This window comes from Flavobacterium sp. (genome assembly GCF_965277525.1).
GTDB lineage: Bacteria > Bacteroidota > Bacteroidia > Flavobacteriales > Flavobacteriaceae > Flavobacterium.
In genome coordinates, this window is the sequence record NZ_CBDIDC010000002.1 from 634,388 (window position 1) to 865,073 (window position 230,686).

The following is a 230,686-nucleotide window of genomic DNA, read 5'->3' on the forward strand; positions in this document are numbered from 1 at the left end:
TGTAATCCTTGTACTTGGAGGATTATTTTTAGCGTACGAAGGAGCAGAAAAAATTTATGAATTTATATTTCCACATAGTCACGAAGAATCACAAGGAATCACATCAGAAAATTTAACTGAAGAAGAAATTCTGGAAGCTGAAAAGGGAAAAGTAAAATCAGCCATCATAACCGATTTTATTTTATCTGTCGAAATCGTAATTATTGCTTTAGGTACCGTAATTACCGAACCACTTATACAGCAAATCATTGTAACTTCGTTAATTGCGTTAATTGCTACTATTGGTGTTTATGGTATCGTCGCCCTTATTGTAAGAATGGATGAAGCAGGTTATAAATTGATTAAGTTTAGCAAAAAAGAAAAAAGTCTTTCAAAATTTATCGGAAACCTGTTGGTAAAAGCGCTTCCAATAGTCATTAAAAGCCTGACCGTAATTGGTACAATAGCCTTAATTCTTGTTGCAGGCGGAATCTTCGTGCATTATATCCCGTTTTTTCATCATTTGGTACCTAAAATTAATTTGCCTTCTATTTTAAAAGAGTTCGTTATCGGACTTATACTAGGATTTGTCGTTTTAGGGATTGTAAACCTATTCAAAAAGATATTTTCAAAGAAAAAGGAAGCATAAAAAGCACTAAATACAGCGTATTAAACACCAGTCGAAAGGCTGGTGTTTTTTTTGGTAGCCTATTAGTCATCTTCAAAAAGACCACTTTTCCCGCTGTCCATTATATTTTTTTATCTGCAAAAAAGGCAGATAAAAACGATGCCATTTTCATCGGGGTTATGTTATAAAATATAATTTTTATAAGAAATATCTGTTGTAGTGTAAATTTTTTTATTAATCTAATCTTTTGATATAGAATTGTTTAATGTTTTGGTTGAATTATTTAACAGTTTCACAAAGCAACCAAAACAACTGCACTACATCTTCATAGTAATTAACAATTAATTATAATTTTATATGAAAAATTTTAGATTTAAATCAGTTTTAGTAGTATTATTTTTAGCAACGGCATTTATTTCATGCAGTAATGATGACGATCATGCAGTTGCTCCTGTAAAATCAAAAGTAGCACTGGTTACAGAAGTTAAAGGACCCGCAACCGGAAAAATAAATGAAGAATTGAGTTATGATGTTACTTTTATTGTAGACAACGCTTGCGGAGAATTTGATAAAATTAGTGAGGTAACAATTGGTTCAGTAAAAGGTTTACAGGTTGAGGCAAAATATCCATCAGAAGTTTGTACACTACAGGTTCCGGATCCTAAGAAAACAGTATACAAATTCAAATCAGCTGCAAAAGGAACTTTCGAAATCAAATTCAAAAAATCAGAAACTGAATTTGTAACAACAAAAGTGGTTATTGAATAATCAGGTTTTATAGATTTACTTTAGAGACCATTTTATAAAGATTTAATTATTTAGATCGATGTAAAGTGGTTTTTTTTTATTTGAATGTGAATTGATGTAGATGCCAGGGATTTATCAATTTCGACAAAGTAGAAATGATAACAGAAACGCATCGATTTACGAGTGTAATTTCTCTTTCGTTGAGATGACTTAACCTGTCTTGTGTACTAAATTTAAAACTTTTTATAAAATATTCACACTTTGCCATTCCTCTAAAAATTACTATTTTTGCACTCTAAATTTTTATGTCATGCCGAAAAGAAAATATAAAATCGCCGTTATTCAGTTAAATCTTAACGACGTTGCCGAAAATAATCTTAAAAAATGTATCAGCTGGGTAAAAGATGCTGCCAATAAAGGCGCTGAAGTGATCTTATTGCCTGAATTATATAGCAGTCATTATTTTTGCCAAAGCGAAGATGTAGATAATTTTGCATTAGCAGAACCACTTTACAGTACTTCATTTATTGCTTTTAGCGAATTGGCAAAAGAATTGGGAGTAGTAATTATTGTTCCTTTCTTCGAAAAAAGAATGGCTGGAATTTACCACAACAGTGCATATATTATTGATACTGATGGTACAGAAGCTGGATTATACCGTAAAATGCATATTCCGGATGATCCGCACTTTTACGAAAAATTCTATTTCACACCGGGTGATTTAGGATTTCAGGCTATTGAAACTAAAAAAGGAAAAATAGGGACCCTTATTTGTTGGGACCAATGGTATCCGGAAGCTGCTCGTATTACAGCTTTAAAAGGAGCAGAGGTATTGTTTTACCCAACTGCAATTGGATGGCACCCAAAAGAAAAGGAACAATATGGTGAAAATCAATATGGTGCCTGGATGAACGTTATGAAAGGTCATGCTGTGGCAAACGGAGTTTTCGTTGCCGCTGCTAACAGAATTGGTTTAGAGAAATATATTGAGGGAACTGAAGGAATCCAATTTTGGGGAGCTTCATTTATTGCAGGACCTCAAGGTGAAATTTTAGCTCAGGCTTCTCACGATCAGGAAGAAATTCTGATTGCTGAAGTTGATTTGGATCTTCAGGAAAATGTACGTCAGAACTGGCCATTTTTCAGAGACAGAAGAATCGATGCTTTTGGCGATATTACGAAGAGAGCGATTGACTAATTCAGTCAATTTATAAATACTAAAAGGACGAAATGTAAATTTCGTCCTTTTTTGTTTTCTTTAAAGCCTAAAAAAATCCGCTTCAGAATATTCCGAAGCGGATTTTTAAAAAAAATATACTAAGATTATTTTACTTTGAAAGTAACTCTTCTTACGATTTGACGTGCTTCTTTAGAATTTTTATTCACTGAAGTATCTTCACCGTTAGCAATTACATTCAATCTTGAAGCATCAATTCCAGCATTTTCAGCTACTTTTTTCACAGCTTCAGCTCTTTTTCTTGACAATTCAGTGTTATAACTTGAACTTCCAATTTCATCAGCATATCCTACGATATCTGCAGATTTACCTGGATTATTTTTCAAGTATTTCACTAAGAAATCAACACCAGATAAAGAAGCATTTGTTGGTTTAGATGAGTTAAAGTCAAAATATACATTAACATATCCTCCATTAATCAATTCTTCAACAGTATTGTTTGTTGCTGTACTTTCTGCACCTTTTTTAACATAGGTTTTGTCTAAGTAACTTTCTAATTCATCCGGAACACCATTTTGATTGTTATCAATAGATTGTCCTTTTGTATTAACAGCAACACCAGAAACAGTATTAGGCTCTAAGTCATACAAATCAGCAACACCATCTTTATCAGTATCGATAAGATTTGTTTCGATTGTTGTAACTCTGTCTTCTAATTTGTTTAATCTTTCATTTTCTTCTGAATACCAGTCAGCATGTTTCGTGTTTTTACCTAAGTAAAAAGTCAAACCAACAGAAGCATTTAATAAGACACCGTCTAATGAACCAGTAGTTGTTGTTCCGTGCCCATCAAAGTTATGATTTTGTCTTCCGTTAACAATACCTGTAAGGTCTCCTGTTAAAGCAACTCTGTTACTCAATCTAATTTGCCCTGTTAAACCGGCGATTCCATGAGCCATGTAATCTTTTCCGTCAAAACCTTTGTCTGAACTTAATTGAGAAACACCAAATCCACCATGTGCCAATAAACCAAAAGTGTTAGTCCATGTTTCAAAGTTTAAAGCTCTACCAAGGTTAATAACCCCTTGTAAACTTGCTCTGTAATATTTACTTTCGAATTCTGGAGTATCATCTCTTTCCTGAAATTGATCATATCCAACATCCAGTTTCAAACCAAATTTAGGATTGAACATGTATCTTACCCCTAAATCTGCGTGAAACGGACTAACAGATTCAGTAGAGTAACCAGGTGTTATTGCTCTTAGAGGTTTGTTTACTCCACCGTTCAATTCGATAGACCATCTATTATAATCAGGTTTGTCTATTGAGGATTGAGTTGATGTCGTTGCCATATTTTGTGCACCCGCAGCGAATGTTAGTAGTAAAAGTGATACTGAAGCTAATTTCTTTTTCATGATATCCAAATTTTAATTTAATTGTTATTATTATGAGTTTTTAGTTTTAAACTCCAGACAAAATTATACTACGAACTTCAGAATGTGTTCTATTTGGTCTTACATAATTCCCACCTTTTGGGTTTTATTTATGTAAATACGTTAAAAGAATCAAAAGATTTGAGCCAAAAAAAGGGCTAAATATAAATTTAGCCCTTTTTAGAATCGGTAAATGTGAAACTTATTTTAAATCTGGTTGGTATATTTTTATGGTTCCATCTCCCTCACTACTAACAACTAACAAACTTCTTTTGCTTGGACTTTTAGAAGCTGGAATGAATAATATTCCCTCTGGAGCATCGCCGGTTTTTACAGTTTGCAAATATTGTGGCGAAGAAGGATTTGTTACATCATAAGTCATGAAAGCATCCGATCTTTCTAATCCAACAAACAGAATATTCTGACTTCCCATCTTAACGGCCACTACAGCTTCTGGTTCAGAACCCTTATCATCGCTGCGTTTATCATCATAAGTTCCAAGTTCATTTGTTTTTTTATCTACATCATTTTTGCTGTCGTAAACAATTTTACCTGTATTTCCGTTCCAGATAGAAAAAGAACGTCCTCCAAAAGCGACCATTTCGTCAAGGTCACCATCGCCATCAGTGTCACCCATATCAGCAATAAGATTTAATCGTCCTAAATTACTTTCTAGTTTTAAAGTTGCAGCATCAGGAAAAACAGTTGCATCCAGCTTCATGTCTTTCATTCTTTTAATATCAGAGTAAGCGTTGTACTCTCTGGAGTCGCCTTCGTTTGCTGTAACAAAATAAGGAACATTATTGGCAGAAAAGTGACTAATGCCATCCGGCATAAACATACCTTTTACTTTCCACGGATTAAAAGCTATTTTATCATCTTTATCACTTACATCAATTGCATTTTCTGCCGTATTAAAGTTTTTAAAACCTAATGGATAAATTGCCGTAATAGTTTTAGAAGTCAAATCTACTTTTGCTACACCATTATTTTCTTGCAGTGTAATCCAAGCTGTTTTAGAATCATCTGAAATAGTCACATATTCAGGTTCAATATCCTGGGCAAAACTTTTAGCAAATTTCGAAATTCTAAAACCTTCTTTTGTCAAAGCTGCTGCCTGACTGCTAAAAGAACTGAAATCTAATGTGGTAACGGCATAATTATTAGTTACTTCGATAATAGAAATGGTTCCGTTTGGATCTTGAGAATAATCAGTGTTGGGTTCCCCTTCATTAGCGGTCATGATGTATTTTCCGTCAGGTGAAAAAGTGATCATATCCGGTAATGCCCCTACGGTAATTTGCTTTATTACACTATAATCTGTAGTATTAAAAACAACTACTTTACCATTTCCTTGTTTGTTTACGGTTGATTCTAAGGCTACTGCCAGTTTTCCGTCAAAAACAGCAACACTATTAGAAGCGCCTTCATATGGTGTTAGATCTATTTTACCAATTTTAACGGGTTTAGTTGGATCAGATAAATCAATTACATCAATTTGATTTGTTCCGCTATTATTTACGGCAAAAAGTTTTTTTGTTTTTTCGTCGTAAGCTGTTATTTCGGCAGCACCTTCACCACCAATAGTAATAGAGCCAATTTCTTTAAAAGTTCCCGGATTTTCATTGACAAGAACTTCGGTTTCATTCTTTGAATTTTCATCATTATTACAACTTACCATGATGGATAAAGCGGCTAATAACGTAATACTTAGTTTCTTCATTTTGTGTTTTTTAGTTTTGCCAAATGTAATTACCAGATTTTGCCCGTATATTAAGACTTCATTATTTAATCTTTAACTTAATTTTTGTCAGATAATCTCTCTAAATGTAATTTCATTTTGGTTGAACTATTTTATAATCCTTTTGAATGATTATCTTTGTACTCTTTCAAATTTAGAACCTCTTATGTCAACAAATAGTAGAAGATTTCCAGCAGAATGGGAAAAACAACAAGGAATTGTATTATGTTTTCCGCATAATGGTAACGACTGGCCGGGTAAATACGAGGCAGTTCAATGGGCTTTTGTAGAATTTATTAAAAAAGTAGCCACTTTTGAAACCGTTTTTTTGGTCGTAGCCGATGAAAAATTAAAGGAAAAAGTAGCTGAAATGTTAGAAAGAGCACGTGTTAATATTGCAAACGTTTCTTTTATCATTCATAAAACCAACAGAAGCTGGATGCGTGATTCGGGTCCAATTATTGTGAAAAATGGCTCGAAAAGAGAAGCATTAAATTTCAATTTCAATGGTTGGGCGAAATATAAAAATTATCAGTTAGATAAATTGGTTCCGTCTAAAATAGCTGATTTTATAGATGTTCCTTTAACACAAGTAACATATAAAGGAAAACCGGTTATTGTAGAAGGCGGTGCAATTGATGTAAACGGAAGAGGAACTTTATTGACTTCCGAAGAATGTCTGATGCATTCCTCTGTTCAGGTTCGAAATAAGAATTTTACCAAAGAAGATTATGAAGCTGTTTTTAAAGAATATTTAGGAGTTACCAACGTAATATGGTTGGGCGACGGAATAGAAGGAGATGATACACACGGACATATCGATGATTTATGCCGATTTGTAAATGAAGATACGATTGTGACGATTGTGGAAACCGATAAAAGTGACGCCAATTACGAACCATTGCAAGATAATTTAAAGCGTTTGCAAAATGCAAAATTAGAAGACGGAAAATCGCCAATTATTGTAGCATTACCAATGCCAAAACGTGTCGATTTTGAAGATTTAAGGTTACCGGCCAGTTATGCCAATTTCTTAATTTTAAACAATTGTGTTTTAGTTCCTACTTTTAACGATAGTAATGATAGAGTAGCTCTAAATATATTATCAGAATGTTTCCCGGACAGAGAAGTAATCGGAATAAGTTGTATCGATTTTATCTGGGGATTCGGGACATTACATTGTTTAAGCCAACAGATTCCAGTATAGTTTAAAAAAAACCTTGTTAGTCAACTAACAAGGTTTTTTGTTTATATCTCTTCAGGTATTTTATCGGCTCTTCATGGTCTGATAAATGGTGGTAAAAGCTGACTGGCAACCTCTCCAAAACCAAGACGTACTTCTGCATTTTCGCAGAAACCTCTAATGATGACCGTATCATTATCTTCGATAAATTTACGCTCAGTGCCATCACTTAATTTCAAAGGATTTTTTCCTCCCCAGGTCAATTCTAGCATAGAACCAAAACTATCCGGAGTTGGACCGGAAATTGTTCCGGAGCCCATCATATCACCGGAATTAACACGACATCCGTTTGAAGTATGATGTGCTAATTGCTGACTCATTGACCAGTATAAATATTTAAAATTTGATTTAGAAACCACAGTTTCTTCAGCATCTTCAGGTTTTATCGAAACTTCTAAATGGATATCAAAAGCTTTTTTACCTTTAGTCTGTAAATAAGGAAGCGGTGACGGATCTTGTTTAGGACCTTTGGTTCTAAAAGGTTCTAAAGCATCCATAGTTACAATCCAGGGAGAAATTGATGTAGCAAAGTTTTTGGCTAAGAAGGGCCCAAGGGGCACATATTCCCATTTCTGGATATCGCGCGCACTCCAGTCATTCAATAAAACCATTCCAAAAATATAATCTTCGGCTTCATACGTTGGGATATTTTCTCCCATTATATTGACATCAGTGGTAATAAAAGCTGTTTCTAATTCAAAATCTACCAAACGGGACGGACCAAAAACAGGATATTTTTCCCCAGCCGGTAAAGTTTGTCCCATTGGGCGGTGCACAGGAATTCCGGACGGAACAATTGTAGAACTTCTTCCATGGTATCCTACAGGTATGTGTAACCAGTTTGGTAATAAAGCATTTTCAGGATCGCGGAACATTTTTCCTACGTTCGTTGCATGTTCTTTACTCGAATAAAAGTCAGTGTAATCACCTATTAACACAGGTAATTGCATTTCTACATCGTCTATTTTAAAAATAACAATATCTCGATCTTTTGTTGAATCTCTTAGTTGTGGATTGGTTTCGTCGAAAATGTCTGCGATGCGATTTCGAACTAAACGCCATGTTTTTTTTCCATCAGAAATAAAATCATTAAGCGTATCCTGCATGAACATATCATCTGTTAAATCTATTCCTGCGAAATAGTTTAATTGTTGTAAAGCCCCTAAATCTATAGCGTAATCGCCAATTCGTGTTCCTACTGTAACGACATTTTCTTTAGTAAGAAATACACCGAAAGGAATATTTTGAATAGGGAAGTCGCTATTTTCTGGCACTTCTAACCATGATTTTCTTTTGGTATCGTTAGCGGTTATTGGCATGTGAATGTTAATTATTTGTTGAAAAATTCTATGTCAAATATATCATAATCTAGCAGTTTGACAAACGTTTTTTTGTATTTTTGCAGGAAATTAACGAAAAACGAAAAAATGCAACGCGACGAACAAATTTTTGACCTTATACTAGAGGAACAAGACAGACAAATTCACGGATTAGAACTTATCGCTTCAGAGAATTTTGTAAGTGATGAGGTAATGGAAGCAGCTGGTTCTGTTTTAACTAATAAATATGCTGAGGGATATCCTGGCAAAAGATACTACGGCGGTTGCGAAGTAGTGGATGTTATTGAGCAAATTGCAATTGACAGGGCTAAAGAATTATTTGGAGCTGAATATGCAAACGTTCAACCACACTCAGGATCACAGGCAAATACGGCAGTTTACCACGCATGTTTAAATCCTGGTGATACTATTTTAGGTTTCGATTTATCTCACGGTGGTCACTTGACTCACGGTTCTCCGGTAAACTTTTCAGGTCGTTTATACAGACCGGTTTTTTACGGTGTAGATGCTGAAACTGGTCGTTTAGATTATGATAAAATTCAGGAAATTGCAACTAAAGAACAACCAAAATTAATCATCGCCGGAGCATCTGCTTATTCTCGTGATATGGATTTTGAGCGTTTTAGAGTAATTGCAGATAGTGTAGGTGCAATCTTGTTTGCTGATATTTCTCACCCGGCAGGTCTTATTGCTAAAGGATTGATGAATGATCCAATTCCTCATTGCCATATCGTTTCTACAACAACACATAAAACGTTACGTGGACCACGTGGAGGTTTGATTTTGATGGGTAAAGATTTCGAAAATCCACAAGGTTTGAAAACTCCAAAAGGAGAAATCAGAATGATGTCTTCTTTATTGGATCTTGCTGTTTTCCCTGGAAATCAAGGTGGACCTTTAATGCACATTATCGCTGCTAAAGCTGTAGCTTTTGGTGAAGCATTAAAAGATGAATTCTTTACTTATGCGATGCAATTGCAAAAAAATGCAAATGCTATGGCAGATGCTTTTGTAAAAAGAGGATACAAAATTATTTCAGGAGGAACTGATAACCACATGATGCTTATTGACTTAAGAAATAAAAATATTTCCGGTAAGGAAGCTGAAAATGCATTAGTAAAAGCAGAAATTACTGTAAATAAAAATATGGTTCCATTTGATGATAAGTCACCATTTGTAACTTCAGGAATCCGTGTTGGAACAGCTGCAATCACAACTCGTGGTTTAGTGGAAGAAGACATGGAAACTATCGTAGCTTTAATTGATAAAGTTCTTGCTGATCATACAAATGAAGCAGTTATCGAAGAAGTGGCTAACGAAGTAAATGAAATGATGAGCGAAAGACCGATTTTCGTATACTAAAAATTAGTCATAAAGTCTTAAAGTCGAAGGTCGAAAGTCTTGGAATGGAATGTAATTTCTATTTTTAGTTTTTGATCTTCGACTTTTATTTTTACAAATTTCGACTTTACAACTTTATGACTTTCTAACTTTAAGACTTAAAAAATGGGTGTATTAAGATTACAATTGCCAACTGACCCAAGATGGGTAAATATTGTAGAAAAGAATATTGAAGAAATCCTGACAGATCACGCGTGGTGTGAGCAAAAAGCAGCTACAAATGCAATAACGATTATTACGAATAACTCAGAGCATCAGGATTTGGTCAAAGATTTACTGGCTTTAGCCAAAGAAGAAATTGATCATTTTGAGCAGGTTCACAATATCATTATCAAAAGAGGATTAAAATTAGGACGTGAACGCAAAGACGATTATGTAAATGAATTGTATTTATATATGAAGAAAAGCGGAGACGGAAGCCGGGTTTCAGGTTTAGTAGAAAGGTTGTTGTTTTCTGCAATGATTGAAGCACGAAGCTGTGAACGTTTTAAAGTCTTGTCAGAAAATATCCAAGACGAAGAATTAGCTGTTTTCTATAGAGAATTAATGGAAAGCGAAGCCGGACACTATACCACTTTTATCACTTACGCCAGAAAATACGGAGTAGGAATTGACGTTGAAAAACGTTGGAGAGAATGGCTTGCCTACGAAGAATCAATTATCACCAATTACGGAAAAGGAGAAACGATTCACGGATAGTTTTTTTTGTTTCAGGTTTCACATTTGTCAGGTTGAGTGATCCTGATAGCTATCGGGAGAAAAGCATTCCAATTAAAAATAGTTGCTAATTCTTTGAAATTTAAAAAAGTAAAATCCGTTTTAAATCTGCGTTTTCGCTTTAGCGAATCTATTTCATCGGCGTTTAAGTAAGCGTAAAGTTTTAAATAATTTATTGCGGGACTCAACAATCTAAAAATTAATAAATTGTTGATAAATGGATAATTAGTTTTGTGATCGATTATAAGATTTCACTTTCAGAATTATTATATTTGAGAGTAACGAAAATTTAAAGCCATGAGAATAGAAACTGATCTGAAATTAGGGTTTAAAGATGTAATGATTAGACCTAAGAGATCTACATTAAAAAGTAGGTCTGAAGTCACTTTAGAACGAAATTTTAAATTTTTACATAGTACTGCAATCTGGACAGGAGTTCCAATCATGGCAGCCAATATGGATACCGTTGGAACTTTTGAAATGGCGAAGGTTTTAGCCAAGGAAAAGCTTTTTACGGCTATTCACAAACATTATACGTTACAACAATGGAGTGCTTTTTTAAAAAATGTAACACCGGATTTTTACAATTATATTGCCATTAGTACAGGAACAGGATCGGAAGATTTTGTAAAAATTGTTCAAATTATTACGGCAAACCCGCTACTTAAATTTATTTGTATTGATGTAGCAAACGGATATTCAGAGCATTTTGTTGAGGTTTTAAAACAAATCAGGGAACAATATCCGGACAAAGTTATTATTGCCGGAAATGTAGTTACAGGCGAAATGGTAGAGGAACTATTATTGGTAGGGGCAGATATTGTAAAAGTTGGAATTGGACCCGGTTCTGTTTGTACCACACGAGTAAAAACAGGCGTGGGTTATCCGCAACTTTCAGCAATTATAGAATGTGCAGATGCAGCCCACGGTTTAGGCGGACATATTATTAGCGATGGTGGTTGTAGTACTCCGGGAGATATCGCAAAAGCTTTTGGCGCCGGATCAGATTTTGTAATGTTAGGCGGAATGTTTGCCGGGCATACTGAAAGCGGTGGAGAGTTAATAGAAGTTGACGGAGAAAAATTCAAGCAATTTTACGGCATGAGCTCTACCACCGCTATGGACAAACATGTTGGTGGTGTTGCCGAATACAGGGCAAGCGAAGGTAAAACAGTTCAGGTGCCTTTTAAAGGGCAGGTTATCAATACGGTATTGGATATTTTGGGAGGATTAAGAAGTACTTGTACTTATGTTGGGGCTTCCAGATTAAAAGAACTGACGAAACGAACCACCTTTATAAGAGTGAGTGAACAGGAAAATCAAATTTTTACGAATTAATAAAAGTATTTTTAAAATAACATATGATTACGATTACAGCAGCAAAAATAAGTGATATTAAACAAATTCAGAAAATAGTAGATATCACCTGGCCCATTACATACGGTGAAATTTTATCAAAAGAACAATTAGAGTATATGTTAGGTCTTTTTTATTCTGATGAAGCTTTAAGTGATCAATACAATAAAAAAAAGCAATTGTTTTATTTGATTTCGGATGGTGAAGTCAATATAGGATTTATTGGAATTGAGCATCATTATAAAGACAAAGCCATAACCAAAATTCATAAAATATATCTTTTACCCGAAACGCAAGGAAAAGGAATTGGTAAAAAAGTGATTGATTTGATTGAAAAATTAGCGTTAGAGAACCATTCAAGAGCATTATCGTTAAACGTAAATAGATTTAATTCAGCTTTAGGTTTCTATAAAAAAATAGGTTTTGAAATCATTGATGAAGTGAACATCGATATCGGAAAGGGTTATTTAATGGAGGATTATGTTATGGAGAAGAAGTTTTAAAAGTATTGATTATGAAAAGAAACATTTTAGTGGGATAAACTTCCAGCCAAAATACAATCAAAGCCAGTTAAAGCTGGCTTTTTTATTTTTACTATCAACTAGCTCACAATCACATCATGTTTAAACAACAAGCCTTTCACTTCTTTCAAAGAAAAAACAGCTTTTTTTAGTTTTGTTTTTGATGGATCGATGGTATAATTGTAACTTGTTTTAAAATCGGCTTTGTTGGCGATGGCTTTATCAAATTCTGATCGGTATAAATCACAATTATCAAAAAGAACACTTGTAAGGTCAGTAGCCATAAAATCAACGGCAATAAGGCTGCAATTGCTAAAAGTAGTTCCTTTCATTTTTAAGGTATAAAATTTTGAAAAATCCAAGATGCAATCATAAAAGTGAACTTCGAAAATGAGTTTATCGCACATGGCAAAATTTACTTCTTTGATTTCACAACGATTAAAAGTAGCCGTTCTAAAAGCAACATAATTTATTTTGGCTTCGCTAAAAATACAATCATTAAAAATGCAATCAATAAAAGTAACGGCCAAAAATGTACAAGCTGAAAAATTACAATTATTAAAAGTGCAACATTCAAAATCCTTGAAATTCGCATCATCTCTACCATAAGTAATAGCGTTGTATTCTTTATCAAGGAAATATTCGGACTCTTTTTTCAATGTTATTTTGATGATTATTTAAAGGCGAAAAGGTAATAATTACATTGCATTAATTCGTTACTAAATTCCATTAATTTTGCACTTTTAAAATGTTGCTTTTCTCAGTAAAACAGTAGCGATTGTCTTTGTTGTTACTACATTTAAGAGGTTTTTTTACTCTTTGTTTTTGTGAATATGATATTTTTAAGCTCTTAAAATGATAAGTGTTTAATATTTAGGCTGAATTTTTTAAAAAACGTAGTAATATTTAATTTGAATTATTTTAGTATAATAGTATTTTGCTGTAGCTTTACATAGATTTTTAAGTTAAAACGTAACGCTTATATTATATGGGATCAACAAGAAAAGAACATGATTTTTTAGGAGAATTAGACATTCCGGATCATCTGTATTATGGTATCCAAACCTTCAGAGCTGTAGAGAATTTTAATATTACAGGAATTCCAATTTCAAAAGAACCTTTATTTATTAAAGCTTTAGGATATGTAAAAAAGGCAGCTGCTTTAGCCAATAAAGATTGCGGTGCGCTTGATCCTAAAATTGCCGAAGCAATCTGTTACGGAAGTGATCAGGTTATTTCGGGTAAATTTGACCAGGAATTTGTAAGTGATTTGATTCAGGGTGGAGCAGGAACTTCAGTAAATATGAATGCGAATGAAGTAATTGCCAATATTGGTCTGGAATATCTGGGACATAAAAAAGGGGATTATAATTTCTTGCACCCAAACAATCATGTAAATTGTTCTCAATCTACAAATGATGCCTATCCATCCGCTTTTAGAATTGCGCTCTATCTTAAAATGCAAAGTTTTATAAAAACTCTGGAAGGATTAGAAGTTGCTTTTGCTGCAAAAGGCGAGGAGTTTAAAAATGTTTTAAAAATGGGAAGAACCCAGCTGCAAGATGCTGTCCCGATGACTTTAGGACAAGAATTTAAATCTTACGCAACAACAATAGGTGAGGATGTTAAAAGATTAAAAGAAGCCCAAAGTTTGGTTTTAGAAATCAATATGGGAGCAACGGCAATTGGGACAAGAGTAAATGCGCCAGAAGGATATCCTGAAATTTGTGTGAATTATTTAGCAAAAGAAGTGGGGATTCCGTTGACGCTTTCTCCGGATTTAATTGAAGCTACTGTTGATACGGGAGCTTATGTTCAGATTATGGGAACTCTTAAAAGAACTGCTGTAAAAGTGTCTAAAATCTGTAATGATTTGAGACTTTTAAGTTCCGGACCAAGAACGGGTTTCAACGAGATTAATTTACCGGCACGTCAGCCGGGATCTTCAATTATGCCGGGAAAAGTAAATCCTGTAATTCCGGAAGTCGTAAATCAAACGTGTTTTTATGTAATAGGCCAGGATCTGACAGTTACGATGGCAGCTGAGGCGGGACAATTGCAATTGAATGTAATGGAACCGGTAATTGCTTTTGCCATGTTTACATCGTTAGATTATCTTTCAAATGCCATTCAGACTTTAATTGATAAATGTATCATTGGTATCACAGCAAATGTGGATCATTGCTACAATATGGTGATGAACAGTATTGGAATTGTAACGCAATTAAACCCAATTTTAGGGTATGAAGTAAGTGCCAGTATTGCTGGTGAAGCTTTAAAAATGAATAAAAGCGTACATGAAATTGTTGTGATCGAAAGAAAATTAATCACCCAGGAAAAATGGGATGAAATTTATTCTTTGGAGAATTTAATTCATCCTAAGTTTATTACGAAATAAAGTATTTGTTCAAAATATATTTTAAATACAAAGCATTTGCCATTGGCAGATGCTTTTTTTAGTTGCTAAAAGCTATTGTTCATAATTAAATCATAATTTATAACTATTGTGATTTATATTTTTAATCTCAATTCCTATTTTTGTTATTCATACCACTAATTAAGATGAAATTACTTATAGTCGAAGACGAACCCAATCTTTTATCGATTTTACGCAAAGGATTTGCTGAAAACAATAACGAAGTTAGCGTCGCAATGGATGGCAAAACAGCGCTTGAAATGCTTCATAATTATAACTTTGATGTGGTCGTCTTGGATGTAATGTTGCCTGATATTAACGGAATTGAAATTTGCAGACGACTGCGGGCCAGCAAAAATTTTGTACCTGTATTGCTTTTGACTGCACTTGGAACTTCAGAAAATATCGTAACCGGACTGAATGCCGGTGCCGATGATTATTTGGTGAAACCTTTTAAATTTGGAGAACTTGATGCCAGGGTAAACGCTTTGCATCGAAGAGCCCACCAGGAAACAGAAAGAATTGATAGTATTACAGTGGGGGATCTGGAAATAAATGCCCGGGCTAAAACAGTAAAAAGAGAAGGAGAATCTATAATTTTAACCGCCAAAGAGTTTAAATTATTGTATTATTTAGCTAAAAATAGCGGAAGAATTGTTTCTCGTGATCAGATCCTGGATAATGTCTGGGATATTAATTTTGATATGAACACCAATGTTGTTGATGTCTATATTACCTATTTAAGAAAAAAAATAGATAAACCTTTTGCAACCAAACTTATTCATACCATGAAGGGGTTAGGTTATGTCATAAAGCCATAAAATGGATATAAGAAAAAAAATCACTTTTACTTATGTAGCACTTTCTACGTTTAGTACACTATTATTGTGTGTTATCGTTTTTGTACTATTTAATGAAAATAACAGATACCACTTTTTAAAACGATTAGAAGACAGAGCTAAAATTGTGGCTTCCATTCACTTTCAAAACGATCCTGAAAAAATAAAGTATTATAAAAACCTGAAAGAAAATGGGCTCGAAGAACTTATCGAAGAGGAAGAATTTGTTCTTAAGGTAAACAGTGCCAATAGCTTTGACTATAATACAAAATTGAATTTGCCCAATGAATTTTATACCAATATATTAAAAACCGGGAAAGACTTTTTTGAAGTAAATAATAAATATTATTTAGGACAAATTTTTAAAGAAAATAATCAGAAGTATATTGTAATTGTAGGTGCCAGAGATCGAAAAGGGCCAACAACGTCAATTTATATTGTAAAAATTATGCTCTTTGGAGGTATAGGATTTATATTTCTGGCATTCTTTTTAGGGCGTTTTCTGGCAAAACGTGTGATTAATCCTGTTGCACGAATTACCAAAGAGGTAAACAGAATTAGTGCTTCTAACCTTCATAACAGGCTACCGGAAGTAAAAAACTCGGATGAAATTTCAGATCTTACCGAGACATTCAATGATATGTTAGATCGTTTAGAAACCTCTTTTGAGATTCAGGCTAATTTCATCAACAATGCTTCGCACGAATTAAAAACTCCAATTACAACAATTATAGCCGAGTCTGAAATTATGCTTCTTAAAGAAAGAGAAGTCTCAGAATATATTCAGTCTTTAGAAAATATCTATGGTCAGGCCTCTAAATTAGGCAACTTAACAGAAAGCCTGTTAAAACTAACTCAAACAGGGTACGACGGCAAAAAGCAAGTATTGGATATTGCCAGAATCGATGAGTTATTAATGGATGTAAAATCAGATCTGGATAAAATTTATCCGGATAATCGCGTGAGTATGAAGTTTAATTTTGCTCCTAATGATTCTAATTTACTATTAATTCCGTGCAACAAACCCCTTTTAGAGCTCGCAATTAATAATATTATTACAAATGGCGTAAAGTATTCTGATAATAATGAAGTCTTTGTAACCCTTTCAGCGAATCAGGAAATGATTAAAATTGCCATCAATGACATTGGTATTGGTATTCCTCCGGAAGATATTCCGCATTTGTATGAACCTTTCTTTAGAGGAAAAATTGCGACTAAATATATAGGATATGGTTTGGGGCTTCCTTTAGCTTCAAAAATTATTCGCATGCACGATGGCGAAATACAAGTGCAATCAGAGCAAAATAAAGGAACTATTGTGACTATTATTTTTAAAAAGTCAAAAATAAAAAAAATCAACATTAAAAATTCTAATGTTGAATCTTAGAAAAATCTAATTTTATATTAAGACCCTTCTAATGTTGCGGTAGTTATTTTGTATGTATAAACTAAACGATTATACATATGAAAAATTTCCTAATACCTACGACTTTAAAAGATGATACTATTTGTGCTGTAAAATCGGCTGTTCATCAGGCAAAATCTTCAGATTGTGAAATCATTCTAATGATGGTTTCTGATGCTCCGGATACTTTTTCATCTTCAGGTTATTTGAGAGAAATGCGTACCGGACTTACAGCGAGTCAGGAAATCGTTCTTGATACCTGCAGATATATTGTTGACCATACCACAAATTGCAAAATAAAAGTACACAACCAGTACGGACTTTCATCTCCAATTTTCAAACGCATTATTGACGTATTCTCTGTAAAATTGGTAGTTCTTACAAACTCCTATAAACAAGAAACAAAAAGAATTCATCAATATCTGGTGCAATTGGCCGGAAACCAAAAATGTCCCATTTTACATTTAGGTTCAGAGCAATACAAAGACGATTTCAATAAAGCACTTTACATCGAAAACGCTCGTGCTAGTATGCATGTTAAAGATGTTCAACAATTTTTGAACGAGAACTTTTCATTTGAAATTGTAAGTCAAACATCGAATTTTGATGACAACTACGAGAAATTCGCACCTTATTTATCAGAAGCTATTTCAAAATACGACATCGATTTATTAGTTGAAACGCGTAAAGGTGAAAAAATCAAATTCAAAAAGACAAAGAAAGAAAATATAAATGAGAGACTAGGACTTCCGGTTTTATCTCTTTATGAAGAGTTGGTTTAAGATCAGACTTCTGCTAAAAAAAACAAGTTTAACTTAAACCTAGATATATGTTATTAAAGAAAAGAATACCGATGAGGTACGTTCTCGGAAAAATTAAAGTAGAGTTAGGTCTGGTAATGGGTTATACGATATTGTTTGAAATTTTTCACCATTATTTCATCAATGTTTCTGTTGATATTCCGATTGCGATACCGACAATGGTGGGTACAATTATATCCTTACTATTAGCTTTTAAATCTAATCAGGCTTACGACAGATGGTGGGAAGCGCGTATTATTTGGGGATCAATCGTCAATGAGTCCAGAACTCTAGTCAGGCAAATGCTTACCTTTTATAAAGATCCGGAATTTTCTGTAGAAGCAAATGAGTTCAAAGAGAATTTTACCAAAAGACAAATTGCATGGTGTTATAGTTTAGGACAGGCGTTGCGTAATAAGGATGCTATAAAACCCATTAAGGATCTGATAAGCGAAGAAGAAGTGAATTTTGTAAAAAATCATCAAAACGTTCCAAACGCAATCTTATTGCTTCATGCGAGAGACCTTAGAATTGCCAAAAAAGACAAACGACTCAATACGTATCAGCAAGTAGAAATTGATAAAACATTGTCGAGATTATGTGATGCAATGGGAAAATGTGAGCGTATTAAAAATACCATTTTTCCAACGACATACAGTATGTACATCAGAATGACCTTGTGTTTGTTTATTTTGTTATTGCCTTTTGGCTTAATTAGTTTATTGAGCTGGTTTGCAATCCCATTAATTACCGTTGTTGCAGGAATGTTCTTTTTGATCGAAAAAATGGCCATCCATTTACAAGATCCTTTTGAAAACAGACCAACAGATACTCCTGTAACGACTATTTCGAATACAATCGAAAAGAATTTAATGCAAATGCTTAACGAGTATCAAAGTGAATTTGATATTATCAAAGAATTTGACCTTAAACCCGAACTTAAAAAAGCGGACAGTAACGCTTATTTTGTTTTATAATTAAATAATTGATTTTGGTTTCAATTTGTTCGCCGGATAATGTTAGTAAGAGCATTGTCCGGCTTTTTTTATATAAATTACGCGTGAAGCAACTTTCCTAAAATTTGAATCGATTGTCTTAGTTCGTTTGTCCACGGTAAACCAAAACTCAAGCGCATACAATTCGAAAACTGGTTCTGAAAAGAGAAAATTCGGCCCGGTGCAATACTAATTTTATGTTGCATGGCTAAATGATAGAATGCGGCAGTATCTACATTTTTATCCAGTTCGATCCAAAGGAAAAAACCGCCTTGTGGCTGACTCACTTTTGTTCCTTTAGGAAAGGATTCCAGAACAGTATTAATGTAATTATTGCAATTATGATTGAGTATCTGGCGTATTTTTCTAAGATGATTCTCGTATCGGCCGTTTTTCAGGAAATCCCCAACGACCTGATGTGTGATAGTAGGAGAGGAAAGCGTATGATAAATTTTGTTTCGTAATATTTCTTTTTTGAATTTTCCCGGAGAAACCCATCCTACACGATAACCGGGTGCCAGTGTTTTAGATACCGAACTGCAACACAATACAATTCCGCTTTCATCATAGGTTTTGCAATTTGTGGGCCGGCTTGAGCCAAAGTACAAATCGCCGTGAATATCATCTTCAATCAGCGGAATGTTGTAAAATTCCATCAACCGAACCACTTCTATTTTATGTTCCGCAGGCATCATACTTCCGGATGGATTACTAAAATTACTCATCAGCAGACAGAGTTTTACCTTTTTAGACGAAAGCGCCTTTTTTAATGCCTCTAATTCAATACCCGTAGTCATGTTTGTTGGCAATTCCATAATGTACAGTCCTAGTGATTTTGCCAATTGCAAGATGCCGAAATAAGCAGGACTTTCTGTAATAATAGTATCTCCCGGCTTGGTCAGCGTCATCAGACAATGCGAAATAGCACTTGTACAACCCGGTGTTGTAATAATATCTTCTTCTGTCAGCGATCCTCCCCAGGTAAAAGACCAGCGTGCAATTTCTCTCCTCAAATTAAGATTGCCCTTTACCTGTTCATAACTGGTGCCGCTATTGGGAAGTTCCCGCATTGCCTGAACCATTCCTTTGTTCAGTTTGGCAATAGGCAAAAGCTCATTCGAAGGAAATCCCAAAGAAAGCATTGTAATATTGGGGTCAGTCATATTACCGTATACCTGATCGATTAGATCTTCGCGGTCAACATTGGCACATTTTAAAATAGGACTGCTTGGGGTAGGTTCCGGAATTGCTCTGGATGAAGTATTGCTCACATAATAACCGGATTGTGGTCTGGACTCAATCAGGGATCTGCTTTCGATTTCGTAATACGCTTTACTTACTGTACTCATACTGTAACCTGTTTCGGCGCAGACTTCACGTATAGAAGGCAACTTGTCGCCAACATTCAAAACACCCGATTTTATTTGCTTTTCGATCCTGTCAGCAAACTGCAGGTACAAGTAATTTGAACTTTTCATACAAAAGATAAAATTTGTTTGTTAATGGATCCTGATAGCTATCGCCATCCTTGATTTTACTTTGTTATTTAAGATCAGGGCGATTCTAAAAAAAAAACTGTTATGGTGCAATTTACAAAAACTGTATCTGTATTGCTGTTTTATTTTTTAGAAATTTGCTTTAATAAGAAAACTTAACAAAAACAACATTCGTGAAAACAACAAAATACTACGCAGCTGCCATTACTTGTTTTGTAATCTGGGGATTTTTCAGTTTGGTTTTAAAACCAATACATGATTACGCATCTTTGGATATTTTATTCTATCGTGTTTTTAGTTGTAGTATTTTGATGTTGCTTATTGCTTTTACTTTCAAAAGAAAAAGAATAAAAGAAGCCATTGTAACCTTTAAATCTTTGTCTGTTTCTGAGAAACGTAAAACCATTTTATTGAATATTGGAGGAAGCTTCTTTATAATGACAAACTGGTTTACATTTATTTATGTCATGAACCATGTTAGTGTAAAAGCCACTTCTCTGGCTTATTTGGTTTGCCCGATTTTAACCACCTTACTGGCTTATTTTATTTTGCATGAAAAACTAAGTAAAACACAATGGATCGCCGTTGGATTAAGTATTTCCGGATGTATGCTTTTATCTTATGCTAATATTACAGACATGCTTTTCAGCATAATTATTGGGCTTTCTTATGCTTGTTATTTAGTAAGTCAGAGAGTCAATAAAGGGTTTGATAAATTTTTAGTACTAACGTTCCATATCACTTTAATCGCTTTATTTTTATTGCCATTTTTTCCATCATACAGCGGGCCGGTTCCAACAGAATTTAAGTTTTATTTCTGTATCGAAACCATTGCGATTTTGTTTACGATCTTTCCGTTATTTCTTAATTTATATGCCCTTTCGGGAATTAATTCTTCGACCGTTGGAATGCTTTTAAATATTAATCCGATGATTGCTTTTCTGCTGGCTATGTTTCTCTATAAAGAACAATTCGGACTCATACAGATTATTGCCTACGGAATAGTTTTTCTGGCAGTTTTGGTTTTTAACTCACATCATATTTTTGCGATGAAGCAAAGGTTCAGCACAATATCCAAAGATTCGAAATAATAGGTTTTTTTATGTTTTTTAGTGGTTTTTAAAATATAAATTTCCAGAACCTTAAGGATATGCAAAACAGGAATGATTAGCTTCATTCCTGTTTTTTGTTATAAAGGTTTTTGCCACGAGCCACAGCGAACAGACGAAGTAATTACAAGAATTTATCGCTAATTTTTTTAATGCCACAGATTTCACAGATTAAAAAGGATTTTATAAACTTAATTTTTTTTTAATCTATTAAAGTAATTCAACGTCTAACTTTTTTTTAAATACTACAGCTTAGACCTATATAATAGTTTTTTTTAATTAACTTTTAATCTTTTTAATCTTTGAAATCTGTGGCAAAAAAATTATTGCATAAGCTAATTAGTGAAAATTAGCAGCAAACTTTTTTCCATAACAAAGAATTAAATTACCAGAATCTTAACAGGATATTTAATTAAGAATCACTATTTTCATTTCTTGCTTTTTTATGCAATAAAATGTATAAAAGAAAAACAAACTGAACAACTATATTGATATGAAAAATACCAAACTCCAAGCCTTTATTCCGTTATTTTATTTAGTGTGGTCAGATGATTTATTGACTCAAAAAGAGTTTACGACCATTCAGAAATTCATTAATGATTTGACGTGGCTTTCACCCGAAGAAAAACAACAATTGCTTTCAAGATTAGACATTTCAAATCCGCCTTCGCGAAGTGAACTTGCGCAATGGAAATCAGATATTGAAAAAAGCATTCAGAATAAAGCAGATATCAAATCAATTTTTGACATTGCAGTAGCACTTTCAGAGAAAGATGTAGACATTTCGACCTTACAATCCAGTTTTATAAAATTAGAAAATGACCTTGGAATTTTGGGGGAAGAAGCACTTCAGAATTTTAAAACAAAAGCCACTTCTTTTACGGCCAATTCTCAAACCAACAGTGATTTCGATATTCAGAAAATAACAGCTATTTTAAATGGTAAAGAAGCAGCTATAATCAACAAAGTTAAATCGGTTATTTCCAGACCTGAATTTGCTTATGAAACCTCGACAGATATCAATGTATACCGTCAAACAGTGTATAATTGGTGTAAGGTTTTAGCAGATGAAAATCTTGGAAATATGGCCTATCCCAAACAATATGGAGGAGGAGAAAACATAGCCGATTATTTTGCAATTATGGAAACCTTAAGTTATCACGATTTAAGTCTTGTAATCAAATTTGGTGTTCAGTTTGGACTTTGGGGAATGAGCGTGCAGTCATTAGGAACAGATAAACATTATGCCAAATACCTAAAAGATATTGGTTCGTTAAAAATTCCGGGATGTTTTGCTATGACAGAAACACATCACGGTTCTAACGTAAAAGGGTTAGAAAACACAGCAACTTACAATCATAATGAGCAAACGTTTACGATTCATACACCTAATAAAAATGCCCAAAAAGAATATATTGGTAATGCGGCAGTTCACGGACAAATGGCGACTGTATTTGCGAAACTCGTTATCGACGGTCACGATTATGGGGTAAATGCCTTTGTGGTTCCGCTAAGAGACACAAACGGAAATACCTTAAACGGAATTACTATTGGCGATTGCGGACATAAAATGGGATTAAACGGAGTAGATAACGGAACGATTAGTTTTGATAACGTAATAATTCCGAAAGAAAATATGCTGGATCGTTTTGCTTCGGTAAATGATAAAGGGGAATTCGAAAGCCCGATTCCGAGTGATAACAGACGTTTTTTTACCATGTTAGGCACTTTAGTGGGAGGGAGAATTGGGATTCCGCGTTCTGCTTTGGCTGCAGCCAAATCCGGATTAACTATTGCCATTCGCTACAGCGATCAACGAAGACAATTTGGTCCGGAAGGAGGATCAGAAGTTCCGATTTTAAATTACAGAATGCACCAGCGTCGTCTAATTCCTCCATTGGCCAAAACGTACGCTGTTCATTTTGCTTTGCAATACCTGACAAATCGTTTTCTGAATAAAACCGAAGCAGAAATGCAGGAAATTGAAGCTTTGGCAGCCGGAATGAAATCCTATTCGACCTGGAGTACAAGAGATATTTTGCAGGAATGTCGTGAAGCTTGTGGCGGAAAAGGCTATTTGTCTGAAAACAGAATCGATGCCCTAAAAAATGACACTGAAATATATACCACTTTTGAAGGTGATAATACCGTTTTGATGCAGTTGGTGGCTAAAAACCGTTTGTCTGAATTCAGAAAATCGTTTGGCGAAATGGGGGCTGCAGGAATTATCAATTACGTATACGAAAATGCCAAAACGGCCCTTACAGAAAAAAATCCAATTGCTACCCGTAAAACAGACGATGAACATTTGTTAGACGGAGAGTTTCATTTGCAGGCTTTCATTCATAGAGAAAAAACAATTCTGGCATCAGCAGCGCGACGTATCAAAAAATTGGTTGATGGAGGTTTAGAACCTTATGACGCTTTTAATGTCGTGCAGCATCAGATGATTGATGTCGCTCAGGCTTATTTGGAGAGAGTGGTTCTGGAACAATTTCAGTTAGCAATTAAAGAGGTAGAAGACATTCAGTCGAAAGAAATATTGACCAAACTGAATCATTTGTATGCACTGTCACAAATAGAAAAAAACAAATCCTGGTATCTTGAAGACGGTTATATGGAAGCCGTAAAAACAAAAGCCATCCGTAAAATGGTCAATCAGCTTTGTTGGGACATTCGACCGGATGCTGTTTCATTAGTCAATGCTTTTGATATTCCGGAGAGTTGTCTCGCAGCGCCAATTGCTAGGTATTAGCATAAAAGAATAGAGAGAAAAGAATAGAGAGAAAAGAATAGAGAGAAAAGAATAGAGAGAACAGATGTTTGCGGGAGTTTTGTCAAAGTTTAAGACTTTGACAAAGCTTTTTTTTAAGACTAAAAAGAAATCCTTTTTAATCTTTTAATCTGTGGCAATAAATTAGTTGCTACTTATAAAATAGCGGTTATCGTTTTTTTTAAATCATTGTTTTATTAAAATAGCTAGCCTTTTCAAAATTTTTTATATTGATCGAAATTACCGGGATCTCAGGAAGTATTTCATTCAGCTTAGTAACAATTACCTTAGAGAGTTTCGCTTTTTGATTTGTATCCCGACCTTCCATAATATAGCCAAAAACGTGAATAAAATCGTTTAGGGAATTTCCATTATTATAATAGGCAAAGGGATTAATGCGGACTTTAATTTCAGACTCTTCAAAAAGACCAGTTGATAATGCCGAAATAAAAACTTCCTGCATGATGTCTTCTGCAGATTTTAACCGAATTACGTTTTCAGAGCAATCAATAATAAAATGTGGCATTTGTATATAGTTTAATTATAGAAATCGAGTACGATCAAATTTACAAAATCCTATTGGTGTAAATATGTTTAGTACACAGAAACATAGATTTATTTTTATAAAGTCTTTTTTACCTGAATTCTTTGTTACGAAATTCAAAATTTGCGACTTACTAAATAATTCATATTTGTATGCGCACTTTCTTATATTTGTAGGTCTCATTATAGCTGTCATTGTTTTGAAAAATTATCTGTTGTTTTTTCTTCTCGTTCTTTTAGGTAGTCCCGTTTATTCAGCGGACAATACAGATACTATTTTATCTAAGCTAAATGATGCCCTTCGAAATAAGGAGCATTATGTTCGTCTTAAAGAAGAACGCATTTTGAATTTTAAAAAAATCAAGTCTGATGATTTAACTAAAGAACAAGAGTACAATTACAACAAAACGTTATATACAGAATATCAAAAGTTCAATTCAGATTCGGCTATTTTTTATGTAAAAAAGAATGTGAAAATTGCCAACGAACTTCAAAATACAGCGTTGTTAAATTTGGCAAATTTGCAATTGGCCACACTTTATTCGTCTTCGGGAAAATACCGTGAGTCCGAAGCTCTTCTCAAAGGCATTGATAAAAAGACTTTATCACGATCCCTGCTTCAAAATTATTATGTCGCTTATAGAGAATTTTTTGAGCATTATGCCGCAAATAGTTACGACATAAAATATATTCAGCAAATACAGGAATATCGGGACTCTTTGCTCACTGTTTTAGAACCAAAGACACTTACTTATCAAATCACTAAGATTCAGCAAGTCATGTCTCAAAAGAAGCTTGCTATTGCTGAGAAGCAATTATTGAAGCTATTTAATTCTATAAAAGAAGATAATCCGCAATATGCTATGATTACCTATCTTTTAGGTAGTATTTATGAGGCAACGCATCAATTAGAATCCAGAAAGAGATATTACGCACTTTCAGCCACTTCAGATCTGAAAAATGCCAACAAAGACAATGCATCACTTCAGGAATTAGCACAGGTTTTTTACGAAAATGGCGATGTCGATATGGCTTATAAACTCACGCAATCGGCTGTTGAAGATGCCCTCTATTGCAACGTTCAGTTTCGTACGCTTTTAATGTCACAGGTGTATTCGATCATCAATACTGTTTATTTAGAGAGAGAAGCACAACGTAAAACAGAATTACAATTGTATCTTTTGTGTATTAGTTTGCTTTCGGCATTTTTGATTGTGGCCATTATTTATGTGTACAAACAAATGAAAAAAGTGTCCAGAATACGTGGTGAACTTTATGAAACCAGTCAGAAATTAGCTGAATTAAATAAAGATATTACAGAAACCAACAACCAGCTGCAGGAACGTAATGCACAACTATCAGAATCCAATCATATTAAAGAAGAATATATTGCACATTTTTTCAGCCTTTGTTCTACTTATATCAATAAATTAGAGAATTACCGTATCATCTTAAATAAGAAAGCCACTGCAAAACAGTTTGACGAGATTTATAAAATGCTAAAATCAACTACTTTGGTGGATAATGAACTCGAAGAATTGTATAAGAATTTTGACATCATCTTTCTAAATCTATATCCCACTTTCGTCAAAGATTTCAATGCACTTTTAATTAAGGAAGAACAGATCGTTTTAAAGCAAGGAGAATTACTCAATACTGAACTTCGAATTTTTGCTTTGATCCGTTTGGGAATTACAGACAGTGTAAAAATCGCAGCCTTTCTTCGCTACTCTTTAAGTACAATTTATAATTATCGCACAAGAGCCCGAAATAAAGCCGCAGTTTCCCGAAATGATTTTGAGGAAATGGTGATGAAAATTGGTTTAATTTCATTGAAACTTTAGAATTTTATTTTAAAAGCACTACTTTTTTTACATTGTATTTTTTGTTAATGGTTTGATAGTTAAATGATTGATTTTTTATTTTACTACTTTTTTTCGTTTACAAATTCAAAACGAACTATAACGTTTTAGCTTTACAGTATTATTAAAAGGCAGATATGATTTTATGTGACCTTTGATTGTAAATTAAATGCTTTAATAAATTAATAGTTATGTTTAAAAACGTTAAAACAATTGTTGTTTTACTTTTGTTGAGCTCGATCGGTGTGAATGCACAGAATAAAGTTCCGGTTTATCTAGATGATAAAAAGCCAATTAATGAGCGTGTAGAAGATGCTCTGAAACGAATGACAACAGATGAAAAAATTGCCATGATCCATGCGCAATCTAAATTTAGTTCACCAGGTGTGAAACGTTTAGGAATTCCGGAAAACTGGATGACTGACGGACCACACGGAATTCGTACTGAAGTATTATGGGACGAATGGGATCAGGCGGGTTGGACAAACGATTCTTGTATTGCATTTCCGGCTTTAACAGCACTTTCTGCAACCTGGAATAAAGAGTTATCTTCTTTATATGGAAAATCAATTGGAGAAGAAGCACGTTACCGTAATAAAAACGTATTGTTAGGACCTGGCGTTAATATCTACAGATCACCATTAAACGGTCGTAACTTCGAATACATGGGAGAAGATCCTTTCTTAACTTCAAAAATGGTTGTTCCTTATATTAAAGGAGTACAAGCTAATGGAGTTGCTGCGTGTGTAAAACATTTTGCTTTAAACAATCAGGAAACAAAACGTAATTCTGTAAACGTAATTGTGGATGATCGTGCCTTGTATGAAATTTATTTACCAGCTTTTAAAGCGGCAGTTCAGGAAGGTGATGCATGGGCAATTATGGGTGCCTACAATAAATATAAAGGACAACAATGTTGCCATAATGAGTTTTTGCTAAACGATATTCTTCGTGGAGAATGGGGTTTCAAAGGAGTGGTAGTGTCAGACTGGGGTGGAGTTAATGACACCAAACAAGCCATTTATAATGGTTTGGATATGGAGTTTGGTTCCTGGACAAACGGACTGACAGAAGGAGCCAGCAATGCATATGACAGTTACTATCTGGCAAAGCCTTATTCAAATATGATCGCCAGAGGTCAGGTTGGAACTAAAGAATTAGATGAAAAAGTTCGTCGTATTTTACGTTTATCGTTCTTGACAACAATGGATAAAAACAGGCCTTTTGGATCATTTGGAACAGAAGAACATGCTAAAGCAGGTTTGAAAATTGCTGAAGAAGGAATTGTATTGCTTCAAAACAAGAATAATATCCTGCCTATTAACCTTTCTAAAACAAAGAAAATTGCGGTTATTGGAGAAAATGCTATTAAAATGATGACTGTTGGAGGAGGAAGTTCTTCTCTAAAAGCAAGATATGAAATTACACCTCTTGAAGGATTAAAGAAAAGAATTGGAAACCAGACTGAAATCGTTTATGCCCGTGGTTATGTTGGAGATCCAACAAGTAACTATAACGGAGTAGTGGCCAAAGTAAGTTTAGAAGACAAACGTTCTCCTGCAGAACTATCTGCTGAAGCTTTAAAAGTAGCTAAAGATGCAGATATCGTTCTTTTTATTGGTGGTTTAAACAAAAGTGACAATCAGGATGCTGAAGGACATGATCGTAAAGAATTAGGCCTTCCATACGGTCAGGATAAATTAATTGCAGATTTAGTTAAAGTAAATAAAAATGTAGTTTTTGTAAATATTTCAGGAAATGCTGTGGCAATGCCGTGGGTAAAAGAAGTTCCGGGAATCGTGCAAGGATGGTTTTTAGGTACAGAAGCAGGAAATGCTTTGGCTGCTGTTTTGGTTGGAGATGTAAATCCTTCAGGAAAACTATCGTTTACTTTCCCTGTAAAATTGTCTGATAACGGAGCTCATGCCTTAGGAGAATTTCCTGGTGGAGATGAAGTAACGTACAACGAAAGCATTTTTGTTGGATACCGTTGGGCAGATAAACAAAAAGCAAAACCATTATTCTCTTTTGGTCATGGTTTAAGTTACACCACTTTCGAATACGGAAAAGTAACAGCAGACAAAAAACAAATGTCGGCAGCAGATCAAATTACATTCTCTGTAAAAGTTAAAAATACCGGAAAGATTGATGGTTCTGAAGTCGTTCAGCTTTATATCAGCGATCTAAAATCTTCTTTGCCACGTCCGATAAAAGAATTAAAAGGATTTGAGAAAATTGCACTTAAAGCAGGAGAAGAAAAAACAGTGACTTTTACAGTAGATAAAACAGCATTAAGCTTTTTTGATGATAAAAAACACGACTGGGTTGCTGAACCGGGAGCTTTTGAAGCGATCGTTGGAGCATCTTCTACAGATATAAAATCTAAAGTGGGATTCTCACTTCAATAATTTCATTATTTCTAAATTGGTTGGTTTGTAAAGCTGCAAGTGTAAAAAGTTGCAGCTTTACTTTTATAAACTATTTTACCATTAAGAGATTAAGAAAAATTAAGCTTTGTGGCTGCTAAGCTTAAAAAACTTTTACCCATTAAGAAAATAAATTTAATCAGCTTCAGGCTTAATTTTTCTTAATCTCTTACTGGTTCAAAAAACATTAATCCTAAAATTAATTTAAATGAAAAACATTGTAATTAGTGCTGTGGTTTTATTTTTGGCACAACACCTTTCGGCGCAAAGTTTAAATAAAATGCAATGGTTCAATGAGCCTGAAAAATGGGAAATCAAAAACAATGCTTTAATTATGAATGTTACCGCAAATAGTGACTATTGGCGTATTTCACATTACGGTTTCACTGTTGATGATGCTCCATTTTATTATACGACTTATGGAGGTGAATTTGAAGCAAAAGTAAAATTAACCGGAAATTATATTGCCCGTTTTGACCAAATGGGATTGATGCTTCGTATCGACGAGAAAAACTATATAAAAACGGGAGTTGAATTTGTTGACGGAAAATTTAATATCAGTACCGTTGTAACACATGATAAAAGCGATTGGAGCGTGACTACTTTAGAAAAAGCACCACCATTTGTCTGGATAAAAGTAGTGAGACGATTAGATGCAGTTGAGGTTTTCTTTTCGTATGATGACAAAAACTACATCATGACCAGAAATGCACCATTACAAGACAATACACCGGTTATGGTAGGCTTAATGGCAGCATCACCGGACGGTAAAGGTTTTGAAGCTAAATTTGAGAATTTTAAAGTAACACATTTACCAGACCAACGCAGATTAGAATGGCTTAAAAATCATCAATAATGTGAGACGCAAAAAGTAAAATGAAAGATGTATATTGTCAACCGGAAATAAATAAATAGTACATTTCACGTTCTGCAAATCACATTTCAAAAAAAATAAAACTAACCTTTAACCACCAAAAATAAAATTTATGAGTTCAATTTCTATGGATATTAAACCAAAAAAACATTACGAAATTCTGGACGGCTTGCGAGGAGTAGCCGCTATTTTAGTAGTGGTCTTCCATATTTTAGAAGCCTTTAATGAGGGAAGCCGTTTCAAACAAATCATCAATCATGGTTACCTTGCTGTTGATTTCTTTTTTCTTTTATCAGGATTTGTTGTAGCGTATGCTTACGATGATCGCTGGGAAAAAATGACCCAGTGGGAGTTTTATAAACGACGTTTAATTCGTTTGCAGCCCATGGTAATTATGGGAATGATTATTGGAGCCATCTTCTATTATTTTCAGGCATCGAATGTTTTTCCGCAAATTGCGGGAATGGAAGTATGGAAAGTAATTTTAACGATGATCATTGGATTTACATTGCTTCCCATTCCACCATCACTGGAAATTAGAGGCTGGGGCGAAATGCATCCGCTTAACGGACCTGCATGGTCACTTTTCTTTGAATATATTGCCAATATTTTATATGCAGTATTATTTCGTAAATTCTCGAATAAGGTTTTAGGAATCTTTGTTTTTATTTTTGCGGCAATGCTGATTAATTATACTGTTTTTGGACCTAAAGGAGATGTTATTGGTGGTTGGTCTTTAAACTTAGAGCAAATGAATGTTGGTTTTACACGTTTATTGTATCCGTTTTTTGCTGGAGTTTTGCTTTCGAGATTAGGGAAGTTAATTCATGTAAAAGGAGCTTTCTGGGTTTGCAGTATTTTGATTATAATTATTTTTTCGATACCAAGAATTGGTGACGAAAACACTTTATGGATGAACGGTTTATATGAGTCATTTGCTATTATTGTGCTATTTCCATTAATTGTAGCTATTGGTGCCGGAGGAGAAATAAAAAATGCACTTTCGGTTAAAATATGCAAAGCTTTAGGAGATATTTCATACCCCATTTATATCATACATTATCCCCTGATTTACTGGTATACAGCATGGGTAATCGATAATAAAGTTCCTCTGAAAGAAGGTTACCTAATCGGAATCGGAGTTTTGATTTCCAGTATCACGATTGCCTATCTATGTTTGAAATTCTACGATGAACCTGTACGCAATTGGCTTCAGAATAAATTTCAGAAAAGAAAAGTTTCTTAAAAAAAAGGGACAAAGAGGCAAGGGTTCAGAGGGACAAAGCGAAAAAAAATGATACTCTGAACCTAATTAAAAATATTGAATTTCTAAATTTTGTTAGTTATAGATATTCAAAAAAGGGATGAAATTTCATGTTTTTATCCCTTTTTGTATTTTTTTTTAAATTGACAGAGGTTCAAAGTGGCAAAGGTTCAAAGAAAGAAAATGCCATTTGAACCTCCAAATTTGAGATACGGCATCAATAAAAAAAGGGATAAACAATTACGTTTATCCCTTTTGTATGTAGTTCAGTTAAGGAAACTTTGCCCCTCTGAACCCTTGCCTCTTTGTACCTTTTTTTTTAAATTTATTCTAAAATCAATTGCCCTAACGCTTCTTTGCTAAAACCTTTTAGTTCATCTGTTTTACCTGCTTTGATTTTAGCGACCCAATTAGGATCAGATAAAAGAGGTCTTCCAACGGCAACTAAATCAAAATCGCCTCTGTCGAAACGTCTGTTCAATTCTTCTAACGAAGTTGGTTGAGAACTTTCTCCTGCAAATGCACCAAAGAAATCACCGGAAAGTCCAACAGAGCCTACGGTAATAGTTGGCGCTCCTGTTACTTTTTTAGCCCAACCTGCGAAGTTTAAATCAGATTCTTCAAATTCAGGCTCCCAGAATCTACGTTGCGAACAGTGCAAAATATCTACTCCGGCATCAACAAGAGGTGTAAGCCAGGCTTCTAATTCTTGTGGATTTTTAGCCAGTTTATAATTATAATCAGAAGGTTTAAATTGAGAAAATCGCATGATCACAGCGAAATCATTCCCTACTTGTTTTCTGATTTCTTTTACCACTTCAATAGCGAAACGATTACGTTCCGGAAGTGTTTTTCCACCATAAATATCCTCACGTAAATTCGTTTCAGCTCTAAAGAACTGGTCAATCAAATATCCGTGAGCTCCGTGAATTTCGATCGTATCAAAACCTAATCTCTTCGCGTCAGCAGCAGCTTTTCCAAAAGCAAGAATCGTATCTTCAATATCTTTTTCAGACATGGCCACGCCGTTTCTGAAATCAGGTCGGTTTAATCCGGACGGTCCTTCAAAAGGAACTGGCGGAACCCATCCTGAATGGTGATTGTCCATGATTCCCATATGCCAGATTTGTGGTCCCATAGAACCTCCGGCAGCATGAACTTCATCGATTACTTTTTTCCATCCCTTTAGCGCTGCTTCGCCGTAAAAATGCGGCACATTAGCATCATTAGAGGAAGAAGCCCTGTCAATAACAGTTCCTTCAGATAATATTAAACCCACATCTCCTTCAGCTCTTTTTTGATAGTAAGAAGCTACTTCGTCAGTTGGGACTCCGTTTGGAGAAAATGAGCGCGTCATTGGCGCCATTACGATTCTATTTTTAAGATTTAACGTTTTTAAGTTAAATGGCGAAAACAGGTTGTTTGTACTCATAGTAATTTACAAATTAGATTGAATTAATTTACTAAGTGCTTCAAAGGCACCTTCGTTACGTTTATAATAAGTCCATTGTCCAACGCGTTTAGATTCTATGAATCCTGCACGTTGTAGAATAGACAAGTATTCAGAAACTGTTGATTGCGTTAAGCCGGCTTTGGCTTGTATTTGTCCCACACAAACTCCGTGTTCGAATCCTGCATGTTGCAATTGATCCGGAAAGTTTATTTCGGGCTCTTTTAACCATTCCAACATTTGCAATCTGGACTTATTAGAGAGTGCTTTAAAGATTTCTATATGCTCCATGGTGCAAATATATCGACTTTTCCCGATATGCCAATTTAGAAGATAATTATTTAGGATAATTTTAAGATCAGGGAAATAAAAGAGTGGAAGATTTGACAAAGAAAATTTATATTTGCTTAGAGATTTAAAAAGCCCCAACTCAATAAACTTAATCAATTATGAAAAAAACGTTACTTATTTTAGGATTCTTATGTGGTGTTATAACCAGTTCAAAAGCCCAAGTCGTTGGACTAGATGTAGGTGATATTGCTCCCGAAATTGATCTTCCGGATACAAAAGGAAATAACGTGGCACTTTCTTCATTGAGAGGAGATTACGTTTTAATAGATTTTTGGGCATCATGGTGCGGACCCTGCCTTAAAGAACAACCGGAATTAATAAAATTGAACAATACTTATGCGGGTAAGTTTTCTATTTACAGTGTTTCTATGGATACTAAAAAGCCGCTTTGGTTAGCCGCAATCGCAAAGCAGAAATTGCCATGGACACAAGTAAGTGATTTAAAATATTGGAATTCTCCGGTGGTTGGTACTTATATGCTTCAATCTGTACCATTGAATTTTCTGATCGACAAAAACGGAATTATCTTAGCCAAAAACATTCATGGAAATGCATTGAATGAAAAGGTTAAAAGTTTGTTGGCAGCACAGTAAAAAATTCAAACTAATGAAAACTTTGAGTATATTGCTCCTTTAACAAAAGCGTAATAATAATACTTAAATCATGGTTCAAAAATCAATACTATTCTTCTTTGTTCTCTTTTCATTCAATTGTAATGCACAAACGATGGAAACGGTCAGTAAATTGAAAACTTCTTACCAAAAATGTTTAGACAGCGGAAGCGGAATGAAAAATTGTGCGATTGAGTATTACATTGAATCCGATAGTTTACTGAATGTTGCTTACAAAAATTTAAAACTAAAATTAAGTTCTAAAGAGCAATCAAAATTGAAAAAAGAACAATTAGACTGGATAAAAAAACGTGATCTGTATTTCGAAAAGGTTTATTCTGATACTAAAAAAGAAGGGCATTTTGTTGAAGGAAGCAGCGATTTTGATATGGTCGTTTTTGACGAGAAAGCAAATTATATTTTTGCAAGAGTAAAAGAACTCATTAAAAAAATGTAAACTTGCTTTAAAACAAAATTGATCAATGGAATCAAAACTCAGTTTATCTGAATTTAGAACGAGATTAAAGAATAATACGGAAGTTGGTTCTTTAAAAGCACAGTTAAATCTGTTTAGGATATTTCCCCGGTTTGGCGGAATAAAGCCCTTTTATGGACTTTTTGATGATAAAAGTTTTCGTTTGACTTTAAATTCACCAGCATCACCCACCTATTTTGTGATAAAAGGAAAATACAAGAATGTAAATAACGTGCTTAAAATAAGCTACATTATTGAACCTAACAGTAAGTTTCAGTTGCTTTGGGTACGATTTTCTCCGGTAGTTTTTCTAATAGCACTGAACGTCTTTTTTCTTTTTTTTGGAAGAGGACTTAGAAAAGCGTCTACAATTGTAAGTTTGTTTCTGCTTATTCTCATTTTCTTCTCAAGATGGAAAGAGGAAAGAAAGTGGAAAAAATTAGAACAAAAGTTTATCAGGATTTTTGAGATTATAATATAAACTTCACTTATTTTTTATTTCAGGTTTCAACTAATTTGAAACCTGAAATAAAGAAATCTAAGATTTTTTTTAAATATTAATAGCTCCTTGTCCGGACGCAATCATATACGCTTCCTTCAAGGTTTCAGAATAGGTGGGGTGAGCATATGAAATTCGGAACATATCTTCGTCGGTTACTTCATATTCCATGCCGATAACTCCCTGCGCAATTAAATCGGCAGCTCGGGGACCAATAATATGCATGCCTAAAAGTTCGCCGTATTTAGGATCTGAAAGCACTTTCGAAAAACCATCTTTTTCCATTGCTGCTCTGGCTCTGGCACTAGCAGAAAACGGAAATTTACCAACACGATATTCGATGCCTTTTTCCTTTAGTTCTTCTTCTGTATAGCCCACAGAAGCTACTTCTGGCCAGGTATAAACAACCCCGGGAATTAATCTGTAATTAATATGAGGTTTTTGCCCGTTAATGGTTTCGGCAACAAATATCCCCTCTTCTTCGGCTTTGTGTGCTAACATGGCACCTGCAACAACATCACCAATAGCATAAATATTTTCGACTTTTGTTTGAAGTTTTTCGTTAGTAACGATTCGGCCTTTATTATCTAATTCAATAGAAGTGTTTTCCAATCCTAAACCTTCAGTATAAGCTTTTCTTCCAACGGCAACTAAACAATAATCAGCAGTAATTTCTTGTGTAACATTTGCGGTGTCAAGAAAAGTAACTGTTGCATTTTTGCCATTATTTTTAGCTGATTGCACTTTGTGACTTAATAAAATCTTGATATTTTGTTTGGCAAATATTTTTTTTAGTTCTTTTCCCAGTTCTTTGTCCATTGTTGGGATTAAACTGTCTGCATATTCAATTATGGTAATTTCAACTCCAATTCGCGCATAAATCGATGCCATTTCTACACCAATTACACCGCCGCCAATAATTACCATTGTTTTAGGTTTATCAGGAAGCGAAAGAGCTTCGGTCGAAGTGATAATACGAATTTTATCAATTTCAACTCCCGGAATTGTGGCAGGTTTAGAGCCTGTTGCAATAATATAATGAGTAGCCGAAATTGTTGTTGAAGAGCGGTCTGTTGTTTTTACATTAATTTCTTTATCATTTAAAAATGAAGCCATTCCTTCAAAAACTTCAATTTTGTTTTTTTTCATCAAAAAGTTAAGTCCAGCAATATTTTGCTCAACGACTTCTGATTTTCTTTTAATAAATTGTGGAAAATCCAGACTTAATTTACCCGTTATAATTCCGTGAGTTGCAAATTTGGTTGCTGCTTCATAATAATGTTCAGTGCTGTCCAGTAATGCTTTTGTGGGTATGCAGCCTACATTAGTGCAAGTGCCGCCTAATGCTTTATATTTTTCGACAATAGCCGTTTTATAACCCAATTGCGAACATCGAATGGCTGATGCATATCCACCAGGTCCAGAACCAATAACAATGATGTCAAATTTTGTTTCCATAGATAAAATTAATTTTGTTTAACACCTAAACTGACTTAAAAAATCTTATAATTGAATAAGAAGTTAGAATGTCTTTATTTTAAGTTTTTTAATGTAAAAATAAATAATTATATTTTTATGTAGGAATATTTTTATTTTATATTATTTTATTAAAGTGTTATATTTACGAATTTGTACATTATATTTAAAAAAAATAAAATTGCCTAATATAAAGTAATCAATAAATTTCACCTTGTTTGGTGTCTTTAAATATAAGAAATTTTAGGTTATCACAGAAGTTGTTTTTCCTTTTAAATTAATTATTTCGTGGAAATATAGATAAGGAAATATAGCTGTAAGTTATGGTAGAAAGAAAGTTGTAAATAAAAGATTGGATCAAGGTTAATTTTAATTTAATCTGTCAGAATGATCCCGAACGCCGCCAAAACTTGTTTTTAGCATTTCTCTAACTTGAAATTGCGTTTTGTTTCTGGTAATGTTTTTCCATTCATTAAAATCAAAAATATGGATTTCCTGCGCATTCGGATTGGTAACGAAAGAAAGTCTTGCAATCGAATATTTGTAATATTTTAATTCGTGGGATATATGGCGATCCGGAACGACAATAAGTATAGTCTCCCATTCCAGGAAATTTTTAGGAACATCCTCTCTTTCTGTTAAACCCAGAGCTTCAAAAAAGGCAATGATCTTCTGATCATTAAGTTTATCGATTTTTTGATCGACGCGTTTAATGGTGCTAATAAGCTTATTTTCATCTTTAATAACACTCATAATTGTAGTGATTTTTCTTTGTTTAAGTTAATTTCAATATAAAATTACACCAAAACAAAATAAATTAACAGAATAGGGGCAATAGAATGATTCTAAATTTTAACAGAACATTTTATTAGTTTGTATTTCAATTAGTAAAAGAGAAATTTAAAAGAGTTTTGAAAGCGAAAGTAATGCGCTTTATAGTTCAAAAAAGACATGAATTGGTGTAATCAAATATTATATTTTGATAAAATACTATTGATTTATTCCGCTTAAAAGCCATATTTTTATCGCTTTAGCTAACCACACTACTTATGAAAACTATTTTTCACAAAGAAATTTTGCTGTATTTTATTTTATTAGTCTCCTTTAATTCATTGGCTCAACATAAATCAGATCGGGAATTGATCTTAATAGATAAAGAGTGGCATTTTTCGTTGGGACATTTGTATGATACTCAAAAAGATTTTGGACATGCAGAGGGATATTTTTCCTATTTAGCTAAAACCGGTTTTGCAGATGGTCCCGCTGCCCCGGGCTTTGATGATCGTGCCTGGAGAAAATTAGATCTTCCACACGATTGGTCTGTAGAGCAATCTTTTAGCGAAAAAGCAAGTTATAGCCACGGGTTTAAAACTTCCGGAAAAGGTTTTCCTGATAAAAGTATTGGCTGGTACAGAAAAAAGATCATGATTGCTCAAAGTGATGAGGGAAAAATTATATCGCTGAGATTCGATGGCGTTTTTAGAAATTCAAAAGTATTTTTCAATGGTCATTTTCTTGGAACAGAAGAAAGCGGTTACAACGGATTTGAATATGATATTACTGCTTATATTAATTATGGCGGAGAAAATACGATTGTAGTGCGCGCAGATGCTTCGATGGAAGAAGGTTGGTTTTATGAGGGTGCAGGGATTTACCGACATGTTTACCTCCAAAAAACGAATCCGTTGCACGTGATCCAAAACGGAACTTATGTAACTTCAGAAATTCAAAATACTACTGCTGACGTTACTGCCGAAGTCACGATTGAAAACAAAGGGAATTATAAAGGAAAAATCGAAGTTTTACAGACTGTTACAGATGCTTCGGGAAAAGAAGTTGCCAGTATTACTGAAAATGCGTCGGCACCTGATTTTTATAAAACAGCCAAATTCACTTCAAATATAAAAGTCAATAACCCTTTATTGTGGGATATTGATTCGCCTAATTTATACCGTTTGCTGACTCAGATCAAACAAGAAGGAAAGATTGTAGATCGTTATGAAACCAATTTCGGAATCAGAACCGTTAAGTTCGATCCTGAAGAAGGTTTTTTTCTTAACGGAAAACCTCTAAAATTAAAAGGAACAAACAACCATCAGGATCACGCCGGAATAGGAACTGCTTTGCCGGACGAGTTGCAATATTACAGAATAAAAAAGCTCAAAGAAATGGGGTCGAACGCTTATCGTTGCTCACACAATCCGCCAACTCCTGAATTGCTTGATGCCTGTGATAAGTTGGGAATGCTGGTGATTGATGAAACCCGTTTGATGGGAATTAATGAGTATCATCTCAACGATTTGAAACGCATGATAGAACGCGATCGCAATCATCCGAGTATATTTTGCTGGTCGGTTGGTAATGAAGAATGGAATATTGAAGGCGGAATTGTAGGCGAACGCATTACCAATGTGATGCAGGGATTTAGTAAAAGTATCGATCCTACGAGACCTGTCACAGTTGGAATCAGTAGTGGTTTTAAAAGCGGAATATCCTCGGTAGTCGAAATTATGGGGTATAATTATATGGGAAATGGTGATATCGATGCGCACAGAAATGAGTTTAAAAAACAACCCGGAATGGGAACGGAGGAAGGTTCTACATTTGCAACGCGAGGTATTTATTTTACAGATGATGCCAAACATTATCAAAGTGCTTACGACAAAAAGCCCCGCCCAAGCTTTTACAGTATCGAAGAAGGCTGGAAATTTTATGCCACACGCCCTTATCTGGCAGGGATGTTTATCTGGACCGGTTTTGATTATCGTGGTGAACCAACGCCTTATGGCTGGCCATCGGTTACGTCTTATTTTGGGATGATGGACGTTTGCGGTTTCCCGAAGGACAATGTTTTTTATCTCAAATCATGGTGGGGAAGCGCTCCGGTTTTACATATAATGCCCCACTGGAACTGGAGCGGAATGGAAGGAAAAGAAATTGATGTCTGGGTGCATTCTAATTGTGAGGAAGTAGAACTTTTCCTGAATAAAAAGAGTTTGGGAAAAAAGAAAATGGAACAATATGGCCATTTGGAATGGAAAGTGAAATATGCGCCCGGAACCTTGGAAGCTATTGGGTATAAAAACGGCAAGAAAATACTAACGGATGTTCAAAAAACAACCGGAAATCCTGCGAATATTAAACTTTCAGTAGATCCTGAAAATCTGGCTAATGCAAATGTTGCCGTAATTACGGTAGAAGTTACAGATAAAAAAAGCCTGCACGTCCCAACCGCAAACGATGAAATTACATTTACCCTAAAAGGTGGGAAAATCTTAGGTGTAGGAAACGGTGATCCTACTTCATTAGAAAAAGATCAGTTTAGGGACGACATTACTCTTGTTCCCATTACTAATTTTGAAGAAAGAAAGCAGTTGTCTGTTGATGGTGTGAATCAATCTTTAGACGAAGGGAATGCATGGGTAGCAGCTTTTCAAGACAGAGATTATAAAAATCAGGCGGCGGCATATATTTACAGGGGTAAATTTGAGTTGAAAGATAATTTACGATCCAATATTGTTGATTTCTTTTATAAAAAAATTGGAGCAAACGAGTCTGTTTTCATAAACGGAAATTTAATTAATGCAAGTGCAGAGGATTCTCAAAAATATCATCTTGACAAAACTGTTTTAAAAGAAGGAGCTAACGTTATTACTATAAGAGCTTCGCCTTTACAGAAAGTAAAAGACTGGGATGTTATGAATACGGATCCGGGTATTATCCGGGTAGTAGCACCATCAGAACCTTGGAAACGTAAATTGTTTAATGGTTATGCGCAAATCATTATTCAAAAAGACGAGAGTGGAAGTGAAGTTATTTTATCGGCTTCCGCCAAAGGACTAAAGGCAGGTGTCTTGAATATTAATTTAAAGAATAAATAGAACTTTTTATATTATTGCGGTAAATTATATGTCGCTCCGCTGGAGCTTTGTTAATAGTGGTACCTTAATTTTCTAAAAATATAATGTTGAGTTCGTTTTTAAAATATTTAAATTAAAATAAATCCCAGAAGGATGCCATATTTATAGAAAATGATTAACCACGATCACAAAAGCCCAGCGGGTGATATATAATAAAATTTGTAGCTCTCATTTTTTTAATGATCAGAAATAATCATATTGGTTTTTGGTTTCTTCGATTTGTTCATTACAAATAAAAGAAGCGGTAAGGTCACTACAAAAAATAACCCAACAAGAAAGAAAGCATCTCTGTAACTCAATAAAGAAGATTGTTTTAATATAATACTTTCCATCAATTTCAGGGCTTTTAATTTTGCTTCATTATAGGCGAAACCTTTGCTTTGAAAGTATTTTATATAGGCATTGATTCGATCCATGGCAATTACATTATAAGGCGTAACATTTGAAACGAGTTCATTTCGATGCGCAAAAAATCGGTGGGCAACATAGGTGTTGATGATTGAAACGCCGAAAGAACCACCCAATTGTCGCATCATATTGTTGAGTGCTGCACCTTGTCCAACATCTTTATCGTCGAGAGATGAAACAGCCAACATCGTAAGCGGAACTGTTAGTAAAGCCATTCCTAAAGCACGAAAGATAAGAGAAGTTGCTACTTCAGCAGCACTTGTGTTGAGTGTCATCCCGGACATTCTCCAATTGAAATAAATAAACAATAGAAATCCTGCAGCGATGATAATGACCGGCGAAACTCCTTTTTGCAATAACGTACCGCATAATTTTAATGCCAGCAAAGCAAATAATGCTCCGGGAAGCAAAAGCAACCCGGTTTGGTAAGGAGAAAAACTCAAAAGCCGTTGAGCCACAACCGGAGTGATATAAATGGAAATGAACATTCCAAATCCGGTTACAAAAGTCAGAACAGCTGCAATACTCAAAGATTTGCTTTTAAGTACGCGAAGATTCACGACGGGTTTGTCTATAGATAATTCCCAATAAATAAAAAATAGTAAGGTGCTCACAGCAATAACGGTTAATATTACAATATATCGGGTTTCGAACCAATCTTCGACTTCGCCTCTTTCTAATACCGTTTGCAATGCACCAACCCCTATGGCTAGTAAGGCAATACCAGTCCAGTCGACTTTGGTAATTTCAGGTTTAACAGCCGGTTCTCTTAACAAGAAATAACAAGAAATCATAACCAGAATACCAATTGGTACATTGATTAAAAAGATCCAAGGCCAATCATAATTTTCGGTAATATAACCACCAAGTGTTGGCCCAATAGTGGGTCCGATGAAAATTCCTGCCCCAAATAATGCTCCTGCTGTAGATTGTTTGTCTTTTGGGAAAAGTTCAAAAACCACAACCTGAGAAATAGATAACAAAGCTCCACCGCCAATTCCCTGAAAGAACCTGAAAAAGACCAGCATCCAGATATTAGAAGAATGTCCGCACATAAAAGAACAGAAAGTAAATAGAATGACAGAGCCAATATAATAATTGCGTCGCCCCAGATTGGCGCTCAGAAAACTGGTAATAGGGATAATGATTACGTTGGCAATGGCATAAGCAGTAATTACCCAGGAAGTATCTTCGAGCGTTGCGCCAAGGTTTCCACTCATGTGAGAAAGCGCTACGTTTACGATCGATATATCAATCAATTCCATAATCGCAGCCAGAATGACTGTGAATATGAGCATTTTTCGGTGTAATGGTGTCATAAAACTATTTTATACCGATTGGTATATTTTTGGTTAAAAAAAAGGTTGTGTTGTAAAATGTAAAATGTAGTTGATAAAAAATCTAAACACATAAAAACATAGATTTTATAGAAATAAAAAGATATCAAAAAACGAAACAGGTTTCTTTCACACAGCTTAATGTATCAAAAGTGAAACGCCTTTGTTTAGTTTACAAAATCTATGTTTCTATGTGTTAAAAAAAATCACAGTTCTTTCTTGATAATATTGGTTTTAAGAAGATTAGAAGTCGCTCTTGCAATTAATCTGGTCTGATCTTTGTTCCAGATCTCGCATTGTGCATTTACGATTTGTTTTCCTTTTCTGATGATGGCTGTTTGGGCAATAATGGTATCTCCAACAAAAGCAGGGGCAAAGTAATCGACAACAAGGTTTATGGTGGTGTAAAAAGTTTCTTCATCTAAGGAAAACATTGTGGCACCAATGCAATCATCAGCGATTGCAGCCGTTACGCCACCGTGTAAACTCTTCACCGGATTCGACATTTCTTCACGAACTAAATATTTAAATGTCACCGTACCTTCTTTGGCAGCAACAACTACGGGTTTCATCCAAAGCATAAAAGGCGATGGAGATGCTGTAAATTCTTTGTCAATGTGGTTTTGTAATACTTGTAATCTCGTTAATTTTTCCATTAGGTTTTATTGTTTATTTTTAATACTGATCGGTATATTTTTATTCAAAAAAAAAGTACTTTAGTTATTACTTTTATTCTAAGTCCTCTATGATTTTGGTTAGCGAAAGCATGATAGTAGATAAATGAGATAAATTTCCTGTTATTTTAGAAATCATTATAGCGCCTTCAATAATGGCAATGATAGTAAACGCTGTTTTTTCGGGATCAATATCTTTGGCCTTAAATTCTCCGGCAATAATGCCTTGTTCAATAAAGTAGACCAATCTGTCTTTCCAGGCGAGAATCGTATTTTCAACTTTTTTCCTAAGTATGGAGTGCGTGTCGTCAGCTTCTGTGGCCGTATTAATGATAGGGCATCCGCCTTTGGTAATCCTTAAATCATAATAGTCAGAATACAACCTCGGATAAACTAATAATTTGTCTTTAAAAGTAGTTTGCTTTTCTGTCTCCTTTGTAAAAGTGTCCTGAAGTTTTTTTACATTAAACTTAAAAGCGGCAATGGCCACTTCGTCTTTATTTTCGAAATTACCATAAATACTTCCTTTTGTCAGTCCGGTAGCTGTGGTAATATCGCTCATAGAAGTTCCGCTGTATCCTTTCATATTAAAAATAGGAGCGGTTTTCTCGATAATAAATTGCTTTGTTTTTTCAGCTTTACTCATGATTGGTAAATTTAACCGCAAATATATACCGATTGGTATAATTAAGCAATTTTTTAGTTGTTTATTTTGTTTTAGGTTTTGAAATGGATCAGTGTTTGCATAAAATTTAACCGCAAAGCACGCAAGGATTTACACAAAGTCCTTTAAGTTTTTTTAATCTCGCAATCCCGATAGCTATTGGGAGCTAAGGCACAAAGTTTTATACTAATTTTACAATTTTAAGACATAAAGTTCACAAAGTTAATTGACAAATCTTTGCGTTCTCTCCGTTTATCAAGATAATTTACTGTAAAAAAAACTTTGCGGACTTTTCGGTTAAATTCTTGTTACCCTCATTTCAAACCTGAAACAAAAAAACTTGAAACCCGAAACTAAATTTTTGTTTGATTTTCATAACTTTGCAAAATGAAAGAGCAATTAGATTTTCAGGCTTCGGAACTTGGTATAAATGATTTAAAACTGAAAGGTTTTAAAGTATACGAAGTAAGTGATGATGTAAGTAAAATTCCAACTTACAATCGCAGGGATTTTTACAAGATTTGTATTAATACGAGTCAGAGCCTTATTCATTATGCAGATCGTGGTATAGAAACTGATGGTACAATATTATTTTTCGGAAATCCACATATTCCGTATTCATGGGAGATTATTTCTCCGGCTTATCATGGATATGCCTGTGTTTTTACCGAGGAATTTTTAAAAGTAAACGATCGGTCTGAAAGCCTTCATGAATCGCCTTTGTTTAAAATTGGCGGAACACCCATATTTGCGTTATCTGCTGAGCAAAAAGTGTTTATAGATTCGTTGTTTCAAAAAATGATCGAAGAACAAGATACGGATTATGTGTTTAAAGATGATTTAATCCGTAATTATATCAATTTGATCTTGCATGAATCGATGAAAATGCAACCTACAGAAAACTTCTTTAAACATAAAAATGCATCATCAAGAATTACCTCTTTATTTTTGGAACTTCTGGAAAGACAATTCCCAATAGAAACAAAAAATGAACCATTGGTTTTAAAAACGCCTCAGGATTATGCACAAAGTCTTGCGGTACACGTCAATCATCTGAACCGTTCCGTAAAAGAAGTTACCGGAAAACCTACCACAGCTCATATTACAGAAAGGATTATTGGTGAAGCCAAAGCATTGCTGCAACATACAGACTGGAGTATTTCGGATATCGGATATTCTCTCGGATTTGAGTATCCAAGCTATTTTAACAACTACTTTAAAAGACTCACGGGAACGATCCCAAAATCGTTACGATCGTAAATTGTTTCATATTCTTAATTTTTTGTTTGATTATTGTTATTTCTGATTGTCATTACCAAAGTAATTTTGCCGTGAAATAATTAGTATTAACCTCTATCGGTTTTTCGCTGACTAAATATAACTTCTATAAAGCGCATTCCAGCTTTCTGATTTAGTTTCCAGCACTGATATACAAAAACGAAATAATTATGAAAGAACCAAAAAATCAATTAAATGAAACTATTTTCCCAAAAGGAGATTTAGCTTCAGCGGATTACTTTACAGGAAAAGCGTGGGTGAAAATGTTGGTTCCTAATGATCCGGTTTTAAATACCGCAGTGGGTAATGTTGTTTTCGAAGCAGGCGCCAGAAACAACTGGCACACGCATCCCGGCGGACAAATTCTAATTGTAACACAGGGAACAGGATATTATCAGGAAGAAGGAAAACCAATTCAGTTACTTCAGGAAGGTGATGTGGTGAATATTCAACCCGAGGTAAAACACTGGCACGGAGCTTCTCCTGATGGTGAATTTACCCATATTGCAATTAGTACCAATACCGAGAAAGGTATTGTAGACTGGCTTGAACCAGTAACAGACGAACAGTACAATAGCTTTAAATAAATAAGGTAAAAGTGTTGTTTGGCGAGATCTAGCGATTAATTAACGGTTTTGTCAGGTCTTATTAGAATAAAAATCAATCTCAAAAAATCCATTTTATGTCAACACTTTATACTTCTGCTATTGAAGAGGGAAAAATCCCTAATACTTTCATGACCGGTGATGTTTCTTATAAAAAACAAACCAGTAACATTCATCCGGACAATACGGTGATCAAAGAAATTTCTTTTGAACCCGGTTCGAGATGCAAGTGGCATATTAATGCAAGTTTACAATTATTTATCGCAACAGACGGAATAGGCTATTTTCAGGAAAAAGGCACTCCCATTCGATTACTTCATAAAGATGAGGTGGTGACCATTTTACCTGGTGTAGAACATTGGTATGGCGCAACACCTTTCAGCCGATTTTCACATATTAGTATCATTACAGAAATAGACAAGGGAAAAGGAATCTGGTTAGAAAGCGTGACCGATGAGGAGTACAATAGTTTTGGAAAGTAGTTTAAGTTTTGAGTTGCTAAGCTTCTAAGTTACTAAGTGTAAAAGCTTACAGCCTTACAGTCTTAAAAAAGAAAACTTTGCGACTCTGCGTCTTTACGAGAATTTTTCGTGGTATTTTCAAAACCTGGCACGAGGCTTTAGCCGAATTGGCGAAGCAAACAAATAAAACCTGAAACTTTAAACAAAAAAATCAAATGGAAACAAAAAACATAAAAGCCTTTGGTACAGAAGCTGCCGAAGCACCTTTGCAAACATTAGACATTCAGCGTAGAGGAGTCTTAGCGCATGATGTAGAGATCGAAATTTTATATTGCGGAATTTGCCACTCAGATTTGCACTCTGCCAGAAACGAATGGCACGGAACGACTTACCCAATAGTTCCCGGACATGAAATTGTAGGTCGCGTAACTAAAGTAGGTGATCATGTAAAAGGTTTCAAAGTTGGCGATTTAGCAGGAGTAGGCTGTATGGTTGATTCTTGCAGAGAATGTGAGCATTGTAAAAACGATTTGGAGCAATTTTGTGATGAAGGAAGCACCTTAACATTCAATTCTCCGGACATTCATTTAGGCGGACAAACTTTTGGAGGGTATTCTCAAAGTATTGTAGTCGATGAAAATTATGTATTGCATATTTCAGACAAACTAGATCTTGCGGGAGTTGCCCCTTTATTGTGTGCAGGAATCACGACTTATTCTCCGTTAAAACACTGGAATGTTGGTCCCGGACAAAAAGTGGGAATCGTTGGTATTGGTGGTTTAGGACATATGGGCATCAAATTAGCGAAAGCAATGGGCGCTCATGTGGTAGTTTTTACCACTTCATTGTCTAAAACCGAAGACGCAAAACGTTTGGGTGCAGATGAAGTTGTTTTATCTACAGATCCGGAACAAATGGCGAAACACGCTAAAACACTAAACTTTATCTTAGATTGTGTATCGGCGGAACATAATATAGATTCGTACCTGAATTTACTTAAAGTAGACGGAACCCTGACTTTGGTTGGTGCGCCAATGGAACCGCTTCCGGTAACGTCTTTCAGTCTTATATTAGGAAGAAGAAGTTTTGCCGGTTCTGCGATTGGCGGAATTGCCGAAACTCAGGAAATGCTTGACTTTTGTGCAGAACATAATATTACTGCCGATATTGAAATCATTAGCGTTAATGAAGTAAACGATGCTTACGAAAGGTTACTTAAAGGAGATATAAAATACCGTTTTGTAATTGATATGGCTTCTTTAAAGTAGCTAAGTGATTAACGCTCTGAGTTGCTAAGTTTTTTAGGGCAGGTTCAAAGGTTCAGAGGTATTAGAATTAAAACTTTGCGCATTTACTCCCGATAACTATCGGGATTGCGCGAGCTAAAAAACAAGCATAAAGAAAACTTAAAAAGGTTTGACTTGAAAATAGTCAGACCTTTTTTTATTCTTTTAAAAACTTTATAGCATTTAATTCTATAATTTTGAAAGTGCATAATCAACGGCATTTTCTTTTGGCTACACATTCGATTCCTATTTTATCTGTTGGCAATATACTTGGAGAAGAAACTTTGGGTATTACCTTATTTCGCCATAGCGTAAAAGGTAGAAACGAATTCGAGCAGCCCCATAAACACGATTTTTACCTTGTATTTTTTGTCGAGAAAGGTTCAGGTGTGCACAATGTCGATTTTACACAATATACAGTAGGCGATTATCAGGTTTATTTTATCAGACCGGGACAAGTGCACAACTGGTCGCTTAATATTGATACTTCCGGATTTCAGTTGATGCTTTCGCCGGACGTAATTACTATTTTTTCGAATTTATCCCAATTTCCGTTTTTTGAGCAAAGTGTTCCGTCTTGTCTTTCTTTGATTAAAGAAGAATTTGAGGAATTTAAAAATCATTTGCATGAAATAGAATTAGTGTTACCTGATAACGATATACTTGCCAAAGAAATAGTTTTACTGCGTTTGCATTTACTGCTTAAGCTCTTGCAAAAACAATATCTGATTCAATTTCCCGAGCATGATTTTTCGACCAGACCTGAAAAAATGATCAAAAAATTTCATGTCTTAATCGATGAGTATTTTAAAGAAGAGTCTTCAGTTAATTTTTATGCCGATAAATTAAATATTACCCCAAACTATCTCAATATTCTTTCACAGAAATACTTAAAAATGCCGGCAAGCGATGTTATAAAACAAAGAACCATTCTCGAAGCAAAACGTTTATTAACGAGTACTGATTTGTCGATCAAAGAAATAGCGTATCAACTTGGTTTTAGTGATAATACCTATTTCAGCAAGGTATTTAAAAAATATGCAGGAAAAAATCCGGGCAATTTCAAAAAGTTATAATTTCTACCATCCTTATCCGTAATATTACCGTTATCAGTTTTAGTTTATAACGATTTTTGCAATGCAATAATTGCTATTAATTAGTAGCGTGTTATTGTAAAACCGTATAACAAACTCAAGAAATATAAAATATAATTTATGGAAGAGCATAAAATAAGCAGAAAAAGATTCTTAGGATTAGGAGCTGCAGCCACCGGTGCAGCACTATTTTCAGGAATTGGAGGAAATGCAGTTGCGCAAGTATTGCCAGAAGAAAATAAAACAGCTTTGAACGAATATCTTTTAATTAATGTACGATTAGAAGATGGTTTCGAATACAATGAGAAAAACGAAGTCATCGCTACAAAAACAGCTTTGTACAATTTGCATATCGCCAATGGTAAAATTAAAAGCATTACGACAGGAAAGCCGGCTTTGAAATTGAAAACAGTTGATGCCAAGGGATTTTTGATGCTTCCGGGATTACGAGATATGCACATTCATATTGATAAAACCTATTATGGAAGCGGAACCTGGAATGCAGCGCCAAGAAAAGGATATACGGTAAAAGACATGATTACGCTGGAGCAAAAGTTAATTCCGCAATTATTACCGGATTCTCAGCATAAAGCCGAAGAAGCCATTAAACTGATGCAAAGCCAGGGAAGTTATTTTGCGCGTTGCCAATGCAATATCGATCCTGTAAGCGGATTAAAAAGTTTAGAGCATTTACAGGCTGCATTAGATAAAAATAAAGATAGTTTTGGTTGGGAAATTGTAGCTTTTCCGCAGCACGGAATTTTATATTCGCAATCAGAATCATTATTAAGAGAAGCGGCTTCGATGGGAATTGATTTCATAGGCGGACTTGACCCAACAAATGTCGATGGCAATATGGAGAAATCACTTGATACCATGTTTCAAATTGCAATTGATACTAATAAAGGTATAGACATCCATTTGCATGAATCGCCTCCGTCAGGAAAATCAGCGATTGAATATATCATTAAAAAAACCGAAGAAAACAAACAACTTCAAGGAAAGACTTATATCAGCCACGGTTTTGCGCTTGCTAAAATGGACCCAAAAGATCTGGAAAAAATAGCCGAGCAAATGGGAAATCTGGGAATAGGAGTAGTGTCAGGAATTCCGATTGGGAAAACCATAATGCCAATTCCAACCCTGAAAAAATATGGCGTAAAACTCATGACAGGAACGGATAGTATTGTCGATCACTGGCAGCCTTTTGGTACTTGTGATATGCTTGAAAAAGCTAAACTATGCGCACAACTTTATGGCTGGACAGATGAATATAATTTAAGTCGTGCCCTTCATATTGCAACAAAAGATGAAATCTTACCCCTTAACGATTCAGGAACCCGTGTTTGGCCCGCAGTAGATAACGAAGCGAATTTTATTCTGGTAAAAGCAAGCTGTTCTGCCGAAGCTGTAGCACGTTTGCCTAAAAGAGAAGGCGTTTTTTATAAAGGAACAAAGATTGCTGGAACAATAGGTTCATAGGTTCAAAGTTACAAAGTTACAAAGTTACAAAGTTACAAAGTTACAAAGGTTCAAAGGTTCAAAGGTTCAAAGGTTCAAAGGTTCAAAGGTTCAAAGGTTCAAAGGAAAAAAGGTTAAATTAGTTGTCTTAAAAATCATTTATAAGGAATTTCATCAAGCGGTTCCGTAGGAACAAAACATATTGTAGGGATGGATTTTAATCCATCTTACATAGTTTGATAATAGATTAGAACCTAAAAGACGCACAGCAATGCATTTACAAAAAACTTTGTCCCTTTGCAACTCTGAGCCTTTGCAACTAAAAAATAAACCCCTTAAGCAATTCAACTCTTAAGGGGTTTTGAAAATAAATAATAATAACCAATTAAATTTATTTCTTTTTATCTAAGTCTTGTTTTAGCAATTTTGCATGCTCCAAATGAGCTGTTAGCGGTGCTATATTATTTGATGCCCAAAGCTTAACATCTTCATCTTTTGCATCTTTAGTTGCTTTTTGCAACTTATCAATCGCTTTTTCGTGTCCGTCGATCATCATATCAGCGAACTTTTTATCAAAGTCAAGACCAGATTTTTCATTCAGTTTTTTATATTCCTCTTGACCTTCTTCGGTAAGCGAAGTAGGTAAAGTGAAGTTTTTAGCTTTAGCTAAAGCACTAACTTCAGAAGCCGATTTGGTATGCTCATCAACAAGCATTTTTCCAAATTTCTTTACCTCAGGATTGGTACTTTTTGTTTGCGCCAGTTTTCCGATTTCGATTTCAGCAAGATTCACTTCTGCGATATCTACTAAAAATTCAGAATCATCTTTTTTATCTGCAATAGAGTCAAATTTGGCGTCATTACTATCTTCAGCAACTTCTTTTGGATCTTCTTGTTTCGTTTCGTTTTTACAAGAGTTAAGGGACATTAATAATAATCCTGCTCCTAGAATTGCTTTTCCTGTTAATAGTAGTTTTTTCATGATGTAATAGTTTAAATGTTATAATGTAAAATTATCAAGATTGTGTGAAGAATGTCTTACAGTATTTTGAGATAATGTTACAGGATTTGGATATTGTACTTTAAATGAGAAATACCTTATTCTATTAGTAAAAAGACTTTTGATGGCGCTTTAAAAAAATATTTTTCGGTTGCTTTACCAATAAAGTTTATCAGCCAAAAAATAATTCTTAATAAAATAACCATGTCAAAATTCTCAGAACAAGTTCATATTACTATTGACGGATTTACACAAACAATTGTGTATTATGATTTAAAGCTTTCACAAGCGATGATGGATCATCATCATTTTTCATTTGTGTGGCAATACACCGGAAAAGCAATTATTAAACCTGCCGATCAGGCAGCTGCTCTTCGAAATTATAAAGGACTGGAAGTAATTTTTACTTTTAAAAGCCAAAATGGTGGTATTAGACTTATGTCTAAAGGCATCATTACACAACTTGAATCTATCGATGTAAACGGCAGCCCGGTTGGCTTGCATGTAAAAGGAGTAAGCCACACCATTTTGCTGAAAGACCAGAAAAAATCAAGAACTTTTTTAGATCGAAGTTTACACGAAATAGCAGTTAGCATATTTTCTGAAGAAACTGCCGGAGAGTTTTTTCAAATAGATGCTATTAAGCCCACCAACACAAAATATTTCGACTGCAAAACACAATACAACGAAACGAGTTTTGATTTTTTAAAACGTCTTTCAGCCCGCCACGGACAATGGTTTTATTTTGACGGAATGCGCATGCAGTTTGGACAGACAAAAACGAGCAAGGTAAAATTAATAAACGGATCTTCTTTGCATGAATTTAGAATACAAACCAATCTGGTATCACATAAAACTTCTTTTGCTGGTTATGATTATAATAATGTGAGCAATATCAGAGCATCAGCACTTAAGACAAATCTAGGAAGTTCAGACAGTTTTTCAAGAATAGTAGGCAACAGACAGGTTTCAGTATCACAACCTGACTTAAGCACAGCAGCTTATACCAATCAGGCACAAAATTCATCTGAAATTGATGAAATGGTACAATTACAAACAGCCGGTCGGGATGCGAATAGTGTATTTTATACTGGAGTTTCTTATTGTCCCATTGGTGTGGGACAGATTTTTACTATTCAGAATCAAACTGTAGAGCATGAACTTATTGCTATCGAGGTCATACACCATTCAAAAGTTCACGGAAATTATAGCTGTGAGTTCAAAGCTATTCCTGCTGATGTGGCTGCGCCTCATTATACCAATGTAGAGAAATTCAGAAAAGCCAAAAGTCAGTCTGCAAAAGTGTATGATAATAACGATCCGGAAGGTTTAGGGCGTGTAAGAGTTGAATTTTACTGGGGTGCAGGAGGACGCGTAAGCGAATGGATGCGTGTAACACAACAATACTCAGGCTCAGGCAGAGGGGCGTATTGCAGACCGGAAATTGGCGATGAAGTACTGGTTGATTTTGAAGGCGGAAATGTAGATCGACCTTATGTTGCTGCATCACATTATAACGGAAATGCAAAACCGGAATTCTTTGATCCCAAAAATATGATTAAAGCGATAAGAATGCGCTTTGGGCAATTGCTTAAATTCATCGAGAAAGTAGGTATTATACTTTCTGACCCAAGTGGAAATAAAATTCATCTTGATGAAGTAAATAAAAGTATAAATGTGACTACTCCTGAAACTTTTACGATAAGAGCTAAAAATATTATTCTTGAGGCTTCAGAGAGTATTACGTTTAGAGCCGGGGCCAATATTTCTGAAAGTGCTACTTTTGATAAAACTACAATTGTTGGCGGAGTTTTAAATACAAGTATTGGCGGAGACAAAATGTTGCATGTTGTGGGAGACAGTCATGAAAATATTGAGGGTGATTTTAATTCAGAAGTCAAAAAAGATAAAAATGATCTTGTTGCCGGAAAAAGTATTGCTCAAAGTGAAAAGGGACATGAATTTCATGCAGACAATACTATAAAAAATAATAGTAATGAAGGCACAAGACAAAATTAAACAGACTAAAATATAAAACCTGAGCAATGACAAAAACTAGACGTGTAGGCGGAAACTCAACCATTATTGTAAGAGGAACTACAAGACTTTTTGCTAAAGAAATAGAAATTAACTCAAACGGGCGCATTGATTATTATGCGCCTGAATACAGCTATGGAGAACCTGAACCAAGACCAGTACTCGAAAAACCTCAAATTGCTTTTTCAGGCTGGTGGAGCCCGGATTATGAAGGAATAAGCAACATCCCAGAACAAGATTCCAATTGGCCAAAAGCCTATTTGGAAGAAACGGTTTATTTTCAATTAAATGTAAGCGATAGTATCCCAGTTGGAACAAGCATAACCTTTCAGCTTTGGGATAAAAATACTCCTTTTAAAGACCTGACCATCTTTGATAATCCAGAATTTGACGGAAAAATGGTTTTCAAAACCGCTATGGTTAGAGAAGTAAACGGACAACACAGAATCACAATAGAACTGTATTTGAACCCAAAATGGCATATTGATATAAAAGAAGATGAAAAAGGAAGCATTAACAGTTGTCTTGAATTTTATTGGACTTGGAAATATCATAATACTTACTGGAAATCTAATAACAACATACTTGATGTATATCGTTCTAAAACTACTTTGTTTATAAAACCTGCCTATGAAGGATATAATTTTCCTGAAATCAGAACTTCTGATGGAGATATTGTTGTTTTTTCAAAAGGTATTGGGCTTGAACATGAACCATCTAAGGAACTAGAAAATCAATTAAATACTATTGCTGATAACATAAAAAGTGAACTTTATGGAGATGTCCGCGAAGCAATGATGAAATACAGCGACAATATGCGACATACAATTGCTGTAAGACAATTGAAAAGAGGACATTTAGTCAATAATATGGGTAAAATAGAATTTAGCCGTAAAATATATACTAAACCTGTTTACGACAACAGCGGTGAACTTTATGAGGTTACAAAGGCAGGAAATTTTGGCTATAGAAAAGATGGAAAACTAGTAACAACAAAAGGAATAAGCCAATTAGATTATTTTAAAGAAGTAGGCACATTCAATACCATTGCCAAAGCCTCTAAAGAATTATTAAGAATATTTGATTTTGCATCAGATGTAATAAGTTTTACAATGGATGAAAACCCAAAAACAATTATGACAGGTTTTGCACCTTTAGATTTTCTTGTAGCAATGGTTTCGCCAAGTATCACAGAATCTATTATAGCATCTTGGGATAGTCCCGTCTACGAATTGGCAGAAAAGGCTAAAGATCGAGGGATAAAAGGAATTAATGATTTCATGTTATTAACAAGTAGTGGAAAAGAACAAAGATATGGATATAATATTTTAGATATAAATCAAATGGTCTTAAACAAATTATTAGCAGGTGAAATAAAAACTATTGAGCAACTAAGAGAATTAAAATACACTGAAAAACAAAGTAAGCCTTCTACAATCTATACGCTTTTTTATACTGAAGTTTACGACCAAGATTTAGAGAAATATATTACAACAATTGATTCTATAATCATTAACAGTTAATTATATGAAATTTTACTCCATAATTATATTGTTTATTATTTCAGCTTGCCAAAGTAAAGATAATACAATATTAAAATCCTTGATAAGCACAGAAAATGTATTTATAAAAAGTGATTATAAATATTCTAAAGACAGTCTAATCTTAGATATTCCAATAGAGTATAGAATAATAAATAATGCATCCAAAGAGATCGATAAATCTACTATTTATATGATCCATAATGGTAAAATTTTAAAAGATTTAGACGATTTTATAGTTTTTGATAAAAATCAATATCATTTGGATAAAATTTTAAATCTTAAAACTGTAATTAAGCCCGAAGGTCATTTGGATATAATTATTAGAACAAATTATATATATATACACAAAAAAGAAGCAAATAAAATTTTTGCAAAATATAAAATAGACGAAAATCTTATTAAAATTAAAAATTCGGTTAAAATTATAAGTTTTGATAAATTTAGAAAAGAAAATCCAGAATTAATGATTCAACTTACTAATTATCATGATTCGATTGTTGTAGCAAATTATTATAAAGGAATAATACTTTTTACAAATCAAAAAAATATTATCTGGTGAATTAAAATATTATAAAAAAAAGTCTCTAACGATTGAGAAATATTTTTAACTCTTAGCATATTATAAGTTTTAAATGAAAACCCAAAAACAATTATGACTGGTTTTGCACCTTTAGATTTTCTTGTAGCGATGGTTTCGCCAAGTATCACAGAATCTATTATAGCATCTTGGGATAGTCCCGTCTACGAATTGGCAGAAAAAGCAAAAGATAAGGGAATTCGTGGGATCAATAAATTTTTACAAAGCAGTGGAGGAAAAGAAAAAAGATATGATTTTGCTATAACTAATATAACTCAAGAAACGCTTAAGAAACTTTTAAAAGGGAAATTTAAAACTTTAGAAGAGTTAAAATTAAATGAAGAAAAATTACGAACAAATATTGACTCTTATGAATATCAATCAAAATTAATTTACACTCTTTTTCACTATATAAAACCAGGTGAAATAAATGAACAGGATTCTATATTGATTGATACTATTTTTATAAACAAAAACTAAAATTATGAAGAAACTAATGATTTTTATTTTTTTGACATTAATCTCTTGTAATGTAAAGGAACCAATTTCTATAAAAGAGCTTATTTCTGATGAAATAGTTACAATTAGACCAGATTATCAAAAATCAGAGATAAAAAAAGATAGTGTACCTATAACTATTCCTATAGAATTTGAAATAACTGCTAATACAGAAAATCTTAGAAATTTGGGTTTATATTTTATTTCAATTAACAATCAACGTTTACTCGATGATATTAATGATTATCAAACTTACTATAAGGATAACAAAACGGAAAGGATTTTTTTTGCATTAAATAAAGATGACCTAGTAACTCAAAAAAAATTTCATATTATAATAAAAATAAGAACTCAAATGATTTCAAGGGAAGTTGCTGAAACAATACTAAAAAAATATAATATCAATAAATCATTTGAAAATTTAAAATTTAGAGATACTATAAAATTAATTGGATATAATCAATTCCGAAAAGATAATCCTGATATCGTTGAAGACTTTCGAAGGGTTAGCGATTCAATAGTTTTTAGTATGTCATTAAAAGGGGGTGAAAGAGTTCACATAAGTAAAAAAATTAATTGGTAACAATTAGGAATATTTGATTCTGCATCAGAGGTAATAAGTTTTGCAATGGATGAAAACCCAAAAACAATTATGACTGGTTTTGCCCCTTTAGATTTTCTTGTAGCGATGGTTTCACCAAGTATCACAGAATCTATTATAGCATCTTGGGATAGTCCCGTCTACGAATTAGTAGAAAAGGCTAAAAATAAAGGGATTAGAGGGATTAATGATTTTTTGCAAACTAGTGGAGGAATGGATGAAAGATATCTTTTTTCTCTTACTAAAGTAACACAAGAAATATTAGATAAATTATTTAAAGGTCAATATAAAACTCTAAAAGAATTAAGAGATGATCAAGCGAAAACTAGAGTAATTACTGACCCATATACATATCAAAGCAATTTAAATTATACACTCTTTCATTATGAAAAGGAACAACAAGATAGAGAAGAAAAAATAATTTTAATAGATTCCATTTTTGTAAACCAATAATTTTATGCACATGAACAAAAAACTTATTTGTCTGTTGATTATTTTATTACTAATATCTTGTAAAAAAGAAGAATCCATTTTGATAAAACAGATATCTACCAATGAAATGGCTACAATTAATTTAGATTATCAATATGCTGAAACAAAAGATAGCATCTGTCTAACTATCCCGCTCCACGAAGTGTTCGCAATTGCTGTGCGAAGTCTCCTGACTTCGTACCCGTTGCTATATTCCGTTCCAATTTTATTTATTGATTCTCTTTGCGGATTATTGGAGTGCGTACGAAGTCGGGAGACTTCGCACAGCGAGGGAAAATAGAAGATTTACAAAACTTACAAAGAGAAAACAATAATCTTTCATCTTCTTATATACTTTTTTATTATAAACAAAAACAAAAAGATAGAGATGAAGAAGTAACAATACTAGATTGTATATTTATTAATTTATAAACAATAAAATGAGAAAAATAATTTTCTTAGCCCTGATAATTTGTACTTTAAATTCTTGTAAAAGATCCGAATACATTAATATAAAACAAATTATTTCTGATCAAATTGTTACTATTACTCCGAATCTAAAAAAAATAGATGTAAAAGATAGTGTTTCAATTAATATTCCAATAGAGTTTGAAATAGAAACATATGATTCCTCCTTAGAATCGATTGATTTGTACTACGTAATTAATCGAAAAAATTTAATGCAAATTTCAGAATTTGAAATGTTTACTAATAATGATAAAAATAAGCCAATAAACAGTTTAAAGTCTTATTTATCTGTTGAAAAACCGCTTAGGATTATTTTAAGGGAAAAAAATCATTTAATATCGAAGAATTATGCTAGAGAATTATTAAAAAAATATAATATAAATCACTCGCTAGAAAATTTAAAATTAGGTGATACAATAAAATTAATTTCTTATAATCAATTTAGAAAAGAGAATCCTTTACTTTTAAACGAACTCAGAAAAATTGGAGACACTATAATTATTACTACTAGAAAAAAAGGCGAGGAAATTTATAAACCAAAAAAAATAAAAATTAATTGGTAAAAATCTCAATCAGATATAATAAGTTTTGTAATGGATGAAAACCCAAAAACAATTATGACTGGTTTCGCACCTTTAGATTTTGTTGTAGCAATCGTTTCGCCAAGTATCACAGAATCTATTATAGCATCTTGGGATAGTCCCCCGCTCCACGAAGTGTTCGCAATTGCTGTGCGAAGTCTCCTGACTTCGTACCCGTTGCTATATTCCGTTCCAATTTTATTTATTGATTCTCTTTGCGGATTATTGGAGTGCATACGAAGTCGGGAGACTTCGCACAGCAGGGAGGCACAAGACAAAATTAAACAGACTAAAATATAAAACCTGAGCAATGACAAAAACAAGACGAGTAGGCGGAAACTCAACCATTATTGTAAGAGGAACTACAAGACTTTTTGCTAAAGAAATAGAAATTAACTCAAACGGGCGCATTGATTATTATGCGCCTGAATACAGCTATGGAGAACCTGAACCAAGACCAGTACTCGAAAAATCTCAAATTGCTTTTTCAGGCTGGTGGAGCCCGGATTTTGAAGGAATGAGAAACTTAGAAAGTGATCATAGAGGATCTAAATCATCTTTAGGAAAAACAGTTTATTTTCAGTTGACAGTGAGTAACAACATTCCTTTAGGGACACCTATAACATTTCAGCTTTGGGATAAAGACACCCTAATGTTTTTGGATTTTTTAGTTCCTGATGATTATAAATTTGGTGGTAAAAAAGTATATCGAACAGCAACTGTAAGAGAAGTTAACGGAAAACATAGAATAACCATTGAATTATTTTTAAACCCAAACTGGAACAGTGATTTAATATCTGACCTGGGTTATTTTAAAGATGGCTGCTTAGATTTTTATTGGACATGGAAATACAATAATGCCAATTGGACTTCTAATACAAATTTACTTAGTGTTTATCCTTCTGAGACTACATTGTATATAAAGCCAGCAATTAATGATCCCAGATATGGGCTTCCGGAAATATATTCTAATAATGGTTCTATTATTTTATATGCTATTGATAAACTGCCTGATGGAACAGTGAAGAAATTCTCGATGATTAAACTTCGAACAATAACAACTTTCAAATTTCAAGCCGATATTAATAAATTTAAAAGAGAAATTTATAAGGAAGCTATTAATTTAGACACTAATAAATTAGAAGCAGCCAGTTATGCCGTCGAAGAAGTAGCTACATTTTTTAAAACCAATAAAAATGCTTCACAAATGTATATTGATGAAGCTATTACTGAAATACCAATTGACGGGCGAGGACAAGTTGCAGTAAAGAATTTAGGAATTAAAACTGTAAAATTTGCCAAAGAAGCGGCTAAATATTATGGGCAATTTGAAGTTATAAAAGAAATGAAAGAAATGATACCAGTGTTAAGCAGTAATGAAAAGTTTAATATGCCGTCCTTATCAACTTTTATTGGTTTTATACCTCAATTAGAAGTTTTTGCTTTTGGTGTAGAAGTAATTGGATGGATGGTAAAAGGATCTCTCAAAGAAGCAGAGGAAGTTGTAGAAGAAAGTTTATGGGCAGACTGGCAGAATGCTAAATCAAAAGGATTGAAAGATGCTCTTAAATTTGTAGACAGCCCTTGGGCAGTACGCAATATGTTTGATAGTTTATTTGTTGGCAAATCAGTTTTAGATCGTCTCTTAAAAGGTGAATTTAAATCACTTACTGAATTAAGAAATTGTAATGCAGAGAATTTTAATCAAGATAAAATGTATGTTATAATTTTTTATGAAGTAAAAGATGAAACTTCTAAGCTTGGCCTTACTTTAGTAGATTCAATATTCATTAAGCAAGAACAATATTTATGAAAAAGCAGATTTTATTTTGGGCAATAATCTTTTTAATGTTTGATTGCAAGCCTATCAACAAGCTATATTTTAAGGAAGTACTATCTGAAAAGAATATTTTTTTTACAAAAATTCGCGGTTCTAAAGAAAAGGATAGTGTTAATATGAATATACCAATTGAATTTAAATTAAATTTAAATTCTTCAAAAATTCGTAAAGTAGGACTGTATTGCAAAATAAACAAAAAAAGATTAACACAAATTGAGGAATTTTCAATTTTTAATGCCGAAAATGATAGGATTATTTATGCCATTGAGGATTTAAATTATCACACGTATCCAAAAAAAATATTTATTTCACATTATCAACATATTTCAAAAAAACAAGCTGAAATGTTATTAAATAAATACAACCCTTCAGCTTCTATTAATGATATAAAAACAGGTCGTGATACAATAAATCTAGTTTCTTACAAAAAATATATAATAGACAATCCCAATTTTATAAAAAAAATGAGAAAACATCCTGATTCCCTTATTTTAAGTATTGGCTTTTTTAAGGGAGAAACAAAAATTATTAGAGAGGAAATTAAATGGTTAGATAAATAATTTCGATAAGGATTTTATGTTTAGAAAAGATGGTAAAATAGATTCTATTTTTATAAATCACTAAAAAAAAATGAAAAAAAAAATCATCTATTACTATATACTAACATTATTCGCCTCGTGTAATCACAATAAACCTATAATAGTTAAACAAAATATTTCTAATGAATTAGTAACACTATTCAAAAATGTAAAAAATGGTCCAAATAAAAATGATAGTTTATCAATAACTATTCCTACTGAATTTGAAATAACATTAAACTCATCAAAAGTCAGAGGGCTCAGTTTATATTACATTTTAAATAAAAGACGATTAACAGATGATTTTTTTGAATATCAGGTTTATAACAAAAATAATAAAATCAAACCTATTTATTCATTTGATTCATATTTACAAGAAAAGTCAATAACTATTATAATCAAAGAAAGAAATCATTTAATATCAAAATATGATGCCAATGCATTATTAAAAAAATACAATATCAAACAATCTGTGAATAATTTAAAATTTGGAGATACAATTAAGTTGATACCCTTTAATCAATTAATAAAAGAAAATAAAAAAATACTTAGTGAATTAAACAAGGTAAATGATTCTCTCTTTTTTAGAGTTACTTTGAATAAGGGAAAAGTTTTAATTATAAAGCAAAAAATTAATTGGTAGATATAACACAAATGACATACATAAAAAAAAGTTTAATATGCCGTCGTTATCAACTTTTGTTGGTTTTATAATTCAATTAGAAGTTTTTGCTTTTGGTGTCGAAGTAATTGGATGGATGGTAAAAGGATCTCTTAAAGAAGCGGAGGAAGTTGTAGAAGAAAGTTTTTGGGCTGATTGGCAAAATGCTAAAGGGAAAGGATTGAAATATGCTCAGAATTTTATGCAGAGTTCTTGGGCAACAGATAAAGAATTTAGTTTTTTTTATGCAAGCAAAGAAATGTTGGGTAATCTTTTAAAAGGAAAATTTAAAACAATTGATGAATTTACAAAATTAAATAATATGGATCAAAATGATAAAAGTTATGTTGTGATTACTTATAATATGCCTGACGAATCTACTAAGAAAATTTTCACGATAGTAGATAGTGTTTTTATTAATATTTAAAAACATTTATGTTATTTATTTTGCTCCTTATAAAGTTTAAAAAAAATAAAAGTTTCCAATGAAAAGAAAAATATTTTTAATCGCAATGTTATCTCTAGTGTTTATGTATGTAGCCTATTTCTATTTTCAGAATTCAATTACTGTTTATAATGATAGAGAATATAATTATGATTGTAAAAAAATGCCTTTTGGCGACAGTTTAATGATTTATATACCGTATAAAATAACAATTTCAAACAATAGATTTCGATTAATTGATATAGAAAGAATAGATGACGAAAATTATGCAAGAAGCTCAGATCTTTATAGAAATTTAATTTTTAATAATGATGGGATTGAAATTACAAATAGTTTTGAAAGAGATTCTGAAATTAATTATTTAAAATATAAATATAGAAAAACAATCTTTCCACTTACAAAACGGACTTTCTATTATTTTAAAGGTGTTCCAATTAAACACATCATCCAAAATAAAGACTTTGATTTGATTTACAAACAATGCAGTAATTTGAAAACAACTTATAATATCAAAATAAGTAAAAAAACTATAGATAGTCTTTATGAAGCTAATTATAAAAAAAGATTTAATATAAATTTTGGTAATTCAGTACATGATTTTATGCCCGAATATATAATGGCAAAAATCAATGATAAAAAACAAAAACAAGTAAGAATTATTGATTCAGTGAAATACTTGAAAAAGCAAGAACAAATAGATTATTTACTTAAAGTCGGAAGAACTAATATTAAAGTTTTGCTAAACGATTTTTAAACAAAAAACGGAAGAAATAAAAGATTTCCACTCCCCTCAACGAAGTCTTCTCGTTAACAAAAAAATACTCTTAAAAGTGATGCGCTGTGCGAAGTCTCCCGACTTCGTACCCGTTGCTATATTCTGTTCCAATTTTATTTATTGATTCTCTTTGCGGATTATTGGAGTGCGTACGAAGTCGGGAGACTTCGCACAGCGAGAATCTATAATCTCGCTCCACGAAGTGTTCGCAATTGCTGTGCGAAGTCTCCCGACTTCGTACCCGTTGCTATATTCCGTTCCAATTTTATTTATTGATTCTCTTTGCGGATTATTGGAGTGCATACGAAGTCGGGAAACTTCGCACAGCGAGGGCCTGTAACTCAATAAAAAAAGCCTCGATTCTTTAAAATCAAGGCTTTTTCGTTTTTATTAAATCTAATATAGAATTTTACTCTTCATCCAGATAAGGATTTAAAATCTCAGCTAATTCGTTCAGCCAATAAAAACTGTTTTCTAATCTGTTTGCTTCCTGCTGAAGGGTTTCGTCTTCCCTAATAATTCCTAAAGCCATGACATAATTTACTTGTCTTAGTGCTTTAGCCATCTCATTTGGTGCGATAGTCGTGTTGAAGAAATTCACTAGCCTGGTTTCGGCTTCTTTCGAAAGGGTGTTTGTACTCATAATGTGAAGATTTAAGAATAAAAACCCTTATGCGTTAGCAGTCTTACGCTTCTTCACGGCGTCAAAGCCCTTTCGGAACTTTACTACATGGCATAAGGGCAATTTAATTTTGTTCTTAATGTGAAGATTTAAGAACCGCAAATATAGTAAAAACCATTTCTCCTTTATAATAACTTTCTTATGAAATGGGGTGTCTAGCCCTGATGGGAGGGAAAATCCTTTTTCTTGCTCCTTTAGCAAGGAAAAGATTGGAAGGACAGCAGGAAATAGCTCCTAAAAAAAGAATACTTAATAATTTCTTCTAAACTTATCGGATAGAGATAATTATGAAAATATATCACAGAATTGTATAACGACTAATTCCTGCTTTTTGAGGAATTTTGGTATAATAAATTTCCAAATCTATTAACCTCAAAAATTTTTCAGTCATGCCAGATGCAAGAATTCAAAACGAAAAACAATATCAAGCACTTTTAGAAATAGGATATAGTAAAGAAAAAGCAGCCCGAATTGCGAATACACCTGATGCAGGTGAAAAGGGCGGAAGAGCAAAACCTTATGATGAATGGACGAAAGAAGAATTATACCAACAAGCCAGAAAAGTGGGGATTCCGGGACGTTCTTACATGAGCAAAAAGAATCTTGTACAGGCATTACGAAATAATTAAACGCTACCTACGGTTTAATCATGTTGAAATAATAGCTAAATCAATATTTAAAATAATAAATGCCGCAGATGAGAAAGATGGACGGAATATATCGGAAAAAATCTTTTTAATCTTTTAATCTGTGGCACTATAAATAAACCAAAAAACCATGAATGCAGCTGCAAAAACCGAAAAACTAATGAATCAATTGATCAAAACACCGCATTTGGTGATTGATAAATTAGATTTAGTTTATGTAAACAATCAAAAGTTGCCTATCGAACGATGCAAATGCGATGATGGTTTTGTATATAAAAAGAACGGACGTTGCATTAAGCAAAAAAGCGAACTGAAACGCTTTAGCAGTTTGGTACTTCCGCCTGCGTGGGTCAATGTTCAGATTTCGGATTTACCAAACGGTCATTTGCAAGCCGTGGGTTTAGACGATAAAAACCGAAAACAATACCGTTATCATCCTAAATGGAATTTGATTCGCAATCAGACCAAATTTTATAAAATAGCCGAATTTGGAACCAAATTGCCTTTGATCAGAAAAAAAGTCGATGAAGATCTGGAAAAGAAAGAATGGTCGAAAGAAAAAGTAGTTGCCCTGGTGATTCGCTTAATGGAAGAAACCCATATTAGGATTGGAAATGAAAAATATGCCAAAGACAATAAATCTTACGGACTTTCGACTTTGCGAAAACGCCATATCAACATTAATAAAAATACGCTTCGATTTGAATTTACAGGAAAAAAAGGGGTTCAGCATACGATTACAACCCGAAATAAAAAATTAATAAAACTGGTGAGTCGTTGTGAAGAAATCCCGGGCTGGGAAGTTTTTAAATACTATGATAAAAACGGCGAAAGAAAAGTACTCGACAGTCACATGGTCAACGAATATTTGCATGAAATTTCAGGAGAATATTTCAGCGCCAAAGATTTTAGAACCTGGGCAGCATCGATTGTGTTTTTTGAAACCTTGATGGAAATTGGAACAACAACTGACGAAAAAGAAATCAAGAAGAACATCTTATCTGCTTTTGATACCACGGCCGAAGCTTTGGGAAATACGAGAAATGTCTGCAGGAATTATTATGTTCATCCTTTGTTGGTTTCGACTTACGAAGACGGTTCGATTCAGCAGTATTTCGACAGGGCAAAAAAATGCCGAAGTACTAAAGAACATTTTTCGCATAGCGAAATTGCTTTTTCAGAATTAATACAAAACTATCAGATCAATTTATTGTAAATCAGGTTTGATCGTGCTAACAAAATAATGTTTAGAGTTAATACATCTCTTTAAAAAGTATGAAATTTGAGTAACAAACAAAATCATTATCAACTAAAATCACAAGCTTATGTTACGTTATACAGTCATTTTTATTATTCTTGCGATCATCGCCGGAATATTTGGTTTTGGTGGAATTGCCGCCGGAGCTGCAAGTATCGCTAAAGTTTTATTCTTCATATTTTTAGTATTATTCGTTATATCTCTAATTAGCGGAAGAAAAAGTATTTAGTCAGCAAATAAATAACAATTAAAAAACGACACATATATCTCGGTAAATGTGTCGTTTCATTTTAGAAAAAATTAAAAAAAAAGAATTATGGGAACTAAAAGCGGTGCTTACCAGGACGTTTACATCAAAAGAAACGATACAATGGTAAGTTTAAAAAACGATGTGACAGATTTCTGTGAAAAATATATAAAACCTGTGCATCCTGAAAATTGGGATTGGTCGACGCGCGATTTCGAAAACCCTGAAAATGATCCGTCAGTTGCAGAAGCAAGAGCGATTGCAAATGTTGTTTTTAACGATTTAAACGATCAAAAAGAAACTGACGTTGATTTGTCTACCATGAACAATGTTGAATCGATTAAGGCCTATCTGAATCCAAAAAGCAAATACGAAGCTTTTAATATGGAGGAATTTGCTTTTGCGCTAAAAGTCGAACTTGAACACGGAAAAATTAAAGATGTAAATGTAACCAACAATCACCCGTTTCTGACAGCGATGATCGCTTTGGCACACATGACCGAAAGTCTGACGTATTACAAAAGATTGAAAGTGATGGAAGCGGAAGGGGAAATTTACGAAATCATGCGTAAAATCGAACAGGTTATTACAGGAAAAGACAAGTTGTTTAAAGAGCTTATTAAAGCCGAAGAAGAACTAAAAGAAGCAAGGGCAGGATTAGCAGAGCGTTTAGAAAAAATGGATGATATCCCGGTTCTGGAAATTATTGGGGATTAGTTTTTTTTGAGGTTCAAAGGTTCAAAGGTACAAAGGTTTTTTTTAGGCTTATAGTAAAGTGACAAAGGTTCAAAGAGAGCAAGAGACAAAGTATTTAAACTTTGAACCTTTGCTACTTTGAACCTTTGTTACTTTTTTTTAAAACTTTCTCGGATCATTGTCCGGATATCTGTCATTGTCTTCTTCCTGGACATCGTCTTCGATATATTCTTCTTCCTCTTCGTCATCATCAATATCGTCAAGATCGTCTTCGGTTTCATTAAAATCTTCGTCTTCTCTTTCCAGAGATGCATCAGACGGATTATCCAGCTCATCATTTACATCATCGACATTTTTGCCATTTTGGTCCAATTCTTCTTCGTATAAATCGTCGCTGTCGTGTTTTAGGTCCTTTTTGTCGTGAAAATCATCCGTCAGGTCTTCTTCATCATCTGTAAGCTCATCAGGGTTTGGCTTGTCCGGATTATGCCCGTTTCTAACAGTGTAACCACGTTCAGCGATTTCTCTGTTGTCATCATCACTTTCTTTCATATCATCGATATCATACAATTCTTCGTTCATAAGTGTATTTCGATCGTTCGTATTTGTATTCTGATTTCTGGGATCTCTATTCCCTTTTATCACGCTGTTATTTTGATTTGTAGTATTCATGACGTTTCGTTTTTAATATTACTATACACAAATCTAGTTACGAAACCCATGGATTGTATTATAGAATTATGAGATGTAATTGCATAATTAACAGATGATTATGTTTGGCTTGCATACAGACATAAAAAAGACCGTTACGCGAATAACAGTCTTTATTGTATTTATAATTTTAGAAATATTAATTGTCGTTTCTTTCTAAATCGTCATCATCAAAATGATCTTCGTCTTCGATATGTTCTTCTTCATCAAGATCATCAGCATCAATAATCTCAAATTCCTCATCCGGGTTATTGGTGATGTAGTCATCTTCATTTACTACCTGTTCTTCGTTTGGGATATTTTCGTTTCTGATGATATTGTCTTTTTTAAGAAGGTTATCAATAGCTTTATCAATTAATATCGCTGCATCAATGTCTAAATGTCCTCTTTGATATTTTTGTTGAAAATAAAGTTCTGCTTGCTGATAAGTATGATTTTCCATTATAGTATGTTTTTAATAGTATGTTTTATAAAATATTGATACTACAAATCTATTCCTCAATGCAAAATTATGTCTTACAGAATTCTAAAATCTAATTTCATAATATACAGGTGCTTAGAATACAATTTTAATTTATAATAATATAACTGCTCTGATAATCAAGATGGTAATTTTATCAAATATTAATCACATAAAATTATTACCATGAAAACTACAGATAGTAAAAAAGAAGCCACTACCAGTAAAAAAGAAGTAACAGCCAAAAAAGGAGTAACAAAAGCAAAGTCAAATGCCGCATCCGGATTGACAGAATTATTTGAAGATGGATTAAAAGACATTTACTGGGCAGAAAAGGCTTTGACTAAGGCAATACCTACCATGACCAAAAATGCAACGTCAGAAGAGCTAATAGATGCTTTAAACAGTCATTTGACCGAAACGGAAGAACATGTTGCGCGATTAGAGAAAATTTTTGCACTAATTGGTCAAAAAGCGACGGCTAAAAAATGCGATGCAATGGCCGGTTTAATCGAAGAAGGGAAAGGAATTATTGAAGAAACCGAAGTTGGGGTTGTACGTGATGCAGGTATTATCGCGGCAGCACAAAAAATAGAACATTACGAGATTGCTACCTACGGAACTTTAAGACAATTTGCTGAAACACTTGGTTTGGCTGAAGCTGCTACGATTTTAGAGCAAACGCTTGATGAAGAAAAGGGAGCCGATAAGAAACTAACAGAAGTGGCGGTAAATGCTGTAAACCTTGAAGCTGCAGAAGCAGATTAAGTAAAAAAAAAACAATATCATAAAAAGTGCGACTGTCCGGTTGCACTTTTTTAGTTTATAAATTTAAAAATTGATAACATGCCAGAAGGTCCGTCATTAATGATTTTAAAAGAAGAAGTGCAGCAATTTGCAGGACAAAAAGTAATTGAAGTTGCAGGAAATAGTGCTATTGATATACAGCGTCTCAAAGACAAAACAATTCTTGATTTTAAGACCTGGGGAAAACATTTCTTAATTTGTTTTGATGATTTTACTATCAAAATTCATTTGCTCATGTTTGGAACGTATCGGATCAACGAACAGAAAGAAGCGACACCAAGATTAAGCATGATTTTTTCTAACGGAGAACTTAACTTTTATACCTGCTCTGTAAAAATTTTAGAAGGGGATATTAATGGTTATTATGATTGGAGCGAAGATGTGATGAATGAAAAATGGGATCCCAAAAAAGCCAAAAAGAGTTTGGATAAAAATCCGGATGAAATGATTTGTGATGCGATTCTGGATCAGGATATTTTTTCAGGAGTAGGGAACATTATAAAAAATGAAGTTTTGTACCGATGCCGAATTCATCCCGAATCCTTGGTCGGGAAAATTCCGCCAAAAGATTTAAAGAATATTATCAATGAATGTTCGGTTTATAGTTTTGAATTTCTGGACTGGAAGAAAAACTATGAATTAAAAAAACATTGGCTGGCTTACACCAAAAGTGTTTGTCTTCGGTGCGATCTTCCCATTCACAAAAAGCATACAGGGAAGAGAAATCGCAGAAGTTTTTTTTGTACCAACTGTCAAAAACTACACATATGAAAAATCAGGCTTTAATAGGTTGCTCAAGTTTCAATAATCGCTTTTGGAGGGGGATTTTCTACCCTGACAACTTGTCACAGTCTAAGTGGTTTGAGTTTTATTACCAGTACTTTAACACGTATGAGTTCAACGGAAGCTTTTATAAGTTTCCGACGGTCAGAATATTTGGGAATTGGTATGATAAAACGCCCGAAAATTTTATTTTTTCTGTAAAAGCACCAAAAGAAATCACGCATTTTAAGAAATTTGTGGATTGTGAAGACCGCATAAAAGAGTTTTATGAAGTCTGTGAAACAGGTCTAAAAGAGAAATTAGGATGTGTTTTGTTTCAATTCCCGCCCAGTTATCAGTTTAGCACTGAAAAACTCGCTCAAATCATCCGTAATTTAGATTTAAAGTTCCAAAATGTGGTTGAATTTCGTCACGAAAGTTGGTGGAACCAAGAAGTGTGGAATGCTTTTCGGGAGCACAATATTACGTTTTGCAGCGTCAGTCATCCGCAATTACCGGATACAATTTTTACAGATTTTCCGCTAATTTTCATCCGGCTTCACGGAAAACCAAAGATGTTTTACTCGAGTTATTCACCTGAAGAATTGCTTTATATAAAAGATGTAATAGGTTTAAAATCAGCGTTTGTGTATTTTAATAATACCGCAAGTGAAGCCGGAATTCTGAATGCTCTGGAGTTAAAACATATGTTGGAATGATGTATGTACGATTTAACCGCAAAGAGTGCTGAGATTTACGCAATGCCTGCTAACAGTATAAAAAAGTTAGCCACAGATTAAAGGATTATATAGATTTTAAAATCCTTTTAATCCTGTAATCTGTGGCTAAAAACTTTGCGGTAAAAAAAAACAAACCCGCTAAGAAATAATTCTTAGCGGGCATTGCGTAAATCTCAGCACTCTTTGCGATTATATTATCATTTACGTTTAAACTAAACTACAATTTCAAGTTACCTTCAATTCCGTCATCCATTGTTTTTCCGGTAACAAACGCAGTGGCCATTTTAGCGATAGCTACCATTTTTCCGTTTTTGTTGTTCCAGTAATAACCGTCTTCAGGAACCACTTTTATGACGCTTAAATTCGGATCGTCTTCGCCTTCCGGCATCCAGACTTTTACAATAGGATCCCATAATTCTTTGATCGTTTCTCTGTCGTAAGAGATGGTTGCGGTTCCGTGCAAGGTTAGGAATTTATCGTGTGGTTCAGAGAAAAACAGCTCGACTTGAGGGTTAAGGGTGATTTCTGCATTTTGACTGCTGTTTCTGTCTGATAAGAACCAAAGCTGGCCTAAATCATCGATTTTCTGAACTGACATTGGACGTGATTGTAGCCTGTATTCGTTATAGGTACAAAACATACAGGTCTTTATATTTTCTGCAAGATCTTTTATTTTATCTACAGCAAATTCATTCGTAAGGTCTTTATGATCTCCCATGGTTTTTGTTTTTTATAATTTATAAATAATTTATTCTTGTTAAGGTTCTCATTTAGTGAGTGATACAAGGATTAGTTTCGTTAAAAACTTGATACTTACAAAATTGCCGTTTTTATATCTTTTGAGCTTACATAATTCGATTTAAAAATTATGAGATTTCAATTACTAAATTTTTTAATGATAAATTCAAAGCGATTGATTTATCTATAAATTTGGTTATCTTTGATCAAGAAAATACCCAATTTACAAAAATACCACATGAGTGACTTTACTATATTTTACACAGATGATGATGAAGATGATTTGAGCATTTTTACCGATGCAGTAGAATCATTACCTAAAAAAGTAAAGCTTCAGACCTATTCTGGCGGAGAGAAATTATTGAATGCCATTTATAATCCGCCGCCAACACCACACGTTGTTTTTCTAGATTTGAATATGCCGGGTAAAAACGGGTTTGATGTTTTGACAGAACTTAGAAATTCTGAGATAAAAAATAATATTCCGGTGATTATTTTCTCGACTTCAAACGAGCCGAGTATAATAGAAAGATGCCGTACTTTAGGCGCTAATTACTTTATAACAAAGCCAGTTTTGATGAAAGATATTATACAATCTATCAATCATGCCCTTGAAATCGATTGGAAGAAATTCATTCCAACCGATAAAAACTTCGTTTATAAAGTATAATAAATTACTGTAATTCAGGAATGTAAATATCAAAAGTGGCGCCTTTATCTTTTTCTCCCCTTGCTTTTATAATTCCTTTATGGTTTTCTACAATCTTTTTTACAATGGCAAGTCCAATTCCGGTGCCTGCAAATTCAGTTTCTGTATTCAAACGCTGAAATACCTCGAAGATACGCTCCTTGTATTCAGTATCAAAACCAATTCCGTTATCCGAAATTCTAAGATGGTAATACAGTTTGTCCGGATAGTTTATTTCGTGTTTTATGGCGCTGCCTTTAATTCTTTTGGCTTTGATTTCGATAATAGGCCTAATATCTTTTCTGGAGAATTTTAATGCATTTCCGACAAGATTATGTAGCAATTGCCTAAACTGAAACGGAATAATAGTAGCTTCGCCCAAAGAGCCAAAAATAAGTTGTGCGTTCTTTTCTTCGATACGTTCTGAAAAATCGCTTTTTATTTCTTCGGCAATATCGTCCAGGTTTACTTTGACAAAAACTCTTTCGGCCGAATTTGTTCTGGAATATTCTAAGAGATCCTGAATTAAAGTCTGCATTCTTTTTGCTGAAACTTCGATTCTGCTCAGGTATGTTTTGGCTTTCGCCGAAATATTCTCATCGTCTAAATCAGATAATCGGCTGGCAAAAGTCTGAATTTTTCGAAGCGGTTCCTGCAAATCGTGACTTGAAATATAGGCGAAAGACTGCAACTCAATATTCATATTGATCAAATCCCTGTTTTTAATTTCTAATTGTTCCGTACGTTCAGAAACTTCTTTCTCAAGCTGATTCGTAAAATTCTTTTGATCCTGAATGTCAGTACTTGTGCCTACCCACATTTGAATATTTCCTTCACTGTCTTTTTGAGCAATCGCACGGCTCAATTGCCATCTGTATTCGCCATCATGACGGCGAAAACGATGTTCTAATAAAAAATCTTTTCCTGTTTTTATAGCCTCTATCCACGTATTAACATTTGCTTCGCGATCTTCCGGATGTACGATTTGGAGCCAGCCTTTTTTTACAACCTCTTCAACAGGAATGCCGGAGTAGGTATAAACTGACTGATTAAAGTAATTTAAGTTCCCTAAGGAATCACTTGTCCAGATATGTTGCGGCATGGAGTCGGCGAGGAGCCTGAATTTTTCCTCGCTTTTAATGAGGGTCTCCTGATTGTTTTTTTCATCTGTAATATCCATTATGGTCCCCAGCATTTTTACGGGTTTTTTATTTTCATCAAAAAATATCTTCCCGTGTGCTTTTATCCAGCAAATAGAATTGTCCGGTTTAATAACACGCGATTCGTATTTGTAAATGCTTGTTTTCAGGGCCAGATTATAGGCATTTTCTAAAATGATCTGATCATCGGGATGTACCTGAGCTTTAATCTGGGCCCGCGTTATTTGAGATGTTTTATCATGTCCAAAAATAGTGGCTAAATTTTCTGAGTAAATTAAATCCTGAGTAGGAATATTAAGATCCCAGGTAGCGATCTCAGCAATATCAGCGGCTAATCGGGCACGTTCCTCGGCATTTTCTACTTTTTTTCGCGCTTCTACTTTTGAGGTTACATCCGTTACGGTAACCATTACACCAGAAGCTTCTCCTTCTTTTTCGAGTAGTGGTGTGTATTGATAATCAAGATAAAACTTCTTAAGTTTTCCCTTTATATTTACGTACGCAACTGATTCGTTTTCGCGAACAATTTTTTTATTCAAGACAACCTGATCCAGCAATTCCGGGTATTTTTGCTCCAGTAATTCAGGAAATACTTCCAGAATAGGTTTTCCAATAGTTTCTTTTTTCTTTTTTTGCCAGATGTTTTTCATCATCGTATTATTGGCCATTTCAATAATATGGTCCTTGCCCCTGAAAATAGCCATTGCAATAGGAGAATCAATTACTAATTTTCTAAAAGCTTTTTCGCTTTCTGCCAAAAGATGTTTTGCTTTTAAGGCTTCAGTAACTTCATAAGCTACAATTATAACACCCGAAACTGTATTGTTTTCTTCCCTTAAAGGCTGAAAAACCAAATTAAAATAACAAACTTCTTGTTTACCATAACGGTTCAAAGTAACCGATAATTCATCTGAATAGTAGGGAATACCTTCTTTATAGACTTTAGAAATTAAAGGGTAGATCGTATCTTTTGCTTCCGGAACGGAATTAAAAATAGGTTTATTTAGGATTTCACTTTCTGTTTTATCCACAATTTGAAGATAAGTACTATTGGCCATATCGACTACTAAATCAATACCTTTGAGAATGGCAATCCCAAGTGGCACTTGCTTGACCGTATTTCTAAAGCGTTTTTCGCTTTCCTCAACCGCTGTTCTTGCAATGACCTGTATCGTAACATCGTTGGCTATCGCTACAATACCGGAAATGGTTCCGTCAGGTTCTTTTAAGGCCTCGTATACGACATTAATAAAAGTATTTTCGACTTTGCCTTTGCGGGTCAGTTTAACCGGAAGTTCATAAGCCGTAAATCGTTCTCCTGTAGTATAAACATTTAGCAAAACGTCCTCTAATCCCTGGCCCTTAACCTCTGGTAACGCTTCAAATATGGGACGATTAAGAACTTCTTCTATTTTTCGCTCCCAAATTTCGAGCATCAGTTCATTGGCAATTTCTACCACATAATCTTTACCCCTAAAAATACACATGGCATTAGGAGTTTGCAAAATATTATTACGATAACGTTCGTTATTATCTTCTAAATTCTTAAGGATGTTTATTTTGTCTGTGGTTTCATTGCAAATAACCAAAACACCATCTATTTTGCCCTCATCATTGTTTACGGGGCTATAACTAAACGTCCAGTAAACATCTTCCATTTTTCCGTTTCTATAAATGGGCAAGAGTTGGTTTTCGTGCCAGGTTGCTTCACCAATAGTTAGTACCTGATCGATTAGTGGTTTTATAAAATCCCAGATTTCAGGCCAGTAATCAGCTCCTTTTTCCCCTAATATATTAGGATGTTTTGCATCGTTTCCAAGACTCGGACGATAACCATCATTGTAGAAGCAAATATGGTCAGGACCCCAGAACAAAAACATAGGAAATTTTGAGTTCAGAAGAATTCCTAATGTAGTACGCAAACTTTGTGGCCATGATTCGGTAGGGCCAACAGGAGATTTAGTCCAGTCTTTAGCGCGCATTAATGCGCCCATTTCGCCTCCATTAGCAAGGAAATCCTGATTTGTAGTACTCATTAAAAGTTAATTTGTTTTGGTTAAGACAATAAAGCAAACTCAATAATTATGATTATTAAGAATAAGTATGCTTTTAGATAATGGCTAAAATTAGTAAAATAATTATTGATTTCTTTTTTGATTTTTTGAATGAGGTAATTTTTAAATCTATTGAGTTAATTTTATCTGTTTTCATTGATGAAATTTGGTAAACAATTAGATTTTATAAAAATCTTAAAATAATTGCATCATGAAAAAAGAACAAAAACACGAAACCGATTATATCAAAAAATATCAGGACGAAGGGTATACTTCAAATTTTTTATTTCAGGATGGCACCTTATTAGACTCAGAAACAAAGTATGCGTATCAGCCAAACGAAATTTTTATAGTTGCACATCACAGATATGAAGGTATGAGTGATCCGGATGATATGTCGATCTTGTACATAATCGAAACAAAGGATCAGATAAAAGGAACACATTTAATAGGGTATGGTCCAACGGCCGACCTCGAAGAAGCTGAATTTTTTAAAGATATTCCAAAGGCAAATTATTCTAAGAATGCCGATATCAGTGAACTTACATAAGAGAAAATAGAGAAGTATTTTTTATTTTGCTGGGGAGCAGTTGTTTCAGATTTATCTGAAGCAGCTGCTTTTTTTATATTAGGTACTGAGTTGCTAAGCTGCGAAGGTTCTAAGTTTTTTGCTTTTGCTACAAAAATAAGAAAGCACAAAGTGCATTCAACAGGATTCTCAAAATCTCGCAAAGACGCAAAGTTGTACTTTTCACATTTCAAATTTCACATTCACATCTAACATCTAACATCTAACATTTCACATCTAACATTTCACATCTAACATTTCACATCTAACATTTTTTTCTTCACAACTCTTTGTCTTGCTGCAAGTAATACGCTTCTAATAATTATGAAATATCTCTCTGAAATTGTATAAAGGTTTGATTCACAATATTTCTGAAATTTGAATTATCAAAATGAAACAAAACCGAAGTAATGTTTTGTACGTAAATAAGTACGAACTAATTATTAAACCATACCAAAATGAAGAAACTATACTTAAATACAGGAGGATTTGCTACTATTTTTAATGATCTTAAAGACAGTTTTAATGGTGAATTGACCTTTAATAATAAGGAATACCATTTGTTTATTAAATCAAAATGGGCCAAAGGAACTATTACAGGTTCTTGTTTAGAGAATAAAATATCTCATGTGACTTTTGATCTTGTGTTGAATCAGGATGTAAGTTTAAGTATAGAATCGTTTCAATCAGCGCCTGTATTTTTTGCGCATTGCGAGGACGGGAAACTAACGCATAGTTTTGGTGCTAATGGTGTCAAAAATAGCCTTAAAAAGAATCAAACGGGTATTTTGAGCAATACCTCTGTTATAAATAGTGTTTTGTATTTTGAAAGCCACAAGCATATTCAGTTTTCATTGATCGGAATGCCAACAAAGCTAACTGCTGAAGATCAGGATTTTGAAATGATGGCTCAACTAAAGAAAAGGTTTATGAATGAATCCGGAAACTACATTTACGTAGGAGCTGAAAATTTAAAAATAGCCCAAAAATGGCAGGAACTTACAACACTTCCGCAACAGGGAATTGTTAGAAATTTACTTAAAAAAGTAATATTAAAGGAAATTGTTGAGATGGAGATAGCCCAACATAGTTATAACTACCTCAAAACCTTTGACCCGATCGTAAATTTGGCAACCAAACAAATTAATGAAATCAAAAGAATTTCACATATGAATATCTCTGAAGTAATTAATGCCGCAGGATTAGCGAGCCGAAATTATCTGCCACGTATTTTTAAAGAAAGATACCACTTATCGTATAAGCCATACAATCAAAAACTAGCTAGCTAATAAGCATTACATATACTATACCTCTTTACGAAAAAAACAGCTTTCTACGAGCTGTTTTTTTATTTGTTGGAATTTTTGAATGCTAAAATTGCCCGCGGATGACAAGGATTCACTCGAATTTTTACTTTTTTTAAATTAGATTTTAAAACCTCAGTACCTTAGTAACTTAGCTTCTCAGTAACTTATAATCTTAAAACAGAACCTTTATCCTAACTTTCCTTCTCATAGTAAATAATAAAATAAACCATGATTAGGTTCAGGCATAAAGAGACGCTATTCGTTATTATTATGGGTAAATCATTCTTTAAAATACCATAAATAATCCAAACCAAAATTCCAAAAGTCAGAATGCCAAAGGTTTTAAGCGAGATTTGCTTGACCTTTTTGGTTTTCCAAACTTTAATAATCTGCGGAATTACTGATATCGTTACGCAGGTTCCAGCGAAGAGTCCGACAACATCTATTAAATTCATTTTCTTGAGTTATTAAAAGTTCTAAGTTGCTGAGTTTTCTAATCTCGCAATCCTGATAGCTATCGGGGAGCCAGCTCGTAAAGTTATCTTTTAATTGCATGAGCTTATTTAAGAATTACTAAGTTAAAAAGCTTAGGAACTTAGTATCTCAGACACTTAGCAACTTTAAAAAAAAACTATCCGCCAATCATTTCACCTCCATTAATATGAATAAATTGTCCGGTGATATAACTGCTGTCTTCACAAGCCAGGAATACATAGGCAGGAGCAACTTCAGAGGGCTGACCGGCTCTTTCCATTGGATTGTCTTTCCCAAAATCTGATAATTGATCAAAACTAGCCACAATCAAAGGTGTCCAGATAGGGCCGGGGGCAACACCATTTACGCGTATTTTTTTCTTGGCCAGCATGGTCGATAAGGATCTTGTAAAACTTACAATTGCCCCTTTTGTACTCGCGTAATCTGCTAAATGCTCGCTGCCGCGATAGGCTGTGACGGAACTGGTATTGACAATTGTATCTCCTTCTTTTAAGAATGGTAATGCCGCTTTTGTGATATAAAAATAAGGATAGATATTGGTTTCGAATGTTTTGTGAAGTTGTGTTGCGGTGATATCTTCTAATTTATTCTGAGGAAATTGTACCGCTGCATTATTGACTACAATGTTTATTTGTTTAAACAAAGTATGGCATTTTCTGACAGCACTTTTACAGAATTTCTCCTCCTTTAAATCTCCGCTAATGATTAAACATTGCTGGCCTTCTTTTTCAACGAGTTCTTTTGTGATCAGGGCATCTTTGTCTTCTTTGAGGTAAACAATCGCAATATTGGCACCTTCCCTGGCAAAATGTACCGCTACGCTTCGGCCAATGCCACTGTCGCCACCGGTTATAAAAGCTACTTTGCCCAAAAGTTTTCCGCTACCTACATAGTTTTCGCGTATAATTTCAGGCTCCGGATTCATTTTATATTCGTTACCCGGAAGATTTTGTTTTTGTTCCGGAAATGTTTTTGTCTTGTTCATAATACTTGATTTTATAGCAATTATTCTGACCCTAAAATAGTTATTGACCGGACAAAAAATTAACTGTAAGAAATATAAGATTATCTCAATAAAAACTGTTGTAAAATTTCAATTTTAAACATGGGAATTATGTAACGAATTGCTATTTCGATAAAAATGCATTCTTCTTTTTTTTTATAAATTTGAAGGTTTTTGACCGAAGTTTGGCTAAAAATAGTATCAGCTATTGCTAAACAAGGTCAAAAAAGATTTCCAAAACAAAACAAATTTTATTCACAACAGTTTAGTCCCCCAGAATGGTATGGTATTAATTGTAGACGATATAAAGGCAAATATTATTGCCTTAAAAAAAACATTGGAGCTGCATAATATTGATGTAGATACTGCGGAGTCTGGAGAAGAGGCGCTAAAGAAAATTCTAAAAACAAGCTACTGTCTTATCATAATGGATGTTCAGATGCCCGGACTTGATGGATTTGAAGTTGTAAAAATTCTTTCAGGAAACAAGCGTACCAAAGACATTCCGGTTATTTTTCTTTCAGCACTTAATATTGAGAAAAAATACATTTTTAAAGGATATGAAACCGGCGCCGTAGAATATATTACCAAACCTGTTGATAGCGATTTGTTGATTTTAAAAGTAAAGACATTCTTAAAACTTTACGAGCAGCAAAGAGAATTACAAGGTATCAAAGAATTACTGTCTAAAGAGATTATAATACGAAAAGAAGCTCAGGACAACCTCGAAATTAAAATCGCTGAAAGAACCAAAGAACTGGTCCAGAAGAACGAAGAATTAGAGATGAAGAATCACGAACTGCAGCAATTTTCATGGGTAGTTTCACACGATTTAAATGAACCCATCCGGAAAATTCAAATCTTTATTAAAATCATTAAGGAACTTTATTTGGCCAATGATGCAAAAGCCGTTGATTATGTAAATCGTACGATTAAATCAGCAGAAAGAATGCAGACTTTAATTACTGATTTATTGGCCTATTCCAGATTATCATCACAGGTAAAACCTGAAGTTACAGACCTAAACGAGGTATTGCAGGAAGTACTTTCGGATTTTGATTATCTGATAGAACGAAAAAATGCTACTATAAAGACAAACGAACTTCCTACTATAGACAGTATTCCAAGTCAGTTGCGACAAGTTTTTCAGAATCTGATTGGGAACGCATTGAAGTTTTCAGGAAACTCGCAACATCCGTTAATAGAAATTACATCTGAATTAATTGCCGATAAATCGTTTGAAAGCCCGGTTTCTCCCCAAGGGAAATTTTGCCGAATTACGGTAAAGGATAACGGAATTGGTTTTGACGAAATTTACCTTGACCGAATCTTCATTATTTTCCAGAGTTTAAACGATCGTCAGTCGTATGAAGGAACGGGTATTGGATTGGCGATTGCCAAAAAAATCATCGAAAAACATAACGGATTAATTACTGCAAAAAGTCAGGTAGGCAAGGGCGCAAGCTTTATTATCATTCTACCTTTAAAATATGAACAATTATAACCAAAAAATATGAAGAGTAATTTCAAAAGAAATTTATTAATAAGTTCCTTAGTTTCATTACTGGTATTGACGATCAGTTCCACGGCGTCATTTCTTAGTATACAAAGTTTATTAAGCAGTAACTCCTGGGTCAATCACACACAGGAAGTGATTTATAATCTCAACGAAGGTTCAGCTATAATTACTGAGGCACAAACTAGTATGCGTGGTTATTTGATAACAGGTGACGAACAGTTTATAGATAGATATAATGATGCTGAAAGGAGATCGAATACTTATTTTGATAAAGTAGCAGAACTTACTGTTGACAATCCGTCGCAACAATCACACTTAAAAGAATTAAAGCCGCTTCGAGATAACTTTTTTAAATATCTGAACAATCAAATTGTAAAAAAACGTCTTGGGAAGGATTCGGCTAAATTTGATCTCACTGAAGGTCGAAATATGATGAGTGATTTGCGAGCGCAAATTAAAACAGTAGAAAATACGGAACAAAGTCTTTTAAAAGAAAGAAACGAAAATTCAGAGCGTTACGGTACGTACAGTATTGTTTTGATTATTGTTGCTTTTATCATTGCTTTTATTATTTCGATTGTGTTTTTAATTCGAATTTTGAAAGATTTCAATGAACGTGCTTTGCTTCAAAACGAATTAGAGAAAAAAGATCGGGAAACTGCTGATAGAATTGTAGCCATCAGTACAATTGCCAGTAATATTTCTAACGGAAATTATGATATCAGAGTAGATGATACTAAAGCTGACGCATTAGGAAGTGTAGGGGAATCTTTGAATAATATGGGAATTTCCCTTAAATCTTCGTTTGATTTATTATCACAAAAAGAATGGATGCAAACCGGTGTAGCCAATCTTAATAATGTGATGTTGGGGGATAAAACACTTCAAAAATTATCAAAAGATGTGATCGAATTTGTATGCCAATATACCAATAGCAGTGCGGGGGTTTTGTACATTTTAGAAGATAATGAACTTTTTGTTTCAGGAGGATATAGTTACATACCAAGCAAAAACAGAGAGCGAATTCAGAAAGGGGAAGGCTTAATTGGTCAGGCTATTGTTTCCGGTAAAATTCTTGAATTGAAAGCATTATCACCAGATGATATCCAGATTAATTATGCTTTAGGACAAATAAAACCAACCCATGTTGTAGCGATTCCTTTAATAGATACGAGAACTGAAGGAGCTATTGAATTGGCGAGTGTTTATGGATTTTCCGCATTACATTTAGAGTTTTTAGGTCTGGTAGCCAACAACATCGGAATTGCAATCAAGTCGACTCAGAACAGAAAAAGGGTGATGGAATTGTTAGAAGAAACCAAATCCCAATCAGAAGAACTTCAGGTACAACACAGCGAACTGGAGGCAATTAATGCCGAGTTAGAAGCACAAACAGAAAAACTTCAGGCTTCTGAAGAAGAACTACGAGTACAACAGGAAGAATTGGAGCAAACCAATGAAGAACTGTCAGAAAGAAGTGTTTTACTGGAAGAAAAAAACAATGAGATTCAGAAAAAATCAGAAGCTTTAGAGCTTACAACACGTTATAAATCGGAGTTCTTAGCGAATATGTCGCACGAATTAAGAACTCCTCTGAACTCAATTTTGCTTTTGAGCCGTTTGTTATCTGAAAATAACAACAAAAGCATGGTAGACGAAGAAATTGAATTTGCTAAAGTGATTCAAAGTTCCGGAAATAGCCTTTTAGGACTGATCGATGAGATTTTGGATTTATCTAAAATTGAAGCAGGTAAAATGGAACTTGAATTTTTGGATGTTTCGACTAAAGAAATTACAGATACTTTATGGAACCTGTTCAATCAGGTAGCAAAAGAAAAAGGTATTAAATTCGAGATTCTTTCTAAGGATGCTCCGGTTATTATTAAAACGGACAAAATGCGTTTAGAGCAAATTCTGAAAAACCTGATTTCGAATGCCATTAAATTTACAGAAAAAGGAACAGTAACTTTAGAAATTAAAATAAATACTGATGATAGTAAAGTCATTTGTTTTATTGTAAAAGATACCGGAATAGGAATCCCGTTAGAGAAACAACCTCTGGTTTTCGAAGCCTTCCAGCAAGCTGATGGTTCTACAAAACGTAAATACGGTGGAACCGGTTTAGGATTATCAATCAGTAGGGAATTAGCGAAATTATTGCGAGGCGAAATAATCCTGCACAGTAAAGTTCAGGAAGGAAGTACCTTTACATTATGTCTTCCGGTATTTGGGTCTGCAATTCATAAAATTAATGTAGAGAAAATACCACCAACTGAATTTACAGAAGTTGAACCGGATGAAAAAGTCCCTGCAAAGAAAAAATACATAAGCGAAACTATCCCTGATGAAATAGAGGATGACAGAGAGGCTATTCTGCCGGATGATAAAGTGATTCTAATTGTCGAAGATGATATCAATTTTGCAAAATCACTTCTAGCGTTTACCAGAAAGAAAGGTTATAAAGGAGTTGTTTCGGTAAGAGGGGATTATGCTTTAAACTTTACATTACTTTACAAACCGGTTGGGGTTTTATTAGATATTGAACTGCCAATAAAAAGTGGTTGGGAAGTACTTGAGGAATTAAAAAACCATGCAGAAACCAAACACATTCCGGTTCATATTATGTCGTCGCATAAATTAAAACAGGAAAGTTTATTAAAAGGAGCGGTAGATTTCTTAGACAAACCGGTAGCGTTCGAAAGAATTCCGGATGTATTTTTGCGAATCGAACACATTATTAATAAAGAAGCACAGAAAGTTTTAATTATAGAAGATAACCCAAAACATGCTAAAGCTTTGGCTTATTTCTTAGAAACCTATAATATCAATTCAGAGATAAAAAGCGAAGTTGCTCAAGGTTTAGAAGCCTTGAATAAAACCGAAGTAGATTGTGTTATTCTGGATATGGGAATTCCGGACAAACATGCCTATCAGATTTTAGATGGCGTGAAGAAAAGTCCCGGATTAGAAAACCTGCCTGTAATAGTCTTTACAGGAAAAAGCTTATCGATGAAAGAAGAGGTGAAAATTAAAAAATACGCCGATTCGATTATTGTAAAAACGGCCCATTCGTACCAGAGAATGTTGGATGAAGTTTCACTATTCCTTCATTTAGTGGAAGATAAAAAAGACCCAAAAGACAAAAAAGAAAGCTATAAAAAGCTAAATTTACTAAACAATATTCTGCACGAGAAAAAAGTATTGATTGTAGATGACGATGTACGTAATATTTATTCGTTGACAAAAGCGCTGGAAGTATTTAAAATGAATGTCATTACAGCTTTTGATGGTAAAGAAGCCATCAAGATTTTAGCAGAACATCCGGATACTGATATCGTATTGCTAGACATGATGATGCCTAATATGGACGGTTATGAAACGGCTGAAAAAATACGTGCTAACCCTAAGTTCCTAAATTTACCGGTTATCGCCGTAACAGCAAAAGCGATGACAGGCGACAGAGAAAAATGCATCAAAGCAGGAGCTTCAGATTATATTACCAAACCGGTAGATATCGACCAGCTGCTTTCATTGTTGAGAGTTTGGCTTTACGATAAAATATAATAGGAAAAGTTTGCCACGAATTACACGAATTAGCACAAATTTTAAAAAATAATTCAAACTATTAATTCGTAAAAATTAGTGTAATTCGTGGCAAAAAAAAAAGTAGTAGTATAAAAAACTACAAAATGTATTAAAAAAGTGAACGAAAATGAATAAAAAAAGACTTTTAATTATTGATGATGATTCTAGAAATATTTTTGCTTTAGAACACACTTTACGTGCCAAATCATTTGATTGCCTGTCTTGTTTAAGTGCCGAAGAAGCTTTGAAGTTATTAAGCACAGACGAACATATTGATGCAGTATTAATAGATATGATGATGCCGGAAATGGATGGATACGATGCCATTCCGTTAATAAAAGCACTTCCTGAAAGAAGGTCGGTTTTTATCGTTGCGGTTACGGCTCAGGCCATGATAGGAGATAAAGAAAAATGTTTGGAGGCCGGGGCAGATGCATACATTTCTAAACCCGTTGATGTAGATAAATTACTGCTTATTTTAGGTAAAATTTGATGGGATTATGATTGAGGATATCGAACTAGAAACACTGATAAATGATGTGTATGAATATTATGGTTTTGACTTTAGTAGTTATTCCAGAGCTTCATTAAAAAGGCGTGTAAACAGAGTAATTCAGTTAGATGGATTTACGCACTTTCATGAATTTCTTTCCAGAGTTCGTTATGATCCGGAATATTACAAAAGAATGGTCGATGAGATTACGGTAAATGTGACTGAGATGTTTCGGGATCCTTCTTTTTACGCCATTGTCAGGAAAGAAATATTACCCCTGTTAGGTACAAAACCTTTTATCAGGTTATGGCACGCGGGATGTTCTACCGGCGAAGAAGTATATTCTATGGCGATCATGCTAAAAGAAGCCGGTTTGCTGCACAAATCCTTAATTTATGCAACGGACATAAATGCTACTGTTCTTGAAACTGCCAAAAAAGGAATTTTCCCTTTACGGATGATGAAAGAATATTCAGAAAACTATCGTGATGCCGGCGGACAGGAAGATTTTTCGAGTTATTATATTGCCAATTATGGTATTGCCAAGTTTAATGAGGAATTAGCCGAAAAAATGGTATTCTCCCAGCATAATTTGGTTTCAGATACTTCATTTAATGAGTTTGATCTTATTTTATGTCGCAATGTTTTAATTTATTTTGATAACGATCTTCAAAAAAGAGTCATTAATTTATTCGATGAAAGTCTGGCAGTTTTAGGTTTTTTAGCCTTAGGAACTAAAGAAACTATAAAATATTCTATGCCTCCAAACAAATACAAACAATTGGATAAGGAAAAAATATGGAGGAAAATAAAATAGTATCAGATTGTAAAGTAGTGATCATAGGAGGATCTGCAGGAAGCCTGAATGCTTTAATGCAAATCCTTCCTGAATTGCCTGAATTAAATGGTTTTGCTATTGTAATTGTGGTTCATCGAAAAAGCACAGACGATCAGACCTTAGAAGATCTCATCGCTTTAAAATCAAATGTAAAAGTAAAACCGGTAGAAGATAAAGTACCACTTTTACCAGGTTATGTCTATGTTGCACCCTCCAACTACCATTTACTATTCGAAAGAAATGAGACACTTTCGTTAGATATATCAGAGAAAATCAATTACAGTCGCCCGAGTATTGATGTTTCTTTTGAATCTGCAGCAGAAATTTACGGAAAATCTTTGGTCGGAATTTTATTATCAGGCTCAAACACAGACGGAACCTATGGACTTAAAGCGATTCAGGCTGCGGGAGGCACGATTGTCGTTCAAAATCCCCTTGCTGCCGAAATGCCTTTTATGCCGCATAATGCCATACTAAACACCAATCCTGATTTTATTTTAAAGAACGATGAAATCCTGGCGTTTATTGGTACGATCAATACTTAAAATTATTTTTTAGGTGTAACTTCATCTTCCGGAAGGACAATTTTATTCAATTCGGCTTCTTTTACCGCTCTTTTTTGCGCGGCTTTTCCTTTTCCTATAGGTATTCCAGCCGTTACATACAAAGATCTGTTGTAGACATTTGGTCCGTCTCCTTTCATTACCGGAACTAATCCGTAGTAGTATTGAACCGTTACATTTAATCCGTTGCCTACCTTCATATGGTAACCTGCACCAAAAACAACACCGGCATCAATAACACGTATTTGATCACGGATATTCTTTTTATAAATTACATCGTCTTTATCTACTTCTTTTTTGAATTCATCAAAAGCTTTGGCCAATAAACCAAACTGAGGTCCTGTTTTAAGATAAATATTATTTTTAAACTGATATTTAACTAAAACAGGTACATTAAAATACCTGATTTCACGATTGACACTTCCGCCGGCAAACGTATTATCGAGATTAGCATCGTTTAAAGAGTATACTGGCATTCCGTGCGCTCCCATTGGCGATTTTACAATCACTCCTGTATTGATCATCCATGCCGGATTTTTTGTAGATCGAATATCAAAATAAAAACCAAGATTAAAACCCAAATTTGTTCCCGAAGTTTCGAGGTCAGAAATGGTAGAGAAATTCACACCACCTTCTAAACCAAATTCCAGAAAGGGAGAATTAAGTTTGTCTCCAAAAATTAAGGAAATTAAAACCTGCGAACGTACAGAATTAAAACAAAACAATGCGATAAGTAGTACTAAACCTTTTTTCATAAAATTTGGGGTTAAAGTCCAAAACGATACTGAAGACCACCTAAAACCTGCGTTCTGGTTCCTAAAAATCCGGCTTCAACCCTAAACATAATATGTTTACTATATTGAAATTGAGATCCTACAATAAAATTCCACATATCTTTAGGCGCTTTATGTAGTGAATATTGTACTGTTGATGATTCAGCTGTGCTTAAAGCGCCATCTAATGTAGTCAGGAAAGTTCCGGCTGAGTTCAATGCCCTGTCTGCCGTATTATGTTTGGCAACATTGGCAGGATTATTTTGTTGCGCAGGTGTCAATCCGTTCCACCAGGTATCAACTTTTGTCTGGTTTTCAGACACTTTATCCAGGCCATTATTGACTTTTTCTTCAGCATCTTCCAGATTCAAAACATCCCCCAGGGAAATAGTTCCATTCGTATCCCCTGAAATGTGCACCCTAAATCCGCCAACCCACAATGCAATATTTCGATCCGGTTTACGCAACTTGAACGTTTTACCCAGTCGCGGGCCAAAAATATAAGAAAATGCAGGTTTGTCGAGAGAACTAATATCGGTCCAGGCCATATTCATGTCAAGTGCCAGCCAGCCCCCGCCAATACCAATAGTAGGAGTCATCCCAAAACCGAATGTTGTAGCATCAAAATTAGCGCTGGTATTAATAGAAGTAATTTGTGTCCAGTTATTATCAGCATCCGGAATCCAGATTCCGGCATTTATTTTTGTAGTGGTTTTTGACTGACCAAAAATTCCATATACATTTAGAAAAGGCAACAGCCAGACATCGGGTCTGATAGTAACCGAACTGGTAACTACAGAAGATTTATCAAAACGAACAATTTCATCTAAATTATATAAAGGGCCATTATTAAACCCAACTTCTAAATCTTTTATGGTAATGTCTGAATCCTGCCAGAAATAATTGATAGAAAGTCCGGCAGAATAAGGCAACTTATATCCTTTTTGAGCTACCTTTTCTCCCCAGATAGGTAAGGCATAAGGGTATTTTTCTATGGCAAGACTGTCTTTTAGTTGTTGGTTTTTTTCTCCTACGATTTTTTCGGTATAGACTTGCCCGAAAATTTGCATGCTAAATAATAATAATAAGGCTGATATTAGTGTATTACATTTCATTGATTTCCGTGTTTATAATTGTTAATTAATAGAACTGCGTAAAAAAAATATGTACTAATGTATGCTTAATAGAATCTGTGCGTATCTTTTTGTTTTATAGAATGATAGGGTTTGAATGATGTAATAGGGTGAACTTAAAACATGTGTTAATTATTGTTAAAGTTAACTAAAAAATTTTATCGGTTAACTTTTTTTTTTTAAGAAAGTATAATTTTTGTAAAAAAATATTTGAGGCAGATTTATGAAAATTTTGGCGTTTTTAGCAACATCATTTTCAATTATTTAGATTTTAGTATAAAAATAAATACTACTTTTGTTTTGTGAAATGGATTACAATTATATTGTCACTTTATTTAATGGCGCTTTCAAATATGCCTTGTGCAGATTTGGAAGTAGGCAGTGCCAGTCATAAAATGTCTCAGTTCTCTTCTGATGCAAATCATTCACACGACAAACAAAACGATTTATGTTCTCCGTTTTGTGCCTGTAATTGTTGCGGAGCTCAGGTTTTGAGTTACCAATTGACTCCTGCATTCACTTTTCCGGTAGCATATTCTATCATTTCAGTTCCATTACCTAATTATACCTCAGTTGCTGCTTCCAATTTCTACGGAAGTATCTGGCAACCCCCTCAAATAGCATAATGATACCCGCCACGTTCCGAAGTTTCGGAATTGGGATTTGGGTTAGAGAGTTGTGGGTTTTCCACAGTATTTAGTAGGCATACTTTGCCTAATTTCTCACGTCATTATATCTTTAAAATGTTAGATAAAATCATACAGTTTAGTATAAAGAATAAGTTCGTTATACTATTATTTACCCTTGTATTAATAGCTTGGGGAAGCTATTCGCTCAAACAATTGCCATTAGATGCTTTGCCGGATATTACCAATAATCAGGTACAAATCATTACGACAGCACCAACTTTAGCGAGTCAGGAAGTCGAACAATTAATCACATATCCGTTAGAGCAAGCCGTAAAAACGGTTCCGGATATTATAGAATTGCGCAGTATTTCACGTTTCGGATTATCAGTGGTTACCGTTGTTTTTGAAGACGATGTTGATATTTACTGGGCAAGAGAACAAATATTCCAACGCCTTAAACAAGCGGAAGAAAATATTCCGGCCTATGCGGGTTCACCGGAATTAGCGCCTATTTCTACTGGTTTAGGAGAAATCTATCAGTATGATGTTTATGCGAAAAAAGGCTATGAAAACAAATACGATGCGGTAAAATTAAGAACCATTCAGGATTGGATTATTATTCCGCAATTGCAAGGCGTTAAAGGTGTTGCAGATGTGAGTACCTGGGGTGGAAAATTAAAACAATACGAAATTGCCGTTAACCCAAACACACTAAATAGTTTGGGTGTTACGATTACCGAAATTTTTGAGGCTTTAGAAAAAAACAATCAAAATACGGGAGGTGCCTATATTGAGAAGGATCAATATGCGTACTTTATTCGTGGTGTCGGAATGGCAAAAGGTACAAAAGATTTAGGAAATGTCGTGGTCAAAAACCGAAACGGTTCTCCTGTTTTGGTTCGTGATGTGGCCGAGGTTCGTGAAGGTGTTGCGTTGCGTTACGGGGCATCTACCAAAGACGGAAAAGGAGAAATTGTTTCCGGAATGGTTTTGATGCTGAAAGGAGAAAATTCGAGCGCAGTTGTAGACAGAATCAAAGAAAGAATGATTCAGATTAATAAAAGTTTACCGGAAGGTGTGGCCGCTGAAGCTTTTATTGACAGAGGAAAATTAGTAGATAATGCGATCGGAACCGTTACAAAGAACTTATTAGAAGGGGCGCTGATCGTGATTTTTGTCCTGATTTTATTTCTGGGAAATCTTCGCGCAGGTCTAATCGTCGCTTCTGTGATTCCGTTAGCGATGCTTTTTGCAATTATTTTAATGAATGCCTTTGGCGTAAGCGGAAACCTGATGAGCTTAGGGGCAATCGACTTTGGAATTATTGTCGATGGAGCCGTGATTATCGTCGAAGCCACGATGCACCATTTGCAAAAACTCAAGCGCAATAAAGAATTAACGCAAAGCGAAATGGATGTTGAAGTCTATAATTCGGCTTCAAAAATCAGGAATAGTGCTGCCTTTGGTGAAATCATTATTTTGATTGTGTATCTGCCTATTCTGGCGTTAATAGGGACAGAAGGAAAAATGTTTAAACCAATGGCGATGACAGTTGGTTTTGCCGTTGCCGGAGCATTCGTACTTTCGTTGACCTATGTGCCCATGATGAGTGCTTTATTCTTATCTAAAAACACCGAACACAAAGAAAATTTCAGCGACAGGATGATGGCTTGGTTAGAGTCTATTTATACGCCATTTTTAGAGAAAGCCCTGCAATTTAAAAAGATGGTTTTAGGAATTGCACTGGGTTTATTTGCGCTCGGATTGGTTATCTTTAATAGTATGGGAGGAGAATTTATCCCCACGATTGAAGAAGGCGATTTAGCCATTAATGCTACCATCATGACCGGAAGTTCGCTTACGCAGATGGTAGAAACGACTACTAAATACGAACAGCTCTTAAAAGCAAAATTCCCTGAGATCAAAACCATTGTCACCAAAATTGGTAGTGGTGAAATCCCGACTGACCCAATGCCTGTCGAAAGTGGTGATTTGATTATTGTATTAAAAGACAAAAAAGAATGGTCAGGAAAATATAAAAACTGGGTTGATTTAGCTAACGCAATGAAAGAAGAGATGGAAGTAATTCCAGGCGCCAATATTGAGATTTCGCAGCCTATTCAGATGCGTTTTAATGAGTTGATGACCGGAAGCCGAAGCGATATAGCCATTAAAATTTTTGGTGATGATCTCGAGATTCTCGATGCGAAAGCCACGGAGTTAATTTCGAGGATCAAAAGCATCGATGGAATTGGGGATCTAAAAGCGGATAAAGTAACGGGTTTGCCTCAAATTACGATTAAATACGATTATAATAAAATTGCTTTATACGGATTGAATATATCGGATATCAATCAGATTATCCGTTCCTCATTTGCCGGAGAAAGTGCCGGTAAAATTTATGATGAAAGCAAAAGATTTGATGTTGTTGTTCGTATGAATGAGAACAATCGTGCCGATATCACAGATGTCAGTAATTTGTTTATTCCGTTGCCAAACGGACAACAAGTGCCGCTTTCGCAAGTAGCAACGGTAGATTATGAGCAAGGTCCTGTACAAGTAATCCGTGAAGATGGTAAACGAAGAATTACGGTGGGCTTAAATGTTCGTGGACGCGATATTAAAAGTGTTGTAGAGGAAATTCAACAAAAACTGGACAAAGATTTCAAGCTTCCTGCAGGTTATTATGTAACGTATGGAGGTCAGTTCGAAAATCTGGTAGAGGCAACCAAACGACTTTCAGTAGCCTTGCCTATTGCTTTGGGATTGATAGTGGTCTTGCTTTATTTCACTTTTAAAAGTTTCAAACAGGCAGGATTGATTTTTACGGCAATTCCGTTATCAGCAATTGGAGGTATTTTTGCACTCTGGATGCGCGGAATGCCTTTTAGTATCTCGGCGGGGATTGGATTTATTGCCTTATTTGGAATCGCGGTTTTAAATGGAATCGTATTGATTTCCTATTTCAATCAACTGAAAACAGAGGGAATAGTAGATCCGCTGCAAAGAGTCTTAATCGGAACAAAAACAAGATTGCGTCCCGTTTTAATGACCGCAGCTGTAGCTTCTTTAGGATTTTTGCCAATGGCATTATCGACAAGTGGCGGAGCAGAAGTACAAAAACCTTTGGCAACTGTCGTGATTGGTGGTTTATTCTCCGCAACATTATTGACGCTAATCGTTTTACCAATTTTGTATTTGCTGCTGGAACGAAAGTTTAACAGCAAAGAACGCGAAGATTTACGCGAAGAACGCAATGAAAATTTAAAAGATTAAAAAAATGAATTCAATATATATAAAAAACTCAGCGAACCTTGCGAAAAGTCTTTTGCGAACTTTACGGTTAAGCACGTTCTTACTGGTGAGCATAGTTACATCGGCACAAGAAAAAATCAGTCTTGAAAAAGCAATAGAACTTGCCAAATCAAACAACATTGATTTAAAAATTGCCGATAAAGAAATTGAAAGACAAACCGTTCTCAAAAAGACCGCATTTCAGCCGGAACCACTTCAGGTGCAATATCAGGGCGGACAATTTAATAGTGTTGATTTTGACCACAATGTTTCGATTCAGCAGTTTTTTCCAATAGGAAATATCACAAAAGCCAACCGACAATTACAGGAAGAGCTGGTAAAACTGGCCGAAAAACGAAAAGCATTGTCTTCTTATGAAATAGAAAAAGCGGTAACATTGTCGTATTATCAGTATTTGTACGGAGTTTCGATTCAAAAACTGAACTCAGAACTGAACGAGATCTACACTAAATTTCTAAAGAATGCCGAACTGCGTTTTCAAACCGGAGAAAGTGGAAATATTGAAGTAATTAGTGCAAAAGCCAAAGTAAAAGAAATTGAAACGCAGAAAGCACAATTAGAATATGACTTGGCGATTTACCAAAAGCAGTTGCAATTTTTTGTTCAGACCGATGAAAATATTGTTCCGGATGATAAAACAGCCCTGCAATATTCCCTATTAAAAGAAGAAGGAAATACGAAAGCAGAAGGTTTAATGACAGATTATTATCAGCAACAAATTTCGGTGTATCAAAAAGAAGCGAATACATATAAAGCCATGCGAACGCCTAAATTGGGATTGGGATATTTTGCTCAGACAATCAATACCGAATCTTTGTTTCAGGGTTTTACAGCCGGATTGCAAATTCCGTTATTTGGAGGTGTAAATACAGCTAAGGCACAAGCTTCGGCTATTAGTATTTCGCAATCGCAATTGGCTTTAGATAAAAATAAACTGACGCTGAATCTGCAAAGGCAGGAATTGCAAAATAACTTTGCAAAGCAACAAAAAGCAGTAGATTATTATCAGAAAGAAGGATTGCAGTATGCGGATCAAATTATCAATACCGCGCAAAAAAGTTATGCGAATGGTGATTTGAGTTATTGGGCGTACATCAGTTTTTTAAATCAGGCAATTGATATTAAAAAACAATATACAGAGGCCATTCATAACTTTAATCAAAGTGCTGTCGAACTTCAATTTCCAACCATCAAAAACAATTAAAAATGAAAAATATATATAACTATTTAACCGCAAAGATCGCTACGATTTTATCGCAACGAATGCAAGGTTTAATTTCTTTGCGTGCCTTGCGCTTTTCTCTCTTTGCGTGCCTTGCGGTGAGCTTATTCGCATGTAATGAAAAGAAAGCAGAAGAAGCTCCTGAAGAAGAAAAATCACAAACAGAAGTCGCTTTAAACGAATCTCAATATAAAACAGTCGGAATCGAAACAGGAGTTTTAGAAAACAGAAACCTGAATAAAGTCATAAAAGCTAACGGATATACGACTGTTCCGCCTCAAAATTCTGCTGAGGTTTCGACTTTGATAGGAGGGACGGTGAAGGATATTTTTGTTTTAGAAGGAACTTTTGTAAACAAAGGAAAAGTTTTGGCGACGATTCAGAATCTCGAAGTAATCGAAATGCAGGAAGATTATCATTCGGCTACAGCCAATATCGAATACCTGCAATTAGAATACAATCGCCAGAAAACTTTAAGTGATGAAAATGTAAATCCAAGAAAAGTTTTTCAGGAAGTAAAATCGAAACTGGCAGCCGAAAGAGCGCGTGCACAAGCAGCTAAGAATAAATTAGAAGCTTTGCATGTCAGTACAAAAGGCAGTACTTCGTTAGTACCCATTGTGGCTCCAATAAGTGGTTATGTAGGTAAAATAAGCATCGCAAAAGGGGCTTATGCACAAACGGGAGTCGCACTATTTGAAGTTGTAGACAATAGCCAGATGCATTTGGATTTAAATGTTTATGAGAAGGATTTGGGGGCTATCTCGGTGGGACAGGTAATAGATTTTGTTTTAACGAACCAATCTAATAAATCGATAAAAGGAAAGATCTTCGGAATCAATAAATCTTTTTCGAATGAAAGTAAAACGGTTGCCGTACATGCTAAAATCGAACCGGCGGATGCAAAAGGATTAATTCCCGGAATGTATGTTTCGGCGAATATCAATATCACAAATGCTACGGTTCCGGCAGTAGCAAAAGATGCTGTAGTTCGAAATGCAGATAAGTATTTTGTATACATTCAGGAAGACGATCATGAAGAAGAGAAGAATAAAGCAGCAGGAAATCATGAGAAGGAAATTCACTTTAAAGCCATTGAAGTTGTTCCGGGAACTACAGATTTAGGTTTTACAGAAGTGAAATTTGTAGATAAACTCCCTGCAGAGGCAAAAATTGTTACAAAAGGTGCTTTTTATCTGCTTTCTGCTATGAAAGGCGGAGGCGAGCACGGACATTAAAAGGAATTTGTTTGAGGTTTATTTTGTTTCACGTTTCAAGTTGTTGAACTTGCTAATTTTGCGTAAAGCTTTGCGAAACATGAGGATAAATCGTTTTAAATCTGAAAACTGAAATAAAGAAAACAAAAATAAAACTTAACGAGATTATATAATTTTGCGTAGAAACAATTGCAACAAAATCCTTAAATTTAGACAAAGTTTGAACTTGAAACCAGAAACAAGGAAAACTTGAAGTAATAATTTAAAAAACTTGAAACCCGTCTTATGGAACATATACATAAAGAAGAAAAAGTAATAAAAAAGAAAATTAATCAGTCCGGATGTTGTTCTGCACATGAAGAGCAAAGTCATTCCGATGATGACGGACACGATCACGATCACAGCCATAATGCTGATGACAGCATTTTTAAAATGTTTTTGCCTGCAATAATCTCATTTGTTTTATTGCTTATCGGGATTGGCTTTGACAATTATTTTACACAAACCTGGTTTTCAGGTTATGTTAGAATTGTCTGGTACGTTGTAGCATATTTACCGGTTGGATTTCCTGTTTTGAAAGAAGCCTACGAAAGCATTATGAAAGGGGATGTATTTTCAGAATTTTTCCTGATGTGTATTGCTACAATTGGTGCTTTTGCGATAGCACAATATCCGGAAGGAGTTGCCGTAATGTTGTTTTATACTATTGGAGAAAATTTCCAGGGATTGGCTGTTAGCAGGGCAAAGTCGAATATCAAAAGTTTGTTAGATCAGCGTCCTGATGAAGTTAGCATTTTAGAAAATAATGTTGCTACAATTATCAAAGCGTCTGATGCCAGAATAGGATCGATTATTCAGCTTAAGGCCGGAGAGAAATTAGGTCTGGATGGCGAATTGTTATCAGATACCGCTTCGTTCAATACCGCTGCATTAACCGGCGAAAGTAAACCGGATACTAAAGTAAAAGGAGAAATTGTTTTGGCCGGAATGATCAACGGAAGCACCATCGCACAGGTAAAAATAACGACGGCATACAATGACAGCAAGCTTTCTAAAATTTTAGAAATGGTACAAAATGCCACTACTAAAAAAGCACCTGCCGAATTGTTTATCCGAAAATTTGCCAAAATTTATACACCAATTGTAGTGTACCTCGCCATTGCGATTTGTTTGTTGCCGATGCTTTTTGTCGATAATTACGTTTTTAGCCAATGGTTGTACCGAGCTTTGGTTTTTCTGGTAATATCATGTCCATGTGCTTTGGTGATTAGTATTCCGTTAGGGTATTTTGGAGGAATTGGCGCTGCGAGCAAAAACGGAATCTTGTTTAAAGGAAGTAACTTTTTAGACAGTATCTCCACCATTCAGAATGTCGTGATGGATAAAACCGGAACGATGACTGAGGGCGTTTTTAAAGTTCAGGAAGTCATTATTAGGGAAGATTTTGATAAAGCAGAGATCCTGAAATTGGTGAATGTCCTGGAAAGCCAAAGTACACATCCTGTTGCCACGGCAATTCACAATCATGTAGGGAAAATTGATGCTTCTGTTGAATTGAAAAACGTAGAAGAAATTTCGGGACATGGTCTAAAAGCTGAAATCAACGGAAAGGAATTGTATGTTGGAAATTTTAAATTGATGGACAAATTCAATATTAAGTATGATGTTGATCCCAATGCGGTTGTTTATACCACAATTGCGATCGCATATGATAAAAAGTTTGCGGGATACCTGACCATTGCTGATGAAATTAAAGAAGATGCACAGGAAGCTGTAACGAAGCTAAAAGCATTAGGCGTTAAAGTAACCATGCTTAGTGGTGATAAAACCAACGTCGTGCAGTTTGTTGCAGATAAATTAGGAATCACAAATGCATTTGGAGATTTGTTACCGGAAGATAAAGTCAATAAACTAAACGAGATTAAAGCTAAAAATGAAACTGTAGCTTTTGTTGGTGATGGTGTAAACGATGCTCCGGTTATCGCCTTAAGTACTGTGGGGATTGCCATGGGAGGCTTAGGAAGTGATGCGACGATTGAAACTGCCGACATTGTGATTCAGGATGATAAACCCAGTAAAATTCCGATGGCAATAAATATTGGTAAACAAACCAAAAAAATTGTCTGGCAAAATATTACGCTGGCTTTTGTCGTAAAAGCTTTTGTACTAATTCTGGGTGCCGGTGGACTTGCCACCATGTGGGAAGCCGTTTTTGCAGATGTTGGTGTAGCCTTACTGGCGATACTAAATGCTGTGAGAATTCAGAAGATGAAGTTTTAATTTCAAAATAAATAAAAAGGAGCCGTTTCATACTACAATTTGAGACGGTTTTTTTTATACCTTTTATGGTATATAAACTTGATTTTATTTATCCTTATCCTGAATAACAACAGACGTATAAAGACTATACAATTCCCACCCTAAGGATTCGTAGAATAGTTTTCCTTCTTCTGTGGCTACTAAAAAATTATGGTAAACGCTATTGGCAAGGGCAATTTTCTCGAGCTCTTTCATCACTAAAGTGCCAAGTCCCATCCGTTTATGAGTGGGTTCAGTTGAAATTCTGTCATAAACTGCCAGATCATCAACAAGAACAACGCGTCCTGTTGCCGCCAATACTCCCTCTTTAGTAACAATTCGGACAAGATAAGTAGCGTTGTATTGCTCAAATTCTACTTTATAAGTATTTTGCAAAGTACGTTTTGGAATACCCATTTTGTGCCAACAAGACATCATATAACCTTGCGGCTGAACAATCCATTTTTCGGATATGCTCTTTTTTAGTTCATCTGGCGAAGTACAAACTTTTATAAAAATTCCCGGTTGATCAATAGATTTTGATAATTGAATAAGATCATCACTAAGAGCTGTAAAAACATAACGCTTTTTTTGATCCTCATACCCAACATCGACCATAAGTCCCGATTCGTACGGTACAGGTGATGGCAATTTTCTGGATAAGGACCAGGCGGTAAGCCATTTTGCGACTATATCAAAAGAAATGTTTTTTTGAAGCATACGACAAAAGCGGAATTAGGCAAATGTAAATGTTTTAATTTTTATAAAAATCTTCGGTTTCCTGAATTAAACCTTTCAATAATTCAGTTGTAGATTTGTCACTAAAACCATTAATAGATTGTCCCAGCCAAATGCCTACAAAATCAGCTAGCTCTTTTTCTTTTGCCGCTTTTCTAAGTTCATGGGTTAATTTATTCTGATAGGGATAGGGCAAAACATACTCAGAATGCTCAATGATTTCAATAAATTTATTTTTGATTCCTCGGGCATATCTTCCTGAAAAAGATTTTGTCAGCATTATATCTTCTTCTTTAACTCTTTTTAAATGGTTCTTTTCAAATGGTTTTAAGGCACTTTCTGTTGCTCCTAAAAGTAAACTTCCGACCTGAACTCCGGCAGCTCCTAAAGTTTTTGCAGCCAGAAGGGTTTTTGCGTTGTAAATTCCGCCTGCATAAATTAAAGGATTCTTTACTTTTTCCGCTACTTGAGACAACAAAGAAAGTCCGCCAATTTGGGCTACTTTATCAGCTTTAAAACTTCCTCGATGACCACCGGCTTCAATTCCCTGAACACAGATAATATCTATTTCTTTTTCAGATAAAATCTTAGCTTCTTCTACACAAGTGCAGGTTCCTATTAAAAAAATATTGTTTTTCTTTAAAAGTGCTATCGATTGGTCGTCGATACATCCAAAAATAAAACTCAGAATTTTACATTTTTGACTGATAATAGCTTCGATCTGATCGTGATAATCCGTTATTTTTAAGGTGTTTAATTCCGGTAACGCCACGTGAAGCCCATTTTCATTGGCCAGATGTTCTATAAAAGTCTTCGCTTTAAAGTATTGTTGTGTAAGCTTGTCATCAATTTCAGGAACTTCATTTACAAAAATGTTGACTGCAAATGGCTGGTCTGTTAGCTTTTGAGTATCGTTAATAAGCTTGATGCAGTTTTCAGGACTTAAATCCGCAAGAGGTAATGATCCTAAACAACCTGCGTTAGAACTTGCAGCTGTCATTTGGGGTGTTGTAACGCCAAACATAGGCGACTGAATAAGAGGGTATTGAATATTAAGTAAATCTGTGATCGAATTTTTCCAGTTCATCTCCTATAAATTTTATTATTCTTACTATTTCTTTAAATGCTTTTGTTCCTGAATCTCTCCATTACCAAAAGACCAATTTTCCAGCCCGTTATTTTCCAATAAAACAATGATCACATTAGTAATCAAAATCTCTGTTGATGAACTAATTCGTGTGGCAATTTGATGGTATAATTTCTTTTTTTGCTCTACTGTTCTTCCTTGTCCGGCAGTAATCTGAACATAGATTATTTCTTCAGAATGTGAAATTCCGAGGTAACTTTCAGGATATTTTATCTGATGCGGTTCTAATTCTTCAATGACATGAAAATAATCGTCTTTTGGAATATTAAATTCGGCCATTAAAGCGTGATGGATTGATTCTGAAATATTGTTTTTTGTTTCTAATGAAAGTTTTTTGGGAAGGCTGATTCTAACAAATGGCATTTTTGATTTTATTTAAGTTTTATATAAAAATAGGGAATATTGGTAATTAAAAATATGAACGGTATTAAAAATTTAGTTCGATTTTCTTGTTGTTATTTTCAATTACAACTTCAGTTTTATTACTTTCAGATGGTGTTTGAGTAGGATACCAATTTCTATTGGGTTTTACCATAATCAGTAAACCTTCATCATCGCCAATCGCAGCAAAAAACGCGCTATTATCATTTTTAGAAAAGAATTCCAGGCCATGTTCTGCAATTAACTGATTCCCTAATGCTAACGGATTTTCAGTAACGATTCCTATTTCGCTTATATTCAAAATAGATTGAGAGCTAAAAGCTGTAGTTTGAGCATTATTAAGATCATGTCTGGCAATAAACTCTAATAAATTTCCATTATTGTCATAGAAATAAACGGCATTGGAATTCCAGTTTTCAAAGTTCGTAATGACATTTTGATCTTTAATAAGAATTAAATCTACTTTGTCTTTACACCATTGAATCGCTTCATCGAGTTTGTTCTCCGGAATATTAAAAGCAAAATGATAAATGGAATTAAATTGAGGATCTTCAACGAATTTTAAAATAGAATTTCCGGCTTGTATTGTAACTGATGCTGTTTTTTTCTCTATGATTGGCAACTCTAAAAGGCCCTGATAAAATGCTGTCGTTTTTTGAATATCGTTGGTTTGAATTTGTATGTGTTCTAGTTTCATAGCGGTATTTTTATAAAAGATACAAAAGCTTCTTTTCGTTTCAAACAAATTTAAGAAAGGATTGAAGGATTATGATTAAAAAGTTATTTTATACTTCGATGAAAGAATAGTAAATTATGATGAGAATTTTTCTTATTATAAAAGTTAATTTTTTAAATCAATAGCAATATAGATTTGAAACTACAATTTAGATATTTTTAGAAAATCATGTTTTTTTTACATGGTGCTATGAGATTTATTTGTAGGGAAACGTCTTTTAATTTGTCTGAACTTTGTTTAAAATGAAAAAGCCCGTTTCATAAAAGAAACAGGCTTAGCAGGTTTAAAAATTATTAGGGGCAATTTGCAACCATTTTAAGTATATAATTATAAATTATTTAGGCATTGTTGGTGTTATAATTCTTCGGGTTGGTGTACTTAATGTTTCTATAAAAGCCAAAAGATCACTGATCTCTTCTTTATTTAAATCTAATTTTTTAAGCATCGGATCTGCTTTTGGAATGAGGGAATCTCTTTCTGTTCCCAGATACTTTTTCTGAATAGGAGAGGGATTTCCTAAATTGTACAATTCCACCACATCCAGTAAAGAGGGAAAATGCCCGTGATGCATCCAGGGTTTTGTGTTTACTACTTCCCGAAGCGTTGGCGTTCTGAATTTCCCGATATCTTCTTTATTCTTAGTCACATTATAACGTCCGAAATCTTCATTTTTGGTTCCGAATAAAGTCTGACCGTCATTGTGAAACTGATTGTCGCTAAAATAAGGTGTATTATGACAATTGATGCATTGCGCTTTGGTTCTGAACAAATGAAGGCCTTTTACCTGCGAATCGGTATAAGCATCTGATTTTCCGCTCACGAACTGATCAAATTTACTTTTCGGACTAACAATAGATCTTTCAAAAGTGGCAATGGCATATTGAATTCGCTGCAGATTTACTTTTTTATCTCCAAAAGCAGCTGTAAACAGCTCATTGTACCCTTTTATTTTGGCAATTTTATCAACGGCAATAGTCAGTTTTTCATTCATTTCCAGTGGATCTCCAATCGGGAATTGTGCCTGATCTTCGAGACTGGAAGCGCGGCCATCCCAGAATAAAGTTTTGGCATACGCCGAGTTTAAAATCGTCATCGAGTTTCGTTTTCCCGTTTGGCGATCGTGCCCAAAAGAACGCGTTAAATTATCTGTCCAACCCAATTCAGGATTATGGCAGGAAGCACAGGCAATTTGTCCGCTGTTGGATAATCTCGGATCAAAAAACAATATTTTACCCAAACTTTCTTTTTCCTTCGAATATGGATTGTACTCAGGATATGGAACAGCAGAAAGTACTCCAATATCCCGGAATGCTTTTTTGTCGATACTTTTGTCTAATTCCGGTGCCGGCCAGATCGAAGGATCTCCGCTGGAATAGAGTTTTCTTAGTTCCTGGACATCGATGTATTCAGGTTGTTCTATGCTTTTATAAGCCGTTAAACCTAGTAAGAATAGGAGAGGGATTATTCGTTTTTTCATATTTTTTGATTTGTTTCAAGTTTCAAGTTTCAGGTTCTGGGGCAATTTGAAACTTGAAACTTGAAACCTGAAACTTGAAACAATTATAAAGTAACTTCTTTCGGGCAGGAAATACTTAAAGCCGCAGGTTTAGGATATACTCTGTTATTAAACATTCTATATTGTGTTGAAACGGTTCCTCCAAAAAGCTTGTCGTTTGTAAGTTTTAATTCAAAAGAAATTTCAAACAAACCAGCACTTATTTCCTTATACGTTCCATCTCCGGAAATCGCAATGAGATAAGTGTTATCCTTAGTAGATCCAATGGTTAAATCCTGCGGAATAACCAGAACAGTTCCCTGAGTTTTACTGTTTCCATTCTCAGGGAAAAATTCTAAAGCCGAGGTAATATTAAATCCGGGAGAAATTGCTGCAGAACCGCTTTCGTTAGAAAACCATCTTTTTAAACCAAAAGAATTGACAGTATTCGTTCCGCTCGCAACATTAAAACCTATTTTAAAAGCATCATGATACACATCATCATTAGGGTTTGCTGTGCCTTTATCGCTGTAAAGTATCGCATTTTCATTGTCTTTTGTAACAACAACAGGAAAAGTTAACGAGTTGAAAGTCTGCCAGGCACAAGTCCCGTCTTTATCAAACCAGTGTTCACCGTAAGTTAAATAAAAGGCGTTTGTTGGATCTGTAAATTTTGAAGCCGGATTTGCCTGAATATCTCTTGGAGATTTTATTGGTTTTACAATAGTTAAACTCGTATTTCCTGTGGCAATATAATTAGGAATATTGATAAGATTAATTTTTGTTTCATAACGGGCATCATCGTTTTGAATATCTTCTAAAAGCGTTAAATGATAGGTAATTGAGCTTCTATTATCTCCAAAATCATCATGTGTTAAAGAATATTCAAAGCCGTTTTGAAACTTGAATATCGAAGCATTTTCAATTTCTGACGGAATAAATCCATTCGGGAAATTTACTTTAAAATCTATCTTTTCGCCTATTTCTCCTTTTACAATTAAGTCTTTTACAGGAAAAGTATAAACAGTGCTTATTTCCCCTAAATTGATCGTAAAAACATTGTTTGGAGCATACGAATTCAAGCTTCCGATGTGAATATCAGGATTTGATGCATTTTCTAATTTTAATGTTATGGACTGCTTATCGGCCCATCTTTTATCAAAAGAAACAAAAATCGTATCTGTAAGTTTAGTTCCTTCAAATGACAATTCGGTTTTAGGTTCAAGACTGAAACTGGTAATATCTCCAGAAGTTGCAGAACTGAAATTAACTACTACAGGCGATTTTAAAGCTGTAGAAGTTAACGTAACCGGAACTTTTAAAGTCTTAATCGATTTGTTATCATAACTCGCAGAAGGCTGAATTGTGGTGCTTACCGCCGGATATTCCAACGGAACACCCGCTGAACTTGCCAGAAAATTAAACCTTACGAATGGATCTATGTTTTGAGATTCAAATCTGTAATCGTCCTTAGAACAAGATACAAGTGCTGTAACAATACTAAATAGGAATATAATTTTAATACGATTCATTTTGCTTCAGGTTTGGGTTAAGATTAATGTTGCTGCGCGGTATTGGTAAAATATATTTGGACGAAGGGTAAGCAAGACTACAGTTCAACGAAATACAGCCATCATTTCTTGAAATGTCTTTTTTGTATCTTCCAATATCAAAAAGTAAATGTCCCTCAAAACAAAGTTCTTTTCGTCTTTCTAAAAAGATAGCTTCTTTTAAGTTTTCAGTATTTTTTAAAACACTGGCATTTGCGCGAGTTCTAATAGTATTAATGTCTTCTTTTGCCTGATCTGAGTTATTAAGTTCAAGTGCGGATTCGGCACGGATTAAGTATTGTTCACTTAAACGAAAAGCAGCATATCCGGGATTTCCCAGAAATTTTTTAGTAAAATAATAATTTAGGATTTGAGGCTGTAAATCAACTATTGTTGAGATTGGCACAACCAAAAACAACTGTTTGCGGATATCTGATGTTTCATACAAATCGACTAAATCCTGTGAAGCAGCAAAATTTCCATAAGAGGTTAAGGAAGTGTAGCCGTAAAAAGCGGATAATGAACCGCTGGCTGTTCCTTCATCTGTTCTTGGAATTGATAATTCGAACAGAATTTCTGAAATTGGAAGATCAGGCTGATCCCATTGTGCAATATAATCGGCAGTGGTAACTAAACTTTTGCCTGAATTAGTAATAACATCATTGGCAGTATCGTAGGCATTTTTAAAGTCTTTTTTAGATAAATATACTCTTGCCAATAAAGCTTTTGCACTTGTTTTGGTAAAATAAGAATAAACGGGACCGCTTAATAATGCAGTATCTGAATAAAGATTTAAAGCTGTTGTAATATCATTGATAATTAAAGCATAAGTATTCCCAGCCGATTCTCTTACAGGATATTTTAATCCTTCATTTAAAGATTCTAAACTATAAACAATTCCCGGATGAGAAGCGTTATCTGTAAAACCATAGTTTTGACTGTAAACTTCACTTAATAAAAAGTGCGCATAAGCTCTTACGGTTAAAGCTTCGGCTTTGATTTGATTTTTTTCGGCCTCTGTAGCGTCTGTCAAAGCATCAGTAAATTCCAATATCAAATTACTTTGATTGATTACCGTGTAACTATTACTGTAAAAAGAAGCCATATTTGAAGTATTCGAAATATCATCAAACGAATAAATGTTTAATACAGAAGTTGGAACACTGATTTGCCCTTTTGTGCTTTCTGTTTTCGAAGGCGTAAATTTTAAATTTCCACCCTGTAGATCTGAGTATACAGCAAAGTTACTGCTGCGTAAGTTAGATTCTAAAACTTTGTACATACCATTAACGGCCTGTAAAATGCCTTCTTTTGTTTTTAACTGCTCAGTAATCGAAATTTGTCTTCCCGGTTCCTGTTCTAAAAAGTCGTTGCAGCTTTGCAATAAAAACAGAATTGCAAAAATGGCTGGCAATTTAAGTAAGGTTATATTTTTAAAGTATTTCATCATTTTAAAATTTAGTATTGATGCCGCATGAAATAGTTCTGGCCTGTGGATAATTATAACTGAATTCTCTGATGCCATTCATTCCTGACGGGCTTTTTTCTTTGTACCAGTAAAATGCATTCGAAACATCGGCAAAAATGGTCAGCGTGTCCAGAAAAGTGTTTTTTACCGGAACATTATAACTCAAATTAATATTGTTGATTTTGATATATGTCGCATCATAAACATATTTACTCATGTTTGAAAGCAGTGTATTGTTACTTGGAGCGGGCTGTGTTGCAATATCTCCCTGATTTCTCCAATAGTCGTATGCATTTACAGACATATTTCTATTTGAAGTAATACTGTATTTAGAAATAATTTCGTCAGAAATTAATTTATCTCCGCCTAATTGAAAAGCACCATTTACAGATAAAGTAATGTCTTTGAATGAAATTCTGTTACTAAAACCTCCAAAGGCTTTTGGCTGTGTATCCCCAATTGGCTCCCAATCGGCATTAGTAAACAATTTATTGTAAGTTGCAGCATCATAAACCTGTCCATTTTTTTGGATTAAATCACGACCTGTTGCAGGATCAACACCAATCCAGTGTACACCCCAGATTGTTGAGGTACTGTAACCTATTTTTTGTGCTAATGCAATATTAGCTAAAGAATAATCGCTTCCTAAACCTACCAAATTGGTCACTTTATTATCTACCGTTGCGATATTAAAGGAAGTACTCCATTTAAAATTGCCTTTTTGAAACCATTTTAACCTTGTAGTAAGTTCAAAACCTTTATTGTACATATCTGATGCATTTAACTGTACTGTGCTGTATCCGGTTTCAGTTGGAATATCTCTTGATGTAATTAAATCAGATAAGCTGTCATAATAATATTCCAGCGAAAGTTCTACGATATTGAATATATTAAAATCAAATCCGGTATTAAACTTTAAGTTTTTCTCCCAGCTTAAATTTCCATTTGGAGATATTGAGGATGAAGCACTTAAATCGCCATTATATCCGTTATCAACAACCGTATAAAGTCCTTTTGATCGGTAAGAACCAATTCTGGAATTTCCGGTTGAACCATAACTGATTTTAAGTTTTAAGAAATCGACCCACGAACTTGATTTCAGAAAATTTTCATTGCTAATAATCCATGCCAAACCTGCACCGCTGTTGAAGGCAACATTAGTATCATCACCAAAAACTGAACTTTCGTCACGACGGATATTGGCTAAAACATAGTATTTCTTTTTGTAATTGTAGTTAATCTGGGCAAATGCCGAAACTCTGGAGTTGTAACTTATTTCTGCCCCGCGAACTTGTCTGGTTTTTGATTCATCGACATTTGGCGTTGATGTATTGTCATCCTGTATAGCATCTTCGATTCTGTTAAGCACATTCGGATTCACAAAACCTGAAGCCGATGCGTAATCAAAATTGGCTTTTTCTTCGGAAAGTTCGAAACCTAAAACCCCATCAATTTTATTGTTTTTATTGATTTCCTTGTCAAATAACATTTGTCCCTGCCAGTTCCATTTAGTAGAATTTCGGTTATTAAAAAGCCTTCTTCCCCAGTTAGGATATGTGTTTCCGCCTAATACAAAAGTTCCGTTGTTTTGTCCGCTTTCATTTTCTCCAGAAAAATAACGATCCTGTTCTTTATCCACATAATCGATTCCAAACAACGTGGCAAATTTTATATTTTCGTTGAGATCATACCCTAAATTCAAACTTCCTAAAATTCCAAAAGTCTCTGTAATGTTTCGGTTTTGCTCAATTGCCGCTAATGGATTTCCGCCCGTATTTCCTCCCGAAACTCCTGTATTTGTGTAAGAACCATCGGCATTGCGCGGCGCTATTGTAGGCAGATAAGCAAAATCATAATAAATATTTGGAGCATCTTTTTTAATAAAACTCGGATTTAAAGACAAGTTTATATTCCATTTAGAATGTCTGTATCCTAAATTAATTCCTCCATTAAGCTGTTTGGTTGTGTTGCCTAGCTGCGGTTCATCGATATTTAAATACGTTAAACTCGTTCGGTATGAAAACTTAGAATCAGCGCCCGAAAACACTAAAGTTATATTTATTGTAAATACCGGTTTTGTTAAGCAGATCAAACCAATTGGTATTGACCACCGTTATACGGAAGAAGCGCACTGCCGGGCGAAGTATTTTTTAAATAATCGTTTCTGAGTTCTGTATATTGTTCTCCGCTTAAATATTTAATTTGATTAATGGCCGAAGAAACCCCAAGCTGATTAGAAAAACTAAATTTAGTTTTTCCCGGTTTTCCTTTTTTGGTAGTAATTAAAATGACACCATTTGCACCGTCAGCACCATAAATACCAACAGCTGCGGCATCTTTTAAAACTGTAAAAATCTTCAATATTATCAGCACCAATCATAGCCAGTGGATTTGATAATCCTTCGGCAAGTCTTCCGCCGTCAAAATATTCACTGTCAATACCGCTTTGTTCACTCAAAATAACACCATCAACAATAATTAATGGCTGAGTTGAAGTTTCCTAAAATAGAGTTGCTTAACGATTTTAAAGTTCCTTGTCCGCGGACATTGATTTTAACAGGCCCGCCAACACCGGAAGTATTTTCGATTAAAAACTCCTGCAATTTGTCCTTCGAGCATTTTATCAACACTTTCAGATGCCTGTTGTACGGGAATATCTTTAGCTGTAATGGTTGAAATACTTCCAACAATTTCTTCTTTCAATTTTTTAGTTCCGTAAGAAGACGTAATCACCACCTGACTCAATTCATCTGTAAATTCTTCAAGATAAAAGGTGAATTCTGTTTTATTGTCTGCTCTTACAGTTTGCGATTGCATCCCTAAAAAGCCCACTTCAAGCACCATAGTATGAATGTTATTTCCTTTTAGCTGATAAACAAATTTCCCGTTAAAATCAGTTATGGCACCCATTCCGGTTCCTTTTATACGGATTGTCGCTCCGGGAAGTGGCTGTTTGTCTTTGGCATTATATACTGTTTCCGTTTATTAATCTTTCTTTTTCGTCAGCATTTAAGGTGGAAGTTGGAGAAGGAGCAGCGTTCGTCAATAAAAACCTGCTTTTTCTGAATATAAAACGAAATATTTTTCCCTGCAAATAATTGTGTTAAAGCCGTTTCTAAAGTGGCATTTTTGCACATTAACATCTGCTAATTGATTGGCATCAATTTTTCGGGCATTATAAATGATCCTGAAATCAGTTTGTTCTTCAATAGATTTAATAATCAAAACTGATAGGCTTGTTTTTGATCTGTAATGTTATCCCTTTATTCTGAGAAAATCCATTAAAACAGGATATGAACAGGGCTAGGAAAAATAGTATTTTCCTTAAATCGGGTATCGTAAAAGTCATGTTTATTTAGTTATGGAAGATTGGTAATGGTTTATCGTATTTCCTTTAATGGAATAATTAAACGGTGTGTCACGTTTTAGAAGTTCTAAAATGTTTTCGACACTGGATTCGCTAATTTTAATAGTACCTGTAAAATTCTGTCTGGCCAAAACAGCATTTTCATTGATAATTTCGACGTCGTAAGTACGCTGAATTATTTTAGCGATAGTAGAGAATGGGGTATCCTTAAAAGCAAGTTCACCTTTTGTCCAGGCTTGGTAAAACCCTGGGTCAACTTCTTTTGTTATAATTTTTTTGGAGTTGTTTTCCCATGTTGCCATTTGGTTTGGCTTTAGCAAAACTAAAATTTTGTTTGTTTTCCACTTCATACATCTGAATACTTCCTTCGACCAAAGTACTGTTAACAGTTGGATTTTCAGGGTAAGCACTTATATTGAATTTAGTTCCTAAAACTTCAATATCAACCTGATTAACGTTCACAATAAACGGATGTTGTTTGTCTTTGGCCACTTCAAAAAATGCTTCTCCGGTTAAGTACACATTTCTTTTTCCGTTAATGCCAAATTGCTCCGGATATCTTAAAGTAGTTCCTGAATTTAAACTCACCACAGTTCCGTCAGAAAGGGTAAGTTTGAATCTTTTTCCGTACGGAACTTTAAGTGTATTGTAAACCACTTCCTGATCTTTAACTTTTCCGAAGTAGATAATCTGGTTTGATAATTTCTTCGCAATCAAATTGCCTTTATCGTTTACTAATTTCGTTTGATTGTCTTTCGTAATATATTCAGAACGGCCATCAGCCAATTCTAAAACAATTTCTTTTGATGATGCTGGTTTTTGACTAAAGTCGAAAGCTAATTTGCTTAATCCAATAAGAACTATAAATACTGCAGCAAATTTTAGATAATGAAATACTTTGTTTTTTGGTCGAATTGAAATTACCGGAACAGATTCACCGGAAACAGCATCAGAAAGTGCTGTTAAAGCCCATGTCTTTTTTAAGGATATAAAGTGCTTTTTATTTTCTTCCGAGGCTTCAATCCATTCAAACAGCATTTGAACTTCTTGTTCTGAAGCTTCATTAGAAAGGTACTTATAAATAATTTCCGATGTCATAGTTGAGTTTTTAAACTTCTCGTTTTAGTAAGTACACTTCAGAAATAAAATACCCTACCTTTTATTTTTAATTATTACAAATAAGGATAAAGATGAAGAACAAATAATCTGATAATTTTGTTTTTAAAATCTTCAAAGCCTTTGTCATGTGGGCTTCAACGGCTTTTAAGGTCACCTGCATTTCTTCGGCAATTTCTGCATTTTTTTTATCCTCAAAACGTTTTTTTATAAAAACTTCACGGGTTTTAGGCGGAAGATCACTTATTGATTCTTGTATTAAACGTTCTAATTCGGTTAATTCTAAAGTATCAAACTGAACCGAATTTAAGATTTCGATATCTAGTGCTCTTTCTTTTTGATTTAATACATCGCTCTTAAACTTGTCCTTTACTTTATTATGTCGGATCATGTTCAGACATTTCGATTTAGTATAAGTATACAAGAAAGATTGAATGCCATTTAAAGACTCAACAGTTTCCCTGTTTTGCCATAAATGAACAAAAGCTTCCTGAGTGAGATTTTCGGCTTCGTCTTTATCATAAATAAACTGAATACTAAATGAAGTGATCCTACGGAAGTATTTATCATAAAAATAGGTAAAAGCAGTTTCGTCTCCTTCTTTGAAAGATTCAAAAAGATGTAATTCGAAACTGGTATTATTATTCATTAGAAAGATTCACTTTTGAAAAAAGCAATAGTAGGTAATTTATTAAAGACGACTCCTTTGCTCAGAAAGCGGCAAATATAAAAGTTTATTTATATTAGTTCTAAATAAAATTAAAATAAAGATTGTTTCAAAAAATATTAGTCAGAATTAGCGTAAATTTTTTTTAGCCATGTAATGGATATAAGTAAATTTAAGGTTTGCGTTGTCTTTTTTAAATCATATAAGTGATTATAAGTAAATTTAAGATTTTATGTTTTATATTTTGAGTAAAAGCAGCTTTAATATGACTTATACGATAAAATTTTTTCACTCAAATAGTGGTAAATTAATTTTAATTTGTATCATTGTAGTATAGAATAGTATAATAACCAAAAATTTATTGAATGAAACAGTATTCGTTCCTACTCAAAAACCTGTTTTTGTCCGTTTTGTTGATGGCATTTTTTTGCCATTCGGCTGTAGCACAAGAAAGCATTAAAATGAATTTTGGCAAAAGTGGCATTATAACTTATGATCTAAAACAAAAAACAATTGCAGTAAGTCAATCCGGCAAAACTATTTTTAGCGGAGCAAAAGCTTCGGTTATAGTTAATGGTAAAACAATTTTGGTAAACGATTATCCGGATGCCGTTTTTGCAAAAGAAAGGATTAGTGATGCTTTGGGAAAAGGTTTAAAATATACGCTTACTTATAAAGAAAAAAATGAGACTACAATAATCCAAAGTTTTTATACTTATAACAATCAGGACTATTTTATAACTCAATTAGAAATTTTAGGCAACGGACAGCAAGTCGAGACCAATTATATTGCACCATTAGATTTAGCAAAAATTGCTTTTGACAAAATAGAAAATCTACAGACTGTTTTTGTTCCTTATGATAATGATGCTTTCATCAGTTACAATTCTAAAAAACTAGATACAATTTCTCATAACACAAGTGCCGAAGTTGGAATCATCTTCAATAATGCGTCGCGCAACGGTTTTATAGTAGGTTCTCTTGAACATACCGTTTGGAAAAGTGCCGTAAAAACCAGTAATCAAAACAAACAACCTTCGTTTTCTGTCTGGGCAGGATACTCAGAGAAAGAAAATACACGTGATAGTATTGCACATGGTATCGTAAAAGGCGATAAAGTATCATCTCCAAAATTCTTCGTAGGCTATTATTCAGATTGGCGTAATGGCATGGAACAATATGCGAAAACCAATCGTATTGTAGAGAAACCGTATGTCTTTGTATGGGATAAACCAACTCCGGTAGGCTGGAACAGCTGGGGCGTTTTGATGGAAAAAATTAATTTTGAAAACACAACTAAGGTGGCTGATTTCTTTGCCAGTTCAGTTCCGGAATTTAGAGTTGGCAATACCGCTTATATCGATCTGGATTCGTTTTGGGACAATATGGTCAAAGGTGGCTTTACCGGAGATTTCAGTAAATTAAAAGAATTCGCCGATTATTGTAAAAAAAGAGGTTTAGAACCGGGCGCGTATTGGGCACCGTTTACAGATTGGGGCTGGAAAGACGGTCCAAACCGTAAAGCCGAAGGAAGTGATTATACTTTTGGAGAAATGTGGACAAAAACCGGAAATACTTATTTTGATTTTGATGGTGCACGTGCGATAGACCCTACACATCCTGGAACGCTTAAACGTGTTGATTATGTAATCAATAAACTAAAAGAATGTGGTTTTAAAATGATTAAAATCGACTTTTTAGGCCACGCAGCTGCTGAGTCTACTTCATTTTATGATAGAGATGTAACTACCGGAATGCAGGCGTATAAAGTAGGTATGGAACATTTGGTAAACGCGTTGGACGGAAAAATGCTGATTTACGCTGCAATTTCTCCTAATATGGCAACATCTCGTTATGCGCACGTTCGCCGTATTGCTTGCGATGCCTGGAAAACGATTGAGCAAACACAGTACACATTAAATAGTGTAAACTATGGCTGGTGGCAAACCTACTCTTACGATTATATAGATGCAGACCACGTAGTTTTTGCAGATGTAACCGAAGGAGAGAATCGTGCGAGATTAATCTCATCTGTAATTACAGGAACTTTAATTACGGGAGACGATTACAGCAAAGACGGAATCTGGAGCAAACGTGCAAAAGAATGGCTTCAGAATAAAGAAATGCTTAAAATTGTTGAAAATGGTGTAGCATTTCGTCCGGTAGAAGGAAATACAGGAAAATTAACTACTGAAGTTTTCGAACAAAAAATAGGCAATGATTGGTACATCAGTATTTTAAATTATGGAAATGCCAGTAAAACCTATGCACTTCCTTTAGAAAGATTAGGCGTTAAAAATGGCAACTACAAATTACACGATGTATTTACAGCTGAGAATATTGATGTAAAAAACAACACGATAAATTTAAATCTTGGTGCCAAAGATGCTCGTTTATTTAAAATCATAAAATAAGCCTATTAATATGAATCAATATCTTTTAAGAAAAGCGATACTTGTATTGGTGCTCTTTAGTGCATTCAATACAGCAAATGCTGCGGTATCATTGCCATCATTCTTTACTGATAATATGGTATTGCAGCAAAAAAGTGCAGTTCCGTTTTGGGGAGGAAGCGATGCGAAATCCGTAAGTATTACAACTTCCTGGGACAAAAAATCATATACAGGCAAAGTAGTAAATGGCAAATGGAATGTGGTTTTAAAAACTCCGGTTTACGGAGGTCCTTATACTATTACTATAAATGACGGAACGATTAAAACGCTAAATAATATTTTAATTGGTGAAGTTTGGTTGTGTTCCGGGCAAAGCAATATGGAAATGCCATTGGAAGGCTGGGGAAAAATTGATCATTATAAAGAAGAAATAGCCAACGCCAATTATCCTCAAATACGATTATTACAAGCAGAACATATAGAAAGTACTTCACCGCTAAATACGCTAAAAGTACAACATGACGGATGGAATGTTTGCAGTCCTAAAACTATAGCCGATTTTAGTGCAACAGCTTATTTTTTTGCCAGAAAGATTTACAAAGAAAAAAATATCCCGATTGGGTTAATACATTCTTCCTGGGGAGGAACACTAATTGAGGCCTGGACAAGTTCCGGAGCGTTAACGACAATTCACGATTTTGATGCCGAAATTCAGGCGATGAAATCAGAAAGTGATCAGAAGGCATTATTGCAAAAATACAATGCCGATATGGCGGTATGGGAGAAACAATTGATAAGTTCAGATAAAGGGTTCCAAAGTGAGAAAGCGATCTGGGCAACCAGTAAGTTTAATGATAAATCCTGGAAGACCATGCCTTTACCGGCCTATTTTGAAAACAAAGGATTGCCCAATTTTGATGGTGTTGTCTGGTTTCGAAAAAAGATAAAACTGTCTGCGAATAAGACAGATTTTACGCTCAGCTATTATGCTGATGATGACGATATGATTTGGGTAAACGGAAATTATATTGGCGAGACCAAAGGTTATAATGTACAACGTCATTATATTATTCCGGCAAAGTTTCTAAAAAAAGGCGAGAACCTTCTAACCATAAGGGTTTTTGACGGAGCAGGAAACGGCGGGGTTTACGGAGATGAGAATTTCGCTCTAAAATCTGGAAAACAAGCTGTTTCATTAGCCGGAAACTGGAAATATCATATTGGTACAGATATCAAAGATTTACCTGCAAAACCATATTTGGCTCAAGGCCAAAACAGACCAGCTGCGATTTATAATGCGATGATTGCACCTTTGACAGACTATAAAATAAAAGGGGTAATCTGGTACCAGGGCGAAAGCAATGCCGAAAGAGCGTATCAGTATCAAAAGTTATTTCCACTATTGATAAACGATTGGCGAGCCCAGTTTAAAGATAAAGATTTGCCGTTTTTCTTTGTTCAATTGGCCAATTACAAGCAACAAAAAACAGAACCGGGAGATTCAGATTGGGCAGAATTACGAGAAGCCCAATTTAAAACTTTGAAATTATCCAATACCGGAATGGCGGTTACAACCGATATCGGGAACGGAGAAGACATTCACCCCAAAAACAAACAAGATGTTGGAGGCCGTTTGGCGAATATCGCTTTGGCTAAAGTGTATAATACTAAAATAGAGTATTCAGGGCCACTGTATAAATCTTATGGTATAAAAACTAATGTAGTGACGCTGGATTTTGATTTTAATGAAAATATAAAAGCCAAGGACACTATCCTGAAAGGATTTTCGATTGCAGGAGAAGACCAGAAGTTTTATTGGGCAGAGGCTAAAGTAGTGAATGGTAAGGTCGAAGTATTTTCGCAGGAAGTACCCAATCCGGTTGCTGTTCGATACAATTGGGCGGATAATCCTATCGGGAATTTAACGAATGCATCGGGATTACCGGCATCATCTTTTAGGACAGATGCCTGGAAAGGAATTACACAAGAAAAGAAATAGAAATAAAATATAATAAAAATGAAAAAACACATTACCACTTTAAGGCAATCTTTTGGGATAGCATTTTTTATGCTGGCGAGTTATTGCAGCCCGGTTACGGCGCAGCAAATTATCTCAGTAAAAACAAAAAGTAATGCGCTTGTTTTGCAAGTTACTCCCGGAAAAGAAGTCAACACGATTTATTTAGGAGAAAAACTGGCAAATGATTTTGATTACGTAAAAATACAAGGTCAGTTCAAGCAGGGAACGGATTATTCAGGAATTTATAATGCAGCCTATACGCCATCCGGTTCTAAAAACTTACTGGAACCTGCGATTGCCGTAACGCATGCTGACGGAAATACTTCATTAGATTTATTATATGTAGATCATAAAACAACAACAGTAAGTACAGGAGTTTCTCAAACAGAAATTACACTAAAAGATAATGTATATCCTGTTGAGGTTCATTTGTATATTCAATCTTACTATGATACGGATGTTATCGAGCAATGGACAACGATCAAACACGCAGAAAAAAGCAATATTATTTTAAACAAATATGCTTCGGCCAATTTGTATCTTAAAGGATATTCTAATTTCTATCTGAACCAATATCACGGAGACTGGGCAAAAGAAATGCAGCCTGAAGAAACCAAGTTAACTCACGGTATCAAAGTATTGGATTCTAAATTAGGCTCTCGTGCGAACTTATTTCAGCCTTCGGTTTTTATGGTATCGCTGGATAAACCGGCAACTGAGGATGAAGGAAAAGTTTTGTTTGCAGGTTTAGAATGGTCAGGAAATTTTAGAACAGATCTTGAATTAGATCCGTTGAATAATCTTCGAGTTATTTCAGGGATTAATAATGCAGCAGCAGCGTATTCATTGGCAAAAAACACTGTATTTACAACGCCTAAATTTTGGTACACTCTATCCGCTAAAGGAAAAGGAAATGCAAGTCGTAATTTGCACGACTGGTCAAGAAGTTATAAGATATTAGATGGTAAAGGAAGCCGTTTAACCTTATTAAACAACTGGGAAGCTACTTATTTTGATTTCGACGAAAACAAACTAAAAGTATTGATTGCCGATAGTAAAAAACTAGGCGTTGATATGTTTTTATTAGACGACGGATGGTTTGGAAACACGCATCCTCGTAATAATGACGATGCGGCTTTAGGTGACTGGGAGGTAAACAAAAAGAAATTACCAAACGGAATTGGAACTTTGGTAAAAACAGCCAAAGACAATCAGGTAAAATTCGGAATATGGATTGAGCCTGAAATGGTAAATCCTGCGAGTGATTTGTATAAAAAACATCCGGAATGGATCATCAAACAACCGGGAAGAGCAGAGCATTATTTCCGTAACCAATTGGTATTGGATTTATCAAACCCAAAAGTTCAGGATTTTGTTTACGGAGTGGTAGACAATCTTTTTACAGAAAACCCGGAATTGGCTTATATCAAATGGGATTGTAATGCGGTAATTTACAACGCTTATTCAAGCAATTTAAAAGACAAACAATCTAATTTCTATACAGATTATGTAAACGGATTGTATAAAGTTCTGGAACGTATTCGTGTAAAATACCCAAAAGTGCCTATGATGCTTTGTTCAGGTGGTGGCGGTAGAGTAGATTATGCTGCGCTAAAATACTTCACAGAATTTTGGCCAAGTGACAATACAGATCCTTTAGAAAGAGTGTACATGCAATGGGAATACTCGTATTTCTATCCTGCCTTGACAATCGCTGCACACGTGACAGATTGGGGAAAACAACCTATAAAATACCGTACAGATGTTGCTATGATGGGAAGACTTGGTTTTGATATTGTAGTAAAAGATTTAAACGAAAAAGATTTGGCTTTTGCTCAGCAGGCGATCAAAAATTACGGAGCACTAAGCAATACGATTTGGCAGGGAGATCAATACCGTTTGCAAAACCCGTGGGGTAATGATGCGGCATCTGTAATGTTCGTGAATAAAAATGGTAATGAAGCAGTAGTATTCAGTTATTCAGTTAATTCGCGTTATGAAGCGGGAACCCATTTGCCAATAAAATTAAAAGGATTACAAGCCGGACAAAATTATAAAGTAGAAGAAATCAACGTGTATCCGGATAAAAAGCCAGTAGTAGAAACGACAACTTATTCAGGAGATTTTTTAATGCAGGTTGGTATTAACCCAAATGTAAATTCTACTAATACAAGTGTCGTTTTAAAAATTACAAAGGCCTAAATCTCAAACATTAGTATATATTTGTACTATCATTTCTAAATAAATACCTATTAAAACGTTTTATGAAGCAAATTATTCAGCAGATAAAAAATCTTGAATCTATAAATTCCTTCTCTAAACATGAACAATTGGTTCAGGGAATAATTAACGCCATTGATGAAAAAGTAGTGACTAAAGGGGATCTGCTTCCATCGGTAAATACTTTTATAAGCGAATTGGGTTTTGCAAGAGAAACAATCGCAAAAGCGTATAAAGAACTTGTTCACAGAGGCATCATCGAATCAAAAAACCGATTGGGTTATTTTGTTGCGACAAATGATGTCAAGCAAGAACTAAAAGTAGCGTTGCTGATATTTGCATTTGATATTTTTCAGGAAACGTTTTATGAGAACTTCAGAAAAGGTCTGGGAAAAAACATTCAATTGGATATCTTTTTTCACCATAATAATTTTGATACGTTCGAAAGTATTGTTCAGAATATAAAAGGAAAATACGGAATGTTTGTAATTGCTCCGATTCCGAGTAAAAAAACACCGGCTGTTTTAAAACAATTGCCTACCAACAGAGTATTGCTGGTAGATCGTTTTATAGAAACAGATGAAGATTATAATTATGTTGCACAAGAGTTTGGAGATTCGTCTTACAATGCTTTTGTGCAGCTTAAAGATAAAATTAAAAAATACGACGAGATCATTTTCTTCTTTAAACCGTCGTCTGCAGAACCTGATGAAATCTTAAATTCATTCAAAAGATTCATGAAGGATTATGATATTAAAGGAGTGATTAAAGAAGAGTATGTTTCCGGTTCTCTGGAGAAAGGAAAAGTGTATTTCACGATTCATAATCTGGAGCTTTGGGAAATGCTCAAAGACTCTAAAATCAAAGGACTCAAAATAGGTTCAGATATTGGGTTTATTTCGCATAATGATGATATCGTAAAAGAAATCATCTTTGATGGCGTTACCACATTCTCAACCGATTTCTCTGAGATGGGAAAAAAAGCAGCTAATTTTGTCCTGAACCGTAAAAAGATTCAGGAGATAATACCAACAATCTTAGTTGACAGAAATTCGCTGTAGTTTATGAGTGTATTGTCCATTGTTAGTTTTTTACTAATTACCGTTTTTATTGCCTTATTTTCAGCTTTAAAAACACGTACAAAAAAGGTCCAAACTACAAATGGGCTTTTTTTTGCAGATCATAACAACAATTTTTTTATAGTAGGAGGAGCACTATTACTCAGTAATATAAGTGCAAATCAATTTATAGGCGAAAACGAATCGATATACACCAACAATATGAGCGTTATAGCATGGGGCGTTAGTTCTGTGCTGGCGATGCTGCTGGTAGCGGAGTTCTTTTTGCCTATTTATTTTCGTACCGGTGCCATGACAATTCCGGATTATTTAGGAAAACGCTACGATAATTCGACCAAAAAATTAGTTTCAATTGTCTTTCTGTGTAGTTATGTAGTGAATCTTTTGCCAGCCGTTTTATATGGTGGTGCAGTTGCTCTTACCGGAATGTTCAATTTTCTATATCCTTTAGAGTTAACGTATTGGCAGAATATCTGGATTATGGTCTGGGTAATAGGTTTAACAGGTTGTGCGTATTCGGTTTTAGGAGGTTTGAGAGCGATATCTATAAGTGACACGATTCTAAGTATCGGATTATTGACCATTGGTATTGCTTTTCCGTACTTCGGATTCAAATTTCTGGGTAATGGCGATTGGTCGAAAGGGTTTCATATATTGCTTTCTCAACATACAGAGCATTTGAATGCTATAGGAGGGCCAAAAGATGAAATCCCGCTGAGTACGATTTTTACAGGTATGTTTATCATGAACCTTTATTATTGGGGAATGGAACAGTTTATTGTTCAGCAGGCACTATCGGCAAAGAGTTTATCGCACAGTCAGAAGGGGATGGGATTGGCTTGTTTAGGGAAACTTTTATGTCCGTTTATTATTAATATTCCCGGATTAATTGGGGTTCATTTATATAAAAATCTCGAAAATACTGCTGAGGTTTTTCCGTTAGTTGTCAAAGATACATTGCCGGGTATAATGATTGGTTTAACGGCTGCTGTTGTTTTGGGAGCGGCGATAAGCACTTTTAATGCAGGTTTAAACAGTAGTAGTACGCTATTTGTATTAAATCTCTATAAACCCTGGTTAGAGAAAAGAAATAAAGAAGTTACAGAGAAACATTTGGTGTACACAGGACGTAAATTTGAGATCATTGTTTCGGCTTTAGCCATGTTTTCGGCTCCGTTTATCATGTTTAGCAAAGCGGGATTTTATACCTACTTACAACAATTGGGCGGAATGTTCTGTGTTCCTATCTTCACCATTATTCTGGTTGGTTTTGTGTCCAAGAAAGTACCGCCGCAAGCCGCTAAAATCGGAATGATATTTTTTATTTTCAGTTATATCATCTTTAATTATGTTCTGAATATTGAGCTGCATTACCTTCATATGCTGGCTATATTGTTTATCCTTACTACAATATGTATGCTGCTGGTTTCTAAATTTTATCCAAAGTACAACTACACCGAAATAAAAATCGAATCTGTTGAATTGTCGCCCTGGAAAAACCGTTATTGGTATTTTGGTCTACTATTAATTGGTATGGTGAGTATTTTTGTTTTGTTTTCTAAATGGGGGATAGCTTAGGTTGTAGGTTCAAAGGTTCGGAGGTTCAAAGGAACAAAGGTTTTCTTGTAGAGGCGCACAACATGAACTGCCCCCAAATAGTGTCTAACTTTTTGGGGGCAGTTCAAGCATTGCGTCTTTTTTTAAATAAAGTAACCACGATCTTGTCATCCCGAGGAACGAGGGATCTCTGTGAGAAACTCGGCAAAGATTAGCGATATTAGGAACGGAGTTGTTTATGGAGGTTTCTCTTTCTTCGAAATCACAAAATTGCTTGAAAAACTGGGACTGAAAACTGTTTACGGTGGCAAGCCAAATACAATTTTTGTCTCTTTGTCAGATTATTAAGTAGACTTTCAGAACCCTTATTTTTGATACTTACATTTTAATTAATATTATAAAACAGCGAAATTTGTAAGTTTTAAATGATATTATAACGCAGATTTTAGCTTTTTATAAGAGATAACATTTGCTTTTGTCTGAGATTTCTTTATTTATTTACTGGTTTCTTTCTTTTTTTCTTTTTAAAACTTCCTATTTATAATAAAGCCGAAAAAAATACCTGAAAAAAATATCAATTTCTTAAAACATAAATTTGGATGTTATGAAAATATTTGTATGTTTGTAATGTTGTAGTATAGTATAGTATAGTATAAGTCAATTCGTTTTCTCCTATTCTTAAATGCTCAATATTCAAAAAACCAAACAAAAGTTTTATTAACTAAAAACCAAATCATTATGAGAATTGCAATAAGATACTTATGCTTCTTGGTAGTTATGATGTCCGCCGGTACACTTTATTCCCAAACCATCACCGGTAAAGTTACAGATAATGAAAATTTACCCCTGCCGGGTGCTACAGTTATAGTAAAAGGCACACAAAACTCAACCGTAACTGATATTGACGGAAGTTACAAATTAAACAATGTTAAATCAGGATCCTCTTTAGAATTTACTTTCATCGGATTTAATACACAAAGTGTTGCAGCCAATAATCCAGTTATAAATGTGTCTTTAAAACCAAGTTCACAGGAATTAAATGAAGTTGTCATAGTTGGAGCTGTAATGAAAAAGGGAGATCTAACGGGTGCTGTAAGCAGTGTTTCCGGGGACAAGCTTAGAGAGGTTCCTACTCCAAATGTAGTGCAGGCGCTACAAGGGCGCGCCTCAGGTGTATATGTACAACAAAGTGCTGTACCTGGTCAGTCAGGTTCAATAAGAATTAGGGGAAATAATTCTCTAAACTTTGGCGGTAACCCAATATTTGTAATAGATGGTTTGATTACCGATAGTAATTTTGAAAACATTAACCCTGACGATGTTGCCAGTATGGAAGTTCTTAAAGATGCTTCTGCTACTGCATTATATGGTTCAAGAGCAGCTAATGGAGTAATAGTAATTACGACAAAAAAAGGTTCAAGATCAGGAGAAGCAAAAATACAGTATGATACGTGGACAGGTGTATCTGAATTTGCAAGAACTATCCCGTTGATGAATGGCCAACAACTATTTGATCTAAGAGTTGATGCTTATACCAATCGTTATATGGATGAGAATCCTGGGGCTGATCGTGCTGCTTATATTAATCAAATTAAGTCAGATGGTTCGACTGTATTTGCACCTTATGAATTAGAATCTTACAGAACGGGCAAAAGTTACAATTGGCTAGATCAGGTAACGCGTTCAGGTTTTCAGACTAATCATAATTTAAGTTTTAGCGGAGGGGGAGAAAAAGGGACTTATTTTGTGAGTTTTAATTATGTTAACCAGGAAGGACTTCTTAAAAACTCTGATTTTAAAAGATATAATGGAAAAATTAACCTTACGCAGGATTTAAAATCATGGCTGCAGTTTGGTACCAATACTACTTTTTCAAGAAGTAAGAGCAATTATCAGGAAGGTAGTGCCTTTGGTGTCGCATTGGGAGCAAATCCGCTATTGCCTATAGACCCTAAGGCTACTTATCTTAGATATGGTGAAGTGTTTGACCAGAATCTTTATAACCCAATAAGAAGTCTTGATATTATAAATTCAAGCTCACGTAACAGACTTACAAGTAGTAATTTTTTAAGTGCAAAACCGCTAAAAGGACTTGATATCAGAACTACTTTGTCTGTAGATATTGCAGATCAGGCAAATTTTGATTATGTGCCAAGTTATACAGGACAGTCACTTAGAAATTCTATGGATGGAGAAGCTCATCATTATAGATATTCACAATTCAATTATCAGTGGGATAATACCGTAAGTTATAATAGAGTTTTTGCTGCTAAGCATGACGTAAGTGTTATGGGAGGATTTTCTGTAATGAGTAATTCAGGTAATAGTACTGAGGTTAGAGCTCGTGGATTTGTTAGTGATGATTTGACATATAAGGCATTATCAGGTGCTTATCAAAAGGATAATGCGCAGTTAACCTCGAATTTTACAGATTATTCAAACCAATCCTATTTTGGAAGAGTTAACTATACTTTTGATGGCAAATACAATATTACAGGTACAGTGAGAAGAGATGGTTCTTCTAAATTTGGTCCTAATAACAAATGGGGAACCTTTCCTTCAATAGCAGGAAGTTGGGATATTGCTAAAGAAAATTTCCTTTCAGGATTTGAAAAATTAAATCAACTTAAATTTCGTGTAGGTTATGGTATGGTGGGTAATCAAAATGTAGATGCTTACAGGTATTTTGCCTTATATAATGCACAAGTTAGTAATAATTCCGGAACTTATGTGTCTGATAATTATATTGATAATTTTGATTTAAAATGGGAAAAACAAAAACAATTTAATGTTGGACTAGATACTGGTTTCTTTAAAAACAGGCTGACTGCAAGTGCTAATTATTTTCATATCAATAATGATGATCTCTTAATGCTGCGTAATATGCCAGTTTCATCAGGATATAAATATAAGCTGGATAATATTGGTGCTACAACTAATGAGGGTATAGAATTAGAACTTAGCGGTGACATTATTAAAAACAAAGATTTTAAATGGAATGTTTCTGCCAACATATCATCGGCAAAAAATAAGGTTACTAAACTTTATGGAGATGCTACAGAGATATACAATCTGGGTGGTTATAGTAACAATGAGATCCAACGTACCGGGAACTTTTTCTTAGGCAAATCGGTAAACACAGTTTATGTGTTTGAATATGATGGTATAGCTCAACAGGGGGAAAACCTTAGTGGAGTAAATTACGGAAGTAGAACTGTTCAGGCTGGGGATATTAAAATTAAAGACCGTAATGGCGATGGCGTAATAAACGATAAAGACAGGTATGTGGTTGGCGATTTGAATCCTGATTATTACGGAGGTTTTTCTACAGATCTTAATTATAAAGGTTTTGCATTGAACGCGGTGTTTTCTTATTCAATAGGAGGTAAAAGACCAAGTGGTACCTACGAAAGCTATATGAACTCAGGAGGAATGAGTGCAGCACATACAGATCTTTTAGATCGTTGGACTCCTACTAATACCAATACAGATGTACCAAGAGCTTATTATGGAGGAGGAAGATATACTTTAGGTGAGACAGATAAGGCAATACAAGACGCTTCATTCTTAAGATTAAATGCACTTACATTATCGTATACATTACAAGACAAGGTTGCAGAAAGTGTTTTTCTTAAAAATGTAAGGTTTTATGTAACGGGATCGAATCTATTTATTGTAACGAAATACAAAGGTTATGATCCTGAGGGAGGAGATTCTTATCCTATATCAAGAATGGTAGTTCTGGGATTAAATGTATCTCTTTAATCCAATTAATTTAAAAAATTATTTTATGAAAGCAAAAATTATAGCCTTTATGGCTCTCGCAATATTATCAACCTCCTGTTCTTCAGATTTTTTGGAAGAAGAACCTCAAAGTTCACTTACTGCTGCCCAGGCTTATGGAAGTTTAGGTAAAATAGAGCCTGTTCTTTTGGGAGCTATAACGAATTGGAGAAATATGCAAAAAGACCGTGCAGGGCTTTATACTTCTCTTGGTACAGACGAAGCGCAACAAGGCGCTTTGCAGGTAACCGGAGATGCAAACCAGGCAGGACTTGATTTGTACAATGGTTTTCTAAGTCAGGAGAATCAGGCAATTGGGCAATTGTGGAATGACAGATGGCCAGTAATTGAAGTAGCTGCACAATCTATTAGAGCATTAGGTAGCAATACCGAAGATGATAGTGCAAAACGTGATCTTTTAATGGGTGAAGCTAGTTTTTTAAGAGCAACATTAATGTTTGAGCTTACACAATATTGGGGAGAAATACCTATAAATGATAAAGCAAAAACGGTAGAATTTGGTTTAAAACGTCAGCCTCTGGCTTTGGTTTATTCTTATATAGTTGCCGATTTAGAAAGAGCAATTGAAAAACTTCCTGTATCACAGAGCAATCCTGCATTTCCTGCAAAAGGTGTGGCTCAGGCACTTTTGGGAAAAGTATATCTATATGCTCCTGAAGCATCAGGATACCGTGATTATGCTAAAGCAAAGCAATGGTTTGGAGAAGTTATTAATTCCGGGAAGTATAGTTTACTGCCTAATTACGCAGATGTTTTTAGTTCAGATCATGCTAATTCTCCAGAATCCTTATACGAATGGCAGTATAATAATAACTGGCCTGATAACAACCAGATACAATGGCAGACAGGTTCAAGAGTTTTGGCAAATATAAATCAATATGCTTATTTTGGTGGTTATGATTTTATACTTCCTACTCAATATTGTTATAAAGATAAAACGGATGGAGGATTATGGGAAGCAGGTGATGTGCGTAAAGAGGCAAGTATTCGTTATGATTTTACTTATAAAGGAGTTAAACCAACACTTCCTGCTGGTTTTGGGGGTGATGAGTTGGATCCACACATTAAAAAATATGAAGATATTCGTTTAGAAGGAAAACAATCATTTTGGAATTCAGGCAAAAACAAAGCCTATATCAGATACTCGGATGTATTACTTAATTACGCAGAATGTTTAAATGAATTAGGAAATACGCCAGAAGCTGAAGGATATGTGAATCAGGTTCGTACAAGAGCTTTTGGAGGAACATTACCTGAAGCAATGAAGTGGAGCGGACTTTCTCAATCTCAGTTTAGAGTGCAAATTCTTGATGAACGTATGCGTGAATTAGCTTTTGAAGGCTGGAGAAGAATGGACCTTATTCGTACAGGAAAATTGGTAGAATTAGTAAGTACCCGCAACAAATGGGCAAAACAAAACGGTACAATTGCTGCATTTCATAACCGTTATCCTATTCCTTTAGGAGAAATCAAGCTAAACGATGATATAAGCGATGCGGATCAAAATCCGGGTTATTAATATCAAATAAGACAGTTTTAATGTAATTTTTATTTTTTGGTCACGTGATCTTTGGTTAATCACAGTTTTGATTTGCAATGCCATTTTGGATTTAGGTAATAACAGTACTAATAGTTTTCTGTTAGAAAAAAACTTATTCCAAAATGGCATTCTTTTTTTAATGTTTACAATTTGTAAACCAATCAGGTAACAATATGAAGTTTATCAATATTCAGATTTATATATTTTTATTGGTTTTAAATGCTTTTTCCTTAAGTATTTATGCTCAAAACAAAGTGAGTTTAAACTCTTCTGATATCGTTTGGAAAATTAAACCACAAGCAGAAATAGGGCAGGACAGTCTTAAAATATTCACTCCCAATTATTCCGGATCCAATTGGGTAAATGCCGTTGTTCCGGGAACTGTTTTTAATTCGTATGTCGTAAGCGGATTAGAAAAAGATCCCAATTTTGGAGACAACATTTATCAGGTCGATAAAGCAAAATACGATCGTAGTTTTTGGTATCGTACAGCATTTAAAGTTCCTGAAAATTTTACAAAAGATATTATATGGCTCAATTTTGAAGGAATCAATCGTGAAGGTGATATTTACCTTAACGGAAAAAAATTAGCCACTTTAAGCGGAATGATGCAACGTGGAAAATTTGATATCACGAAGTTGGTACATCGCAACGATAAAAATGTATTGGCAATTTTGGTAAGCATACCAAAACTGCCTTTAAACAATTACGGAAGTCCAACCTATATTTCAAGTGCCGGTTGGGATTGGATGCCTTATGTACCGGGATTAAATTCCGGAATTACAGATGATGTTTTTCTGAGCAATACAAACAAAATTACTATTGCAGATCCCTGGATTCATACTAATTTGCCTTCAAACGCACGCGCAGATCTGGAAGTAAAAGTAGAGCTTAAAAATTCATCAGCACAAAATCAGGAAGGAGTTCTTACAGGGGTAATTATGCCGGGAAACATTACTTTTTCTAAAAAAATAAGTCTCGATGCTGACGGAATTACAAGTGTAAAATTGAGCAAAGAACAGTTTCCGGAACTTTCGATTCAGAACCCTAAATTATGGTGGCCCAATGGTTATGGAGATCCTAATTTATATACGTGTCAGTTTACTTTTAAAATAGGCGATGTAGTTTCGGATAGTCAAAAAATAACCTTCGGAATCAAAAAATACACGTATGATACAGAAGGCGGCGTTCTACATGTTTCGATCAACGGAAAAAGAGTATTTCTTAAAGGAGGAAATTGGGGAATGAGCGAATATATGCTTCGCTGCAGAGGAGACGGGTACGATCTTAAAGTGAAACTCCACAAAGAAATGAATTACAACATCATTCGTAACTGGTTAGGTTCTACTACCGATGATGAATTTTATCAGGCTTGCGATAAATACGGTATTATGGTTTGGGATGATTTTTGGCTCAATGCAAATCCAAACTTGCCCTTAGATATTCACGTTTTTAACAGCAATGTGATCGAGAAAATAAAACGCGTTAGAAATCATGCCAGTATAGCGGTTTGGTGCGGAAATAACGAAGGTTTGCCACAGCCTCCGCTTAACGGTTGGATTGCTGAAAACATCAAAACTTTTGACAATAACGATCGCTATTATCAGCCTTGTTCCAACACAGGAAACCTTAGCGGTAGCGGACTTTGGGGCAATAAGGATCCGAGGTTTTATTTTACTAAATATCCTGCAGCTTATGTGGGTACAGGAGATGGACCAAGTTGGGGTTTAAGAACCGAAATTGGTACAGCCGTTTTTCCAAATATCGAAAGTTTCAAAAAATTTATTCCTGAAAAAGACTGGTGGCCAAGAAACGAAATGTGGGACAAACATTTCTTTGGAGAAAAAGCCTTTAATGCCTCGCCGGATAATTACGACAAAAGCATCAATGAACGTTACGGAAAACCAAATAATCTGGAAGAATATAGTACAAAAGCTCAGTTACTAAATATTGAAACCAACAAAGCCATGTACGAAGGCTGGTTAGATCATATGTGGGAAGATGCTTCAGGTATTATGATCTGGATGAGTCAATCTTCTTATCCTAGTATGGTTTGGCAGACATATGATTATTATTATGACTTAACAGGAGCGTATTGGGGCGTAAAATCAGCTTGTGAGCCCATGCACATTCAGTGGAATTCAGTGAATAATTCGGTTAAAGTAATCAATACGACCGGAACCGATTTCAGGAATCTGAAAGCCGAGTCAGAAGTATATAATATGGATGGTAAATCGGTTGCAAAATTCAAACAAAATGCGATTGTAGATTCGTATTCAAATACAGCAACAGAAAGTTTTGTGATTCCGTTTTATTCGAATCAGAAAGATTTGGCTTTTCAGAAAAATGCAGTCGCTTCTTCAACTGATGGAGGAAATACAAGAGACGTTACAGATGGAGATTCAAACAGCCGTTGGGCAAGCAATTCAACTGATAACGAATGGGTTTATGTTGATCTTGAAAATGAATATACAGTTAACAGAGTAGTCTTGAACTGGGAGAATGCTTTTGGAAAAGAATATAAAATTCAGCTAAGCACAGACGCCAAAAACTGGACAGATGCAAGTGTTATAAAAGAAGGAAAACAAGGTCTTGAAACCATTTCGTTTGATGAAACAAAAGCACGTTATGTTCGAATGTTAGGCATAAAACGTGGTTCAGGCTGGGGATATTCGCTTTATGATTTTAAAGTTTTTGGTGCCGATGCCAATACCTCAGATTTGAGTCCGGTACATTTTATCCGATTAAAATTAAAAGATGCCCAGAACAAGTTAGTAAGTGAGAACTTTTATTGGAGAGGAATCAACATGAAAGATTTTACAGAACTGAATAAATTACCAAAAGCAAACGTAAATGTTTCCAGCAAAGTGGTAAAACAAAACGGAAAATATGGTATAAAATCAAAAGTTTCAAGCCCGTCAGGAATCGCTTTTGGAGTTCACATTCAGGTAGTAAATGATAAAACCGGAGCTCAGATTTTACCGGCAATTGTGAGCGATAGTTATTTTACTTTGCTAAAAGGAGAAAGCAAAGAAGTGACTATAGAATTGGATGAATCACTTTTGAAAAATGGTGAAAAACCGGTCATAAAAGCCGTTCCGTACAATAAATAATAAGTTTTTATCCTAACAGGTTTCCAAAACCTGTTAGGTATATTTTTAAAACTTAAAAGATTCTCAACGCAAACCTGACAGGTTTAATACACATCGGAAAACGATTAAATACATTTTCTCACAGACTAAAAAAATCATTTCTAATCCCTTTATCCCGATGACTATCGGGAGTGGCATAAAAACAATAAAAACGACAATTATGAATTTCAGAAAATTAAAAGCGCTGGTTCTTATACTATTGCCTCTTTTAGGCTATTCGCAAAGCAATCCATTAGAGTTATGGTATACCAAACCCGCATCTCAATGGGAAGAAACATTACCATTAGGAAATGGGAGATTAGGAATTATGCCCGACGGAGGAATTAACACCGAGAAATTAGTTTTAAACGAAATTACCTTGTGGAGCGGGTCTCCCCAAGACGCTAACAATTACAAAGCCTATTCTTTTTTGCCACAAATAAGAAAATTGTTATTAGCCAATAAAAACAAAGAAGCCCAAAAACTAATCGACGAGCATTTTATCTGTACAGGAGCTGGTTCAGGAAGCGGAAATGGAGCTGATGTGCCATTTGGAGCCTATCAGGTTTTGGGAGATATGACACTGAAATTTGATTACAAAACGCAATCAAAACCGGTAAATTACTCCAGAAATCTTGATCTACAAACCGCAGTTGCAGCAACTCAGTTTACGATTGATGGTGTAACGTACAAACGTGAATATTTTGCAGGCTTTGGCGATGATGCTTCTTTTATCAGACTGACAACAAGCAAAAAAGGAAAGCTGAATTTTACCGTTCAGTTAGATCGTCCGGAGCGTTTTAAAACCGTAAATGGTACCGATAATTCTCTTGTAATGACAGGACAGTTAAACAACGGAACTGACGGAAAAGGAATGAAATATAAAGCTAAAGTAAAAGCACATCTAATTGATGGAAATGCATCCTATACCAATAACGCAATTGAAATAAAAAACGCAACCGAAGTAGTATTGTTCATCTCTGCCGGAACAGATTATAAAGATAAAAACTTCGAATCAGCTGTAGATAAAATTCTGGATGCAGCAATGCAGAAAAAGTATGCCGATCAGAAGAAAAAACATATCGAAAATTATCAAAAGCTGTTCAATCGTGTGGTGCTGAACATCGGAAAAACTACAAAAAACACATTGCCTACAAATGAGCGTTTAGATGCTTTTATAAATAAACCGGATTCAGATACGGGACTTCCGGTTTTGTTTTACCAATACGGTCGTTATTTGAGTATTAGCAGCACCAGAGTGGGATTACTTCCTCCAAATTTACAAGGATTATGGGCAAATAATGTCCAAACGCCATGGAACGCAGATTATCATCTTGATGTAAATGTTCAGATGAACCACTGGGCATTAGAAAGCGCTAATTTATCAGAATTGAATCTTCCGTTAAAAGATTTAACCAAAGCAATAGTACCAAATGGTGAAAAGACAGCCAAAGCATATTACAATGCCGATGGTTGGGTAGCACACGTAATTACCAATGTTTGGGGCTTTACAGAACCGGGAGAAAGTGCTTCATGGGGAATCACAAAATCAGGTTCAGGCTGGTTGTGTAATAATTTATGGAGCCATTATTTGTATACTAATGATCAGGCTTATTTAGCTGAAATTTATCCTGTTTTAAAAGGAGCAGCACAGTTTTACAAAAGTATGTTGGTAAAAGATCCTGAAACGGGTTGGTTGGTAACATCACCATCTGTATCGCCGGAGAATTCATTTTTGTTACCAAACGGAGATGCATCTCACGTTTGTATGGGGCCTACAATCGACAATCAGATTATTCGCGAATTATTCAATAACGTTATCATAGCAGCTAAAAAACTAGGATTAGATAATGATTTGAGTGCTGAACTTGAAAAACAATTGAAATTATTGCCGCCTCCAGGAGTTGTTAGCCCTGACGGAAGAATCATGGAATGGTTGAAAGATTATAAAGAAGAAGATCCTCAACACCGCCATATTTCTCATTTGTATGGTTTATACCCAGGATCTTTGATTACTCCTGAAAATAAACCAGAGCTTGTAGACGCCATCAAGAAAACACTTGAAGTAAGAGGAGATGATGGAACAAGCTGGTCAATAGCATACAAAATGTTATTTTGGGCGCGTTTAAAAGATGGAAACAGAGCGTATAAATTATTAAAGACAATACTTAGACAAACACACGATACCAATATTAATTATGGCCCGGGCGGTGGTATATATCCAAATTTACTTTCTGCAGGACCGCCATTTCAAATTGATGGAAACTTTGGTGCAGCTGCCGGAATTGGTGAAATGTTAATTCAAAGTCATGCCGGATTTATAGAATTATTGCCTGCAATGCCGAATGCCTGGCTAAATGAAGGGGAAGTAAAAGGACTTAAAGCCGAAGGAAACTTTACCATAAACATCAAATGGGAAAAAGGTAAAGTAACGAAGTATGAAGTTTTATCTCCTGTACCAACAAAGGTAAAAGTGAAGGTAAACGGAGAAATGAAAGAGATTACATCATCTAAATTGTAATCTATAAAGTTTATTTTAGACCTGACAGGTTTTTAAAACCTGTCAGGTCTAATATTTTGTAATCATGTTTCGCAAAATCTTAAACAATGAATTTTACTAAAATAATACTCTTTGGAACACTATTATGTTCAATAGTTCTGGGAGCACAAACCACAGAAAAAAGAACCTCTCACGTAAACCCGTTTATTGGTACAGGCGCAGCACACGGTTCGCCGCTTTCGGGGAATAATTATCCCGGAGCGACAGTTCCGTTTGGGATGGTACAACTTAGCCCTGATACAAGAAATACGCCAGATTGGAGCGTTGCCAGTGGTTATAATTTCAACGACAACACCATTGCAGGTTTTAGTCACACACATTTAAGCGGAACTGGAGTAGCAGAATTGTTCGATGTTATGTTAATGCCTTTTAGTGGTGCAATAGTAAAAGAAGAGGCAGGACAAAATGCCTATCAATCTAAATTTTCTCATGAAAAAGAAACGGCTAAACCGGGTTATTACAGCGTAGAACTTTTAGATTATCAGATAAAAGCAGAACTTTCGGCAACTACACATGCTGGTTTTCATAAATACAGTTTTCCTAAAAATAAAGAAGCGCATATTGTGATCGATTTAGATCATTCGATGAAAAAATCCGACTGGAATACGCGTATTATTGCATCGCAACTCTCATTTCCCAATGATTATACAATCGAAGGATATCGCGTGATTACAGGTTGGGCGCCTATGCGTAAAGTATTTTTTCATGCTGAATTTTCGCAGCCTATAGTTCGAAATCATGTAACAGAGGGAGGCAATGTTTATGATAATGTCAAAATAGTAAATGGAAACGCAATTCGTGCGATACTAGATTTTGATACTTCAAAACAACAGGAAGTGTTAGTAAAAGTGGGTATCTCGGCAACCAGTATCGAAAACGCACGTTTGAATGTACAATCTGAAATTCCTGCCTGGGATTTTAACGGAACCGTAAATGCAGCCGATGCAGTTTGGGAAAAAGAACTCAGCAAAATAAAAATTGAAGGTACAGCAGAGCAAAAGCAAATCTTTTATACCGCTTTATATCATACTTTTATTCAGCCGAATACTTTGTCAGATGTGAGTGGCGATTATCCATCAGCTGATTTTACGACCAGAAATTCATCCAAACCGTATTATTCAACATTCTCTTTATGGGATACGTATCGCGGTGCGCATCCTTTGTACACCATTTTACAGCCGAAACGTTCTGTTGATTTTGTCAATAGTATGCTGGCGTATTACAAAGTCTTTGGTTATTTACCCATCTGGCAATTGTGGGGACAGGAAAATTATTGTATGATTGGCAATCATGCGATTCCGGTTGTGGTTGATGCTGTGCTGAAAAACTTGCCCGGTATCGATTTAGATTTGGCGTTCGAGGCCGTAAAGAATTCCGCAACGCGCGAGCATCCGGGATCTCCGTTTGGGATTTGGGAAAAATACGGATATATTCCGGAGAATTTAAAATCACAGTCGGTTTCGCTGACTTTAGAAATGGCTTACGATGATTGGTGTGTGGCAGAACTGGCGAAGAAATTAGGCAAATTAGATGATTACAATCATTTTATGAAACGCTCACAATTCTACAAAAACCTATACGATAAACAGATTGGTTTTTTCAGAGCAAAAGACGATAAAGGCAATTGGATTGGTCCATTCGATCCGTTAAAATATGGTGCAAATGGCGGATATCCGTTTACGGAAGGAAATGGCTGGCAGTACTTCTGGTACGTTCCCCAAGATGTAAAAGGATTGGTAAATTTAGTTGGAGGAGATTATTTATTTACCAAAAAACTAGACACTTTTTTTACCTTAGAAGACAAACCCGAAGAAGTAAACGACAACGCCTCAGGTTTCATCGGACAATATGCACACGGAAACGAACCAAGTCATCATATTGCATATTTATACAATTACGCAGGTCAACCCTGGAAAACCCAACAATATTTATCAGAGATTTTAAAGAAAATGTACAATACAACCTCGTCAGGTTATTCCGGCAATGATGATTGTGGGGAGCTTTCGGCTTGGTATGTTTTTAGTGCAATGGGTTTTTATCCCGTTAATCCTGCAAGTAGTACCTATGTTATTGGATCTCCAATTCTTAAAGAAGCAACGATTCAATTAAAAGACGGAAAGACTTTTAAGGTTATAGCAAAGAACGTTTCTGATAAAAATATTTATATCCAAAGCGCCAAATTGAATGGGAAAGCTTATACCAAAACATTTATCCATCAAACCGATATTGATAATGGAGGAACTTTAGAATTCGTTATGGGATCAAAACCGAATAAGAAATGGGGGAGTAAATTAGAAGATAGGCAGAGTAATTAGATCGTAAAATGAAGACCTAACAGGTTTTTAAAACCTGTTAGGTCTACCTAATTACCCTAGTTTGTCATTTCGATTTCTATGATAAAACCAATTTTTTTACTCATTTCAACGGATTAAAATCCGTTGCTACAAAATGAATCGTTCCTCCGGAACTTTTGTAAAGAGCCTTCGGCTCGATTTATATTGTAGGGATGGATTTTAATCCATCTTTCGCAATCATGACCACAATCTTGTCATTTCGAGGAACGGGAAATCTTCGCAAGTAACTCGACAAAGAAATTCGATAAAAACATACCAATCTTTATCGATCTGGCAACGGAGATTTCTCGTTCCTCGAAATGACAAGATTACGGAAATTACGTTGCTAAAAAACAATAAAAAAGGTTTGATGAAATTAATCATCAAACCTTTTTTCCAAAGACCCGACAGATTTTTAAAACCTGTCGGGTCTAACTATTTAAAATACTAACTTAAATAAAAACTGATTCCTCATTCTTCAATAAGGACAAATGTATCGTCACTCCTGAATGACTTTTCTCTTCAGATAAAACACTTTCAAAAACTTGCTCAGCTTCCGCTTTTCTATCCAACCCTAAAAGACCTAATCCCTGCATGTAGAGACAGTGAATTTTGTTGCGTTTGTCTAAGTCGTCTTCCCAAATCATAAGATCCGGGAGAGATACCGCAAAATAATCTATCGTAACATGATCGTTTAAATGCTGTTTTGCATAAGCGACCAGTTTTTCGAAACGTTTATTGGCTTCAGCAATATCATTTAATTTTAAGAAAGCCAGACCCTGATAGAAAATTTTATCCGGTTGCTGATCGTTGTAGAAAATCGCAGCCGTAGGTTCTTCTAATCCCTGAGTTGCTTTTTGCCACCAATTATTAGCTTGTTCTACATTGTTTTTCTTCTCAAAAGCCACACCCAACCAATAATGAATATCATTTTCCTGTGCGCCTGGTAATTTTCCTTCACCCAAATTATCAGGATAGGTTTGGGCTTGTTCCAAAAGTTCAATCGCTTTATCGTAATTTCCTTCTGACATTTGCTGTTTGGCAATTTCAGTTAAAGAAACCAAATATTGTCCGCTTACTTTTCCTTCGCCGCCTTCCCACGGATGGAAAATTCGGTTTTGTAATAAGGTCAGCGCTTTATTGTGTTTCCCTAAAAGATTGTACAAAGCCACTCTTTCTAAATAAACATCATCACGCTGAATCACCAATTCCAAATGTTTTTCTAAGAAAGCCAGTCTGAAAATCAAATCTCTGTTCAAACGTTTGTACAATTGATCGAGTTCCATCAGGATTCTGGAATCTTCTAAATCCAATGAAAATGCTCTTTCTAAACTAACCAACGCTTTTTGTTCATTTTCTAATTTATTGTAATACGCCAAAGCCAGATTACGATGCACAGTTGGGAAAGTATCATCTATAATTACTGATTGCTCCCAACAAGAAATGGCATCATTATAAAATTTTGAAGCGTACCAAAAGTTTCCTAGATAATACAAAGCCTTCGCATCATTTGTCTGTTTCTGAATTACATTTTGAAGTACCAATGCTGCTTCAATCTGATTTGGGAAACAATAATCCGGTTTTGCCTGAGATGCCATTTTGAAGCATTTTTCGGCCTGACCAAAATCATTCAACTTTTCATAGAAAGAACCTGCATAATACCACGCCATTGGGTAGGTTTCTTTGTCTTTCAAACCTTCATTCAATAAATCAATAGCTTCTTCGTATAAACCTGCAGCAGCATAATCTAAGGCATATTCTATGTAGGTATGAATGTTGTTTCTAATAAGAGAATTGAAATACTCAAGATCTTTTTTATTGTTACTTAAGAGGTGCTTTTCGTAAAGTAATCCAAAATTGAAACAATCATTTTCCAGATAAAGATTGGTATGTAGCGATGCTTTTTTCTGTAGTCCTAATTTTCTAAGGAACGCTACTTGCAAATGCAACGCTTTATGGTCTTCGGTATTTTTAGAAATCGCTTTTTTGACATGTGTTAATGCCAATTCATAATCGCCATTTAAGGCATCCAATTGTGCTACATAAAAATAACCCTGATTTTGCCACGCAACATTCCACGTTGATTTGTAGAAAGCATCATAAGCTTCTTTGTTTTTATTTTGATATTTAAGACACAATCCAAGATTGAAATAAGCTTCTCCTTCATACGGATTTGGATTGCGTTGTGTCAAAGTTTTTATAGCGGCTCTAAAATAAGGTTCGGCTTCTTCAAATTTCGCTCTGCGCATCAACCATAATCCCATCGCATTATTCGAACGAATATCGCCGGCATCACGCTTAATGGCTTCTTCGTAGTACGGAATCGGGCTATAAGTCGCGTGTCGGTATTGTTCTAAATGCTGCGCTGTCAGAAATAATTGCTCGTTGTGCTCAATATCTTCAGGAGCAAGAGCCGGTTTTGCAGCTTCCGGAATTTCGGCTTCATTAGGTCCTTCGTACGTCCAGTCTACTAAAACTTTATTATCAGCATCAGTTACCGAGATTGATAATCCTTCTAAAGAGGTAGTATCAAAATCAATAGTTTCTTCGAATGAATTGTACGGAGAAGCATCGTATTGCTTTTGGAATAAAACAGTATCATTATTCTTTAAAGTAACCTTCGTATTCGGATAAACACCCGTTGTGTAGGCTTTAATTACTAACTTATTGTCGATGTTTTCCAGATTAACCATCGCATTTTTGGTTGCATTTTTTACGATTCCTAAATCACGATAGGGCATAAAATACTGCGTAAAATCCTTTTGTTCCCCCGGCATAATCCACGTAAAATCGGGCTGATTATCGGTATAAACACCACACATCAATTCGATATACGGGCCATCTTCATCCGTTAGGTTACGATCCCAGGCGCGACCAAAATCGCCGTGCCCCCAAGTCCATTGTTTTTTTCCCGGAGAAACATGATGATTGGCAACGTGTAATAATCCGCCTTTAGAATCATTTTCATATCCGCCCACAAAATTATATTGGGATGCAATTGCCATATAAGATGTTGGAACCGGAATATTTTTATAACGTGAAATATCAGTTCCCGGCGAATAATCGACTTTATAATACGTTCCTTTTGCAATCGGGAAAGACGAAACATCACGTTTTCCGTGATCAAAAACCGCATTGACATCCGGAGGAAAAACCGATTGGTAATCGTCATTTACCTTTACCGCAGGATTGGCCCACCATAAAAAGGTTTGTGGGAAAGAAGTTCTGTTGTACAATTGCGCTTTGATTTCCAGATAGGCTTTATCGGGATATAACCGGAAACCCGCCATACCTTTGGTTCTAAACATACGCTCGACTTCGCTGCACCAAACGGTTGCGCTTCCGTCTTCATGTTCTTCGATAGTAAAATCAACCGGATCAAAAGTCGTTGGTCGGTGGTGCTGCGGCCAGTTAAACTCGATTCCGCCAGAAATCCACGGGCCAGTAAGTCCTACTAATGCCGGTTTTACAACCTGATTGTAATATACAAAATGACGTTCTTTGGTTTTATCATACGCCATATGAACGCGTCCGCCAAGTTCAGGCAAAATCATTATTTTAACAAACTCATTTTCAAGATAAACGGCCTGATATTCTTTGTCGATTTTTTCGTCTGCGATTTTTTCAATAACCGGATAAGGATATACAGATCCGTTACTTCCCTGATACACTCTTTTCTCAATAAATACAGGATTTTTTTCAGGTTTGCCCACCTCATAGGTGGGTAGGATTATTTTTTCCTTCCAAACATTTACTTTTTGCATGATGTAATGAAATTTAAATTATTGAATATTCTTTGATCTTTTATCAGCAACCATCAGTTCCTCAATCTCTTCAAGACTTTTGTTTTTAGTTTCAGGAAGTTTTCTAAATACAAACACAAATCCTAAAGCGCAGATAATACCGTACAGCCAGAAAGTTCCGGATGTACCCAGATATTCGTTAAAAACAGGAAAGGTTTGCACTAAAAGTGCAGAGGCGATCCAGAGCGCAAATGTGGCTACAGACATCGCAACACCTCTGATTCGGTTAGGGAAAATTTCAGATAAAATCACCCAGGTAATAGGAGCGAGGGACATGGCATAAATGGCTATTGCTAATAATACCAGTAATAACAGTGGGAATCCGGTAACATTGGTATAATAAAAATAACCCAATAAAGCATAGATGACAGCAAGTGCGCCCGAACCAAAAAGCATTAGTTTTTTACGACCAATTTTATCTACAGTTCCCATCGCAACCAATGTGAAAATCAGGTTGATGCTTCCTGTAATCACAATATTCATGAATAAATCATTGATGCTATAACCCGCCGAAACAAAGATTTCCTGAGCATAATTAAAGATGATATTAATACCGCACCATTGCTGGAATGCAGCTAACACAATTCCAATAGTTAATATCGGTAAAGCCTTTTTATCCAATAACATTCTGAAATCGGTTTTCTCGGTTTCGTGTGAGAAAGTTTCTTTTATTTTTACCGAAGCTTCTTTGGCGTAAGCCAAACCTCCAATTTTAGTAAGCGTATTTTCTGCCGAATCGTAATTTCCTTTTTTAGCCAGATATCTCGGGCTTTCAGGAATTAAAAACATGAGAATAAAGAATAAAACTGCCGGGAAGAATCTTGCCCAGAACATCCATCTCCAGCCTGTTTGTCCGTTCCATGAAGCCAGAATTTCAGCATGTGTATATCCTGCCGGAATAACTTCGGTAATCAGCATATTGGTAATTTGCGCGGCAAGAATACCAATAACCACAGTAAGTTGGTTAATGGATACAAAAAGTCCCCGGGTTTCCTGTGGAGCGATTTCGGCGATATATAAGGGTGAAATAGTCGACGCAATCCCAATTCCGATTCCGCCAATAATTCGCCAAATGATAAATATGGTAAAGGCTTCGGACGCTCCTGTACCAATCGCTGATACGGAGAATAATACTGCGGCAACAATTAACATAGGGCGTCTTCCATAAGTATCTGCCAATTTTCCTGCAACGGCTGCTCCCGCAACACAGCCCACAAGGGCACTACTCATAGCCCAGCCTTGTAAAGCGGGAGAGTCTGAAATACCAAAATAAATTTCGTAAAATGGTTTTGCACCACCTATTACAACCCAGTCGTAACCAAAGAGTAGGCCACCCAATGCTGCAACGAGGCTAATTGATAGTAAAAAGGTATAATTATAATTTTTCATAAAAAGGTTTTAATAGCTTTTGTAAAATTAGCGGAATAGGAACCTTTGATTTATGGATATTTTTTTTGAATAGATGGACTATAATATGATTTGTGAATGCCATTTGCTAAAATACGAAAACAGTTGCGCTACTGCTTATATTCCGTACGATATTGGATAGGTGAAGTACTCATTATTTTTTTGAATAAACGAGAGAAATACAACGGATCATTGAAACCCAAAGCAAAGCTTATTTCCTTTATACTCATGGTAGTGAAGCTGAGGTACTGACAGGCTTTCTGCATTTTCAAATAGTTGAAATAATGAATGGGAGAGTAACCAGTCTGCTTCTTAAACAGGGTAAAAAAGTGCGATGAAGAGTAATTAAAATAGGCCGCTACATCATTGATTTTTAAAGCTAAATCCAAATGTTTTTTCATATAGTCAATCGCTGACTCAATAGTATTATCCTCTGAAAATATCCTGTTTTTTTTGATGAAGAATCGTTCGTATAAAAAAGCATTCAATAATTGCCATAACGAGAGATTGGCATATTCAAGATTGCTTGCACTATAACCGTCTTCCATAACATCCAGTATATTTTCAAAAAGCTCGATACGTCTTTCTTCCAGTGATAATTGTGGTGCTGTGTCCGGAAATTCGGTGATGAATTTTTCATAGAAATGTAGCGCCTGTGGTCCGGTAAAATGAATCCAGTAAATACTCCACGGGTTTTGTTTTAAAGCATAATAATCATGCGCCACTTCCGGAGGTATGATATAAAAGGTATTGGCTTTGAGCGTTATCGTTTTATTTTCTTTACTAATAATGCCTTCGCCTTTGTAACAATAAATCAGGATGTATTGCTTACTTCCGTGTTTTCGCTTCATCGAATGGTGGCTTGCATTGGGGAAAACACCAATATCAGTAAAGTATAAACTGGCAATAAGCCCATTCTTCTTAATATTCGAAAGTATGTTTTTAGGAATCACGATCATGCGCTGTCCTAAAAAACCTTCCTTAACTTTTATTTTTTCCTTTTGCGATGAATTCTTCATTTTGATGAGGCTATTTTTCAAATATCGTAATTTAATCCATGCTTTTAGAAAAAATGTCCATTTTGGAGAAAATAATCAAAGCTACTTTTGAAATACTATTATAACGGGTTCAGGTAATCTTTTTTAACACATAGAAACATAGATTTTTTTCTTAAATAGAATAAGGCGTTTCACTTATTTAAAATACACACAGCTTGCTATGTGAAAAAACGTGTTTCTTTTTGTATCCTTTTTAGTGCATAAAATCTATGTTTCTATGTGTTTAATGACTATATGATCCGTAGGAAGTAAACAGAGATAGATTGTTTTTAAAAAGGTTGTTATAATGATAGTGCTTTCAATAATTTTTTTAAAACAATATGAATTCTATAAGTGAGATTACATACGAATCTTTTGGCTTTTTTAAAGGAAAGGAAATTTTTAAATTCCGAATTGCGAATATTCACGGAAACTATGTTGAGTTGCTTAATTATGGAGCCATAGTAAAGTCCATAGTAGTGCCGGACAAAAGTGGAAATCATGAAAATGTAGTTTTAGGATTTCCGACTCTAAAAGGATATTTAAATGATAGCTGTTATATAGGCGCAACCATTGGACGTTTCGCCAATCGAATTAATAATGCCGAGTTTTCTATTGGAAATAAAACCTATCATCTGGATAAAAATGATGGTAAAAACAATAACCATAGTGGTTCCGCAGGATTCAACAGTAAAGTATTTGATTTTCTTGTCATAGACGATGCTGTAATTTTTACGCTTGAAAGCAAAGATGGGGAAGGAGGTTTCCCAGGGAATTTAAAAACAAAAGTTATTTACAACTGGACAAATCAAAATGAATTAAAAATCAGGTATTTAGCTATTTCTAACGAACCAACGCCATTAAATTTTACCAATCATTCGTATTTCAATTTATCAGGCTGCTGGGAGAACATACAAAATCACAATCTTAGCATTCGTGCAAACTCTATATTAGTAAGTACTCCGGACTATATTCCCACAGGGGAAATTGTTGATGCAGATAAATATTCGTTTTCTAATGATAAACTAGGTGACGTTATGCAAAATAAGGGCCTGAATATTTTTTACATTTTTGATAAAGACAAAGTGCATTCCGATTTTGTTTGCGAATTATCCGAGGAAAAATCAGGAAGAAGAATGCGCGTTCAGACTTCCTATCCGGGCGTGCAATTGTATACGGGAGATTATTTGAATAGTAAAATAATTGGAGAACATTCGAAACTTTACGAACCTTTTGACGGATTGTGTTTAGAATGCCAATACTATCCGGATAGCCCAAATCATGCTCACTTCTCGAATACAATATTCGGATCCGGGCAATTTTATAATGAAACGATTACTTATGTTTTTGATGTTGAAAATTAAAAAAATATGCCACGGATTAAAGATATTTTTAGCCACGAATTAGCACGAATTAATTTGTGAAAATTTGTGCAATTAGTGGCAAAAAAATCATTTTAATCTCTATAATCTGTGGCATAAAAATTATTAACGGACTGATAAAATTTAAAAACGAATCTCTAAAACTATATAAATGAAAAAAATGTTTATTCATCGCTCTTTAAGTTTGCTGATACCTGCAATGTTTCTCGTACAGTTCAGTGGTAAAGCACAAAATGAAGGACTCTCCCTAAAGTCAAAAGACAATCTAAATAAAATAGAATTGTCTTTAGCCGAAGGAGGAAAGTTGTCTTATACGGTTACCCACAAGGATAAAGCGATAATTTTAGATTCTCCCCTTGGTTTAAGTTTAGAAAATAATGATTTTACATCAGGTTTATCCGTTGCAAATATTTCGCCTGTCGAAGAAAAACGCGAAAAATACGAGCTTAAAGTGGCCAATAATAAAGTCGCAGACCATGTTTTTAAAAGTAAAAGCATCACATTCAAAAACAAACAAGGCGCTTTAATAACCATAGATTTAATCGCTGGAGAAGAAGGCGTTGCTTTTCGATATAAGTTTACGGATAAAGACCAGCAGAAGCGAGTTGTTACAAATGAAATTACAGGATTTCATATCGAGCAAAATGCAAAAGGCTGGCTTCAGCCGTATAATAAGGCTGGAGATTATACTCCCGGTTATGAGGATTTTTATGTAGATGTAAAGTCTGGTGATCCAATAAGCGGTGCACGAAATGAATCTGTGGGCTGGTGTATGCCGGCACTGTTTAATGTCAATACTACTAAAAACTGGGTTTTAATCGCAGAATCAGGAGCAGACGGAACATTTCCTGGCTGTCATTTGCAACCGGACTCTAAAGGAGGAATTTACAGCATAGCATTTGCTAAAAAAGACGAAAAATTTACGTTGCCTTTACCGGATAAAGAGGCTTATCCAGAATCAACTTTCCCCTGGACAATGCCTTGGAGAGTGATTATGATTGGCAATAAAGCAGGAGATATATTATTGTCGACTATGATTACTGATTTGGCTCCGGCCTCTAAAATAGAAAATACGTCATGGATTGTACCGGGAAAAGCGGCGTGGTCATGGTGGTCGCATCCTGAGGATTTTACTCCGGAAATGTATAATAAATTCACGGATGTTTCGGCTTCATTCGGGTTTAGATATACGCTTTTTGATGCCGGATGGGAAAAAGCGAACAAAGAAGGAAAAATTATCGATTATGCCTTAGCAAAAGGAGTTCAGCCGTTAGTTTGGGGATATTCGGCTGAGTATTTTGATGCGGATAAAAGAAAGAAAAGGTTTAAAGAATTGGCTGATATGGGCGTAAAAGGGGTTAAAATAGATTTTTGGTGCTCAGATCGTCAAGAAGTTATGGGAACGTTACAATCAGTTTTTGAAGATGCTGCGAAACAACATTTGCTAGTAAACCTACACGGAACAACAGTACCAAGAGGCTGGCACAGAACGTGGCCCAATTTTGTAACCGCAGAAGCTATTTTAGGAACTGAAAGTTATTTTTATGAACCAAGATTTCCTGAAAAGGCAGCAGAACAAAACACCGTATTACCCTTTACAAGAAATGTAGCGGGACCAGCAGATTATACACCCTTTGCGCTGACTTTTAGAAAATATACACGTTTGAACACAGCAACGCACGAGCTGGCTATGGCGATGATCTACACTTCTGGTGTTATTCATTTTGCCGATTCAGAAGAGGTTTTTAATTCACTTCCTGAGGCACTTAAAAATTTATTGAAAGAGATGCCAGCGACCTGGGATAAAACAGAATGCATAATTGCAGATCCAGGCAAATCAATCGTACTTTCCCGTAAAAAAGATAACCTTTCTTACATCGTAGGGATAAACGGTACTAATGCAGCATTGCCGGTTTCGATAGATCTAAAAAAATACGGAAAAGGCTTTTCAAAATTCAGGATTATCTCAGAAGGCAAAGACCCGTTAATGGAATTTAATGTTCAGACTTATGCTGTAACTTCAAGCTGGAAGTATAATCTAGCACCTAAAGGTGGATTTATTATTCAGTTTATAAAGTAAAGTTTTTAAACCATATAAGTGATATAAGTTCCATAATTAAGCTTAAATTATTTATATCACTTATGTGGTTAATTTTTTCAAGTTTTAAAAATTGCTGTACAATAGTTGCAGCGTATGAAAGTCAGAAGAGCCATCAAAATATTTATCCAGTACTTCTTCAAATATAGGTTCTGAATTCTGCACACTGGCGAATAAAGTCATGCAGGATTGCAGCTTTTCATTATCAGGGTTTCCAAAAATCTCTTCTGCTGTTTTTTCATCCGTTTTGATTAATTCGGCAGTGATTTCTATGAGATGTTTTCCCAGAATTGGATGTTCTAAAAAAGCGATGGCTTCATCAGCATTTTTAATTTCGTAAAATTTAGAAGTATCACAAGACCCAAGTCCTTTTATCTGAGGAAAAATAAACCACATCCACGGAGATTCCTTTTTTCCTTTCTTAATTTCAGAAAGTGCTGCGAGGTATAATTTATTTTGAGCGTCTAAAAACCGAACCAATTCTTTAGTATTGTAAGCCATTATTTACTGATTTTATTTGGAGCAATCAGGTCGTAAAACTACTGAAAATAAATAGAGTTAAGTATTCTGAAAGTTTTTTTTAGATCTATTTTTTTCTATATATTAAGCCGGAAATGATCTGTAGTATTTATCGGAATTTTTACTTGATTTAAGGAAAAAATTTCTTCAGGAATAAAAATAATCGCGCAATCCCGATAGCTATCGGAAGCAGAGTCGCAAAGTTTTTATTTGATTCTTTTTAAGTTTTTAACTTGGCGCCTTTGTGTATTTGCGCGAAATTGTCGGCGTATGTAAAAGGAGCTTTACAATAATTTCAGCAATCCCGATACAAAGTTTTTTTATTTTGATCTAGAATTTTAAATCATTTGAATCCTTTAATATGTGGCAAAATAGAACCTTGCAATCTTTGCGAAAAAACCGTTGCGACCTTTGCAGTTAGAAAAATTCACAATATTATTCCTGTTAACAGGCCTCTTTTTTGTTATAAAACACAATAATGTTTAGTGTCCCCTTTATAATATTTCTATTTTTACTAATAAAGTATCATTATCGACTTAGATAATATTGAATTTTTAAGTTGACATTAGTTTCAAAAAGTATCAATTTGTGTTAACGGGCGTTCTGCTCAATAAAAAAAATAAAATATGAAAATAGGTTTAATCGGATTTGGAAAAACTGGAAAATCAGTAGCATCAATACTACTGGAAAACAAGAAATTTTGCCTGGAATGGGTTTTAAGACAAAGTACTGTTTTAGAACACAGATCAGTTCCCGAATTTTTTGGCATTCAGTCAGACGAACCCGGATTGATCTACTCCAGCTCTAAAACTACAATGGGAGAATTGTTAGATAAACATCCCGTTGATGTTATTATTGATTTTTCATCTAATGAAGGGATTTATACTTATGGAGAATTGGCTGCGGATAGAAAGATCAAAATTATCTCGGCAATCTCACATTACAAAGACAAAGAATTACAATTATTAAAGAAACTGGCTCATAAAACGACTGTATTTTGGTCTCCTAATATTACTTTAGGTGTAAATTATTTACTGTTCGCAGCTAAATTTTTAAAGAAAATCGCTCCATGGGTTGATATTGAAGTCAACGAAGAACATTTTAAAAAGAAAGAAGGAACATCCGGAACGGCTGTAAAAATAGCAGAAGCTTTAAATATTGACAAAGAAAATATCAATTCGGTAAGGGCCGGAGGAATTGTAGGGAAACATGAAGTAATCTTTGGTTTTCCGTACCAAACCGTGCGGCTTATTCACGAATCGATTTCAAGGGAAGCTTTTGGAAACGGAGTTGTTTTTGTGGCAGAAAATTTAGAACACAAACAAAAAGGATTATATAATTTCGAAGATATTCTGACGCCTTATTTTACAGTGTGATTTTTGAATTGATCTGAAATAAAAGATAATAATTATAAATCGGAATAGATTAGTGCTATTCCGATTTAATTTAATTATTTCTGTTTTACTCCGTCATCGAACCAATATTATGGTCTTCAGGGGCACCTTGCTCAAGTCGGGTTAATTCATCGCAACTTATAATTTTCCCTTCAGCAATTCTGAATTCTGCCAAAACGTGAATTTTTATCATACTGCCATCGTTTTTTGTAACGATGACATCATGATTGGTAAAAACAAGTTCACCTTCTGCAGCAATATTCCTGAAATTCACAATGATTTTACTGACAATGCCTTTTTGTGCTTTCATATGCTGAATAAAACCTGAAAAATCAAGTTGTACACCATCCACATTTTGCTGATAATTCGAGTGAAAAAAATGAGCGATAATTTTTTCATCGACAATAGTACTGCCCACTACCTGAGTGAAAGCATCTTTAATGAATTGTTTGTTTTTGATATTCATTTTCTTTACGATTTTAATTGATGACAAAGAAAGGAATAGACAGAAGGGGCAACAATATCATAAATAAGGTTTTGATTGTACAATTTGTAGTTCCAACCAATTAATGCCTTTATTTTCTACTATTTTCGCGAAAGGAAAGAGGAGTAGAACCTGTCGATTTTAAAAACAATCTTGAAAAATAGGCAGGATCTTCATAACCCAGATTAAAAGCAATTTCCTTAATTGTAAAAGATGTAAAGAACAATAGTCGTTTTGCTTCAAGGATTATTTCCTGCTGAATCCAGTAACTAAGCGGCATTCCTGTATTTTTTTTAACTACCTGATTAAGATACGCAGCGGATATATTAAGCTTGCCAGCATAATCTTTTGGACTTTTTATAGTTTTGAATTCCCTTTGCAATAACTTTTTGAATTGATGAGTTAGGGTTTCAGAATGATCATCGCTTTCGTTTTTAGCAAGTTCCTGATGGAATATCGCAGCAAATAAACTCGCCAATACATTTGAGATAGATTTTATACTATTAGAATCGTATTTCTCAGATTGCGGATTTTCGATCATTAATTCCAGAAGCTGAATAGTGCTTTTTATTTTCTTAGCCCAGATTGCATCAAATTCACAAGGAATATTTGCGATATGAAACTGGTCAAAAGTATTGCGAACGTACTTGGGGACCAAATCAGTATCTAAAGCTATAATATATCCTTTAGATTCAAAACGAGAAATTTCATAATGTACTTGCCCGGGAAAAATACAGCATGAAACACGGTTCTGAAGTTTAATTTCTTTGAAATCAATCATTAAAGAGCTCGTTCCGCTTTCCTGAAAAATAAAAATATAATTTTCGTCCCTATGTGCTTGTTCCACTCGCGAACTTGCGATGTTGCCGGACATATTTCTGATAAAGATTCCCCATTTAGAAAATGGCTCTAGATTGTATACAGGAATATCTTTTTTTGAATTCATAAATAAAAGATCTGAAAGTATGGTAAAGATAGGTAAGTTGGCAGTAATGAGAATAACTTAGGAAATAATCTCGTAAAGGTGCAGTCACTAAAGCTGTCGGGAGCAAAGTTTTTTCTCTTTTACAATTTTTTTATCTAACATATTCAAACCCGACAGGTTTAAAAAACCTGTCGGTCTTATTGTATGCGTTACTGTGATGTTATTAATAATTAACTCAAAAATGATTGATATATCAAATAAATAATTATATTTGACATATCAAATAAATTGAAAATTAAGAAATTTAATATGAGTAAGAAAACCCCAACAGGAACGGTGCTGTATACAATAGAACAGACGATAAAAGAATACAGGAAGATTGCCAAAAAAATATTCAGAAGATCGTAAGTGACATTACGGTTGATCAATGTTTGATATTAATTATTCTAAATGATAATACGAAAATTTCTCAAATTGAAATAGCAAAATTAATATTTAAGGATAATGCTTCAGTTACAAGAATAATTGAATTGATGGTTAAAAAAGATTATTTAACCAGAGAAACAGATGAGTCAGACAAAAGAAAAACCAAACTGGATATCACTGAAAAGGGTAAAAAAACAATTGCTCTTCTAACGCCAGTTATTAAGCTTAATCGTAATACTGCCCTTGATGGATTATCACTTGATGAAATCGAGTTACTAGACAAAATCCTCCATAAAATAATTTCAAATTGTAAAACTTCATAAATATGAAACATCTTTTAACTTTAGTATTTATATCATTTTCTATCGTTGCGTTTTCGCAAAAAGACATCAAACAAGAATTTAATCTTACCGAAATAAGCCAAAAACAAATTATTGATTCGCTGACCAAAGAACTCGAAGAATTCTATATACGACCAAATGCTATTGGAGAGATAAAAAAGAAACTGAATGAGAATTATAAAAAAGGACTTTATAAAAACATCATAAAACCCAATGAATTTGCTTCTAAACTAAGTGCAGATCTTATAGAGGTTAGCAAAGATTTGCATTTTGGAGTAAGATATGATCCGGAATGGACGGAAAACCAACGAAAAAAAGAAAATAAAGAGGTACAGAAAAAAATTAAAGCAGAGGAATTAGCTGACGCAAAAAAGAAAAATTTCGGTTTTCAACAAGCAAGAATTTTAGAAGGAAATATAGGCTATTTAAAGTTTGATTATTTTGAAGATCCTGCAATAGGAAGTGAAACCGCTGCATCCACAATGCAATTTTTAAGCAATACGGATGCTTTAATTATCGATTTACGCCAAAATAATGGCGGGGCTATGGAAATGGGACAATTCCTAAGCAGTTATTTTTATTCAGGTAAAGAATTACCTCTGTATAAATATTACTATTATGAAAAAAACAGAAAAAAAACCGAGAGGGAAATGTGGTTATTGCCTTCTGTCCCGGGGAAACGTATGGAGGATGTTGATATTTATATTTTAACAAGCAACACTACTTTTTCTGCTGCTGAATGGATGAGCTACTCGCTGCAAAACTTAAAACGGGTTACTATTGTAGGCGAGAAAACAGCTGGTGGTGCACATCCTATAGATCGAAAGATATTACCAAACGGTTTTTCTGTAAATATCCCTTTTGGAGAAGTGAAAGACCCAATTACCAATACGGATTTTGAAGGAAAAGGCGTTATGCCGGATGTTTTGTGCAAAAGCGAAGAAGCGATAAACACATCGCACCTACTTGCTTTGCAGAAGTTATCCTTAAAAAATAAAGATTCAGTAAACAATCTGGCCTGGTTTATTCCCATTGTTAAAAACAGACAAAAAACGGCAAGTATTGCGGATGAAATCTTAAAATCTTATCAAGGAAAGTATGGGAAAGTTGAACTCAAATTTGAAAACAATAATTTGTATTACAAATGGAATAATATGGCAACTTTGTTACTGATTCCTTTAGAACAGGATTTATTTCTGCTGGATGGAATAGATGATTTCCGTATTAAAATTGTTTCCAAAAATAATTCGGTAACAGGATTTAAAAGAATTTATCAGGACGGACAGGAGAAGTTTTATAAAAAAGAGTAAAATTTTAGAATTTAATTTCGGCAAAGGTGCAAAGTTTTTTCTTATTTACTTTTAAGCCCCGGAGGAGCGATATATTTATAGCAATTATAGAGGTTCCACTATTAAAGCTCCAGGAGAGCGATATACATATCACCCCGATGGGGTTCGGATCTTCTTTATCAAATTAAATGCTATAAATATGATGTCCCGCCGGGACTTGTTTTAATGCACAGAGTCTGTTTAATTTGTCATTTCAACGAAGGAGAAATCTTCGTAAGAAACTCTACAAAGAAACTCGATAATCTTTATCAGTTTTAATTTCGCAAAGGCGCAAAGTTTTTTCTTTTTAAGATTTAAACTTTGTATTTCAGCGGGTTTGTGAGAGTCGTTTCTATTACAATATCACTTTCTAAAAATCAAAGCTTTAGTATATTCAGCATTCATTTTGGCAATCGAAAGAATAGAAATTCCTTGCGGACATTCGATTTCGCAGGCTCCTGTATTCGAGCAATTTCCAAAACCTTCAGTATCCATTTGTTCAACCATTGTTAAAACCCTTTTTGATGCTTCGACCTTTCCTTGCGGAAGCAAAGCGAGATGTGTTATTTTGGCACCAACAAATAAAGCAGCACTTGCATTTTTACAAGTGGCTACGCAGGCACCACAACCAATACAAGCCGCTGCATCAAAAGAAGCTTCGGCAGTTTCGTACGATATCGGTATACTATTCGCTTCGGGGGCCTGACCCGTTGAAGCACTAATAAAACCGCCCGCTTCAATAATGGAATCAAAAGCAGAACGATCAATTTTTAAATCTCTTAGAACCGGAAATGCTTTGGCCCTAAAAGGCTCGATATAAATCGTATCTCCATCTTTAAAACTTCTCATATGGAGTTGGCAGGTTGTGGTGTTTTTTAAAGGTCCATGAGCTCTTCCATTAATTACAACACCGCATTGTCCGCAGATTCCTTCGCGGCAATCATGATCAAATTCAATGACACGTTCTTTTTTCTGAATTAGGGATTCGTTTAAAAGATCGAGCATTTCCAGAAAAGACATATGCTCAGAAACCTCGTCAATTTCATAATTTACCATTTCTCCTTTAGAAGAAGTATTGAGTTGTCGCCATATTTTAAGATATAGTTTCATATGCTTAAGCTTTTGATTATTTGTAACTTCTAACAGCCAATTCAACCGATTCGAATACGAGTGGTTCTTTATGCAATTCCGGTTGTTGATCTTTTCCTTTCCATTCCCAAGCAGATACGTAACAGAAATCGGCATCGTTTCGAACCGCTTCACCATCTGCAGTTTGGTATTCTTCCCGAAAGTGTGCCCCGCAGGATTCTTCTCTTTGTAAAGCATCGTGACACATTAACTCGGCCAGTTCGATATAATCTGCAATACGTCCGGCTTTTTCGAGTTCGCTGTTTAGTGTGTCATCTCCGGTGATGAGTAAGTCTTTTTCAAAAGATGCTTTTAGCAATTTGATTTCATTTAAAGCTTCTTCCAGTTTTTCTTTACTTCTGGAAAGCCCGCACTTCTCATACAATAACCGGCCTATTTTTTTATGGAAATAATCTGTTGAAAGCGTTCCTTTACTGTTTAGAAATTTATCTAACTGATCTCTGACTGATTTTTCAGCTTCGTCAAAAGCAGGATGCGATATATCTAATTTTGGAGTGTTTAATTCTCCTGCCAAATAATTAGGAATGGTATAGGGAGCAATAAAATAACCATCAACACAAGCCTGAAGCAATGAATTTGCGCCCAGTCGATTTGCACCATGATCCGCAAAATTGGCTTCTCCCAGAGCAAATAACCCCGGAATAGTGGTCATCAATTCATAATCTACCCAAAGGCCGCCCATCGTGAAATGTGCAGAAGGAGATATCAGCATTGGTTCTTTGTACGCATTGATTCCCGTAATTTTCTCGTACATCGCAAAAAGATTGCTGTATTTGGATTGAATAATATCTTTTCCCTGAGCTTTAATCGCAGCCGAAAAGTCAAGATAAATGGCATTTTTCATTGGTCCAACGCCATGTCCGGCATCGATTTGTTCTTTTGCCGCTCTTGACGAAATGTCGCGTGGAGCCAGATTACCAAAAGAAGGATATTTGCGTTCCAGATAATAATCTCGTTCGTCTTCCGGAATTGTATTTGGATTTCTGTCATCGGCAGCTTTTTTAGGCACCCAGATTCGTCCGTCATTACGGAGCGATTCCGACATCAACGTAAGTTTAGATTGATTGGCGCCGTGTTGCGGAAGTGAAGTAGGGTGAAACTGAATCCAGCTCACGCCCGCCATATAAGCGCCTTTTTTATGGGCACGCCAAATAGCAGAACTATTACAGCCCATTGCCAAAGTCGAAAGATAATAGACTTTTCCATAACCTCCTGAAGCCAGTACAACGGCATCGGCAACATGACGTTCGAGCGCTCCGGTTTCAAGATTTCGTGCAATGATTCCTTTTGCTTTTCCGTCGATTACAACCAGTTCCAGCATTTCGTGGCGGGTATGCAGGGCAACTTTCCCTAAAGAAACCTGTCGTAATAAACCCTGATAAGCTCCGAGTAAAAGTTGTTGTCCGGTTTGTCCGCGGGCATAAAAAGTTCTCGAAACCTGCACACCTCCAAAAGACCGGTTATTGAGATATCCGGCATATTCTCTGGCAAAGGGAACTCCTTGTACAACGGCATGATCTATTAAAGCCGCCGAGCATTCCGCCAAACGGTAAACATTGGCTTCACGCGATCTGAAATCACCACCTTTTATGGTATCATAAAACATTCTGTACGTACTGTCGCCATCATTTTTGTAATTTTTTGCAGCATTTACACCACCTTGTGCCGCTACAGAATGCGCTCTTCTGGCAGAATCCTGAAAACAAAACGATTGAATGTTATAACCTTGTTCAGCTAATGATGCTGCGCAAGAAGCACCTGCAAGACCCGTTCCTACGACAATGATGTTGAGTTTTTTTCTGTTCGCCGGATTTACAAGTTTTGCTTTTGCCTTATAATTATTCCATTTTTCTGCGAGGGGACCTTCCGGTATTTTTGAGTCTATCATTTTTGTTTTTATTTAAAATGAAAAGGAACTTTAAAAAGCTGTAATTTACTACAAAAAAATGATTTCTGAAATAGAAAACCGGAAGGATTTACAGAAAGCCACAGATAAAAAAATAAAAAAGGTTATACCATAAAAAATCTTTTAAATCTGCATGAAAAAATAAAACAGATACTTTTCTTTTTCGAAAATAGAGGAGTATATTTTTCTCCTAATTGTTAGGAATGAATTTATAATCTGGATGACTTAATATAATTTTTTAATAGTCAATAGTTTATTCGGGATGTAGAGTCACCAGTCTGTTAGTATTGTGAGTTTATTTGATGTGTTTTACGGCGATATGCTTTTTTTCTCTACCATAATCAATAAAATTATTGTTTGATAAACTTTTCTACATTTGGAATTTTCTGTAGGGATTTTGTGTTTTCTTCGAGAATTTTAGCCGCAGCTTCGTTTATTTTTTCCGATGAAATTGATTTCCATTTGTCCAGATCTTTTTCGTAATCGCTATGAAATAAATATCGGGATAAATCTCTTATAACACAATAGGCGGCAATCGAATGGCCGTTTTCGCTGTCGTAATTACCATTATTGATAAAAAACTGCAGTCTTTTTGAGAGTCCGTCTTCAGAGTAAAGGGATAGTTCAGTTAATTTTCCTCTATATTCGAGATCGGCAGAGCCAACTCCTTTTAAATTGGGGAATAATTTATAATCGGCAAAATGCCTTCCTTCATGTCCAATATAACTTACTCTAAAGGTTTCTGATTTCAAATCGTATGCTTTTTTTACACAAAATAAAGCTTCTTTAGTAGCCCAGCCTGCAGGGTAATAGCGTCCCAGAGTGGCATATTCGCTCCAGCCTAATGTGATAAAATCATCCATAAAATAAACTTTTACGGGAGTTTCCTTTCCGTCATAATTAAGTTTATAGACGGTATCTTTTTCTGTTTTCCAGACCAATAAATCATACAAACTACCGGTTTTTCCAAATCCTGTGGTATGATAGCCTAAACTGGAGATGTATTTTTTTTGATAGACATTTATGCTATCTTCATTAACGGTTAAATTTTGTGCTGGAGGAAAGTTTGTTTTAAGAAAATCAGACACATTTTTCATGATCAGGGTATCGTTTTTCATTTCTTTATTTAAGAAAGACAATCGCCAGTAATCCCTGTAAATTTTTAATAATGCATCTATTTTGGATTTTCGGGTTTCTAAAAAGTCACTTTTATCTTCTTCAAATTTAAATCGGTTCTCAAAATCAGTTTTAAATTTGAAGTCCTTTTGGGCTATTTTTTTTGTCGGGTCAATTTCTAATAAGGGCAAAGCCAATTTAGGATTTCCATCTAACGCAAAAGAATAAATCCTGGTATAATCGAGTTTGATACTATCATTTTGCTGGGGTTGGGCATTTATTTTCGATAATAAAAAGAAATGAAGAATAAGTACAGCAGCTAGTTTTAAAGTTCTCATAATAAAAAATATCAGGTTGATTTTAGAATGACTTTTTATTATAGAGACCAGTTTTTAGATTTTGTTACAGTTTTAGTTCTTTTTTCTGTATTATTATTTAGTTTCCTATGATTTCTTTTCGATGTAAAGTTCCCCAGTCTTTTAAAGCCATGATAACATTGCCTAAAGATTTGCTGTGTTCTGTTGATGCATACTCAACCGTTGGTGGAAATGTATCATAAACGGTTCTGGTTACCAATTTGTTTATTTCCAAATCTTTAAGTTCTTTCGATAGCATTTTATCGGTTATTCCTTTTATATTTTTAGAAATTTCTTTAAATCGTTTTGGCCTGCTGGATAAAGCGATCAGTATAGGCAATTTCCACCTTCCGCTTAAAACCTCTAATGCATCTCTTACCGGAAGTAATGCAGCGAGACATTCTTCTGGTTCACAGGCTAATTCTATTGTTTTTTCGAATGGTGTTTTCATATGTTTCATGTTACTATCCTCAAGGATAGCGCTATCCTTGAGGATAGTACTATAAAAGAGATAGCAAATGTATATAAGTTTGTATCATAAAACAAATAGTATTATATGAGCACAAAGATTTTGAATATTGTAACAAGCACCAAAGGTGATACTTCATTTAGTAACCAATTATCGAATGCTATTCTGGAAAAATTAAAAACAGAATATAGCGAAACTCAGGTGCAAACGCTTGACCTTTCAAAAACACCTTTCCCTTATTTGACTGACTCGCATATAAATGCAGTTTATACACCTGCTGATCAGCACACAGAAACACAAAAGCAGATCCTTAAAAACTCTGATGAAGCAACAAAAGATCTTTTAGAAGCTGATATTATTGTTATTGGCGTGCCGCTTTATAATTTTGGGATTCCTGCAGTATTAAAAGGATGGATTGATCAGGTTGCGAGAGCTGGTAAAACTTTTAGTTATGATGAGAATGGACCAAAAGGATTATTAACTAATAAAAAAGTGTTTTTATCTATTGCTTCCGGAGCTATATTTTCTGAAGGACCATACAAAAGTTATGATTTCTCAGAGCCGTATTTGAGAACCGTATTAGGTTTTTTAGGAATAACAGATGTTACGACTTTCCGGGTAGAAGGAACAGCTATGCCTGATTTTGCCGAGAGTGCTTTACCTAAAGCTATAGCGGCTGTTGAAGAGTTTGCTTTTTAAATTAAAAATAAAATTACGATAGTTGGACATTTTCGTAATGAGTAAACCCGACAGGTTTTATCCCGAGGCTTCGGGACTGTCGGGTTTTGTATTTTTAAAGATTGTTTGCCACGAATTACACCAATTTTCACGAATCATTTTTACACTAATGAGATTAAAAATTAGTGAAAATTGGTGTAATGCGTGGCTAAAAAATATTCGATCGAAATATGGTAGGATAGGTGAGAATTTGAATAGTAAAATCTTTGTCAAAGTTTTAAAATTTGACAAAGGCAACCAGACCTAATTGCTATTTCTCAATAATCATGGTAACACCTTGTCCTCCTGCAGCACAAATGGATATAAACCCTCTTCCGGAACCTTTTTCATTTAATAATTTTGCCATAACACCAATGATTCTTCCTCCGGTAGCGGCAAAAGGATGTGCTGCGGCAAGACTGCTTCCTTTTACATTAAGTTTATTTCTGTCGATTGCTCCAAGAGCTTTCTTTAAACCTAATTGTGTACTAAGTTCCGGACTTTCCCAAATTTTTAAGGTCGCCAAGACTTGTGCAGCAAAAGCTTCGTGAATTTCGTAATAGTCGAAATCCTGCAACGTCAATCCCGCTTTATCAAGCATTCTGCTCGCAGCAAATAAAGGTGCTAACAAAAGATTTTGTTGATTTTTGACATATTCAATGGCGGCAATTTCGGCAAAAGTAATATAAGCCAAAACAGGAAGTCCATTTGCTGCAGCCCATTCTTCGCTGGCTAAAAGAATGCAGGAAGCTCCATCTGTAAGCGGAGTTGAATTTCCTGCGGTCAATGTTCCGTTTACTTTATCGAATGCAGGCCTTAATTGGGCTAATTTTTCAATTGTACTGTCTTTTCGCAGATTATTATCTTTATCCAGACCGTTAAAAGGTGTAATCATATCATCAAAAAAACCTTCTTCATATGCTTTTGCCATATTCAAATGACTTTTAAGCGCTAAATTATCCTGATCCTCACGCGAGATTTGATAGTGTTTTGCCGTGATTTCAGTATGACCACCCATCGAAAGTCCGGTTTGCGATTCTTCGTTTCTTGGAACCAGAGGAGTTAAATCTTTCGGACGTAGTTTTAGAAACAGTTTTATTTTTTCGCCTAATGATTTTGCTTTTCGTGCATGAAGTAAAATCTTTCTCAGTTTTTCGCTTACAGCAATTGGCATATCACTAATAGAATCTACACCGCCTGCAATTCCTGATTCTATTTGGCCCAGCGCAATTTTATTGGCAATATATATGGCACTTTCTATTCCGGTATCGCAGGCTTGTTGCAAATCGCAGGCAGGTGTAGCCGGATCGAGTGCCGTTTTCATCACGCATTCTCTGATGAGATTATTGTCATAAGTATGTTTGATGACAGCTCCTCCGGCAACTTCCCCGAGTAATTTTCCCTCGAGATTGTATTTATTTATCAGTCCGTTTAAGGCTGCTGTCATCATTTGTGTATTTCCAACTTCGGCGTAAGCGGTATTAGCTCTTGCAAAAGGAATTCGGTTATAGCCAACAATGGCAACTTTTCTGATTGTGCTGGTCGTATTCATAGTTGAATTTTTTTTGGAACTTAAAGGTAAGGAGAGTTATCCATTATTTAATCTTTTGAACCACAATATTGTTTAAGATTAAGATCAGAATTCATTAGATATTTATATTTATTTAGAATAATTAAAAATAATTTTGTAAAACAGATATTTAGCAGTTACTTTTGCCACGAAAATCAAAACCAAATAAAATGAATAACATGACTATAAAAAAAGTTTTATTTTGCCTGATGTTCCTAAGCTCTTTCGCTATGATGAGTCAGGAACTGGGAAAAATAACAGGAAAAGTTTCTTTGAGCGGCAATGTACCTGCGGAAAACGTTTCTGTGGTTCTTAGAGGAACAAAATATACTGCTGTTACAAATGAAAAAGGGCAGTACGAAATTAAAAATGTAAAACCGGCCAGTTATACTATTAGTATTCATGCGGTAGGAATTCATACAACTGATGATCAGATAATCGTTAACGCAAAACAAACTACTATTAAAAACTTTATGCTTTCTGAAAGTCAGGAAGATCTCGACGAAGTAGTCATTACCAAAAACAAGTACAAGCAAGATAAGCCTTCTTTGTCATTACGTCTTCAGACTCCTATACTTGAGATTCCGCAAAACATTCAGATTGTGAGCGCCCAGACTTTAAAAGACCAACAAATCATTAGTATGAGTGATGGAGTGATTAGAAACGTGAGTGGAGCTGTACGTTTAGAACACTGGGGAGATTTGTATACTAATATTACAATGCGCGGATCTCAGATTCAGGCTTTTCGTAACGGGTTTAATGTAGTGTCTTCTTTTTGGGGACCGCTTACCGAAGATATGAGCTTTGTAGATCATATAGAGTTTGTAAAAGGACCAGCCGGATTCATGCTTTCAAGTGGTGATCCAAGCGGACTTTATAATGTGGTGACTAAAAAACCAACCGGAATTACTAAAGGGGAAGCTACTGTAATGGCAGGAAGTTATGATTTTTACAGAGCCAGTGTGGATCTTGACGGTAAATTAGATAAAAAAGGTAAATTATTGTACCGTTTTAATGCGGCTGCACAAAAGAAAGGTTCTCACAGACCGTTTGAGCACAATGATCGTTATGTAATTGCCCCGGTTATTACGTATCAGGTTGATGATAAAACGAAACTTACTGCCGAATATAATTTTCAGTATGCAAACATGACTGAAATTGGTTCATATTATGTATTTGGTCCCGCATCTGACGGATATGCAACTTTACCAGTGGGTTTTACCATGACACAACCGGGATTGCCTGATACTAACATTCAGGATCATAGCGGCTATCTTATGTTTGAACATAAATTTGATGATAACTGGAAGTTGACTGCACAGACTTCTTATTTTAAATACATACAACAAGGGTATAGTTCATGGCCAAATGCTGTTGGTCCAACTGCAGATCTTGCAAAAAATGAAGTAATCAGAAACGTTGGTATCTGGGATGCAGAAAGTAATATGTATTTAGGTCAGATATTCCTGAACGGAAAATTCAATACCGGAGCTGTTACCCATAAAATATTGACAGGAGTAGATTTAGGAAGTAAAGATTATATGGCAGACTGGGGACAATCTCACAATCTTGATACAGTAGATGATCCGTTTAATTTACTGAATCCAAATTATGGAACGCCATCTAATGGAATGCCAGATTTTGATCATACAACACCTCTTTCTATAAGAGCAAAAGCTGCCGGAGGTTTAATAAGTACAGATTACGCGGCAGGATATATTCAGGATGAACTTGGTTTTTTTGAAAATAAATTAAGATTGACCCTTGCTGCAAGATATACCTGGATTAAACAGGCAAGCTGGGGCGGAGATCCAATTTCTGATACTCATATCACACCACGTGCAGGTTTAAGTTATTCTGTAACCGAAAGTTTAGCTGTGTACGGATTATACGATCAGGCTTTTATTCCGCAAGCCGGGATTATTTTAAATGGAGATAAAGTAAAACCACTTACAGGTAATAATACAGAATTTGGTATTAAAAAAGACTGGTTTGACGGAACCTGGAGTACAACAGTATCTGCTTATAGTATTTTAAAACAAAATGAACTAACGTCTGATCCTTTAAATAAACCAGGAGAAATGTACAGTGTAGTTTTGGGAGAAAAAAGAGCAAGAGGAGTTGAATTTGATTTGAGAGGAAAGATTTTGGACGGTTTTAATGTGATTGCTAATTATGCTTTTACCGAATCTATCGTAAATAAAGTTGATCCGGCTGTTTCTGCTGCAACAGGAATTAAAGTTGGTGATATTGTTCCGGGATATGCTAAACATACTGCAAATGCGTGGTTAAATTACAGTATCCAAAATGGCTCACTTAAAGGGTTAGGAGCTTCTATAGGAGGGACTTATCTCGCAGGTCGTCAAACTGATACCTGGGGTGTAGGTCTTGAAAAACTTCCAAATTATTTTAAACTGGACGGAGGTTTATCGTATGATACTAAAAAGTTTAAGATTACAGCAAACGTATTCAATATCCTGAATAAATATCTTTATAGCGGTTCTTATAACGAATATCTTAAAGCCTATTACTGGCAAACAGAACAGCCTATAAACTTTAGAGTAGGAGTTACTTATAAATTCTAAGAGTATTTTTAATTAAGAGTTTTTATAAAAAAAGCATCCGTCGAATGGCGGATGCTTTTTTTTGAGGTTCAGAGATTCAAAGGCTCAGAGGTTTAAAGTTTTATTAAAATGAAAAACCTTTTTAATCTTTTAATCCTTTTATCCGGATAACTATCGGGAGTGGAAAAAATTATCCCTTATGAATCAACGGAATTACTTTTGAGCCTATAAGTTCTATGGCATTCATTAATTGTTTGTGCGTAAGTCCTGCATTATCCATTTGGAATGTAAACCTGGAGATTCCGCCAAGAGATTCGCCATGGCGTAGAATTTTCTCGGCAATACGTTCCGGATCACCCACAACCAGAACACCCTGATCATCTATAAGTCCATTAAATTTGTCTTTTGTTACGGGTGGCCAACCACGTTCTCTGCCTAATTTGGTCCAAAGTTCAGCATAACCGGGATAATATTCGGCTATGGCTTTTTCGGTTGTTGCTCCAACAAAACCCGGTGAATGCAAACCTACTTTAAGCTCCTCAGGTTTGTAACCTGCGGCTTTTCCGGCTTCACGGTACAAATCGACTAACGGACGAAAACGATGCGTTTGTCCGCCAATTACGGCAACCATCAAAGGCAATCCCAGAGATCCTGCTCTCACAAAAGATTCCGGAGTTCCGCCAACACCTAACCAAACAGGCAGTTTTTCCTGCAATGCTCTTGGGTATATTGGGAGATTGTTCAAAGCCGGACGAAATTTTCCCGACCAGGTTACAAACTCATTGTCTCTAATTTGTAATAGTAAATCTAACTTTTCTTTGAAAAGGGCATCATAATCATTGAGGTTAAAACCAAAAAGAGGATATGCTTCAATAGAAGATCCACGACCCACAACAATTTCAGCTCTTCCTTTCGAAATTAAATCCAGCGTAGCAAAACTCTGATAGACGCGCACAGGGTCAGCGGCACTTAAAACCGAAACAGCACTCGATAATCGGATACGTGTCGTTCGTGCAGCAGCTGCAGCTAATATAACCGCTGTAGCCGAATCTAAAAATTCCTTTTTGTGATGTTCGCCAATTCCAAAAACGTCAAGTCCGGCCTGATCTGCCAGCTCGATTCTTTGGAGTAATTGTTCCATCGCATTGACACTACTCAAAGTGTTGTTGTCTCCGTACATCGCCGAAGCAAAACTGTCAATTCCTATTTCTATCATATAGTAAAGGTATTAAATTTTATTTTTTCTCTTTCTTAAATAAAATCTAATTGCTTTCTTCGATCATGGGTTTTGTACTTCTAAACACTAATTTCTATTTAGTTTCGTGTGTTTGTAATGATTAAAGTTTCAATTTTGTTTAATGTTTAAATAAGCGGTAGAAAAGAATGAAGGATTTACAATAAAAATATCGGTTCTGCTTTTTGGAACTACAGGCATATCATGACCCGGAAATACAATCAGTTCAGGACTTTTTAGTTCCAGATTTTTAATGTTATTTCTGTTTTGTGCTGCTTTTTCAGGTTGGGTTGGCAACCTTTCCACATCCGTCGATCTGAGCCAGTCAGCATGTACAACTACATCTCCTGTTAATAAAACCGGACCTTTATCCAACGTTACCAAAAGCATTAAATCGCTATCTGTATGTCCTTGTTTTTCTATTAATTGAATTGTTTTATCACCAAACATATCGTACGATTTTCCTAACGGAGAATTACTTTTTTTGAACGAAGAGGCATTTGTAAATTTCGGAAAATTGGCTTGTTGGGGTTCTGATTTACTATTCATGATTAGCTGAGCATTTTTAAAGGCATCGATTGTGCCTATATGATCATCATGAAGATGCGAAAGAGCCAGGTACTTAATTTCTTCAGGGTGTATTCCAATTTTTTTTATCTGATTAAAAGCCAGCATTTCCGATTTGGATTTACTTTCAAATAAAAAGGACATTGGAAATCCTAAACCATTTTGGCCTTCAATAGCTACTTTTTCTGATATTCCGGTATCAAATAAAAGATAGCCAAACTTGGGATGTTTAATTAAATAAACAGGACATGGTCTCCATTTTTTATAGGTTGGACTAAGTGCTTTTGTCATTCGGTTAAATCCTGTATTAAAAACATATAACTCGATTCCGGAGTTTTTAGCAAAATTGTACGGTTTAATCTTCTGATTTTCTGATGTTATATTGCTTGGCCTGTATTTAACTGCGAAGGAAATTCCAAAAGAAATAACAATCAATATAATAGCGACAACCTTTACCAGAATTGAATACCATTTAGGTTTGTCGTGCGTTTTCTCTATTTGCTGATTGTTGATGCTTAATATTAGAATACAAATAAGAAGCGATAATACAGGTGCATGGGGAATATATTGAAACAGGATTGTCATTAATAAAGCGAGCAAGACAGGTAGTAAGTAAAGGCATTTTTTCCATATCGAATCACTGTAATCTTTTGATTTAAATGCGATTACGGTAAATAGAATCAATAAGATTGCAATTGCCGGAACCTCAATATAGTCAAAGAATATTTTTCGGGCATAAATGGTTAGATACTCACTTACCCAATAAATTAATACATTGGCACTTAAAGCAACAGAGGTCATTATTAGGACACCATTTTTTAGCCATTGCCAGCGAATAAAACGACTGCTCCAGATTGCTATGAGCAGAGAAAAATAAACCAAAACAAAATAATGCCCATAGGTAAAGTATTGTTCCGGCATGTTTAAAGTTGATTTGACAGGTTCTTTTAGTAATGCATCTTTAGCCAGAAAGCTTGTCAGGAAATTTGATATTCCGGGACCTTCACTGCCATTCCAAATTCGGGATTGAATCGGGAGCAGAAATAAATTTAAAAGTATTCCAAGAACACTTGCTATAATTGGTAATGGTTCTTTGCTGCTTTTTATTAGTTTAATTAATCGTCTCATTGTTGTTTATTTTTGATATTAAAATTACCCAACAAAAAAACAATGATTAAAGAATCCTTGCATTTACATATGTAAAGGAATAATAGGTATTTATCAGTTTGCTTTTATTCAGGAAAGATATATTTGGAGTAATTTATAAATACGGCGAATATTTCATTTACTTTAAAAATAGGGCTTAGTAAACATCTGTACCCTTAAATAAAACGATTTTTGTATCTGTATCTCCTTTGTTTTAGTGATTAATTTTGTTGGGAAATTAAATCACTATCAAGATGGAAGCCACAAAAACAGCCCATATTCAATTTGACGAAATCAACATATCGTTTTTAAAATCTGTGGTAAGTATTTTTCAAAGTAAGAGTAAAGAAAGTATTGTTACTGAAAACAGATTATCACAGTTAAAACACCATTTTGGGCTTCCTTTAAGCGTTGCTTCGTTTGAAAATCGTGTAATTGGTTATGCTTTTGTTGCAATTAATAAAAACGGAGAAACTGAAATTAATTCGTATTGGGAAAAAGATTTTTATAGTATTGAAGGAGAACAGGATTTAAAATTTTATGCAGAAAATAGCTTTCACACGACCTTTAAAGATCCGGAAACGCGTACAAGTAAAATCCAAAGTGCTACTGAAAGACTAGTCAATTGGTTGCATTTGTGTGAGTAATAAAAAGGGTTACAGATTAAATTTTGGTAAATTTACCGGGTACAGATAAAGATTAAGAAAATGGCGAAAGAAGTTTTATATCTAAAAATTGCAAATATCATTCAGGAACAAATTTTCTCCGAAACATTGAAAATTGGAGATAAGCTTCCTTCTATCCGGACTTTGCAAAAATTGCATAACGTGAGTCTGAACACTATAAAACAATCCTTTTTAGAATTAGAAAGTAAATCGCTAATTGAATCCCGGCCAAAATCAGGTTTTTATATCAGTAAAACATCTAATAGAAAGCTCTCAATACCTTCTATGAACAAACTGAAATTATCAGAAAAACAAACGAGTTCTGATGATTTGATTACGAAAGTTTTTAATAGCGTGAATGATAAAAGTATCACCAGATTTTCATTAGGAGTTCCGGATCCCAGCTTATTGCCTCTTGCCAAGCTCAACAAAGGTGTTGTAAAAGCCGTGCGCAATTTGGAAGAAAGTGGCGCAGGATATGAGCCTGTTCAGGGAAGTATCAATTTGAGACGTAATCTTGCAAAATGGTCTTTTGTTTTAGAAGGAAAATTGACAGAGGATGATTTTGTAACCACTTCAGGTGCGATCAATGCCATTTATAATTGTCTGATGGCGGTAACCAAAAGAGGGGATACTATTGCAATCGAAAGTCCTGCCTATTTTGGGATCATTCAGATGGCACAAACGATGGGACTTAATATTATCGAATTGCCCACTCATCCCACCACGGGCGTAGATTTGGATGCTTTAAAAAAGGTAATTCATAAAATTAGTGTGTGTTGTTTTATGAGCAATTTTAGCAATCCGCTGGGTAGTCTGATGCCCGATGAAAATAAAGAGGAATTGGTAAAATTACTTACCCATCATGATATTCCTCTGATTGAGGATGATCTATACGGCAACCTTTTTTTTGGAACAAGCCGGCCAAAACCCTGTAAGTATTATGATGAAGCTGGTATTGTTATGTGGTGCGGATCTGTTTCTAAAACTCTGGCTCCGGGATATCGGGTAGGATGGGTGGCACCCGGAAAATTTAAGGAGAAAATAATCAGGCAAAAAATGGTTCAGACTGTTTCTTCGCCTTCTTTATATCAGGAAGTAATTGCTGATTTTCTGGAACATGGGCGATACGATCATCATTTGAGAAATTTTAGAAATACATTGTATACGAATTCGCTTCATTTTCAGCGAACGATAGAAGACCATTTTCCGGAAAACACCAAAATTTCGCAGCCGCAGGGAGGTTCTTTTCTTTGGCTTGAACTCGATAAAAGAATTGATACAGCACTTTTGTACGATACAGCGATCAGGCAAAAAATAGGTTTTGTCCCTGGTCGTATTTTTACACAGCACGATCAGTACAACAATTGTATGCGCTTAAATTTTGCTTTAGAATGGAAAGAAAAAGTAGCACTCGACTTAAAAAGGCTAGGGCAATTGATCAAAAATAGTATTTGATCGGTAAGCGTTGAGGTTGTATGTTTTTGACACATAGAAACAGACAACCTGAATCTGTGTTTCTATGTGCTTAATGATTTTTTTAAGAATTGTATTTTAATGTGAAAATCCAAACGATACACTTATCAGGATGATCATAATAACGATTAATGTGATGACTACATAAAGATAATCTCTCTCTAAAAGAAAAGAAAACAGCGATAAAAGAACACGTAATACCGGAGTCAGAAAAAGCAGGATAATGCCAACAAATATTAACGATTCTCCATTTCCCTGAATCGCACCATCGTAAATTGATGCAATTACTTCAAAAATATTACGATCATTTTCTTTAAAGACAGAGTAATTTTCAATATCGTTGCTATGACCCATTAAATAGACAATTCCGCCAATAAAAGCGACTGATAATGAGATCCAGACACCGTAGCGCAATAAATTTCCGATGATCGTTTGAAAATCTTTTTCACCAAATTTTTCGTATTGCATAGCTTTAGATTTTTCCATTAAGTCCGTTATAGATCATGTTAACAGCAAGCACAAAAATAAGGCATGCAAAAAATATTCTTAGTTTTTTAGGGTTTGTTTTTACCAGCACTTTTGCTCCGGCCATAGCGCCAAACAAAACACCAATAACCACCGGCATACAAATTCCGGGTTCAATATATCCTTTTTGAATGTAGATTACAGAACTTGCCATTGCAGTAACACCCATCATAAAATTACTGGTGGTAGTAGAAACCTTAAACGGAATTCTCATGATATTGTCCATAGCAATCACTTTAAAAGCACCGGAACCAATTCCGAGTAATCCTGACATCATTCCGGCGATTCCCATCATACTAAATCCGCCAATCACATTTTTGGTTCCGTAACTGATAACTTGTCCATCGTGTGAAGGATAAGTTCCTGATAACCGAAGTTTTTTAGCTAAGGGGCTGGATTCTAAAACAATATGTTCCTCTTTTTTTCGAAGTGAATTTATAGCTGAGAAAATTAAAGTAAGTCCAAATAAAACAGCGATGAAAGAGGTAGGAGCAATGGCTGATAGTAAAGCTCCGCAAACCGCTCCTATAGTGGTGGCAATTTCGAGGAAGATTCCCAATCTCATATTCGTGATTCCTTCCCTGACATAGGCTGCCGCTGAACCGGAAGAAGTTGCAATTACAGAAACCAGGGCCGCACCAATTGCATAATGAATGTCAACGCCAAGAATGACTGTTAAAAGGGGAATTATGATAATTCCGCCACCCAGACCTGATAATGAACCAATAAAACCTGCTAAAAAAGCACCAAGAATCATAATCAGGGTAAATGTAAGTACTGTCATTCGGATTAATTTTATTGGTGCTAATTTACGAATTGATATTTATTCGGGAAGATTTTAGGAGCTTAAATAAACCTTAAAAAAAATAAGACTTTAATTTATATAGCCGTAAGATCTTTAAAAACAGATGATATAGGTGTTTTTATATTTCCTGGACGTTACGGTATAGTTTGTAGTAAAAGTTAGTATGTTGAACACCTAACAGGTTGAAAAAACTTTTGGGATAAAGTGTATTGATGGTACTGTCAATTAATTTTGAAGCGAAATTAAAACATAAAAAAACTCCATTGTTACTACAAGGGAGTTTTCATAAAAATAATAATCTGAGTTCTTTATAAAATAGAATCATGATCTATTTTTTTGTTTTCGTCATAGAATCTCTTTTTACAGTTGTTGTATCAACAATTGCTGATGTGCTGTCTACTGTTGTATTGACACTGTCAATTGCTGTTGTTGTAGAATCGACATAAGTGTTTGTGTCTGCTGGTATGGGTTCCTTTTTTTTGCAGGAAAACGAAAGTCCTATTAAAATAAAAAGAAGTGCCATTTTTGATTTGAATGAAGTTTTCATAATTTTATTTATTTCGTTAATAATTAATTGTTTCAAAATTAGAGCTTTAGGTTTTTAATTCTTTATATGATTCTCTAATTTATTTTATAAAATACTCATTATTAATGTTTTAAATATAATAACAAAAAGCTTCTTGTGAAAACGAGTTTCCTGGCCCGGAAATGAGCGGGATCCTTTTGTGGCGGGGTTCACCACAAAAGATATAGCAGATGGCCCGATGAGCTTCCAATCATTTAAACTGCAAAATCTATTCTACTTTATTCCTTATCAACTGAGAAAGACGTTTTGCCAAGAGTGGAAAGTAATAAAGCGGCTGCAGCACTGGTTAGAACAGAATAATCAAAAGGTGCTTTTATTGAAACTGAAATTGCCATACTGATTGCAAAAAGCAACATTAATCCTGAGGTACCTAAAGCTATGATTCGGGTTTTGAACCCAATGATCAAGGAGATACCAAATACTATTTCGAAAAATGTAGCTAAGCAAGCTAATATTCCGGCCAGGGATTTACTGGCAAAAGAGTTTAAGGTTTGGGTATAGGTAACAAAGTTTTCCCAATTTCCCCATGCGACTCCGGGTGCACCAGGAGCACCCCAAAGACCGAAGCGGTCTGCAACTGCAGAAAGCATTGTGATCCCAAGAACTACTCTTAAAATTAAACCGGCGTGTGGTATTGATCTGTTTTTCATTGATATATTTTTATGTAAAAGTAGGGATGTTTTGATTCAGCTGATTCTTAAAATTCCAGAATTTTTAGGAGGCATTAAAACCATCTTCCTTATCCTTAAAAGCCCATGTTGCCATTGCCTCAATAACAGGCATTAAACCCCTTCCTGCATTACTTAAGCTGTAGGTTACAAAAGGAGGAACAACAGGTTTTGCTTCTCTGATGACTAAATTATCTGCTTCTAGTTGCTTTAGATGCTGAATCAGCATTTTCTCGGTTACTGCGGGAATGGCTCTTTTTAGTTCGCTATAGCGCAAAGCACCGCTTGAAAGATGATAAATAATAATAGGTTTCCAATAGCCTCCAATTTTTTCCATTACGTAAGTTACAGGGCATTTTTCTAAGGCATATTGCTTGTTTTCCTGAATGGTCGATGTTTCTTTGATTGCTGTCATTTGCGCATACTTTAGGGTAAGTACTTGTATAAAAGTAAGTACAAATATACCTTTGTTAGAGATAATAAAAAAATATTTTAGATATGAAAATTACAATTTCAGGTTCATTGGGAAATATAGGAAAACCTTTAACCACAAAACTGATTGCTTCAGGGCATGAAGTAACCGTGATTACCAGTAATAAAGATAGAGTTGCAGCTATTGAAACTTTGGGCGCAAAAGCGATAGTAGGGTCAGTAAGTGATGTTGCTTTTTTAAAAAGTGCTTTTACAGTTGCTGATGCCGTTTTTGCTATGACTCCGCCTAATATGGGTGGAGCGAATATTATTGCGAATACTACAGCTGCCGGTAAAGCTATTGCAAGTGCGATTGCAGCAACCGGAGTAAAACGTGTTGTAATGTTAAGTAGTATTGGTGCCGATTTGGCTAATGGAACCGGCCCAATTACAGGACTTTACAACATCGAAAAAATCTATGAGACATTAGAAAACATATCGCTGACTTTTCTTCGTGCGGGATTTTTCTATACCAATTTATACAATGATGTTCCGATGATAAAAGGTGCAGGTATTATAGGATCAAATTATCCAACAACAACTATAATTCCGTTTGTACATCCTGAGGATATTGCAATTGCGGCGGCTGAAGAATTGCAAAAAACACCATCCGGAAAAAACATTCGTTATATTGTAAGTGATGTTCGTACGCCAAATGATGTTGCCAAAGCTTTAGGTCAGGCAATTGGTAAACCGGAATTGCCGTGGGTAGAATTTACAGATGAACAAGCTCTTGGCGGAATGACACAAGCCGGATTACCGGAAGAAATGGCCGGATTGTACCAGGAAATGGGATCTGGTTTAAGAAGCGGAAAAATTCAGGAAGATTTTTTGAACAATAAAGTCGCTGCTGACGGAAAAATCAAATTAGAAGATTTTGCAAAAGAGTTTGCTGCTCAATTTTAATTGGGATAGAAAGAGCTGATCTTATGATCAGCTCTTTTTTTAAAAGTATTTTTATTTCAATACAGTCTTAGTTTTCTGTTAACCAGGTTAATAATTTACTTCGTTTTTCTCTGCTTACTATAATGTCCTTATCGAAAGGAAAAGACAAATTGACTTTTAATTTTCTGGGAAAATAATCTGTAGCGTCAGTAATAGCATTGCGGTTGACCAGAAATTGCCTGTTCATTCTAAAAAAAGTGGCTCCTGTTTTATGTTCGAGTTCTTCCAGACTCTCTGTCATGGCATAGGTTTTTCCGGAATGGGCGTGCATATAAGTTATCTCGTTTTCGAGACAGAAAAAAGCAATTTTATCAAGTGTAAAGGGCAATAAGCGATCTCTGTATTTGATCATGATTGTACTGCTGCTATTTTTGTTTTTAGCTTCTAAAGTGGCCATTGCCGCTTCATATTTTAAGGCAATACTTCCTGCCATTACTTTTTGCATGTTCTGAAATTTAAGCAGTGCTTTTTCAAGAGATTCAGTACTGAAAGGTTTTAGAATGTATTCTATTCCGTTTGCTCTAAAAGCTTCTAAGGCATATTCATCAAAAGCAGTGCAGAAAATCACCGGAACTTCAATCGAGATTACTTTTGCGATATCAAAACTTAATCCGTCGCCCAGTTGTATGTCACTAAAAATAAGATCAGGCTGTGGATTGACCGAAAAATAATCGACTGCTTCTTTGACAGAACTTAAAACGCTTACAATTTCGACTTCGGGTTTTATTTGTTTGAGATTGCTGATCAGGTCTTCGGCAACGAGTAGTTCATCTTCAATTATTACTATTTTCATGGGGCATAATTTTAAAGCTGACCGAAAAATATTTTTCGTCATTCTTAATTATAATTTCTTCTCCTGACCATAATTGGTAACGTTCGGCTAAATTGCTTAAGCCGCTTTTTGTTGATGTTTCTCCGGCATTTCTGGGGTTTATGGCATTACGCACAGTAATAAAATTTTCGTGCTGTGCTATTACTAAATTCAAAGGGGCTTCTTTGGTAAATATGTTGTGTTTAATGGCATTTTCGAGTAAAGGTTGCAGCGAAAAAGAAGGAACAAACCCTTTTAGCATTTCGGGATTATCAATTTTTAAATTCCATTCTAAAGCTTCACCAAAACGTATTTTTTGCATTTCCATATAGTTTTTACAAATGTCCAGTTCTTCCTGAAGCGTTGTCGCATGACTATTGTTTAAGGATACGGCAGAACGAAGAAAGTCAGCTAATTGAAGCAAATAAATTTCGCCAAGTTTAGGATCTTTTTTATATAATGCTTTTAATGTATTTAAAGAATTGAATAAAAAATGAGGATGAATTTGCTGTTTCAACAACAGGTTTTCAGCCTGGGTACTTCGAAGTTGCAACCGTGAGTTTTCAAGTTCGGTCTGAATTTTATTTTGTCTGAATATTACAAAATCATGCAGAAACAAAATGATTGTCGTTAATACCGTTGATATAGCTATAAAAGCGGCTAAAAGTTTATAATTATCTAAATGGCTGGGAATTTTAGCGAGATAAGAAAAAATGGGCCATAACGTAAGATAGATTCCAATACCAAATGTATAACTGAGACTTAATCTGCAAAGATGAAACTTAAACAAGTCATCCGGAAATTTCTTAGCACTGAATTTTAAAATCCAAACTAATAAATTGCTTGTAATAAACATATAACAAGCCGTTTTGATTGCCAGGACAAATAAGGAGGACAGAATTTCTTCGAATAAAAAAAGCAATAAAAAAGTAAACGGAAAGGCAAGGCTTACCAAAAGGATATTCAATCTCCGGATCTCCTTGAGATTGTAGGGAGTTATTGTTTTTCTGATATTGTTTATCATAGCATACAGGATGTTATCCAAATATTTTTGCTTTTTATTTATCATACGAAATGTACAAATATTTGAGTAGAAATTTGTAAAATCTATTATTTCAAGATAGGGAAACATAACCTTAAACTTTTAAAATACGTTTCACTCGGGATAAGTAACATATAGTCAGATGAAAAAATCACGATTTTCTAAAAGCACTATTCATGTTATTTTAAAACCAGTTTGTTATGGGGGCAAAATTGAAGTTTAATTTCAGGATTTATTCTTTACTATAAATCCGACTACTTGGCGCAGTCGGAATTTTATAACCCGTTTCTTTTGCTCATTAAAAGATATAAAACAAACTTACTTGTGCGGTATTGTTTTGGAAATCAGTATTGAATCCTGCCGTTTTTACTTTGCTCACATCGGTTAAAGATCTATAATATCGTGCCCCGATTCCAAGTCCGTTCTGAAATTGATATCCAATTCCTGCTGCCACTCCGCCATCAATTTTTTCAGCAAATTTTGTACCTGAATTGATACCAAGAGCTGTAAAATCCTCGTCGACTAAAATCCCGATTTGCGGACCCGCTTCCAGATACAACCCAAAATCAGTTTTGTATTTCAAAAGAATCGGTACAGTAACATAAGAAAGCCTGATGTCTTCAGCATCCATAAGTCCTCCTTTGATTTTTGCGCCTTGTGTAGAATATAAAAACTCTTCCTGAACGGCAAAGTGATCATTGAATTTATAGCCAACAAGTGCACCGGCATGAAATCCGGTCAGACCTTGAGTGTCGAAACTTGCATTGGTAAAGTCACTATAGTTCGCTCCGGCCTTTACACCAAAATAAAGACGTTCTCCTATGTTTTTAAAAAAGCTTTGACTAAAGCTATTGGCTGAAGCAAGAAGAATACAACCGATGAATACATTTTTGACGATTTTCATAATTTTAAAATTTGATTTTATACGATTTATTTTTTTTATACCCGTCAAAAGTATATTGAGTTCATTTTTAAAAGAGGATAAATTGGGTCGAGACGGACAAAATGGTCGGCGAAACGGATTTTGACTCATTTTATAAAAGAAAAATACCTCACTTGCTGATACAACAAAGAGGTATTTCCCGAAATAATGCAATGCTAAATGCTTTATTTTTTTGGGCTATAGATGAAGTTTTTAAAGGTGACTTGCCCATCACCAACAGCAGAAAGGCCTAGTTTAAGACTCATAAATCCGCTTAGTACATTGTGATTAAAAGAAGTAACTTCTGCTGAATTTTCAATTTTATGCCATTCTTTATGATCTGTGCTGTAATACATGTTTACCAATTGTTCTTTTTTGTCTAAACGTAAAAAAAGATGGGTTTGATTAATGCCTTTTTGGGTAGGAAATTGCCATGATCTCAGTATGGCCAGTATGTTTTCTTTGTCAGCGGCAATACCGGTATAAAGCCGGCTATCGTAGAAAAGGATAAGACCTGCGGTTGCATTTCCTTCAATTTCGACTTCAACCTCTGCGGTATACGAGTGGTCAGAAGGCGTGCACAGTAGTGGCGCACTTTCGCCTATACTTTTCCCTTTTGCTTTAATTTGTATTCCGTTTGTTGTAAGTTTAAATCTTTCGGGCTCAAAATCATTAAAAAATTGCCATTGCGGACTTAAGGTTGTTTTAGAAAAAAAATCTGAAAGAGAGAAATTACTTTTGATCAATTGACCGGCAGGTTTTTTTAATTGTGCCTCTGTTTTTATGCCTTCAGGGCTTTTGTACCAGCCGTCTTTAGTCCATTCTACAGGTTGTAAAAGCGTTTGGCGTCCCATATTGTAATAGCCATTTTCATAGCTATGAAAAACCATCCACCAATTGCCTTTGGCATCATCAATGAGACTGGCATGACCTTTAGACCACCATTTTTCAGTACTGCTATTGGTTTTTATAATTGGATTGTACGGAGAGTTTTCCCATGGCCCTAAAGGTGATTTTGATCGTGCCGAAATTACCATATGGCTCGTTGCAGGCCCGGCGGTTCCACCTTCGGCAACGGTAAGATAATAGTACGCTCCGTGTTTTATAATTTTTGGACCTTCCATACAAAAACACTCAATCGACCAGTCTTCCGGTACCGGCCAACCCTCATAAGCCTGTTTTGCATCGGCTATAATTGAAAGTCCGTCTTTTGATAAAGCAGCATAAGTGCCATTGCTGAAGTACAGGAAACGATTGCCTTCTTCGTCCGCAACATGTCCCGGATCGATGTTTCCTATTTTTAAATCTATGGGATCGCTCCACGGACCATTTATTTTATCTGCCCACACGACATAATTGGTGTTATTTGCCGGAAAGTAGATGTAGAATTTATTGTTGTATTTTACCAAATCAGGAGCCCATACTGCACCAACATTTTTAGTGAGCGCATGTGTAACAGGTTGCCAATTGATGAGATCTTTAGAGGTCCAGATAAGTAATCCCGGAAAATAATTGAAAGAGGAATGTACTATATAATAATCTTCGCCATCCCTTATAATCGAAGGATCAGGATAGTCGCCGGCAAATATTGGATTTTGATAAAACCCATTTTTAATCGCCGGATCCTGCGATTGCGCATGACTCAAAAAGGAGCAAAAAACAAGTACATAAAAAACTGTTTTTTGAAAGAGAGAATGGTTGAGAAGCATAAATTATATTATTAAATTTTATCTTGTAGTCAAATATACCATAAGATGTTTGAAAAAACAATTCATTATAATAATACCATTTAAATTTGATAAATTTATACAGATATACCCTCAACTTGTACCATTCTTAAAATTCTGCTTGCCATTATCTTTGTACTAATTATTACAACTTAAAAAATAAAAATATGAAAGCTATAGGATTTAAAACATCATTACCAATTGCTGAAAAAGAGAGCTTTATAGCGTTTGAAGCACCAAAACCAATTCCGGTTGGGCGCGATTTATTAGTAAAAATTAGCGCGGTATCTGTTAACCCGGTTGATTTTAAGATACGTCAGAGTAGTGCAAAAGATACTGTTCTGGAGACGCCCAAAATTATTGGTTGGGATGCTGTAGGAATTGTTGAAGCAGTGGGCGAAAATGTGCGTTTATTTGAGGTAGGTGATCCCGTATTTTACGCCGGAGATATTACCAAATCAGGAAGCAATGCTGAATATCAGATTATTGATGAACGAATTGTGGGAAAAAAACCAACATCGCTAAGTATTGAAGCTGCTGCTGCAATGCCCTTAACTAGTTTGACAGCCTGGGAAATACTATTCGATCGTATTCGTATCAATCCTGAAAAAGACAAAGGAAAATCAATTTTGATTATTGGTGGTGCCGGAGGGGTAGGTTCGATCGCGATTCAATTAGCAAAAAAAATTGCCGGGTTGACAGTGATAGCCACAGCATCCCGTCCGGAAACTATTGCCTGGTGCAAAGAACAAGGTGCTGATTTTGTGGTTGATCATAAAGATTTAATCGCTTCAGTACGCGAAGCAGGATTTCAGTACACAGACTTTATTCTGGACTTTGTTGATACAAATTTATATTGGGATACAATGGTCGAATTGATTAAGCCTCAAGGCCATATTGCATCAATTACCGGAAGTAGTGATCCTGTGGCACTGAATAAATTAAAAAATAAAAGTGCCTCATTTTCATGGGAACTAATGTACACGCGTTCGATGTTTGAAACTGACGATATGCAGGAACAACACAACATCCTGAATAAGATTGCTGATCTTCTGGATAATGGTACACTAAGGTCGACGCTGAATCAAACGCTTAGCGGACTAACAGCAGATAATTTCAAAAAAGCTCATGAATTACTGGAATCGGGTAAAACGATTGGAAAGATTGCGATTAAATTTTAATTAAAAAAGAGTATTTCGGTATGCTGTAACAGAGCAATAGCTTCCTGATCTTTAGTCAGGAAGCTATTTTTTTTATTCGGCAGACTCAAAAAAAGTTATTCGATCAGAGAAAGAATACTTTTAGGAATTTCATCAAAACCTTCAATAGAGTAGGGTTTAATAAGATAAGCTTTTACGCCCATCAAATCACATTTTTCTTTGTATACAGGATTTATGCTGGTCGAATATACAAAACAGGGAATGTGTTGCAAATCATTAGTATTTAAAATTTCCTGTAGCGCTTCAATACCATCAAGAATAGGCATATTTATGTCGGTAAGGATAACATCAGGAGTTTCTTTGGCAGTATCTTTTAAGAAGTTTAAAAGTTCTTCCCCGTTTGCAACAAGACTGACTTTTGCAAAATCGGGATTTTTAGTAAAGGTATGACAGATAATATCTGCGTCATCGCAATCATCTTCGGCTATGATAATATGTAAGTTATATAATTTTGGCATTTTATAAAATGGGGAAATAAAGATTAAATGTGGTTCCTTCGTTCAGTTTACTTTCTACAGTAATATTGCCTGAATGGTTTTCCATGATTTTTTTGCAAATAGCTAAACCAATTCCGTTTCCGGAATATTCGTTCTTAGCATGTAAACGCTGAAATATCGTAAAAATTTTAAGGAGATGGCTTTTCTCCATCCCAATACCGTTATCTTTTACCTGAATTTTGATAAACTGATCGTTGTGGTTTGGAATTTCAGATTCAAAATTATCGATTTGGGAAATTTGAATGAGAGGATGCCGATCTGTTTTGCTGTATTTTATTGCGTTAGAGATAAGATTAGAAAAAAGTTGGCGCATTTGTACTTTAGAAGCTCTTAATATTGGTAATTTTCCAATCTCAATCTGTGCTTTTTTATCTGTCATTATGATTTCCAAGTCATCACTTACTTCAGAAATTATTTCAACTAAATTAACCTCAGTACGTTCTTCCTGCGCTGTGTGAGAGGAATAACTCACTAAATCATCTACAAGTGAATTCAATCGTAATGCTGATAATTTCATGACGTTCATCGATTTAGTATCTGCTTCTGAAAGATAGGAGGCATCTATTCTGCCGTTGTACATTACGATTTTTCTAAGTGGTTCTTTGAGGTCATGTGATATGACGTGAATGAATTCTTCAAGATTGGCATTTGTTTTATTGAGCTCGTTGATTTTTTCCTCGAGTTCTTTTTGATTGCGTAGTAATGCGTCCTCGTGTTTTTTCTTCTCTGTTAAGTCCGTAATGACAATTCCGATTCCCTGAACAGCAGGTTCAAGATCCGTTAAGGCGATATAGGCAGGAAAAGTTTTATTTTCGTTTTCTGTTTTAAATACAATCTCATGCGTGGTAACACCATATTTTAAAGCTTCGATAAGCGGAACAAAATAGTCTGAATTATGAAAGTATTCATATAAATAGTTTCCTATTATTTTTTCAGAAGGCAAACCCACTAATTGTGAGAAATAATCATTGCAATATAATATAAGGCCGTTTCTCGAAATACTCAGCGCACCTTGTCTGAATTTTTCAATAAGGAGCCTAAAAGTATAATCGGCAGTTTCGAGTGAATAGAGCTGAGGAGTTCCATTAGTATTAACCACCAATGCATCAACATCTCCTTCTTTTATAGCATCAACAATACTATTTGATTCATAAAGTTGTTCCTTTAATGAGGCTATTTCGGCTAATAGGGATTCGATATTTGTATTGTTGTCCTGCAAATTATTCACTTATATTTAGAATTCTTAATACCTTTTGTTTGTCTGACAAATCACCTAAAATAATTCTTTTAGGGAGAGGATTTGTTCTTATTAATGTTGGTATTGCTACAATTTGATGTATTACTGCCTGTTCCGTATCACGACTGATATCTATAATTTCCAGGTCGTAATTATTGGCAAGATAGTGATCACAAATCTTGCGTAGGTTTTCAATGGCATGGCCTGACTTTACAGACATACCCGAAACAAAAAGCATAAACTTATGTTTGGTTGTACTTGTTTCATCAGTGGATTGGTCCATTTTTTTAAGAGTTTAAGGGTTTTATATTAAGCCCAACAAGTACTCTTTCCTCATTCGAAAGATCGCCAATGATCTTGCGAATGGGTTCAGGAAATTTTCTTACCAATGTAGGTACAGCAAAAATCTGATCACCTTCTGCCAATTGCGGGTTCTTAAGTAAATCTACAATTTCAATACTGTAAATTCCTTTCAGATGTTCCTCTGCATATTTTTTTATGTTTTCAAGTGCCGTAATTGATTTTGGTGTTTGGCCGGCAATATATAATCTTAATTGCCATTCGGCTACAACTTCTTTTTTCATTATTGTTTGTTTTTTTTAGAAGCCAGTTTTTCCTGCAATTCCTCTGTCGCTTTTAAGATGCTTAATTCTTCTTCTGCAGATTCAAATTCATTTTTGAGCGCTTCTATATTGGCTTCAAGAACTTTACGTTTACGCTCAATTTCTCTGTCTTTTCGGCTAATTTCGTTCTGAAGTTTGATATCTGATATTGTTTTCTTAAATTGATGGGATGTTCTTGCAGCACCGGTCAATATTCCTTGCGGACCTAATTCGACATCCAGCAATTCTATGCCGTTGTCTGAAATAATAAATTCCCTCACCTGGTTAGAATGTCCCATTCCTCTTGATTTTACAATAAAAATTCCACGGTTTCTTTCGCCAATTCCTTCCATGTCACGTACTGTTATCCAGGTATCCACCAACGAGGATACAGATTCTTCGGCAAGATCAGGTCTGATGTTGTCAGATTGTTTGTTTAAGGATGTAAAAAGTGCTGTAATATTGTTGAATTTCAACATGTCAATAAGCCTTACCAACATCGAACGTACTTCATGCTGGCTCCCTACAGTAATTAAATTACTGATAGGATCAATAATAATAGTGGTAGGCTTGAACTCCTTTATTAATTTTCTAAGTGTTAGCAAATGCAATTCAAGACCATTCAGAGAAGGGCGGGAAGAATGAATTTGCAAAGTACCATTTGTAATGTGTTTTTGAAGATCGACCCCTATCGATTTCATATTTCGTACCAATTGCTGTGGCGATTCTTCAAATGCAAAATAGATTGTTTTCTCGTTTTTTTCGCATTGCTGATTGGCAAAGTAACATGCAATAGTGGTTTTGGCAGTTCCGGCAGTTCCCGATACCAATATATTGCTGCCGCGATAAAATCCGCCACCCTGAAACATATCGTTTAATCCGGGAACTCCAGTAGGAATTACATCAGAAGAAACTTCATTATCCAGTTTTAACGATGTAATGGGCAATACTGAAATTCCCTCTTCATCGATAAGAAACGGATATTCGTTTGTACCGTGTGTCGATCCTCTGTATTTTACAATTCGAAGTCTTCTGGTCGAAACCTGTTCGATAACACGATGATCTAAAACAATCACACAATCTGATATATATTCTTCTAATCCCTGACGGGTTAGGGTGGCTTCGCCACGTTCGCCTGTAATAATTGCTGTTACTCCTTTGGTTTTAAGCCAGTGAAATAATCTTCGTAATTCGGCTCGTAGTATAGCCTGATTATCCAGACCTGAAAATAAAGATTCAATAGTATCCAGCACTACACGAGTTGCTTTTATAGAATCAATTGCATGACCTAATCTGATGAATAAACCATCAAGATCATATTCGCCTGCTTCTTCGATTTCAGATCTTTCGACCCTGACATAATCAACGACGAGTTTTTTATCTGCTTTCAGTTTTTGAAGGTCAAAACCAAGAGATTTAACATTTAGGGTAAGATCATCCGAAGGTTCTTCAAAAGACATGAAAACTCCGGGTTCGTTATACTCTGTAATCCCTTTTATTAGGAATTGCATGGATAACAATGTTTTTCCGCAGCCGGCACCACCGCAGATTAAAGTAGGGCGTCCTTTCGGAAATCCACCATCAGTAATCTCATCCAGGCCGTCTACTCCTGTAGGAGTTTTGGGAAATATAAAACTATTTGACTTTGATTGTTCTTGCACGATATTAAGTATTCTATTTACTCAAATATACGTTTTCCCAGAATATTAACAAATACTATTTATTAAAGATTTAACAGCTGTTCAAAGATTTTGAAAATACTTTTTTTGGAAGATATTACACCTTAAACGTCAAAAAAGTAATAGAAAAGGATGAAATTCAAGATTGTAAATCTGATTTTATTTTTTCTGAAAATAAATCAGTGCAATCAAATGACTCAACATTTTTCAGGACTGTTTTTTTACTAAAGATGGTTTGAGCGGGTCAAATTTTCGATTCGAATTAAGGATCTCACAAAACTAATATTACCGCATAGATCGCGATGTTATGCGAGAGAATAATAGTCATAGATTAAAAGATTAAAAGGATTTTTTAAATACCTGCTGAATCTGCTAAAACTGCGCGAAAAAAAATAAACCCATAGAGACATGGATTTCACAAATTTACAATAGATATTCATTTATTTAAAGCACATAGCTATGTGAAAGCAATAAGTTTCTTATTTTCTTTCAACTATAAAATCTATGTTTCTGTATGTTGAGATAAAATTAAGCGTAAAGTATTAAGAATCGAGCCAATTCTTGAAGTTATTAATTTCCTTTTTACTTAAAATAATAGGCTCTGTATCAGGAACATCAACATTGAACAAAATCTCAATTTTCTGGCTGGAATGTTTGATGATTTCCTGAATGTGATGACGGTTGATGATGTATTTTCTGTTTACTTTAAAGAAAAGAACAGGATTTAGTTTATTGATAAGATCTTTTAGATTGCTGTTGTACAAATAACTGCTTCCTGAATTGGTGTAAAGGAAGAGGTGTTTTCCTGTAGCATAAAAGTAGGTGATTGCAATATCATTTATCGAAAGGAGTTTATCTCTGTGACTGACCAAAAAATGGTGCTGAATGTTGCTTTGATTTTCGATTTCGACCAGTGATTCAACAATCAGGTTGGTATTAAAAGTGTCTTTGATGTTTTTGTATTTGAGTAAAGCTTCATGCAATTCTTCTTCTTCATAGGGTTTTAGAAGATAATCTATGGTAAAGTGTTTGAAGACTTTTACAGCATAGGAATCGTAAGCGGTAACAAAAATAACGGGGCATGAAACGGGAGCCTGTTCAAAAATATCAAGGCTTTTGCCATCTCCAAGATGAATGTCCATAAAAGCAAGATCAACGGCATTGCTTTTAAAAAAAGTAACGGCGTCTTTTACAGACTTCACCACCGTAATTTCACTTATAGCAATTATACTTTGTTGGTCCAGAATTGATTTTAGATAGCTTGAAGCCAAATGTTCGTCTTCAATAATAACTATTTTCATATCGTTTAATTTTCTGTAAAGTTAAAAAAAAAGCTCCGTTTAAAACGGAGCTAATTTTATTACAATTCAGGATTGTTTAATCGGGCATCGAGAGGAAATGGAAGCGTATAACGCGGATCATTTTGTATCAATGTATAATCTTGATCATTAAAAGTATGCTTGATTTGTTGTTGGGTTGTTCGTCGCAAATCAAACCAACGGTGACCTTCTACAGCAAACTCACGTTGTCTTTCCTGAGCGATAAAATCAAGAAGCTGAGTTTGTGTCATTTCAGCAATCGAAGTACTTAACGTGTTAAAAGCGGTAGCAGTATACCTGTTTTTGATGAAAGTGATTACGGTTGTTCTTGCCGTAGGAAGATCGCTTAATTGTGCTGATGCTTCTGCTTTCGTCAAATACAATTCAGCTGTTCTAAACGTACATTTTTGAGCGATATCACCACCTTTTCTAAATCTGTATCTGCTTCCACTTGCCTGATAATACAAAGCAAAACGCAGATCGTTTGTTTTATCATAAACGCCTGTTAAAGTTGGCGCAGCATACGATGCTCCTTTTAAAAGATTAATAAAAGGATCTTCAAGTGCTAATATAGATTCTGGTCCGTTATAAAGATTAGGTAAAGCAGCTGTCGTGTTTAAGTTGATTAATGCACTTTTGTATGTCATTGCTTTATCTGCAGCGGCAATAGCTTTTGCCCATTCTTTTCTGTATAAGAAAATACGGGATTCCATTGCATATAAAGCAGCTTTAGAAAAACGGTAGTTTATACCCGCTGTCTGAGTGTCTAAATTCAATAATTTTTGAGCTTCTTCATTATCAGATAAAATCTGGTCGTAAATAACAGCAACACTTTGAGGAACGTAAGCCTGCTCTAAATCTATTTTTAAAGCCAACGGAACACCTCTGTCTGTTGCAGCTGTTGCAGCATTGAAAGGTTTACTGAAGATATTCAATAAATCAAAATAAGTTAACGCTCTTAGTGCATAAGCTTCTCCTATTAGTTGATCTTTCTCTGCAGAAGGCGCTAATTTTACGCTTGCTTCATTGATGATAACATTCGAATAGAAAATTCTGTTGTACAAAGCAGCATAAGGAAAACTGTTTGTCGTTTTATCAGGATTGGCATCGTTCCAGATATAATGATCTCTGTAGAAAGTAGCATTATCGTTAAATTCATCTAAAACCAATTCGTCTGTTCTAATAGCAGATAATGCTTTATGAATAGCAGTTGTAGAATAGCCGCTTGTCATTACTGCTCTGTAATCAGTTAAAGTTTCCGGAATTACTTTACCTACTGGCTCAACATCAAGATAATGATCACAGCTTACAGTAGTAATGGCTACACCGGCAAAGAATACGTATTTTAATATATTTTTCATTTTAAATCAGATTAAAAAGTTAGGTTACATCCTAAAGATATTGATCTTGGGATGGGTTGTGCATAGATATTTCCGTACGTTTCAGGGTCAAAGTACCCTTTATAATCAGAGCTGATTACAAATAGGTTTCTTCCTTCGATACTAAATCTAACGCTATCCATATACAATGTTTTTGTCGCTGTTTTAGGCAATGAATATCCTAAACGAACACTGCTTAAACGCATATAACTCATTTCGTGAACCCAGGTATCTAAATAGTTGTAAACATTAAGTGGTGCTCCTGTTGGAGAAAACCATTGGTAAGCCATCCATGAATCTCCTGTTCCTGAAGTTTCACTAGTAATTCCAGGTATGTGCGAACCTGTATTAGTAGGTGACCACGCATTAAGTACATCTGTAGTGTAGTTTTGACCACGATCTAATTGTGCACCATTAAAACTTGGTCTTTCAACAACAGTTTGTTTAAGATTGAAAGTGGTAGCAATAGTAAGATCAAAATTATGAACTTTAAAAGTGTTGATAAAACCACCGGTAAATTTAGGATCTGCATCTCCAACATAACTAAACAAATCTCTTGTTTGTTCATCTGTAAGTTTTGATTGCGAGAAAACTCCCGGGAAAAAATCTGCATAAGGATCAAAAAGACCAAAAAGAGTTTGCGTGTTTACAGTTTCCCCTTTTTTATTTACAAATAAAGGAAAACCACTTTCATCAATTCCGTTAGTTTTTAATGCAAATACGGCATTAACAGGTAATCCTTGTCTTGAAGGTAAATAGGTGTTAGATCTTGTCTGGATACGATCAACAGTACTCTTATTATGAGCAAAATTAATAGTCGTGTTCCATTTAAAGTTAGGGCGATCAATGTTTCGTGTAGATAAAGAAATCTCGTATCCTTTATTCGTTACCTGAGCCCAGTTGGCGTTTGTAAACTCAAAACCGTTTTCGACAGGAAGTGATTGTAAACCAATCAAATCAGTACTTTTTCTTCCGTAAACATCAGTTACAATGTTGATACGATTGTTGAATAAACCAAGATCCATCCCGAAGTTGGTATTCTCCGTCTTTTCCCATCTTAATTTATCATTAGGAGGAGAAGTTACAGTAATAACAGGTTCTGTTTGTCCCGGTAAAATAACTGTTGTTTGGGTACTTCCAACTACATACGGAGAAGTGTTTTTATCGATATTTCCTTGTAAACCGTAAGATGCACGTAATCTTAAATTAGAAACTATTTCGCTGCCTTTTAAGAAATTTTCTTCAGATACTGCCCATGAACCGGAAACTGCCCATAATGGTAAGTATTTGTATTTAGGATCTACACCAAATAAATCAGATCCGTCGTAACGAACACTTCCAAAGAAAGTATATTTTCTGTCATAAGTATAAGATGCTGTTGCGAAGAATGATGCAAATGCATTTTCGTTTTCATTCTTTAAATACGTTCTATAGTTTGGATTAGCTGCATAACTTTGAGTTGGAAAAATAATTTGAGTTGTAGTCAATGTTTTCGGGTCGAAACCAAAACCTTTTGTATTAATAGCTGTGCTTTTGTTCTTTCTTAATTCATTACCCACCATAAATTCTAACTCATGTTTTCCTCCAAGAGTAGTACTATAGTTTAACATCGTTTTCCAGTTATATTGAAAAAAGTCAGTGTTTGAATTTTGAATAATTCCGCCAACAGGAAGGAAATAATTATAAGCTCCATTTGCAAATACACTTGTTTTTTCTCTTTCTTTTCTTGTAAAGTAAGTGTCTTTACCAGCATATTTTTCAGAAGCATTGTTGTCAAACTGTAAACCAATTTGTGTACTTGCTTTTAATCCTTTTGTAATATTATAATCAACGTCAAGTAATGCTTTTATAGATCTTGTAGTTAATTCGTAATTGGTATTTTCTCTTTCTTCTAAGTAATTAAAAGGAATGTATACACTTCCATTTCCATACCCGGTCATGTCTTTATCATAATTATAACTTCCATCAGCGTTTATTGGAGTTAGATATGGATTTGCGTTTCTGGAGTAATTAGCAGGATTTGTAAAAGTGTCTGTATCTGAAATATAAGATGATTTTTTGCTTTGTGTACCAAAAATTCCAACACCAACACGTAATTTATCAGTTACATCAAAGTTGTTTTTTAAGGTAAGATTGTATCTGTCAAAACCAGTTCCGATAGTAGCACCTTCTTCGTTGTAAGCTCCTAAAGAGAAATAATAATCAGATTTTTCTCCACCACCAGATAAACTTAATGTATATTGTTTGTTGATGGCACTTCTGTACAATAAATCACCCCAATTGGTATTGTTGTTTCTTAAAGCGTTTATTGAGTTTTGCGTTGTTGGACTTAGAGACGAAAAACCTCCCGATCTATAGGCTCCTAATTCATTAGCCTGATTAAGAATACGGGAAATTTCTCCATTACCGTCTCTGTAAGTCAAATCTTCTCTTGAAGCCAGCGAAAGTTCAAAATCTACTTTTTGAGAAGCATTCATAAGGTTTAATTTAGAAAAATCAGGTTTTTGAGTCACGAAAGTATTGACATTCAAATCTACTTTCATGCTTCCTTTTTTTCCTTTTTTAGTTGTTACCACAATAACACCGTTTGCAGCTCTTGCCCCGTAAATGGCAGTTGCAGCAGCATCTTTTAGTATGGTAATATCTTTAATATCTTCAGGGTTTAAACCTGCGATCGAAAAATTGCTTAAAACATCGATATTGTCTTTGTCATAATTTTGAGGAACATCATTTCCTTCAAGAGGTAAACCATCTAAAACCCATAACGGATCCTGAGCGCCGTTTAGAGATGCAGTACCACGAATTCTGATTTTTGAGATTGTTCCCGGAGCTCCCGTTTGTTGTGTTACGGCAACACCCGCAACCTGACCAATTAACATTTGATCTAAACTCGCAACACCCGCTTGTTTGATATCTGCCATATCCACTTTTGCAACAGCTGATGTCAGTTTTCTTTTTTCTATTTTTTGGTAACCCGTTACTACAATTTCTTTTAGTTCACTAACATCAGATTTTAAAGAAATAGTATATTGGTTTTTGTCTGTAATTTCAATTGTATAAGGCAAATATCCCATATAGGATACTCTTAAAGTTTTGATATTACTGTTAATTTTAAATTCGAAAGCACCATCAAAATCGGTTACGGTACCAAGGCTTGCACTTAGGATCACCCCTTTTTGTTCTGTGTTATTCGATACGGAACTGTTCTCTACAGAAACAGTAACTCCCGGTATTGGCAGTCCGTCTTTAGCATCAAGTACCTTTCCTCTAATAGTCCTTTCCTGCGCATACCCGGATAGGGCAAGAAGGAAACTCAGCATGTAAAATAAATTCTTCATTGGGTTGTTTTTGGATTTGTGTTAATTATAGTGTGTTGTTTAAAGCCTTTTCGATACGTTGAATCAAGTCAAAATAATGGTTTTTGGTTTCCTGATTTCCTGTGTTTCTTTTCGTTTTTAATAGTTGCAAAATCTGATTCAATTCGCCTTTTTTATCAGATGTAACTTCAGAAACTCTTTTTAGAGAAGACTGATTGATGTTACGGGCCATTTTTGACTCCTCCAGATAATCACATAAATGAGGCATACTTAAAGTCTCTTCTAATTGTATAATTTTCTTGGCATCTGTTTTTTCAAAAAGTTTATTAGTCGAAACAATTAGCACATCAACATAATTTTTCTGAGTCAGACGTTCCATAATCGTAAGCGATTTGTTCTGGATCGTAGGAGCAAAGATGCTTTGGTGAATTGTTTTGAATAATTGAGTTACCGTAAACACATTTTCTTTTGCTTCATTACGCTGAAACAATTCATTTTCTGTAATTCTCAACAAACGATCGTCGCTTAACAAGTTGTATAAAATTCCATATTGCAATTCTCTCGCAAGTGTGTAAGGCGTGTATTCGTAAGGCCCAAGAGGGGAATCTTTTAATGGATTTGTTTTATCCAAAATCGGATTAAAAAACAACCATTCCGGAAGTTTGATACTATTGTTTAGTAAATACGAAACTGCTCTTTTTTGAATAGCTGCAGGAACTGCCACATAACTTGCTTTGTTATCACCGTGAACCGTTGTGTTCAAATAAATACCCCCAACATTGGCTAATACATGGTAGTTGTACAAATTCCATTGACCGATTGCACCTATATAAAGCTTGCCCGTTTCGTAGTAAGATTCGTCTTTATCGTATGTCCATTCGAGGATTTTGTTTACTACTTTTTTTAGATTTTTAAGTCCGTATTCGCTGGCTTTCATTGCATCATCACCCAAATCTTCAGATTGGGAGCGAGGATCTATAGTAGCATCACCATCTTGTTGTTCTCCGTAGAAATAAATAGGATCGTCTTTATGTTTTGCAATCAATGCATTTAGGGCATTATGCTCATCCGTTTGGTCAGCATACCATCTGTATCCCCATTCGATAGCATATTTATCATATTCACCAATTTTTGGGGTAATAGCTTCTACATGATCTTCTGGTTGCGCAATATAATTATAACGTGCATAATCCATGATAGAAGGAGCAGTTCCGCCCATTTTTGCTGTAAAAGCCGGAGATCTAAGCGATTCTACCGGATAAGCAAAAGAAGCGCCCATATTGTGTTTTAGACCAAACGTGTGTCCAACTTCATGAGACGATACAAATCGAATCGCTTCTCCCATATGTTCATCGCTAAATTTGTTTCCTCTTGCTTTTGGGTCAATCGCACCAGTCTGAATACGCATCCAGCTGTGTAATGAAGTCATTACATTGTGCCACCAGATAATATCAGATTCGATAATTTCACCACTTCTTGGGTCTACAACCGCAGGTCCCATAGCATTCGATTTTTGAGACGCTACATAAGTAATAACCGAGTAGCGAACATCATCAATATCAAAATCAGTATCTTCTGCAGTAGGTTCTTTTGCGATAACAGCATTTTTAAAACCAGCTCTCTCAAAAGCAACCTGCCAATCGCGAACTCCTTCAATAATATAAGAACGCCATTGTTTAGGAGTCGATGGATCGATATAATACACAATAGGTTTTTTAGGTTCTACCAATTCTCCTCTTTTGTATTTTTCGATATCTTCTTTTTTAGGCTCTAATTTCCAACGGGTAATTAATTCTTTCTCTAATACAGCATGTTGGCTATCGTTAAAATACCAGTGTTTTTCAGAAAAATATCCAATACGTTTATCGGCAAAACGAGGTTGCATTGGTACTTTATCCAATAAAATAATATTAGAAGTAACTCCAATCGTAACCGATAGAGCAGGACCACCTTCAACTACAGAGGTAGTAAGTTGTGATTTAACGACAATATTTTTAGGAAACGTTTTCACATTTTCTATATACGAAAGTTCAGATTTTACAGATCCTCCAAAACCAATATTACTCAAAACATCATTGAAGCTTTTTTGCTTACCGTCAAAAACTTTATTTACCTTAATTACAACTGATGTCGAATCGCTGTTTTTCGTTTCAATATCAAAAACTTCTATAATCGATTCAGAGAAGTTATTGTTTACAGATTCAGTAATAGCATCTCCAACTGGCGATGAAACTTTTGGTTCAGATGATTTTACCCAAACTTTTTTGGCAACCAAATCTTTATGAAAAGTGATGATTTTATTCTCATAATTCATCCCTTTATTTAATCCTGCATCATTAACCGGCAACGGAACATTCGAGATTTTATTAACAACCAAAAATTCTCTTTGAAATAGTGAATCATTAATTTCCAGATAAAGATCTGTTTTTACCTGAATGGTATTGAATAGTCCTTTTTTGAAAGTCCCCTTTTTAATAAGATCTGCGTATTTTTTTTCTTTTGAATTTTTTAATGAATCTTTAACTTGTTCTGTTTTGTCTTCTTTATTCTTTTTATTCTTTTTTTGAGCAACCATAGTACTTGTACTTAATACCAATAGTATTAAAGCGATACTTTTTAGATTTCTCAACAATGCCTTTTCTCTCATCGAAAGTTAAGTTTAGGTTAATTTTTGGCTAAAAATATTGCATGGATTACGTTAAAAAAAGCAAAATGGAGTGAGTGGCTTTTTTTTGGGAGTGAATGTTTTTTTTTTATCCGATTAATGGTAAAATGCAAGTAAAATCGCCGTCTTTTTTGAAAGCTTTAAAACCGTCTTTAGAGTAGTATTTATAAATACTTTGTAAGTATTTGTGACCAAACTTGGATTCTTTCTCGAAGTTTTGCTTTTCGTTTAGATTATTGGTAATAATTACAACGTTTTCGTTAACGTCAATTGTAATTTTTAGTGGTGTTTCGTCAGAGGCAATATTATGTTTTATGGCATTTTCTACAGCAATCTGAAAAGATAAATAAGGAACTTTTTTAGCTAAAAAAGTTTCATCTTCAATGTTAATAGTAAAGACAAATTCTTCTTTAAAGCGGGTTTGCTGCAGAAAAATATATTTTTCTATAAAAAGCAATTCTTCTTGTACCGTAACAATATTATTGACAGGAGGATTAATCAGGTATCGGTAAATTTTAGAAAGATTTAAGGTAAACTTTCGCGCCACTCCCGTATTGCTTTCAATTAGCATATAAAGAGAATTCAATGAATTGAATAAGAAATGGGGATTAATTTGCTCTTTTAATTGATGTAATTGTATGATTGCTTTTTCCTTATTGATTTTTTCATTCTCTAAAAGAAGCTTGTTTTTTTCTTTTGATAAAATCTCTTTTTCATGAAAATTGCGGCGGGTAAAAATGGTAAACAAATAAAAAGAGATAATCAGAATTGCCGTTGTAATAATATAAATTAATGAAGCGTATTTTTTTACGGCATCTACATCTTCATTTGAAACATTTTTTGGAAAATTTACGCATAAATACCAATTTGTACCTTTCATGTTCAATCGTTGCGTGTATCGTACAATGTCGAGACCTAAATATTCTGAAAGAGCTACTTTTTTGGTATAACTTTCTTTAACTTTAAATGTGGTGTCAGCAGCCGATATATTAGTAACTTCAAAAATATTCTTTTGCAGTAATTTTATTTCGGGGTGATAGATGATCGTTCCTTTATTGTCGAATACAAAAGCGTAATTAATGGCTTTTTGGTCAATATTCGAAAAGTAGTATTGCAATGCTTTTAAATCAATATCATAACCGTAGCGAATTACAGTGCCATTGGATGCAACGTATTTATAGTAAATACGCCAGAAAAAGTTTTCATGATCTTCAATAATACTATTAAACTCATCGAGGTTTCCTTGCTTTAAAACTAAATCTTCTATCGAAGCTTTTAGATTCTTATTGTTTTTGGCACATGTAAATTCTATTTTCTGATTGTTGATCTTAAACCAGTTGTTTCTAATAATGCTGTCATTAGAATGAATCGTACTGAGTACTTTTAGGTTATCAGATAAATTCTTAGAATTGCTAATATCAACAATACGCTTAAGATCATTTTGAGTTTCGAGAAATCGTGATAATTCCTGTGCAGTAATTTCCTGTTTGATCAGAACATTACGAATTTCAGTTGCCGTATTGGATTTTTCGGAAATTTGAGTTATTAAACCACTTAATATGTAAATATAAAGTAAGGTAAGGATAATAAAAACGATTCCTAAAATGAAGAAGTTCCTGCCGGAAAAAGTATTTTTTAATGTAAATTTCAAAAGTGTAATAAAAAGAATAAGGAGTATTTAAGTCCTTTGTAATAGGGAAATAATTTTTTTTTCGTGTGCAAATATAAAACTTTTTGTCTGATACACTTTTAGTTATGAAATCTTAACACATATTTCGGGTAGTCGTTTAGTAAAAATCTTGTTAAGAGAGAAAAGGGGATGAAATTCTTTCATGTTCCAGGTTTCAGGTTTGAAATAGGGATAGAAGTACTTTATAATTTAACCACAAAGTCCGCAAAGTTTTCTTATCAGGCAAGGTTTTATAAAAACGCAAAGTTTTGTATTTAAACTTTGCGAACTTTGCGTATACCTTTGCGCTCTTTGCGGTAAAATCTGCGTAATCCTTAAGCTCATTTCAAACCTGAAACCTGAAACCTGAAACCTGAAACCTGAAACCTGAAACAAAAATTATGAAATCTGCAGATGTTCCAAAGTTTTTCCTACCAGCGTTTTTGTCCCAACAGGTTGAAATCCTAATTTCAGGTATAATTTCTTCGCACCAGGGTTTTCTTCTTCAACTAATAAACCTAAAGTATGATGGTTTTGGGTTACATATTCCTCGATCAAAAATTGAAGCATTTTAGAGCCAATTCCTTTTCCCTGATGATTCGGATTTATACCTAGAGAATCAATATAATATTCACCACTTTGCGTTTCATTTTCCGGACTAAAATCTGGATTGAAATTAAGCCTCACATAATCTACAATTGGTTTTCTCAGTTCCTGCAATTTGCCTCCGTCATAAACAGAAACAGCACCAACAATTTCGTTATTTTCCTCCGCTACAAAACAATTCTGATACGAGTATTGATTGTTTTCGTTTTCAACAAAATGAAGCAGAAAATAATAAGCGGTTTTAGGATCTCTTTCGCCAATGAATTTATAAATAATCTCTTCCATTGCCAATAATAAAAGTTGGGCTATAAATTCTGAATCGTCAATAGTTGCTTTACGAATGATCATAATGAATGTTTTTTAGATGTTGCAAAATTACAGGAACTTTTACAGATGAAACATTTTGAGGTGCTTATTGTTATAAATAAAACATAAATATTTTAAAATTAGGTTATTATATTTTTCTAAAATTTAAATATAAGACCGAAAAGAATAGGTTTTTAAAGCGCGAGAAGGAATAGTTGAGATGAAAGCTGCCTTTTTTTTAAAGTGATTTGAAGACAGATTAATCCAAATTTTGGGTTTGACTGTTGATAACTGTTTTTGCAGGTCAGGTGGTTTTGGGGTCCTTTTCATGTTGATAACTTATTTAGATCCAGTATAAATAGCTATGAATTTGGGATTTACGAAGTATTGTGCGTGTTGATAAAATATATTCTAAGACCTGTTTTCAGGAGGCAAAAAGCTGTTAATAATTGCCCGGTTTTTTAACATCAAAACCAGGCCGAAAGAAGATCCCGGAGTTAAATTTGTAACTATGAAAATGCCGTTAAAATCTCCCCAATAAACGAATCATTTTTATTCCGGATAATTCACCATTTAATACTATATATATGTCTATTTTCGATAAAAGAATCAATTATAAACCTTTCGAATATCCAGAGGTTCTGCAATTTACTGAAGCTATAAATAAAGCGTATTGGGTTCATACAGAGGTTGATTTTACTGCTGATACACAGGATTTTCATTCGCATTTGAATACTGCTGAAAAAACAGCCATCAAAAATAGTTTACTGGCCATAGCTCAGATAGAAGTGGCTGTAAAAAGTTTTTGGGGTAATATTTACGAGCATTTTCCAAAGCCGGAATTCAATGGTTTAGGAAGCACTTTTGCTGAATGTGAATTCAGACATTCAGAGGCATATTCGCGTCTTCTGGAAGTTCTAGGATATAATGACGAATTCGAAAAACTGTTGGAGATTCCGGTGATCCGCAAACGTGTCGATTATTTATCGAATGTGCTGAAGGATACCAAATCGCAAGACAATAAAAAATATGTGGTTTCGCTGATCTTGTTTAGTATTTTGATCGAAAATGTATCTCTTTTTAGTCAGTTTGCAATTCTTTTGTCCTTTACAAGATTCAAAGGCTATATGAAAAATGTAAGCAACATTATCGCTTGGACTTCCATCGATGAACAAATTCATGCCAATGGTGGTATTTATATCATCAATAAAATACGCGAAGAATTTCCTGATTTTTTTGATGAGGAAACTTTAACTCTTGTCAGAGAAACAGTTAAACATTCTATAGAGGTAGAAGCAGATATATTAGACTGGATATTTGAAGAAGGGGAAATCGAAAGTATTAAAAAAGAGGATTTGGTGAACTTCATGAAATTTAGATTAGACGAAAGTTTAACCCAAATAGGTATTGATACCGTATTCAATGTTCCTGCCGATGATTATAAAGCAATGGCATGGTTTGAGGAAGAAGTTTTTGCCAATAGCCTGGATGATTTCTTTGCAAAAAGACCGGTAGAATATACCAAACACGACAAAAGTATTACGGCAAACGACCTTTTCTAAAACAGCAAATTACAAGTATGAATACAACAGATACAATTTCAGGAAATAGCCTTCCGTTAAGTGAAGCAGACAATAAAATGTGGTGGAAAAACTCTGAAAGTGAGCAAATTTTAAATCGTGGTTATCTTTTAAAAGGTGAAACTGTAGAGGGGGCAATTGACAGAATTTGTACCGCTGCAGCAAAAAGATTGTACAAACCCGAGCTAAAAGAGTCTTTTGTAGAAATGATCGAACGCGGCTGGATGAGTATCAGTTCACCGGTCTGGGCCAATATGGGAACAGAACGCGGTTTGCCAATTTCTTGTTTTAATGTTCATGTTCCGGATGAAATCGAAGGAATCACACATAAATTGGGTGAAGTCATCATGCAGACCAAAATTGGTGGCGGAACGTCAGGATATTTTGGAGAATTACGCGAAAGAGGAAGTGCTGTAACCGATAACGGAAAGAGTAGTGGAGCAGTAAGTTTCATGAAACTTTTTGATACTACAATGGATACGATTTCGCAAGGTGGTGTTCGCCGAGGTGCTTTTGCGGCTTACTTAGACGTAGATCATCCGGATATCGAAGAATTTTTGAAGATAAAAAGTATAGGAAATCCAATTCAGAATTTGTTTACCGGAATTTGTGTACCTGATTACTGGATGCAGGAAATGATCGATGGTGATGCTGATAAAAGACAAATTTGGGCTAAAGTATTAGAAAGTCGTCAGCAAAAAGGATTGCCTTATATCTTTTTTAGTGATAACGTAAATAAGAACAAACCGCAAGTTTATAAAGACAAAAACCTACGCATTAATGCCAGTAATTTATGCAGCGAAATCATGTTGCCGTCAAATTTTGATGAATCGTTTATTTGCTGTCTTTCATCGATGAATCTGGAACTATATGAAGAATGGAAAGATACAGAAGCGGTAAAACTGGCAATCTTTTTTCTGGATGCCGTATTGCAGGAATTTATAGAAAAAACAGAAGGTAATTATTATCTCGCAGCAGCGAATCGTTTTGCAAAAAGGCACCGCGCATTGGGTCTTGGGGTCTTAGGATGGCATTCGTATTTACAAAAAAATAGGATTCCGTTTGAAGGTCTTGAAGCCAAAATGAAAACCACAGAAATATTCAAACATATCAGTGACAAAGCCGATAAAGCAACTCAGGATTTGGCCAGAATATATGGAGAACCGGAATTGCTAAAAGGGTACGGAAGACGTAATACCACAACAATGGCAATTGCTCCCACGACATCATCGTCTGCTATTTTAGGACAGACTTCACCAGGGATTGAACCTTTTAGCAGTAATTATTACAAAGCCGGATTGAGTAAAGGTAATTTTATGCGTAAGAACAAATACCTTAAAGCATTATTAGAAGAAAAAGGGCTGGATAACGAAGAAGTCTGGAGAGAAATTATGCTGAATGGCGGAAGTGTACAACACATGAGCCAATTGAGTCAAAACGAGAGAGATGTCTTTAAAACCTTTAAAGAAATCAGTCAGTTAGAGATTGTACAACAGGCGTCTATCCGTCAGAAATATGTAGATCAGGGACAAAGCATCAACTTAAATATCCCATCAGATTTACCCATTAAAGAAGTAAACCGTTTGCTGATTGAAGCATGGCAATTGGGCATCAAGAGTTTGTACTACCAACGTAGTCAAAGCGTTTCTAAAGAATTAGTTACCAGTTTGGTAACTTGTAGTAGTTGCGAATCATAAAAAAAGGCTGTCTGGATTTAGACAGCCTTTTTTATGGAGTAATTTTGCCATTTGGCAATTTTATAAGAGAGTTCCGGAGGAACGAATTATATTTTAGGGATAGATTTTAATCCATCCTTCGCAATTATAATCGACAAAGAACGTCACCACAATCTTGTCATCCCGACCAAAGGGAGAGATCTTTGCAAGCAACTAACACACAGTTCTTATCCCACTTTGGATTTTAGCCTGCTTAAGGTTTCCTGCGAAATATTAATGTAGGAAGCTACTATTTTGTTGGGCAATCGTTTTACAATAGCCGGATTTATTTTTAGCAATAGCTGGTATCGTTCTAATGCATCCATTGTAGTAAATGACATGAGCCTGTTGGCATTATTAACATAAGCCCTTTCAAGATAACGACAGTAAAACTCCCGCCATTCCGGTACAATTTTCATTAAATGATCAAAATCTTCGTGACTAATGTATAAGAGTTCTGATTTTTCGATGACCTGAATATATTCTAAAGAAGGCAATTTCGTTATGAAACTCACCAATGCCGTAGCGATCTGATTTTCGAAAGCAATATAGCGTGTTACGTCTTTTCCTTCTTCATTGATAAAATAGATTCTCAAACAACCTTTGCCTACAAAATAAGTATGCTGACTGGTTTGTCCTGCTGAAAGCAGTAACTCATTTTTACCTTGTTTTAAAGGTTTAAAGTACGACAAAATCGTATTGAGGTCCTGATCAGAAACCTCAATACGATTTTTTATATAATGACCAAGTTGTTCGTATAGCATCGTTTATTTATAATCTCTCACGAATTTGCGGTAATAAATAATATCTTCTATAGATAAAACGACCAAATCGTGTTGTGCTGCAAAGCTAATGATTTTGTCAAGTTTAGCCATACTGCCATCCTCATTCATTAACTCGCACAAAACGGCTTCGGGTTGTAAGCCGGCTAACTGCATCAAATCGACGCTGCCTTCTGTGTGGCCATTTCTCTCCAGGACTCCGTTATTTTTAGCTCGTAAGGGAAAAATATGTCCGGGTCTTGCCAGGTCAGATGCTTTTGCATTTACGGCAGTTGCGGCTTTAATAGTCGTCATTCGGTCTGCTGCAGAAACTCCTGTGGTCACACCTTCTTTGGCTTCGATGGTGATAGTAAAGGGAGTCTGAAAACTACTGGTGTTTTCCTGAACCATATAAGGCAATTCGAGTTGGTCTGCTTTTTCGTTGGTCAGGCAAAGACAGACAATTCCGCTGCATTCACGAATCATCATCGCCATATTCTGAAAACTCATATGTTGTGCCGAAAAAATCAAATCGCCTTCGTTTTCTCGGTTTTCATCATCGGTTAATAAAATTCCTTTTCCGCTTTGTAAATGTTTTAAGGCATTCTCTACGCGGGTTACGCTGGTTAAACCAAATTTTTCTAATGGATATGTTAGTGTGTCGATCATTTATTTTGGTATTTTAAATTAATGAGCAACAAATCTAAAGTTGTTTAAGATTCAAAAGTTTGATGTAAGTCAATAAATGAAGTGACAAATTTTAAGTTTGCCACGACCCGGGCAACAGCGAACAGGCGAAGCAATTCCATGAATTTTCGCAAATTTCTTTTTACAATCTTTGAGGTTAAAAAATGCAAGGAATAGTATTAAAATAATGGAAAGCAATATGTATGCGAAATCTTAAAAAATAATTAGTGAAAATTAGTGAAATTTGTAGCGAAAAAAAACTTTTAAATTAGTTTAAGAAGTGTTTCTGCATCAATAACTACTGCAAATTTGTTATGCAAACCTGCCCGATATTTGTTATACAAACTCGGGACCCTATTTTTTTTTGTTGATGCCAATTCGTTCAAAGGCGGCTGTGAAATCCGAAATAAAATAGACTTCAAAACTAAAATTCCCTGCCGGCCTGGTGGTAAGTCCAGTAATAACAAAAATTTTGATTGTAAGATTGTCAGGCCTTTAACTCTTCAGGAATTAACAATATTAAATATTTTTATAGCTAAAAGACTACTTATTGTTTAATGCGGTAAAAGTATTTATAATGTAATCAAAACTTTAATAGTCAGTGATATAAGTATTTTAATCCCTGTTTTTAAGACATAATGATAATCTTAAGGATAAAAGAGTAAGTAAATTACGTTCAATTCCCTATTCCCATTTATTTAAGCGTACATTTGTTATAAAAGCGACCCCCTACAATGAATACTAGAAATAACATAAGGATTTTACTTACGGATGATGATGAAGATGACAGAGAGTTTTTTGCTGAAGCTTTAGCAGATTTACAACTTGAAAATCCCATTGAATTTTGTAAAAACGGTGTAGAACTTCTGGACCGCCTTAATACAAATAGTCCAATTCCGGATATCATTTTTTTAGATCTTAATATGCCGATATTGTCTGGTTTCGAAACCTTGCAACAAATTCGCGAAGATGCAAAATTTAAAGATATTCCTGTGATTGCTATTTACTCTACTTCGGCAACAGAAGACGGCGTAAAAAACACTTTCGGCTTAGGCGCTAATGCCTATGTGGTAAAACCCATAGCCTTTAGTGATTTAAAAAAATTATTAAAAAAGGTCATTGAAACAGACTGGAAAGAAAAACTGGAGAATGTCAGGATTGAATCTTTTATTATCTCAGTTTAATTCTCAAAAAAATATACCATTGTAATATCATGCATTGATTTTATATTACGTAATATCTAAAAATTGAAATCATGCATACGCACAAAAACAATTTGCCTAAGGCTACAGCACAGGATTTCCCTATTGTAGGTATTGGTGCTTCGGCAGGAGGATTAGAGGCATTCAGACAATTTATTGACGCCATTCCTGCTGATTCTGAAATGGCTTATGTGATTGTGCAACATTTGCATCCCGATGCATGATAGTATGCTGACAGAGCTTCTTTCGCGCGTAGCTAAAATTCCGATAAACGAAATCACAGATGATATTCATTTGGCTCCCAATACTATTTATGTTATTCCGGAGAATAAAATGCTGACCTCTTATGATGGCGTTTTAAAGTTAAGTCCGCGGGTAAAAGATACCAAAAATCAGGCAATCGATGTATTTTTTAATTCTCTTGCCGAAGTACATCTGAATTTGGCTTATGGCGTATTATTATCAGGAAACGGATCTGATGGTACCATTGGACTTCAAGCCATCAAGAAGCACGGAGGTATTACTTTTGCGCAGGATATTGATGCTGCAAATAACGAAATGCCACAAAATGCGATTAATGCCGGTGTAGTTGATTATGTATTGTCACCAACTCAAATCGTGCAAAAATTAATCGAACTTTCTAAATCAAAAGGTTTGGTTAGCGAAGGAAATGATCCCAATGATGAAATTGTATTTCAGGAAATTATTAAAATTTTGCGTCATCATAGCGGAGTCGATTTTACTTATTACAAACAAAGCACCATACGCCGACGAATTGCCAGACGAATGGCGCTGAGCAAAATCGTCAGCCTTAAGGATTATCTTAAAGTCTTGCAGGGCGATAAACTGGCACCTCAGGATTTATTCAACGATTTACTGATTCCGGTCACGGAGTTTTTCAGGGACACTAAAATCTTTCAGATCATGAGAGAAAAAGTATTTCCGTTAATGATCAACAGAGTTACGGAGGAAAATTGCATCCGAATCTGGATTGCAGGCTGTTCTACGGGCGAAGAAGCCTATACACTGGCTATCGCGCTTCACGAATTTTTAGGGGAAAACCTGGAGGGAAAAGAAATCCAGATTTTTGCTTCGGACATTTCAGAAGTGGCTATTGCCAAAGCCCGAATTGGGTTTTACAGAAAATCGCAAATGCGAAATGTCTCTGAAACCATCCTCACCAAATATTTCACCGCCAATGCAAACGGTTATAAAATAAAAAGACAAATTAGGGATTTATGCATTTTTGCCGTACATAATTTCCTGACAGATCCGCCTTTTGCCAAAATGGACCTGATTACGTGTCGAAATGTTTTCATTTACATGGATTCGTTTTTGCAAAAGAAATCGCTGACGACTTTTCATTATGCCTTAAAAGAAAACGGATTTTTGCTTTTAGGCAAATCAGAAACGGCCGTTCCGGCAGCAGAACTTTTTCAGCCTTTCGAAAAAGCAGGAAAAATTTATACCCGAAAACAGGTTTCGGGCAGGTTTATACATTCCGGTATGGGTGGCAATGATAAATTAAAAAACTTAAAAACCGATATTCTGAGAAAAGAGATTGTCAAGGAAGACTTTAGAAAAAGTGCCGAAGCGGTATTGATTTCTAAATATACTCCGGCCAGCGTTATTGTAAATGAACAAATGGATATTGTTCATATTAATGCTTCTATAGCTGAATTTATCGAACTTTCGACAGGAAAACCTACGTTTAACTTGCTCAAAATGACCCGGGAGGGACTGGCTTTTGAACTTCGAAATACCTGGCATAAAGCCAAAGAAACAAATGCTTTGGTAAAAAAAGAAGGCATTCAGGTAAAAAATAAAGGTACGATTAGTGAAATCACGATTGAAATCCAACCCTTAGAAGATACTTCAGAACCTTATTTTTTAGTATTGTTTTATAAAACAGTCATTCGTAAAGAAAATGTAATTTCAACTGATTTTACTGCAGAGGAACTGCGTGAGAATGTTAATTTAAGAAGGATCTCCCAACTCGAAAAAGAACTCGCCAAAATACACGATGATGTAAATGCCATTAGCGAAGAACAAGAAGCATCAAACGAAGAATTGCAAAGCGCCAATGAGGAATTGTTGAGTGGGAGCGAGGAGCTGCAAAGTTTGAACGAAGAACTCGAAACCTCAAAAGAAGAGTTGCAATCGAGTAACGAAGAGCTTTTACAGATCAATCAGGAGCTTCTGAACAAACAACAACAAATCAATATTTCTAAAAATTATACCGAGGCTATTGTAGCAACGCTTCGTGAACCTATTGTAGTCTTAGACACCAATTTAAGAATAAAAAACATCAACAGGGCCTTCTCTAAGAAATACAATATTACCAAGGAAGAAGCCACAGGAAAACTGATTTACGAAATTCAGAACCATCTTTTTGATAACATTCCCATGCGCGCCATGCTCGAAAAAGTATTGCCGGAAAAAACACAGCTTGATGACTATCAAATATCAGTAAATTTGTTGCCTTACGGCGAAAGTGTCATGCTGCTAAACGCCAGACAAGTAACCAATGAAACCAGTAAAGAACAACTGATTCTGCTGGCTATTGAAGATATTACTGAACGCCGAATCATCGAAAAAAGATTGCAGGTACTGTCCAGCGGTTTTGAGACGAAAGTCGAAGAACGTACTGCTGATTTGCTGACTTCTAATCAGGAACTCGAAAGTTCGATCAAAAATTTGCATGACGCCAACGTGCAGCTACAGGAATATGCGTATGTTGCGAGTCATGATTTGCAGGAACCTTTGCGTAAAATATTAATGTTCATAAGCCGATTGCTGGAAATGAACGAAGATTTTTCTGCTGAAGCTCTTACTTTGGTCGAAAAAATCAGCAAATCCTCTATCCGGATGAATACGCTGATCAAAGACTTATTGGCTTATTCCTATCTTAACAACCCCGACAGATTATTTGCAGTTACAGATCTTAACGTTATTATAGCCGATATTCTGGTTGATTTTGAGTTAATGATAGAAGAACGTGATCTTGAAATAAAAGTGGGTCAATTGCCTGTTATCAATGCGATTCCGTTACAAATGAACCAGCTTTTTTATAATTTAATAAGCAATGCTCTTAAGTTTTATAAAAACGACGGTTCAAGTTCTAAAGTTGAAATAAACTCGCATAAAATGACTGCTGGTCAGGTTAAAAAACATCCAACATTAGATCCCGCTTTGACCTATTGCGAAATCATCATAAAAGACAACGGCATAGGTTTTAACAAACAATACGAGAATAAGATTTTTACCATCTTCCAACGTTTACACAACAACGAAGTCTATACCGGAACCGGAATTGGCCTCGCCATTGGCAAAAAAATCGTAGAAAACCACAAAGGCATCATCTTCTCTAAAGCCGAGGAAGATATTGGTGCTGAGTTTCATATTATATTGCCTGTTTAAGAGTTTACTGTTTATTTAATTAATGAAAAGACGATATGCTGAGAGGTGTATTGTCTTTTTTTGTGACTTTTTTTAAATGGGTGTAAATATGTAAACTTTTTCAGGACGAAACAGGGCTCCGTTAATTCCCCGCTGTGCGAATTCTCCCGACTTCGTAACCGTTTCAATATTCCTTTTATTGAACCTTCAATTATTAAATCTTTTTTTTGAATCTAATTGTCATTACAAAGACAGGAGACTTCGCAGAGGGTGCGCCATAAGCAAGATGTAGACACCACTACTATACCCATAATTGATATTTTCGATTTATGAAATATCAAATGGTTAGATAGATATGCGCACTCCCGACAAACTCCTCAAAAATTACAAGCTCCTTCTGTCGAAACAAAATTCTTAAAAAACAGAACAATTCTAATAATTCATTTTTGAATAATGAAGATTTTTTGAGGACTTAAAATTGTCTTATAGTATTACTATAAAAACATATAGTGGTAAAGCGCAAAATTACATTCGGATATTTTTACTTAAACATTCTTTACTAAGGTATTAAAAGTAAATGTTATGGAAACAGTACAAAAAATAATTGCGTTGGTACGACAAAAATATTACCCTTTTATTATTGTCTTGGACGATTATACAAAAAATAAATCAATCTCTGTACATGATAGTGATAGTGGTGCACTATTTACGGTTGTAGATGATATTGTATATAGTTTTAGAGACGAAAAGGCAAATTATTGGCTTACCATTCCGGAAACTTGTAAAGTAAACGGACAAAAAATCTATCCTGTTGTTGGTGATACATTGATATGTGATGGTATCCAATATTTATTTACCACCAAAGAGGCTATTGTAGAAATGGCAGTAAACTATTTTGAAGACTTCATAGATCCTCATTACGGGATTAAAATAGTCATGCAGGGAATGTCTTTTTTTGAAAATAAAAATGATAAAAGCGACAGCTACTTTGTCATTTTTCAAAAGTTTAAATCCAGAAAACACGATAAAATAAAAGCCTTTATATCCAGCAATTAATAAAAAAAATAAATATGAGTTTTTTAGCAAAATTAGAATTAGACAATCAGGTTTTTAATGTTTTAGAATTTAATGTCAATTTTACCCAAAATGTCGACAATAACGGAAAACCATCCAATAAAACAAAAGGTGGCCAAATCAGGCTTTTGATCGAAACAACCCAAACCGATTTATTTTCAGACTGGATGGTTTCGTTTACCAGTGTCAAAGACGGAAAAATTATTTTTTATCGCAGAGACGCCATGAGTACCATGAAGAATGTAAGTTTTTCGAAAGGATACTGTATTTCGCTTCAAAAAAATTTCAACAATGTAGGGACAGTTCCTATGACTACAGAGATCTTAATTACTTCTAACGAAATAAAATTAGGCAATACTTTATTCGAGAATAACTGGAAGAATTCTTAAAACAAAACCTTAAACATACTTCTAAAAAAATGGCATTACAAACTGATACAACCCTGAAAATTGGCGAAAATATATTCAAAAACTTTAGCCATTTAAAAATTACCCAAAAAATACACGATCACCACAGTTTTACTTTCCAGATACGACAAGATTTGTTGGTCGATGAATTTAGAAGCGTGATGCCAGTCTCGAACCAACTCTATGGCGAGAGAATAAGTATAGAAATTAAACCAATTCCGGATCTGGATGACCTGATGGTTATTACAAATCCTAAAGATTATATCCTGCAGTTTTATGGAGTAATAACCGAAGTAGAGCTGATAAAATCTACTACAGACGACATAGAAGAAATCATTAGAATAAAAGGAAAAAGTACTTCTATGATTTTAGACAGCGGTAAAGAATGCAACTCGTTTACCAATATGTCTTTGCTTGATATAGTAAACAAGGTAAAATCAGATTATGAAATAGACATGAGTGTTGTTCCTTTCTACAAAAACAATCTGGCCTATACGGTTCAGTACAACGAGAGCGATTTTGATTTTTTGAACCGTTTGGCAATGCGTTACGGACACTGGTTTTATGATACAGGTCGTACCCTTGTTTTTGGGTCTCCGGGAAGTTCCGGAGGCGAACCTAAATTGGTTTACGGGATCAACATGCGTGACTTTAGTTATGCTATAAAATTAATTCCTGCGCAGTTCAAAACCATTGAGAATGATAATAGGATTGGAGATCATTTTCTGGACAATACAATAAACTACAGGAACGAACCGGATGGTTTTCATCAGAACTTTATCAATAAATCAAATCAGGTTTTTAGTAAAGAAACTGTTGTACAGCTCAATCAAAATTCAGTTGGCATGCACGGTCAGAGTTCGTTAGAGGAATATACCAAAAACAAAATGCGATCTGCCGTGAGCCGTATGATGCAAGTAAATGCGTCAAGCGAAGTACCGGGAATTACTTTAGGAAATACAGTAGAAATAAGCGGAGTTGATAAGCAACTCGAAAGCAGGTATACCATTACTCAGATTACCCATTACTGCGATGATGGCGGAGGTTACGAAAATACATTTACAGCAGTAAACTTTAACGGTTATGTGTTTTCGCCCGAAACAAATCCTGATTTAATACCCAATTGCAAAAGCCAAACTGCGATCGTAACAGAAAATACAGATCCTGACGGACTAAGTGCTGTTAAGGTACAAATGCCGTGGCAAAAAATAAAAGGAGAAACAACGCCATATATACCCTTGTTGCAAAAATACGGTGGCGATGCCAGAGGTTCTCATATAATACCAGAAGTTGGTGACACGGTTTATGTAGAATTTCAGGGAGACAATGCCGAAATGCCAATCGTAACCGGTACACTAACCAGCAGAAAAGAAACAAGCGGTTACAGCACACCTAATAACGATTTGAAGGTATTTCGTACCCGCTCCGGAATCATGATTGTCTGTAACGATGCAGATGGAAGTGTTTTAATCGAAGACCCAAGTGGTAATAAATATTTTATGGATGGCAAGGGAAATATAGAATTTGAATCTCCTAAAAACATGACGTTTACTGCTGGAGAGGATATTGTTATGAAGGCGGGAAGAAATATAGAAGTAGAGGCTGTAAAAAGCATTGAAGTTGATGCAGGTACCGATATTTTTCACAAAGCAGAGAATGATATTTTTATAAATGCAAATGGGAATATTATGGAAAGCGGCGACAATAAAACTGAAAACATAACAGACAATTATACTAGAAGTTCTCATGAATCCAGCCAGTATGCTGAAGAAGTTAAGGTTTTTAGTACCAAAGAAAATATGCTATTAGAAAGTAGCCAAAAAACAGTAGAAATAAATAGCGCAGAACAATCGAACATTTTTTAAAGTTTAAAATTTATTTATGGCAATTTATAAAACAGCAAAGAATCTTAAAATAAAAATTAGTAATGTGTATACCTGTTATTCTAAAGCATTCTATGAAACCAGTGAAAAGATCGAGATAGTGGCTACAAAAGAAAATTTGACTTTGTATTCAGGAAATAAAATACAAATAAGAGGTAATAAATCATAAACTATGTCGAACATAATATTTGGTGCACCACGCTTTGTACCTCCTAAAGAAAATAACAAAGAACTTAATGATGTTTATATGGGAGTTTTTTTTGACGGAACTTCGAACAATCGTAAAAATATTGAGGGAAGAAGAAATAACCCTAAATTAAAAAATACGTATTCATCAAATAATGATGGTTCAAATACCAGTTATAGTAATGATCATTCTAATATTGATAGGCTCCAAAAAACCTACTTATACGATGCTGAAAAACATTATTATACTATTTATGTTGAAGGTATTGGAACCAAAAATCCGGATATAAATAAAGATGAAACATTGAGCTATTATGGTGATTTTACTCGTGGTCAGGCAAAAGGTACAGGAGAAACAGGACTTTTTGAAAAAGTAGAAAAAGGATGTTTTGATGTTGTTACGATATTGAAAAAAGAAAATGAAATAAGTATCAGTACTTTATATCTTGATGTTTTTGGTTTTAGCCGTGGTGCAGCGGCTGCCCGTATTTTTGTAAACGAGCTGTATAAAAAGAAAACTTCCGGGGATAAAAAAAGTTTTGATCTGGGGTATTTAGGAAAAGCTTTTAAAGAGCTGGATTATAAAACAAAACCAGTTCGCATCAAAGTTCGCCTTTTAGGTATTTATGATACTGTGTCTTCTTACGGCGATAATGTATTTGACGATGTAGAGGTTGATAAAGTACCATTAAAAATATCAAACGTGGGTTTTACAGTGCATCTAACGGCTGAGGATGAACATCGAAAAAATTTCCCACTTACCAATATTGCCAGTGCCGGAGCCAATAGTATAGAGTTAACTCTGCCTGGATGTCACTCAGACATTGGCGGAGGATATAAAAATGGAGAACAAGAAGTTGTAATACTTACCGAAACCGGATCTAAAATCGAAGAAGAAAAAAAATATGTAATCGAACAGGGATGGTTTAAATCTCATGAATTAAAACAATTACCCAGTTTGACCCCTTATTATTTAAAAGGAACGCGAGAAAGTCTTAGTAATGAATATAGCTTAGTGACCCTGCATCTAATGGCAGAATTTGGAAAACGCAAATATAAAATCCCGTGGAAATACAAAATTTTAGACAAAGATTATAAAATTCCAAAAGAGTTAAATAATATAAAAATGCGAATTGATCAATATGCATTTGATGGTAAAGCAAGATTAAAGTTTTATACCAACAAGCAAATTGAGGCAAAAAGAAAAAATGTCTGGCATAGCCAAAAAGAGGCAGATGAATTTGATAGTATGGTAGGAGACCACAATGTATTATTAGAATTAAGGAATCAATATTTGCACTGTTCTGCCAGTATGGATGGCATAGGTATGGAACCTACACAAGATACTCAAAGCAATATTATCTGGAAACGAAAAATAATAGCAGGATAAGCATGAAAAAAACAATTCAATTTATTGCACTTATTACTTTATGCAATTTTGCACTAATCTCTTGTCAAAATAATATGAAAAATAAAGAATATTTTTGGTCAACAGCTGCCTGTACGCCCAAAGACTATCCTGCTGAAATCTTCTCGGGACATCTAATTTTTAGTAATACACCTAAAAGCGGATATGCTTATCTTCCTTTTGACTGTATTATAAATACTAAGTATCTTGGTCAGAATTTTAGCCCCTCTACAGATGAAGCTACAGGAATATCACCAAAAACACTAGACATTACCTGGATGTCTTTTACAGAGAACAAAAGTTACTCCGGGATTTTTAAACTCGATTCAGAGAAAATAGAAACCTTAATGATTAATGGTAGTGAAAGACCATATTGGGATCAGGAAACTAAAAAAGTAGGAATTGTAAAAGATTATGATTTTACGATCAATGCGGGTTTATTTCCAGGTGGGATGGTCGTCTTATATGTTTTTAGTCCCTCACGTATGACTATTGTAGGAAAGTATCAGGCGCAGGAAGCCCATAACGTTGATTGGAAATTAGCTCATCCTTCAATGAAAGATAAGGCAGGTATTACTGAATATGTTAATTATATGAATGAAGATCTTCCTCCAGAAATAAAAGATCAAATTAAGAACGGAACCATACCGTTTGGATATTGGGAAACCCTCTTAAAAAAGTATCATTTAACACCTGTAGTTAAAGAGGAGGATAAAGTTGAAACTATTAAACTTAACTATATCAATGGCGAATTTGAGTCTATTTTTTTGAGCCTGAATCATAATGTTATGCCAATACAGCAACGTGCTGTACCTAGAAAACTAAATATAGTCTGGCATGATATAAACGATAGACGTATGGAAAGCGATGTGTTTTTTGATGAAAAAAAAGCAATGTCAATATTTGAACAAATTAAACCTAACGAAGGTATACAATTTATCATTGAAATCGATCGAAATACAAAACCACGAGAAACAAAAGGAATTACAATAAAACTAAAAACTACGACTTCAGAAATCGATATGAAAGAAGCTATTATTTCGCAAGAATCGTTTACAAAGCCAATTCCGTATTAGTTGTATTAGTTTGACAAGAGAATTAAGAAATCAATATTTGCACTGTTCTGCCAGTATGGATGGTATAGGTATGGAACCTACACAAGATACTCAAAGCAATATCATCTGGAAACGAAAAATAATAGCAGGTTAACCATGAAAAAAACAATTCAATTTATTGTACTTATTACTTTGTGCAATTTTATACTAATTTCTTGCCAAAACAATATGAAACAAAAAAAATATTCCTGGACTGCATTCGTATGTACTCCTGAAAATTATCCAGCTGAAATTTTTTCAGGGCATTTAATAGTGGGTAATACCCCTGAAAGTGGCTACGTCTACATGCCATTTAATAGAATAATAAATAGTCGCTATTTAGGTGATAATGACGGTTCGTCCTCAGGAGAAGCTACAGGAATATCACCAAAAACATTAGACATTACCTGGATGTCTTATAGTGAAAATAAAAGTTACTCCGGGATTTTTAAACTCGATTCAGAGAAAATAGAATCTTTAATGATCAACGGCAGCGAAAGGCCTCTTTGGGACGAAGAATTAAAAAAAGTTAGAATTGCTAAAGATTATCGGTTTGCTATTAATGCAGGATTATTTCCCGGAGGTATGGTTGTCTTATATGTTTTTAGTCCTTCAAATATGACTATCGTAGGAAGATATCAGGCGCATGCGGATCATAATGTTGATTGGAAAGTAGCACATTCTTCAATGAAAGATAAGGCAGGTATTACTGAATATGTTAATTATATGAATGAAGATCTGCCTCCAGAAATACAAGATCAAATTAAGAACGGAACCATACCGTTTGGGTATTGGGAAAAACTTTTCAAGAAATATCATTTAAATCCCGTAGTTAATGCTGAGGATAAAGTAGAAACACTGGGGATTAATTATATCAATGGCGAATTCGAATCTATTTTTTTGAGTTTAAATAATAATATAATGCCTATACAGCAGCGCGCTATACCAAGAAAGCTAAATGTGGTCTGGCACGATATCAATGACAGGCGTATGGAAAGTGATGTGTTTTTTGATGAAAAAAAAGCAATGGCAATTTTTGAGCAAATTAAGTCTAATGAAGGTATTCAATTTAGTATTGAAATCGATCGAAATACAAAACCACGAGAAACAAAAGGAATTGCTATAAAACTAAAAACGGCGACTTCAGAAATCGATATGAAAGAAGCTATTATTTCGCAGGAATCGTTTACAAAGCCAATTCCGTATTAGTTGTATTAGTTTGACAAGAGAATTAAGGAATCAATATTTGCACTGTTCTGCCAGTATGGATGGCATAGGTATGGAACCTACACAAGATACTCAGAGCAATATTATCTGGAAACGAAAAATAATAGCAGGATCAGCATGAAAAAAACAACACAATTTATTGCACTTATTATTTTGTGCAATTTCACATTAATCTCTTGTCAAAATACTATGAAACAAAAAAAATATTTTTGGGATGCATCCGTGTGTACTCCGAAAAATTATCCAGCTGAAATTTTTTCAGGTCATCTAATAGTGGGGAATACCCCAGAAAGTGGCTACGTCTACATGCCATTTAATAGAGTGATTAATAGTCGTTATTTAGGTGATAATGATGGTTCATCCTCAGGTGAAGCTACAGGAGTATCCCCCAAAACATTAGACATTACCTGGATGTCTTTTACTGAGAACAAAAGTTATTCCGGGATTTTTAAACTTGATTCAGAAAAAATAGAAGCCTTAATGATCAATGGCAGTGAAAGACCTTATTGGGATAAAGAAACTAAAAAAGTAGGAATTGTAAAAGATTATGATTTTACGATCAATGCAGGATTATTTCCCGGTGGTATGGTTGTCTTATATGTTTTTAGTCCTTCAAACATGACTATAGTTGGTCGTTATCAGGCGCATGAAGACGAAAACGTTGATTGGAGTATTGCACATGAAATAATGAAAGACAGAAAAGGAATTGATAAAGTAGTCTCAGTTATGACTAAGGATTTACCCCAAGAAATAAAAGATCAAATTGCTCAGGGCACAATACCATTTGGGTATTGGGAAAAGCTTTTCAAGAAATATCATTTAAACCCTGTAGTTAAAGCTGAGGATAAAGTAGAAACACTGGGGATTAATTATATCAATGGCGAATTTGAATCTATTTTTTTGAGTTTAAATAATAATATAATGCCTATACAGCAGCGCGCTATACCAAGAAAGCTAAATGTGGTCTGGCACGATATCAATGACAGACGTATGGAAAGTGATGTGTTTTTTGATGAAAAAAAAGCAATGGCAATTTTTGAGCAAATTAAGCCCAATGAAGGTATTCAATTTAGTATTGAAATCGATCGAAATACAAAACCACGAGAAACAAAAGGAATTACAATAAAACTAAAAACTACGACATCAGAAATCGATATGAAAGAAGCTATTATTTCGCAGGAATCGTTTACAAAGCCAATTCCGTATTAGGCATAAAGCAATTTTCTTAGTCTAGTTGTACAAAGTCGCACGTCAAGTGACTTCGCAGAGTGTAAGCAATTGGATGTTATATTATATCATTGATATTTTTCTTTTAATTAAAACTGTGATCAAAAAAGAGAATTATATTTTTCGATTATATCTTATAAAAATAATTTTCCTAGCCCAGATAGAAGCGGCATCCTTTTATTTTTTTCTTTAGAAAATAAAAGATAGTCCCGAAGCTTCGGGAGCTGGATAAAGCTCCTAAATAAAACCAATAAGAATTTTGTATCTTAGTCATTAGTAACTCCATTTTATTTTGATTAGTAAATATTCTGATCGAAATGAAATATCTAAAATAACTTAAAATGCCCTGGAATCCGGAAATATATAATAAGTTCAAAAATATTCGTTATCAGCCTTTTTATGATCTGGCCGATTTTATTCAGCCGGTAAACGGAATGAAAGCCATTGATTTAGGGTGCGGTACGGGAGAACAAACGGCAATTTTGGCGAATAAGTTCAAAGAAGCTGATTTTCTGGGTGTCGATTCTTCAGCAGAAATGCTCGAGAAATCAAAGTCTTTAGAAACAGACAATCTGCACTTTCGTAAAGCCACGACCGAGGAAACATTAGCTTCGGCCGAAAAATGGGATTTGATCTTTAGTAATGCGGCTTTGCAATGGTCAAATGATCATGAAACTTTATTCGCTGACTTAATAAAACTCGTGAACCCAAAAGGGCAATTTGCCGTACAAATGCCGGTTCAACCAGAAAATAAACTCAATGTAATTCTTGCCGAATTAGTAGAGGAAGAACCTTTTAAAACCTATTTGAAAGGTTACAAAAGAGATTCCCCTGTTTTAAGTATAGACGAATACGCCCAAATTCTTTTTGATGGCGGGTTAGAAGATCTTCAGATTCTACAAAAAGTATATCCGATAATTGCGAACGATCATGAAACGCTTTATAATTTTATTTCGGGTTCGGCTCTGATTCCATATATAGAACGTTTGAAAGGGGAGGAACAAGCGCTTTTTATTAAGACCTATAAAGAGCGAATCGCAGAACATTTCCCGAAACTTCCGGCGATTTATTCTTTTAAAAGGATTTTGCTTTATGGTAGGAAAGGATCGCTATGCGTTTAAAATTTTCACGCAGATTTTAAAAAGATGCAGGCAAACAAATTCAAATTTTTAGAGAAGTGGGTGCATAACCAAATTGCTTTTTAAAAGCATACGAGAAATGCGATAAGTTTTCGAAACCTACTTCATAATAAATCTCAGTTGGCTTTTTCTTGTTTTCAGCTAATAAATAATGAGCTAATTCCAGTCTTTTTTGAGTCAGCCACTTTTGTGGGGTTGTATTAAAATACTTTTTGAAATCCCGATTAAAAGTAGATAAACTGCGTCCGGTTAAATAACCTAATTTTTCCATTGGCATATTAAACATGAAGTTGCGCTGCATAAAATCGATCAGATCTATTTTGCCGGGTTCGTCAAAGTTGGCTAAAATAGTATCAATTCCTTTATCAATTTCCCTTAAAATGCTAATGGCTTCGGTAATTTTTAAAGAGGCAAGGTTTTCCGGAAAATCGCCTTCGACATCAAAATACGGGATTAAAGATGTCAGACAACTCTCTAATAACGGATGATTTTTATAACTGATAATTTTTTGCTCTGAAGTTCTTTTGGAATCTAAATCAATATTTTTATAAAACTCTTTTAGGCGTTTGGCCGAAAGATGCATAACAACCGTTTTATGAGGCTGGCCATTTTTAGGATAATTGATAATGGTGGCAAGTAAGTTTCTTGGAATCAGAAATATATCACCCGACTTAAACGTAAAAGTAGCATCGGCCTGAATGATTTTTGTTTCTCCTGAAATGAACCAAATCAACATATGATCGTCAAAAACCAAATCTGATTTAAAGAATTTATCCTCGTAACAGGAAAGTTTAATTTCGGGAGTTAGATATTTTGAGACATGTTCCATTTGCAATCGTATTAGTTTAATGCAATACCACCAAATTTGTTCTTTTCGATCAATCAAAGATAACAATCTCCGGTGGTATTTATATTTTCTATCGGAACCTTATTTAATTGATATCAAATGTTATTCCAGTCATTCTTTCGCTTAAATCCCATAACCTTTTGGCATTATCGTGATCTAAGGAGTAGGGCTGTACCCCACGAATTGTCGACGGATCATCGTAACGGTGTTCGATATTTCCTAAGTCAAGTTCGGCAATATCAGCGTCTTCGCAATATACGCCGCCAATATCATTAAGTATTGGGCTTACAGCACACCAGATGGTAGTGGCTGCTCCCTGCGGAATTGTTTTTAGCAAACTAGCCACTTCCGGTTTGATCTTGCCTTGCTGATCGTGAGTTCCTATTTGTTTGAAGAGTTCTATGGGTTCTTCTCTTCCTAAATCAGTTCCCAAAACACTTCCGGGATGTAGAGAATAAGCTCTGACATTGAATTCTTTGGCGCGATTGTCGAGTTCAAGTGCAAACAAATTGCAAGCGGTTTTTGATTGTCCATACCCTTGCAGAGTATCATAATCGCGATGAATAAAATTAGGATCATCAAAATTAAAAGGCGCCATTTGATGTCCGTATGAGGATACATTCAGGACTCTGGCTCCATTTGCTTTTTTTAGGGCCGGCCATAATTTTGCAGTCAGTTGAAATTGCCCTAAATAATTGGTCACTAATTGAGATTCATAACCACGATCGTCTCTGCGTAACGGTACCCACATAATTCCTGCATTATTAATGAGGAGATGCAAAGGTCTTTCTGAGGCTAAAAAATCAAGAGCAAACGCATCGATAGCTTCCGGGTTCATGAAATCTAATGGCTCTAATTCGACATTGGCAATTCCTTTGAGGTTTTTATGGGCTTTTACCAAATCTCTTGCTGCAACAATTACAGTTGCTCCGGCGTTTGAAAGTGTTTTGGTCGTTTCTAAACCAATTCCGGTATGGCCACCTGTTACAATCGCCACTTTTCCCGTAAGGTCAATTCCTGCGATGATTTCTTGTACTGTTGATTTCGCATTAAATCCTGATCCTAAAGGTTTTTGCAAGGCTCCCTGATAATTATTTGTTTTCATTTTTATAAATGTTATTTGTTATGAGGACAAAATTATAGCAACATGAGAGATTCCATTTTGTTTAAAACGTCAATTTACTTTGTTTAAAATGTCATCTAAAAATTCCAATCGGACAAAATTTAATTTTTGGGTTTGGCTTTGGGGAAATCCTTGCTTACATGAAGAATCACTTTCAGTAATAAAATTCTTAAACGTTTGTTTCAGCGTTATTTCAACATTTATTTAAAAGTGATTTTTTGAAAAAAAATTGCCTTTTCTGACTTGATAGATCAGAAAAAATATTGTTCATTTGCGCCTTAATTTAGAATTGGTTTAAATAATAATAACATGACAACAAAAATATTATCAACTGCCTGTTTTTTAAGAACTTCAGGTAAAATGATACAAAATCTTCAACAAAAACTTTCTTTTATCCTGTTCGGTTTGTTGATGAGTGGAGGATTGCTTCAGGCTCAAACAGCTGCAACAGGACAAATTTCAGGTACTATTATAACGAATGACGGAAATGCAAGTCAGGGGGTTATCGTCAGGTTAATTGAAAATAACAGAACCGCAGTAACGAATGCATCGGGAAATTATGAGTTTAAGAAAGTACCTTTTGGAAAATATACAGTAGAGGTTACCATGTCAGGATATGCGTCTTCTACAGAAACGGCTGAGATTACAGAACAAGCTCCATCAGCCACGGTAGATATCAGAGTAAATTCATCTGTTGAGAATCTTGAAGATGTTGTGATTCGTACGGGAGGAAATCGTTTTGCAAAGAAAGAAAGTATCGACGTGGCTAAAATGCCTTTAAAGAATATCGAAAATTCTCAGGTTTACGTCATTGTAAGCAAGGAATTAATGAAAGAGCAAGTGGTTACAGATTATAATAGTGCCTTTAAAAACGTTCCGGGAGCCGGTATTGCCGAAGTGAGAAACCAAGGAAGAACTACTTCTATATCAAGAGGTTTCCCTACACCGCAATTGGTTAGAAATGGGGTAGGAAGTTTTACTTATACGACAATCGATCCTTCAAATTTAGAACGTATCGAAGTGATCAAAGGGCCATCAGCAACACTTTTTGGAAGTACATTATCATCGTTTGGAGGATTGTTTAATCGTGTTACTAAAAAGCCTTTTGACAGTTTTAAAGGTGAAATATCCTATTCAGCAGCAAGTTGGGATCTTAACCGATTGACAGCTGATATTAATACGCCCATAAACGAAGACAAGACGGCTTTGTTAAGAATCAATACGGCTTTGCATAGTGAAAGAAGTTTTCAGGATGCAGGATTTAATAGAAATTTTTCTTTTGCTCCAAGTTTTTCATATGAAATAAATGATCGTTTAACGCTTTTAATCGACGCAGAATTTAGCATGTATAAAGCGACTTCGCCAACAAGACTTGCGCCGTTTGTCGTAAAAGGAACAGAAAGCAGTATCGAAGCCCTTAATATTCCGTATAAATTATCTTTTGCTAATAATACCATTAATTATACCAGTCAACAGTATAATATTTTTGCACAGTTGAAGTATAAAATGTCGGAGGAATGGACGTCTCAAACGGTGATATCCAGAACAAGATCTTCGTCTGATGGTTATACGGTGTCCTTGCAAATGATGTCTCCAACAACATTGAGACAACAGGTTACGTATCAGGAATCGCCTTTTTACGGAACGGATATCCAACAGAATTTTATTGGTATTTTTAAAATTGGTCAACTCAAGAACAGGGTAGTGGCAGGTTTGGATTTTTACAGCCTTCGTGCGACCCGTAATGATGCTATTGTAAACATGCCGGCTATGGATTATAAAAAACCGGGCGATGCTTATAACAATTTTAATGTAGATAAAGTGGCTCCGCTGTTTCTTGATCCTAAAATAAAATTCAACAATTTTGTATCGAATAATGAAAATACGTACAGCGCCTATGTTTCGGACGTTTTGAACGTAACCGACAAATTATTGGTAATGGGAGGTATTCGTGTAGACCGATATGAAAACAAAGGAACTTATTATCCTAGTAAAGATTCTATTGCAGGAAATTATAATCAAACGGCATTTTCACCAAAATTGGGAGTAGTGTATCAAATTATGAAAGACAAAATTGCTGTTTTTGGTAATTATATGAATGGTTTTAGCAATGTTTCGGGTTCTGATTTTAATGGAAATACGTTCAAACCCAATCAGGCGAATCAATATGAGGGAGGTTTTAAATTTGATTTGAATAAAATATCGGCTACCCTTAGTTATTATGATATTCAGGTTACTAATATTACACGCGATGATCCGGATCATGTTAACTTCTCTATTCAGGACGGAACTCAGGTGAGTAAAGGTTTTGAAGCGGAATTGATTGCGAACCCAATTTCAGGATTAAATATCGTAGCAGGTTATACCTATAATGACAGTAAATACGAAAAAAGTAATGCAAGCGTTCAGGGATTACGACCAACCACTGCGGGATCTCCGAGAACGGCCAATTTATGGGCAAGTTATAGAATTGTAAACGGTGCTGCACAAGGTCTGGGATTTGGTTTTGGGGGTATTTACGGCAGTGAATATTACCAGACGAATACCACAACTTTCAAATTTTCTATTCCGTCCTATACGGTTTTAGATGCCTCACTTTTTTATGATCAGCCCCGATACAGACTTGGACTTAAAGTAGACAATTTAACGAATGAAAAGTACTGGTCGTACAGGCTTGCAGCGCAAAACCCGACGCGTATTACAGCAAATATTACGTTTAAATTTTAAGTGCATTATTGAATCATTTTTAGAGTCAAAAAAGGGAATATTTCATTTTGAAGTATTCCCTTTTTTATGATTTAATATTTCACCCCGGCGGGGTTCCGGTTCAAAAAATTCTAATTTTTCTATAAATACGTCATCCCTCCGGGACTTAAATTGATTTTTATATATAAATATTTTACTTCTCAGATTTTTATTGCTTCAATCAGGTTATTGAAGTTTTGTAATCTCCGCCTATAATCGTGTAAAATTTCTGACCTGGAACTGAATTAATTTTAATCCTCTGAAATAGATCTCATTAGAACAACAATTCAAACCATAATCATTATGATACATAAAATAGAAACAGCAAAGAATTTAATTGCTTTTAGAGCACTTGGACAAGTAACAACAGCTGATTTTAAAACCGTTATACTTCCTGAATTAGAAGGATTATCAAAGGAATCCAACGAAATTAATTTTTTGTTTGCACTGGATACAGATGTTCAGAATTTTACTGAAAATGCATGGTTTCACGATGCCGTTCTTGGATTGCAGCAATTTGAAAACTGGAACAGGGTTGCTATCGTTTCCGATTCGGATGAAATGAATTTTAATGATGGATTTACATTTAATACCACCGGAGAATTACGTGGTTTCAAAAAGGGAGCTTTTAATAAAGCCCTGAAATGGGTCGAAGGAAATTCAACTTTATAAACGTATTATCATGAGAGCAATATGGACAGGATCAATCAGTTTTGGGTTAATTAATATTCCCATTAAAATATTTTCTGCCGTGCAGGAAAGTACACTTGATATGGATATGCTGGATGAAAAAGATCATGCCAACATCAAATTTAAAAGGGTGAATGAAAATACCGGAAAAGAAGTGTCTTATGACCATATTATAAAGGGATATAAAATCGACGATAAATATGTGATACTTGAAGATGCTGATTTTGAAGCAGCTGATGCTGAGAAAACCAAAACAATAGACATTCAGAGTTTTACTCTGGAAAATGAAATCAATAGTATTTATTACGAACAGCCGTATTATCTGGAACCTGATAAAGGTGCGATGAATGCGTATGCTTTGCTTCGTGATGCGCTTGAAGCATCCGGAAAAGTAGGCGTGACGAGTTTTGTTTTGAGAAACAAGGAAAGCCTGGCGATTTTGAAACCGTACAAAAATGTAATAGTATTAAACCGAATTAGGTTTGAGCAGGAAATCAGGGATACTACTGAATTAAAACTTCCTCCGGCTTCTAAAAAAGCCACGAAGGAAATGGATATGGCCGAAAAATTAATCGATCAGCTGACGGAAAAATTTGATATCAGCGCTTATAAAGACGAATATACCGCCAAACTTTTGCAAATTATTAAAAACAAAGCAAAAGGCAAAAAACAAGCAGCTCCAAAATTAAAAGTCGTACACAAACAAAGCGACGATTTAATGGCGATGCTGAAAGCAAGTCTGGAAAAAAAGAAATCCTCTTAGTGAGGATTTTTATTTTCCAGTTTATGTAATATCTTTTTGATATTGGCGCCTTTTCCTAAAACGGGTTTCCATAAATCGCCTTTTTTCTCAAAACGTTTCAGCACATTTTTGATGGTAAATTGGGATGGATGTAGTTTCGAATTTACTTCTTCCCATTCTAGCGGAGTTGAAACCGTTGCACCTGGTTTCGGTCTTACTGAATACGGTGCTGCCAGAGTTTGTCCGCGTCGGTTTTGCAGATAATCGATGTAAATTTTGTGGTTTCTTTTTTTGATACTTCGCTCTAAAGATGTGGTTTTAGGCAAACGGGATTGAATTTCTATCGCCAGCAATTCGCTTAAAATTTTGATAGAATCATAATCATATTGCGCCGCAAGCGGAATATAAACATGCAAACCGCTTGCGCCTGAAGTTTTGCAATAACCATCTGTTTCCAGCTCATCGAGAACTTCTTTTACGGTTAAGGCTGTTTGTACCACTTCTTCAAAATTATCTTTGTCAGGATCAATGTCAATGACAAGCCAGTCCGGATTTTCAATGTGTTTTACGGTCGAATTCCACGGATTCATGTCTATGCAGCCTAAATTTGCCATGTAAAGCAAGGTTTGTTTATCGTTGCAAATCAGATAATTTAAATATTCTTCATTCGATTCTGAAAAAACTTTTTTGGTTTTAAGCCACGACGGAATCTTATCGACATCGACATCTTTTTGATAAAAGCCCGGAGCGTTGATTCCGTTAGGAAAACGATTCATCGATTGCGGGCGATCTTTTAGATAAGGCAAAATAAAATCAGCAACTTCATTATAATATTGTACAATTTCTCCTTTGGTAATGCCATCGTCAGGAAAATATATCTTGTTTTGATTGGTGAGATGCAAAGTGGTTTTTCCTATTTTTAAATCGTAATCGTTGTCTGTTTTAGCATTAGGTTGCTCTTTCATGGTATCCTTTTTTAGTTCCGTTTCAATTGTATTAGTTGATTTTATAGCAGAAGGTATAAAAACTTCAGTGGGTTTTTTATCGATTCTTAACCCCAGATAAACCGGATGTCTTAAATGTTTGTCGTTTGTCCATTCTGAGAATTTTACCTGACAAACCAGTTTGGGTTTTACCCATTGAATCGCATCTCTCAGCATCATTTTTTCGCTAAGCGGAGATGCATCAACAAAGTAGGGCTGGAGCTTTGTATACAATTCTTTTAATGTAGCGTCTGTAAAACCGGTTCCGCATTTGCCTATAAACTGAAGCCTTTTTCCGTAATACTGGCCCAATAATATGGCCCCAAAATATTGTCTCGATTTTTTGGGTTGGGTTACTCCAATAATAATTGCTTCTTCTTCATTTGCAATTTTAATTTTAAGCCAGTCATTGCTTCTTTTGCCCGGAAGATAAGTACTATCGGCTTTTTTGGCAATTATGCCTTCGCCCTTATTTTGTAGTGCGAGATCAAATTGGTTAATGCCTTTTTCTACCGTATGTTCAGAGTACAAAACATTGGTAAAATCATATTTATTGAATAGGATTTTGAGTAATTGTTTTCGGTCAAGCAAAGATAAATCCGTAAGGAGATTACCATCTAAATTCAGGAGATCAAAAACATAATATTTTAAGGTTCCTAAACCTGTTTTAAGGTAGTTTTGAAGCAGTTGAAAATTAGCTTTTCCGTTTTCGTCTTCTACCACAATTTCGCCATCTAAAACAGCAATATGATCTACTTTTTGTAATTCATCTGCAATGGGTTTAAAATTAGAATTAAAAGACAGTTCATTCCGGCTAAATAATTGTACTTCGTTGGGATTAATTACAGAAATTGCCCTATAACCGTCGTATTTGTTTTCGAAGATCCATTGTGCATCATCAAATGCTTTCTCTTTTGTATTGGCAAGCATTGGCTTTATAAAAGTGGCAGGCTGCCCAGAGGATGGATTGCGTTTTTTTGAAGGTTTTTTTTCAGGAGCACTCTCGGCCGCTTTTTTTGATTTTTTTTCTAATTCTTCGAGTGTTCTTTCTGATAGCACCGATTTATTTTTATTCAATACATCAGTTTCCGTGGCGTGTGGATCCTGTTTTTTGATTAATAACCAGGCATTTTCCTGTTTGCCTTTTAGTTTGATCAAAGAGAATTCTCCTCTTAGTTTTTTGCCTTTTAGAATAAAACTTAAATATCCTTTTTTAAGATCGGCTAGCAGGGATTTTTCCGGATTATCAGTAGGTTCATCCGGTGTATAGGTACCATTATCCCAAACAATAACATTTCCGGCGCCATAATTTCCGGCAGGAATTGTGCCTTCAAAATCTTTGTAACTGTAAGGGTGGTCTTCGACCATCATCGCCAGACGTTTATCATCAGGATTCATAGAAGGACCTTTGGGAACTGCCCAGCTTTTGAGGACGCCATCCATCTCGAGCCTAAAATCATAATGCAAATGGGATGCAGCATGTTTTTGCACCACAAAAATCAGTTCGCTTACTGATTTGCCAACTTTTCCTTGTGGTTCCTGAGTTTGTTTAAAATCTCTTTTCTGATTGTATTTAGACAGTGACATATGCTTTTGCTAGTATTAAAAGAATGAAAGAAAAAGGGAGTAGACTGCGGTTGCAACAAGCCCGAAAACGATGTGGGCAAGGAGAAGCTGAAAATAATAGCCTTTGAAATCGATATCAGGCTGGTGATGGCTCATTTTAAACATAATCATCCAGCCGACAATGCCAATGATGCCGCTAACAAAACCTAATAAAAAGGCAGTTAAGAATGAAATAGGCAAAATGTCGTGTACCCATAACAGGTAATATCCTAAAACAAAAAGTAATCCAATGGCATAATGCAACAACCAGGCTAAAGTTGCTTTGGTTTTAATGGATACATCAATATGCAATTTGGTGAGCATAAAGGTAAGTAAAACAGGCTCTTTATATAATTCCCGAAAGCTTGCCGATGCCGCATAACTAAATAGCGTCATGGCAGAGGTTGCCGCAATGGAGGCAATTAGTATTTGTAAAAAAATATAAATATCCATATCAGAGTATGTTTTTAATTCATTTTAGTTAAGCAACGGTTGTATTGCAGGTAAAATAAAATAAACCATTGGCTGTAGCGAATGGTTTATTTTTAAGGTAAAGAGGCGTTATGCTTAAAACGCTCTGGGATTGTTGACAGGATCTTTTTCTTCCAGGTCCTGATCGATATCGTATTCCTGATCCAGTTCATCCTGATTTGTATTTGTGGTAAAACTGTCGATTTCACGATCATTCTCGTCATAATCTTCTACCAGATCGTCGTCCAGGTCACTTTCGTCAAGATCTTCATCATCGAAATATTCGTCTTCTTCATCGTCCCGATCCAGTGCATCTGAAAATTCGTCGTCTAAATCCTCTTCATCATCAAAATCTTCATCCTGATTTAAAATTTGATCTTGATTATCAAGCTCTTCATCATGACTTTTCTGATACTCATCTACATAACTTTCATTATTGCCAGGACTACTGGCATAAATATCATTTTCTTTTTGAGATTCGATGCGGATATCATCTTCGGGATGATAAAAATTACGGTCATCCCGACCGTAATTTTTGTTATTTCCTGTTATCATATCTAGTGAGTGTAAAAGGATTGTTATTTTTTAGTCGTTGTCGACTTTTTAGTATCGGCAGATTTTGCGGCACTTTTAGAAGTTCCTGTTTTTTTATCTGATGATTTTGCACTTGTAGTGCTGCTGTTTTTGTGGCTTGAAGTGTTCATAATGTTTGATATTAAATGAATAGATTAATAAAAACCTTTTTGCTCATGTAATTGAACTTTAAAAGGTTAAGTCAAAATTAGGTGGAACGTATCAAAAGGTACTTATAAGATTTGAACAAGTAATTATATAATTTTCAGCATTTTACATTTTTAAGGCTGATTTGTTAGGGATATCACTATAAATGTAAATTATATAATCAGAAAAGAATATTTTGTAAGTTATTTATGCTTATTTTTAAAATATTTACATAAAATTTTGTGCGTAAAATTAGAGCACATCTTTATATAGGAATTTTAAAGGTTTTGATTATGAATAAAAAAGGACCCATTGTAGTAATAGAAAATAAACAGGAAGACCGCAAATTATTTATTGAGGTTTTTAGTGAACTCAGCTACGCAAACCCCATTCTGTATTTTAATACTGCCGAAACGGCCTGCAATTATATGCTTCGTCATCATATTAAGCCTTTTTTAGTCTTCTCTGATATTGTATTATTGAATGTCATGAATTATAAAGTAATGGAAACAAATCCCGATAATAATGGAGTAGGTACCATATTCAATTGTCCGTATTTGTTTTTTACCACATTATTTGAACAAAGTTTCGTAATCGATCCCTATTCTTTGCCTACGCACAGCTATTTTGTAAAGCCGTTTGATTATGAAAAATTTAAGCAGGTTATAAAAACAATTATAACTTACTGGAGCAAATCGAAGTCACAGGCGCAGTACAATAAGAAAGAGAATAAAGCAGCAAGTAAGAGTTAATATTAAAGTTATTCAAAAAAAAAACTCCATTCACCGTGGCGAATGGAGTTTTTTATGAATTCAAAAAGTGATTCTTTGTCTTTGACTTTTAATGTGATAACTATTATCGAATCGCATATCTTAGTTTAAGTCCATAAGAGACTAATCTAACGTATGAATTAGAAGCATCAAGAATACTGTTGTATTGCAACTGCACAGGTAATGCCGGAGCATACTGTACCAGATTTTTGCTTTCTTTGTCTTTATAGATATTATTCAATCCGTAGTCTAAGTAAACACCTATGTAAATAGCACTTTTGTCCCCAATATTTTGTTTTAAACCGGTTTCAAAAGTAGCGGAATACGAGACATCAGTATTCAGATCTTGTTTGCTTGTTTTTAGGTTGTTTACATTTTCAAAACCTGCAAATGCCGGATCAAACAATTCAACATTATACTGCGGATAATACCCGCTGGTTGTCAGGTTTTGCATCGTTGCTTCAAAAGTTCCGCTTGTAGCAAATCCTATTTTGGCTCCTGCTGCAAGATATAATTTTGTAGGCCCCGGAGTTTCGAATTGAATCGTAATTGGGATATTGACATAACTTAATTTTTGCGTCTCTCTTAAACCTGTTGCTTTATATCTAAACTGAAAAGCTTCACTCTCAGAATCAACAGCATTATATTGTCCGCTAATAAACTGATATTTGTTGTCAGATCTGTAAGTTTGATATTCAGCACCAATACCAATACTTAAACCTTCATTTAAGTAATAGGAGTATCGGATTCCTGCACTTATGCCATTTCCCGGTACTACATCTCCCGTTTTACTTTTCAGAAATGAAAATGGTCCTCCTACAGCGATTGATAATTCCTGCTTTTTATCCTGTCCATAACTAGTTAGGCATGATCCTAAAAGTACCGTAACAATTGATATGGATGCTATATAGTTTCGTATATATTTTTTCATCTTGTTTTTTTTTATGCCAGTACTATCCAAAAACAGTACTGGCAGATTTTATTTATTTTACAATTACTTTTAGTGTTTTCTTGATATTGGCAGTTTCAATAACTACAACATACATATTGCTCTCCGCATCAGGTAACTGAATTTCAGTTAGTACTGTAGTAGACTTCAATGTTTTTACCAATTGGCCAGAAACAGAATAAAGGCTTATTTGCATGTTTGCCAATTCTTCTGCAGGGAAGTCTGCTTCAACCGTAATCGTTTTTCCTGTTAGCACCGGGTTAGGATATAGCTTAGCCGATATTGATTTTTGTATTATCACTCTGGCAGTACAAGTTTGCAGTATTTTTCCATCTTTGGTAGTCATTTTTACACTATAATCTGCTGAAGGATCTAATTTATTTCCTAAATCTTCTCCGGCTGTGTAATATTGACCCGTTCCTATTTGTTGTCCGTTTTTGAACCATTGGTAAGAAACAAATTCGTAACCTCCATTGGTTTGTGGATTGTTGTTGACAATAAGAACGTTATTGAATTTTTGATGAACAATATCATAAAACCCGAATGGTTTTTCTACAATAATGGTATAAGTGGCACTTACTGTTCCGTCCTGAGAAGTAACGGTTGCATTTTGTGTGTAAATTCCCGGTTTAGGAGTTAGAACAGTAAAATTCGCTGAAGGTGTAATGATTGCACCGGTTTCGTTTAGAATGGCAACATTTACATTGTTTTCATCACAACTCATCAGGTATTTAATTTCCTTAGCAGGAATTGGGTAAACCTTATTACCAACCGTAATTTTAGCAACTGTTATATCGTTGTTTTTAATAACAAGAATTTGCGAAACATCTGCTGCAGGTAAATAATTTGCATTACCATCCTGATGTGCTACGATTAACAAATCACCTGATCTTAACAGATTAACCAGACCAGCTGCAGAAACATTAGCAGGAGGAAGGGCAGAAGTGTATGTGAAAGAGTAGCGAATGGCTAAACCTGAATTTGAAGCAGCTTCTAAATTGAAGTTGTTGATAACTCCAAGAGTTTTTGGAGGTATCGCAGCAAAAGTAATTTGTTGTGCCGCTTGATTGATCGTAAGTTGCGCAGTAAGCGTAACCGGAGAACAATTAGGCGTGGTTGCAGCTGGTGATACTATTGCAGTAACCGTATAAACACCGGCATTAACTGCACCATTTTGAGTACTGGCTGTTGGTGTAATAGTGTATGCTACAGTAGCTCCGGCAGGAAGATTTGCCACTTGTAAGGCGTGAACATTTCCATCATAAGTATAGGCAGTATCGCTAAAAGTTACCAGATTAAGAGGAGAAGCCGTTACATTAAGTGTTTGAGTCTGAGTAGCAATATTACCGTGACCATCATCATAACGCCATGTAATTACATAACTTCCTACAGTTGTATAGCTTAAAGGATCAGTTGTTGTACCATTTATGGTTCCTGTACAATTATCAGTAGCTGTTGGAACAGGAATCTGGGAAGATAAAATGGAACAAGTACTGGTTATAGCCGGTAGATTTGTTACATCAGGAACTGGTGCTGTTACATCAGGGATAGTTGATATAGTAACAGGATTTGTTGTCTGACAGCCGTTAGCATCTGTAATTGTTACTGTATAATTTCCTGGGGCAAGTCCTGTTGCTGTAGCAGCATTTCCACCAGATGGTGACCATAGATAGTTATAAGTACCCGTTCCGCCTGTTGCAGTAGCAGTAGCAAATCCGTCAGCTGCTCCAAGACAAGTTACATCAGTTTGTGTAACTGTAGCAGTAAGAACAGAAGGTTCAGTGATAGTAACGTTTTCAATTACACTACAGCTATTTTCGTCTGTAACAGTTACCGTATAATTACCCGGAGCTAGTCCTGTAGCTGTATCTGAAGATCCACCAGTAGGAGACCAAACATAAGTATAGTCACCAGTTCCTCCAGTCGCTGTTATTGTAGCAGAACCGTTATTTGCACCATTACAGTTTACATTTGTAGTAGTTGTGGTAGCTGTAAGTAGGGTAGGTTCTGTTATGGTAAAACTTTGTGTTGTTTGACATAAGTTCTCATCTTGTATGGTCACGGTATAATCTCCTGCCGTTAATCCAGTTGCAAAAGAACCGGTACCTCCTGATGGAGACCAAGAATACGTATAATCTCCAAATCCGCCAGTTACATTTACTGAGGCAGATCCATTAGCTCCTCCATTACAAGAAACATTAACCTGACTTCCGATAGAAGCTATTAGTGGATCTGGTTCAGCAATAGTAAAGTTTTGAGTTGCGTTACAATTATTTTCATCTGTTACAGTTACGGTATAAGTGCCGGGACTAAGTCCTGAAGCTGTATCTGTATTTCCGCCTGATGGTGACCATACATAAGTATATGCACCCGTTCCTCCCACAACATTCACAGTTGCAGAACCGTTGTTTGCTCCGTTGCAGGTAACATTAGTTAGAGTTCCCACAGAAGCTGTTAATGCACTTGGTTCAGTTATGGTAATGTTTTCAGTTATGCTACAGTTATTTTCGTCTGTAACAGTTACCGTATAATTACCCGGAGCTAGTCCTGTAGCTGTATCTGAAGATCCACCTGTAGGAGACCAAACATACGTGTAGTCACCAGTTCCTCCAGTCGCAGTTATAGTAGCAGAACCGTTACTGGCTCCATTACAATTAACATTTGTACTAGTAGTAGTAGCTGTAAGCGCGGCAGGTTCTGTTAAAATGAAACTTTGTGTCGTTTGGCATAAGTTTTCATCCTGAATAGTTATGGTATAAGTCCCTGCAGTAAGTCCGGTTGCTGTAGCAGCAGTTCCTCCAGATGGCGACCATGCATAAGTATAGTCTCCGGTTCCACCCGTTACACTTACTGAAGCAGATCCGTTAGTTCCTCCATTACATAAGACATTAGTTTGTGTTGGGATAACGACTATAGCGGCAGGCTCATTAATAGTAAAGTTTTTTACAATTGAGCAACCATTAGGAGAAGTTATTGTTACACTATAGTTACCCGCAGTAAGGTTGTTGGCAGTATCAGCATTACCTCCTGAAGGAGACCAATCATAGGTAAAAGGACCAGGTGCACCTGATGGTACTACGGTAGCCGAACCTGTATTGCCTCCATTACATAAAACATCGGTATGTGATGTAGCAGCAACCAGTGTATTGATGGTATTGATAGTAAAGTTTTCAGTTAAGGTACAACCATTAGCATCTGTAATTAAAACACTATGGTTTCCGGCAACCAATCCTGTTACGGATGCAGTTGTGTCACCAGACGGTGTCCAAGAATAGGTATATGGTGTTGCACCTCCGCTAACTGTAACAGAAGCTTGTCCTCCAATTAAGCAGGTAGCGTTTATTTCGCTCGTGGTAGCACTTAGGGCTGAAGGTTCATTAATAGTGAAACTTTGATTGTATATACATCCATTACCATCTATAATAGCACACATATAAGTTCCGGCTGTAAGTCCTGATACTGTTGCAGTTGTAGCTCCTGAAGGCGACCATGAATAGGTGTATCCTGCTGTTCCGCCGCTTACCGTTACAGTAGCTGTTCCGGTAGCTGCACCATTACATAAAACATCGGTTTGAGAAGGTATTACGCTTAATGGTGCAGGCTCAGCAATAGTAACATTTACTGTTGTTGAACAAGTGTTTTCATCTTCAATAGTTACTGTATATGCTCCTGCACTCAATCCTGAAGCAGTAGCTGCAGATCCCCCGGTAGGAGACCAAAGATAGGTATAGCCACCAGTTCCACCAGTTGGGGTTACAGTAGCAGAACCGTTACTGCCTCCATTACAGGAAACATCAACTGTTGTAGCAGTTCCGGCTAATTGAGCAGGGCTACTAATTGTTATATTTCTGATTATTGAACATCCATTGGCATCCGTGATCGTACAGGTATAATCTCCTGCAGGTCTGCCACTAATAGTCGCTGTTGTACCTCCTAAAGGAGCCCACAGATAAGTATAGACAGGAGTTCCTCCTGATACAGTTACACTTGCAGTACCGTTGGTTCCGCCAAAACAAGTAACACCTGTTGAAGCTGTAGTGGCAGAAAGAGCTGCCGCCGGTTGTGTGATCGTAAAACTTTGTGTAGTTTGACAAAGGTTGGCATCTTCAACAGTTACTGTATAAGTTCCGGCTGTAAGACCAGAAGCTGTACCTCCAATACCTCCAGATGGTGCCCATGAATAAGTATATGCACCAGTTCCTCCTGTTACGCCTACGCTGGCAGATCCTGTGGCATCACCATAGCAACCTATGTTAGTAATTGCCGCTTGCGTTGCCACTAGTGCTGAAGGTTCTGTTATTGTAAAACTTCTTGTCGTTTGACAAAAGTTGGCATCTTCAATAATTACCGTATAAGTTCCGGCTGTTAATCCTGAAGCTGTAGCTGCTGTACCTCCGGCTGGTGCCCATGAGTAGGTATACCCACCAGCTCCGCCTGTTACGTTTACAGTTGCAGATCCTGTTGGAGCTCCATTACATAAAATATCAGTTTGTGAAGTGGTCACAGCAAATGGTGCTGGCTCTGTAATAGTAAAACCTTGTGTAGTTTGACAAGAGTTCGCATCTGTAACGGTTACCGTATAAGTACCCTGCGTAAGCCCGCTTGCCGTAGCACCAGTACCACCACTAGGGGACCATGAGTAAGTGTATCCACCAGCTCCTCCGGTAGCAACAACAGTTGCATTTCCGTTGGATCCTCCATTACAGCTAACATTGTTAATAGTTCCTTGAGAAGCTACTAATACAGGAGGTTGTGTTATGGTAAAATTTTGTGTAGTTGGACAAGAATTTGCATCTGTAATAACGACACTATAGTTACCCTGAGCAAGACCGGTTATAGAACTTGTTGTAGCTCCATTAGACCAAAGGTAACTATAACCACCAGCTCCGCCGGTTGGTGTAACAGTTGCTGACCCGTTTGATCCTCCATTACAGCTTACATTAACTTGTGTAGGGGTAGGAGTAAGGACTGGCGGTTGTCCAACTATAATATTGTTTATAGTTCTTGTACAACTGTTAGCATCAGTAATCACAACGCTATAAGTTCCCGCTGTAAGACCTGATGCAGTAGCCGCAGTACCTCCAGCTGGTGACCATAAATAAGTATATAGAGGAGTTCCCCCGGATGCTGTAACAGTAGCAGTACCGTTAGCTCCTCCGTTACAGGAAACAGATGTTGTAGCAACCGTACCATTAAGAATAGCAGCAGGGCCTCCTACGATAATATTGTTTATCGTTCTTGTACAGGCATTGGCATCAGTAATGGTAACGCTATAAGTTCCGGCTGCAAGACCTGATGCCGATGCTCCTGTACCTCCGACTGGTGACCATAAATACGTATATGCTCCTGTACCTCCGGAAGCGGTAACAGAAGCTGTACCATTAGAACCTCCAAAACAAGAAACTGGAGTACTGGCAGAAATTCCGGTAATACCGGAAGCAGGTTGTCCTACAATAATGTTGTTTATCGTTCTTGTACAGGAATTCGCATCCGTAATAGTCACGCTGTAAGTTCCTGCTGTTAATCCTGATGCTGTTGCTCCTGTACCTCCGGATGGTGCCCATGAATACGTATATCCAGGTGTACCTCCTGTGGCTGTAACAGTAGCTGTACCATTAGATCCTCCAAAACAAGAAACTGCTGTAGTAGCCGTAGTCCCGTTAAGAATAGCTATGGGTTGCGCAATAGTAACAGTTTGTGTTTTAGTACATAAAATATTATCTGTAACGGTAACTGTATAGGTTCCGGCAGCTAATCCGGATGCTGTTGCTGCTGTGCCTCCCGTAGGAGACCATGAGTAAGTATAAGGACCTATTCCTCCAGAAGCAGAAAGAGTAGCTGAACCATTGCTGCCCCCAAAACAGCTAACATTTGTTTGTGCGGTGATGCTGGTAGTTACGTTAGAAATGGTTATTATTCCACCATTTGATGTTGCACTTGGCGAACATGGTCCTGAGGCTACAAGCCTATATGTATAACCACTCATTCCGGCCGTAGCTCCCGTAATGGTTAAAGTAGTAGTAGTAGCGTTAGAATAAACTCCTCCGTTGGTTATATTAGTATAACCACTTCCTGTATTAACCTGCCATTGATACGTAACAGCATTTACAGCAGTAGCACTAAATGTTGTATTAGATCCGGTACAAATCGTTCTGTTAGGCGGATTTCCGGTAATACTTATAATACTTCCTGCTGACTGTGCAATTGTAAAAGGTTTTGAAATTGATGTTCCTTCATTGTCAGTAATCAAGACAGTATAAATTCCTGCTGTAAGACCTGTAACAGAAGCTGTTGTTGCTCCTGTAGTCCATGAATAGGTATAAGGTGTTGCCCCTCCTGATGGCGTTACGGTTGCGGTTCCGTCACTCCCACCAAAACAGGTTACATCTGTTTGTGCCTCAGTAGCTGTAAGAGGCGCTCCTGTCGTAAAAGTCATGTTGGCACCATAAGAAGTACCCGCTGAGTTTATAGCGTAAGCCCTATAATTTATTGTTGTTCCTGATGGAAAAGAAGAAAGAGCGCTGAATACTCCACTGCCTGTCCCAATTTGTATTTTATTTCCTGATGTTGTCGGATTAGCAGTTAATCCCCAAACGATACCACGTTCAGTTACGGTTCCTCCACCGTCTGCAGTTACATTACCGCCTACTGTAGCTTTTAATGCACCAACATTTGTAGCTGCTGTTGTTGTAACTGTTGGAGCTGTTGCCACAACATTAGTCCACCCAAAATTGTCAATAGCAAAATAATCGTAATTGCTGCTCAATTGAATTTCAAGCTGATCAATGCTGAAGTTGGTATTATCTGTACCCCCTTCGGTGGCAAAATTAATTGAGAAGAATCCATTGCCTGGCAGAGCTAATCCTGTATTAGCACCCGTTGTATTTTTTACAACAGTAAATTGTGTAGCACCTGCAAGTTTACCTCTGAAAGTAATTGATCCTGCTCCTCCGCCATTGGTAACTCCAGGAGTTGCACTAGAGTTTCCGGATACAAAAAGCCATAAGTTGTTGAGTTTGAAATTACCGCTTGCCGCGTTAATAGTTCCAGTTTGGCCATAAGATCCTGCCGGATTTGCCACCTGTATAAATTTGGTACTTTGGTTATATCCCAAGGCTGAAAAAGTAACGACTGTGAAGCCAAATGGTGAACTCAAATTAAAGGTTTTCCCACTACTTGTAAAAGTCGGCAGATTTGGAGTAAAACTCTCAAATGTTTCAACTGTTTGTGCAGTTATTTGCTGCATCGTAAAAAACAGAAGAATTAGTAATACGTAAAGTTTTTTCATAATGTACTGATATTAGATTTATCATTTTTGTATTCTTGCATTTATTTTTAGTTTATATTTCTAACTTCAAAAGCTATACTTAAAGTTGAATACTATGCATAAACAAGAACTTACGATTATTGTTCAATCTATCATTGCGTCAAATACTGTTGATGAACATGTAAAATGCGCCCAAAATCTTTCTGGTTTTTATAGCAAAATTGCTGTAATTGACCGTGATGTAAACAACGAAACTTTTGTTAAAGGAGGCGTTGCTTTATCCAGTTCAGGTGCCGCAGACTGTGTAGACGACTATTTGCGTACTATTTATTTTATAAAGGGTATTTATAAAGCTTTAATAAAACTGAGTAACGATTTTCCTGAGAGAAGTATCAATGTTCTTTATGCAGGTTGTGGCCCTTATGCAACATTAATTCTTCCTTTACTTACGTTGTTTAATAAAGATAGAATTAATGCCATTTTATTAGATATCAATATTTCTTCAATAGCATCTGTACGTCAAATTTTATCAGTTACAGGCCTTAATGATTATTCATTACAATTAATAGAAGCTGATGCCGTCACTTATATCAAACCTCAGGAGTTTACAATAGATTTAGCAATTTCCGAAACGATGCATTACGGTCTTACCCGTGAACCACAAGTAGCGATCACACGAAACATTGTTTCGCAATTACCTGCTCATGGAATATTAATTCCGGAAGAGATAAGAATTGATTTCGCATATACTTTCTTTGATTATGAGCCATCGCTCAGCACTAAAAATAAGGTAAAGGGCTACAATCAAATGCAGCCCTATCCTCATAAGGTATTTGTTGATAGATTATTTACAATAAGCAAAGAACTTTTTGCTGACAGAGAGCATGATTTAAAATTGGAAAGCAACTTCTATAATCTGCCTGCTGACTTTAGCAATTATCCTGATGTTTGTATTTTTACTGAAATCAAGATATTTGAAGACATCGAATTAAAAACGGCTGAGTCCTATATAACAAACCCTTATTGCGTAGTTTCTATTTACAGTCTTGCGGAATATGCTGAAATTCAATTAATTTACGACTTTAGCGATATGCCAAAATGGTCTTATGATGTAAAGATGGCTACCAATTAATTTCTTGAAGGAAAAACACCTTCTAAGCAAATTATATATGATAAAGCAACATAGGGCTGCATTACTGATATAGGAAGATTGCTACCTGTTGGACCAGTGGTAACATTACTTGTTAAATCGACACTTGGAGTGGCAGTTGCATATCCTAATGTTGGAGTAAAAACTCTGGATATTATTGATCCGGGAACAGCTATTGATGCTCCGGCTACAGGTGTTGCATCTGTGGCATTCGATGCACTCACAGAAATTTTACCAGGTCCCGCGTGAACGTGCGCAGGTAAGTTGCTTGTTAAAATAGAAACATTTGGTGTACCGGCAGCTTGTCCCAGAACGTAGGTTGACCCACTACCAGTTCCTGCTCCAATAGCTGTTGCACCCTGAAGATTAGGCAATGCAAAAGTAGTTTGACCATTACCTCCATAAGTTGTTCCCAAAATAGAAAATAAAGCTTGATTTGTTGCAATAGACAATATTTGTCCGTTACAAAAAGCCCAGCCTCTAGGCGCAAAATTTCCCGCAAAAAGTTTTACAATTCCAATGAACTCGTCCATAATTTAAAGTGTTAAAGTAGTTAATGATTAGGTTTATTTTTTGTATTCAGCCTATTTGTATTACAAAACAGGTTATGACAGTTTTTAATATAATGCTAAGTTATTTTATATAAGCTATTAGTGTACAGGTATTTATACCTGTTTTTAATACCTGTAATAAATTTTAAAATAAAAACTATCAAAAAACGAAAATCCCACAACATTAGATACTATGGCCAGACCACAATACCATCAGGTAACAACTCACTTTTTCACTTCTGGTTATTTAGTTTTTGCAATATGATTTAAAAGTATAGATCTATTGGCCAAGACAAGAAAAAGATGTCATGAAACGGTTTTTTCTTGTCATGAAATCACTTTTTAGTGTCACATTAATTTTGATTGATGATGTTTGAATAAGCTTCCCATTTTTCAATCAGATTGAGAACTTTATCGAGAATTTTAGTTTGAAGGATGTCTTTAAGGCTTGTAGAGAGATATGCTTTATTTATTTGACAGAATAAATTTATAAAAAAAAATGACATAACGATCAGTAAGTCAGTCTTTTTTTTAAGGATATTCTTATTTTTAACGAATTGCTTCGGAGAAGTAAGTAAAACAGGAACTCTTTGAGCCTGTGCATATTCGTTTTACGACTATAATTTTAAATTTTTAAAACATACAGGATAAAAGAATACAAAATTTATATAGTTAAAAATTCCCATCTCAAAAAAAAGTGCCAAATCGTTTTAGATTTGGCACTTTTAAAATAACTTCTTTGCTGCTATTCAGACAGAATTCTTACTCTCGATATACGTCAGGTTCAATATGGATAAGGATATGACCTAATTCCGGTATGTTTTGATGTAAGGCATCTTGTAGTTGATGTGCAAGATCATGTCCTTCTGTTACTGAGATAGTACCGTCTACAATGGCATGGAGATCGACGTGATATTTCATACCGGCTTTTCGGATAAAACATTTCTCAGTACCCAGAATCCCTTTTACTTTCAGAGATTCAATCCTAATTACTTCCACTAAATCATCATATACATATTCATCCATAATCTCACCCAAAGCAGGCCTGAAGATTTTGTAACTATTGTATAAAATAAATCCTGCGGCAAACAAGGCCGCCCAGTCATCTGCAAATTCATAACCCTTGCCCATAATTAAGGCAATCGAGATTCCGATAAATGCTGCAACTGATGTAATGGCATCACTTCTATGGTGCCAGGCATCTGCTTTTAGGGAAGAACTATTGGTTTCAATCGCTTTTTTCATCACCATTCTAAAAGAGACTTCTTTCCATATAATTAATGCAGCTAGTAGAATCAGTGTCCATGATTTTGGCAATTCGTGTGGTGTCCCAATATTGGCTATACTCTCATAAGCTATAATGGTAGCAGATATAATCAGAAAACCCACTACCATAAAAGTAACTAAAGGCTCGGCTCTTCCGTGTCCGTAAGGATGGTTTTTATCTGCAGGCCTGTTGGCATATTTTATTCCAAAAAGAACCAGACAAGAAGAAAATATATCTGCGGTAGATTCTATGGCATCTGCGATTAAGGCATAAGAATTACCCAGGACGCCTGCTGTTCCTTTTATTGCAGCAAGTATAATATTGCTAATGATACTAAAATAAGTAGCCTTTACTGCTGTTTGTTCATTCGTCATTGTTTATTTTTTATAACTTTTGTATTCTGGTGTTGTATTACTTTTCGAATTCATGGCAATCAGCAGAAGGTTTATAAGTTCCTGCGCCTTGCTGATACACTACAGAAGCGCCTAAGTGCCCCGTGTATAGTAAAGCACAGCCTCCCATCAAAAGCAGGATAGCGGTAATTACTCTTAAATAATTCACCAGACCTTGATTCAAATACTTTTGAGTAAGTTGGATGCATAGTGTTAAGGTAAAAATTATTACAGAAACATAACTCCACCATTGATGACTCTGAAGCGGTTGAGGATCACATATTTTCCTTACTTCAATATTATAGGCCAACTGCCCTGTGTAAATAGCCAGCCATCCGCCTAAAACACCCAAGACCAGCATTACAAAAGTGATTTGTTTTAAAAATAAGGCATGAGCCGTTGATTTTACTACAAATTGTAATAACCCTGCTGCTGTTGCCAGCAGTAGGGTTACAATTGGTAAATGAACCATGAGCGGATGCCAGAGTTCGGTTCTCCAAAGTGATGGTAGCTCATTCATTTTATTACAGAATAGTAACCGAAATTGGTTCAAGCTTATTTCCTTTTTTCGCTACCGTAACTTCAACCTCACCACCTTGTTTTAAGGCATCAAATTCGGCCGGAGCTCCTGCTTTGGTCAGTGTAGTTTTATCAGTAAAATACAATTCAAGTAATTTATTGTCAGGAGTTCTGACGTAAATTTCCTTTTCGTCTTTGTCGACTTCTTCTGCCGTACCTTTATAAGTTCCGGATTCAACAATATCCGTTTTCTTGTTTTCTCCACAAGAAGTTAAAATAGCCGATGCCATAAATGCGAATAATACAATTGCTTTTTTCATAATGTAAAAATTTAGTAATTAATGTATAGAAAGTATTGCTTTTACAACTGCAACAGGCAAGTTGTAAAAGTCTTATAATAAATAATTAATGTGTACTTAAATTATAATCTACTATAGCCAATGACTTTACTTCTCTAAATCATAAAGAAGTAAGAAGTAATATGTTATATAGTAATTAAGCAGTCAGGGAAAGTGGTGGTCTGAAAACCGTTTTAAGATGAGCGACTGAATACAGATTTTTGATCTTCGAACTCATTTTTTCGATAGGTATATAAGGTACTGAAAATAATGCCGTAGTTTCCTGCGGAATAACAAATGTAAAGGCTATTGTATGATGAAATTTTATGGACTTAAAAGGAAGTTCACTATCTCTCAGGTCATCATTGTCTTTGATATCCTTACCAAAATAGTGCATGGATAAAAAATCTAAGATTCCAATTTGCTCATCATCTTGTTGGTGTTCCGTGTAATGCTGAAATAAAACAGGAAGCTTGATAAGTTGCTGAAAAAAAAGATTATTTATATTGAGTAGCAGTATTAATATGTAAATTAAAAATTTGCTCATTCACAAATATAACTAAAATAGTGTTGCAGTATTATATGATGCATTTGTTAGGATTTATATAATTACCATGTTAAAGATGAAACTCAAAATGAGTTTTCAGGAAGAAAAAAAGAAATACAAAATGCGATAAAATAATCTTTAGTCTGATTTTACCTTTCTTATTTTTTCAGTTTGAAGATTTAAGTATCGATTTTAATATTAATAAATTATTAAATGAGCAATTCTTAAGAATACCAAAAGAGGTTTATTATACTTTTGTAAGGGTCTTCTTTAACAAAATTAAAATTACATTATGAGTTCTAATCTGCTAATTAGCTTGCGTTCGGGAGATGATTCCAGTTTTAAGGAAATCTATGATTTGTATCATTTTAAAGTATTTTGTTTTGTCAAAAAATATACGTCTCAGCTTGCAGATGCTGAAGATGTAACCCAAAATGTATTTATTCATCTTTGGAAATACAGAACAAAGATCGATACTGGGTTAGACTTAGAAGCCATTTTATTTAAAAGTTCAAAACAGGAAATTTCAAAATGGTATAAAAAACAAAACAGGATCTTTTCGGTAGAAAATGACCAATTGATAAAAGAGCTTGATATTGTATCAGAAACAGAGGATGACATTAGCTCAAAGCTGGAAGAAATCGAATATCTCTTAAATAAAATACCGGCAAAAAGAAGGAAAATTTTCAGCCTTCATAAATTTGAAGACCGAAGCTATAAAGAAATCGCAGCAGAAATGGATATGTCACAAAGTGCTGTAGCCAATCAAATTTCGAAGACATTGCAATTCCTTAAAAAGAATACTGTAAAGAACCATGAACTCTATTGGTTTGCCTTATTTTTTATAAGTCAGTCAGAGTTAGTGTCGTAATCCTGCCTTTACTTTTTTATTATTTCATACTGGATCCTAATTCGTACTTTTCATGGGCGCCAAATCTTATTTTGCCCAAAAATCAGATCAACCATAATCTTCTTTTACATTAAGAAAACGTTAATAGTAATGTTACCCCGTGATATTTAATAGACTGAAAATCTAATGTAGTTGAATCGATAAAATTCAGACATAATTTTTTAAATATTAAATGTTAATTGTAAATGAGATCTAAAAGATTAAGAGAAGAATGGAACGCAATACCTAACAGGGGAATTCTTCCGGATGGTACTAAGTCGCGTATGTGGAATAACATACGCAATGTTACAATTGATAAATATAAAAGTTTTTATAACTGGACAGCGGTGGCTTGTGTAATATTTATTTTTGCAATTACCGGTTATCAGATTTTTACCCAGTTGAATAAGCCTAAAATTGAAATTGTCTCTACAAAAACGTTCCGTAAAGATATACGCCTTTTATGTTTATCAGATGGAACTCGTGTATGGCTAAATGAAAATTCTGAAATAAAATATCCGGTTAAATTTTTAAAACGCGAAAGAGCAGTAACCTTAAAAGGAGAAGCTTTTTTTGAAGTAAAACGCGATCCGTCCCGACCATTTATTATTACATCAGGTTCCATAAAAACCACTGTTTTAGGAACATCATTCAATATAAAAGCTTACCACGACAATACACCGGAAGTAAATGTGAGAACCGGCAAAGTACAAGTCGAAAGTATACAAAACACAGTATTGCTTGAGAGAGGATACAAAGCAGTTTACGGAACAAAAACTTCTCTGCTTCAAAAACAAAAATCAAAGATTTTAGAACCGGAATGGAAAAAGGTTTTAATATATGTGGACGGATTAACCTTAGAAGAAGTTTTAAGCAAACTAAAATCAGATCATCAGTTCGAAGTCAATTATCTTAATAAAGATTTAAAAAAACTGACCATACAAGGCACTCTCGATACCAGACAAGGTTTGTATGAGATGCTTCAAACGATTGCTTTTGCCCTGGAAATTAAAATCAGGTCTACTGGCAATAATACTTATTTAGTCAGTAGATAATACCGTATAAAAATTTTCAGAAATATCCTTATGGCTCAATCAGTTTCGATTAAGCCATAGGCAGACTGCTGAATTTACTCAAGAATATTAACCCAAATAATCATATAAAATTAAATTCAAAATAAACTAACAATCATCAATTATGAACAATGACTTTTCCAGGCAATTTGCCTTTTGGATTCTATTTTTTGGCTTTTTCTTCGGAATAAACACGATTTATTCACAAACCGGAACGGTATCGGTTGATTTTAAAAACTCGTCACCTCAAAAAATTATAGATAACTTAAAATCCCGTACACCCTATCAATTTGTTTATCAAAAAGATTTGGATTTAAGCGTACCACTGGTTACACTTAAAAAAGAGAATGTTTCCATAGATGAAATTTTAAGCGATTTGCAAAACCTTACGAACTTAAATTTCAGACGAAATGAAAATAATATAGCCGTAAATAGTAAAGATGCCGGCAAAAAAAAAAAGAAAGGAAAAATAGCAGGTAAAGTAGTAGATATCAACGGGCTTTCGTTACCTGGCGCGAATATCAAAGTAGCTGAGCTGGGTTTAGGAACACAATCAGACATAGACGGTAATTATGTCCTGGAATTAGAGCCTGGTGAATATACAATTGAGATTAGTGTTATTTCTTTTCAGTCACAAAAAATTACTGCTGTTAAAGTCAATGAAGGCCAGGAAACCCCATTAGTAGTTTCGCTGAAAGAAGATGCACAATCTCTGGATGAAGTTGTAATTGTTCAAAATTACAAACAAGCAACAGCTTCGGTTCAGGGAATGTTATTGCAGCAAAAAAAAGCGGCACAATTCTCTGATGGTATCTCGGCCGAGCAAATTGCGAGAACGCCGGATAAAGATGTGGCAAGTTCTCTTAAACGTATAACGGGTGTAACCACAATAGACAATAAATATGTTGTGGTTCGTTCTATGGGAGAACGATGGAACCAGGCTGTAATGGACGGGATTACGCTGCCAAGTACAGATGCCTATCAGCAAAATTTTTCTTTTGATATTATCCCGACAGCAATGGTAGAAAGTATTGTAGTGAGTAAAACCGCTACTCCGGATATGTATGCCAATTTTGCCGGAGGATATGTAGAAATAAAAACCAAGGATATCCCTAAAGAGAATTTTACAAGCCTTTCTGTAAGTACATCCTACAATAGCCGAAGCGTATTTAAAGAAAGACTGACCAAACAAGAAGGCGATTATGATTATCTGGGATTCGATGACGGAAGACGTGATTATCCTACCAATCTTGTACCATTAGAAGTGCCCACAAGCGAAGCTCAGTCTGCACCATTTATAGAACAGTCAAAACGATTTACACAAGATAATTTTTCTACCTATAAAACCTACGGAGCACCCGGAACAACGCTTCAGTTTGCTTTAGGACGATCATATCAGTTAAAAGATAATAATAAATGGGGATTTGTAGGTTCTGTAATTTTTAAGAATACACAGGAAAAACTAGAAATTGAACATACGGAGAGAGGAAATTTTATGAGTAATTCCAGATTTGGTCAGGAAGGACAGGAAGGAAGAAAATATGCTGTATTCGAAAAATTCGGTTTTAGAAATTCCGGTGCCAATTACTCGTTTAACTCAACATTGGGCGGAATGTTTAATACAGCCATTCAGTTTGACAACCATAAAATTACCATGCGAAATACTGCGATGCATATTTATAACAATCAACTGACCCAAATTACCGGATGGAGAGATAATGTGAGTATTGCCGAAATTTTAGACGGCAGCGGACTTCCTTATACCTCTGAAACCAATTATCCGGTTTACCAGACTTTTATTCAAAGTAAACTCGAAGGAAATCATCAGTTTGGCAAACTGCAGGTCGACTGGTATGCAGCT

Annotated in this window: 187 protein-coding genes and 1 pseudogene (2 of these 188 cut by a window edge); 103 read left to right on the plus strand and 85 right to left on the minus strand. The window is 35.0% G+C overall.

From position 1 onward, the window contains the following. The 3 genes from ACQY44_RS04850 to ACQY44_RS04860 all read left to right on the plus strand — a co-directional run. Positions 1 to 628, plus strand: the 3' portion of a protein-coding gene (locus ACQY44_RS04850) for a DUF808 domain-containing protein (RefSeq protein WP_428229270.1). Its footprint begins 260 nt before the window's first position; only the last 628 of its 888 coding nucleotides appear in the window; its start codon lies off the left edge, out of view; the stop codon is at positions 626 to 628. Positions 629 to 964: 336 nt separating this feature from the next. After that, a complete protein-coding gene (locus ACQY44_RS04855) occupies positions 965 to 1,375 on the plus strand; it encodes a hypothetical protein (RefSeq protein ID WP_428229271.1) in 411 nt (136 codons plus the stop codon). 289 nt (positions 1,376 to 1,664) lie between these two features. After that, positions 1,665 to 2,552, plus strand: coding sequence for a carbon-nitrogen hydrolase (locus ACQY44_RS04860; protein WP_056251458.1), 888 nt, complete (start codon positions 1,665 to 1,667; stop codon positions 2,550 to 2,552). Positions 2,553 to 2,677: 125 nt separating this feature from the next. On the opposite strand, the gene ACQY44_RS04865 is transcribed toward ACQY44_RS04860, so the two are convergent. After that, a complete protein-coding gene (locus ACQY44_RS04865; protein ID WP_428229272.1) occupies positions 2,678 to 3,946 on the minus strand; it encodes an OmpA family protein in 1,269 nt (422 codons plus the stop codon). Positions 3,947 to 4,166: 220 nt separating this feature from the next. After that, positions 4,167 to 5,687 (minus strand): choice-of-anchor I family protein, encoded by a 1,521-nt coding sequence (locus tag ACQY44_RS04870; protein ID WP_428229273.1) that lies wholly within the window; start codon positions 5,685 to 5,687, stop codon positions 4,167 to 4,169. Positions 5,688 to 5,871: 184 nt separating this feature from the next. Between ACQY44_RS04870 and ACQY44_RS04875 the strand changes: the two genes are divergently transcribed. Further along, positions 5,872 to 6,912 (plus strand): agmatine deiminase family protein, encoded by a 1,041-nt coding sequence (locus ACQY44_RS04875; protein ID WP_428229274.1) that lies wholly within the window; start codon positions 5,872 to 5,874, stop codon positions 6,910 to 6,912. A 71-nt stretch (positions 6,913 to 6,983) separates the two neighbouring features. Here ACQY44_RS04875 and fahA read toward each other — a convergent pair whose 3' ends face one another. Beyond that, positions 6,984 to 8,267: a fumarylacetoacetase gene (gene fahA, locus ACQY44_RS04880; protein ID WP_428229275.1), complete on the minus strand. Its 1,284-nt coding sequence runs from the start codon at positions 8,265 to 8,267 to the stop codon at positions 6,984 to 6,986. Between the two features lie 108 nt (positions 8,268 to 8,375). On the opposite strand from fahA, the gene glyA reads away from it, so the two are divergent. The 4 genes from glyA (at position 8,376) to ACQY44_RS04900 (ending at position 12,265) form a co-directional block, all read left to right on the plus strand. Beyond that, positions 8,376 to 9,650: a serine hydroxymethyltransferase gene (gene glyA, locus ACQY44_RS04885; protein WP_072964016.1), complete on the plus strand. Its 1,275-nt coding sequence runs from the start codon at positions 8,376 to 8,378 to the stop codon at positions 9,648 to 9,650. Between the two features lie 144 nt (positions 9,651 to 9,794). Continuing rightward, entirely contained in the window at positions 9,795 to 10,388 is a 594-nt protein-coding gene (locus tag ACQY44_RS04890) for a tRNA-(ms[2]io[6]A)-hydroxylase (protein ID WP_055097892.1), read from the plus strand. Between the two features lie 315 nt (positions 10,389 to 10,703). Continuing rightward, the gene (locus ACQY44_RS04895) at positions 10,704 to 11,744 is read left to right on the plus strand and encodes a GMP reductase (protein ID WP_428229276.1); all 1,041 of its coding nucleotides are present in this window, start codon (positions 10,704 to 10,706) and stop codon (positions 11,742 to 11,744) included. A gap of 23 nt (positions 11,745 to 11,767) precedes the next feature. Then, positions 11,768 to 12,265, plus strand: a complete 498-nt coding sequence (locus tag ACQY44_RS04900; protein ID WP_428229277.1) for a GNAT family N-acetyltransferase — start codon at positions 11,768 to 11,770, stop codon at positions 12,263 to 12,265. A 98-nt stretch (positions 12,266 to 12,363) separates the two neighbouring features. Here the strand turns inward: ACQY44_RS04900 and ACQY44_RS04905 are convergent, their stop codons facing one another. Then, positions 12,364 to 12,942, minus strand: coding sequence for a pentapeptide repeat-containing protein (locus tag ACQY44_RS04905; protein WP_428229278.1), 579 nt, complete (start codon positions 12,940 to 12,942; stop codon positions 12,364 to 12,366). A gap of 329 nt (positions 12,943 to 13,271) precedes the next feature. On the opposite strand from ACQY44_RS04905, the gene aspA reads away from it, so the two are divergent. The 5 genes from aspA (at position 13,272) to ACQY44_RS04930 (ending at position 18,720) form a co-directional block, all read left to right on the plus strand. Then, positions 13,272 to 14,681: an aspartate ammonia-lyase gene (gene aspA / locus ACQY44_RS04910; protein ID WP_428229279.1), complete on the plus strand. Its 1,410-nt coding sequence runs from the start codon at positions 13,272 to 13,274 to the stop codon at positions 14,679 to 14,681. A 164-nt stretch (positions 14,682 to 14,845) separates the two neighbouring features. After that, entirely contained in the window at positions 14,846 to 15,520 is a 675-nt protein-coding gene (locus tag ACQY44_RS04915) for a response regulator transcription factor (RefSeq protein WP_428229280.1), read from the plus strand. Between the two features lies 1 nt (position 15,521). Further along, complete coding sequence (locus tag ACQY44_RS04920) at positions 15,522 to 16,925, plus strand: sensor histidine kinase (RefSeq protein WP_428229281.1); 1,404 nt, start codon at positions 15,522 to 15,524, stop codon at positions 16,923 to 16,925. A gap of 77 nt (positions 16,926 to 17,002) precedes the next feature. Beyond that, positions 17,003 to 17,725: a hypothetical protein gene (locus tag ACQY44_RS04925; protein ID WP_428229282.1), complete on the plus strand. Its 723-nt coding sequence runs from the start codon at positions 17,003 to 17,005 to the stop codon at positions 17,723 to 17,725. Between the two features lie 47 nt (positions 17,726 to 17,772). Continuing rightward, positions 17,773 to 18,720, plus strand: a complete 948-nt coding sequence (locus tag ACQY44_RS04930) for a bestrophin family protein (RefSeq protein ID WP_428229283.1) — start codon at positions 17,773 to 17,775, stop codon at positions 18,718 to 18,720. A 77-nt stretch (positions 18,721 to 18,797) separates the two neighbouring features. Here the strand turns inward: ACQY44_RS04930 and ACQY44_RS04935 are convergent, their stop codons facing one another. Further along, entirely contained in the window at positions 18,798 to 20,216 is a 1,419-nt protein-coding gene (locus ACQY44_RS04935; protein ID WP_428229284.1) for a PLP-dependent aminotransferase family protein, read from the minus strand. A 191-nt stretch (positions 20,217 to 20,407) separates the two neighbouring features. Between ACQY44_RS04935 and ACQY44_RS04940 the strand changes: the two genes are divergently transcribed. Beyond that, positions 20,408 to 21,325: an EamA family transporter gene (locus tag ACQY44_RS04940; RefSeq protein ID WP_428229285.1), complete on the plus strand. Its 918-nt coding sequence runs from the start codon at positions 20,408 to 20,410 to the stop codon at positions 21,323 to 21,325. A gap of 511 nt (positions 21,326 to 21,836) precedes the next feature. After that, the gene (locus ACQY44_RS04945) at positions 21,837 to 24,098 is read left to right on the plus strand and encodes an acyl-CoA dehydrogenase (RefSeq protein ID WP_428229286.1); all 2,262 of its coding nucleotides are present in this window, start codon (positions 21,837 to 21,839) and stop codon (positions 24,096 to 24,098) included. Positions 24,099 to 24,297: 199 nt separating this feature from the next. On the opposite strand, the gene ACQY44_RS04950 is transcribed toward ACQY44_RS04945, so the two are convergent. Continuing rightward, on the minus strand, positions 24,298 to 24,642 hold the full coding sequence (locus tag ACQY44_RS04950; protein ID WP_428229287.1) for a 5-carboxymethyl-2-hydroxymuconate Delta-isomerase: 345 nt from the start codon (positions 24,640 to 24,642) through the stop codon (positions 24,298 to 24,300). Positions 24,643 to 24,874: 232 nt separating this feature from the next. On the opposite strand from ACQY44_RS04950, the gene ACQY44_RS04955 reads away from it, so the two are divergent. The 4 genes from ACQY44_RS04955 to ACQY44_RS04970 all read left to right on the plus strand — a co-directional run bounded on the left by ACQY44_RS04955 (position 24,875) and on the right by ACQY44_RS04970 (position 31,067). Continuing rightward, positions 24,875 to 26,503 carry a DUF6377 domain-containing protein gene (locus ACQY44_RS04955; protein ID WP_428229288.1) on the plus strand — a complete coding sequence of 543 codons (1,629 nt, stop codon included), beginning with the start codon at positions 24,875 to 24,877 and terminating at the stop codon, positions 26,501 to 26,503. A gap of 209 nt (positions 26,504 to 26,712) precedes the next feature. Beyond that, positions 26,713 to 28,929: a glycoside hydrolase family 3 C-terminal domain-containing protein gene (locus tag ACQY44_RS04960; RefSeq protein WP_428229289.1), complete on the plus strand. Its 2,217-nt coding sequence runs from the start codon at positions 26,713 to 26,715 to the stop codon at positions 28,927 to 28,929. A gap of 226 nt (positions 28,930 to 29,155) precedes the next feature. Then, positions 29,156 to 29,803, plus strand: a complete 648-nt coding sequence (locus ACQY44_RS04965; protein ID WP_428229290.1) for a DUF1349 domain-containing protein — start codon at positions 29,156 to 29,158, stop codon at positions 29,801 to 29,803. Positions 29,804 to 29,933: 130 nt separating this feature from the next. Beyond that, a complete protein-coding gene (locus tag ACQY44_RS04970; protein ID WP_428229291.1) occupies positions 29,934 to 31,067 on the plus strand; it encodes an acyltransferase family protein in 1,134 nt (377 codons plus the stop codon). 343 nt (positions 31,068 to 31,410) lie between these two features. Here the strand turns inward: ACQY44_RS04970 and ACQY44_RS04975 are convergent, their stop codons facing one another. Together ACQY44_RS04975 and ACQY44_RS04980 are read right to left on the minus strand one after the other, a co-directional pair. Then, entirely contained in the window at positions 31,411 to 32,517 is a 1,107-nt protein-coding gene (locus ACQY44_RS04975; RefSeq protein ID WP_428229292.1) for an NADH:flavin oxidoreductase, read from the minus strand. A 6-nt stretch (positions 32,518 to 32,523) separates the two neighbouring features. Next, positions 32,524 to 32,826, minus strand: a complete 303-nt coding sequence (locus tag ACQY44_RS04980; RefSeq protein WP_395420508.1) for an ArsR/SmtB family transcription factor — start codon at positions 32,824 to 32,826, stop codon at positions 32,524 to 32,526. Between the two features lie 158 nt (positions 32,827 to 32,984). Between ACQY44_RS04980 and ACQY44_RS04985 the strand changes: the two genes are divergently transcribed. The 3 genes from ACQY44_RS04985 to ACQY44_RS04995 all read left to right on the plus strand — a co-directional run bounded on the left by ACQY44_RS04985 (position 32,985) and on the right by ACQY44_RS04995 (position 34,453). Further along, on the plus strand, positions 32,985 to 33,479 hold the full coding sequence (locus ACQY44_RS04985) for a TlpA family protein disulfide reductase (RefSeq protein WP_428229293.1): 495 nt from the start codon (positions 32,985 to 32,987) through the stop codon (positions 33,477 to 33,479). A 70-nt stretch (positions 33,480 to 33,549) separates the two neighbouring features. After that, positions 33,550 to 33,954 (plus strand): lysozyme inhibitor LprI family protein, encoded by a 405-nt coding sequence (locus ACQY44_RS04990; RefSeq protein WP_428229294.1) that lies wholly within the window; start codon positions 33,550 to 33,552, stop codon positions 33,952 to 33,954. 25 nt (positions 33,955 to 33,979) lie between these two features. Further along, the gene (locus ACQY44_RS04995) at positions 33,980 to 34,453 is read left to right on the plus strand and encodes a hypothetical protein (protein ID WP_428229295.1); all 474 of its coding nucleotides are present in this window, start codon (positions 33,980 to 33,982) and stop codon (positions 34,451 to 34,453) included. A 69-nt stretch (positions 34,454 to 34,522) separates the two neighbouring features. Here the strand turns inward: ACQY44_RS04995 and lpdA are convergent, their stop codons facing one another. Both lpdA and ACQY44_RS05005 read right to left on the minus strand, forming a co-directional pair. After that, complete coding sequence (gene lpdA / locus ACQY44_RS05000) at positions 34,523 to 35,929, minus strand: dihydrolipoyl dehydrogenase (RefSeq protein WP_428229296.1); 1,407 nt, start codon at positions 35,927 to 35,929, stop codon at positions 34,523 to 34,525. A 387-nt stretch (positions 35,930 to 36,316) separates the two neighbouring features. Continuing rightward, on the minus strand, positions 36,317 to 36,700 hold the full coding sequence (locus ACQY44_RS05005; protein ID WP_428229297.1) for a hypothetical protein: 384 nt from the start codon (positions 36,698 to 36,700) through the stop codon (positions 36,317 to 36,319). 296 nt (positions 36,701 to 36,996) lie between these two features. Between ACQY44_RS05005 and galA the strand changes: the two genes are divergently transcribed. Beyond that, the gene (gene galA / locus ACQY44_RS05010; RefSeq protein ID WP_428229298.1) at positions 36,997 to 39,828 is read left to right on the plus strand and encodes a beta-galactosidase GalA; all 2,832 of its coding nucleotides are present in this window, start codon (positions 36,997 to 36,999) and stop codon (positions 39,826 to 39,828) included. Positions 39,829 to 40,043: 215 nt separating this feature from the next. Here the strand turns inward: galA and ACQY44_RS05015 are convergent, their stop codons facing one another. From ACQY44_RS05015 to ACQY44_RS05025, 3 genes are all read right to left on the minus strand, one after another. Next, positions 40,044 to 41,594: a DHA2 family efflux MFS transporter permease subunit gene (locus ACQY44_RS05015; protein WP_428229299.1), complete on the minus strand. Its 1,551-nt coding sequence runs from the start codon at positions 41,592 to 41,594 to the stop codon at positions 40,044 to 40,046. A 224-nt stretch (positions 41,595 to 41,818) separates the two neighbouring features. After that, positions 41,819 to 42,268 carry a PaaI family thioesterase gene (locus ACQY44_RS05020; protein ID WP_428229300.1) on the minus strand — a complete coding sequence of 150 codons (450 nt, stop codon included), beginning with the start codon at positions 42,266 to 42,268 and terminating at the stop codon, positions 41,819 to 41,821. A gap of 73 nt (positions 42,269 to 42,341) precedes the next feature. Next, positions 42,342 to 42,932, minus strand: a complete 591-nt coding sequence (locus ACQY44_RS05025; protein WP_428229301.1) for a TetR/AcrR family transcriptional regulator — start codon at positions 42,930 to 42,932, stop codon at positions 42,342 to 42,344. Between the two features lie 405 nt (positions 42,933 to 43,337). On the opposite strand from ACQY44_RS05025, the gene ACQY44_RS05030 reads away from it, so the two are divergent. From ACQY44_RS05030 to ACQY44_RS05055, 6 genes are all read left to right on the plus strand, one after another. After that, positions 43,338 to 44,210: a helix-turn-helix domain-containing protein gene (locus ACQY44_RS05030; RefSeq protein ID WP_428229302.1), complete on the plus strand. Its 873-nt coding sequence runs from the start codon at positions 43,338 to 43,340 to the stop codon at positions 44,208 to 44,210. 188 nt (positions 44,211 to 44,398) lie between these two features. Beyond that, positions 44,399 to 44,815 carry a (R)-mandelonitrile lyase gene (locus ACQY44_RS05035; RefSeq protein WP_428229303.1) on the plus strand — a complete coding sequence of 139 codons (417 nt, stop codon included), beginning with the start codon at positions 44,399 to 44,401 and terminating at the stop codon, positions 44,813 to 44,815. Positions 44,816 to 44,910: 95 nt separating this feature from the next. Further along, a complete protein-coding gene (locus ACQY44_RS05040; RefSeq protein ID WP_428229304.1) occupies positions 44,911 to 45,315 on the plus strand; it encodes a cupin domain-containing protein in 405 nt (134 codons plus the stop codon). Positions 45,316 to 45,509: 194 nt separating this feature from the next. Further along, positions 45,510 to 46,562 (plus strand): NAD(P)-dependent alcohol dehydrogenase, encoded by a 1,053-nt coding sequence (locus tag ACQY44_RS05045; RefSeq protein ID WP_428229305.1) that lies wholly within the window; start codon positions 45,510 to 45,512, stop codon positions 46,560 to 46,562. Positions 46,563 to 46,783: 221 nt separating this feature from the next. Continuing rightward, positions 46,784 to 47,656: a helix-turn-helix domain-containing protein gene (locus ACQY44_RS05050; RefSeq protein ID WP_428229614.1), complete on the plus strand. Its 873-nt coding sequence runs from the start codon at positions 46,784 to 46,786 to the stop codon at positions 47,654 to 47,656. A 138-nt stretch (positions 47,657 to 47,794) separates the two neighbouring features. Continuing rightward, positions 47,795 to 49,156, plus strand: coding sequence for an amidohydrolase (locus ACQY44_RS05055; RefSeq protein ID WP_428229306.1), 1,362 nt, complete (start codon positions 47,795 to 47,797; stop codon positions 49,154 to 49,156). 370 nt (positions 49,157 to 49,526) lie between these two features. Here the strand turns inward: ACQY44_RS05055 and ACQY44_RS05060 are convergent, their stop codons facing one another. Then, entirely contained in the window at positions 49,527 to 50,117 is a 591-nt protein-coding gene (locus ACQY44_RS05060; protein ID WP_428229307.1) for a DUF4142 domain-containing protein, read from the minus strand. 222 nt (positions 50,118 to 50,339) lie between these two features. On the opposite strand from ACQY44_RS05060, the gene ACQY44_RS05065 reads away from it, so the two are divergent. The 12 genes from ACQY44_RS05065 (at position 50,340) to ACQY44_RS05120 (ending at position 61,190) form a co-directional block, all read left to right on the plus strand. Then, a complete protein-coding gene (locus tag ACQY44_RS05065; RefSeq protein ID WP_428229308.1) occupies positions 50,340 to 52,154 on the plus strand; it encodes a type VI secretion system Vgr family protein in 1,815 nt (604 codons plus the stop codon). A gap of 26 nt (positions 52,155 to 52,180) precedes the next feature. Further along, entirely contained in the window at positions 52,181 to 53,695 is a 1,515-nt protein-coding gene (locus tag ACQY44_RS05070; RefSeq protein WP_428229309.1) for a hypothetical protein, read from the plus strand. A gap of 4 nt (positions 53,696 to 53,699) precedes the next feature. Then, positions 53,700 to 54,275 (plus strand): hypothetical protein, encoded by a 576-nt coding sequence (locus ACQY44_RS05075; RefSeq protein WP_428229310.1) that lies wholly within the window; start codon positions 53,700 to 53,702, stop codon positions 54,273 to 54,275. Between the two features lie 93 nt (positions 54,276 to 54,368). Then, the gene (locus tag ACQY44_RS05080; protein WP_428229311.1) at positions 54,369 to 54,773 is read left to right on the plus strand and encodes a hypothetical protein; all 405 of its coding nucleotides are present in this window, start codon (positions 54,369 to 54,371) and stop codon (positions 54,771 to 54,773) included. Positions 54,774 to 54,777: 4 nt separating this feature from the next. Further along, positions 54,778 to 55,374 (plus strand): hypothetical protein, encoded by a 597-nt coding sequence (locus tag ACQY44_RS05085; protein WP_428229312.1) that lies wholly within the window; start codon positions 54,778 to 54,780, stop codon positions 55,372 to 55,374. A gap of 45 nt (positions 55,375 to 55,419) precedes the next feature. After that, positions 55,420 to 55,845, plus strand: coding sequence for a hypothetical protein (locus ACQY44_RS05090; RefSeq protein ID WP_428229313.1), 426 nt, complete (start codon positions 55,420 to 55,422; stop codon positions 55,843 to 55,845). Positions 55,846 to 56,303: 458 nt separating this feature from the next. After that, the gene (locus ACQY44_RS05095; RefSeq protein WP_428229314.1) at positions 56,304 to 56,894 is read left to right on the plus strand and encodes a hypothetical protein; all 591 of its coding nucleotides are present in this window, start codon (positions 56,304 to 56,306) and stop codon (positions 56,892 to 56,894) included. Between the two features lie 328 nt (positions 56,895 to 57,222). Then, complete coding sequence (locus ACQY44_RS05100) at positions 57,223 to 58,725, plus strand: hypothetical protein (protein WP_428229315.1); 1,503 nt, start codon at positions 57,223 to 57,225, stop codon at positions 58,723 to 58,725. After that, entirely contained in the window at positions 58,722 to 59,312 is a 591-nt protein-coding gene (locus tag ACQY44_RS05105) for a hypothetical protein (RefSeq protein ID WP_428229316.1), read from the plus strand. The genes ACQY44_RS05100 and ACQY44_RS05105 overlap by 4 nt, the downstream gene beginning before the upstream one ends. 70 nt (positions 59,313 to 59,382) lie before the next feature. Then, entirely contained in the window at positions 59,383 to 59,973 is a 591-nt protein-coding gene (locus tag ACQY44_RS05110) for a hypothetical protein (RefSeq protein WP_428229317.1), read from the plus strand. 37 nt (positions 59,974 to 60,010) lie between these two features. Then, positions 60,011 to 60,418: a hypothetical protein gene (locus tag ACQY44_RS05115; protein ID WP_428229318.1), complete on the plus strand. Its 408-nt coding sequence runs from the start codon at positions 60,011 to 60,013 to the stop codon at positions 60,416 to 60,418. Positions 60,419 to 60,476: 58 nt separating this feature from the next. Beyond that, a complete protein-coding gene (locus tag ACQY44_RS05120; RefSeq protein ID WP_428229319.1) occupies positions 60,477 to 61,190 on the plus strand; it encodes a hypothetical protein in 714 nt (237 codons plus the stop codon). A gap of 430 nt (positions 61,191 to 61,620) precedes the next feature. On the opposite strand, the gene ACQY44_RS05125 is transcribed toward ACQY44_RS05120, so the two are convergent. Next, positions 61,621 to 61,854, minus strand: coding sequence for a hypothetical protein (locus ACQY44_RS05125; protein ID WP_428229320.1), 234 nt, complete (start codon positions 61,852 to 61,854; stop codon positions 61,621 to 61,623). Between the two features lie 428 nt (positions 61,855 to 62,282). Between ACQY44_RS05125 and ACQY44_RS05130 the strand changes: the two genes are divergently transcribed. From ACQY44_RS05130 to ACQY44_RS05145, 4 genes are all read left to right on the plus strand, one after another. Then, entirely contained in the window at positions 62,283 to 62,522 is a 240-nt protein-coding gene (locus tag ACQY44_RS05130; protein WP_428229321.1) for a DUF7218 family protein, read from the plus strand. Positions 62,523 to 62,670: 148 nt separating this feature from the next. Next, on the plus strand, positions 62,671 to 63,756 hold the full coding sequence (locus ACQY44_RS05135; RefSeq protein ID WP_428229322.1) for a DNA topoisomerase IB: 1,086 nt from the start codon (positions 62,671 to 62,673) through the stop codon (positions 63,754 to 63,756). Between the two features lie 109 nt (positions 63,757 to 63,865). Continuing rightward, positions 63,866 to 64,027, plus strand: coding sequence for a DUF1328 family protein (locus ACQY44_RS05140; RefSeq protein WP_083691381.1), 162 nt, complete (start codon positions 63,866 to 63,868; stop codon positions 64,025 to 64,027). An 87-nt stretch (positions 64,028 to 64,114) separates the two neighbouring features. Next, positions 64,115 to 64,762: a DUF5661 family protein gene (locus ACQY44_RS05145; protein ID WP_428229323.1), complete on the plus strand. Its 648-nt coding sequence runs from the start codon at positions 64,115 to 64,117 to the stop codon at positions 64,760 to 64,762. Between the two features lie 138 nt (positions 64,763 to 64,900). Here ACQY44_RS05145 and ACQY44_RS05150 read toward each other — a convergent pair whose 3' ends face one another. After that, positions 64,901 to 65,413: a hypothetical protein gene (locus ACQY44_RS05150; RefSeq protein ID WP_428229324.1), complete on the minus strand. Its 513-nt coding sequence runs from the start codon at positions 65,411 to 65,413 to the stop codon at positions 64,901 to 64,903. Positions 65,414 to 65,591: 178 nt separating this feature from the next. After that, entirely contained in the window at positions 65,592 to 65,894 is a 303-nt protein-coding gene (locus tag ACQY44_RS05155; protein ID WP_428229325.1) for a hypothetical protein, read from the minus strand. Positions 65,895 to 66,098: 204 nt separating this feature from the next. Between ACQY44_RS05155 and ACQY44_RS05160 the strand changes: the two genes are divergently transcribed. From ACQY44_RS05160 to ACQY44_RS05170, 3 genes are all read left to right on the plus strand, one after another. Further along, the gene (locus ACQY44_RS05160) at positions 66,099 to 66,680 is read left to right on the plus strand and encodes a ferritin-like domain-containing protein (RefSeq protein ID WP_428229326.1); all 582 of its coding nucleotides are present in this window, start codon (positions 66,099 to 66,101) and stop codon (positions 66,678 to 66,680) included. A gap of 78 nt (positions 66,681 to 66,758) precedes the next feature. Next, on the plus strand, positions 66,759 to 67,490 hold the full coding sequence (locus ACQY44_RS05165; protein WP_428229327.1) for a DNA-formamidopyrimidine glycosylase family protein: 732 nt from the start codon (positions 66,759 to 66,761) through the stop codon (positions 67,488 to 67,490). Then, on the plus strand, positions 67,487 to 68,200 hold the full coding sequence (locus ACQY44_RS05170; RefSeq protein WP_428229328.1) for a DUF72 domain-containing protein: 714 nt from the start codon (positions 67,487 to 67,489) through the stop codon (positions 68,198 to 68,200). The genes ACQY44_RS05165 and ACQY44_RS05170 overlap by 4 nt, the downstream gene beginning before the upstream one ends. A gap of 238 nt (positions 68,201 to 68,438) precedes the next feature. On the opposite strand, the gene ACQY44_RS05175 is transcribed toward ACQY44_RS05170, so the two are convergent. After that, entirely contained in the window at positions 68,439 to 68,939 is a 501-nt protein-coding gene (locus tag ACQY44_RS05175) for a pyridoxamine 5'-phosphate oxidase family protein (RefSeq protein ID WP_428229329.1), read from the minus strand. Between the two features lie 258 nt (positions 68,940 to 69,197). Between ACQY44_RS05175 and ACQY44_RS05180 the strand changes: the two genes are divergently transcribed. Further along, positions 69,198 to 69,629, plus strand: coding sequence for a response regulator (locus ACQY44_RS05180; RefSeq protein WP_428229330.1), 432 nt, complete (start codon positions 69,198 to 69,200; stop codon positions 69,627 to 69,629). Positions 69,630 to 69,633: 4 nt separating this feature from the next. Here ACQY44_RS05180 and ACQY44_RS05185 read toward each other — a convergent pair whose 3' ends face one another. Continuing rightward, positions 69,634 to 72,843: a PAS domain S-box protein gene (locus tag ACQY44_RS05185; RefSeq protein ID WP_428229331.1), complete on the minus strand. Its 3,210-nt coding sequence runs from the start codon at positions 72,841 to 72,843 to the stop codon at positions 69,634 to 69,636. 229 nt (positions 72,844 to 73,072) lie between these two features. Here ACQY44_RS05185 and ACQY44_RS05190 point away from each other — a divergent pair, with 229 nt between their 5' ends. Together ACQY44_RS05190 and ACQY44_RS05195 are read left to right on the plus strand one after the other, a co-directional pair. Beyond that, a complete protein-coding gene (locus ACQY44_RS05190) occupies positions 73,073 to 73,411 on the plus strand; it encodes a hypothetical protein (protein ID WP_428229332.1) in 339 nt (112 codons plus the stop codon). A gap of 476 nt (positions 73,412 to 73,887) precedes the next feature. Then, the gene (locus tag ACQY44_RS05195) at positions 73,888 to 74,718 is read left to right on the plus strand and encodes a hypothetical protein (RefSeq protein ID WP_428229333.1); all 831 of its coding nucleotides are present in this window, start codon (positions 73,888 to 73,890) and stop codon (positions 74,716 to 74,718) included. 209 nt (positions 74,719 to 74,927) lie between these two features. Here ACQY44_RS05195 and ACQY44_RS05200 read toward each other — a convergent pair whose 3' ends face one another. Both ACQY44_RS05200 and ACQY44_RS05205 read right to left on the minus strand, forming a co-directional pair. Further along, positions 74,928 to 75,191: a SemiSWEET family sugar transporter gene (locus ACQY44_RS05200; protein WP_428229334.1), complete on the minus strand. Its 264-nt coding sequence runs from the start codon at positions 75,189 to 75,191 to the stop codon at positions 74,928 to 74,930. Between the two features lie 176 nt (positions 75,192 to 75,367). Continuing rightward, positions 75,368 to 76,216 carry an SDR family oxidoreductase gene (locus ACQY44_RS05205; RefSeq protein ID WP_428229335.1) on the minus strand — a complete coding sequence of 283 codons (849 nt, stop codon included), beginning with the start codon at positions 76,214 to 76,216 and terminating at the stop codon, positions 75,368 to 75,370. 301 nt (positions 76,217 to 76,517) lie between these two features. Here ACQY44_RS05205 and ACQY44_RS05210 point away from each other — a divergent pair, with 301 nt between their 5' ends. From ACQY44_RS05210 to ACQY44_RS05230, 5 genes are all read left to right on the plus strand, one after another. Beyond that, the gene (locus ACQY44_RS05210; RefSeq protein ID WP_428229336.1) at positions 76,518 to 77,738 is read left to right on the plus strand and encodes a hybrid sensor histidine kinase/response regulator; all 1,221 of its coding nucleotides are present in this window, start codon (positions 76,518 to 76,520) and stop codon (positions 77,736 to 77,738) included. Between the two features lie 9 nt (positions 77,739 to 77,747). Continuing rightward, positions 77,748 to 81,317, plus strand: a complete 3,570-nt coding sequence (locus ACQY44_RS05215; protein ID WP_428229337.1) for a response regulator — start codon at positions 77,748 to 77,750, stop codon at positions 81,315 to 81,317. A 148-nt stretch (positions 81,318 to 81,465) separates the two neighbouring features. Next, positions 81,466 to 81,831 (plus strand): response regulator, encoded by a 366-nt coding sequence (locus ACQY44_RS05220; RefSeq protein ID WP_428229338.1) that lies wholly within the window; start codon positions 81,466 to 81,468, stop codon positions 81,829 to 81,831. 7 nt (positions 81,832 to 81,838) lie between these two features. After that, a complete protein-coding gene (locus ACQY44_RS05225) occupies positions 81,839 to 82,648 on the plus strand; it encodes a CheR family methyltransferase (RefSeq protein ID WP_428229339.1) in 810 nt (269 codons plus the stop codon). Then, on the plus strand, positions 82,630 to 83,214 hold the full coding sequence (locus tag ACQY44_RS05230; RefSeq protein ID WP_428229340.1) for a chemotaxis protein CheB: 585 nt from the start codon (positions 82,630 to 82,632) through the stop codon (positions 83,212 to 83,214). The genes ACQY44_RS05225 and ACQY44_RS05230 overlap by 19 nt, the downstream gene beginning before the upstream one ends. Before the next feature lie 2 nt (positions 83,215 to 83,216). On the opposite strand, the gene ACQY44_RS05235 is transcribed toward ACQY44_RS05230, so the two are convergent. Beyond that, the gene (locus ACQY44_RS05235; protein WP_428229341.1) at positions 83,217 to 83,987 is read right to left on the minus strand and encodes a porin family protein; all 771 of its coding nucleotides are present in this window, start codon (positions 83,985 to 83,987) and stop codon (positions 83,217 to 83,219) included. Between the two features lie 11 nt (positions 83,988 to 83,998). Then, positions 83,999 to 85,120, minus strand: coding sequence for a hypothetical protein (locus ACQY44_RS05240; protein ID WP_428229342.1), 1,122 nt, complete (start codon positions 85,118 to 85,120; stop codon positions 83,999 to 84,001). Between the two features lie 320 nt (positions 85,121 to 85,440). On the opposite strand from ACQY44_RS05240, the gene ACQY44_RS05245 reads away from it, so the two are divergent. The 4 genes and pseudogenes from ACQY44_RS05245 (at position 85,441) to ACQY44_RS05260 (ending at position 93,801) form a co-directional block, all read left to right on the plus strand. Continuing rightward, positions 85,441 to 85,764, plus strand: coding sequence for a DUF6660 family protein (locus tag ACQY44_RS05245; RefSeq protein WP_428229343.1), 324 nt, complete (start codon positions 85,441 to 85,443; stop codon positions 85,762 to 85,764). A gap of 117 nt (positions 85,765 to 85,881) precedes the next feature. Further along, positions 85,882 to 90,286, plus strand: a pseudogene (locus ACQY44_RS05250) (CusA/CzcA family heavy metal efflux RND transporter). A gap of 2 nt (positions 90,287 to 90,288) precedes the next feature. After that, complete coding sequence (locus ACQY44_RS05255; protein ID WP_428229344.1) at positions 90,289 to 91,542, plus strand: efflux RND transporter periplasmic adaptor subunit; 1,254 nt, start codon at positions 90,289 to 90,291, stop codon at positions 91,540 to 91,542. 264 nt (positions 91,543 to 91,806) lie between these two features. Beyond that, on the plus strand, positions 91,807 to 93,801 hold the full coding sequence (locus tag ACQY44_RS05260) for a heavy metal translocating P-type ATPase (protein ID WP_428229345.1): 1,995 nt from the start codon (positions 91,807 to 91,809) through the stop codon (positions 93,799 to 93,801). A gap of 84 nt (positions 93,802 to 93,885) precedes the next feature. Here ACQY44_RS05260 and ACQY44_RS05265 read toward each other — a convergent pair whose 3' ends face one another. The 14 genes from ACQY44_RS05265 to ACQY44_RS05330 all read right to left on the minus strand — a co-directional run bounded on the left by ACQY44_RS05265 (position 93,886) and on the right by ACQY44_RS05330 (position 106,466). Next, the gene (locus ACQY44_RS05265; RefSeq protein WP_428229346.1) at positions 93,886 to 94,539 is read right to left on the minus strand and encodes a GNAT family N-acetyltransferase; all 654 of its coding nucleotides are present in this window, start codon (positions 94,537 to 94,539) and stop codon (positions 93,886 to 93,888) included. Between the two features lie 34 nt (positions 94,540 to 94,573). Continuing rightward, positions 94,574 to 95,644, minus strand: a complete 1,071-nt coding sequence (locus ACQY44_RS05270) for an NAD(P)H-dependent flavin oxidoreductase (RefSeq protein WP_428229347.1) — start codon at positions 95,642 to 95,644, stop codon at positions 94,574 to 94,576. Positions 95,645 to 95,668: 24 nt separating this feature from the next. Further along, entirely contained in the window at positions 95,669 to 96,067 is a 399-nt protein-coding gene (locus ACQY44_RS05275; protein ID WP_428229348.1) for a tautomerase family protein, read from the minus strand. Positions 96,068 to 96,131: 64 nt separating this feature from the next. Next, positions 96,132 to 96,782 (minus strand): VOC family protein, encoded by a 651-nt coding sequence (locus ACQY44_RS05280; protein ID WP_428229349.1) that lies wholly within the window; start codon positions 96,780 to 96,782, stop codon positions 96,132 to 96,134. Between the two features lie 373 nt (positions 96,783 to 97,155). Beyond that, positions 97,156 to 98,298, minus strand: coding sequence for a cytochrome-c peroxidase (locus ACQY44_RS05285; RefSeq protein ID WP_428229350.1), 1,143 nt, complete (start codon positions 98,296 to 98,298; stop codon positions 97,156 to 97,158). An 83-nt stretch (positions 98,299 to 98,381) separates the two neighbouring features. Beyond that, a complete protein-coding gene (locus ACQY44_RS05290) occupies positions 98,382 to 99,848 on the minus strand; it encodes a hypothetical protein (RefSeq protein ID WP_428229351.1) in 1,467 nt (488 codons plus the stop codon). Next, positions 99,835 to 101,313 carry a RagB/SusD family nutrient uptake outer membrane protein gene (locus ACQY44_RS05295; RefSeq protein ID WP_428229352.1) on the minus strand — a complete coding sequence of 493 codons (1,479 nt, stop codon included), beginning with the start codon at positions 101,311 to 101,313 and terminating at the stop codon, positions 99,835 to 99,837. The genes ACQY44_RS05290 and ACQY44_RS05295 overlap by 14 nt, the downstream gene beginning before the upstream one ends. A 4-nt stretch (positions 101,314 to 101,317) precedes the next feature. Continuing rightward, the gene (locus tag ACQY44_RS05300) at positions 101,318 to 103,426 is read right to left on the minus strand and encodes a hypothetical protein (RefSeq protein ID WP_428229353.1); all 2,109 of its coding nucleotides are present in this window, start codon (positions 103,424 to 103,426) and stop codon (positions 101,318 to 101,320) included. Then, the gene (locus ACQY44_RS05305; RefSeq protein WP_428229354.1) at positions 103,423 to 103,695 is read right to left on the minus strand and encodes a hypothetical protein; all 273 of its coding nucleotides are present in this window, start codon (positions 103,693 to 103,695) and stop codon (positions 103,423 to 103,425) included. Before ACQY44_RS05305 ends, ACQY44_RS05300 begins: the two co-directional genes overlap by 4 nt. Before the next feature lie 192 nt (positions 103,696 to 103,887). Continuing rightward, positions 103,888 to 104,265, minus strand: a complete 378-nt coding sequence (locus ACQY44_RS05310; RefSeq protein WP_428229615.1) for a hypothetical protein — start codon at positions 104,263 to 104,265, stop codon at positions 103,888 to 103,890. A 111-nt stretch (positions 104,266 to 104,376) separates the two neighbouring features. Then, positions 104,377 to 104,559 (minus strand): hypothetical protein, encoded by a 183-nt coding sequence (locus ACQY44_RS05315; RefSeq protein ID WP_428229355.1) that lies wholly within the window; start codon positions 104,557 to 104,559, stop codon positions 104,377 to 104,379. Between the two features lie 126 nt (positions 104,560 to 104,685). After that, a complete protein-coding gene (locus tag ACQY44_RS05320; protein ID WP_428229356.1) occupies positions 104,686 to 105,003 on the minus strand; it encodes a FecR domain-containing protein in 318 nt (105 codons plus the stop codon). Beyond that, a complete protein-coding gene (locus tag ACQY44_RS05325; RefSeq protein ID WP_428229357.1) occupies positions 104,954 to 105,799 on the minus strand; it encodes a FecR family protein in 846 nt (281 codons plus the stop codon). The genes ACQY44_RS05320 and ACQY44_RS05325 overlap by 50 nt, the downstream gene beginning before the upstream one ends. Before the next feature lie 67 nt (positions 105,800 to 105,866). After that, positions 105,867 to 106,466 carry an RNA polymerase sigma-70 factor gene (locus ACQY44_RS05330; RefSeq protein ID WP_428229358.1) on the minus strand — a complete coding sequence of 200 codons (600 nt, stop codon included), beginning with the start codon at positions 106,464 to 106,466 and terminating at the stop codon, positions 105,867 to 105,869. A gap of 383 nt (positions 106,467 to 106,849) precedes the next feature. On the opposite strand from ACQY44_RS05330, the gene ACQY44_RS05335 reads away from it, so the two are divergent. From ACQY44_RS05335 to ACQY44_RS05380, 10 genes are all read left to right on the plus strand, one after another. Next, positions 106,850 to 108,898, plus strand: a complete 2,049-nt coding sequence (locus ACQY44_RS05335) for an alpha-galactosidase (protein ID WP_428229359.1) — start codon at positions 106,850 to 106,852, stop codon at positions 108,896 to 108,898. A gap of 10 nt (positions 108,899 to 108,908) precedes the next feature. Then, a complete protein-coding gene (locus ACQY44_RS05340; RefSeq protein WP_428229360.1) occupies positions 108,909 to 110,876 on the plus strand; it encodes a sialate O-acetylesterase in 1,968 nt (655 codons plus the stop codon). A gap of 18 nt (positions 110,877 to 110,894) precedes the next feature. Then, the gene (locus ACQY44_RS05345) at positions 110,895 to 113,099 is read left to right on the plus strand and encodes an alpha-galactosidase (protein ID WP_428229361.1); all 2,205 of its coding nucleotides are present in this window, start codon (positions 110,895 to 110,897) and stop codon (positions 113,097 to 113,099) included. A 62-nt stretch (positions 113,100 to 113,161) separates the two neighbouring features. Next, positions 113,162 to 114,178 (plus strand): GntR family transcriptional regulator, encoded by a 1,017-nt coding sequence (locus ACQY44_RS05350; RefSeq protein ID WP_428229362.1) that lies wholly within the window; start codon positions 113,162 to 113,164, stop codon positions 114,176 to 114,178. A 3-nt stretch (positions 114,179 to 114,181) separates the two neighbouring features. Then, the gene (locus ACQY44_RS05355) at positions 114,182 to 115,774 is read left to right on the plus strand and encodes a solute:sodium symporter family transporter (RefSeq protein WP_428229363.1); all 1,593 of its coding nucleotides are present in this window, start codon (positions 114,182 to 114,184) and stop codon (positions 115,772 to 115,774) included. A 717-nt stretch (positions 115,775 to 116,491) separates the two neighbouring features. Further along, a complete protein-coding gene (locus tag ACQY44_RS05360; protein ID WP_428229364.1) occupies positions 116,492 to 119,518 on the plus strand; it encodes a SusC/RagA family TonB-linked outer membrane protein in 3,027 nt (1,008 codons plus the stop codon). 25 nt (positions 119,519 to 119,543) lie between these two features. Beyond that, entirely contained in the window at positions 119,544 to 121,076 is a 1,533-nt protein-coding gene (locus tag ACQY44_RS05365) for a RagB/SusD family nutrient uptake outer membrane protein (protein ID WP_428229365.1), read from the plus strand. A 194-nt stretch (positions 121,077 to 121,270) separates the two neighbouring features. After that, positions 121,271 to 124,210 (plus strand): discoidin domain-containing protein, encoded by a 2,940-nt coding sequence (locus ACQY44_RS05370; RefSeq protein WP_428229366.1) that lies wholly within the window; start codon positions 121,271 to 121,273, stop codon positions 124,208 to 124,210. Between the two features lie 199 nt (positions 124,211 to 124,409). Further along, the gene (locus ACQY44_RS05375; protein WP_428229367.1) at positions 124,410 to 126,749 is read left to right on the plus strand and encodes a glycoside hydrolase family 95 protein; all 2,340 of its coding nucleotides are present in this window, start codon (positions 124,410 to 124,412) and stop codon (positions 126,747 to 126,749) included. Between the two features lie 86 nt (positions 126,750 to 126,835). Next, positions 126,836 to 129,103 carry a GH92 family glycosyl hydrolase gene (locus ACQY44_RS05380; protein WP_428229368.1) on the plus strand — a complete coding sequence of 756 codons (2,268 nt, stop codon included), beginning with the start codon at positions 126,836 to 126,838 and terminating at the stop codon, positions 129,101 to 129,103. A gap of 470 nt (positions 129,104 to 129,573) precedes the next feature. Here ACQY44_RS05380 and ACQY44_RS05385 read toward each other — a convergent pair whose 3' ends face one another. The 3 genes from ACQY44_RS05385 to ACQY44_RS05395 all read right to left on the minus strand — a co-directional run bounded on the left by ACQY44_RS05385 (position 129,574) and on the right by ACQY44_RS05395 (position 135,350). Next, positions 129,574 to 132,885, minus strand: coding sequence for a DUF5107 domain-containing protein (locus tag ACQY44_RS05385; RefSeq protein WP_428229369.1), 3,312 nt, complete (start codon positions 132,883 to 132,885; stop codon positions 129,574 to 129,576). Between the two features lie 18 nt (positions 132,886 to 132,903). Continuing rightward, a complete protein-coding gene (locus ACQY44_RS05390) occupies positions 132,904 to 134,313 on the minus strand; it encodes a sugar porter family MFS transporter (RefSeq protein ID WP_428229370.1) in 1,410 nt (469 codons plus the stop codon). A gap of 128 nt (positions 134,314 to 134,441) precedes the next feature. Continuing rightward, a complete protein-coding gene (locus tag ACQY44_RS05395; RefSeq protein ID WP_428229371.1) occupies positions 134,442 to 135,350 on the minus strand; it encodes an AraC family transcriptional regulator in 909 nt (302 codons plus the stop codon). A 359-nt stretch (positions 135,351 to 135,709) separates the two neighbouring features. Here ACQY44_RS05395 and ACQY44_RS05400 point away from each other — a divergent pair, with 359 nt between their 5' ends. Continuing rightward, on the plus strand, positions 135,710 to 136,732 hold the full coding sequence (locus tag ACQY44_RS05400; RefSeq protein ID WP_428229372.1) for an aldose epimerase family protein: 1,023 nt from the start codon (positions 135,710 to 135,712) through the stop codon (positions 136,730 to 136,732). 169 nt (positions 136,733 to 136,901) lie between these two features. Continuing rightward, complete coding sequence (locus tag ACQY44_RS05405) at positions 136,902 to 138,830, plus strand: glycoside hydrolase family 97 catalytic domain-containing protein (RefSeq protein ID WP_428229373.1); 1,929 nt, start codon at positions 136,902 to 136,904, stop codon at positions 138,828 to 138,830. A gap of 84 nt (positions 138,831 to 138,914) precedes the next feature. Here the strand turns inward: ACQY44_RS05405 and ACQY44_RS05410 are convergent, their stop codons facing one another. Next, the gene (locus tag ACQY44_RS05410) at positions 138,915 to 139,349 is read right to left on the minus strand and encodes a DUF1810 domain-containing protein (protein ID WP_428229374.1); all 435 of its coding nucleotides are present in this window, start codon (positions 139,347 to 139,349) and stop codon (positions 138,915 to 138,917) included. 644 nt (positions 139,350 to 139,993) lie between these two features. On the opposite strand from ACQY44_RS05410, the gene ACQY44_RS05415 reads away from it, so the two are divergent. Continuing rightward, positions 139,994 to 140,743, plus strand: a complete 750-nt coding sequence (locus ACQY44_RS05415; RefSeq protein ID WP_428229375.1) for a 4-hydroxy-tetrahydrodipicolinate reductase — start codon at positions 139,994 to 139,996, stop codon at positions 140,741 to 140,743. 85 nt (positions 140,744 to 140,828) lie between these two features. Here ACQY44_RS05415 and ACQY44_RS05420 read toward each other — a convergent pair whose 3' ends face one another. Together ACQY44_RS05420 and ACQY44_RS05425 are read right to left on the minus strand one after the other, a co-directional pair. Beyond that, positions 140,829 to 141,227 (minus strand): hypothetical protein, encoded by a 399-nt coding sequence (locus ACQY44_RS05420; protein ID WP_428229376.1) that lies wholly within the window; start codon positions 141,225 to 141,227, stop codon positions 140,829 to 140,831. Between the two features lie 109 nt (positions 141,228 to 141,336). Further along, positions 141,337 to 142,191, minus strand: coding sequence for a helix-turn-helix domain-containing protein (locus tag ACQY44_RS05425; protein ID WP_428229377.1), 855 nt, complete (start codon positions 142,189 to 142,191; stop codon positions 141,337 to 141,339). A gap of 392 nt (positions 142,192 to 142,583) precedes the next feature. On the opposite strand from ACQY44_RS05425, the gene ACQY44_RS05430 reads away from it, so the two are divergent. Continuing rightward, positions 142,584 to 142,919, plus strand: a complete 336-nt coding sequence (locus ACQY44_RS05430; RefSeq protein ID WP_428229616.1) for a MarR family winged helix-turn-helix transcriptional regulator — start codon at positions 142,584 to 142,586, stop codon at positions 142,917 to 142,919. Positions 142,920 to 142,921: 2 nt separating this feature from the next. Further along, entirely contained in the window at positions 142,922 to 144,247 is a 1,326-nt protein-coding gene (locus ACQY44_RS05435; RefSeq protein ID WP_428229378.1) for a S41 family peptidase, read from the plus strand. A gap of 381 nt (positions 144,248 to 144,628) precedes the next feature. Here the strand turns inward: ACQY44_RS05435 and ACQY44_RS05440 are convergent, their stop codons facing one another. From ACQY44_RS05440 to ACQY44_RS05455, 4 genes are all read right to left on the minus strand, one after another. Next, positions 144,629 to 145,375, minus strand: a complete 747-nt coding sequence (locus ACQY44_RS05440) for a succinate dehydrogenase/fumarate reductase iron-sulfur subunit (protein WP_428229379.1) — start codon at positions 145,373 to 145,375, stop codon at positions 144,629 to 144,631. Between the two features lie 16 nt (positions 145,376 to 145,391). Then, positions 145,392 to 147,302, minus strand: a complete 1,911-nt coding sequence (locus tag ACQY44_RS05445; protein WP_428229380.1) for a fumarate reductase/succinate dehydrogenase flavoprotein subunit — start codon at positions 147,300 to 147,302, stop codon at positions 145,392 to 145,394. 368 nt (positions 147,303 to 147,670) lie between these two features. Further along, positions 147,671 to 148,774: a hypothetical protein gene (locus tag ACQY44_RS05450; protein ID WP_428229381.1), complete on the minus strand. Its 1,104-nt coding sequence runs from the start codon at positions 148,772 to 148,774 to the stop codon at positions 147,671 to 147,673. Positions 148,775 to 148,871: 97 nt separating this feature from the next. Further along, positions 148,872 to 149,243 carry a winged helix-turn-helix transcriptional regulator gene (locus ACQY44_RS05455; RefSeq protein WP_428229382.1) on the minus strand — a complete coding sequence of 124 codons (372 nt, stop codon included), beginning with the start codon at positions 149,241 to 149,243 and terminating at the stop codon, positions 148,872 to 148,874. A gap of 105 nt (positions 149,244 to 149,348) precedes the next feature. Here ACQY44_RS05455 and ACQY44_RS05460 point away from each other — a divergent pair, with 105 nt between their 5' ends. Next, complete coding sequence (locus ACQY44_RS05460; protein ID WP_428229383.1) at positions 149,349 to 149,960, plus strand: FMN-dependent NADH-azoreductase; 612 nt, start codon at positions 149,349 to 149,351, stop codon at positions 149,958 to 149,960. Between the two features lie 289 nt (positions 149,961 to 150,249). Here ACQY44_RS05460 and ACQY44_RS05465 read toward each other — a convergent pair whose 3' ends face one another. Further along, positions 150,250 to 151,530: an acetyl-CoA C-acetyltransferase gene (locus ACQY44_RS05465; RefSeq protein ID WP_428229384.1), complete on the minus strand. Its 1,281-nt coding sequence runs from the start codon at positions 151,528 to 151,530 to the stop codon at positions 150,250 to 150,252. Between the two features lie 188 nt (positions 151,531 to 151,718). On the opposite strand from ACQY44_RS05465, the gene ACQY44_RS05470 reads away from it, so the two are divergent. Then, positions 151,719 to 154,133, plus strand: coding sequence for a TonB-dependent siderophore receptor (locus ACQY44_RS05470; protein WP_428229385.1), 2,415 nt, complete (start codon positions 151,719 to 151,721; stop codon positions 154,131 to 154,133). 169 nt (positions 154,134 to 154,302) lie between these two features. On the opposite strand, the gene ACQY44_RS05475 is transcribed toward ACQY44_RS05470, so the two are convergent. Beyond that, entirely contained in the window at positions 154,303 to 155,325 is a 1,023-nt protein-coding gene (locus ACQY44_RS05475) for an LLM class flavin-dependent oxidoreductase (RefSeq protein ID WP_428229617.1), read from the minus strand. 132 nt (positions 155,326 to 155,457) lie between these two features. Then, positions 155,458 to 157,041, minus strand: a complete 1,584-nt coding sequence (locus tag ACQY44_RS05480; protein ID WP_428229386.1) for an MBL fold metallo-hydrolase — start codon at positions 157,039 to 157,041, stop codon at positions 155,458 to 155,460. Between the two features lie 272 nt (positions 157,042 to 157,313). On the opposite strand from ACQY44_RS05480, the gene ACQY44_RS05485 reads away from it, so the two are divergent. Together ACQY44_RS05485 and ACQY44_RS05490 are read left to right on the plus strand one after the other, a co-directional pair. After that, positions 157,314 to 157,706, plus strand: coding sequence for a hypothetical protein (locus tag ACQY44_RS05485; protein ID WP_428229387.1), 393 nt, complete (start codon positions 157,314 to 157,316; stop codon positions 157,704 to 157,706). A 60-nt stretch (positions 157,707 to 157,766) separates the two neighbouring features. Continuing rightward, on the plus strand, positions 157,767 to 159,182 hold the full coding sequence (locus ACQY44_RS05490; protein WP_428229388.1) for a PLP-dependent aminotransferase family protein: 1,416 nt from the start codon (positions 157,767 to 157,769) through the stop codon (positions 159,180 to 159,182). A 96-nt stretch (positions 159,183 to 159,278) separates the two neighbouring features. On the opposite strand, the gene ACQY44_RS05495 is transcribed toward ACQY44_RS05490, so the two are convergent. The 5 genes from ACQY44_RS05495 to ACQY44_RS05515 form a co-directional block, all read right to left on the minus strand. Continuing rightward, entirely contained in the window at positions 159,279 to 159,686 is a 408-nt protein-coding gene (locus tag ACQY44_RS05495; protein WP_428229389.1) for a DUF1634 domain-containing protein, read from the minus strand. Further along, positions 159,673 to 160,509, minus strand: coding sequence for a sulfite exporter TauE/SafE family protein (locus ACQY44_RS05500; RefSeq protein ID WP_428229390.1), 837 nt, complete (start codon positions 160,507 to 160,509; stop codon positions 159,673 to 159,675). The genes ACQY44_RS05495 and ACQY44_RS05500 overlap by 14 nt, the downstream gene beginning before the upstream one ends. Before the next feature lie 349 nt (positions 160,510 to 160,858). Continuing rightward, entirely contained in the window at positions 160,859 to 161,077 is a 219-nt protein-coding gene (locus ACQY44_RS05505; RefSeq protein WP_428229391.1) for a hypothetical protein, read from the minus strand. Between the two features lie 257 nt (positions 161,078 to 161,334). Continuing rightward, on the minus strand, positions 161,335 to 161,766 hold the full coding sequence (locus ACQY44_RS05510; protein ID WP_428229392.1) for a DoxX family protein: 432 nt from the start codon (positions 161,764 to 161,766) through the stop codon (positions 161,335 to 161,337). Positions 161,767 to 161,830: 64 nt separating this feature from the next. Next, a complete protein-coding gene (locus ACQY44_RS05515) occupies positions 161,831 to 162,199 on the minus strand; it encodes a winged helix-turn-helix transcriptional regulator (RefSeq protein WP_428229393.1) in 369 nt (122 codons plus the stop codon). An 83-nt stretch (positions 162,200 to 162,282) separates the two neighbouring features. Here ACQY44_RS05515 and ACQY44_RS05520 point away from each other — a divergent pair, with 83 nt between their 5' ends. Continuing rightward, complete coding sequence (locus ACQY44_RS05520; protein ID WP_428229394.1) at positions 162,283 to 163,161, plus strand: NAD(P)H-binding protein; 879 nt, start codon at positions 162,283 to 162,285, stop codon at positions 163,159 to 163,161. A gap of 67 nt (positions 163,162 to 163,228) precedes the next feature. Here the strand turns inward: ACQY44_RS05520 and ACQY44_RS05525 are convergent, their stop codons facing one another. The 4 genes from ACQY44_RS05525 to ACQY44_RS05540 form a co-directional block, all read right to left on the minus strand. Continuing rightward, positions 163,229 to 163,993 carry a LytR/AlgR family response regulator transcription factor gene (locus ACQY44_RS05525; protein ID WP_428229395.1) on the minus strand — a complete coding sequence of 255 codons (765 nt, stop codon included), beginning with the start codon at positions 163,991 to 163,993 and terminating at the stop codon, positions 163,229 to 163,231. Continuing rightward, a complete protein-coding gene (locus ACQY44_RS05530; RefSeq protein WP_428229396.1) occupies positions 163,974 to 164,867 on the minus strand; it encodes a sensor histidine kinase in 894 nt (297 codons plus the stop codon). The genes ACQY44_RS05525 and ACQY44_RS05530 overlap by 20 nt, the downstream gene beginning before the upstream one ends. A 484-nt stretch (positions 164,868 to 165,351) precedes the next feature. Continuing rightward, positions 165,352 to 165,957 (minus strand): porin family protein, encoded by a 606-nt coding sequence (locus tag ACQY44_RS05535; protein WP_428229397.1) that lies wholly within the window; start codon positions 165,955 to 165,957, stop codon positions 165,352 to 165,354. Positions 165,958 to 166,160: 203 nt separating this feature from the next. After that, positions 166,161 to 167,684: a family 43 glycosylhydrolase gene (locus ACQY44_RS05540; protein WP_428229398.1), complete on the minus strand. Its 1,524-nt coding sequence runs from the start codon at positions 167,682 to 167,684 to the stop codon at positions 166,161 to 166,163. A gap of 185 nt (positions 167,685 to 167,869) precedes the next feature. Between ACQY44_RS05540 and ACQY44_RS05545 the strand changes: the two genes are divergently transcribed. Beyond that, a complete protein-coding gene (locus ACQY44_RS05545) occupies positions 167,870 to 168,883 on the plus strand; it encodes a zinc-binding alcohol dehydrogenase family protein (protein WP_428229399.1) in 1,014 nt (337 codons plus the stop codon). Between the two features lie 95 nt (positions 168,884 to 168,978). On the opposite strand, the gene ACQY44_RS05550 is transcribed toward ACQY44_RS05545, so the two are convergent. The 11 genes from ACQY44_RS05550 to ACQY44_RS05600 form a co-directional block, all read right to left on the minus strand. After that, complete coding sequence (locus ACQY44_RS05550; RefSeq protein ID WP_428229400.1) at positions 168,979 to 169,380, minus strand: response regulator; 402 nt, start codon at positions 169,378 to 169,380, stop codon at positions 168,979 to 168,981. Between the two features lies 1 nt (position 169,381). Then, complete coding sequence (locus ACQY44_RS05555) at positions 169,382 to 170,647, minus strand: sensor histidine kinase (RefSeq protein ID WP_428229401.1); 1,266 nt, start codon at positions 170,645 to 170,647, stop codon at positions 169,382 to 169,384. Further along, positions 170,640 to 170,939 carry a circadian clock KaiB family protein gene (locus ACQY44_RS05560; RefSeq protein ID WP_428229402.1) on the minus strand — a complete coding sequence of 100 codons (300 nt, stop codon included), beginning with the start codon at positions 170,937 to 170,939 and terminating at the stop codon, positions 170,640 to 170,642. The genes ACQY44_RS05555 and ACQY44_RS05560 overlap by 8 nt, the downstream gene beginning before the upstream one ends. Before the next feature lie 4 nt (positions 170,940 to 170,943). After that, positions 170,944 to 171,240 (minus strand): circadian clock KaiB family protein, encoded by a 297-nt coding sequence (locus ACQY44_RS05565; protein WP_072953993.1) that lies wholly within the window; start codon positions 171,238 to 171,240, stop codon positions 170,944 to 170,946. Next, positions 171,240 to 172,919: a circadian clock protein KaiC gene (kaiC, locus tag ACQY44_RS05570; RefSeq protein ID WP_428229403.1), complete on the minus strand. Its 1,680-nt coding sequence runs from the start codon at positions 172,917 to 172,919 to the stop codon at positions 171,240 to 171,242. The genes ACQY44_RS05565 and kaiC overlap by 1 nt, the downstream gene beginning before the upstream one ends. Positions 172,920 to 173,479: 560 nt before the next feature. After that, a complete protein-coding gene (locus ACQY44_RS05575) occupies positions 173,480 to 174,238 on the minus strand; it encodes a LytR/AlgR family response regulator transcription factor (protein ID WP_428229404.1) in 759 nt (252 codons plus the stop codon). Positions 174,239 to 174,297: 59 nt separating this feature from the next. Then, positions 174,298 to 175,617: a RagB/SusD family nutrient uptake outer membrane protein gene (locus tag ACQY44_RS05580; protein ID WP_428229405.1), complete on the minus strand. Its 1,320-nt coding sequence runs from the start codon at positions 175,615 to 175,617 to the stop codon at positions 174,298 to 174,300. An 11-nt stretch (positions 175,618 to 175,628) separates the two neighbouring features. Continuing rightward, positions 175,629 to 178,973, minus strand: coding sequence for a SusC/RagA family TonB-linked outer membrane protein (locus ACQY44_RS05585; protein ID WP_428229406.1), 3,345 nt, complete (start codon positions 178,971 to 178,973; stop codon positions 175,629 to 175,631). A 25-nt stretch (positions 178,974 to 178,998) separates the two neighbouring features. Further along, on the minus strand, positions 178,999 to 181,599 hold the full coding sequence (locus tag ACQY44_RS05590) for a zinc-dependent metalloprotease (protein WP_428229407.1): 2,601 nt from the start codon (positions 181,597 to 181,599) through the stop codon (positions 178,999 to 179,001). Positions 181,600 to 181,705: 106 nt separating this feature from the next. After that, the gene (locus tag ACQY44_RS05595) at positions 181,706 to 183,268 is read right to left on the minus strand and encodes a histidine kinase (RefSeq protein WP_428229408.1); all 1,563 of its coding nucleotides are present in this window, start codon (positions 183,266 to 183,268) and stop codon (positions 181,706 to 181,708) included. 417 nt (positions 183,269 to 183,685) lie between these two features. After that, a complete protein-coding gene (locus ACQY44_RS05600; RefSeq protein ID WP_428229409.1) occupies positions 183,686 to 184,240 on the minus strand; it encodes an N-acetyltransferase family protein in 555 nt (184 codons plus the stop codon). A 545-nt stretch (positions 184,241 to 184,785) separates the two neighbouring features. Here ACQY44_RS05600 and ACQY44_RS05605 point away from each other — a divergent pair. Together ACQY44_RS05605 and ACQY44_RS05610 are read left to right on the plus strand one after the other, a co-directional pair. Beyond that, positions 184,786 to 185,760: a ribonucleotide-diphosphate reductase subunit beta gene (locus tag ACQY44_RS05605; protein WP_428229410.1), complete on the plus strand. Its 975-nt coding sequence runs from the start codon at positions 184,786 to 184,788 to the stop codon at positions 185,758 to 185,760. Between the two features lie 17 nt (positions 185,761 to 185,777). Further along, on the plus strand, positions 185,778 to 187,475 hold the full coding sequence (locus ACQY44_RS05610; RefSeq protein WP_428229411.1) for a ribonucleoside-diphosphate reductase subunit alpha: 1,698 nt from the start codon (positions 185,778 to 185,780) through the stop codon (positions 187,473 to 187,475). Positions 187,476 to 187,681: 206 nt separating this feature from the next. On the opposite strand, the gene ACQY44_RS05615 is transcribed toward ACQY44_RS05610, so the two are convergent. After that, positions 187,682 to 188,257 carry a Crp/Fnr family transcriptional regulator gene (locus ACQY44_RS05615; protein ID WP_428229412.1) on the minus strand — a complete coding sequence of 192 codons (576 nt, stop codon included), beginning with the start codon at positions 188,255 to 188,257 and terminating at the stop codon, positions 187,682 to 187,684. A 3-nt stretch (positions 188,258 to 188,260) separates the two neighbouring features. Continuing rightward, positions 188,261 to 188,923 carry a 3,4-dihydroxy-2-butanone-4-phosphate synthase gene (gene ribB / locus ACQY44_RS05620; protein WP_428229413.1) on the minus strand — a complete coding sequence of 221 codons (663 nt, stop codon included), beginning with the start codon at positions 188,921 to 188,923 and terminating at the stop codon, positions 188,261 to 188,263. Between the two features lie 752 nt (positions 188,924 to 189,675). On the opposite strand from ribB, the gene ACQY44_RS05625 reads away from it, so the two are divergent. The 12 genes from ACQY44_RS05625 to ACQY44_RS05680 all read left to right on the plus strand — a co-directional run bounded on the left by ACQY44_RS05625 (position 189,676) and on the right by ACQY44_RS05680 (position 203,169). Next, entirely contained in the window at positions 189,676 to 190,125 is a 450-nt protein-coding gene (locus ACQY44_RS05625; RefSeq protein ID WP_428229414.1) for a response regulator, read from the plus strand. Between the two features lie 71 nt (positions 190,126 to 190,196). After that, positions 190,197 to 190,367, plus strand: a complete 171-nt coding sequence (locus ACQY44_RS05630) for a chemotaxis protein CheB (RefSeq protein ID WP_428229415.1) — start codon at positions 190,197 to 190,199, stop codon at positions 190,365 to 190,367. 4 nt (positions 190,368 to 190,371) lie between these two features. Further along, positions 190,372 to 193,563, plus strand: a complete 3,192-nt coding sequence (locus tag ACQY44_RS05635; protein WP_428229416.1) for a CheR family methyltransferase — start codon at positions 190,372 to 190,374, stop codon at positions 193,561 to 193,563. A gap of 561 nt (positions 193,564 to 194,124) precedes the next feature. Further along, positions 194,125 to 194,598, plus strand: coding sequence for a hypothetical protein (locus tag ACQY44_RS05640; RefSeq protein WP_428229417.1), 474 nt, complete (start codon positions 194,125 to 194,127; stop codon positions 194,596 to 194,598). Between the two features lie 14 nt (positions 194,599 to 194,612). Then, positions 194,613 to 195,005 carry a type VI secretion system tube protein TssD gene (gene tssD, locus ACQY44_RS05645; RefSeq protein WP_428229418.1) on the plus strand — a complete coding sequence of 131 codons (393 nt, stop codon included), beginning with the start codon at positions 194,613 to 194,615 and terminating at the stop codon, positions 195,003 to 195,005. A 29-nt stretch (positions 195,006 to 195,034) separates the two neighbouring features. After that, positions 195,035 to 196,888, plus strand: a complete 1,854-nt coding sequence (locus ACQY44_RS05650; RefSeq protein WP_428229419.1) for a type VI secretion system Vgr family protein — start codon at positions 195,035 to 195,037, stop codon at positions 196,886 to 196,888. A 16-nt stretch (positions 196,889 to 196,904) separates the two neighbouring features. After that, positions 196,905 to 197,075, plus strand: a complete 171-nt coding sequence (locus ACQY44_RS05655; protein ID WP_428229420.1) for a hypothetical protein — start codon at positions 196,905 to 196,907, stop codon at positions 197,073 to 197,075. Between the two features lie 3 nt (positions 197,076 to 197,078). After that, positions 197,079 to 198,482 carry a T6SS phospholipase effector Tle1-like catalytic domain-containing protein gene (locus ACQY44_RS05660; RefSeq protein WP_428229421.1) on the plus strand — a complete coding sequence of 468 codons (1,404 nt, stop codon included), beginning with the start codon at positions 197,079 to 197,081 and terminating at the stop codon, positions 198,480 to 198,482. A 74-nt stretch (positions 198,483 to 198,556) separates the two neighbouring features. Further along, positions 198,557 to 199,576, plus strand: coding sequence for a DUF2931 family protein (locus ACQY44_RS05665; RefSeq protein WP_428229422.1), 1,020 nt, complete (start codon positions 198,557 to 198,559; stop codon positions 199,574 to 199,576). Positions 199,577 to 199,783: 207 nt separating this feature from the next. Beyond that, the gene (locus ACQY44_RS05670) at positions 199,784 to 200,803 is read left to right on the plus strand and encodes a DUF2931 family protein (protein ID WP_428229423.1); all 1,020 of its coding nucleotides are present in this window, start codon (positions 199,784 to 199,786) and stop codon (positions 200,801 to 200,803) included. A gap of 207 nt (positions 200,804 to 201,010) precedes the next feature. Continuing rightward, positions 201,011 to 202,030 (plus strand): DUF2931 family protein, encoded by a 1,020-nt coding sequence (locus tag ACQY44_RS05675; protein ID WP_428229424.1) that lies wholly within the window; start codon positions 201,011 to 201,013, stop codon positions 202,028 to 202,030. A gap of 359 nt (positions 202,031 to 202,389) precedes the next feature. Further along, complete coding sequence (locus tag ACQY44_RS05680) at positions 202,390 to 203,169, plus strand: methyltransferase domain-containing protein (RefSeq protein WP_428229425.1); 780 nt, start codon at positions 202,390 to 202,392, stop codon at positions 203,167 to 203,169. 40 nt (positions 203,170 to 203,209) lie between these two features. Here the strand turns inward: ACQY44_RS05680 and ACQY44_RS05685 are convergent, their stop codons facing one another. Then, a complete protein-coding gene (locus ACQY44_RS05685; RefSeq protein ID WP_428229426.1) occupies positions 203,210 to 204,016 on the minus strand; it encodes a helix-turn-helix domain-containing protein in 807 nt (268 codons plus the stop codon). A 103-nt stretch (positions 204,017 to 204,119) separates the two neighbouring features. Next, positions 204,120 to 205,139: an SDR family NAD(P)-dependent oxidoreductase gene (locus ACQY44_RS05690; RefSeq protein ID WP_428229427.1), complete on the minus strand. Its 1,020-nt coding sequence runs from the start codon at positions 205,137 to 205,139 to the stop codon at positions 204,120 to 204,122. Between the two features lie 327 nt (positions 205,140 to 205,466). On the opposite strand from ACQY44_RS05690, the gene ACQY44_RS05695 reads away from it, so the two are divergent. The 3 genes from ACQY44_RS05695 to ACQY44_RS05705 all read left to right on the plus strand — a co-directional run bounded on the left by ACQY44_RS05695 (position 205,467) and on the right by ACQY44_RS05705 (position 209,355). Continuing rightward, entirely contained in the window at positions 205,467 to 207,884 is a 2,418-nt protein-coding gene (locus ACQY44_RS05695; protein WP_428229428.1) for a TonB-dependent siderophore receptor, read from the plus strand. Positions 207,885 to 208,205: 321 nt separating this feature from the next. After that, positions 208,206 to 208,574, plus strand: a complete 369-nt coding sequence (locus tag ACQY44_RS05700) for an STAS/SEC14 domain-containing protein (RefSeq protein WP_428229429.1) — start codon at positions 208,206 to 208,208, stop codon at positions 208,572 to 208,574. A 10-nt stretch (positions 208,575 to 208,584) separates the two neighbouring features. Next, positions 208,585 to 209,355, plus strand: coding sequence for a Ku protein (locus ACQY44_RS05705; RefSeq protein WP_428229430.1), 771 nt, complete (start codon positions 208,585 to 208,587; stop codon positions 209,353 to 209,355). Here ACQY44_RS05705 and ligD read toward each other — a convergent pair. The 4 genes from ligD to ACQY44_RS05725 all read right to left on the minus strand — a co-directional run bounded on the left by ligD (position 209,352) and on the right by ACQY44_RS05725 (position 213,097). Then, on the minus strand, positions 209,352 to 211,904 hold the full coding sequence (gene ligD / locus ACQY44_RS05710) for a DNA ligase D (protein WP_428229431.1): 2,553 nt from the start codon (positions 211,902 to 211,904) through the stop codon (positions 209,352 to 209,354). The two genes, ACQY44_RS05705 and ligD, sit on opposite strands and share 4 nt — an antisense overlap. 15 nt (positions 211,905 to 211,919) lie before the next feature. Next, positions 211,920 to 212,375 carry a hypothetical protein gene (locus tag ACQY44_RS05715; protein WP_428229432.1) on the minus strand — a complete coding sequence of 152 codons (456 nt, stop codon included), beginning with the start codon at positions 212,373 to 212,375 and terminating at the stop codon, positions 211,920 to 211,922. A 114-nt stretch (positions 212,376 to 212,489) separates the two neighbouring features. After that, on the minus strand, positions 212,490 to 212,948 hold the full coding sequence (locus ACQY44_RS05720; protein WP_428229433.1) for a hypothetical protein: 459 nt from the start codon (positions 212,946 to 212,948) through the stop codon (positions 212,490 to 212,492). Between the two features lie 23 nt (positions 212,949 to 212,971). Beyond that, positions 212,972 to 213,097 (minus strand): hypothetical protein, encoded by a 126-nt coding sequence (locus tag ACQY44_RS05725; RefSeq protein WP_428229434.1) that lies wholly within the window; start codon positions 213,095 to 213,097, stop codon positions 212,972 to 212,974. Between the two features lie 309 nt (positions 213,098 to 213,406). Here ACQY44_RS05725 and ACQY44_RS05730 point away from each other — a divergent pair, with 309 nt between their 5' ends. Then, entirely contained in the window at positions 213,407 to 213,865 is a 459-nt protein-coding gene (locus ACQY44_RS05730) for a hypothetical protein (RefSeq protein ID WP_428229435.1), read from the plus strand. Positions 213,866 to 213,968: 103 nt separating this feature from the next. Here ACQY44_RS05730 and ACQY44_RS05735 read toward each other — a convergent pair whose 3' ends face one another. Beyond that, positions 213,969 to 214,814, minus strand: a complete 846-nt coding sequence (locus tag ACQY44_RS05735; protein ID WP_428229436.1) for an outer membrane beta-barrel protein — start codon at positions 214,812 to 214,814, stop codon at positions 213,969 to 213,971. A gap of 52 nt (positions 214,815 to 214,866) precedes the next feature. After that, a complete protein-coding gene (locus tag ACQY44_RS05740) occupies positions 214,867 to 222,120 on the minus strand; it encodes a T9SS type A sorting domain-containing protein (protein ID WP_428229437.1) in 7,254 nt (2,417 codons plus the stop codon). Positions 222,121 to 222,214: 94 nt separating this feature from the next. Here ACQY44_RS05740 and ACQY44_RS05745 point away from each other — a divergent pair, with 94 nt between their 5' ends. Then, the gene (locus tag ACQY44_RS05745) at positions 222,215 to 223,231 is read left to right on the plus strand and encodes a hypothetical protein (protein ID WP_428229438.1); all 1,017 of its coding nucleotides are present in this window, start codon (positions 222,215 to 222,217) and stop codon (positions 223,229 to 223,231) included. On the opposite strand, the gene ACQY44_RS05750 is transcribed toward ACQY44_RS05745, so the two are convergent. The 5 genes from ACQY44_RS05750 to ACQY44_RS05770 all read right to left on the minus strand — a co-directional run bounded on the left by ACQY44_RS05750 (position 223,228) and on the right by ACQY44_RS05770 (position 226,863). Beyond that, on the minus strand, positions 223,228 to 223,782 hold the full coding sequence (locus ACQY44_RS05750) for a phage tail protein (RefSeq protein ID WP_428229439.1): 555 nt from the start codon (positions 223,780 to 223,782) through the stop codon (positions 223,228 to 223,230). The two genes, ACQY44_RS05745 and ACQY44_RS05750, sit on opposite strands and share 4 nt — an antisense overlap. A gap of 780 nt (positions 223,783 to 224,562) precedes the next feature. Then, a complete protein-coding gene (locus ACQY44_RS05755; RefSeq protein WP_428229440.1) occupies positions 224,563 to 225,441 on the minus strand; it encodes a cation diffusion facilitator family transporter in 879 nt (292 codons plus the stop codon). Positions 225,442 to 225,478: 37 nt separating this feature from the next. After that, a complete protein-coding gene (locus tag ACQY44_RS05760; protein ID WP_428229441.1) occupies positions 225,479 to 225,979 on the minus strand; it encodes a DUF2231 domain-containing protein in 501 nt (166 codons plus the stop codon). A 4-nt stretch (positions 225,980 to 225,983) separates the two neighbouring features. Continuing rightward, the gene (locus ACQY44_RS05765) at positions 225,984 to 226,298 is read right to left on the minus strand and encodes a hypothetical protein (protein WP_428229442.1); all 315 of its coding nucleotides are present in this window, start codon (positions 226,296 to 226,298) and stop codon (positions 225,984 to 225,986) included. A 175-nt stretch (positions 226,299 to 226,473) separates the two neighbouring features. Then, positions 226,474 to 226,863 (minus strand): hypothetical protein, encoded by a 390-nt coding sequence (locus ACQY44_RS05770; RefSeq protein ID WP_428229443.1) that lies wholly within the window; start codon positions 226,861 to 226,863, stop codon positions 226,474 to 226,476. Between the two features lie 292 nt (positions 226,864 to 227,155). Between ACQY44_RS05770 and ACQY44_RS05775 the strand changes: the two genes are divergently transcribed. The 3 genes from ACQY44_RS05775 to ACQY44_RS05785 all read left to right on the plus strand — a co-directional run. Beyond that, positions 227,156 to 227,734 carry an RNA polymerase sigma factor gene (locus ACQY44_RS05775; RefSeq protein WP_428229444.1) on the plus strand — a complete coding sequence of 193 codons (579 nt, stop codon included), beginning with the start codon at positions 227,156 to 227,158 and terminating at the stop codon, positions 227,732 to 227,734. A gap of 224 nt (positions 227,735 to 227,958) precedes the next feature. Next, on the plus strand, positions 227,959 to 228,807 hold the full coding sequence (locus tag ACQY44_RS05780) for a FecR family protein (protein WP_428229445.1): 849 nt from the start codon (positions 227,959 to 227,961) through the stop codon (positions 228,805 to 228,807). A 142-nt stretch (positions 228,808 to 228,949) separates the two neighbouring features. Beyond that, positions 228,950 to 230,686, plus strand: the 5' portion of a protein-coding gene (locus ACQY44_RS05785) for a TonB-dependent receptor domain-containing protein (protein WP_428229446.1). Its footprint extends 1,506 nt past the window's final position; 1,737 of the gene's 3,243 nt are visible here — the first part of the coding sequence; its start codon is at positions 228,950 to 228,952; the stop codon falls past the right edge of the window.

Bases quoted from the DNA above. Each gene is read 5' to 3' on its own strand.
- ACQY44_RS04855 (WP_428229271.1), top strand. From the start codon at position 965: ATGAAAAATTTTAGATTTAAATCAGTTTTAGTAGTATTATTTTTAGCA.
- ACQY44_RS04860 (WP_056251458.1), top strand. From the start codon at position 1,665: ATGCCGAAAAGAAAATATAAAATCGCCGTTATTCAGTTAAATCTTAAC.
- ACQY44_RS04865 (WP_428229272.1), bottom strand. From the start codon at position 3,946: ATGAAAAAGAAATTAGCTTCAGTATCACTTTTACTACTAACATTCGCT.
- ACQY44_RS04870 (WP_428229273.1), bottom strand. From the start codon at position 5,687: ATGAAGAAACTAAGTATTACGTTATTAGCCGCTTTATCCATCATGGTA.
- ACQY44_RS04875 (WP_428229274.1), top strand. From the start codon at position 5,872: ATGTCAACAAATAGTAGAAGATTTCCAGCAGAATGGGAAAAACAACAA.
- fahA (WP_428229275.1), bottom strand. From the start codon at position 8,267: ATGCCAATAACCGCTAACGATACCAAAAGAAAATCATGGTTAGAAGTG.
- glyA (WP_072964016.1), top strand. From the start codon at position 8,376: ATGCAACGCGACGAACAAATTTTTGACCTTATACTAGAGGAACAAGAC.
- ACQY44_RS04890 (WP_055097892.1), top strand. From the start codon at position 9,795: ATGGGTGTATTAAGATTACAATTGCCAACTGACCCAAGATGGGTAAAT.
- ACQY44_RS04895 (WP_428229276.1), top strand. From the start codon at position 10,704: ATGAGAATAGAAACTGATCTGAAATTAGGGTTTAAAGATGTAATGATT.
- ACQY44_RS04900 (WP_428229277.1), top strand. From the start codon at position 11,768: ATGATTACGATTACAGCAGCAAAAATAAGTGATATTAAACAAATTCAG.
- aspA (WP_428229279.1), top strand. From the start codon at position 13,272: ATGGGATCAACAAGAAAAGAACATGATTTTTTAGGAGAATTAGACATT.
- ACQY44_RS04915 (WP_428229280.1), top strand. From the start codon at position 14,846: ATGAAATTACTTATAGTCGAAGACGAACCCAATCTTTTATCGATTTTA.
- ACQY44_RS04920 (WP_428229281.1), top strand. From the start codon at position 15,522: ATGGATATAAGAAAAAAAATCACTTTTACTTATGTAGCACTTTCTACG.
- ACQY44_RS04925 (WP_428229282.1), top strand. From the start codon at position 17,003: ATGAAAAATTTCCTAATACCTACGACTTTAAAAGATGATACTATTTGT.
- ACQY44_RS04930 (WP_428229283.1), top strand. From the start codon at position 17,773: ATGTTATTAAAGAAAAGAATACCGATGAGGTACGTTCTCGGAAAAATT.
- ACQY44_RS04935 (WP_428229284.1), bottom strand. From the start codon at position 20,216: ATGAAAAGTTCAAATTACTTGTACCTGCAGTTTGCTGACAGGATCGAA.
- ACQY44_RS04945 (WP_428229286.1), top strand. From the start codon at position 21,837: ATGAAAAATACCAAACTCCAAGCCTTTATTCCGTTATTTTATTTAGTG.
- ACQY44_RS04950 (WP_428229287.1), bottom strand. From the start codon at position 24,642: ATGCCACATTTTATTATTGATTGCTCTGAAAACGTAATTCGGTTAAAA.
- ACQY44_RS04960 (WP_428229289.1), top strand. From the start codon at position 26,713: ATGTTTAAAAACGTTAAAACAATTGTTGTTTTACTTTTGTTGAGCTCG.
- ACQY44_RS04965 (WP_428229290.1), top strand. From the start codon at position 29,156: ATGAAAAACATTGTAATTAGTGCTGTGGTTTTATTTTTGGCACAACAC.
- ACQY44_RS04970 (WP_428229291.1), top strand. From the start codon at position 29,934: ATGAGTTCAATTTCTATGGATATTAAACCAAAAAAACATTACGAAATT.
- ACQY44_RS04975 (WP_428229292.1), bottom strand. From the start codon at position 32,517: ATGAGTACAAACAACCTGTTTTCGCCATTTAACTTAAAAACGTTAAAT.
- ACQY44_RS04980 (WP_395420508.1), bottom strand. From the start codon at position 32,826: ATGGAGCATATAGAAATCTTTAAAGCACTCTCTAATAAGTCCAGATTG.
- ACQY44_RS04985 (WP_428229293.1), top strand. From the start codon at position 32,985: ATGAAAAAAACGTTACTTATTTTAGGATTCTTATGTGGTGTTATAACC.
- ACQY44_RS04990 (WP_428229294.1), top strand. From the start codon at position 33,550: ATGGTTCAAAAATCAATACTATTCTTCTTTGTTCTCTTTTCATTCAAT.
- ACQY44_RS04995 (WP_428229295.1), top strand. From the start codon at position 33,980: ATGGAATCAAAACTCAGTTTATCTGAATTTAGAACGAGATTAAAGAAT.
- lpdA (WP_428229296.1), bottom strand. From the start codon at position 35,929: ATGGAAACAAAATTTGACATCATTGTTATTGGTTCTGGACCTGGTGGA.
- ACQY44_RS05005 (WP_428229297.1), bottom strand. From the start codon at position 36,700: ATGAGTGTTATTAAAGATGAAAATAAGCTTATTAGCACCATTAAACGC.
- galA (WP_428229298.1), top strand. From the start codon at position 36,997: ATGAAAACTATTTTTCACAAAGAAATTTTGCTGTATTTTATTTTATTA.
- ACQY44_RS05015 (WP_428229299.1), bottom strand. From the start codon at position 41,594: ATGACACCATTACACCGAAAAATGCTCATATTCACAGTCATTCTGGCT.
- ACQY44_RS05020 (WP_428229300.1), bottom strand. From the start codon at position 42,268: ATGGAAAAATTAACGAGATTACAAGTATTACAAAACCACATTGACAAA.
- ACQY44_RS05025 (WP_428229301.1), bottom strand. From the start codon at position 42,932: ATGAGTAAAGCTGAAAAAACAAAGCAATTTATTATCGAGAAAACCGCT.
- ACQY44_RS05030 (WP_428229302.1), top strand. From the start codon at position 43,338: ATGAAAGAGCAATTAGATTTTCAGGCTTCGGAACTTGGTATAAATGAT.
- ACQY44_RS05035 (WP_428229303.1), top strand. From the start codon at position 44,399: ATGAAAGAACCAAAAAATCAATTAAATGAAACTATTTTCCCAAAAGGA.
- ACQY44_RS05040 (WP_428229304.1), top strand. From the start codon at position 44,911: ATGTCAACACTTTATACTTCTGCTATTGAAGAGGGAAAAATCCCTAAT.
- ACQY44_RS05045 (WP_428229305.1), top strand. From the start codon at position 45,510: ATGGAAACAAAAAACATAAAAGCCTTTGGTACAGAAGCTGCCGAAGCA.
- ACQY44_RS05055 (WP_428229306.1), top strand. From the start codon at position 47,795: ATGGAAGAGCATAAAATAAGCAGAAAAAGATTCTTAGGATTAGGAGCT.
- ACQY44_RS05060 (WP_428229307.1), bottom strand. From the start codon at position 50,117: ATGAAAAAACTACTATTAACAGGAAAAGCAATTCTAGGAGCAGGATTA.
- ACQY44_RS05065 (WP_428229308.1), top strand. From the start codon at position 50,340: ATGTCAAAATTCTCAGAACAAGTTCATATTACTATTGACGGATTTACA.
- ACQY44_RS05070 (WP_428229309.1), top strand. From the start codon at position 52,181: ATGACAAAAACTAGACGTGTAGGCGGAAACTCAACCATTATTGTAAGA.
- ACQY44_RS05075 (WP_428229310.1), top strand. From the start codon at position 53,700: ATGAAATTTTACTCCATAATTATATTGTTTATTATTTCAGCTTGCCAA.
- ACQY44_RS05080 (WP_428229311.1), top strand. From the start codon at position 54,369: ATGACTGGTTTTGCACCTTTAGATTTTCTTGTAGCGATGGTTTCGCCA.
- ACQY44_RS05085 (WP_428229312.1), top strand. From the start codon at position 54,778: ATGAAGAAACTAATGATTTTTATTTTTTTGACATTAATCTCTTGTAAT.
- ACQY44_RS05090 (WP_428229313.1), top strand. From the start codon at position 55,420: ATGGATGAAAACCCAAAAACAATTATGACTGGTTTTGCCCCTTTAGAT.
- ACQY44_RS05095 (WP_428229314.1), top strand. From the start codon at position 56,304: ATGAGAAAAATAATTTTCTTAGCCCTGATAATTTGTACTTTAAATTCT.
- ACQY44_RS05100 (WP_428229315.1), top strand. From the start codon at position 57,223: ATGACAAAAACAAGACGAGTAGGCGGAAACTCAACCATTATTGTAAGA.
- ACQY44_RS05105 (WP_428229316.1), top strand. From the start codon at position 58,722: ATGAAAAAGCAGATTTTATTTTGGGCAATAATCTTTTTAATGTTTGAT.
- ACQY44_RS05110 (WP_428229317.1), top strand. From the start codon at position 59,383: ATGAAAAAAAAAATCATCTATTACTATATACTAACATTATTCGCCTCG.
- ACQY44_RS05115 (WP_428229318.1), top strand. From the start codon at position 60,011: ATGCCGTCGTTATCAACTTTTGTTGGTTTTATAATTCAATTAGAAGTT.
- ACQY44_RS05120 (WP_428229319.1), top strand. From the start codon at position 60,477: ATGAAAAGAAAAATATTTTTAATCGCAATGTTATCTCTAGTGTTTATG.
- ACQY44_RS05125 (WP_428229320.1), bottom strand. From the start codon at position 61,854: ATGAGTACAAACACCCTTTCGAAAGAAGCCGAAACCAGGCTAGTGAAT.
- ACQY44_RS05130 (WP_428229321.1), top strand. From the start codon at position 62,283: ATGCCAGATGCAAGAATTCAAAACGAAAAACAATATCAAGCACTTTTA.
- ACQY44_RS05135 (WP_428229322.1), top strand. From the start codon at position 62,671: ATGAATGCAGCTGCAAAAACCGAAAAACTAATGAATCAATTGATCAAA.
- ACQY44_RS05140 (WP_083691381.1), top strand. From the start codon at position 63,866: ATGTTACGTTATACAGTCATTTTTATTATTCTTGCGATCATCGCCGGA.
- ACQY44_RS05145 (WP_428229323.1), top strand. From the start codon at position 64,115: ATGGGAACTAAAAGCGGTGCTTACCAGGACGTTTACATCAAAAGAAAC.
- ACQY44_RS05150 (WP_428229324.1), bottom strand. From the start codon at position 65,413: ATGAATACTACAAATCAAAATAACAGCGTGATAAAAGGGAATAGAGAT.
- ACQY44_RS05155 (WP_428229325.1), bottom strand. From the start codon at position 65,894: ATGGAAAATCATACTTATCAGCAAGCAGAACTTTATTTTCAACAAAAA.
- ACQY44_RS05160 (WP_428229326.1), top strand. From the start codon at position 66,099: ATGAAAACTACAGATAGTAAAAAAGAAGCCACTACCAGTAAAAAAGAA.
- ACQY44_RS05165 (WP_428229327.1), top strand. From the start codon at position 66,759: ATGCCAGAAGGTCCGTCATTAATGATTTTAAAAGAAGAAGTGCAGCAA.
- ACQY44_RS05170 (WP_428229328.1), top strand. From the start codon at position 67,487: ATGAAAAATCAGGCTTTAATAGGTTGCTCAAGTTTCAATAATCGCTTT.
- ACQY44_RS05175 (WP_428229329.1), bottom strand. From the start codon at position 68,939: ATGGGAGATCATAAAGACCTTACGAATGAATTTGCTGTAGATAAAATA.
- ACQY44_RS05180 (WP_428229330.1), top strand. From the start codon at position 69,198: ATGAGTGACTTTACTATATTTTACACAGATGATGATGAAGATGATTTG.
- ACQY44_RS05185 (WP_428229331.1), bottom strand. From the start codon at position 72,843: ATGAGTACTACAAATCAGGATTTCCTTGCTAATGGAGGCGAAATGGGC.
- ACQY44_RS05190 (WP_428229332.1), top strand. From the start codon at position 73,073: ATGAAAAAAGAACAAAAACACGAAACCGATTATATCAAAAAATATCAG.
- ACQY44_RS05195 (WP_428229333.1), top strand. From the start codon at position 73,888: ATGAAGAAACTATACTTAAATACAGGAGGATTTGCTACTATTTTTAAT.
- ACQY44_RS05200 (WP_428229334.1), bottom strand. From the start codon at position 75,191: ATGAATTTAATAGATGTTGTCGGACTCTTCGCTGGAACCTGCGTAACG.
- ACQY44_RS05205 (WP_428229335.1), bottom strand. From the start codon at position 76,216: ATGAACAAGACAAAAACATTTCCGGAACAAAAACAAAATCTTCCGGGT.
- ACQY44_RS05210 (WP_428229336.1), top strand. From the start codon at position 76,518: ATGGTATTAATTGTAGACGATATAAAGGCAAATATTATTGCCTTAAAA.
- ACQY44_RS05215 (WP_428229337.1), top strand. From the start codon at position 77,748: ATGAAGAGTAATTTCAAAAGAAATTTATTAATAAGTTCCTTAGTTTCA.
- ACQY44_RS05220 (WP_428229338.1), top strand. From the start codon at position 81,466: ATGAATAAAAAAAGACTTTTAATTATTGATGATGATTCTAGAAATATT.
- ACQY44_RS05225 (WP_428229339.1), top strand. From the start codon at position 81,839: ATGATTGAGGATATCGAACTAGAAACACTGATAAATGATGTGTATGAA.
- ACQY44_RS05230 (WP_428229340.1), top strand. From the start codon at position 82,630: ATGGAGGAAAATAAAATAGTATCAGATTGTAAAGTAGTGATCATAGGA.
- ACQY44_RS05235 (WP_428229341.1), bottom strand. From the start codon at position 83,987: ATGAAAAAAGGTTTAGTACTACTTATCGCATTGTTTTGTTTTAATTCT.
- ACQY44_RS05240 (WP_428229342.1), bottom strand. From the start codon at position 85,120: ATGAAATGTAATACACTAATATCAGCCTTATTATTATTATTTAGCATG.
- ACQY44_RS05255 (WP_428229344.1), top strand. From the start codon at position 90,289: ATGAAAAATATATATAACTATTTAACCGCAAAGATCGCTACGATTTTA.
- ACQY44_RS05260 (WP_428229345.1), top strand. From the start codon at position 91,807: ATGGAACATATACATAAAGAAGAAAAAGTAATAAAAAAGAAAATTAAT.
- ACQY44_RS05265 (WP_428229346.1), bottom strand. From the start codon at position 94,539: ATGCTTCAAAAAAACATTTCTTTTGATATAGTCGCAAAATGGCTTACC.
- ACQY44_RS05270 (WP_428229347.1), bottom strand. From the start codon at position 95,644: ATGAACTGGAAAAATTCGATCACAGATTTACTTAATATTCAATACCCT.
- ACQY44_RS05275 (WP_428229348.1), bottom strand. From the start codon at position 96,067: ATGCCATTTGTTAGAATCAGCCTTCCCAAAAAACTTTCATTAGAAACA.
- ACQY44_RS05280 (WP_428229349.1), bottom strand. From the start codon at position 96,782: ATGAAACTAGAACACATACAAATTCAAACCAACGATATTCAAAAAACG.
- ACQY44_RS05285 (WP_428229350.1), bottom strand. From the start codon at position 98,298: ATGAAAAAACGAATAATCCCTCTCCTATTCTTACTAGGTTTAACGGCT.
- ACQY44_RS05290 (WP_428229351.1), bottom strand. From the start codon at position 99,848: ATGAATCGTATTAAAATTATATTCCTATTTAGTATTGTTACAGCACTT.
- ACQY44_RS05295 (WP_428229352.1), bottom strand. From the start codon at position 101,313: ATGAAATACTTTAAAAATATAACCTTACTTAAATTGCCAGCCATTTTT.
- ACQY44_RS05320 (WP_428229356.1), bottom strand. From the start codon at position 105,003: ATGGCAACATGGGAAAACAACTCCAAAAAAATTATAACAAAAGAAGTT.
- ACQY44_RS05325 (WP_428229357.1), bottom strand. From the start codon at position 105,799: ATGACATCGGAAATTATTTATAAGTACCTTTCTAATGAAGCTTCAGAA.
- ACQY44_RS05330 (WP_428229358.1), bottom strand. From the start codon at position 106,466: ATGAATAATAATACCAGTTTCGAATTACATCTTTTTGAATCTTTCAAA.
- ACQY44_RS05335 (WP_428229359.1), top strand. From the start codon at position 106,850: ATGAAACAGTATTCGTTCCTACTCAAAAACCTGTTTTTGTCCGTTTTG.
- ACQY44_RS05340 (WP_428229360.1), top strand. From the start codon at position 108,909: ATGAATCAATATCTTTTAAGAAAAGCGATACTTGTATTGGTGCTCTTT.
- ACQY44_RS05345 (WP_428229361.1), top strand. From the start codon at position 110,895: ATGAAAAAACACATTACCACTTTAAGGCAATCTTTTGGGATAGCATTT.
- ACQY44_RS05350 (WP_428229362.1), top strand. From the start codon at position 113,162: ATGAAGCAAATTATTCAGCAGATAAAAAATCTTGAATCTATAAATTCC.
- ACQY44_RS05355 (WP_428229363.1), top strand. From the start codon at position 114,182: ATGAGTGTATTGTCCATTGTTAGTTTTTTACTAATTACCGTTTTTATT.
- ACQY44_RS05360 (WP_428229364.1), top strand. From the start codon at position 116,492: ATGAGAATTGCAATAAGATACTTATGCTTCTTGGTAGTTATGATGTCC.
- ACQY44_RS05365 (WP_428229365.1), top strand. From the start codon at position 119,544: ATGAAAGCAAAAATTATAGCCTTTATGGCTCTCGCAATATTATCAACC.
- ACQY44_RS05370 (WP_428229366.1), top strand. From the start codon at position 121,271: ATGAAGTTTATCAATATTCAGATTTATATATTTTTATTGGTTTTAAAT.
- ACQY44_RS05375 (WP_428229367.1), top strand. From the start codon at position 124,410: ATGAATTTCAGAAAATTAAAAGCGCTGGTTCTTATACTATTGCCTCTT.
- ACQY44_RS05380 (WP_428229368.1), top strand. From the start codon at position 126,836: ATGAATTTTACTAAAATAATACTCTTTGGAACACTATTATGTTCAATA.
- ACQY44_RS05385 (WP_428229369.1), bottom strand. From the start codon at position 132,885: ATGCAAAAAGTAAATGTTTGGAAGGAAAAAATAATCCTACCCACCTAT.
- ACQY44_RS05390 (WP_428229370.1), bottom strand. From the start codon at position 134,313: ATGAAAAATTATAATTATACCTTTTTACTATCAATTAGCCTCGTTGCA.
- ACQY44_RS05395 (WP_428229371.1), bottom strand. From the start codon at position 135,350: ATGAAGAATTCATCGCAAAAGGAAAAAATAAAAGTTAAGGAAGGTTTT.
- ACQY44_RS05400 (WP_428229372.1), top strand. From the start codon at position 135,710: ATGAATTCTATAAGTGAGATTACATACGAATCTTTTGGCTTTTTTAAA.
- ACQY44_RS05405 (WP_428229373.1), top strand. From the start codon at position 136,902: ATGAAAAAAATGTTTATTCATCGCTCTTTAAGTTTGCTGATACCTGCA.
- ACQY44_RS05410 (WP_428229374.1), bottom strand. From the start codon at position 139,349: ATGGCTTACAATACTAAAGAATTGGTTCGGTTTTTAGACGCTCAAAAT.
- ACQY44_RS05415 (WP_428229375.1), top strand. From the start codon at position 139,994: ATGAAAATAGGTTTAATCGGATTTGGAAAAACTGGAAAATCAGTAGCA.
- ACQY44_RS05420 (WP_428229376.1), bottom strand. From the start codon at position 141,227: ATGAATATCAAAAACAAACAATTCATTAAAGATGCTTTCACTCAGGTA.
- ACQY44_RS05425 (WP_428229377.1), bottom strand. From the start codon at position 142,191: ATGAATTCAAAAAAAGATATTCCTGTATACAATCTAGAGCCATTTTCT.
- ACQY44_RS05435 (WP_428229378.1), top strand. From the start codon at position 142,922: ATGAAACATCTTTTAACTTTAGTATTTATATCATTTTCTATCGTTGCG.
- ACQY44_RS05440 (WP_428229379.1), bottom strand. From the start codon at position 145,375: ATGAAACTATATCTTAAAATATGGCGACAACTCAATACTTCTTCTAAA.
- ACQY44_RS05445 (WP_428229380.1), bottom strand. From the start codon at position 147,302: ATGATAGACTCAAAAATACCGGAAGGTCCCCTCGCAGAAAAATGGAAT.
- ACQY44_RS05450 (WP_428229381.1), bottom strand. From the start codon at position 148,774: ATGAGAACTTTAAAACTAGCTGCTGTACTTATTCTTCATTTCTTTTTA.
- ACQY44_RS05455 (WP_428229382.1), bottom strand. From the start codon at position 149,243: ATGAAAACACCATTCGAAAAAACAATAGAATTAGCCTGTGAACCAGAA.
- ACQY44_RS05460 (WP_428229383.1), top strand. From the start codon at position 149,349: ATGAGCACAAAGATTTTGAATATTGTAACAAGCACCAAAGGTGATACT.
- ACQY44_RS05465 (WP_428229384.1), bottom strand. From the start codon at position 151,530: ATGAATACGACCAGCACAATCAGAAAAGTTGCCATTGTTGGCTATAAC.
- ACQY44_RS05470 (WP_428229385.1), top strand. From the start codon at position 151,719: ATGAATAACATGACTATAAAAAAAGTTTTATTTTGCCTGATGTTCCTA.
- ACQY44_RS05480 (WP_428229386.1), bottom strand. From the start codon at position 157,041: ATGAGACGATTAATTAAACTAATAAAAAGCAGCAAAGAACCATTACCA.
- ACQY44_RS05485 (WP_428229387.1), top strand. From the start codon at position 157,314: ATGGAAGCCACAAAAACAGCCCATATTCAATTTGACGAAATCAACATA.
- ACQY44_RS05490 (WP_428229388.1), top strand. From the start codon at position 157,767: ATGGCGAAAGAAGTTTTATATCTAAAAATTGCAAATATCATTCAGGAA.
- ACQY44_RS05495 (WP_428229389.1), bottom strand. From the start codon at position 159,686: ATGGAAAAATCTAAAGCTATGCAATACGAAAAATTTGGTGAAAAAGAT.
- ACQY44_RS05500 (WP_428229390.1), bottom strand. From the start codon at position 160,509: ATGACAGTACTTACATTTACCCTGATTATGATTCTTGGTGCTTTTTTA.
- ACQY44_RS05505 (WP_428229391.1), bottom strand. From the start codon at position 161,077: ATGAAAACTTCATTCAAATCAAAAATGGCACTTCTTTTTATTTTAATA.
- ACQY44_RS05510 (WP_428229392.1), bottom strand. From the start codon at position 161,766: ATGAAAAACAGATCAATACCACACGCCGGTTTAATTTTAAGAGTAGTT.
- ACQY44_RS05515 (WP_428229393.1), bottom strand. From the start codon at position 162,199: ATGACAGCAATCAAAGAAACATCGACCATTCAGGAAAACAAGCAATAT.
- ACQY44_RS05520 (WP_428229394.1), top strand. From the start codon at position 162,283: ATGAAAATTACAATTTCAGGTTCATTGGGAAATATAGGAAAACCTTTA.
- ACQY44_RS05525 (WP_428229395.1), bottom strand. From the start codon at position 163,993: ATGAAAATAGTAATAATTGAAGATGAACTACTCGTTGCCGAAGACCTG.
- ACQY44_RS05530 (WP_428229396.1), bottom strand. From the start codon at position 164,867: ATGTTTATTACAAGCAATTTATTAGTTTGGATTTTAAAATTCAGTGCT.
- ACQY44_RS05535 (WP_428229397.1), bottom strand. From the start codon at position 165,957: ATGAAAATCGTCAAAAATGTATTCATCGGTTGTATTCTTCTTGCTTCA.
- ACQY44_RS05540 (WP_428229398.1), bottom strand. From the start codon at position 167,684: ATGCTTCTCAACCATTCTCTCTTTCAAAAAACAGTTTTTTATGTACTT.
- ACQY44_RS05545 (WP_428229399.1), top strand. From the start codon at position 167,870: ATGAAAGCTATAGGATTTAAAACATCATTACCAATTGCTGAAAAAGAG.
- ACQY44_RS05550 (WP_428229400.1), bottom strand. From the start codon at position 169,380: ATGCCAAAATTATATAACTTACATATTATCATAGCCGAAGATGATTGC.
- ACQY44_RS05560 (WP_428229402.1), bottom strand. From the start codon at position 170,939: ATGGACCAATCCACTGATGAAACAAGTACAACCAAACATAAGTTTATG.
- ACQY44_RS05565 (WP_072953993.1), bottom strand. From the start codon at position 171,240: ATGAAAAAAGAAGTTGTAGCCGAATGGCAATTAAGATTATATATTGCC.
- ACQY44_RS05575 (WP_428229404.1), bottom strand. From the start codon at position 174,238: ATGAAAATAGTTATTATTGAAGACGAACATTTGGCTTCAAGCTATCTA.
- ACQY44_RS05580 (WP_428229405.1), bottom strand. From the start codon at position 175,617: ATGAAAAATATATTAAAATACGTATTCTTTGCCGGTGTAGCCATTACT.
- ACQY44_RS05585 (WP_428229406.1), bottom strand. From the start codon at position 178,973: ATGAAGAATTTATTTTACATGCTGAGTTTCCTTCTTGCCCTATCCGGG.
- ACQY44_RS05590 (WP_428229407.1), bottom strand. From the start codon at position 181,599: ATGAGAGAAAAGGCATTGTTGAGAAATCTAAAAAGTATCGCTTTAATA.
- ACQY44_RS05600 (WP_428229409.1), bottom strand. From the start codon at position 184,240: ATGATCATTCGTAAAGCAACTATTGACGATTCAGAATTTATAGCCCAA.
- ACQY44_RS05605 (WP_428229410.1), top strand. From the start codon at position 184,786: ATGTCTATTTTCGATAAAAGAATCAATTATAAACCTTTCGAATATCCA.
- ACQY44_RS05610 (WP_428229411.1), top strand. From the start codon at position 185,778: ATGAATACAACAGATACAATTTCAGGAAATAGCCTTCCGTTAAGTGAA.
- ACQY44_RS05615 (WP_428229412.1), bottom strand. From the start codon at position 188,257: ATGCTATACGAACAACTTGGTCATTATATAAAAAATCGTATTGAGGTT.
- ribB (WP_428229413.1), bottom strand. From the start codon at position 188,923: ATGATCGACACACTAACATATCCATTAGAAAAATTTGGTTTAACCAGC.
- ACQY44_RS05625 (WP_428229414.1), top strand. From the start codon at position 189,676: ATGAATACTAGAAATAACATAAGGATTTTACTTACGGATGATGATGAA.
- ACQY44_RS05630 (WP_428229415.1), top strand. From the start codon at position 190,197: ATGCATACGCACAAAAACAATTTGCCTAAGGCTACAGCACAGGATTTC.
- ACQY44_RS05635 (WP_428229416.1), top strand. From the start codon at position 190,372: ATGCTGACAGAGCTTCTTTCGCGCGTAGCTAAAATTCCGATAAACGAA.
- ACQY44_RS05640 (WP_428229417.1), top strand. From the start codon at position 194,125: ATGGAAACAGTACAAAAAATAATTGCGTTGGTACGACAAAAATATTAC.
- tssD (WP_428229418.1), top strand. From the start codon at position 194,613: ATGAGTTTTTTAGCAAAATTAGAATTAGACAATCAGGTTTTTAATGTT.
- ACQY44_RS05650 (WP_428229419.1), top strand. From the start codon at position 195,035: ATGGCATTACAAACTGATACAACCCTGAAAATTGGCGAAAATATATTC.
- ACQY44_RS05655 (WP_428229420.1), top strand. From the start codon at position 196,905: ATGGCAATTTATAAAACAGCAAAGAATCTTAAAATAAAAATTAGTAAT.
- ACQY44_RS05660 (WP_428229421.1), top strand. From the start codon at position 197,079: ATGTCGAACATAATATTTGGTGCACCACGCTTTGTACCTCCTAAAGAA.
- ACQY44_RS05665 (WP_428229422.1), top strand. From the start codon at position 198,557: ATGAAAAATAAAGAATATTTTTGGTCAACAGCTGCCTGTACGCCCAAA.
- ACQY44_RS05670 (WP_428229423.1), top strand. From the start codon at position 199,784: ATGAAACAAAAAAAATATTCCTGGACTGCATTCGTATGTACTCCTGAA.
- ACQY44_RS05675 (WP_428229424.1), top strand. From the start codon at position 201,011: ATGAAACAAAAAAAATATTTTTGGGATGCATCCGTGTGTACTCCGAAA.
- ACQY44_RS05680 (WP_428229425.1), top strand. From the start codon at position 202,390: ATGCCCTGGAATCCGGAAATATATAATAAGTTCAAAAATATTCGTTAT.
- ACQY44_RS05685 (WP_428229426.1), bottom strand. From the start codon at position 204,016: ATGGAACATGTCTCAAAATATCTAACTCCCGAAATTAAACTTTCCTGT.
- ACQY44_RS05690 (WP_428229427.1), bottom strand. From the start codon at position 205,139: ATGAAAACAAATAATTATCAGGGAGCCTTGCAAAAACCTTTAGGATCA.
- ACQY44_RS05695 (WP_428229428.1), top strand. From the start codon at position 205,467: ATGACAACAAAAATATTATCAACTGCCTGTTTTTTAAGAACTTCAGGT.
- ACQY44_RS05700 (WP_428229429.1), top strand. From the start codon at position 208,206: ATGATACATAAAATAGAAACAGCAAAGAATTTAATTGCTTTTAGAGCA.
- ACQY44_RS05705 (WP_428229430.1), top strand. From the start codon at position 208,585: ATGAGAGCAATATGGACAGGATCAATCAGTTTTGGGTTAATTAATATT.
- ligD (WP_428229431.1), bottom strand. From the start codon at position 211,904: ATGTCACTGTCTAAATACAATCAGAAAAGAGATTTTAAACAAACTCAG.
- ACQY44_RS05715 (WP_428229432.1), bottom strand. From the start codon at position 212,375: ATGGATATTTATATTTTTTTACAAATACTAATTGCCTCCATTGCGGCA.
- ACQY44_RS05720 (WP_428229433.1), bottom strand. From the start codon at position 212,948: ATGATAACAGGAAATAACAAAAATTACGGTCGGGATGACCGTAATTTT.
- ACQY44_RS05725 (WP_428229434.1), bottom strand. From the start codon at position 213,097: ATGAACACTTCAAGCCACAAAAACAGCAGCACTACAAGTGCAAAATCA.
- ACQY44_RS05730 (WP_428229435.1), top strand. From the start codon at position 213,407: ATGAATAAAAAAGGACCCATTGTAGTAATAGAAAATAAACAGGAAGAC.
- ACQY44_RS05735 (WP_428229436.1), bottom strand. From the start codon at position 214,814: ATGAAAAAATATATACGAAACTATATAGCATCCATATCAATTGTTACG.
- ACQY44_RS05740 (WP_428229437.1), bottom strand. From the start codon at position 222,120: ATGAAAAAACTTTACGTATTACTAATTCTTCTGTTTTTTACGATGCAG.
- ACQY44_RS05745 (WP_428229438.1), top strand. From the start codon at position 222,215: ATGCATAAACAAGAACTTACGATTATTGTTCAATCTATCATTGCGTCA.
- ACQY44_RS05750 (WP_428229439.1), bottom strand. From the start codon at position 223,782: ATGGACGAGTTCATTGGAATTGTAAAACTTTTTGCGGGAAATTTTGCG.
- ACQY44_RS05755 (WP_428229440.1), bottom strand. From the start codon at position 225,441: ATGACGAATGAACAAACAGCAGTAAAGGCTACTTATTTTAGTATCATT.
- ACQY44_RS05760 (WP_428229441.1), bottom strand. From the start codon at position 225,979: ATGAATGAGCTACCATCACTTTGGAGAACCGAACTCTGGCATCCGCTC.
- ACQY44_RS05765 (WP_428229442.1), bottom strand. From the start codon at position 226,298: ATGAAAAAAGCAATTGTATTATTCGCATTTATGGCATCGGCTATTTTA.
- ACQY44_RS05770 (WP_428229443.1), bottom strand. From the start codon at position 226,863: ATGAGCAAATTTTTAATTTACATATTAATACTGCTACTCAATATAAAT.
- ACQY44_RS05775 (WP_428229444.1), top strand. From the start codon at position 227,156: ATGAGTTCTAATCTGCTAATTAGCTTGCGTTCGGGAGATGATTCCAGT.
- ACQY44_RS05780 (WP_428229445.1), top strand. From the start codon at position 227,959: ATGAGATCTAAAAGATTAAGAGAAGAATGGAACGCAATACCTAACAGG.